Annotated in this window: 186 protein-coding genes, 1 pseudogene and 1 riboswitch (1 of these 188 only partly in view); of the genes and pseudogenes, 94 read left to right on the top strand and 93 right to left on the bottom strand. The window is 71.1% G+C overall.

Going from position 1 to position 230,686, the window contains the following annotated elements:
* Positions 1 to 88: 88 nt before the first annotated feature.
* From QSK32_RS02020 to QSK32_RS02035, 4 genes are all read left to right on the top strand, one after another.
* On the top strand, positions 89 to 1,465 hold the full coding sequence (locus QSK32_RS02020; protein WP_285471055.1) for an aminotransferase class I/II-fold pyridoxal phosphate-dependent enzyme: 1,377 nt from the start codon (positions 89 to 91) through the stop codon (positions 1,463 to 1,465).
* 40 nt (positions 1,466 to 1,505) lie between these two features.
* Positions 1,506 to 2,789, top strand: coding sequence for an aspartate aminotransferase family protein (locus QSK32_RS02025; protein ID WP_045745866.1), 1,284 nt, complete (start codon positions 1,506 to 1,508; stop codon positions 2,787 to 2,789).
* Positions 2,790 to 3,015: 226 nt separating this feature from the next.
* Complete coding sequence (locus QSK32_RS02030) at positions 3,016 to 4,251, top strand: inorganic phosphate transporter (protein WP_045745867.1); 1,236 nt, start codon at positions 3,016 to 3,018, stop codon at positions 4,249 to 4,251.
* A gap of 11 nt (positions 4,252 to 4,262) precedes the next feature.
* A complete protein-coding gene (locus tag QSK32_RS02035; protein ID WP_045745868.1) occupies positions 4,263 to 4,571 on the top strand; it encodes a hypothetical protein in 309 nt (102 codons plus the stop codon).
* Between the two features lie 147 nt (positions 4,572 to 4,718).
* On the opposite strand, the gene QSK32_RS02040 is transcribed toward QSK32_RS02035, so the two are convergent.
* Together QSK32_RS02040 and QSK32_RS02045 are read right to left on the bottom strand one after the other, a co-directional pair.
* Positions 4,719 to 5,888 carry a glycerophosphodiester phosphodiesterase gene (locus QSK32_RS02040; RefSeq protein ID WP_045745869.1) on the bottom strand — a complete coding sequence of 390 codons (1,170 nt, stop codon included), beginning with the start codon at positions 5,886 to 5,888 and terminating at the stop codon, positions 4,719 to 4,721.
* A gap of 314 nt (positions 5,889 to 6,202) precedes the next feature.
* A complete protein-coding gene (locus tag QSK32_RS02045; protein WP_285471056.1) occupies positions 6,203 to 9,163 on the bottom strand; it encodes a glycine--tRNA ligase in 2,961 nt (986 codons plus the stop codon).
* 341 nt (positions 9,164 to 9,504) lie between these two features.
* On the opposite strand from QSK32_RS02045, the gene QSK32_RS02050 reads away from it, so the two are divergent.
* From QSK32_RS02050 to QSK32_RS02060, 3 genes are all read left to right on the top strand, one after another.
* Positions 9,505 to 11,004: a sensor domain-containing diguanylate cyclase gene (locus tag QSK32_RS02050; protein ID WP_245674186.1), complete on the top strand. Its 1,500-nt coding sequence runs from the start codon at positions 9,505 to 9,507 to the stop codon at positions 11,002 to 11,004.
* Between the two features lie 123 nt (positions 11,005 to 11,127).
* Positions 11,128 to 11,919 carry a hypothetical protein gene (locus tag QSK32_RS02055; protein WP_285471057.1) on the top strand — a complete coding sequence of 264 codons (792 nt, stop codon included), beginning with the start codon at positions 11,128 to 11,130 and terminating at the stop codon, positions 11,917 to 11,919.
* Positions 11,920 to 12,172: 253 nt separating this feature from the next.
* Entirely contained in the window at positions 12,173 to 13,948 is a 1,776-nt protein-coding gene (locus tag QSK32_RS02060) for a glycoside hydrolase family 6 protein (RefSeq protein ID WP_045745873.1), read from the top strand.
* 134 nt (positions 13,949 to 14,082) lie between these two features.
* On the opposite strand, the gene QSK32_RS02065 is transcribed toward QSK32_RS02060, so the two are convergent.
* Both QSK32_RS02065 and QSK32_RS02070 read right to left on the bottom strand, forming a co-directional pair.
* Positions 14,083 to 14,799 (bottom strand): DUF3455 domain-containing protein, encoded by a 717-nt coding sequence (locus QSK32_RS02065; protein ID WP_285471058.1) that lies wholly within the window; start codon positions 14,797 to 14,799, stop codon positions 14,083 to 14,085.
* A gap of 314 nt (positions 14,800 to 15,113) precedes the next feature.
* A complete protein-coding gene (locus QSK32_RS02070; RefSeq protein ID WP_052720973.1) occupies positions 15,114 to 15,935 on the bottom strand; it encodes a hypothetical protein in 822 nt (273 codons plus the stop codon).
* A 470-nt stretch (positions 15,936 to 16,405) separates the two neighbouring features.
* Between QSK32_RS02070 and QSK32_RS02075 the strand changes: the two genes are divergently transcribed.
* The 3 genes from QSK32_RS02075 to QSK32_RS02085 all read left to right on the top strand — a co-directional run bounded on the left by QSK32_RS02075 (position 16,406) and on the right by QSK32_RS02085 (position 20,260).
* Positions 16,406 to 18,049: a translation initiation factor III gene (locus tag QSK32_RS02075; protein ID WP_285471059.1), complete on the top strand. Its 1,644-nt coding sequence runs from the start codon at positions 16,406 to 16,408 to the stop codon at positions 18,047 to 18,049.
* Positions 18,046 to 19,524, top strand: coding sequence for an NADH-quinone oxidoreductase subunit NuoF family protein (locus tag QSK32_RS02080; RefSeq protein ID WP_045745875.1), 1,479 nt, complete (start codon positions 18,046 to 18,048; stop codon positions 19,522 to 19,524). The genes QSK32_RS02075 and QSK32_RS02080 overlap by 4 nt, the downstream gene beginning before the upstream one ends.
* A 226-nt stretch (positions 19,525 to 19,750) precedes the next feature.
* Entirely contained in the window at positions 19,751 to 20,260 is a 510-nt protein-coding gene (locus QSK32_RS02085; RefSeq protein ID WP_285471060.1) for a TlpA family protein disulfide reductase, read from the top strand.
* On the opposite strand, the gene QSK32_RS02090 is transcribed toward QSK32_RS02085, so the two are convergent.
* Complete coding sequence (locus QSK32_RS02090; RefSeq protein ID WP_045745877.1) at positions 20,254 to 20,502, bottom strand: PspC domain-containing protein; 249 nt, start codon at positions 20,500 to 20,502, stop codon at positions 20,254 to 20,256. The genes QSK32_RS02085 and QSK32_RS02090 overlap by 7 nt on opposite strands.
* A gap of 210 nt (positions 20,503 to 20,712) precedes the next feature.
* Here QSK32_RS02090 and QSK32_RS02095 point away from each other — a divergent pair, with 210 nt between their 5' ends.
* Positions 20,713 to 22,638, top strand: coding sequence for a serine/threonine protein kinase (locus QSK32_RS02095; protein ID WP_285471061.1), 1,926 nt, complete (start codon positions 20,713 to 20,715; stop codon positions 22,636 to 22,638).
* A gap of 180 nt (positions 22,639 to 22,818) precedes the next feature.
* On the opposite strand, the gene QSK32_RS02100 is transcribed toward QSK32_RS02095, so the two are convergent.
* Together QSK32_RS02100 and QSK32_RS02105 are read right to left on the bottom strand one after the other, a co-directional pair.
* Positions 22,819 to 25,290: a Tex family protein gene (locus QSK32_RS02100; RefSeq protein WP_285471062.1), complete on the bottom strand. Its 2,472-nt coding sequence runs from the start codon at positions 25,288 to 25,290 to the stop codon at positions 22,819 to 22,821.
* A gap of 101 nt (positions 25,291 to 25,391) precedes the next feature.
* Complete coding sequence (locus tag QSK32_RS02105) at positions 25,392 to 26,345, bottom strand: LuxR family transcriptional regulator (protein WP_045745890.1); 954 nt, start codon at positions 26,343 to 26,345, stop codon at positions 25,392 to 25,394.
* Between the two features lie 61 nt (positions 26,346 to 26,406).
* Between QSK32_RS02105 and QSK32_RS02110 the strand changes: the two genes are divergently transcribed.
* Positions 26,407 to 27,126 carry a PP2C family protein-serine/threonine phosphatase gene (locus QSK32_RS02110; RefSeq protein ID WP_045745880.1) on the top strand — a complete coding sequence of 240 codons (720 nt, stop codon included), beginning with the start codon at positions 26,407 to 26,409 and terminating at the stop codon, positions 27,124 to 27,126.
* On the opposite strand, the gene QSK32_RS02115 is transcribed toward QSK32_RS02110, so the two are convergent.
* Complete coding sequence (locus QSK32_RS02115) at positions 27,098 to 27,481, bottom strand: MmcQ/YjbR family DNA-binding protein (protein WP_285471063.1); 384 nt, start codon at positions 27,479 to 27,481, stop codon at positions 27,098 to 27,100. The genes QSK32_RS02110 and QSK32_RS02115 overlap by 29 nt on opposite strands.
* 30 nt (positions 27,482 to 27,511) lie before the next feature.
* Here QSK32_RS02115 and QSK32_RS02120 point away from each other — a divergent pair, with 30 nt between their 5' ends.
* Together QSK32_RS02120 and QSK32_RS02125 are read left to right on the top strand one after the other, a co-directional pair.
* Positions 27,512 to 28,069: a GNAT family N-acetyltransferase gene (locus QSK32_RS02120; RefSeq protein ID WP_285471064.1), complete on the top strand. Its 558-nt coding sequence runs from the start codon at positions 27,512 to 27,514 to the stop codon at positions 28,067 to 28,069.
* Positions 28,070 to 28,112: 43 nt separating this feature from the next.
* Positions 28,113 to 28,700 (top strand): DinB family protein, encoded by a 588-nt coding sequence (locus QSK32_RS02125; RefSeq protein ID WP_285471065.1) that lies wholly within the window; start codon positions 28,113 to 28,115, stop codon positions 28,698 to 28,700.
* A gap of 1,627 nt (positions 28,701 to 30,327) precedes the next feature.
* Here the strand turns inward: QSK32_RS02125 and glgB are convergent.
* The 4 genes from glgB to QSK32_RS02145 all read right to left on the bottom strand — a co-directional run bounded on the left by glgB (position 30,328) and on the right by QSK32_RS02145 (position 37,544).
* On the bottom strand, positions 30,328 to 32,433 hold the full coding sequence (gene glgB / locus QSK32_RS02130) for a 1,4-alpha-glucan branching protein GlgB (RefSeq protein ID WP_045748317.1): 2,106 nt from the start codon (positions 32,431 to 32,433) through the stop codon (positions 30,328 to 30,330).
* A gap of 68 nt (positions 32,434 to 32,501) precedes the next feature.
* A complete protein-coding gene (locus QSK32_RS02135; protein WP_045748311.1) occupies positions 32,502 to 33,815 on the bottom strand; it encodes a maltokinase N-terminal cap-like domain-containing protein in 1,314 nt (437 codons plus the stop codon).
* Positions 33,812 to 35,569 carry a maltose alpha-D-glucosyltransferase gene (gene treS / locus QSK32_RS02140; protein ID WP_045748312.1) on the bottom strand — a complete coding sequence of 586 codons (1,758 nt, stop codon included), beginning with the start codon at positions 35,567 to 35,569 and terminating at the stop codon, positions 33,812 to 33,814. Before treS ends, QSK32_RS02135 begins: the two co-directional genes overlap by 4 nt.
* A gap of 10 nt (positions 35,570 to 35,579) precedes the next feature.
* Positions 35,580 to 37,544 (bottom strand): alpha-1,4-glucan--maltose-1-phosphate maltosyltransferase, encoded by a 1,965-nt coding sequence (locus QSK32_RS02145; RefSeq protein ID WP_285471066.1) that lies wholly within the window; start codon positions 37,542 to 37,544, stop codon positions 35,580 to 35,582.
* 410 nt (positions 37,545 to 37,954) lie between these two features.
* Between QSK32_RS02145 and QSK32_RS02150 the strand changes: the two genes are divergently transcribed.
* Positions 37,955 to 38,548, top strand: coding sequence for a hypothetical protein (locus QSK32_RS02150; protein ID WP_045748313.1), 594 nt, complete (start codon positions 37,955 to 37,957; stop codon positions 38,546 to 38,548).
* Positions 38,549 to 38,624: 76 nt separating this feature from the next.
* On the opposite strand, the gene QSK32_RS02155 is transcribed toward QSK32_RS02150, so the two are convergent.
* The gene (locus QSK32_RS02155; protein ID WP_045748314.1) at positions 38,625 to 39,086 is read right to left on the bottom strand and encodes a PPOX class F420-dependent oxidoreductase; all 462 of its coding nucleotides are present in this window, start codon (positions 39,084 to 39,086) and stop codon (positions 38,625 to 38,627) included.
* Between the two features lie 22 nt (positions 39,087 to 39,108).
* Positions 39,109 to 39,912: a polyphosphate--glucose phosphotransferase gene (gene ppgK, locus QSK32_RS02160; RefSeq protein ID WP_045748315.1), complete on the bottom strand. Its 804-nt coding sequence runs from the start codon at positions 39,910 to 39,912 to the stop codon at positions 39,109 to 39,111.
* A gap of 265 nt (positions 39,913 to 40,177) precedes the next feature.
* Here ppgK and QSK32_RS02165 point away from each other — a divergent pair, with 265 nt between their 5' ends.
* On the top strand, positions 40,178 to 40,957 hold the full coding sequence (locus QSK32_RS02165; RefSeq protein WP_285471067.1) for an RNA polymerase sigma factor SigF: 780 nt from the start codon (positions 40,178 to 40,180) through the stop codon (positions 40,955 to 40,957).
* Between the two features lie 71 nt (positions 40,958 to 41,028).
* On the opposite strand, the gene QSK32_RS02170 is transcribed toward QSK32_RS02165, so the two are convergent.
* Entirely contained in the window at positions 41,029 to 41,589 is a 561-nt protein-coding gene (locus QSK32_RS02170) for a YflT domain-containing protein (RefSeq protein ID WP_502872501.1), read from the bottom strand.
* Positions 41,590 to 41,961: 372 nt separating this feature from the next.
* Here QSK32_RS02170 and gsmA point away from each other — a divergent pair, with 372 nt between their 5' ends.
* On the top strand, positions 41,962 to 42,882 hold the full coding sequence (gsmA, locus tag QSK32_RS02175; protein WP_285471068.1) for a sporangiospore maturation cell wall hydrolase GsmA: 921 nt from the start codon (positions 41,962 to 41,964) through the stop codon (positions 42,880 to 42,882).
* 70 nt (positions 42,883 to 42,952) lie between these two features.
* Positions 42,953 to 45,322: an ATP-binding protein gene (locus tag QSK32_RS02180; RefSeq protein WP_285471069.1), complete on the top strand. Its 2,370-nt coding sequence runs from the start codon at positions 42,953 to 42,955 to the stop codon at positions 45,320 to 45,322.
* Here QSK32_RS02180 and QSK32_RS02185 read toward each other — a convergent pair.
* Entirely contained in the window at positions 45,291 to 45,656 is a 366-nt protein-coding gene (locus QSK32_RS02185) for a response regulator (protein ID WP_045748251.1), read from the bottom strand. The two genes, QSK32_RS02180 and QSK32_RS02185, sit on opposite strands and share 32 nt — an antisense overlap.
* 121 nt (positions 45,657 to 45,777) lie before the next feature.
* Between QSK32_RS02185 and hrpA the strand changes: the two genes are divergently transcribed.
* The 3 genes from hrpA (at position 45,778) to QSK32_RS02200 (ending at position 51,027) form a co-directional block, all read left to right on the top strand.
* Positions 45,778 to 49,713, top strand: coding sequence for an ATP-dependent RNA helicase HrpA (gene hrpA, locus QSK32_RS02190; RefSeq protein WP_285471070.1), 3,936 nt, complete (start codon positions 45,778 to 45,780; stop codon positions 49,711 to 49,713).
* A gap of 128 nt (positions 49,714 to 49,841) precedes the next feature.
* Positions 49,842 to 50,225 carry a DUF6401 family natural product biosynthesis protein gene (locus QSK32_RS02195; protein WP_045748249.1) on the top strand — a complete coding sequence of 128 codons (384 nt, stop codon included), beginning with the start codon at positions 49,842 to 49,844 and terminating at the stop codon, positions 50,223 to 50,225.
* 64 nt (positions 50,226 to 50,289) lie between these two features.
* Entirely contained in the window at positions 50,290 to 51,027 is a 738-nt protein-coding gene (locus QSK32_RS02200) for a LamG domain-containing protein (RefSeq protein ID WP_045748248.1), read from the top strand.
* A 946-nt stretch (positions 51,028 to 51,973) separates the two neighbouring features.
* On the opposite strand, the gene QSK32_RS02205 is transcribed toward QSK32_RS02200, so the two are convergent.
* The 6 genes from QSK32_RS02205 to QSK32_RS02230 all read right to left on the bottom strand — a co-directional run bounded on the left by QSK32_RS02205 (position 51,974) and on the right by QSK32_RS02230 (position 59,720).
* Positions 51,974 to 52,219 carry a hypothetical protein gene (locus QSK32_RS02205; protein WP_045748247.1) on the bottom strand — a complete coding sequence of 82 codons (246 nt, stop codon included), beginning with the start codon at positions 52,217 to 52,219 and terminating at the stop codon, positions 51,974 to 51,976.
* A 699-nt stretch (positions 52,220 to 52,918) separates the two neighbouring features.
* Positions 52,919 to 53,974: a cobalamin B12-binding domain-containing protein gene (locus QSK32_RS02210; RefSeq protein ID WP_285471071.1), complete on the bottom strand. Its 1,056-nt coding sequence runs from the start codon at positions 53,972 to 53,974 to the stop codon at positions 52,919 to 52,921.
* On the bottom strand, positions 53,971 to 55,566 hold the full coding sequence (locus QSK32_RS02215) for a SpoIIE family protein phosphatase (protein WP_045745785.1): 1,596 nt from the start codon (positions 55,564 to 55,566) through the stop codon (positions 53,971 to 53,973). The genes QSK32_RS02210 and QSK32_RS02215 overlap by 4 nt, the downstream gene beginning before the upstream one ends.
* Positions 55,567 to 55,629: 63 nt before the next feature.
* Positions 55,630 to 56,400 (bottom strand): exodeoxyribonuclease III, encoded by a 771-nt coding sequence (locus QSK32_RS02220; protein ID WP_285471072.1) that lies wholly within the window; start codon positions 56,398 to 56,400, stop codon positions 55,630 to 55,632.
* Positions 56,401 to 56,548: 148 nt separating this feature from the next.
* The gene (locus QSK32_RS02225) at positions 56,549 to 58,825 is read right to left on the bottom strand and encodes a putative bifunctional diguanylate cyclase/phosphodiesterase (protein WP_245674178.1); all 2,277 of its coding nucleotides are present in this window, start codon (positions 58,823 to 58,825) and stop codon (positions 56,549 to 56,551) included.
* 58 nt (positions 58,826 to 58,883) lie between these two features.
* Positions 58,884 to 59,720: a universal stress protein gene (locus QSK32_RS02230; protein ID WP_285471073.1), complete on the bottom strand. Its 837-nt coding sequence runs from the start codon at positions 59,718 to 59,720 to the stop codon at positions 58,884 to 58,886.
* Between the two features lie 183 nt (positions 59,721 to 59,903).
* Here QSK32_RS02230 and QSK32_RS02235 point away from each other — a divergent pair, with 183 nt between their 5' ends.
* From QSK32_RS02235 to QSK32_RS02265, 7 genes are all read left to right on the top strand, one after another.
* Entirely contained in the window at positions 59,904 to 61,187 is a 1,284-nt protein-coding gene (locus QSK32_RS02235; protein ID WP_045745782.1) for a citrate synthase, read from the top strand.
* A 105-nt stretch (positions 61,188 to 61,292) separates the two neighbouring features.
* Positions 61,293 to 62,855 carry a gluconokinase gene (locus QSK32_RS02240; RefSeq protein ID WP_285471074.1) on the top strand — a complete coding sequence of 521 codons (1,563 nt, stop codon included), beginning with the start codon at positions 61,293 to 61,295 and terminating at the stop codon, positions 62,853 to 62,855.
* A gap of 92 nt (positions 62,856 to 62,947) precedes the next feature.
* Positions 62,948 to 63,078, top strand: a riboswitch (cobalamin riboswitch).
* Between the two features lie 10 nt (positions 63,079 to 63,088).
* Positions 63,089 to 65,401 carry a VWA domain-containing protein gene (locus QSK32_RS02245; RefSeq protein ID WP_502872494.1) on the top strand — a complete coding sequence of 771 codons (2,313 nt, stop codon included), beginning with the start codon at positions 63,089 to 63,091 and terminating at the stop codon, positions 65,399 to 65,401.
* 216 nt (positions 65,402 to 65,617) lie between these two features.
* Positions 65,618 to 66,217 (top strand): cob(I)yrinic acid a,c-diamide adenosyltransferase, encoded by a 600-nt coding sequence (gene cobO / locus QSK32_RS02250; RefSeq protein WP_285471076.1) that lies wholly within the window; start codon positions 65,618 to 65,620, stop codon positions 66,215 to 66,217.
* Positions 66,211 to 67,563, top strand: a complete 1,353-nt coding sequence (locus QSK32_RS02255; protein WP_285471077.1) for a cobyrinic acid a,c-diamide synthase CobB — start codon at positions 66,211 to 66,213, stop codon at positions 67,561 to 67,563. Before cobO ends, QSK32_RS02255 begins: the two co-directional genes overlap by 7 nt.
* Positions 67,554 to 67,970 carry a cobalamin biosynthesis protein gene (locus QSK32_RS02260; RefSeq protein WP_285471078.1) on the top strand — a complete coding sequence of 139 codons (417 nt, stop codon included), beginning with the start codon at positions 67,554 to 67,556 and terminating at the stop codon, positions 67,968 to 67,970. The genes QSK32_RS02255 and QSK32_RS02260 overlap by 10 nt, the downstream gene beginning before the upstream one ends.
* A gap of 48 nt (positions 67,971 to 68,018) precedes the next feature.
* Positions 68,019 to 78,542 carry a beta strand repeat-containing protein gene (locus QSK32_RS02265; protein WP_285471079.1) on the top strand — a complete coding sequence of 3,508 codons (10,524 nt, stop codon included), beginning with the start codon at positions 68,019 to 68,021 and terminating at the stop codon, positions 78,540 to 78,542.
* Positions 78,543 to 78,548: 6 nt separating this feature from the next.
* Here QSK32_RS02265 and QSK32_RS02270 read toward each other — a convergent pair whose 3' ends face one another.
* Complete coding sequence (locus tag QSK32_RS02270) at positions 78,549 to 80,024, bottom strand: glutamate-cysteine ligase family protein (RefSeq protein WP_045745775.1); 1,476 nt, start codon at positions 80,022 to 80,024, stop codon at positions 78,549 to 78,551.
* A gap of 225 nt (positions 80,025 to 80,249) precedes the next feature.
* A complete protein-coding gene (locus QSK32_RS02275) occupies positions 80,250 to 80,771 on the bottom strand; it encodes a hypothetical protein (protein ID WP_045745774.1) in 522 nt (173 codons plus the stop codon).
* A 269-nt stretch (positions 80,772 to 81,040) separates the two neighbouring features.
* Here QSK32_RS02275 and QSK32_RS02280 point away from each other — a divergent pair, with 269 nt between their 5' ends.
* Positions 81,041 to 84,382, top strand: a complete 3,342-nt coding sequence (locus QSK32_RS02280; protein ID WP_285471080.1) for a hypothetical protein — start codon at positions 81,041 to 81,043, stop codon at positions 84,380 to 84,382.
* A gap of 377 nt (positions 84,383 to 84,759) precedes the next feature.
* On the opposite strand, the gene QSK32_RS02285 is transcribed toward QSK32_RS02280, so the two are convergent.
* Positions 84,760 to 85,485, bottom strand: a complete 726-nt coding sequence (locus tag QSK32_RS02285) for an ATP-binding protein (RefSeq protein WP_045745772.1) — start codon at positions 85,483 to 85,485, stop codon at positions 84,760 to 84,762.
* Between the two features lie 144 nt (positions 85,486 to 85,629).
* Here QSK32_RS02285 and secA2 point away from each other — a divergent pair, with 144 nt between their 5' ends.
* The 5 genes from secA2 (at position 85,630) to QSK32_RS02310 (ending at position 92,240) form a co-directional block, all read left to right on the top strand.
* Positions 85,630 to 87,921 carry an accessory Sec system translocase SecA2 gene (gene secA2 / locus QSK32_RS02290; RefSeq protein WP_285471081.1) on the top strand — a complete coding sequence of 764 codons (2,292 nt, stop codon included), beginning with the start codon at positions 85,630 to 85,632 and terminating at the stop codon, positions 87,919 to 87,921.
* Positions 87,922 to 89,453: 1,532 nt separating this feature from the next.
* The gene (locus QSK32_RS02295) at positions 89,454 to 90,008 is read left to right on the top strand and encodes a winged helix-turn-helix domain-containing protein (protein WP_045745770.1); all 555 of its coding nucleotides are present in this window, start codon (positions 89,454 to 89,456) and stop codon (positions 90,006 to 90,008) included.
* 184 nt (positions 90,009 to 90,192) lie between these two features.
* Positions 90,193 to 90,825: a nucleoside/nucleotide kinase family protein gene (locus tag QSK32_RS02300; RefSeq protein WP_045745769.1), complete on the top strand. Its 633-nt coding sequence runs from the start codon at positions 90,193 to 90,195 to the stop codon at positions 90,823 to 90,825.
* Between the two features lie 200 nt (positions 90,826 to 91,025).
* Complete coding sequence (locus tag QSK32_RS02305; protein ID WP_045745790.1) at positions 91,026 to 91,448, top strand: TraR/DksA family transcriptional regulator; 423 nt, start codon at positions 91,026 to 91,028, stop codon at positions 91,446 to 91,448.
* A 606-nt stretch (positions 91,449 to 92,054) separates the two neighbouring features.
* A complete protein-coding gene (locus QSK32_RS02310) occupies positions 92,055 to 92,240 on the top strand; it encodes a hypothetical protein (RefSeq protein ID WP_285471082.1) in 186 nt (61 codons plus the stop codon).
* Positions 92,241 to 92,244: 4 nt separating this feature from the next.
* Here QSK32_RS02310 and QSK32_RS02315 read toward each other — a convergent pair whose 3' ends face one another.
* From QSK32_RS02315 to QSK32_RS02335, 5 genes are all read right to left on the bottom strand, one after another.
* Entirely contained in the window at positions 92,245 to 92,946 is a 702-nt protein-coding gene (locus QSK32_RS02315; protein ID WP_045745767.1) for a hypothetical protein, read from the bottom strand.
* Positions 92,943 to 95,699 (bottom strand): FtsK/SpoIIIE domain-containing protein, encoded by a 2,757-nt coding sequence (locus tag QSK32_RS02320; protein WP_045745766.1) that lies wholly within the window; start codon positions 95,697 to 95,699, stop codon positions 92,943 to 92,945. Before QSK32_RS02320 ends, QSK32_RS02315 begins: the two co-directional genes overlap by 4 nt.
* Positions 95,700 to 95,744: 45 nt before the next feature.
* Positions 95,745 to 96,644 (bottom strand): hypothetical protein, encoded by a 900-nt coding sequence (locus QSK32_RS02325; RefSeq protein WP_045745765.1) that lies wholly within the window; start codon positions 96,642 to 96,644, stop codon positions 95,745 to 95,747.
* A gap of 4 nt (positions 96,645 to 96,648) precedes the next feature.
* Positions 96,649 to 96,909 carry a hypothetical protein gene (locus QSK32_RS02330; protein ID WP_045745764.1) on the bottom strand — a complete coding sequence of 87 codons (261 nt, stop codon included), beginning with the start codon at positions 96,907 to 96,909 and terminating at the stop codon, positions 96,649 to 96,651.
* 253 nt (positions 96,910 to 97,162) lie between these two features.
* Entirely contained in the window at positions 97,163 to 97,525 is a 363-nt protein-coding gene (locus tag QSK32_RS02335) for a PIN domain-containing protein (RefSeq protein ID WP_245674177.1), read from the bottom strand.
* A 241-nt stretch (positions 97,526 to 97,766) separates the two neighbouring features.
* Here QSK32_RS02335 and QSK32_RS02340 point away from each other — a divergent pair, with 241 nt between their 5' ends.
* Complete coding sequence (locus QSK32_RS02340; RefSeq protein ID WP_045745763.1) at positions 97,767 to 100,322, top strand: ATP-dependent Clp protease ATP-binding subunit; 2,556 nt, start codon at positions 97,767 to 97,769, stop codon at positions 100,320 to 100,322.
* Between the two features lie 84 nt (positions 100,323 to 100,406).
* Here the strand turns inward: QSK32_RS02340 and QSK32_RS02345 are convergent, their stop codons facing one another.
* The gene (locus QSK32_RS02345; RefSeq protein ID WP_045745762.1) at positions 100,407 to 101,408 is read right to left on the bottom strand and encodes a LysR family transcriptional regulator; all 1,002 of its coding nucleotides are present in this window, start codon (positions 101,406 to 101,408) and stop codon (positions 100,407 to 100,409) included.
* A gap of 126 nt (positions 101,409 to 101,534) precedes the next feature.
* Positions 101,535 to 102,113: a hemerythrin domain-containing protein gene (locus tag QSK32_RS02350; RefSeq protein WP_342669812.1), complete on the bottom strand. Its 579-nt coding sequence runs from the start codon at positions 102,111 to 102,113 to the stop codon at positions 101,535 to 101,537.
* A 100-nt stretch (positions 102,114 to 102,213) separates the two neighbouring features.
* Between QSK32_RS02350 and QSK32_RS02355 the strand changes: the two genes are divergently transcribed.
* Together QSK32_RS02355 and QSK32_RS02360 are read left to right on the top strand one after the other, a co-directional pair.
* Positions 102,214 to 103,521, top strand: coding sequence for a M20/M25/M40 family metallo-hydrolase (locus tag QSK32_RS02355; protein ID WP_045745761.1), 1,308 nt, complete (start codon positions 102,214 to 102,216; stop codon positions 103,519 to 103,521).
* 22 nt (positions 103,522 to 103,543) lie between these two features.
* On the top strand, positions 103,544 to 104,212 hold the full coding sequence (locus tag QSK32_RS02360; protein ID WP_045745760.1) for a hypothetical protein: 669 nt from the start codon (positions 103,544 to 103,546) through the stop codon (positions 104,210 to 104,212).
* Between the two features lie 1,022 nt (positions 104,213 to 105,234).
* Here QSK32_RS02360 and QSK32_RS02365 read toward each other — a convergent pair.
* Both QSK32_RS02365 and QSK32_RS02370 read right to left on the bottom strand, forming a co-directional pair.
* Positions 105,235 to 105,426, bottom strand: a complete 192-nt coding sequence (locus tag QSK32_RS02365) for a DUF5703 family protein (RefSeq protein WP_045745759.1) — start codon at positions 105,424 to 105,426, stop codon at positions 105,235 to 105,237.
* A 46-nt stretch (positions 105,427 to 105,472) separates the two neighbouring features.
* Positions 105,473 to 106,462 carry an aldo/keto reductase gene (locus QSK32_RS02370; protein ID WP_045745758.1) on the bottom strand — a complete coding sequence of 330 codons (990 nt, stop codon included), beginning with the start codon at positions 106,460 to 106,462 and terminating at the stop codon, positions 105,473 to 105,475.
* A gap of 131 nt (positions 106,463 to 106,593) precedes the next feature.
* Between QSK32_RS02370 and QSK32_RS02375 the strand changes: the two genes are divergently transcribed.
* The 6 genes from QSK32_RS02375 (at position 106,594) to QSK32_RS02400 (ending at position 112,193) form a co-directional block, all read left to right on the top strand.
* On the top strand, positions 106,594 to 107,640 hold the full coding sequence (locus QSK32_RS02375) for an LLM class F420-dependent oxidoreductase (RefSeq protein WP_045745757.1): 1,047 nt from the start codon (positions 106,594 to 106,596) through the stop codon (positions 107,638 to 107,640).
* Positions 107,640 to 108,332: a histidine phosphatase family protein gene (locus tag QSK32_RS02380; protein WP_045745756.1), complete on the top strand. Its 693-nt coding sequence runs from the start codon at positions 107,640 to 107,642 to the stop codon at positions 108,330 to 108,332. Before QSK32_RS02375 ends, QSK32_RS02380 begins: the two co-directional genes overlap by 1 nt.
* A gap of 108 nt (positions 108,333 to 108,440) precedes the next feature.
* Positions 108,441 to 109,043, top strand: a complete 603-nt coding sequence (locus tag QSK32_RS02385; RefSeq protein ID WP_045745755.1) for a DUF3090 domain-containing protein — start codon at positions 108,441 to 108,443, stop codon at positions 109,041 to 109,043.
* Positions 109,040 to 109,855, top strand: coding sequence for an SCO1664 family protein (locus QSK32_RS02390; RefSeq protein WP_502872495.1), 816 nt, complete (start codon positions 109,040 to 109,042; stop codon positions 109,853 to 109,855). Before QSK32_RS02385 ends, QSK32_RS02390 begins: the two co-directional genes overlap by 4 nt.
* A gap of 54 nt (positions 109,856 to 109,909) precedes the next feature.
* A complete protein-coding gene (gene mshC, locus QSK32_RS02395; protein ID WP_045745753.1) occupies positions 109,910 to 111,148 on the top strand; it encodes a cysteine--1-D-myo-inosityl 2-amino-2-deoxy-alpha-D-glucopyranoside ligase in 1,239 nt (412 codons plus the stop codon).
* A gap of 607 nt (positions 111,149 to 111,755) precedes the next feature.
* Positions 111,756 to 112,193 (top strand): hypothetical protein, encoded by a 438-nt coding sequence (locus tag QSK32_RS02400; protein ID WP_157411339.1) that lies wholly within the window; start codon positions 111,756 to 111,758, stop codon positions 112,191 to 112,193.
* 568 nt (positions 112,194 to 112,761) lie between these two features.
* Here the strand turns inward: QSK32_RS02400 and QSK32_RS02405 are convergent.
* On the bottom strand, positions 112,762 to 113,292 hold the full coding sequence (locus QSK32_RS02405; RefSeq protein ID WP_285471083.1) for a GNAT family N-acetyltransferase: 531 nt from the start codon (positions 113,290 to 113,292) through the stop codon (positions 112,762 to 112,764).
* A gap of 52 nt (positions 113,293 to 113,344) precedes the next feature.
* Between QSK32_RS02405 and QSK32_RS02410 the strand changes: the two genes are divergently transcribed.
* Positions 113,345 to 113,986: a TetR family transcriptional regulator gene (locus QSK32_RS02410; RefSeq protein ID WP_285471084.1), complete on the top strand. Its 642-nt coding sequence runs from the start codon at positions 113,345 to 113,347 to the stop codon at positions 113,984 to 113,986.
* On the opposite strand, the gene QSK32_RS02415 is transcribed toward QSK32_RS02410, so the two are convergent.
* Both QSK32_RS02415 and QSK32_RS02420 read right to left on the bottom strand, forming a co-directional pair.
* A complete protein-coding gene (locus QSK32_RS02415) occupies positions 113,961 to 114,680 on the bottom strand; it encodes a response regulator transcription factor (RefSeq protein WP_502872502.1) in 720 nt (239 codons plus the stop codon). The two genes, QSK32_RS02410 and QSK32_RS02415, sit on opposite strands and share 26 nt — an antisense overlap.
* 62 nt (positions 114,681 to 114,742) lie before the next feature.
* A complete protein-coding gene (locus QSK32_RS02420) occupies positions 114,743 to 115,894 on the bottom strand; it encodes a sensor histidine kinase (RefSeq protein ID WP_285471085.1) in 1,152 nt (383 codons plus the stop codon).
* 109 nt (positions 115,895 to 116,003) lie between these two features.
* On the opposite strand from QSK32_RS02420, the gene QSK32_RS02425 reads away from it, so the two are divergent.
* Positions 116,004 to 117,353, top strand: a complete 1,350-nt coding sequence (locus QSK32_RS02425) for an alpha/beta fold hydrolase (RefSeq protein ID WP_045748403.1) — start codon at positions 116,004 to 116,006, stop codon at positions 117,351 to 117,353.
* Between the two features lie 14 nt (positions 117,354 to 117,367).
* Here QSK32_RS02425 and QSK32_RS02430 read toward each other — a convergent pair whose 3' ends face one another.
* The 8 genes from QSK32_RS02430 to QSK32_RS02465 all read right to left on the bottom strand — a co-directional run bounded on the left by QSK32_RS02430 (position 117,368) and on the right by QSK32_RS02465 (position 125,272).
* Positions 117,368 to 118,159 (bottom strand): GntR family transcriptional regulator, encoded by a 792-nt coding sequence (locus QSK32_RS02430; RefSeq protein ID WP_045748399.1) that lies wholly within the window; start codon positions 118,157 to 118,159, stop codon positions 117,368 to 117,370.
* A gap of 434 nt (positions 118,160 to 118,593) precedes the next feature.
* Positions 118,594 to 119,463, bottom strand: a complete 870-nt coding sequence (locus QSK32_RS02435; protein WP_045748400.1) for a PAC2 family protein — start codon at positions 119,461 to 119,463, stop codon at positions 118,594 to 118,596.
* A 134-nt stretch (positions 119,464 to 119,597) separates the two neighbouring features.
* Positions 119,598 to 119,822 (bottom strand): hypothetical protein, encoded by a 225-nt coding sequence (locus tag QSK32_RS02440; protein ID WP_285471086.1) that lies wholly within the window; start codon positions 119,820 to 119,822, stop codon positions 119,598 to 119,600.
* A 28-nt stretch (positions 119,823 to 119,850) separates the two neighbouring features.
* The gene (locus QSK32_RS02445) at positions 119,851 to 120,540 is read right to left on the bottom strand and encodes a phosphotransferase (protein WP_285471087.1); all 690 of its coding nucleotides are present in this window, start codon (positions 120,538 to 120,540) and stop codon (positions 119,851 to 119,853) included.
* Between the two features lie 531 nt (positions 120,541 to 121,071).
* Entirely contained in the window at positions 121,072 to 121,443 is a 372-nt protein-coding gene (locus tag QSK32_RS02450) for a hypothetical protein (RefSeq protein ID WP_285471088.1), read from the bottom strand.
* Between the two features lie 7 nt (positions 121,444 to 121,450).
* Positions 121,451 to 121,651 carry a hypothetical protein gene (locus QSK32_RS02455; protein WP_285471089.1) on the bottom strand — a complete coding sequence of 67 codons (201 nt, stop codon included), beginning with the start codon at positions 121,649 to 121,651 and terminating at the stop codon, positions 121,451 to 121,453.
* Between the two features lie 316 nt (positions 121,652 to 121,967).
* Positions 121,968 to 124,505: an ABC transporter permease gene (locus QSK32_RS02460; RefSeq protein ID WP_285471090.1), complete on the bottom strand. Its 2,538-nt coding sequence runs from the start codon at positions 124,503 to 124,505 to the stop codon at positions 121,968 to 121,970.
* Positions 124,505 to 125,272: an ABC transporter ATP-binding protein gene (locus QSK32_RS02465; protein ID WP_285471091.1), complete on the bottom strand. Its 768-nt coding sequence runs from the start codon at positions 125,270 to 125,272 to the stop codon at positions 124,505 to 124,507. The genes QSK32_RS02460 and QSK32_RS02465 overlap by 1 nt, the downstream gene beginning before the upstream one ends.
* Before the next feature lie 203 nt (positions 125,273 to 125,475).
* Here QSK32_RS02465 and QSK32_RS02470 point away from each other — a divergent pair, with 203 nt between their 5' ends.
* From QSK32_RS02470 to QSK32_RS02485, 4 genes are read left to right on the top strand one after another with little or no spacing between them, the layout of a single operon-like run.
* Positions 125,476 to 126,177, top strand: coding sequence for a neutral zinc metallopeptidase (locus QSK32_RS02470; RefSeq protein ID WP_045742968.1), 702 nt, complete (start codon positions 125,476 to 125,478; stop codon positions 126,175 to 126,177).
* Positions 126,178 to 126,230: 53 nt separating this feature from the next.
* A complete protein-coding gene (locus tag QSK32_RS02475) occupies positions 126,231 to 126,878 on the top strand; it encodes an HAD family hydrolase (protein ID WP_083449064.1) in 648 nt (215 codons plus the stop codon).
* A gap of 27 nt (positions 126,879 to 126,905) precedes the next feature.
* The gene (locus QSK32_RS02480) at positions 126,906 to 127,373 is read left to right on the top strand and encodes a hypothetical protein (protein ID WP_285471092.1); all 468 of its coding nucleotides are present in this window, start codon (positions 126,906 to 126,908) and stop codon (positions 127,371 to 127,373) included.
* Between the two features lie 27 nt (positions 127,374 to 127,400).
* Complete coding sequence (locus QSK32_RS02485) at positions 127,401 to 128,171, top strand: DUF4097 family beta strand repeat-containing protein (RefSeq protein WP_045742966.1); 771 nt, start codon at positions 127,401 to 127,403, stop codon at positions 128,169 to 128,171.
* 3 nt (positions 128,172 to 128,174) lie between these two features.
* Here QSK32_RS02485 and QSK32_RS02490 read toward each other — a convergent pair whose 3' ends face one another.
* Complete coding sequence (locus QSK32_RS02490) at positions 128,175 to 128,753, bottom strand: LuxR C-terminal-related transcriptional regulator (protein WP_285471093.1); 579 nt, start codon at positions 128,751 to 128,753, stop codon at positions 128,175 to 128,177.
* A 576-nt stretch (positions 128,754 to 129,329) separates the two neighbouring features.
* Positions 129,330 to 130,454: a RecB family exonuclease gene (locus QSK32_RS02495; RefSeq protein WP_285471094.1), complete on the bottom strand. Its 1,125-nt coding sequence runs from the start codon at positions 130,452 to 130,454 to the stop codon at positions 129,330 to 129,332.
* Between the two features lie 375 nt (positions 130,455 to 130,829).
* Between QSK32_RS02495 and QSK32_RS02500 the strand changes: the two genes are divergently transcribed.
* From QSK32_RS02500 to QSK32_RS02510, 3 genes are all read left to right on the top strand, one after another.
* Positions 130,830 to 131,894 carry a site-2 protease family protein gene (locus QSK32_RS02500; RefSeq protein ID WP_245673984.1) on the top strand — a complete coding sequence of 355 codons (1,065 nt, stop codon included), beginning with the start codon at positions 130,830 to 130,832 and terminating at the stop codon, positions 131,892 to 131,894.
* A gap of 56 nt (positions 131,895 to 131,950) precedes the next feature.
* Positions 131,951 to 133,012: a tRNA (adenine-N1)-methyltransferase gene (locus tag QSK32_RS02505; protein ID WP_285471095.1), complete on the top strand. Its 1,062-nt coding sequence runs from the start codon at positions 131,951 to 131,953 to the stop codon at positions 133,010 to 133,012.
* A 103-nt stretch (positions 133,013 to 133,115) separates the two neighbouring features.
* The gene (locus QSK32_RS02510; protein ID WP_045742998.1) at positions 133,116 to 133,706 is read left to right on the top strand and encodes a hypothetical protein; all 591 of its coding nucleotides are present in this window, start codon (positions 133,116 to 133,118) and stop codon (positions 133,704 to 133,706) included.
* 223 nt (positions 133,707 to 133,929) lie between these two features.
* Here the strand turns inward: QSK32_RS02510 and QSK32_RS02515 are convergent, their stop codons facing one another.
* A complete protein-coding gene (locus QSK32_RS02515; RefSeq protein ID WP_045742964.1) occupies positions 133,930 to 134,220 on the bottom strand; it encodes a ferredoxin in 291 nt (96 codons plus the stop codon).
* Positions 134,221 to 134,538: 318 nt separating this feature from the next.
* Between QSK32_RS02515 and arc the strand changes: the two genes are divergently transcribed.
* The 8 genes from arc to QSK32_RS02555 all read left to right on the top strand — a co-directional run bounded on the left by arc (position 134,539) and on the right by QSK32_RS02555 (position 143,292).
* Positions 134,539 to 136,320 carry a proteasome ATPase gene (gene arc / locus QSK32_RS02520; RefSeq protein ID WP_045742963.1) on the top strand — a complete coding sequence of 594 codons (1,782 nt, stop codon included), beginning with the start codon at positions 134,539 to 134,541 and terminating at the stop codon, positions 136,318 to 136,320.
* 59 nt (positions 136,321 to 136,379) lie between these two features.
* Complete coding sequence (locus QSK32_RS02525; protein ID WP_285471096.1) at positions 136,380 to 137,570, top strand: acyltransferase family protein; 1,191 nt, start codon at positions 136,380 to 136,382, stop codon at positions 137,568 to 137,570.
* An 83-nt stretch (positions 137,571 to 137,653) separates the two neighbouring features.
* Complete coding sequence (gene dop, locus QSK32_RS02530) at positions 137,654 to 139,171, top strand: depupylase/deamidase Dop (protein ID WP_045742962.1); 1,518 nt, start codon at positions 137,654 to 137,656, stop codon at positions 139,169 to 139,171.
* A gap of 82 nt (positions 139,172 to 139,253) precedes the next feature.
* A complete protein-coding gene (locus QSK32_RS02535; protein ID WP_045742961.1) occupies positions 139,254 to 139,469 on the top strand; it encodes a ubiquitin-like protein Pup in 216 nt (71 codons plus the stop codon).
* Positions 139,470 to 139,685: 216 nt separating this feature from the next.
* Positions 139,686 to 140,525 carry a proteasome subunit beta gene (prcB, locus tag QSK32_RS02540; RefSeq protein ID WP_045742960.1) on the top strand — a complete coding sequence of 280 codons (840 nt, stop codon included), beginning with the start codon at positions 139,686 to 139,688 and terminating at the stop codon, positions 140,523 to 140,525.
* Between the two features lie 32 nt (positions 140,526 to 140,557).
* A complete protein-coding gene (prcA, locus tag QSK32_RS02545; RefSeq protein ID WP_045742959.1) occupies positions 140,558 to 141,364 on the top strand; it encodes a proteasome subunit alpha in 807 nt (268 codons plus the stop codon).
* A 161-nt stretch (positions 141,365 to 141,525) separates the two neighbouring features.
* Entirely contained in the window at positions 141,526 to 142,884 is a 1,359-nt protein-coding gene (gene pafA / locus QSK32_RS02550) for a Pup--protein ligase (protein WP_045742958.1), read from the top strand.
* A 189-nt stretch (positions 142,885 to 143,073) separates the two neighbouring features.
* Positions 143,074 to 143,292, top strand: coding sequence for a hypothetical protein (locus tag QSK32_RS02555; protein WP_245673982.1), 219 nt, complete (start codon positions 143,074 to 143,076; stop codon positions 143,290 to 143,292).
* Between the two features lie 126 nt (positions 143,293 to 143,418).
* On the opposite strand, the gene QSK32_RS02560 is transcribed toward QSK32_RS02555, so the two are convergent.
* Positions 143,419 to 144,498: a DUF3866 family protein gene (locus tag QSK32_RS02560; RefSeq protein ID WP_045742957.1), complete on the bottom strand. Its 1,080-nt coding sequence runs from the start codon at positions 144,496 to 144,498 to the stop codon at positions 143,419 to 143,421.
* 19 nt (positions 144,499 to 144,517) lie between these two features.
* Positions 144,518 to 145,507, bottom strand: coding sequence for a cation diffusion facilitator family transporter (locus QSK32_RS02565; protein ID WP_045742995.1), 990 nt, complete (start codon positions 145,505 to 145,507; stop codon positions 144,518 to 144,520).
* 59 nt (positions 145,508 to 145,566) lie between these two features.
* On the opposite strand from QSK32_RS02565, the gene QSK32_RS02570 reads away from it, so the two are divergent.
* The 6 genes from QSK32_RS02570 to QSK32_RS02595 all read left to right on the top strand — a co-directional run bounded on the left by QSK32_RS02570 (position 145,567) and on the right by QSK32_RS02595 (position 149,695).
* On the top strand, positions 145,567 to 146,556 hold the full coding sequence (locus QSK32_RS02570) for a helix-turn-helix transcriptional regulator (protein ID WP_045742956.1): 990 nt from the start codon (positions 145,567 to 145,569) through the stop codon (positions 146,554 to 146,556).
* Positions 146,553 to 147,524, top strand: coding sequence for a helix-turn-helix transcriptional regulator (locus QSK32_RS02575; RefSeq protein ID WP_045742955.1), 972 nt, complete (start codon positions 146,553 to 146,555; stop codon positions 147,522 to 147,524). Before QSK32_RS02570 ends, QSK32_RS02575 begins: the two co-directional genes overlap by 4 nt.
* A 68-nt stretch (positions 147,525 to 147,592) precedes the next feature.
* The gene (locus QSK32_RS02580; protein ID WP_045742994.1) at positions 147,593 to 147,835 is read left to right on the top strand and encodes a hypothetical protein; all 243 of its coding nucleotides are present in this window, start codon (positions 147,593 to 147,595) and stop codon (positions 147,833 to 147,835) included.
* A gap of 135 nt (positions 147,836 to 147,970) precedes the next feature.
* Positions 147,971 to 148,354: a Sec-independent protein translocase subunit TatA gene (gene tatA, locus QSK32_RS02585; RefSeq protein WP_045742954.1), complete on the top strand. Its 384-nt coding sequence runs from the start codon at positions 147,971 to 147,973 to the stop codon at positions 148,352 to 148,354.
* 9 nt (positions 148,355 to 148,363) lie between these two features.
* A complete protein-coding gene (tatC, locus tag QSK32_RS02590) occupies positions 148,364 to 149,323 on the top strand; it encodes a twin-arginine translocase subunit TatC (RefSeq protein ID WP_285471097.1) in 960 nt (319 codons plus the stop codon).
* A 165-nt stretch (positions 149,324 to 149,488) separates the two neighbouring features.
* A complete protein-coding gene (locus QSK32_RS02595) occupies positions 149,489 to 149,695 on the top strand; it encodes a hypothetical protein (protein WP_045742952.1) in 207 nt (68 codons plus the stop codon).
* A 396-nt stretch (positions 149,696 to 150,091) separates the two neighbouring features.
* Here QSK32_RS02595 and QSK32_RS02600 read toward each other — a convergent pair whose 3' ends face one another.
* Entirely contained in the window at positions 150,092 to 150,841 is a 750-nt protein-coding gene (locus tag QSK32_RS02600; RefSeq protein WP_502872503.1) for an HAD family hydrolase, read from the bottom strand.
* Positions 150,842 to 150,920: 79 nt separating this feature from the next.
* On the opposite strand from QSK32_RS02600, the gene QSK32_RS02605 reads away from it, so the two are divergent.
* The 4 genes from QSK32_RS02605 (at position 150,921) to QSK32_RS02620 (ending at position 157,272) form a co-directional block, all read left to right on the top strand.
* On the top strand, positions 150,921 to 153,683 hold the full coding sequence (locus QSK32_RS02605; RefSeq protein ID WP_045742951.1) for a DEAD/DEAH box helicase: 2,763 nt from the start codon (positions 150,921 to 150,923) through the stop codon (positions 153,681 to 153,683).
* Between the two features lie 369 nt (positions 153,684 to 154,052).
* Complete coding sequence (locus tag QSK32_RS02610) at positions 154,053 to 154,883, top strand: ATP-binding protein (RefSeq protein WP_285471099.1); 831 nt, start codon at positions 154,053 to 154,055, stop codon at positions 154,881 to 154,883.
* Between the two features lie 64 nt (positions 154,884 to 154,947).
* Positions 154,948 to 155,292, top strand: coding sequence for an STAS domain-containing protein (locus QSK32_RS02615; protein WP_045742949.1), 345 nt, complete (start codon positions 154,948 to 154,950; stop codon positions 155,290 to 155,292).
* 36 nt (positions 155,293 to 155,328) lie between these two features.
* On the top strand, positions 155,329 to 157,272 hold the full coding sequence (locus QSK32_RS02620; RefSeq protein WP_285471100.1) for an alpha amylase C-terminal domain-containing protein: 1,944 nt from the start codon (positions 155,329 to 155,331) through the stop codon (positions 157,270 to 157,272).
* Here QSK32_RS02620 and QSK32_RS02625 read toward each other — a convergent pair.
* Genes QSK32_RS02625 through QSK32_RS02640 form a run of 4 tightly spaced genes read right to left on the bottom strand, consistent with a single transcriptional unit; the run spans position 157,244 to position 160,688 of the window.
* A complete protein-coding gene (locus tag QSK32_RS02625; protein WP_285471101.1) occupies positions 157,244 to 157,897 on the bottom strand; it encodes a hypothetical protein in 654 nt (217 codons plus the stop codon). The genes QSK32_RS02620 and QSK32_RS02625 overlap by 29 nt on opposite strands.
* 10 nt (positions 157,898 to 157,907) lie before the next feature.
* The gene (locus QSK32_RS02630) at positions 157,908 to 158,288 is read right to left on the bottom strand and encodes a VOC family protein (RefSeq protein ID WP_045742946.1); all 381 of its coding nucleotides are present in this window, start codon (positions 158,286 to 158,288) and stop codon (positions 157,908 to 157,910) included.
* A gap of 4 nt (positions 158,289 to 158,292) precedes the next feature.
* The gene (locus tag QSK32_RS02635; protein ID WP_285471102.1) at positions 158,293 to 160,017 is read right to left on the bottom strand and encodes an AMP-dependent synthetase/ligase; all 1,725 of its coding nucleotides are present in this window, start codon (positions 160,015 to 160,017) and stop codon (positions 158,293 to 158,295) included.
* 2 nt (positions 160,018 to 160,019) lie between these two features.
* Positions 160,020 to 160,688: a TetR/AcrR family transcriptional regulator gene (locus tag QSK32_RS02640; RefSeq protein ID WP_045742944.1), complete on the bottom strand. Its 669-nt coding sequence runs from the start codon at positions 160,686 to 160,688 to the stop codon at positions 160,020 to 160,022.
* 88 nt (positions 160,689 to 160,776) lie between these two features.
* Here QSK32_RS02640 and QSK32_RS02645 point away from each other — a divergent pair, with 88 nt between their 5' ends.
* Both QSK32_RS02645 and QSK32_RS02650 read left to right on the top strand, forming a co-directional pair.
* Positions 160,777 to 161,580, top strand: coding sequence for an inositol monophosphatase family protein (locus QSK32_RS02645; RefSeq protein ID WP_285471103.1), 804 nt, complete (start codon positions 160,777 to 160,779; stop codon positions 161,578 to 161,580).
* 18 nt (positions 161,581 to 161,598) lie between these two features.
* Positions 161,599 to 162,858, top strand: coding sequence for a DUF3500 domain-containing protein (locus tag QSK32_RS02650; RefSeq protein ID WP_285471104.1), 1,260 nt, complete (start codon positions 161,599 to 161,601; stop codon positions 162,856 to 162,858).
* A gap of 52 nt (positions 162,859 to 162,910) precedes the next feature.
* Here QSK32_RS02650 and QSK32_RS02655 read toward each other — a convergent pair whose 3' ends face one another.
* The gene (locus tag QSK32_RS02655; RefSeq protein WP_045742941.1) at positions 162,911 to 163,744 is read right to left on the bottom strand and encodes an alpha/beta fold hydrolase; all 834 of its coding nucleotides are present in this window, start codon (positions 163,742 to 163,744) and stop codon (positions 162,911 to 162,913) included.
* 99 nt (positions 163,745 to 163,843) lie between these two features.
* Positions 163,844 to 166,096, bottom strand: coding sequence for an ATP-binding protein (locus QSK32_RS02660; protein ID WP_245673979.1), 2,253 nt, complete (start codon positions 166,094 to 166,096; stop codon positions 163,844 to 163,846).
* A 260-nt stretch (positions 166,097 to 166,356) separates the two neighbouring features.
* Between QSK32_RS02660 and QSK32_RS02665 the strand changes: the two genes are divergently transcribed.
* Together QSK32_RS02665 and QSK32_RS02670 are read left to right on the top strand one after the other, a co-directional pair.
* The gene (locus tag QSK32_RS02665) at positions 166,357 to 166,902 is read left to right on the top strand and encodes a phospholipase (RefSeq protein WP_285471105.1); all 546 of its coding nucleotides are present in this window, start codon (positions 166,357 to 166,359) and stop codon (positions 166,900 to 166,902) included.
* A gap of 69 nt (positions 166,903 to 166,971) precedes the next feature.
* Complete coding sequence (locus QSK32_RS02670) at positions 166,972 to 167,511, top strand: snapalysin family zinc-dependent metalloprotease (protein ID WP_285471106.1); 540 nt, start codon at positions 166,972 to 166,974, stop codon at positions 167,509 to 167,511.
* Between the two features lie 45 nt (positions 167,512 to 167,556).
* On the opposite strand, the gene QSK32_RS02675 is transcribed toward QSK32_RS02670, so the two are convergent.
* The 8 genes from QSK32_RS02675 to QSK32_RS02710 form a co-directional block, all read right to left on the bottom strand.
* Positions 167,557 to 168,246, bottom strand: a complete 690-nt coding sequence (locus QSK32_RS02675; RefSeq protein ID WP_045742938.1) for an FHA domain-containing protein — start codon at positions 168,244 to 168,246, stop codon at positions 167,557 to 167,559.
* Complete coding sequence (locus QSK32_RS02680) at positions 168,243 to 169,508, bottom strand: vWA domain-containing protein (protein WP_045742937.1); 1,266 nt, start codon at positions 169,506 to 169,508, stop codon at positions 168,243 to 168,245. Before QSK32_RS02680 ends, QSK32_RS02675 begins: the two co-directional genes overlap by 4 nt.
* Before the next feature lie 9 nt (positions 169,509 to 169,517).
* Entirely contained in the window at positions 169,518 to 170,840 is a 1,323-nt protein-coding gene (locus tag QSK32_RS02685) for a PP2C family protein-serine/threonine phosphatase (RefSeq protein ID WP_285471107.1), read from the bottom strand.
* A 772-nt stretch (positions 170,841 to 171,612) separates the two neighbouring features.
* Positions 171,613 to 174,147, bottom strand: a complete 2,535-nt coding sequence (locus QSK32_RS02690) for a serine/threonine-protein kinase (protein ID WP_285471108.1) — start codon at positions 174,145 to 174,147, stop codon at positions 171,613 to 171,615.
* Positions 174,144 to 175,325: a hypothetical protein gene (locus tag QSK32_RS02695; RefSeq protein WP_285471109.1), complete on the bottom strand. Its 1,182-nt coding sequence runs from the start codon at positions 175,323 to 175,325 to the stop codon at positions 174,144 to 174,146. The genes QSK32_RS02690 and QSK32_RS02695 overlap by 4 nt, the downstream gene beginning before the upstream one ends.
* Positions 175,322 to 176,260 carry a glutamate ABC transporter substrate-binding protein gene (locus QSK32_RS02700; protein WP_285471110.1) on the bottom strand — a complete coding sequence of 313 codons (939 nt, stop codon included), beginning with the start codon at positions 176,258 to 176,260 and terminating at the stop codon, positions 175,322 to 175,324. Before QSK32_RS02700 ends, QSK32_RS02695 begins: the two co-directional genes overlap by 4 nt.
* Entirely contained in the window at positions 176,257 to 177,564 is a 1,308-nt protein-coding gene (locus tag QSK32_RS02705) for a GlnX family signal transduction membrane protein (protein WP_285471111.1), read from the bottom strand. Before QSK32_RS02705 ends, QSK32_RS02700 begins: the two co-directional genes overlap by 4 nt.
* 171 nt (positions 177,565 to 177,735) lie before the next feature.
* Positions 177,736 to 179,256, bottom strand: a complete 1,521-nt coding sequence (locus QSK32_RS02710; protein ID WP_045742932.1) for a long-chain-fatty-acid--CoA ligase — start codon at positions 179,254 to 179,256, stop codon at positions 177,736 to 177,738.
* A gap of 173 nt (positions 179,257 to 179,429) precedes the next feature.
* Between QSK32_RS02710 and QSK32_RS02715 the strand changes: the two genes are divergently transcribed.
* On the top strand, positions 179,430 to 180,650 hold the full coding sequence (locus tag QSK32_RS02715; RefSeq protein ID WP_245673978.1) for an EAL and HDOD domain-containing protein: 1,221 nt from the start codon (positions 179,430 to 179,432) through the stop codon (positions 180,648 to 180,650).
* Positions 180,651 to 180,781: 131 nt separating this feature from the next.
* Here the strand turns inward: QSK32_RS02715 and QSK32_RS02720 are convergent, their stop codons facing one another.
* Positions 180,782 to 181,180 (bottom strand): hypothetical protein, encoded by a 399-nt coding sequence (locus tag QSK32_RS02720; RefSeq protein WP_157411063.1) that lies wholly within the window; start codon positions 181,178 to 181,180, stop codon positions 180,782 to 180,784.
* A 169-nt stretch (positions 181,181 to 181,349) separates the two neighbouring features.
* Positions 181,350 to 181,475, bottom strand: coding sequence for a hypothetical protein (locus QSK32_RS02725; RefSeq protein WP_285471112.1), 126 nt, complete (start codon positions 181,473 to 181,475; stop codon positions 181,350 to 181,352).
* 274 nt (positions 181,476 to 181,749) lie between these two features.
* Here QSK32_RS02725 and QSK32_RS02730 point away from each other — a divergent pair, with 274 nt between their 5' ends.
* Together QSK32_RS02730 and QSK32_RS02735 are read left to right on the top strand one after the other, a co-directional pair.
* Positions 181,750 to 182,997 (top strand): sensor histidine kinase, encoded by a 1,248-nt coding sequence (locus tag QSK32_RS02730; protein ID WP_285471113.1) that lies wholly within the window; start codon positions 181,750 to 181,752, stop codon positions 182,995 to 182,997.
* Complete coding sequence (locus QSK32_RS02735) at positions 182,994 to 183,635, top strand: response regulator transcription factor (RefSeq protein WP_285471114.1); 642 nt, start codon at positions 182,994 to 182,996, stop codon at positions 183,633 to 183,635. Before QSK32_RS02730 ends, QSK32_RS02735 begins: the two co-directional genes overlap by 4 nt.
* Positions 183,636 to 183,864: 229 nt before the next feature.
* On the opposite strand, the gene QSK32_RS02740 is transcribed toward QSK32_RS02735, so the two are convergent.
* Positions 183,865 to 184,767 carry an alpha/beta fold hydrolase gene (locus QSK32_RS02740; protein WP_285471115.1) on the bottom strand — a complete coding sequence of 301 codons (903 nt, stop codon included), beginning with the start codon at positions 184,765 to 184,767 and terminating at the stop codon, positions 183,865 to 183,867.
* A gap of 247 nt (positions 184,768 to 185,014) precedes the next feature.
* The gene (locus QSK32_RS02745) at positions 185,015 to 186,454 is read right to left on the bottom strand and encodes an MFS transporter (protein ID WP_045742928.1); all 1,440 of its coding nucleotides are present in this window, start codon (positions 186,452 to 186,454) and stop codon (positions 185,015 to 185,017) included.
* Positions 186,455 to 186,657: 203 nt separating this feature from the next.
* On the opposite strand from QSK32_RS02745, the gene QSK32_RS02750 reads away from it, so the two are divergent.
* From QSK32_RS02750 to QSK32_RS02770, 5 genes are all read left to right on the top strand, one after another.
* Entirely contained in the window at positions 186,658 to 187,266 is a 609-nt protein-coding gene (locus tag QSK32_RS02750; protein ID WP_285471116.1) for a TetR/AcrR family transcriptional regulator, read from the top strand.
* Positions 187,267 to 187,299: 33 nt separating this feature from the next.
* On the top strand, positions 187,300 to 190,590 hold the full coding sequence (locus QSK32_RS02755) for an AfsR/SARP family transcriptional regulator (RefSeq protein WP_285471117.1): 3,291 nt from the start codon (positions 187,300 to 187,302) through the stop codon (positions 190,588 to 190,590).
* 162 nt (positions 190,591 to 190,752) lie between these two features.
* Entirely contained in the window at positions 190,753 to 191,718 is a 966-nt protein-coding gene (locus tag QSK32_RS02760) for a daunorubicin resistance protein DrrA family ABC transporter ATP-binding protein (protein ID WP_045742927.1), read from the top strand.
* A 95-nt stretch (positions 191,719 to 191,813) separates the two neighbouring features.
* Entirely contained in the window at positions 191,814 to 192,569 is a 756-nt protein-coding gene (locus QSK32_RS02765; RefSeq protein WP_045742985.1) for an ABC transporter permease, read from the top strand.
* A gap of 460 nt (positions 192,570 to 193,029) precedes the next feature.
* Positions 193,030 to 194,004 (top strand): peptidase associated/transthyretin-like domain-containing protein, encoded by a 975-nt coding sequence (locus QSK32_RS02770; RefSeq protein ID WP_052720512.1) that lies wholly within the window; start codon positions 193,030 to 193,032, stop codon positions 194,002 to 194,004.
* Positions 194,005 to 194,158: 154 nt separating this feature from the next.
* On the opposite strand, the gene QSK32_RS02775 is transcribed toward QSK32_RS02770, so the two are convergent.
* From QSK32_RS02775 to QSK32_RS02830, 12 genes are all read right to left on the bottom strand, one after another.
* Entirely contained in the window at positions 194,159 to 194,305 is a 147-nt protein-coding gene (locus QSK32_RS02775) for a hypothetical protein (protein WP_285471118.1), read from the bottom strand.
* Positions 194,306 to 194,994: 689 nt separating this feature from the next.
* On the bottom strand, positions 194,995 to 198,873 hold the full coding sequence (gene fxsT / locus QSK32_RS02780; protein ID WP_285471119.1) for an FxSxx-COOH system tetratricopeptide repeat protein: 3,879 nt from the start codon (positions 198,871 to 198,873) through the stop codon (positions 194,995 to 194,997).
* A complete protein-coding gene (locus tag QSK32_RS02785; protein ID WP_045742925.1) occupies positions 198,866 to 199,993 on the bottom strand; it encodes a TIR-like protein FxsC in 1,128 nt (375 codons plus the stop codon). Before QSK32_RS02785 ends, fxsT begins: the two co-directional genes overlap by 8 nt.
* Positions 199,990 to 200,658, bottom strand: coding sequence for a hypothetical protein (locus QSK32_RS02790; RefSeq protein ID WP_045742924.1), 669 nt, complete (start codon positions 200,656 to 200,658; stop codon positions 199,990 to 199,992). Before QSK32_RS02790 ends, QSK32_RS02785 begins: the two co-directional genes overlap by 4 nt.
* A 157-nt stretch (positions 200,659 to 200,815) precedes the next feature.
* Positions 200,816 to 203,026, bottom strand: coding sequence for an FxsB family cyclophane-forming radical SAM/SPASM peptide maturase (locus QSK32_RS02795; protein WP_285471120.1), 2,211 nt, complete (start codon positions 203,024 to 203,026; stop codon positions 200,816 to 200,818).
* A 239-nt stretch (positions 203,027 to 203,265) separates the two neighbouring features.
* The gene (locus QSK32_RS02800; RefSeq protein WP_285471121.1) at positions 203,266 to 204,309 is read right to left on the bottom strand and encodes a GtrA family protein; all 1,044 of its coding nucleotides are present in this window, start codon (positions 204,307 to 204,309) and stop codon (positions 203,266 to 203,268) included.
* A gap of 3 nt (positions 204,310 to 204,312) precedes the next feature.
* Positions 204,313 to 205,236, bottom strand: a complete 924-nt coding sequence (locus tag QSK32_RS02805; RefSeq protein ID WP_285471122.1) for a phosphodiester glycosidase family protein — start codon at positions 205,234 to 205,236, stop codon at positions 204,313 to 204,315.
* A 52-nt stretch (positions 205,237 to 205,288) separates the two neighbouring features.
* Positions 205,289 to 206,152, bottom strand: a complete 864-nt coding sequence (locus tag QSK32_RS02810; RefSeq protein WP_045742983.1) for a Sco1979 family transcriptional regulator — start codon at positions 206,150 to 206,152, stop codon at positions 205,289 to 205,291.
* Between the two features lie 32 nt (positions 206,153 to 206,184).
* Positions 206,185 to 206,979, bottom strand: a complete 795-nt coding sequence (locus QSK32_RS02815) for an SAM-dependent methyltransferase (protein ID WP_045742920.1) — start codon at positions 206,977 to 206,979, stop codon at positions 206,185 to 206,187.
* Between the two features lie 244 nt (positions 206,980 to 207,223).
* Entirely contained in the window at positions 207,224 to 209,011 is a 1,788-nt protein-coding gene (locus QSK32_RS02820; RefSeq protein WP_285471123.1) for a carbohydrate-binding domain-containing protein, read from the bottom strand.
* 13 nt (positions 209,012 to 209,024) lie between these two features.
* Positions 209,025 to 209,777, bottom strand: coding sequence for a polyphosphate polymerase domain-containing protein (locus QSK32_RS02825; RefSeq protein ID WP_285471124.1), 753 nt, complete (start codon positions 209,775 to 209,777; stop codon positions 209,025 to 209,027).
* Positions 209,774 to 210,349 carry a DUF4956 domain-containing protein gene (locus QSK32_RS02830; RefSeq protein ID WP_045742917.1) on the bottom strand — a complete coding sequence of 192 codons (576 nt, stop codon included), beginning with the start codon at positions 210,347 to 210,349 and terminating at the stop codon, positions 209,774 to 209,776. Before QSK32_RS02830 ends, QSK32_RS02825 begins: the two co-directional genes overlap by 4 nt.
* A 162-nt stretch (positions 210,350 to 210,511) precedes the next feature.
* On the opposite strand from QSK32_RS02830, the gene QSK32_RS02835 reads away from it, so the two are divergent.
* Genes QSK32_RS02835 through QSK32_RS02850 form a run of 4 tightly spaced genes read left to right on the top strand, consistent with a single transcriptional unit; the run spans position 210,512 to position 214,455 of the window.
* The gene (locus QSK32_RS02835; RefSeq protein ID WP_045742916.1) at positions 210,512 to 211,903 is read left to right on the top strand and encodes a ferredoxin reductase family protein; all 1,392 of its coding nucleotides are present in this window, start codon (positions 210,512 to 210,514) and stop codon (positions 211,901 to 211,903) included.
* Between the two features lie 15 nt (positions 211,904 to 211,918).
* Complete coding sequence (locus QSK32_RS02840) at positions 211,919 to 212,326, top strand: FMN-binding protein (protein WP_045742915.1); 408 nt, start codon at positions 211,919 to 211,921, stop codon at positions 212,324 to 212,326.
* A gap of 30 nt (positions 212,327 to 212,356) precedes the next feature.
* Positions 212,357 to 213,061, top strand: a complete 705-nt coding sequence (locus tag QSK32_RS02845) for a response regulator transcription factor (RefSeq protein WP_045742914.1) — start codon at positions 212,357 to 212,359, stop codon at positions 213,059 to 213,061.
* A complete protein-coding gene (locus QSK32_RS02850; RefSeq protein WP_285471125.1) occupies positions 213,058 to 214,455 on the top strand; it encodes a HAMP domain-containing sensor histidine kinase in 1,398 nt (465 codons plus the stop codon). The genes QSK32_RS02845 and QSK32_RS02850 overlap by 4 nt, the downstream gene beginning before the upstream one ends.
* Positions 214,456 to 214,704: 249 nt before the next feature.
* On the opposite strand, the gene QSK32_RS02855 is transcribed toward QSK32_RS02850, so the two are convergent.
* The 6 genes and pseudogenes from QSK32_RS02855 to QSK32_RS02880 all read right to left on the bottom strand — a co-directional run bounded on the left by QSK32_RS02855 (position 214,705) and on the right by QSK32_RS02880 (position 219,463).
* Positions 214,705 to 215,718 (bottom strand): HEAT repeat domain-containing protein, encoded by a 1,014-nt coding sequence (locus QSK32_RS02855; protein ID WP_052720511.1) that lies wholly within the window; start codon positions 215,716 to 215,718, stop codon positions 214,705 to 214,707.
* A gap of 29 nt (positions 215,719 to 215,747) precedes the next feature.
* Complete coding sequence (locus QSK32_RS02860; RefSeq protein ID WP_211275387.1) at positions 215,748 to 215,924, bottom strand: DUF397 domain-containing protein; 177 nt, start codon at positions 215,922 to 215,924, stop codon at positions 215,748 to 215,750.
* A 43-nt stretch (positions 215,925 to 215,967) separates the two neighbouring features.
* Positions 215,968 to 216,306, bottom strand: a pseudogene (locus QSK32_RS02865) (DUF5753 domain-containing protein); the annotation flags it as partial.
* Positions 216,307 to 216,339: 33 nt separating this feature from the next.
* Entirely contained in the window at positions 216,340 to 217,536 is a 1,197-nt protein-coding gene (lhgD, locus tag QSK32_RS02870) for an L-2-hydroxyglutarate dehydrogenase (protein WP_045742912.1), read from the bottom strand.
* The gene (locus QSK32_RS02875) at positions 217,437 to 218,591 is read right to left on the bottom strand and encodes an acyltransferase family protein (RefSeq protein ID WP_052720509.1); all 1,155 of its coding nucleotides are present in this window, start codon (positions 218,589 to 218,591) and stop codon (positions 217,437 to 217,439) included. The genes lhgD and QSK32_RS02875 overlap by 100 nt, the downstream gene beginning before the upstream one ends.
* A complete protein-coding gene (locus tag QSK32_RS02880; protein ID WP_285471126.1) occupies positions 218,588 to 219,463 on the bottom strand; it encodes an alpha/beta hydrolase in 876 nt (291 codons plus the stop codon). The genes QSK32_RS02875 and QSK32_RS02880 overlap by 4 nt, the downstream gene beginning before the upstream one ends.
* 124 nt (positions 219,464 to 219,587) lie before the next feature.
* Here QSK32_RS02880 and QSK32_RS02885 point away from each other — a divergent pair, with 124 nt between their 5' ends.
* The 4 genes from QSK32_RS02885 to QSK32_RS02900 all read left to right on the top strand — a co-directional run bounded on the left by QSK32_RS02885 (position 219,588) and on the right by QSK32_RS02900 (position 222,204).
* The gene (locus QSK32_RS02885; protein ID WP_045742911.1) at positions 219,588 to 220,709 is read left to right on the top strand and encodes a sensor histidine kinase; all 1,122 of its coding nucleotides are present in this window, start codon (positions 219,588 to 219,590) and stop codon (positions 220,707 to 220,709) included.
* Complete coding sequence (locus tag QSK32_RS02890) at positions 220,706 to 221,365, top strand: response regulator (RefSeq protein ID WP_285471127.1); 660 nt, start codon at positions 220,706 to 220,708, stop codon at positions 221,363 to 221,365. Before QSK32_RS02885 ends, QSK32_RS02890 begins: the two co-directional genes overlap by 4 nt.
* A gap of 250 nt (positions 221,366 to 221,615) precedes the next feature.
* On the top strand, positions 221,616 to 221,792 hold the full coding sequence (locus QSK32_RS02895; RefSeq protein ID WP_157411060.1) for a hypothetical protein: 177 nt from the start codon (positions 221,616 to 221,618) through the stop codon (positions 221,790 to 221,792).
* Positions 221,793 to 221,886: 94 nt separating this feature from the next.
* Positions 221,887 to 222,204, top strand: a complete 318-nt coding sequence (locus tag QSK32_RS02900) for a hypothetical protein (RefSeq protein ID WP_245673975.1) — start codon at positions 221,887 to 221,889, stop codon at positions 222,202 to 222,204.
* A 388-nt stretch (positions 222,205 to 222,592) separates the two neighbouring features.
* Here the strand turns inward: QSK32_RS02900 and QSK32_RS02905 are convergent, their stop codons facing one another.
* The 3 genes from QSK32_RS02905 to QSK32_RS02915 are packed head-to-tail and all read right to left on the bottom strand — an operon-like array spanning position 222,593 to position 225,397.
* On the bottom strand, positions 222,593 to 223,408 hold the full coding sequence (locus QSK32_RS02905; protein ID WP_045742909.1) for an ABC transporter ATP-binding protein: 816 nt from the start codon (positions 223,406 to 223,408) through the stop codon (positions 222,593 to 222,595).
* 22 nt (positions 223,409 to 223,430) lie between these two features.
* Positions 223,431 to 224,462, bottom strand: coding sequence for a FecCD family ABC transporter permease (locus QSK32_RS02910; RefSeq protein WP_045742908.1), 1,032 nt, complete (start codon positions 224,460 to 224,462; stop codon positions 223,431 to 223,433).
* The gene (locus QSK32_RS02915) at positions 224,459 to 225,397 is read right to left on the bottom strand and encodes a FecCD family ABC transporter permease (protein ID WP_211275390.1); all 939 of its coding nucleotides are present in this window, start codon (positions 225,395 to 225,397) and stop codon (positions 224,459 to 224,461) included. The genes QSK32_RS02910 and QSK32_RS02915 overlap by 4 nt, the downstream gene beginning before the upstream one ends.
* A 235-nt stretch (positions 225,398 to 225,632) precedes the next feature.
* Here QSK32_RS02915 and QSK32_RS02920 point away from each other — a divergent pair, with 235 nt between their 5' ends.
* The 3 genes from QSK32_RS02920 to QSK32_RS02930 all read left to right on the top strand — a co-directional run bounded on the left by QSK32_RS02920 (position 225,633) and on the right by QSK32_RS02930 (position 228,014).
* On the top strand, positions 225,633 to 226,667 hold the full coding sequence (locus QSK32_RS02920; RefSeq protein ID WP_045742907.1) for an ABC transporter substrate-binding protein: 1,035 nt from the start codon (positions 225,633 to 225,635) through the stop codon (positions 226,665 to 226,667).
* A 223-nt stretch (positions 226,668 to 226,890) separates the two neighbouring features.
* Positions 226,891 to 227,172, top strand: a complete 282-nt coding sequence (locus tag QSK32_RS02925; RefSeq protein ID WP_052720507.1) for a hypothetical protein — start codon at positions 226,891 to 226,893, stop codon at positions 227,170 to 227,172.
* Positions 227,172 to 228,014, top strand: a complete 843-nt coding sequence (locus QSK32_RS02930) for a hypothetical protein (RefSeq protein WP_045742906.1) — start codon at positions 227,172 to 227,174, stop codon at positions 228,012 to 228,014. The genes QSK32_RS02925 and QSK32_RS02930 overlap by 1 nt, the downstream gene beginning before the upstream one ends.
* A 6-nt stretch (positions 228,015 to 228,020) precedes the next feature.
* On the opposite strand, the gene QSK32_RS02935 is transcribed toward QSK32_RS02930, so the two are convergent.
* Both QSK32_RS02935 and QSK32_RS02940 read right to left on the bottom strand, forming a co-directional pair.
* Positions 228,021 to 228,797, bottom strand: a complete 777-nt coding sequence (locus QSK32_RS02935) for an arylamine N-acetyltransferase family protein (RefSeq protein WP_285471128.1) — start codon at positions 228,795 to 228,797, stop codon at positions 228,021 to 228,023.
* A gap of 34 nt (positions 228,798 to 228,831) precedes the next feature.
* On the bottom strand, positions 228,832 to 229,173 hold the full coding sequence (locus tag QSK32_RS02940; protein ID WP_285471129.1) for an MmcQ/YjbR family DNA-binding protein: 342 nt from the start codon (positions 229,171 to 229,173) through the stop codon (positions 228,832 to 228,834).
* 147 nt (positions 229,174 to 229,320) lie between these two features.
* On the opposite strand from QSK32_RS02940, the gene QSK32_RS02945 reads away from it, so the two are divergent.
* The gene (locus QSK32_RS02945) at positions 229,321 to 230,322 is read left to right on the top strand and encodes a sulfotransferase (RefSeq protein ID WP_285471130.1); all 1,002 of its coding nucleotides are present in this window, start codon (positions 229,321 to 229,323) and stop codon (positions 230,320 to 230,322) included.
* A gap of 181 nt (positions 230,323 to 230,503) precedes the next feature.
* On the opposite strand, the gene QSK32_RS02950 is transcribed toward QSK32_RS02945, so the two are convergent.
* On the bottom strand, positions 230,504 to 230,686 hold the 3' portion of the coding sequence (locus tag QSK32_RS02950) for an SRPBCC family protein (RefSeq protein ID WP_285471131.1). It continues 447 nt past the right edge of the window; 183 of the gene's 630 nt are visible here — the last part of the coding sequence; its start codon lies beyond the right edge, outside the window; the stop codon is at positions 230,504 to 230,506.

Genomic DNA, 230,686 nt, shown 5'->3' on the forward strand with positions numbered 1-230,686 from the left:
TGTGAGCGCCGGATGCCGTAGGACACTAACGACACACATTGGAGCGGACAATTGCCCGAACGTTACGGAATGTTTCGGAGAGAATAATTTGCTGACGCTGATCACGGGGGCGGTTCAGGATCGGAGCGCCCGGGGGATCGCCGCGGCCGTCAGCCGTCTGATCACCGCCGGACGGCTCACGGCGGGCGCCCGCCTGCCCACCGTCCGCGAGGTCGCCGGCAAGCTCGGCGTCAGCCCGACCACGGTCAGCGAGGCCTGGCGCAACCTGATCCAGGCCGGCGCCATCCAGACCCGCGGACGCTCCGGCACCTTCGTCGCCGGTCCGCTGCCGGCCCGCGAACGCCTGCGGTACACCCAGCTCAGCGGCGCCGGGATGCACATGCCCCGCGACCTGTCCACCGGCGTGCCCGACCCGGCGCTGCTGCCCGACCTCAGCGAGTCGTTGCGCCGCATCGGCGACGGCCGGTGGGCCGGCAGCTACCTGGACGCCCCGGTGCTGCCCGCACTGGAGACCGTGCTGCGCGAGCGGTGGCCGTACCGTCCGGAGAGACTGACCGTGGTGGACGGTGCGATGGACGCGCTGGACCGGATCGTGGCGGCCGTGCTGCGCTACGGCGACCACGTGCTCGTCGAGAACCCGGCCTTCCCACCCTTGCTCGACCTGCTGCAGGCGGTCGGCGCCACCGTCGTCGGCGTGCCGATGGACTCCCGCGGCATCGAGCCCGGGGCGCTGCGCGACGCTCTCCGGCAGTACCGGGCCACCGCCCTCTTCCTGCAGCCACGGGCACACAACCCGACCGGGGCCAGCATGGACGCCGCCCGGGCCGCCGAACTCGCCGACGTGCTGCTGGAGGCGCCGCACCTGCTGGTGGTCGAGGACGACCACGCCGGGGACATCGCCACCGCGCCGCCGGTCAGCCTCGGGCGCTACCTGGCCGACCGCACCGTGCACGTCGCCAGCTTCTCCAAGAGCCACGGACCGGACCTGCGGCTCGCGGCGGTCGGCGGGCCGGCCCACGTGCTCGACGCGGTCGCCGACCGGCGACTCCTCGGGCCGGGGTGGTCCAGTCGGCTGCTGCAGGGCGTACTCCTGGATCTGCTGACCGACCCGAGCGTGGCCGCCCAGGTCTCCACCGCCAAGGAGGTCTATGCCGCGCGCCGCGCGGCCCTCCTCGCGGCGCTGAGCGAACGCGGGGTGCGGGCCACCGCCGGCGACGGCATCAACATGTGGGTGGCGGTGCCCGACCAGCAGAACGCGATGGTGGCCCTGGCCGCCCGCGGCGTCGCGGCCGCCCCCGGCGCCCCGTTCTGCGTCACCCCGCTCGGTGAGGACCACGTCCGCGTCACCGTCGGCCTGGTCGACGACGGCTACGAGGACCTGGCCGACGTGCTCGCGTCGGCCGCGTTCCGGACCAGCCGCGGCAGCGGCCGGCGCGACCCGGGCCATCCGCACGGCTGGCGCTGACTTCTTGGATCAACCGCAGGAACAACAGTGGAGGTACCCGATGAGTCTTCTGGATCGGCATCGCGCGGTGATGCCGCAATGGATGCCCGTCTACTACGGCGACGACGCCCTGGAGATCGTCTCCGGCTCCGGCCGCCGTGTCGTCGACGCCACCGGCCGCAGTTACCTGGACTTCTTCGGCGGCGTGCTGACCACGATGATCGGCTACGACATCGCCGAGATCAGCGACGCGGTCCGCCGGCAGGTCGACACCGGGGTCGCGCACACCTCGACCCTCTATCTCATCAAGCAGCAGGTCGAACTGGCCGAGAAGATCGCCCGGCTGTCCGGCATCCCGGACGCCCGGGTCTTCTTCACCAACTCCGGCTCCGAGGCCAACGAGTCGGCCCTGCTGTTCGCCGCCAACGTGCGCCGTTCCAACCAGATCCTGGCGATCAAGAACAGCTACCACGGGCGGACCTTCGCCACGATGGCCGTCACCGGGCACCGGAGCTGGTCGTCCAGCTCCCTCAGCCCTCTGACCGTCAACTGGCTGTCCTCCGCCGACCGGCTCCGCGGCCGGATGGCCGGGCTCGACGACGGCGACCTGATCGACGCGGCCGTCGACGACCTGCGCGAGGTCCTGGCCACCGTCACCGCCGGCGACGTGGCCGCCCTCATCGCCGAACCCATCCAGGGCGTCGGCGGCTTCGTCCACGGGCCGGACGGGCTCCTCGGCGCCTACCGCAAGGTCCTCGACGAGCACGGCATCCTGCTCATCGCCGACGAGGTGCAGACCGGCTGGGGGCGCACCGGCGACCACTTCTGGGGATACCAGGCCCACGACGTCACCCCCGACCTGATCACCTTCGCCAAGGGCATCGGCAACGGGTACGCCCTGGGCGGCGTCGTCGGCCGCGCCGAGGTGATGAACGCGGTGCCGGCGATCAGCTTCTCCACCTTCGGCGGCAACCCGGTCAGCGCGGCCGCCGGCAATGCCGTCCTCGACTACCTCCTCGACCACGACCTGCAGGGCAACGCCCGCCGGGTGGGGGAGATCCTGCTCGGCGGCCTGCGCGGGGTGGACAGCCCGATCGTCGGCGAGGTCCGCGGCCGCGGCCTGATGATCGGCATCGAGTTCGTCCGCCCCGGCACCCGCGAGCCCGACCCGGCCGTCACCGTCCAGGTGTTCGACAGGTGCCGCGAGGGCGGCCTGCTGGTCGGCAAGGGCGGTCTCTACGGCAACGTGCTGCGCCTGGGCCCGGCCCTGACCCTGACCGAGGACGAGGCCCGCGAGGGCCTGGCCGTCCTCACCGAGGCGATCGCCGCCGCGTCCGCGGCCTGATTTTCAAGGCAGGTGCCCGATGAGCAAAATCGGGCACCTGTGAGCCGCCTATGGACCGGATATCCCTAAGAAAGTGTTCATCCTCACGCCGTTGACATCACCTGTCGTGATCGATTGATCACTATGAGTTCAACTTTAGGAAACTTGAGGTTAACGCGGGCCGAATCTTGTACACGCTGCGTTCCGCCTCTGGCTGTGTGAGGGTTGCTCGGGTCACGATCACCGCGTGACTGAAACATCCGTGATCTTGGCGCTGGTGGTCGTGACGGCCCTGGCCTTCGATTTCACCAACGGGTTCCACGACACCGCGAATGCGATGGCCACGTCCATCGCGACGAAGGCGCTGCGGCCGAAGACCGCCGTCGCCCTCTCCGGCATCCTGAACCTGGTGGGCGCCTTCCTCTCGGTCGAGGTCGCGCTGACCGTCACCAACGCCGTCGTCAAGATTCAGGACAAGACCGGCGCCCCCAAGGCTGAGCTGCTCGCGGACGGCGGCAACGCCCTCCTGCTGATCATCCTGGCCGGTCTGGTGGGCGGCATCGTCTGGAATCTGCTCACCTGGCTCCTCGGCCTCCCGTCGAGCTCCTCGCATGCTCTGTTCGGCGGTCTGGTCGGCGCCACCGTCGCGGGCCTCGGATGGGCCGGCGTCAACTGGAACGGTGACGGGTCGAAGCTCGACGGCGTGGTCGGCAAGGTCATGCTGCCGGCGCTGATCTCCCCACTGATCGCCGGTCTGGTGGCGGCCGTCGGCACCTGGGTGATCTTCAAGATCACCGCCGGTGTGGCGGAGCGTTTCACCCGGAACGGCTTCCGCTGGGGGCAGATCGGCAGCGCCTCGCTCGTCTCCCTCGCGCACGGCACCAACGACGCGCAGAAGACGATGGGCGTGATCACGCTCGCGCTGATCGCCAGCGGACACTGGAGTGACCTGGAGAACATCCCGTTCTGGGTCAAGATCTCCGCCGCGCTGGCCATCGCGCTCGGCACCTACCTGGGCGGCTGGCGGATCATCCGGACCCTCGGCAAGGGCCTGACCGACATCAACCCGCCGCAGGGCACCGCCGCCCAGTCCGGCGCGGCCGCGGTCATCCTGGCCTCCAGCCACCTCGGCTTCGCGCTCTCCACCACGCACGTCGCCACCGGTTCGGTGCTCGGGTCCGGCATCGGCCGTCCCGGCGCGAAGGTCCGCTGGGCCGTCGCCGCCCGCATGGTCGCCGCCTGGATGATCACCTTCCCGGCCGCAGCCCTGATCGGTGGGGCGATGTGGTGGGTCGGCGACACCGTCGGCGGGACCGCCGGCGCGCTCGTCGTCTTCGTCCTGCTCTGCATCGCCTCGGTCGCGATGTACCTGCGCTCCCGTACCGGCCGCGTCGACCACGACAACGTGAACGACGACTGGGACGGCGAGACGACCGTGACCACGACCCCGGCCGGCCCGATTCCGGCCGTCGCGGCGAACTGAGAGGCGACGTCATGCACAACCTGGGATTCGCCCTCGACGGCGCCTGGCAGGTCCTGCTCGCCGGTCTGGCCCTCGGTGCCGGCCTGCCGATCCTCTTCGCCCTCGGCATCCGGTCGCTGGCCTGGGGCGCGGGTGAGGCCGCGGTCGGCGTCAACGGGGTCACCGCGGGCCGCCGCCGCCCGATCGGCACGGCTGCCGGTTACGCCCTCTTCGGGATCGTCGTGCTGGGCGTGCTGCTCGGCCTGGCGTTCATCGTCTCCACCGGCTTCGGCTACAAGCTCAGCTTCGAGCACATCTACCCGACGTTCATCGCCAAATAACCCCATTTTTTAGGGTACGAGCCACAACTCCCTCAAAAACTACGACTTCTTGGAGCCGGCGGCGACGGCCGGCGTACCGCGCTTGCGCGCCCGGAGGATGTGCCTCCGGGCGCGACTTCGTGCGTATCGGTGATCCCCGCCAGGAGGTCAGGCGGCGACCGTCGCCCGTGCCACCACACCGATGTCCGGGTTGTCGGTGAACAGCCCGTCGATCCCGGTCCGCAGGAACGTCACCTGCTCGTCGATCGCCTTGCCGTACGCGGTCGGATCCGCCCCCACCCGCAACTCCGCCGGCAGGAACGAGTTCTCCGCCCGGAACGTGTACGGAACGACCTTGATCCCGGCCGCGTGCGCGTTCGCCACCAGGGCCGTCGGCGTGCCCAGCGTCCCGTCCGCGTTCCGCGGGATGATCTGGTTCTTCTCCGGCCCGAGGAAGTCCACGTACTCGGCGAGTTCGGACAGCCCCTTCGGCGTCAGGTAGTCGGCGTAGCTGCGCGGATCGTGGTACGGCGTCCCCGACGCGCTGGTCAGGAACACCAGCGGCACCTGGAGCCGGTGTTCGCCGGCCAGGTCCCGCAGGTTCGCCGACTCGAACGACTGCACCACGATCTTCGCGCCCCGCTTGTCCAGGCCGTTGCGCCGTAGCACCGTGACCAGTGGCTTCTCCAGTCCGAGGCCGAGGGCCGCGAAGTACGTCGGGTGCTTGGTCTCCGGGATCACCCCGACGTCGCGGCCCAGTTCCCGGGTGAGCCGCTTGCGCAGGTCCAGCACCTCCTGGAAGGTCGGCACCTGGTATCGGCCGTCGTACAGGGTGTTGCGCTGCCGGATCGACGGGATCCGCTCGGTGGCCCGCAGCGTCTTCAGCTCGGCGAGGGTGAAGTCGTGCGTGAACCATCCGGTGACGCTCACCCCGTCAAGCGTGACGGTCCGTTTCCGATCAGCGAACTCCGGCCGCGACCCCACGTCGGTGGTGCCGCCGATCTCCGGTTCGTGCCGGCACACCAGCACCCCGTCCGACGTGATCACCAGGTCGGGTTCCATGTAGTCGGCACCCAGCCGCGCCGCCAGCTCGTAGCTGGCCAGCGTGTGTTCCGGACGGTATCCCGAGGCACCCCGGTGCCCGACGATCAGCGGCGTGCCCGGCCGCCCGCCGCCTCCCGAGCCGGTGCCGGTGAACCCGGCCGCGGTCCCCGTGTCGATCGTGTGCGCCCCGGTCACGGCATCCCCGGCCAGCGCGGGTGACGCGATACCCCCGGCCAGCACCGGCGTGGCCGCGGCCACCGCTCCGATACGCAGCACCTGACGGCGATCAGCCACGTCTCCTCCACCACCTGTTGGACCGGCGCTCCTCGCCGGCCGTCGAGGTGAGTCGACGTGATCCAGTGATCGTCCAGGCGACGTTTCCCTGACGTGTCCGCGAACGCCCGCCCAACGTCGACCGCCGTCACCCGTCCGAGTCGTTCCACTCCCACCCACCCCGGTACGCGCCCACCGCCGTGGGCCCGGCGGCGTCCTCGGGTGTCTCAACGCCCGGGCGCGTCCCGGGGCGATCCGGAGTCGCCCTATCGTGCGGAAAGCACCGGCCCGGCCGATCGCGGGTGCGACCGTGCCGGGCCGGGGCCTCGCATCCGTCAGAACCGCAGGTGCGCCCAGTCGAGCAGGCCGTCGCCGAGGTCCCGCACCGTCGCCAGCAGGCCCAGCCGGGCCGCCCGCACGGTCGGGTCCTCCGCCATCACGAACACCTCGTCGAAGAAGGTCCCCAGCGGCGTCACCAGCGGCTGGGTCACCGCCACGAAGGACGCGACGTCGGTGATCCCGGAGACCTCGATCTTGTCGACCGCGGCGTGCAGCGCCAGCTCGGCCGGCTCGGACAGCACCGCGGCGTCGTACCCCGCCGGGGTGCCGGCCGGAACGATCCGCCGGGCCCGCTGCACCGCGCCCGCCACCGCGATGAACCCGGGGTCGGACACCGCCGGGGCCAGCTGACCGAGCAGCATGTCGGCCTGCGACGGCCGGGCGGCGTGCGGCAGCACCGCGCGGACCCGGTCGACCGGCTGACCCTCCTCGGTCAGGGCCTGCTCGAGACGCTTCGCGAAGAACTCGGCGATCTCGGTGAGCAGCGGTGCCGGCACCTCCACCGGCTGCGCCTCGGCGGCCAGCTTCAGGCCCTCCACCAGGTCCAGCCCGGCCAGCGCCGGCACGCCGCGCTGCACCGCGAAGAGCCCCAGCACCGCCCGCCGCACCGCGAACGGGTCACTCGACCCGGTCGGCAGCCCGACGGTCGCGGCCAGCCCGGCCACCAGGTCCAGCCGGTCGGCGATCGAGAGCAGCGCCCCCGGCACGGTCAGCGGCAGCGAGTCGCCGGTGTTGCGGGGCAGCTCGGTGTCGAGCACCGCCTGCGCCACCACCCGGTCCTCACCGGCGTGCAGCGCGTAATCGCGGCCCATCACCCCGGCCAGGCTGGTCATCTCGGTGACCAGCTGGGAACCCAGGTCGAACTTGATCAGCTCGGCGGCCCGGGACAGCGCCCCCGACTCGAGGCCGAGCATCGCCGCCAGGCGCAGGGCCAGGGCCGCGATCCGGTCGGCCCGGTCGGCCATCGATCCCAGCCTGTCGGTGAAGGTGAGCCGGGCCAGCTTCGCCCGCATGTCGGCGATCGGCGTCGCCAGGTCCGCGCGGTAGAAGAAGGCCGCGTCCTCGTACCTCGCGCGCAGCACCGCCTCGTTGCCGCCGCGCACCAGCTCGACGTCGACCGGGCCGTTCGCCACGGTCACGAACATCGGCAGCAGCGTGCCGTCCGCCGACCGGACCGGCAGGTACCGCTGGTGCTTTCGCATCACCGTGGTCAGCACCGGGTCGGGCAGTTCCAGGTACTTCTCGTCGAACGTGCCGAGCAGCGGCAGCGGCTGCTCCACCAGGTCGGTGATCTGGTCGATCAGGGACGACTCGCCCTTGACGTCGATCGTCCCGTCCGGGTAGACGAGGTCCTGCGCGCCGATGACGATCAGCTCACGGCGGTCCTCGTGGTCGGCGACGATCCCGTTGACGCCGAGCGTCTCCAGGAACGACTCGGCCGACTCGATCGCGACGACCGGGGTGGCCGCGGTGCGCAGCAGCCGGGTCTCGCGGCCGGCGGACAGCGTGGAGACGGCCACCGGGACGACGTCGTCACCCCAGAGCGCGACCAGCCAGCGGACCGGCCGGCTGAAGGTCAGCTTCGGGTCGTTCCACCGCATGTTCTTGGCGGCCCGCAGACCGGTGACGACCTGCGCCAGCACACCGGCCAGCACGGTGGGTGCCGCGCGGCCCGCCTCGTGCTTCGTGACGACCACGTGGGGTACGCCGTTCAGCTCGACGGTCTCGACGTCGGCCACGGTCACGCCCTGGCCGCGTACGAAACCCTCGAGTGCCTTCGTGGGGGTGCCGTCCGCCCCGTACGCCGCCTGGGCCTTGGGCCCGCGCACCACCCGCTCGTGATCGTCCTCGCGGGCCCCGACCGCCTGCACGACGGCGATGAGCCGGCGCGGCGTCCCGAAGACCCGGATGTCCCCGTGTGCCAGACGGGTGCCCGCCAGCCCCTCGGTCATCAGGCGCATCACCTGTTCGCGGGCGGACCGCAGCTCGCTCGGCGGCAGCTCCTCGGTGCCGATCTCGAAGACCAGCGTCCGTTCGCCGGTGCCGGTCTGCACGGCCGCGGCGGCCCGGGCGGCGTCCAGCGGCTCGGTCAGGCCGAGCGGGTGCTCGAGTTCGGCGCGGCGGCCCACCCACAGCTTGGCGACCTCGCCGGCCAGGCGTCGCATCCGGGCGAACTCGGCGGCCCGCTCGGCGGTGGAGACCGCGCCGCGGGAGTCCAGCACGTTGAACGCCTGCGAGCACTTGAGCACGTAGCTGTGCGCGGGCACCGGCAGCCCGGCGTCGATCATGCGCTGGGCCTCGCCGGCGTAGATCTCCAGCAGCCGCCGGTTGGCCTCGATGTCGGCGTCGTCGAGGTAGTAGCGCGACATCTCGTACTCGGACTGGGCGAAGACCTCGCCGTAGCTGACGCCCGGGGCGTACGCGATCTCCTTGAAGTGGGTCTTCTCCTGGAGCGCCATGATGATCCGCTCGATGCCGTACGTGATCTCCACGCTGACCGGGTCGAGGTTCAGGCCGCCGGCCTGCTGGAAGTAGGTGAACTGGGTGATCTCCAGCCCGTCGAGCCAGACCTCCCAGCCCAGTCCCCAGGCGCCGAGCGCGGGGGAGGCCCAGTTGTCCTCGACGAACCGGACGTCGTGGGCGGCCACGTCGATACCGAGCGCCGCGAGGCTGCCCAGGTAGAGCTCCTGCGGGTTCCCCGGGTCGGGCTTGAGGATCACCTGGAGCTGGGTGTGGGTCTGAAGGCGATTCGGATTCTCGCCGTATCGGGAATCGTCGGGACGGACCGACGGCTCCACGTAAACTACCTTCCAGGGCTCCGGTCCGAGAACGCGCAGGAAGGTCGCCGGATTCAAGGTGCCGGCGCCGACCTCGGTGTTCATCGGTTGAACGGTCAGGCAGCCCTGTTCCGTCCAATACTTGGTCAACCGGGCCAGTGCATCCTGCATGGTGAGCATGGGACCGAAGTCTAGGTGCGCCCCCACCGGGCGCTGGGTCGAGGCGTGCGATCCGGTCGCGCATTTCATACCGTACGCGCAGCCGGCCGACTCCTCGGGCGCCGCACCGCGTCCTGGCCGTGGCGATCAGCCACGACCGGTCCGGTGGCGCCATCCGTCCACCGTCCGAACGGTCACCGACCGTCCCGGACATCCGTCCTCATGCACGGGAGTCCGTTCCCGGACCACCCGGCCGCTCCTGATTTGTGACGAGTCCCAAGTGCCAGCGATTCAAGTAGGCGGCCTCGGTGCCGACCTCTAGGGCCATGAGTGTGGGCAGCGAGATGCACACAGCCGGACCTGTGGTGGATGCCATCGGGGAGTCGGCGCTGGTCGTGGACCGGCAGGCACTGCTTCTGGCCGAACTGGTGGCGTTCATGACCAAGGACACCCCTTCGGTCCAGAACGTCCTGGACCTGACCGCCCCGCACCTGGTGGAGATCGCCGGGCTGACCGCGGCGACGGTCTTCGAGCTGGACTCGGAGACCGGCATGATGACGCCGGGTGCCCAGCACGGCGAGCCGGGGCGGCGCGACCAGATGGTCGCGGGCAAGGTGTTCCGGACGCCGGCCGGTGGCAAGCCGGTGGTCAGCGGCGAACAGATGGCGGCCCGGCTGCGCATCGGCGGGCAGACCGTCGGCGTGCTGCTGCTGACCGGCACCAACCTGGCCGAGCTGATGCAGGACACCATCTCGACGATGGCCCTGCACTTCGCCACCACGTTGCAGGGGCTGGCCGCCGAGAAGCAGCGGCAGTTCGTCGCGCTCACCACGGACACCATCCGTGAGCTGTTCGAGCAGGGCATGTCGGCCGGCAGCGTGGAGTCCGCGGCCGAGTTGCTGGCCCGGTCCTGTGCCACGGCGTTCCGTGCCGAGGTGGCCGGTATGCACCTGATCGACAACGAAGGCAAGATCCGGTACGTGCACGGCGTCGGCATGGAGGACGCCCAGCGGGACCTGCTGCGGGCCACCATGGTCGGCAAGTCGGCCACCGACTCGCCGATCTGGCAGGCCGCCGCCGAGACCGGCGAACCGGTCATGGTCGGCGACATCACCGTGGCGAAGACGAAGGACGAGGGGTTCGCCCAGCTCATCGGGGTCCGCTCGTTCATCGCGATGCCGCTGATGTCGGGCAGCGGACCGGTCGGCATGGTGATGTGCGGCGACTCCAGCGGCACCCGGGAGTGGAGTTCCCGTGACCGGATCCTGGCCCAGCAGCTGGCCGCCGAGGGCGCGATGATCCTGGACAGCGCCCGGATGCGGCAGAACGCCCAGCTGCACGTCGACGAGCTGACCCGGCACGCGTTCCACGACTCGCTGACCGGTCTGCCCAACCGCAAGTTCCTGCTGGACCGGGCCGAGCAGGCGGTCGACATCGCGGCCGCCACCGGCACCCGGCTGGCCCTGCTGCTGCTCGACCTCAACGGCTTCAAGCAGGTCAACGACACCGTCGGGCACCACGCCGGCGACGTGCTGCTGCAGTTGGTGGCCAAGCGCCTGCAGCAGGTGGTCCGGCGCCCGGACATGGTGTCGCGTCTCGGCGGTGACGAGTTCGCGGTGCTGGTCACCGGCAACCCGGACGAGAAGGCCTCGGTGGCGGTCGGCGAGCGGATCTGCGACGTGCTGCGCGACCCGTTCGACATCGAGGGGCAGACCGTCAAGATCGGGGCCAGCATCGGTGTCGCGCTCTTCCCGGACCACGGGATCGAGTTCGGTTCGATCATGAAGGACGCGGACGCCTCGATGTACGAGGCGAAGCGCGGCGGTGGCGGTGTCTGCCTGACCGGCGGAGGCCCCTCCTGATCCGTCCTTTCCCGGTGCGGCGCCGGACGCGCCGTCGTCCTCGCGGTCTCCCTACCGATCTGTCCTGAATGCTAGCTTTCGGGTGATTAGCCCGAAAGTCGGGCGACCGGAAGGACGATCGCGGTGCGCCGAATCAGCCTGCTCGCAGCCACGACCACCCTGATCGCTCTGCTTCCCGGGCCCGCCGCCGGCGCCGGGAGGGTGGACGATGCCGGCCCGTCGGCGGTCCTGCCGGAGCCGGCCGGGGAGGCGCGGGTCACGATGATGTTCGACGTGGCGCCCGGCGAGGTGTCGCGCGGCTCCCGCGTCGTCCTGCGCGGCCGGGCCGGAAACGGCGACGAGGGCAACGCCGGTCCGGTCGACCTGTACTTTCGCCGCTCCGCAGCCGAGCCGTGGGCCAGGGCCGGCACCACGACCGCCTCCGGGGCCGGGCACTTCAGCGCCACGCTGACCGCCTCCGAGTCCGGCGACTACCAGGCCGTCTACCGGGGCAACAAGACCCGCGGGGCGGCCGTCGCCAGTGACTACCTGGCCGTCTTCACCACCCGGCTGGTGACCCGGATGCTGTTCACCTGGTCCGGCACCCGTCTCCAGTGCCGTCCCGCCTGCACGGCCACCGGTCCGGCGCAGGCGCTCGGGCCCGGCCCGGTCAAGGTGGTCTTCCGCCGGTCCTGCCGGCAGCCCGGGTCCGGCGGCAGTATCGGGTTCGCCGCGGACCCGGCGGCCGCGCGTATCCCCGGCGACCCGGCCTGGCGCGACTTCCCGGACGGCGCCGGCCCGACCGAGTTCGATCTGACGCCGGCCGCCTCGTCCGGTCGGTTCCGCCTGACCTGGCTGAGCACCCCCGGTGCGGACACGACCTGTGACCTCTCCTTCAGCGCCGCCCAGCGGTCCACCGAGAAGCTCTACCTCTGAAGCGACGGCCCTCGCCGCGCGTGAGTACCCGACCATGTGAGGTCCGGTCCGCCGAGAGGCTCTACCTCGGAAGCGATGGCCCCCCGGGGCTGCGGAAAGGGGCATGAACCCGGGATTGCCCTTGTGTTTCGGGATCATTGCGCTGGGAGCGCTCCCATGTAATGCTGTCGATGTCGGCCAACGATATCCACCAATACGTTGGCCGCCGTTCCCCGGCGCCCTCCGCGCCGCACCCCCGTCTCGAGGAGCCCCGATGAGACCCATCCCCACCCGCGCCCGGGCCGTCACGGCCGCCGTCGCCGTGGGCGTCGTCGCCGCCTCCGGCGCCGTCGCCGTGGCGACCAGCGCCAGTGCCGCGGCCGGCTGCCGTGTCGACTACTCGGTCAACCAGTGGAGCAGCGGCTTCACCGGCAACGTCACGGTCACCAACCTCGGCGATGCGATCTCCAACGGCTGGAACCTGACCTGGACCTGGGCCGGCAACCAGTCGATCACCCAGGCGTGGAGCGCCACCGTCACCCAGTCCGGCCAGAACGTCACCGCCACCAACGCGTCCTGGGCCGCCTCGCTGCCGACCAGCGGCACGGCGAACTTCGGCTTCAACGCCAACTACTCCGGGACGAACACCGCGCCGGCCACCTTCTCGCTCAACGGCACGGCCTGCACCGGAAGCGTCCCGAGCGGCAGCCCGTCGACCAGCCCGAGCACGTCGACGAACCCCAGCCCCAGCACGTCGACCAACCCCAGCCCCAGCACCAGCACCAACCCGACCGCCAAGGTCGACAACCCGTACGCCGGCGCCCGCGGTTACAACAACCCGGAGTGGAAGGCGAAGGCCGAATCGGTCTCCGGCGGCAGCCGGGTCTCCAGCAACCCGACCGCGGTGTGGATCGACCGGATCGCCGCGATCAACGGCACCCCGGACAGCACCTCGAACGGCGCGATGGGCGTCCGTGACCACCTGGACGCCGCCCTCGCCCAGGGTGCCGGTTACATCCAGTTCGTCATCTACAACCTGCCCGGCCGGGACTGCGCCGCCCTCGCCTCGAACGGTGAGCTGGGCCCGACCGAACTGCCGCGCTACAAGAGCGAGTACATCGACCCGATCGCCGCGATCCAGGCCGACCCGAAGTACGCGAGCCTGCGGATCGTCAACATCGTCGAGATCGACTCGCTGCCGAACCTGGTCACCAACACGTCCGGGAACGCCGGCGGCACCGCGATGTGCGACACCATGAAGGCCAACGGCGGCTACGTGCAGGGCGTCGGCTACGCGCTGCAGAAGCTGGGCGCGATCGGCAACGTCTACAACTACGTCGACGCCGCCCACCACGGCTGGATCGGCTGGGACTCGAACTTCGGGCCGACCGCCGACATCATGCTGCAGGCCGCCCAGGCCTCCGGCAGCGTCAACAACGTGCACGGCTTCATCACCAACACGGCGAACTACTCCGCGCTGCGGGAGCCGTACTTCACGGTGACCACGAACGTCAACGGCACCTCGGTGCGCCAGTCCAAGTGGGTCGACTGGAACCAGTACGTCGACGAGCTCTCGTTCGCCCAGGCGTTCCGCACCAAGCTGGTGTCGATCGGCTTCAACTCCAGCATCGGCATGCTGATCGACACGTCCCGCAACGGCTGGGGCGGATCGGCCAGGCCCACCGCGGCGAGCACCTCGACGAACGTCGACACCTTCGTCAACGAGTCCCGGGTCGACCGCCGCATCCACGCCGGCAACTGGTGCAACCAGTCCGGTGCGGGCCTCGGCGAGCGTCCCACCGCGGCTCCGGCCTCCGGCATCGACGCCTACGTCTGGGTCAAGCCGCCGGGTGAGTCGGACGGCTCGAGCACCGAGATCCCGAACAACGAGGGCAAGGGCTTCGACCGGATGTGCGACCCGACCTACACCGGCAACGCCCGTAACGGCAACAACCTGACCGGTGCGCTCTCCGGCGCCCCGATCTCGGGAGCCTGGTTCCCGGCGCAGTTCGCCCAGCTGATGGCGAACGCGTACCCGGCACTCTCCTGATCCCTTCCACCATCAGGAGGGGCCGGCCGGCGCCGATCAGGCGCCGGCCGGTTCAGGTCTGTCCGTTCCTCTTTCAAGAACAACCCCTTCGCCGGGTACGCACCGAGCATGCTCGCGACCCGGCGGAGGGGGACTCACTTCTGCGTGACGTTCTCCGCGGCCTGCTCTGTGACCTGCTCCGTGACGTTCTCCGCGGCCTGTTCCGTGACCTTCTCCGCGGCCTGCTCCGCGACGTTCTCCGTGACCTTCTCCGCCACGAAGAGGCGGTAGACCGCCCGGTAACTCACCGCGGTCGTCCCGCTGCCCTGGCAGCTGCCCGCCGGCGCCACTCCGCCGACGGTGTCCAGCCGCTGGATCCAGGTGACCCGCCCGAAGAGCCCGCCACCCCGGGTCTTCGCCGCGGGAACCAGCAACTGCGGGATGCTGTCCGGTTTGTCGGACGGCGCCTTCGCTGCCTTCGCCGCATCGCCCTCGACGAGCGAGCCGTCCTGGTCCGACTGCCAGCTCGGCCCGCGGAAGTGCAGGGCCGTCACCTTCTTGACCGGGTGCAGCGTGACGCCGGTGAGCGACGCGGCCGGTTCGAGCAGCGTCCAGGCGCTGCTGCGGCACTCGTAGACCTGGACGCCGCGGGCCTTCAGGACCGCGTGCAGTGTGTTGCCGGCCGGTGGCACGAGGTTGTCCGGCACCCGGGGCCGGCCGCCCAGGAAGCTGTCCGCCTGGGTGGTCGCCGGGCGGGACGCGTCGATGGTCTCGCCGCGGGTGCCGGCGAACGACACCCCGGCCGGTACGGCCACCGCGAGGGCGGCCAGGGCGCCGAATGCGCTGATCATGTGCATGGAGCGTGCGGGCACGATGTCCTCCCCGATGGACGGCTACGCCGGGCCATCACGCTAATGGCCCGGCTGTCGCCACCGAGTCGGCGAACCGACAAATCACCCGTATGAAGACGTCCCCACGGCTGGACCGTGCCGCAACCCAGTCGTCACCGACGATCGGGTGCTGGGCACGTCTCGTGGCCAGGGCGCGAAGCCCAGTCCGCGTGATGACTCCAGCCGCACTGCGCACCCGAAGTCACCACGCCGGTTGTGGGTGTGGTGATTTGGGGCGTCCAGTGCGCCCGAAGTCACCACGCGGATGGGCTTCGCACCCTGACGGCGAAACGTGGCTAGTGCCGTGGGGGCATCGGATAGAACCCGGTCGGCAGCGCCTGGGTGTCGCGCCGGATCTGCTGGGCCCGGGACCGCAACCGGACGAGCAGGACCACGCCGAGGACGACGAACACGCCGCCGACGATCAGTCCCGGCCCGAGCAGGGCCGAGTCCTCGGAGACCAGGGATGCGTTGCCGGCGTCGTCGTCCCCGGCCGCGGCGGCCGGCGGCTCGGTGGCCTCGACGGTGTCGTCCGGGTCGACCGTCTCGAAGTCCGTGGGCTCGGACGACTCGCTGGGCGACGGCGACGGCGACGCCTTCTCGTCGTCTTCGTCCTCGTCCTCCTCCTCGCCGCCCTCGATCTCGGCGCTCGTGCCGGAGGTGGAGAGCAGAGTCCCGTTCTCGTCGAACGCCTGCGCCTCGAACCGGACGTCCCCGTCGTCCGGGCCGCGGAACGCGAACTGCCAGGTGCCGGTCACGGTACGGCCCCGGCACGAGGTGCCCGGGTCGACCTGCACGTCGGTGATCGTCGTGGTGTCCCCGTCGGTCCGGGTCTCCGTGTCGAACTGCTGGTCCTGCTCGATCCGGGCGAACCGGATCTGGCCGGGTTCCACCTCGGTGCGGACCACCATCACCCAGCGGACCTTGCGGCAGCGCCGGTTCTCCGAGGTGACCACGGCGGTCACGGTCTTCGCCGAGGCTCCGGCGCCGAACGTGTCCGGCGCGGTCACGCGGACACTGAATCCCCTCTCGTCGGCCGCCGCCGGTGCCGCCCATGCGGTGCCGATCGTGGTGGCGGTGAGTCCGGCTCCGACCAGAGCGGTGAGCCGATGACGCACGGCGTCCCCCTTTCCTAACGGGCGTGCCCGTCGATGCGCCTGCACTACTTAGTTCGCTCATTTGCCACGTTCGGTTCAGTGGGTGGCCCGCGTCACTGTGGCGGGGACCTTATTTCTTCCTTAAGGCGGTAACCGAACCGGCGTTTCAGCAGCTCAGTGGCTATGTTCGGAAAGTAGCCGCCTGGTTACGCAAAAAGTTTCGACGGTGTTCATCCGAACCCAGGCCCGGCACGTAATCCGGGGTGGACACGGCCGGGGCATCGCAGGGGATTGCCGCCTCGGACCGGTCCGGCAGAGCTTGAGCGCGGGGCGTTCCCCACAACGCCTGCGTCCCACCGCCCACGGGACGTGGCCGCACCAAGGAAAACGAGGAGTCAATGGCCCGGTCGAAGAACAACCAGCGTGCAGCAGTCGCCCGTCCGGCGGTCGATGTCGGATCCACCGGCACGCGTCCGGCGTCGAAGTCTGCGGTGTTAGTACTCGCCTTGTGCGTCATCGCCGCCCTGTGGGCGGTCTCGATGATGACGGCGCCCGGCCGCATCGGGTACTACTTCTTCTTCATCTACTCGAGCTTCTACATGGGCGTCATCGCTCTTGTCGGACTGTCGATCACGATCATGGTGGGGCTGGTCTCCACCGACCGGCTGGTGCTCACCATCCGGCAGCGGGTGCTGCTCCAGTCCACCCACCGCACCACGGGCCTGATCGCGGTCTCCGCGCTCGGCGTACACGTCTGGACGAAGTTCGCCGAGGGCCTCATCGGCGTGCTCGACATCTTCATCCCGTTCCTCAACGCGAACTCCGCGGTCGGCTTCGGCGTCATCTCCGGATGGGTGATGGTGCTGGTCATGTGGACCGGTATCGCCCGATCCCGGTTCATCGGCCGCGGCAAGCCGTGGATGTGGCGGGGAATCCACTCGATCTCGTACCTGATCTGGCCCACCGCCCTGTTCCACGGTCTTGCGGCCGGCCGCGCCGCGGCCACCTGGGTCATCGTCTCCTACATCGTCTGCGTGCTCGGCGTTCTGCTCGGTCTCGGTGTCCGGCTCTCGGTCAGCTTCAACCGCCGCAAGGACTTCGCGTCCCCGGCCGGCGCCTCCATCGCCGGCGGCAGCGGCAACGAGCCCGGCAAGCTGGTGCCCACCGCCTCGCCGATCGCGTCCGGCATGCGCCGCCCCGGCCGCGCCGGTCAGACCGGCACCGACCTGCTCGCCCCGGCGGGTGGCGGTGCCCTGGGCGGGGTCACCCAGCAGTGGGCCCAGCCGCCGGTGGCGCCGCCCGCGCCGCCTGCCGCCCCGCCCGCGCCGCCGGCCCCGCCGGTCGCCGAGCCGGCCCGCGCCGCGGCCCCGGCGGAGGAGGACTACCCGTCTCGCCGCCAGCAGCCCGAACTCGAGGCCGCGCCGCCGCGCCGCCGTGACGACGACGACCGGTACGAGACCTCGACCCGGATGTCGCGCCGCGACGTGGAGGACGAGCGCCGCCGCTTCGAGGACGAACCGCGCGGTCGTGGTGGCCGTGCCGAGATCTACGACGACGAGCCCCGCTCCCGCCGGCGCTTCGAGGACGACGAGCCCGCCCCGCGCGGCCGCCGTGGCGTCGAGGACACCGGCCGGATGCGCCGCCCGGAACTCGAGGAGACGAGCAGCCGCATGCGCCGTTCCGACCTGGAGGAGACCGGTACCCGGATGCGCCGCCCGGAGCCCGAGGAGACGAGCAGCCGCATGCGCCGCTCGGATCTGGAGGAGACCGGCACGCGGATGCGCCGGTACGACGACGAGGACACCGGTTCCTGGAACCGTCGTCGTGCGGCCGCCGAGCCCGACGAGCGTCCCCGCGGACGCCGACGCGCCGACGACGAGTACGAGGAGATCCCCCGCCAGCGGTCCGCCCGCTACGAGGACGACGAACCCCGTGCCGCCCGGTCCGCCCGGTACGACGACGAGCCGCCGCGCCGGCCCAGCCGCAGCGAGTTCGTCGACTTCACCGAGGACACCGCGGCACTGGTCGACAGCGGTACCCGCCGGGGCCGCCGCGCCGAGCCGGACGACCGCGGTGCCCGCCGCGGCCGTGACGACGACGACGCGTACTTCTCCCAGTTGCGTGGTGAACGGTGAGTACCCAGCAGGTCCCTCCGGTCACCGCGATCGGTACCCCCCGCATCACCGCGGGCTTCGACGAATACGGACGTCTCGACCTGGTCGCCCACCAGGAGGTGCACGGCGGTTTCGCCGCGCTCTCCTCGGGTGAGCTGGTCGGTCTGGCCGACCGGATCGAACTGCGCGGCCGTGGCGGCGCGGGCTTCCCGTTCGCCCGCAAGGTGCGCGCCGTGATCGACTCGTGCAAGCGGCAGGAACTGCCGCCGGTGATCGTGGTCAACGCGACCGAGGGTGAGCCGCCGTCCTGGAAGGACAAGGCGGTACTGACCCGCGGCCCGCACCTGATCCTGGACGGTGCGGCCCTGGCCGCCGCCGCCCTGGACGCCGAGGAGATCGTCATCGGCATCGCCGACGACGGTGTCGGCCAGAGCTCGCTCACCGCCGCGCTCGCCGAGCGCAAGATGCCGTGCCCGACCCGGATCGTCACGGTCCCGCACCGGTTCATCTCCGGTGAGGGTGGCGCCCTGGTCCGCGGCATCAACGGCGAGGCGCACATCCCGCCCGGCCGTAAGGTCCGGTCCAGCGACAACGGCGTGATGGGCCTGCCCACCCTGCTGTCGAACGCGGAGACCTACTCGCAGCTGGCGATCGCGGCCCGGATCGGGCCGTGGGAGTACAACTCGGTGGGCATCCCCGAGGAGCCCGGCACGGTCATGCTGACCGTCGGCGGCGCCTCCAGCTCGCCGGCCGTGGTCGAGGCCCCCAGCGGCACGTCGCTGATGGAGGTCCTCGAGATGTGCGGCGCGGACATCGGTCCGGGCCTGCTGGTCGGCGGTTACCACGGCAAGTGGGTCACCGCCGAGCAGGCGAAGACGATCATGATCTCGCGCAAGGGGTTCGCCAAGGTCGGCGGCACCCTGGGTGCCGGCATGCTGATCCCGATCGGCTCGAAGACGTGCCCGATCGGCGAGGTCGCCCAGGTCGTGCAGTACCTCGCCGGTGAGTCGGCCGGTCAGTGCGGCCCGTGCCGCATCGGCCTGCCCGACCTGGCCCGCGCGGTGACCCTGGTGGCCCTCGGCGGCAACGCGGTCAAGGAGGTCCGGCAGGCGGCCGGCCTGGTCAAGGGCCGCGGCGCGTGCTCCCACCCGGACGGCACCGGCCGGTTCGCGCTCTCCGCCCTCGAGGTCTTCAAGAAGGACGTCGAGGCGCACGCGAACGGCGAAGGCTGCGGCAAGTCGGTCCGTGGTGTGCTGCCGCTGCCGTACACGGCGGAGACCGGCGCCCGGAAACTGGCGCTGGACTGGTCCCGCTGCGACGGCCACGGCCTCTGCTCGGCGGTCGCCCCGGAGATCATCCGGCTGGACCACAACGGCTTCCCGGCGTTCCCGCAGACGCCGCTGCCGCCGTGGCTCGAGGAGGGCGCCCGCAAGGCGGTCAACGTCTGCCCGGCGCTGGCGCTGCGGCTGACCGAGCCGACCAAGGGCGGCCACTGACGTTCGCGTGGTGAGTTCCGGCGCCGGAACTCACCACGCCGCCAGGTTTGTGTGGTGAGTTCGGGCGTCCACGGCGCCTGAAGTCACCACGCCGGCTGGTCTGTGTGGTGAGTTCGGGCGTTCGGTACGGGTTCAGGAGAAACGACGGAGCGGCCGCGATAACGGGTGAGGAGCGGGTATGAGCCGGGGGTCACGGACGGGACGTTCTTCACGCGTACCCCGGCTCATGAGCGCGCTGCTCGTGGCCCTGCTCGCGGCAGGAGGCTGTGCGGGTTCGCAGGCCGCGACCAGCGACCCGGAACCGGCGACCGGCGCGACCTCGGCCGGCACCCCGCTCGCGCTGGCCTTCACCGGCTCGACGCTCGACGGCGGCTCCTACGACGCGTCCGCGCTGGCGGGCCGCCCGGCCCTGCTGTGGTTCTGGGCGCCCTGGTGCTCGACCTGCGCCGTGGAAGCCCAGTCGGTCACCGACCTTCACGACGAGTACGGCGACCGGCTGGGTGTGCTCGGCATCGGCGGTCTCGGGACCACCGACGCCATGCGCGAGTTCGTGGACGACTTCCAGGTCGGATCGGTGCAGCACCTCACCGACCCGGCCGGGGTGATCTGGCAGCAGTTCGGCATCGCCCAGCAGAGCTGGTACGTGATGATCGACGCGGCCGGAACCGTGGTGTTCCGCGGTTACCTGGACGATCTCCAGCTGACCGGGAAGGTCCGCGAGCTGACCGCTCAGTAACCGGCCGGCGGGTTCTGCGCCGGGTAGTACGGCTGCTCGGACGGCATCAGGATCCACAGGATCGGGTAGATCAGGATCTGGCTGCCCGGGATGACGAACAGGATCAGCACGAAGAGCAGCCGTGCGATCCACGGGTCGAGCCCGAACCGCCGGCCCAGGCCCGCACACACACCACCCAGCATCCGGCCCTCCCGCGGCCGGACCAGACCCTGGCGGGCGAGACTGTCGTGCACGGTCTTCATGGCTTCTCTCTTTCGACTTCAACGCTGTCTGTTGTCTCCATCCTGACGCGGCGGGGCCACCGCGACCATCGGGTTGCGCCCCCATCCGACCCCGAGATCCCGGGTCGGGGATCACCACTAGCGCGCCGCCTGCGCGGGTAACGACCGCGCCCGATAAGGTTCCCTCCGGCGAGGGATCATGGGCGCTGCGCCGGCCCGGGGGGAAACATCATGGTCGATGGCACGTTGCCGGGTCAGCGGACGCAACCACTGCGTACGCGGGACCCGCGCGCCCTCGGCGACTACGAACTGATCGGCCGTCTCGGCGAGGGCGGCATGGGCACGGTCTACCTGGGCCGGACCGCGGGCGGCGTGCTCGTCGCGGTCAAGATGGTCCGGGCCGACCTGGCCCACGACGACGAGTTCCGGCGGCGTTTCCGCAGCGAGGTCAACCGGGCCCGGCAGGTGCCGCCGTTCTGCACCGCCGAAGTCCTCGACGCCGACCCCGACCACGAGAGCCCGTACCTGGTGGTCGAGTTCGTGGACGGGCCGACCCTGGCCGGCGTGGTGGAGAAGAACGGCCCGCTGACCACTGCCAACCTGCACGGCGTGGCGATCGGCGTGGCGACCGCGCTCACCGCCATCCACGGCGCCGGCGTGATCCACCGCGACCTCAAGCCGCGCAACGTGCTGCTCGCCCCGGGCAGCCCCAAGGTGATCGACTTCGGGATCGCCCGCGCCATGCACGCGACCAGCGGCAGCAACACCCGGCCCGACCAGATGGTCGGCACGGTGGCGTACATGGCGCCGGAACGCTTCGGCGCCGAGGACGTGCCGATCACCCCGGCCGCCGACGTGTTCGCCTGGGGGAGTGTGGTGGCGTACGCGGGCACCGGCTCGACACCGTTCCACGCCGACTCGCCGCCCGCCCTGGCCGCCCGGATCCTCACCCAGGAACCCCGCCTCGACGGGCTCAGCGGCACGCTGCGCGAACTGGTCGGCCACGCCCTGGAGAAGGACCCGGCCAACCGGCCCAGCGCCCGGGAACTGCTCGACCTGCTGATCTCCGGGGAACGCCCGGCGGCCACCGCGGCGGCCTTCGCCGACCAGCCCGACCTGCGGGCGGCGGCGGTCGAGGCGCAGGCGGTCACCGGCCACGCACCGGTGCCGGTCCCCGGGGACACCACCGGCGCCCCGGCCGGTCCGGCGGATCCGGTGGGTTCGGTGGGTTCGGTGGGTCCGGTGGGTTCGGCGGGTTCGGTGGGTCCGGCCGTCGCCGGTGACGTGCCGCGGCAGCGGACCGGGCCCGCCGGCACCGGGGACACGCCGGTGCTGGACATTCCGCCCGGACTGATCGGGTACGACGAGAACGCCATCGTCACCGTGCCCATCTCGGACGCGCCGGCCCCGTACCTGATGACCCCGGCGATCACGTTCCCACCGCCGTCACCACCCCGGCCGCCGCGTAACTGGGCGCTGCCCCTGGCCGTGATCGTCACCGCCCTCGCCCTGGTGGCCGGCGCCTTCCTGGTCGTCCTCTCGACCACCGCCGACGAGGAGGAACCGGCCACCGAGACGACCCCGACGGCCGTCGCGACCGGGCCGGTCCTCACCGACCCGCTGCGCCAGCGCCTGCTCTGGCAGCCCAGCGAATCGGTCACCGAGGGCGGGAGCTGCTCCTTCGACGACGGGCTGGTGATCCGGCGCAAGACCGAGGGCACGTTCCGCTGCAAGGGGCCGCTGGACCTGATGCCGGACGACCTGAGCGCCGCGGTGGACATCCGGCTGACGACCGAGAACAGCTGTGCGGCGATGTGGTTCCGCTACCAGGACTCGCGGGGCTACCAGGTGCGCTTCTGCCAGCGCAACATCTACGTGGGCATCCACGAGGCGGAGGGTTCGGTCCCGATCCTGCGGACGTTCCCGATCGCGGACGACCCGATCCGGCTGGGCGACACCGTGACGCGGATGGGGTTCCGGGTGGTCGGCGACTCGGTCGAACTGTTCCGCGACGACGATCAGGTCGGCACGGTCACGCTGACCGACCCGAGTCTGCAGTCCGGCCAGTTGCGGCTCGGCGTGGTCAGCGAACGGGACGCGCCGAAGAAGGGGCCCTACGAGGTCGTTTTCAGCGATCTGACCGTCTCGCCGTCCTGACCGTCTCGCCGTCCTGACCGTCTCTGACCGTCTCGCCGTCCTGACCCGCACGTTGCTCCACGGGGGCCCCGGGCTGCCTGGGTAGGTCCGGGGACGGCCTTGGTGCGGTGGGGGCAGGTGTGGGCGTACGAGAAAGACGAAGGCCCGGATGCACGCACCCGGACCTTCGCTGTGGTTCTGTCAGTCGCGGGTCAGGCCCGCGCGGCGCAGAGCGTCGGCCATCGCGCTGTTGCCGAAACCGCCCTGACCGCCGCCGCCACCGCCGCGCTGGCCGCCCTGCTGGCGGGGCTGACGCTGGCCGCCCTGACCGCCGCCGCCTCCGCGCTGACCCCCGCCGCGCTGACCCCCGCCGCCTTGACCGCCCTGACCGCCGCCCTGGCCGCCTTGGCCCCGCTGACCGCCCTGGCCGCCTTGGGCGCGCTGACCGCCCTGACCCGCGCCCTGACCCGCGCCTTGGCCGGACCGGTCGTCGCGGCGGCCGCGCTGGGGCTCGTCGGAGAGGCGCATGGTGAGCGAGATCCGCTTGCGGGCCTCGTCGACCTCCAGGACGCGGACCTTGACCACGTCGCCGGACTTGACGACCTCGCGCGGGTCCTGGACGAACTTCTCGGACAGCGCCGAGACGTGCACCAGGCCGTCCTGGTGGACGCCGATGTCGACGAACGCGCCGAAGGCCGCCACGTTCGTCACCTGACCCTCGAGGATCATGCCGGGCTTGAGGTCGGCGATCTTCTCGACGCCCTCGGCGAAGGTGGCCGTGGTGAAGGCGGGACGCGGGTCGCGACCGGGCTTCTCCAGCTCCTTGAGGATGTCGGTGATCGTCGGCAGGCCGACCGTGTCGGTGACGAACTTGTCCGGGCGGATGCCACGCAGCAGCGACCCGTTGCCGATCAACGTCTTGACGTCCGATCCGGCGTCCGCGGCGATCGTGCGGACCAGCGCGTACGACTCCGGGTGCACGCTGGAGAAGTCCAGCGGGTCCTCGCCGTCCGAGATGCGCAGGAAGCCCGCGCACTGCTCGAACGCCTTCGGGCCGAGCCGGGCCACCTTCTTGATCTGCTGACGATTCTTGAACGGGCCGTTCTGGTCCCGGTGCAGCACGATGTTCTCGGCCAGCCCGGCGGTGATGCCGGAGACCCGGGTGAGCAGCGGCGCGGAGGCGGTGTTGACGTCCACGCCGACACCGTTCACACAGTCCTCGACGACCGCGTCCAGCGAACGGGCCAGCTTCACCTCGGAGAGGTCGTGCTGGTACTGCCCGACGCCGATCGACTTCGGGTCGATCTTGACGAGTTCGGCGAGCGGGTCCTGCAGGCGGCGGGCGATGGAGACCGCGCCGCGCAGCGAGACGTCCATGCCGGGCAGTTCCTGCGAGGCGTACGCGGACGCGGAGTAGACCGACGCGCCCGCCTCGGAGACCACCACCTTGGTCAGTTTCGCCTGCGGGTGCCGCTTGATCAGCTCGGTGGCCAGCTTGTCGGTCTCCCGCGACGCGGTGCCGTTGCCGATCGCGATCAGCTCGACGTCGTGCTTGGAGGCCAGCGCCGCGAGCCGGTGGATCGACTCGTCCCACTTGTTCTGCGGCACATGCGGGTAGATCACGTCGGTCGCGACGACCTTGCCGGTGGCGTCGACGACGGCCACCTTCACGCCGGTGCGGAAGCCCGGGTCCAGACCCATCGTGGCGCGGGTGCCGGCCGGGGCGGCGAGCAGCAGGTCACGCAGGTTGGCGGCGAACACCCGGACGGCCTCGTCCTCGGCCGACTCGCGCAGCCGGACCCGCAGGTCGGCGCCGAGGTGGATGAGCACCCGGGTCCGCCACGCCCAGCGGACCGTGTCGACGAGCCACTTGTCGCCGGCCCGGCCCTGGTTGCTGATGCCGTTGCGCCCGGCGATGCGGCCCTCGAAGTAGCCCTCGTCCTCCTCCGGGTGCGGCTCCATGGTGAGCTCGAGGACGTCCTCCTTCTCGCCGCGCAGCATCGCCAGGATGCGGTGCGAGGGGAGCTTCGCGTACGGCTCGGCGAAGTCGAAGTAGTCGGCGAACTTGGCGCCGTCGTTCTGCTTGCCGTCGCGGACCTTGGCCACCAGGCGGCCCCGGGTCCACATCTGCTCGCGGAGTTCACCGATCAGGTCGGCGTCCTCGGCGAACCGCTCCACCAGGATGGCCCGCGCGCCGTCGAGGGCGGCCGTCGCGTCCGCCACGCCCTTCTCGGCGTCCACGAAGCCGTCAGCGGCCGTACGCGGGTCGACGGTGGGGTCACCCAGCAGAGTGTCCGCCAGCGGCTCCAGGCCCGCCTCACGGGCGATCTGCGCCTTGGTACGCCGTTTCGGCTTGAACGGCAGGTAGATGTCCTCCAGCCGGGCCTTCGTGTCGGCCTCGAGGATCTGCTGCTCCAGGGCGTCGTCGAGCTTGCCCTGGGAGCGGATCGACTCCAGCACCGCGGCCCGCCGGTCCTCCAGCTCCCGCAGGTAACCCAGGCGTTCCTCGAGGGTGCGCAGCTGCGCGTCGTCGAGGGTGCCGGTCACCTCCTTGCGGTAGCGGGCGATGAACGGCACGGTGGCCCCGCCGTCGAGCAGCTCGACCGCGGCGGTGACCTGCCCTTCCCGTACCCCGAGCTCTGAGGCGATGCGCTGATGGATAGCTGTCGTCACGACGACGATTGTTACCGAGGCCGCCGTACGTTGTCGCGCCGCCCCGCTCGATCGTTCACCGTCACGACACCTGCGCGGACGACGTGCGGCCGGTCCGCTGCTCAGACCGGCTGCGATGTGGTAGACCCCAGCCCGCCGCGCAACGCCCACAACGCGGCCTCGGTCCGCGACGCCGCGCCCGTCTTGCGCAACAGGTTCGAGACGTGCACCGTCACGGTCCGCACCGAGATGCCCAGCGCCCCGGCGATCTGCTTGTTGGACATGCCCTCGGCGAGCAGACCGAGCACCTCCCGCTCCCGGGCGGTCAGCTCACAACGCCGGTCGGTGGGCACCGGCGGGTCGACCGCGAGCAGCTCGGTCAGCCGGTACGGGTTGCCCTCGGTGCGTGCCCACACCGACGCCACCATGCCGGGGTCGGGGGCGGTGCCGTAGACGTGCTCGAGCACCTCGCCCACCTCGGCCGGCCGCAGCGCGCCCAGATGCCGGCGGACCGTCCCGGGACGTCCGGCCAGCCGGGCCAGCGTCCGCGCGGTGATCTGCGGCGACACCGAGGCCTCCGCGGGCTGACTGGTCACCAGCAGCAGCACCGGCAGGTCGGCGAAGGCCAGCTCGGCCACCAGGTTGAGGCTGGCCGGATCGAGGGCGTGCAGATCCTCCACCACCAGCACGGTCGGCCGCCCGTCGACCAGCCGGCGGACCGTGGTGACGGCCAGACGCAGCAGGGCGTCCGGGGCGTACCGCTCGCGAGGGACGTCCGGATCCTGCTTGAACCAGGCGAGTGCGTCGGAAGGTACCCCGATGTCGCGAATGTCACGTCCGGCGAGAACGGCGGCCAACCAGTCGTACGGGGCCGGCGAATGCACCCGGGCCGCCCCGGCGAGCACCGGCATCGACGTCCCGCCGTGCAGCAGAGCCGACACCAACGTGCTCTTGCCCGTGCCGCCCTCGCCCGTGACCAGGGCGGTCACCGGGCCTTTCCCGGCGCGCACGAGACCACCCGCCCGCCGCAGATCCTCCAGCGCGGGGGCGCGACCGATCATCGGCACCGCCATCATCAGCACACACTACGTAGGAGGTACTAGAGACAACGGAATTGGGCTTTGGCACTCTTGCTACATGACGCTTGCTGTCCGGGCGGTCGCCGCCACCGATCAGGGCCTCGTCCGGTCCAACAACGAAGACTCGGTCTTCGTCGGAAATAGACTCTTCATCGTGGCGGACGGCATGGGCGGTCTCCCCGCCGGTGAGCTGGCGAGCGACATACTGGTGCAGACGTTGAGTTCCGTCGACACGGCCCCCGACAACGGCGAGCCGCTGCAGGACCTGATCGAGGCCCTGCAGACCGCCAACCAGCGCATCGAGGCCGCCGTCGCCGACGACGCCGACCGCGACGGCATGGGCACCACAGTGACCGCGCTGATGCTCTCCGGCGACCGGCTGGCCGCGCTCAACGTCGGCGACTCCCGCTGCTACCTGCTGCGCGACGACGAGTTCTCCCAGCTCACCCGGGACGACACCTACGTGCAGGCGCTCGTCGACCAGGGGGTCCTCACCCGCGACGACGCCCGCCGTCACCCGCAACGGGCCCTGGTCACCCAGGCGGTCCAGGGCGGCCCGTTCCGCCCGGCCGGACGGATGATCCCGGCCCAGGTGGGCGACCGTTACCTGCTCTGCAGCGACGGCCTGTCCGACTACGTCGAGGACGCGGTGATCGCCCAGACGCTGCGGGACGTGCCCGATCGCAAGACCTGCGCCGCCGAACTCGTCAACCGCACCCTGGAGAACGGCGCCCCCGACAACGTCACGGTCATCGTGGCCGACGTCGTGGAGAGCTGAGCCGGGCCACCAGCGTCTTCGAGGCGACCGTCCGGAAAGCGTCCTCGCACAACTCGGCCACCTCGGACCAGTCCGGATAACGGTCCAACCGGACACCCAGCCAACCGCGGTGGCCGACGTAGGGCGGGCGGAAGAACCGTGCCGGATCGGCCGCCAGCAACTCACCCTGCGCGCCGGGCGGAGCGGCGCACCACAACTGCGCGAAAGCGGCGTCGTGGTGCCCGTCCGGCCACAGGTAGGCGATCGCCTTCCGGCCCCGGACGAAGAACGCGGGCGTATCGTGACTGGGCCGCTCGGTCACCTCCGGCAGCGCGAGGCAGATCACGCGAACCCGCTGCTCGATCGTCGGTTCCATGGGCCGATTCTGCGCCGGTATCCTCGGCGGGTGCTCCTGGGGACCGAAAGACTCGTGCTGCGCCGATTCCGGGCATCCGACGCGACCGCCCTCGCGGCCTACCGTTCCGACCCGGACGTGGCGCGCTATCAGACCTGGGACGCGCCGTTCCCACCGACGAAAGCGGAAACTGCGGTGCGCAATTTCGCGGCCAGTTCACCCGATCGTGCGGGCTATTTCCAGTACGCGGTCGAACACGTCGCCGACGAGGTGCTGATCGGGGACGTCTACGTGCGCCTCCACGACAACCTGAAACAGGCCGAGATAGGGTTCACGATGGCTCCGGCGTACCAGGGGAAAGGCCTGGCGACGGAAGCGGTCCGGGCCGTCCTGGACCGTCTCTTCCGCGTGCAGGGCCTGCACAAGGTGACCGGCGAATGCGACGCCCGCAACGAACGGTCGGCGGCGTTGCTGCAGCGTGTCGGCTTCCGCCGGGAAGGCCTGCTGCGCCAGCAGACCTTCCTCAAAGGCGAGTGGACCGACGATCTGATCTTCGGCCTCCTGGCGGAGGAATTCCTTGCGGGGTACGCGCCGAAGCGCCCACGATGACGATGCCCCCTGCGACGATCGCGGGTCCGGCATAGTGTCGACCATGGCTGAACCGATCGATCCGAAAACCGCGCTCCGCACCTACCTCCACGAGACGCGCGAGGCCCTGATCTGGAAACTGGACGGGCTGGGGGAACGGGACCTCCGGATGCCCCGCACACCGACCGGAACGAACCTTCTGGGCCTGCTCAAACACAGCCTGAACGTGGAGGCCGGTTACTTCGGCGAGACGTTCGGACGCGAATTCCCCGACGCGGCAGAACTGGTCCCGTTCACGAAATACCAGGAAGACCCGCAAGCCGACTGGTACGCCCGCGACGACGAATCCGCGCCCGGAATCCGCGACCTGTACCGTCGGGTGGCCGCGTTCGCCGACCAGACGATCGACGAGTTGCCGCTGGACGCGCCAGGCCGGGTGCCGTGGTGGGGGCCGTCGGGCCGCCCGGTGACCCTGCACCAGATCATCATCCACGTGATCACCGACCTGTCCCGCCACGCGGGCCAAGCCGACATCCTCCGCGAGTCGATCGACGGGGCGGCCGGGATGCTCCCCGACAGCTCGAACCTGCCCGACTACGACTGGTCCGCCTACGTGGCCACCCTGACAACGTTGGCAAACCGCCACCCTTAACCGTTCGTGTTGTGCCGTTCGTGTTGTGCCGTTCGTGTTGTGCCGTTCGTGCTGTGCCGTTCGTGCTGTGCCGTTCGTGCTGTGCCATCCCGTCTACCCCGTTTAAGCTGCGCGCCGCGCCGCGCCGCGTCGCACAGCACGGTCCGCGTCGCACAGCACCGGCGTCGCCCGGCACCGCTTTTCGTTTGGTCGCGGAGCGGGTCTTGTCGTTTTGCCCGTTTTAACCGCATCCCGTCTTGGTTCGTGCCGCATCGTCCTTTGACCGCGGCCTCCGGCTCTTCCCGGACCTCGACCCGGCCCTGGTCAGAGGTGGCTGCACCCGATCCGCCATCGGGTGCAGTCACCACCGATTCAGGGCGGGCCGATGCACCCAAAACCGTGATCAGGTGCGCTCGCCGCCTGCTCGGGCCGGCTAACGCACCCGAAAGCTCGATCGGGTGCGCTCGCCGCTCGCCGGCTTGGTGGGTGCTCCCGATCATGGGTTTGGGGGCGGCTGCCGTGTGGTTTGGGTGGGTCCGCGCTCCCGAAAGCTTGATCGGGTGCGCTGGCTGCTTGCTGGGGTGGTTGGTGTACCCAATGCCGTGATCGGGTGTGGGTGCCGTCTGTTTGGGCTGGGCTGGTGCACCCGGTGTCGTGATCGGGTGCATCTACCGCCTCTCGGGGCAGGTCCGTGTTCCCGAGACCGTGATCGGGTGCGCTTGCCGCTTGCCGCTTGCCGCTCGCCGAGGTGGTTGGTGGACCCAGCGCCGTGATCGGGTGCGGTTGCCGCTCGCCGGGGCGGCTGGTGTACCCAGTGCCGTGGACGGGAGCGGCCACCAGCATTCGGGTCGGTGAGCGCACCCGGGACGTTGATCGGGTGCGGTTGGCGCTCGCCGGGTTGGTGGGTGCTCCCGATCATGGGTTTGGGGGCGGCTGCCGTGTGGTTTGGGTGGGTCCGCGTCTCCGAAAGCTTGATCGGGTGCGCTCGCCGCTTGCTGGGGCGGTTGGCTCACCCAATGACGTGGTCGGGGGCGGGCGCCCTCTGTTCGGGCTGGTGAGTGCATGACGACGTCGGTCTCTACGAGCACGTCGCCCGGCGGCTTGATCGGGTGCGTTCGGCGCTCGTGGATGCGGTTGGTGCACCTGATCGAGGGGTCGGGGGCGGTTGGAGCACCCGGTCATGGTTGTGGGGGCGGTTGGAGCACCCAGTCGAGGGCTGGGGGCGGTTGGTGTACCCGATCATGATTGCGGGGCGGTTGGTGTGCCCGATCGCGGGTTCGGGGGCGTTCACCGTCGGGGCTGGGTGGGCCGGTGCACCCGAAAGCTTGATCGGGGCGGGTTGCCTGCTGGACCGCGGTGGGGAAGGTCGTGGTTTGGGGGAGCGGGGCGGGGTGCCTGCTGGACCGCGGTGCGGAGGGTCGTGGTCTGGGGGAGCGGGGCGCGGCGTTCGTACCGGAGAAGCGGAGTTGGAGAGACGCCCCGGCCTTGGACGGAGGCCGGGGCGTCCACAGTTCTCTAGGGGAGGGCGGGAAGGGGCGTGTCTCTATCTAGGGGAGTGCGGAAAAGGGCGTGCCCCTAGAGGCAGGCGGGAAAGGGCGTGCCTCTAGGGGGGAAGCGGGAATGGGCGGGGAAACGGAAAGGGGCGTGATCAGCGCTCCAGACGGAGCCACAGGGCGCCCAACGGCGGGACCCGCAACGCGACCGAGGCGTCGAAACCGTGCCACGGGATCGGGTCGGCTTCGACGGAGCCCAGGTTGCCCACGCCGGAACCGCCGTACAGGTCGCTGTCCGTGTTGAGCACCTCGGTCCAGCGGCCCGTGCGCGGCAGCCCGATGCGGTAGCCCTCGTGTGGGATGGCCGCGAAGTTGACCACGCAGGCCAGGGCGTCGCCGGTCGGCGTGAAGCGGACGAACGAGAACGTGTTGTGCTGGGAGTCCTCGCTGGTGATCCAGCGGAAGCCGGACGGGGACGTGTCCTGCGTCCACAGTGCCGGCGTTTCGCGGTAGACCCGGTTCAGGTCGGTCACCAGGTTCTTGACGCCTGCGAACTGCGGGTCGAGGAGCAGCCCCCAGTCGAGGCCGCGTTCCTCGCTCCACTCGCGCATGTCGCCCATCTCGGCGCCCATGAAGAGCAGTTGTTTGCCGGTGAACGCCCACATGAAGCCGAGCAGGGCCCGCGTGTTGGCGAGTTTCTGCCACAGGTCGCCGGGCATCTTGCCGGTCAGGGAGCCCTTGCCGTGGACGACCTCGTCGTGGCTGATCGGCAGGGTGTAGTTCTCGCTCCACGCGTACACGGTGGCGAAGGTCATCTGGTGGTGGTGCCACTGCCGGTGGACGGGTTCCTTCTCCATGTAGGAGAGGGTGTCGTTCATCCAGCCCATGTTCCATTTGAAGCCGAAGCCGAGGCCGCCCAGGTGGGTGGGGCGGGTGACGCCGGGCCACGCGGTGGATTCCTCGGCGATCGTCATCACGCCGGGGTGGTTCTTGTAGACGGTCGCGTTCATCTCCTGGAGGAAGCTGATCGCGTCCAGGTTCTCCCGGCCGCCGTACTGGTTGGGGGTCCACTCGCCTTCTTTGCGCGAGTAGTCCAGGTAGAGCATCGAGGCGACGGCGTCGACGCGCAGGCCGTCGGCGTGGAATTCCTCGCACCAGTAGAGCGCGTTGGCGACGAGGAAGTTGCGGACCTCGCGCCGGCCGAAGTCGAAGACGTACGTGCCCCAGTCGGGGTGTTCGCCGCGCCGCCAGTCGCCGTGTTCGTAGAGTGGGGTGCCGTCGAAGCGGGCCAGGGCCCACTCGTCCTTGGGGAAGTGGGCGGGCACCCAGTCGAGGATCACGCCGATGCCGGCCTGGTGCAGCTTGTCCACCAGGAAGCGGAATTCGTCCGGGGTGCCGAAGCGGGAGGTGGGGGCGAAGTAGCCGGTGACCTGGTAACCCCAGGAGCCGCCGAACGGGTGTTCCATCACCGGCATCAGCTCGACGTGCGTGAAGCCCGTCTCGAGCACGTACTGCACCAGTTGGTCCGCCAGCTCGACATAGGAGAGCCCGGGGCGCCACGAACCGAGGTGCACCTCGTAGACGCTGATGGGTTCCTGGTGCCACGACTTGCGGGCGCGGTCCCGCATCCACTGTTCGTCGTGCCACTGGTGTTCGGAGTGGAAGACGACCGACGCGGTGGCCGGCGGGATCTCGGTGTGCTGGGCCAGCGGGTCGGCGTGTTCGCGCCAGACGCCGTCCCGGCCGAGGATCTTGTATTTGTACCGGGTACCGACGTGCGCGTTCGGGATGTACAGCTCCCAGACGCCGCTGGAGCCGAGCGAGCGCATCGGCCAGCCGTCGTACGGCCCCCAGCCGGCGAAGTCACCGACGACCTGCACGCCCCGGGCGCTCGGTGCCCACACCGCGAACGCCACGCCGGTGCCCCGGGGCTGCGCGCCGAGCACCTTCCACAGTTTCTCGTGCCGGCCCTCCCCGATCAGGTGCAGGTCGAGGTCGCCGAGGGTGGGCGGATGACGGTACGGGTCGTCGACCTGTGTCCCGTCCACGTCGAGCCGGTAGTCGAGGACCGTCCCGGCCAGCTCGGCCGCGAAGATCCCGTCCGGGTGTACCCGGGTCATCTCGTGGCGTTCGCCGTCGTGCAGCACGTGCACGGCGGTGGCGCCCTTGCGGAGGGTGCGGATCACGGTCTGGCCGCCGTGCGGGTGGGCGCCGAGGACCGCGTGCGGATCGTGGGTGTCCCCGCCGATCACCGAGTTCATGGACCTCTGGTCGGCGGCGAGCCGTGAGGTGGTCTGGCCGATCATGATGGAGTCGTCCTCCCGGGGGGTCATCCGACAAGCCGGGCGATGGAGCGCATCGGGATCCGCAACCATCCAGGCCGGTGCCGGGCTTCGTACGCGGCCTCGTAGACCGCCTTGTCCAGTTCGTACGCGGACAGCAGCGCTGCACTGTCGCGAGGGTCGGAGCCGGAGGTCCGCGCGTACCCCTCGCAGAACGCCGCCCGGTTGCGGTCCACCCATTCGCGGGCGCGGGCGGCCAGGTGTTCGTCGTCGGCCTGGTCGACCAGGAGCTGGTAGGCGGCGTATTCGTAGGAGCGCAGCACACCGGCCACGTCCCGTAGGGTCGAGTCGGGCAGGCGCCGTTCGTCGAGGGGCTGTCCGGGTTCGCCCTCGAAGTCGATGAGCAGCCAGGCTTCCGGGGTGCGCAGGACCTGTCCGAGGTGCAGGTCGCCGTGGACCCGCTGGACCTCGACCTGTTCGCCGGTGAGGGCGGTGAACCGTTCGGTGATAGCCGGGACGTACTGCTGGAGTTCCGGGACGGCGTTGGCGGCGGTGCGCAGCCGGGCCAGCACCGCGTCGACGGGGAACGGGGCCGGCCCGGCGCCCAGTTCGTCGGCGAGGGTCTGGTGTACGGACGCGACGGCCTCGCCGAGCCGGGTGGATTCGCCCTGGAAGTCGCCGCCGACCTCGTCGGCCCGGAATGCCGCGTCGGCGAACAGGTCGCGGGCCGAGGTGGTGGCCATCGCCCAGCCTTCGGCGGAGTTGGCGGCGTACTCCGTCACCATGCCCAGCGAGCAGGTGCCGCTGTCGTCGGCGGTCTGCAGTGAGCCGAGCAGCCGTGCCACGTGCGGGTTGCCGGCCCGGCCGAGGACCTGGTTGAGCTCGATGTCCGGGTTGATGCCGGAGGTGACCCGGCGGAACAGTTTGAGGATCGCGTCCTGGTCGAAGACCACGCTGGTGTTGCTCTGCTCGGCGTCGAAGACCCGGGGCGCGGCGTCCAGTGGCAGGGTGACGCCGGGTTCCTTGGTGAAGGTGATGTCGCCGGCCGTCGCCGAGGCGTCGATCAGGGTGAGCAGGTGGCGGGCCGCGTCCGGGTCGTACAGGGCGTCGAAGCCGGTGCGGCCGTCGTCGCTGGTGCCGATGGTGGCGACGGCGCTGTACTCGGGGATGCCGATGGCGCCCCAGCCGACCAGGATCTGGTACCGCTCGGAGCTGCCGTCGGTGTATTCGACGTCGAGCAGCACCAGTTCCAGATCGTCGCGCAGGGACGTCGCGGAGGCCTGTTTGACCGAGGCGAGCACTCGGCTGCGTCCGGCGTACCAGCGTTGTTGCGGTAACCACTCGGCGTACGGCAACGTCATTGCTTCTCCTCAGACCCGCACAACTGGAACCAGTAGAAGCCGTGTCCCGGAAGTGTCAGAAGGTACGGCAACTGACCGATCCGGGGGAAGTTCACGTGCCCGGTCAGTTCGACGGGCGTGTAACCGTTCCAGTGCTGCAGGTTCAGTTCGATCGGCTGTGGGAAGCGGGACAGGTTGTTGACGCAGAGCACCACGTCGTCGCCCGACTCGCGCAGGAATGCCAGCACCGACGGGTTGGAGCCGCCCAGTTCGCGGAAGGTGCCGACGGCGAACGCCTCGTGCCGCCGCCGGACCGCCAGCATGGTCCGGGTCCAGTTGAGCAGCGAGGTGGCGCTGTCCCGCTGGGCCTCCACGTTGACCGCCTGGTACCCGTACACCGGGTCCTGATTGACCGGAAGGTAGAGGCGGCCGGGCGTGGCGGTGGAGAAACCGGCGTTGCGGTCCGGTGTCCACTGCATCGGGGTACGCACACCGTCGCGGTCACCGAGCCAGATGTTGTCGCCCATGCCGATCTCGTCGCCGTAGTACAGCACCGGCGAACCGGGCAGCGACAGCAGCAGGGCGGTGAACAGCTCGATCTGGTTGCGGTCGTTCTCCAGCAGCGGGGCGAGCCGGCGGCGGATGCCGACGTTCGCCTTCATCCGGGGGTCCTTGGCGTACTCGGAGTACATGTAGTCGCGTTCTTCATCGGTCACCATCTCGAGCGTCAGCTCGTCGTGGTTACGCAGGAAGATGCCCCACTGGGTGTTGTCCGGGATGGCCGGTGTCTGCGCCAGGATCTCGGAGATGGGGAAACGTGACTCGCGGCGGACCGCCATGAAGATGCGCGGCATCAGCGGGAAGTGGAACGCCATGTGGCATTCGTCGCCGCCGCTCTTGGGGTCGCCGAAGTACTCCACGACGTCGGCCGGCCACTGGTTGGCCTCGGCGAGCAGTACCCGGCCGGGGAACTCGTCGTCGATCACCTTGCGGCAGTGCTTGAGGAAGGCGTGGGTCTGCGGCAGGTTCTCGCAGTTGGTGCCCTCCTCCTCGAACAGGTAGGGCACCGCGTCCAGCCGGAACCCGTCGATGCCCAGGTCCAGCCAGAAGCGCAGGACGTCGAGCATCGCCTCCTGCACCTTCGGGTTCTCGTAGTTGAGATCCGGCTGGTGGGAGAAGAACCGGTGCCAGTAGAACTGCCGGCGCACCGGGTCGAACGTCCAGTTCGACTCCTCGGTGTCGACGAAGATGATCCGGGCGTCCTGGTACTTCTCGCTGGTGTCGTTCCAGACGTAGAAGTCGCCGTACGGGCCCTCCGGGTCGTGCCGCGACGCCTGGAACCACGGGTGCGAGTCGGAGGTGTGGTTCATGACCAGGTCGGTGATGACCCGGATGCCCCGCTTGTGCGCCGCGTCGAGCAGCGCCACGAAGTCCTCGACCGTGCCGAACTCGGGCAGCACCTTGTAGAAGTCGCGGATGTCGTAGCCGCCGTCGCGCAGCGGCGAGTCGTAGAACGGGGGCAGCCAGAGGCAGTCCACGCCGAGCCACTGCAGGTAGTCCAGGCGTTCGATGAGTCCGCGCAGGTCACCGCCGCCGTCCGACCCCGAGTCGTAGAAGGCCCGGACCAGCACCTCGTAGAAGACGGCTCGCTGGAACCATGTCCGGTCGGCGGGCAGCGAGCGGGCGTGCCCGAAGTCGTCGGCGCTGGGGTGTTCGACGACCCCGTCCTCGGTGTGGCTTCCCTCGGCGGGATCGTGCTCGTTCACCAGCTCCATCAGGCTCCCCCTACTTCGCTCGCACGACGAAGATGTGCGCCGGCTCGACGAACGGGTCGATCCGGACCGCGTTGAACTGTCCCCACTCGTACGTGGCGCCGGTGATCTGGTCCTCGACCATGAAACGGTCGTGCCAGTTCAGGCCCAGCGCCGGCATGTCCAGCGTGGTGTTGCCCCATTGCACGGTGGATGAATCGAACGAGCAGACCACCAGCACGGTGTTGCCGGTGTCCGGGTCGCGTTTCGAGAAGCACAGCAGGTTGCCGTTGTCGATCTCGTGGAACCGCAGGTTGCGCAGCCGGCGCAGGGCGGGGTTCTCCTCGCGGACCCGGTTGAGCGTGGTCAGGAAGGGGGCGAGCGAGCGTCCGTTGCGCTCGGCGGCCGCCCAGTCCCGCGGCTTCAGCTCGAACTTCTCGTTGTCGATGTACTCCTCGGCGCCCGGCCGCGGCACGTGCTCGCAGAGTTCGTAGCCGGAGTAGAGGCCCCAGGACGGGGTGAGCATGGACGCCAGCACCGCGCGGATCTTGAACATCGGCGGGCCGCCGTTCTGCAGCGACTCGTGCAGGATGTCCGGCGTGTTCGGCCAGAAGTTGGGGCGCATCCAGTCGAGCGTGGACAGCAGCTGGCCCATGTACTCGCGCATCTCGGCCGCGGTGGTACGCCAGGTGAAGTAGGTGTACGACTGCGTGAAGCCGATCTTGCCGAGCCCGTTCATCATGGCCGGCCTGGTGAACGCCTCGGCCAGGAACAGCACGTCCGGGTGCGTCTCCTTGACCTTGGGGATCAGCCACTGCCAGAAGTTGACGGCCTTGGTGTGCGGGTTGTCCACCCGGAAGATCCGGACGCCGTTGTTCACCCAGTGCATGACGACGCGGTACACCTCGTCGCGCAGCGCCCGGTAGTCGTTGTCCCAGTTCAGCGGGTAGATGTCCTGGTATTTCTTGGGCGGGTTCTCGGCGAAGGCGATGGTGCCGTCCGGCTTCGTGGTGAAGAACTCCGGGTGGGATTTCACCCAGGGGTGGTCCGGAGCGGCTTGAAGGGCGAGGTCGAGGGCGACCTCCATGCCCAACTCTTCCGTTTTCTCCCTAAAGAATACGAAATCTTCCAAAGTGCCGAGTGAAGGGTGGATCGCGTCGTGGCCGCCCTCGTCCGAGCCGATCGCCCACGGCGAGCCGACGTCCTCCGGGCGCGCGACCAGCGTGTTGTTGCGGCCCTTGCGGTTGATCTTGCCGATCGGGTGGATCGGCGGCAGGTAGACCACGTTGAAGCCCATCGCGGCGACCGCGGGCAGCCGCTCGGCGGCGGTGCGGAACGTGCCGTGCTTGATCGGCGTGGCGTCCGGTCCGATCTCGGCACCCTCGGACCGCGGAAAGAACTCGTACCACGCGGAATAGAGGGCACGCTCACGGTCCACCCAGACGGCGAACGAGCGGGTCGTGGTCACCAGCAGCCGCACCGGGTGGTGCCAGAGCAGTTCCTCGAGGTCGAGCGCCGGGGTGACCCGGGAGAACAGTGACCGGTTCTCGTCACGCAGCGCGGCGGCCGCCTCGCGGACCCGCTCCTCGTCCTCACCGGGGACGGTCTTGGTGGCGAGGTCCAGCAGTTCGGCGCCCTCGGCGAGGTCGTTGGCCAGATCCTCGACACCCTGCCCGGCGCCGATCTTCTTCACCACGGCGTCGCGCCATGTCCGATACGGATCGTCGAACGCCTCCACGGTGAACGTCCACCGTCCGGGCTCGTCAGGCCGGATCGACCCGTGCCACTTGTCGAGGCCGGGCTCGCCGGGGGTCATCCGGGTGAAGGGTTTGGTCAGACCGTCGGGGCCACGCCATACCACGTTCACCCCGAGCGCGTGATGTCCTTCGCGATAGGACACCGCGGAGACCGGCACGATCTCGCCGACCACCGCCTTCGCCGGGTAGCGGCCACCGGACACAGCCGGCGTCACGTCTTCGATGGGGAAGCGTCCGGTCATGATCTCCACCGTAATCAGAGGGGCGCGGGAGGACTCGGCGACCGGGAAACCCGCCGTCGTTCGTCCTATGACTTCTCCGCAACGGAGAACATGAAACGCCCAAGACGTGAGGGAAGATGAAACGGCCGACCGCCGATGCGCCATAACCTACCGGAGCACGGTTACCGGGGCGCGTCGGGACGCGGTCGGTCGTCCTTCAGATCAACCCCTTTTCCGGGTACGCGGTGAGCACGGTCCCGGATCGGACGGCCGGGACGCGGCTCCCCTTCCGGCGCAAACCGGCGCGGCCCGGGGTGTGTGTCGGTTGCCGTGCGTTGCCATCAGGGTGAGCATGCTCAGTCGCCTGCGTGCCGAGCCGAGTGGACTTCCGTCGCGAGCCACACCGGCCGCGCCAGAGGGAGGAGCCCGACGTGCCCGGTACGTCGTCGACCGCACTTTCGCCGGTGATCGCCGCCAGCACCCACTGGCTGGCCCGTGCGTACCCCGGTGGGGACGCGAACACGGTCGCGCACACCCTCGCCGAACTGCAGGCCCGGCAGGCCGTCACGGTCGCGGCCTGGCTGCGGTACCCCACCGTGATCGACGCGGCGCTGGTGGCCATCGCCGGTCCGGGCGGCTCCGCGCTGCTCGACTGGAAGGCCGGCAGTGAGCCCGAGGACGAGTTCGCCGACGGCGAGGGCTGGCGTACCTGGGTCGACGAGACCGTGGTCAGCTGGGCGGCCTGCCTGCTCGCCGACCCGTCCCTGGCCCGTCGCGGCGTGGACGCCGTGATCGCCGCGATGCCGGTCCCGGACCCCCGCCCGCGCCCGAACGGCCGCCGCACCGGTGGCCTGCCCAACGAGTTCCGCCGGCTGCTCAGCCCGGACCCGCGTGACCTCGAGGCGGCCGTGCTGCTGCGCCACCCCGACCTGCTCGAGCCGATCGCGGCGATGCACCGCGACACCCTGCTCTACCTGCTGGACGCCGAGCCCGAGCAGGCCCCCACGTCCGCCGCGGCGGCCTGAGCCGGGGCCCCATACGGCCGCAAGGCCGGCGCCGTAACTGTCCTCCTCGGCGCCGGTCTTGCGGTACTGACCAGGGTCAGGCCAGGCGGGCGGGGAAACCGCCGGTGGCGATCGGGCCCCACGAGTCGATCGTGACCCGGATCAGGCACTTGCCCTGGTCGATCATGGCCTGGCGGTACTCGTCCCAGTCCGAGTGCTCGCCGGAGATGCAGCGGAAGTACTCCACCAGCGGCTCCACCGCGTCCGGCAGGTCGATCACCTCGGCGGTCCCGTCCACCTGCACCCACGCGCCGTTCCACTCGTCGGAGAGGACGCACAGGGTGACCCGCGGGTCGCGGCGGATGTTCGCCACCTTGGCCCGCTCCGGGTAGCTGGAGATGACGATCCGGCCCTCGGGGTCGACCCCGCAGGTGTTCGGCGACGACTGCGGACGGCCGTCCTTACGGGTGGTCATCAGGATCGCGTGATGCCGGGGCCGCAGGAACGCGACCAGTTCGTCCCGCTCGACCCGGTTGTTCGTGGCGACGGTACGCGCCATGTGTGCCTCTTTCCTCGGGTGTTCAGGCCAGGTCGCCCTGGGCGGCCGCGTCGACCTGGATCGCGCCCGGGTCCTGCGGGCCGGGGCCGGCCGCCGCCTGCCGGGCGCCGGCCGCCGCGCCGATGATCCCGGCGTTGTTGAGCAGTGTGGCGGCCACGATCGGGGTCCGCAGGTCGAGCAGCGGGAAGAACTTCTCGGACTTCTTGCTCACGCCGCCGCCGATGATGAACAGGCGCGGCGCCAGCAGCATCTCCACGTGGCGCAGGTACCGCTCGACGCGGGGCGCCCACTTCTCCCAGCTGAGCTCCTCGGACTCCCGGATGCGGTCGGAGGCGAGCAGCTCGGCGTCCCGGCCGTCGATCTCCAGGTGACCGAGCTCGGTGTTCGGGATCAGCACGCCGTCCAGGAAGAGCGCGGTGCCGATGCCGGTGCCCAGGGTGACCATCATGATCAGCCCGGACTGGTCGCGCCCGGCGCCGAACGCCACCTCGGCCGCGCCGGCCGCGTCCGCGTCGTTGAGCACGGTGACCGGCTTGCCCAAGCGCTCGCCGAACAGCTTGGCGGCCGGAGCGTCGATCCAGGACCTGTCGATGTTGGCGGCCGTCCGGGTCACCCCGTCGACCACCACGCCGGGGAAGGTGACACCGACCCGCTCGTACCCGTCGAACTGGGCGGCGACCTCGGCGACCGCCTCGACGACGCTCTCCACGGTCGCGGGGCGGGGGGTCGGCACGCGGAACCGCTCGCCGGCCAGTTCGCCGCGTGCGGTGTCGACCGGAGCGCCCTTCACGCCGGAGCCGCCGATGTCGATACCGAGGATCTGCATCCGTCTTCCGTTCCGTCCGAGCCCGGACGCACTCCGCCCGGGGCAATGCTGCTGTCTACCACGTTCCCCCGGCGGGCAATCCAGCGCTCTGCCGGACCCCGGGCGGCTGACACCATAGGATGAATTCCCTCAGTAGTTTCCGCATTCACGCAACGTCACTCATACTTTCGGCTAGCCGCGGGTCCACTCCGCGGATAGCGTTGCTGTTCAGGAACGGTCGCCGTACGCGGGCACGGCTCTCTGCCCGACCGATGGAGGACCTGTCATGACTGTGATCGACGCTCCGGCCGGCTCGGCGAACACGACGCCGGGCACCGCCTCCGACCTACTCGACGCGCTGGCGGTGGCTCCACCGGGCCGGCAGCGCGCCCGGCTCCGGGACCGGGCCATCGAGGCCTGGCTGCCGCTGGCCCGGCATCTCGCGCACCGTTACTCCGGTCGCGGCGAGCCCACCGACGACCTCGTCCAGACCGCCACCGTCGGCCTGATCAAGGCGGTCGACAAGTTCGACCCCGAGCGCGGTGTCGACTTCGCCGGCTACGCCATCCCCACCATCATCGGTGAGATCAAGCGCCACTTCCGGGACCGCACCTGGTCCGTCCGGGTGCCCCGCCGCCTGCAGGAACTGCGCCTGGCCATCACCGAGGCCAACGCCACTCTCACCCACAGTCTGGGCCGGTCGCCGACGGTCGCCGACATCGCGGTCCACCTCGGGATCACCGAGGAGGAGGTGCTGGAGGGCCTGGAGGGCGCGCGGGCGTACAACGCGACCAGCCTCTCCACCCCGATCAGCAGCGACGGCACGACCGAGCTCGGCGACACCCTCGGCGACGAGGACCACGAGTTCGAGATCGCCGAGACCCGGGTCGCCCTGGGGCCGGCGATGGCCGCCCTGGACGAGCGGGAGCAGAAGATCCTGACGCTGCGGTTCTACGGCAATCTGACCCAGTCGCAGATCGCCGACCAGGTCGGCGTCTCCCAGATGCACGTGTCCCGGCTGCTCACGAAGGCGCTCTCCAAGCTGCGCCATCAGCTGGCCGACTAGAACGGCCTCCGGCATCTACGACGGCAGCCCCGAGGAATCCTCGGGGCTGCCGTCGTCGTTTGGTCTCGTGCTCACTCAGCGCCGGAGGCACGCCAGTTCAGGCTGACCAGCAGGTGCCGGGCCTCGTCGGCGACCTCGGCGTCGGCCAGCACCGCGTACTGGGCGGCCTGCAGCGAGCTGCGCGAGGTGAAGTCGCGGCGGCCGCCGGTCGCGGCGTGCGCGATGGCGCCGAAGACCGCGCCCCAGATCGCGCCGACCAGCACCGTGGTCACGATGACGCCGAACCAGCCGGAGTCGCTGAACAGGCCGAACAGCAGACCGATGAACAGACCGAACCACGCGCCGCTGGCCGCGCCGGCCACCGCGGCCCGCCCGGTGGTGAGGCGGCCCAGGACCGTCTCGACCAGGCGCAGGTCGGTGCCGACGATCTGGGTGCGCTGCACCGGGAACTTGTTGTCCGACAGGTGGTCGACGGCCTGCTGCGCCATCGTGTAGTCCGGGTAGGTGCCGACCACCACGGACGGTCCGGCCACGGTGTCGGCGGCGGACGCCTGGGCGGGCACCGCCGGGACGCCGGCCGGGCCGGGCGGGATCGGGGTGCCGGTGGCGACGGCCGGGTCCGGCGTCGTCAGCGGAGCCGCCGCGTCGGCGGGAACGGCCGGGGTGCCGGGAACGGCCGGGGTGCCGGGAGCGGCAGGGGTGCCGGGAGCGGCGGGAACGGCCGGGGCGCCGGGCTGCATCGGCGTGGCCGCCGGGCGGGTGTCGTCGGGCGAGATGGACATGGTGCCTCCCTGATGCGGAAACGAGGCGGCGGTCCGTCGCTTCGTTCGAACGCTGCCTGACGTCCGGTTTCCCCTCCGCTGCCGGTTTCCAACCGTGTCTGTCTTCCGGATCACCCCGCCGGCGGTGGAAGGCAACGGTTCTGCACCCGTGCGGCAGCCCCGCGTGCAACGTACGGGCGGCACCTTCGTACTCGACGACGTCGTCGACCGAAGGAGGGCCTCTTGAGCTCAACCCGACGCCTGCTGGCCGGCTCGCTGCTGGTCCTCGCCGCCGGGTCCGTGGGGGTGCTCGCGCCCACCGCGGCATTCGCAAGTGGCGGCAGCACCGGCGACGTACGTGCCGGTGCTGCCGCAACGTACGTCACCGGGACCGTCCGCAGCTCCGCCGGCGGGGTCAACCTTCGTAAGGGCCCGTCCACGGTGTTCGCGGTGACCGGCAAGGTGAGCAACGCCGCCACGGTCAAGCTGGTCTGCTCGGTGCAGGGAGTCCAGGTCTCCGGCACCGTGCGCACGACCACCCAGTGGGACAAGCTGTCCACCGGGAGCTACATCTCGCACGCGTACGTCATCTCCGGCACGGTCAAGGCCTGCCCGGCCGGCACCACGCCGGTCGTGCCGGCTCCGGTCACGACCACTCCGGCACCCGCGGCACCGGCGCCGCAGTTGACCCCGCAGCAGTTCATCGCCGCCGGTGTTCCCGGCGCCCAGGCCGGCTGGCGTCAGTACGGCGTCCCGGCGTCGGTGACCCTCGCCCAGTCGATCCTCGAGTCCGGCTGGGGCCGCAGCAGCCTGTCGTCCGTCGACAAGAACTACTTCGGGATCAAGTGCCAGAACGGCAGCTTCGGGGTGCACGCCACCGGCTGCCACGTCGTCACCACGACGGAGTGCGACAAGGCCGGCAAGTGCTTCCAGATCCAGGACGGCTTCCGGACCTACGCCTCGATGGCAGCCTCGTTCCGCGACCACGGTCACTTCCTGAAGACCAACAAGCGGTACGCGCCGGCGTTCACGTACACGAAGAACGCCGACAAGTTCATCGAGCAGGTCTGGAAGGCGGGGTACGCCACCGACCCGGCCTACGTCGCCAAGGTCACCGGCATCATGAAGACCTGGAACCTCTACCGGTACGACACCTGGAAGTGATCGTCGCGGGGAACGCCCTCGTCGGCTGAACGTGGCCGGTGGGGGCGTTCTGCGGCTTACGCTCCGTATGGTGAGGCGACGCGATCCCGGTGCGCCGCGGACCGCGGGTCCGCTGGCAGCCGTCGTGGTGCTCGTCGCCGGTCTGGTCATCTCGGCGGCGGTGTCCGTGGTGCTGCGCGAGGCACAGCGGGACCGGGCCGAGAACGTGATGGATCAACGGCACCAGATGGCGCTCGCCGCCGTCCGCACCGAGATCGACCGGTACCGGGACCTGCTGGACACCCTGGCCGCCGGGTTCTCCACCCGTGCCGAGCCGAGCTGGGAGGACTACGACGTCGCCAGCGCGCCGCTCGCCGACGCCGGTCTCCTCGGAGCCGCCGGGGTGGCGTACGTCGTGCCGGTCCGCACCGGCGACGTGGCCGCCGCCCAGAGACGGTGGCGCGAACGTGGCGCCTCCGGCCTGGTCCTGCGCCCGCAGGGCACCGGCGACGAGCACTACTTCTCGATCTACGCCCGGCAGCTCACCGAGGTCACCGGCCCCAGCATGACCGGCGTCGACCTGGTCACCGTGGCGCAGCCGGCGATGGCCATGGAGGACGCCCGCCGGTTGCACCGCACCACGGTCTCCGACACCTACGTGCTGCTGCGCGACCGCACCCTGCCGGCCGGCGGGCAGCAGCAGTCGCTGGTGCTGGCGGCGCCGGTCTGGACCCGGGAGAACGAGTCGGAGTTCCGCGGCTGGGTGGTGCTCGGCCTGCGCAGCGGGGACTTCCTCACCGGGGTGCTGGCCACCGTCGGGCAGGGACACCTGAGCGGCAGCCTGATCGTCACGAACAGCGACGGCAGCCGGGTGACCGTCGCCGACCGGGCCGTGCCGGGGGAGAAGGACCTGACCCGGTCGTCGGGCTTCGAGGTCGGCGACCACCGGTGGACCCTGGTCACCCAGGCCGACTCCGGCCGCCTGCCCGGCGCCGGCAGCGCCACCCCGCGGCTCGCGCTGGTCGCCGGGGCCGTCTTCTCCGTGCTGCTGGCCTGGCTGGTCTACGCGCTCGCCACCTCCCGGGCCCGGGCCCGCGACCAGGTCGAGGTGGCCACCGCCGAACTGCGGGAGGCCGAGGCGGACAGCCGCCGTCAGGCCGGCCTGCTCGGCGCGATCATGACGAGCATCAGCGACGGCGTGAGCGTGGTCGACGAGAACGGCCGGTTCCTGGTGCAGAACCCGGCGGCCCGCCGGCTCCTCGGCATGGAGGTGGACGCCCACCGGGAACCGCGGGACTGGCAGGAGCAGTACGGCGTGTTCCGCCCGGACGGCAAGACGCCGATGCCGCTGGAGGAGATGCCGCTGATGATGGCGCTGCACGGCGAGTCGCCGGACGGCGTCGAGATGCTGGTCCGCAACCCCGGCCGCCCGGACGGTGTGCTGCTGAGCGTGGACGGCCGGCCGCTGGACGCCAGTGCGGGCCTGCGCGGCGCGGTCGCGGTGTTCCGGGACATCACCGACCTGCGCCGGTACGAGCACGACCTGTCGATCTTCGCCGGTGTGGTGGCGCACGACCTGAAGGCGCCGCTCGCCGTGATCCGCGGACACGCCGACCTGGTCCTCGAGGACCTGGACATGTCCGGGATCGCGGCCGGCGCCCCGGAGGCGGACGAGATCCGCGACGGACTGCGGCGGATCACCGCGACCGTGGACCGGATGGACCTGCTGATCGAGACGCTGCTGGCGTACACCACCTCGCGGCACGCCCCGCTGCGCCTGGAGTCGGTGGACCTGACCCGGACGGCACGGGAGATCGCCGCCGAGCGGGCCGCGCACCCCGGCGACCGGCCCGTGCCGCAGTGGTCGGTGTCGCCGCTGCCGCCGGTCGAGGCGGACCCGGCGATGATCCGGCACGTGCTGGACAACCTGATCGGCAACGCGGTCAAGTACGTCCGGCCGGGCGGCACACCCCGGGTCGTGGTGTCCGGTGAGCGGACCGTGTCCGGGCTGGTCCGCATCGAGGTCGCCGACGCCGGCATCGGCATCCCGGACGCGGAGAAGCCGCGCATCTTCGAGTCGTTCCACCGGACCGAGGCCGCCGCGGGGTACGCCGGCACCGGCCTCGGGCTGGCCATCTGCCGGCGCATCGTGGAGCGCCACGGCGGCGAGATCGGTGTGGAGGACAACCCCGGAGGGGGCGCCCGCTTCCACTTCACCCTGCCCGCCGCGGTCACCGAACTGAAGGAGGAACCCGTGGTCGACACCGACCAGGACGACGAGGCGGTCCGTGCCGCCCTCGACCGCGCGCTCGCCGAACGAGCCGCGATCATGCAGGCGGGCATGCTGCCCGGCCTGGGCGGCTTCGAGCCGGACACCGATCCACGCGACGAGGCCCCGGTGGGCACGTCGCTGAGCGAGCAGGCCGGCCTCAAGCGGCCCGGGGCGGCAGCAGGTTCGTGACCAGCGCCAGCAGCTGGGCCGGGACGAACGGCTTGAGCAGGGTGGCGGAGGCTCCGGCCGCCGTCGCCCGGTCGTCGCCCGGCATCAGCGCGCCGCTGGCCACCACGATCGGGATGTGCCGCAGGGCGGGGTCGGCCCGGATCGCCCGGCACAGCTCCAGTCCGGTCAGATACGGCATGTCCACGTCCGTGACGACCAGGTCGGGCCGGTGCTCCCGGATCGCCGCCAGGGCCGCCGCGCCGTCGGCTGCCGCCACCACCCGGTGCCCGGCGCGCTCCAGCGAACGCTGCACCACGTAGCGGATGTCGTCGTGGTCCTCGGCTACTACGATCACTGTCGGTCCCTCCCCGGTTGACGATGCATCCCCAGGCCTATCGATCGAAGGTGGGGCGGGGACACGGGGCGGTCTTAATCACCAGGCGTTTCGGCGAGGATCCGCCTATCCTTGCTGCGCCATGTCGATATCGCCGCCGCCTCCCGCCCTGTCCGAGCTGCGCACCCGGATCTCCGCCCTGCTACCCCGTGACGAGCGGCGCCTGCAGCGCCGTTTGGAGGGGACCCGCCGGATCCGTGACGACGCCGCTCGATCCGCCGCACTCACCGAGATAGCCACCGAGGTGGAGCAGGCGCAGGGGCGCCTGGAGAGCCGGCTGGCCTCGGTCCCCGAGGTGCGCTACCCGTCCGGGCTGCCGGTCAGCGCCCGCAAGGACGACATCGCCGAGGCGATCCGCGACCACCAGGTGGTCGTCGTCGCCGGCGAGACCGGTTCCGGCAAGACCACCCAGATCCCGAAGATCTGCATGGAGCTGGGCCGGGGTGTCCGCGGCCAGATCGGGCACACCCAGCCGCGGCGGATCGCGGCCCGGACGGTGGCCGAGCGGATCGCCGAGGAGCTGGACCGCCCGCTCGGGTCCACCGTCGGATACAAGGTGCGGTTCACCGATCAGGTGAGCGACGACACCATGATCAAGGTGATGACGGACGGCATCCTGCTCGCCGAGATCCAGACCGACCGGATGCTGCGCCGCTACGACACGCTGATCATCGACGAGGCGCACGAGCGCAGCCTCAACATCGACTTCATCCTGGGCTACCTGCGGGAGCTGCTGCCCCGGCGCCCCGACCTCAAGCTGATCATCACGTCGGCGACGATCGAGACGCAGCGGTTCGCCGCGCACTTCGCCGACGCCGCGGGCGAGCCGGCCCCGGTGATCGAGGTGACCGGCCGGACCTTCCCGGTCGAGACGCGGTACCGCCCGCTGGTGACCACCACCCTCGAGGACGACGACGACGAGATCCGCGAGGAGCCGATCGACCAGATCGACGGCATCGCCGACGCCGTCGACGAGCTGGGCCGCGCCGGTGACGGCGACATCCTGGTGTTCCTCTCCGGCGAGCGCGAGATCCGCGACACCGCCGACGCCCTGGTCAAGAAAGACCTGCGCAACACCGAGATCGTCCCGCTGTACGGCCGGCTGTCCGCCGCCGAGCAGCACAAGGTGTTCGAACGGCACACCGGCCGCCGGGTCGTGCTCGCCACCAACGTGGCCGAGACGTCGCTGACCGTCCCCGGCATCAAGTACGTGATCGACCCCGGCACCGCCCGGATCAGCCGCTACTCGCACCGCCTCAAGGTGCAGCGGCTCCCGATCGAGCCCGTCTCGCAGGCCAGCGCCAACCAGCGCAAGGGCCGCTGCGGTCGCACCTCGGACGGCATCTGCATCCGGCTCTACTCGGAGGAGGACTTCGAGCAGCGCCCGGAGTTCACCGAGCCGGAGATCCTGCGGACCAACCTGGCCAGTGTCATCCTGCAGATGACCAATCTCGGACTCGGTGACCTCGGCAAGTTCCCGTTCATCGACCCGCCGGACCAGCGCAACATCACCGACGGCATCAAGCTCCTCGAGGAGCTGGGCGCGATCGAGGGCCGCAAGCTCACCCCGCTCGGACGCCAGCTGGCGCAGCTGCCGGTCGACCCGCGGCTGGCCCGCATGGTGATCGAGGCCGAGAAGCAGGGCTGCCTGGCCGAGGTCATGGTGATCGCCGGCGCACTGTCGATCCAGGACCCGCGGGAACGCCCCACCGAGAAGAAGCTGCAGGCCGACGAGAAGCACAGCCGGTTCGTCGACAAGGAGTCCGACTTCTTCAGCTATCTCAACCTGTGGAGATACCTGCGGGAGAAACAGCAGGAGCTGTCCGGCAACCAGTTCCGCCGGCTCTGCCGTTCGGAATACCTGAACTATCTGCGGGTCCGCGAATGGCAGGACATCTACTCGCAACTGCGGCAGGTCGCTCGTACCCTCGGATTCGCTCTGAAGGAGGACTGGGAGGCCGGAGTCGCGCCACAACCGGTGCACACCGCCCTGCTCGCGGGTCTTCTCAGCCACATCGGCATGAAGGACCAGGAGAAACGCGAATACATCGGTGCCCGGGGCGCCAAGTTCGCGGTGTTCCCCGGATCGGCCCTGTTCAAGCGGCAACCGCGCTGGGTGATGTCCGCGGAACTGGTCGAGACCAGCCGGCTGTGGGGCCGGGTGAACGCGCGGATCGAACCGGAATGGGCCGAGAAACTCGCCCCGCATCTCGTGAAGAGCAGTTATTCCGAGCCGCACTGGGATCGGAGGATGGGCGCGGTGATGGCCTTCGAGAAGGTCACCCTCTACGGCCTGCCGATCGTCGGTCGCCGCCGGGTCGGATACGGGAAGATCGATCCGGAAGTGGCCCGCGACCTCTTCATCCGGCACGCCCTGGTCGAACGCGACTGGGAGACCCACCACAAGTTCTTCGACGAGAACGACCGCCTCCTCCGCAAGATCGCCGAAATCGAGAACCGGGCCCGCCGCCGGGACATCGCCGTCGACGACGAGGCGGTGTACGCGCTCTACGACGCCCGGATCCCCGCGGAGGTGGTCTCCGCCCGCCATTTCGACGGCTGGTGGAAGAAGGCCCGGCATGAAACGCCCGACCTGCTCACCTTCACCCGTGAGGACCTGGTCAACGCGGGCCGGGACACGGTCGACCCGAACGCGTTCCCGGACGCCTGGCTCTCCGGTGGCATCCGGATGCCGCTGTACTACTCGTTCGAGCCGAACTCGCACGCCGACGGTGTCACCGTCAAGATCCCGCTCGACCTGATCAACAAGGTGGACGCGAACGACTTCGGCTGGTCCGTCCCCGGGTTCCGCAAGGACGTGGTGATCGCGCTGATCCGGGCCCTGCCGAAAGCGCTGCGCACCAGTTTCGTCCCGGTCCCGGACTGGGCCGAAACGGTCCTCAGCCGGATCCCGGCCCGCCGCGGACCGCTCCCCGACGCGGTCGGCGACGAACTGCGCCGGCTCACCGGGACCATCGTGCCCCGCGACGCCTGGCGCCCCGACCAGGTGCCCGAGCACCTGCGGATGAACTTCCGGATCGTCAACGAGGCCGGCGAGGTGGTCGGCGAGGGCCGCGACCTCGAGGTGCTGCGCCGCGAACTGGCGCCCAAGGTGCAGGCCACCATCTCCCGCGCGGCCGGCGACCTGGAACGCCGGGGGATCACCACCAACGACTTCGGCGTACTGCCCCGCAAGGTCGCCCAGGTCCGCGGCGGATACCAGGTCAACGTCTGGCCGGCACTCGTCGACGAGGGCGACAGCGTCGCGGTGAAGGTCTTCGAGGACGAACTGTCCCAGCGGACGGCGATGGCGGCCGGCACCCGGCGGCTGCTGATGCTCACCCTGCCGCCGGCCGCCCGGTTCCTGCAGGGCCGGCTCGACAACCGGGCCAAACTCGAACTGTCCCGCTCCAACCCGAACAAGTCCATCGCCGACCTGCTCGACGACTGCGCCGGCGCCGCCATCGACAAACTGGTCGCCGACAACGGCGGCCCGGTCTGGTCGTCGATCGAGTTCGCCTCGCTGCGCGACCACGTCCGCGAGGACCTGGTCGACGCGGTCGCGAACGTGGTCACCCAGGTCCAGGCGGTGCTGGCCACCGCCTACGACGTCGAGCAGCGGGTGAAGAGTTCCCGCAACCCGACGCTGCTGCCCGCCCTGGCCGACATCCGGGTGCAGCTCAAGGGCCTGGTCCACCAGGGATTCGTCACCGAGACCGGCTGGCGCCAGCTGCACCACATGCCCCGCTACCTGCGCGGCATCGTGCACCGGCTGGACCGGGTCGGCGCGGGCCTGGGCCGCGACCGGCAGCTCACCGCGCAGATCCACGAGATCGAGGCGGAGTACAAGGAGTTGCTGGCCGAGGCGCCCCCCGGCGGACCGGCCGCGGAGGGCCTGCGGGAGATCCGCTGGATGATCGAGGAACTGCGGATCAACCTGTTCGCGCAGGCTCTCGGTACCCCCTATCCGATCTCCGACAAGCGGATTTACAAAGCGATGGACGCCCTTCCGCTCTGACGTTTCCGCAGCTCAGAGAGCTACCCGTGAGCGCGTTCGGTGGCGGTGGGTGGTGAGGGGGTCGCGCTTGAGGTGCCGTTCGGTCACGCCACTGTCGTGACCGGGCGGCGGCCTCTAGCGTTCTCCGCATGACGAACGAGAACATCGCCTTCGCCCCGATCACCGCCGACGTCGCCGCCTTCTGCCCGGCCCGCGCGTACCTCGACGAGATGATGGCGCGGGTGGGTGTGGACGGCCTCGCGGCCGCGTTCGCCGAGCCGGCCCTGCTGGCCCGGATCGACCAGCACGCGGCCGCGGTGCGCGATGCGCTGGGCGCGGCCGGCCGGGCCGTCGACGCTGAAGGACTTGCGGCGTACGCACGGAGCATCGTGGCCGGGGCCGTCCGGATGGGACGGCCCGTCCCGTCGGCGGGCGCCGCGCCCGCGTCGCGGTCGTCGTGGGGGCGGGCGGACTGGACGCTGCTGCGTCTCGTGGCGGTCTGCTTGATCGCCGAAGCGGGTGACCTGCTCTGACCCCGAACGATCTACTTTTTACGGACTTATCCCACTAAACCGTGCAATGGGGGATGTTTCTCCCATGAAGATCCTCAGGCTCTCGCTGCTCGCCGTCGTCCTCGCCATCCCGGCGTTCCTCAGTCCGGCGGCGGCCGCCCCGGCCGAAGAGCCCGCCCCGGCGGTAGTGGCCCGCTACGGGTTCGACGGCGGCGCCACCGACGGCAAGATCCCCGACCTGTCAGGCCGGGGCGGGGCCCTCACCGTCCGGTCCAACAACAACGGCGTCATCGCATTCACCAGCGGCGACGGCGGCCGGTTCGCCTCCTTCCCGGCCCCCTGCGCGGCCGGCGCCACCACCTGCGCCCGGGCGCTGCTCGAAGCCCCCGACGACGCCGACCTGAACCCGGGCGCCCGCAACTTCACCTGGGCCGCCGGAGTACGCCTCACCCGCGCCCAGCTGAACGGCTCCGCCAACGTCATGCAGAAAGGCGTGGCCAACGCCGACAGCCAGTGGAAGATGCAGATCGGCGGCAAGACCGGCCGCGCCCAGTGCGTGATGGTCGCCCGCGGCAGCGGCCAGGTGTTCATGGCCCTGTCCGCCAAGCCGGTCGCCGACGGCAACTGGCACCGCGTCGTCTGCCAGCGCTCCGGCACCAACCTGATCGTCTCCGTCGACAACGTGATCGGCGAACGCACCCCGGTCCCGGCCACCCTGTCGGTGGAGAACAACCGCCCGATGCGCGTCGGCGGCCCGAACTTCGGCACGAACAGCGACATGTACCACGGCCAGCTCGACGACGTGTACGCCCAGCTCGGCTGACCGGCAGTCCCCCAGCGGCCCCGGCTGGGCTGCCCGGTCCGTCCCACCGAGCACGCCCAGCCCGGGTGCCTGTCCCGGCCTGTGCCTGTCCCGCCCGTGTCGTCCGCGTCCCGTCTGTGTCCGTCCGCGTCGTGCCCGCCTCGCCCGTTCGGTCCCGGTCTCGTCCGGTGTCGTGCCCTTGTCGCTCGTGCCGTGCCGGTCTCGTCCGCGTCGTGCCCGCCTCGCCCGTTCGGTCCCGGTCTCGTCCGGTGTCGTGCCCTTGTCGCTCGTGCCGTGCCGGTCTCGTCCGTGTCGTGCCCGTGTCGTGCTGTCTCGGTTCGCCCAACTGGGCTGCGCCCACGGTCGTTCTCAGCTCGGGAATGGGCCGTAGTCGACGGCCGGGCCGGTCGTGCCGTCGTCCACGGTTGTTTTCGGCTCTGGGGTGGGCCGTGGGTGACGGCTCGGGGTCGTCCGGCCGTCGTCCGTGGTTGTTTTCGGTTCGCAGGCGAGCCGTGGTCGACGGCTGGGCCGGTCGTGCCGTCGTCCGCGGTCGCTTTCGGATCGTGGGCGGACCGAGGGCGACGGCCGGGGCGGCCGGAATGCCACCGAACCCATTCCGATCTCGGCGACGGGCCCCGGAGAAGCCGCGAGTGACTCAACGGCGCCGACGCACGAAGCGACTGGAGACGGTGCTCGGCAGACGTGATGGCAGCCCCAGCAAAGCCGATGATCAACTTGTCTGGCCAGGTGACTTCAGCCGCGCTGGGCGCCTGAAGTCACCACGCTCGTGGTGGACCGTGGTGATTACGGGCGTGCTGGACGCCCCAAGTCACCACACCCCTGGTGGTGTGGTGATTACGGGCGCGCTGGACGCCCGAAATCACCACGCTGTTGTGGGTGTGGTGAATACGGGCGCGCTGGGCGCCCGAAATCACCACGGAGGCAGACCCTGACTGCGATTAGGTGTCTAGCTGCGGCGGAACGCGTAGGAGCGACCGCTGCCGGCGCTTGCGGCCCGGCCGGAACGGTCCCGGCCGGACTGGCGGCGGGCGGCCTGACGGCTGTCGCGGGCGCCGTGGTGGGCGGAGTCCGCGTCGGACGGCTGACCGGTCGACGTGTCGTCCGGCTGTGCCGTGCGGTGCAGGGCGGCGGCGATGTCCCGGCGGGCGAGATCGTCGAGATTCAGGTGTACGGAGAACGGCTGAGCAGGCATGAGAAACCTCCTGACGACTCCGCGGCCGGCGCGGGGTGGCGCCGGTGCGGGAGTGCGAGTTCAGCTCCACGGAGCGGCAGTCGAGTCTCCGGACTTCCCGCCACGGTCGATTCGTGAAGCAGGGCGAACCGGGGTCACGTGGCTGGGCCGAAGGCCGGGGACAGGGTTCTGTGGAGCACGGATGAACGGGGGCGGAAGGGCTGAACCCGCGAATCACAGCCGACCGGAACACTCCCACAGGAATGCGAGACAGATCCGGATCCGCACCACCGACCTCATCAGCAGCGCGCTGACTATCGAACGCGCCGCCGGAACCACGTGGCTGCATCGCCAAGAGGTGGTTCTTCGAGGTGGGGCCGCAGGTGCCCAGGAATCCATCACAGCATGCGCTCACGCTATCCCCGTCCATCTCGCCCCCGCCACCCATTTATCGAGAGCCCCCGCGGGCCGACGGCGGGAACCGGGGCCGAGCGGTCGGTAGGTGGAGGGACCGGGCCGGAGCGGTCGGTAGGTGGAGGGACCGGGGCGGAGCGGTCGGTAGGTGGAGGGACCGGGGTTGAGCGGTCGGTAGGCGGAGGAACCGGGCCGGAGCGGTCGGTAGGTGGAGGGACCGGTGTCAGCGGCGGGGAGGTGGCGCACCTGGGGCAGGGCGGGGCGGGACAGCCGATGGGCGGGGAGGTGTGGCTCGTACCCGATGAATCAGCGGGAGAGAGTCGCCAAGCCCGCGTCGAGCATGGTCGTGGCCGTCGGGAAGTCGATCAGCTGGTCCTGGATCAGGCGCAGGCCCGCTTCGAGCGCGGCCGGCGGTACGTGGCGGGAGGCCAGCACCTCGGCGGTCCAGGAGGTGAAGTCGGTGAAGATCTGCGGGTCGCCGATGTAGAGGGCGGCCGCCAGGAAGTCGACGATGTGGCCCAGGTCCTCGGCGGTCGCGTCGGCCTGGTCGCGGGTGTACTGGTGGGCCTCGGGGTAGGTGGCGGCGAGGCGTTCCATCGCGGTGGCGATCAGGTGGGGGCGGGCCCGGACCAGGTGGGTGTACTCCTCGTCGCTGGGGGAGGCGAAGCCGTTCAGGTCGCCGAACGACGGGATGTCGGCGGCGCTCGACGCCGTCAACGTCACCAGGCGTTCGACGGCTTCCTCGCCGGTCGCCGCCCAGGCGTCCGCGCCCAGCAGTTGCGCCCAGCGGCCGTCCGGGCCGAAGCCGCGGCCGCCGGCGATCACCGGGATGCCGGCCGCGCGGCAGGCGGTGATGGCCGTGTGGGCGCGGGGCAGCCGGGTGGGGATCATGCAGCTCAGCGCGACCGCGTCGGGGCCGGTCTGGTGCAGATGGGTGATCAGGTGGCGGCCGGGGACGCTCGCGCCGAGGAAGTCGACCCGCCAGCCGTCCAGGCGCAGCAGTTCGGCGAACATCCGGGCGGGCAGCCCGTGCCATTCGCCGTCGACGCAGGCCAGGGTGATGCGCCCGCGGTACGCCTGGGCGGGACTCAGCGCACCCACGGTGGCCAGGGCGCGTTCGCTCACCGCGGTCGCCGCGTGTTCCCGGGCGATGGACCAGTCGTTGGCGGCCCACAGCTCGCCGACGCGGCGCTGGGCCGCGCCGATCAGGTCGACGATCACCCGGGCCGGGGGTACGCCGTCCGCGAGCAGCCCGGTGACCAGGGCGATCGCGGCTGCCTCGTCGCCGTCGCCGACCACGTGCAGGTAGCGGTCGGTGAGCACCGGATCGGGCAGGGAGAGTCGTTTCGTGGGCGTGGTCATGATCGGTTCCGGGATCGCCGGTCGTTCTGCCGCGCGCTGATCAGGTAGGGGGAGGTGTCGGAGGCGCCGCCGTCGCGCAGGCTCAGGTGGGGGCGGGCCGGGGCGCGGACGGCCAGCATGGCGATGTCGTCGCGGGCGCCGCCGTGGGTCCAGTCGGAGACGAGCTGGCGCAGGCGTTCCACGGCGACCGTGCCGGGCATGCCGCTGCATTCGGCGAGGGCGCGGCGCAGCCGGTGTTCACCGAACTGTTCGCCGCCGCTCGGGCCGCCGCGGGCCTCGGTGAGGCCGTCGCTGTAGAGCAGGCAGAGTTCGCCGGCGGCCAGTTCGACGGTGGCGGGCTGGACCCGGACGTCGCGGAGCACGCCGATCAGGGTGCCGCTGGTGGGCACCTCCTCGACGGTGCCGTCGCCGCGCAGCACGAGGGGCGCGGGGTGGCCGCCGGCGGCCAGGTCGAGGCGGACCCGGCCGTGGTCGATGCGGGTCACCGCGCCGGTCACCACGGTGACGAAGCGCCGTGCCCGGCCGCCGCTCATCAGCGCCGTGTTGAGTACGCGCAGCATGTCGACGGGGTCGGTGCCGACCAGGTGCAGGGCGCGCAGGGTCTGCCGGACCTTGCCGGTGAGCACGGCGGCCTCCGGCCCGGTGCCGCACACGTCGCCGAGGGCGAGGGCGGTCGGGCCGCCGTCGGTGAGCGGTTCGAAGACGTCGAAGAAGTCGCCGCCGATCCGCAGGGTGTCGCGGGCCGCCTGGTAGGACCCGGTCAGTTCGAAGCCCTCGGTGTCCGGGAGCACCGGCGGCAGCAGGTCGGCCTGCAGCACCTCGGTGGTGTCGACCTGCTCGCGGTAGAGCACGGCGGCGGCGATCGCCGCACCGGCCCGGGCCGCGAAGACGCGGGCGAGCGCCTCGTCGTCGGTGGTGAACGGGGTGCGCCGGACCAGGATCAGCGCCCCGGCCGGTTCGGCGTTGCCGGGCAGTGGCGTGACCAGCAGGCCGCCGACCGGTCCGAGGTCGGCCGGGAACAGCCATTCGGGGGCCTGCGCCGGGTCCAGCCAGCGGCTCGGGATGGGCGGGAAGCCACCGAGCGCCTCGGTCAGGCCGGGCACCTCCTCGAGCATCCGCTCGTGCAGGGTGCCCTCCTCGACCGGGCGGCCGGGGACGAACCGGGTCCAGGCGCTCTGCCGGCGCACGGACGGCAGGATCACCATGGCCGCGTCGGCGAGGTGACCGGCGGCGAGTTCGACGGTCGTCCGGACGCACCGGCGGATGTGCAGGGACGCGGAGAGCCGGCGGCCGGCTTCGGCCAGGAACGCGCTGCGGGACCGTTCGACCTCCAGCGCGGCGGTCCGTTCGGCCTCGTCGGTGTGGTCGCGCAGGAACCAGGCGTAGTGGTCGTCGTCGAGCCGGCGACGGAACCCCTGGATGTGCTCCCCGTGGAAGGAGGCACCGGTCAGGACGGGAGGCAGGTCGGGCAGGAGCGCCCGTGCCGTCTCGTTGGTGAACAGCACCTCACCGGACGCGGAGCACACCACCGTGGCTTCGGTGGACGCGTCGAGCACGGCCTGGAGCAGGCCTGGCGCGATGACGACGGTCATGCCTCTCCTCCTCTGCGGTCTCAGCCTACGTGCTTTTCCCAGCGAATCGGGCATCAGCGACGGTCAGGACAGGTCGACGATCACCGGAGCGTGATCGGAGGGGCCTTTGCCCTTGCGGGCTTCCCGGTCCACGTACGCGTCGGTCACGCGGTCGCGTACCGCGCTGTCGGCGTAGACCAGGTCGATCCGCATCCCCTTGTTCTGATGGAACATCCCGGCACGGTAGTCCCAGTAGGTGAAGGGACGGTCACCTTTGAGGGGGCGGGCCGGGACGTCGTCGAGTCCGAGCGCGCGCAGGGCGGCGAGCGCCTCTCGTTCCGGAGGGGTCACGTGCGTGGATCCGGCGAACATCGCCGGGTCCCAGACGTCCTCGTCGGTGGGGGCCACGTTGTAGTCACCGGCGACCACGACCGGTCCCGCTGCCAGATCCGAGACCACGCTGTCCCGCAGAGCGGCGAGCCAACGCAGCTTGTAAGTATAGTGCGGATCCTCCGGAGTACGCCCGTTCGGCACATACACCGAGGTGAAGCGGATGCCGCCGCAGAGGGCGCTGACCGCCCGCGCCTCCGGTTCGGGGAACCCGGGCTCCCCGTCGAAACCGCGGCGCACGTCGTCGAGCCCGACCCGGGACAGCAGGGCGACCCCGTTCCAGCGGCCCTGCCCGTGGTGGGCGGTGGCGTAGCCCAGCGCGGCGACCTCGTCGACCGGGAACGCGTCCTGGGCCAGCTTGGTCTCCTGCAGGCAGACGACGTCCGGCGCGGTGGATCCGAGCCAGTCGAGCAGCCGGGGGAGGCGGGCCTTGACCGAGTTGACGTTCCAGGTGGCGAAGCGCATCACCCCAGGGTGACGCATGGGTGATTCAGCGGCGACGGGGGACCCGGGTGTCGCGGGTGGCGGCCGCCAGGGCCGCGGCCAGACCGGTCACCAGCAGCAGAAGCAGAAGCACCATGAGAGGTGTGGCCATCGCCGCATAATGCCCGACTCAGGCGCCGGACACCAGTCCCGTCCGGTCCGGTTTCGTGACCCGCCACCGCTCGGCGAACTCGGGTGCCGGGACCGCCTTGCCCCAGAGCCAGCCCTGGCCGTTCACCACGCCGACCGCGCCGAGCGCGTCCCGCTGCAGGGTGGTCTCGACGCCCTCGGCGATCACGCTGAGTCCCAGGGCGGTGCTCATCGCGACCACCGCGCGGACGATCTCGTCGTCCTCCACGTTGATGCCGAGCCCGATCACGAACGAGCGGTCGATCTTCACGCCGGTGACCGGGAAGCGGCGCAGGTAGCCGAGGGCGGAGAAGCCGGTGCCGAAGTCGTCGACGAGCAGTTTGACGCCGAGTTCGCGGAGCTCGAAGAGGACCCGGGCGGTGAGGCTGGAGCCGTCGACCATCACCGACTCGGTCATCTCCAGGGCCACGCAGCGGGGCGGTACGCCGTACCGCATCATCTCGCCGGACACGATCAGTGGCAGGTCGGCGTCGGTGAGCTGCCGTGGCGAGACGTTGATGGAGAGGTAGAAGTCGTCGCCGACGGTGCCCTCCGAGCGCCAGACGCCCAGCTGGCGCAGGGCCTCCTTGCGGACCCAGGCGCCGATGCTGCCGATCAGCCCGGCGTCCTCGGCGATCGGGATGAACGTCATCGGCGGGATGGTGCCGCGTTCCGGGTGTTCCCAGCGGACCAGCGCCTCCGCGCCCACCGGCAGGCCGGTGTCCAGCCGGACGATCGGCTGGTACGCCACGTGCAGCTGCTCCTCGGTGAGCGCCACCCGCAGCGCCACCTCCAGTTCGATGCGTTCCCGGACCTGCGCGTGCATCGAGGTGTCGAAGATGATCGACCGGCCCGGCCCCTCGGCCTTGGCCCGGTACATCGCGGTGTCGGCGTCGCGCATCAGTGCCTCGGCGATCACCGGAGCCCCGACCGGGTCACCGCCGGCGTGCGCCAGCCCGATCGACGCGCTGATCACCACCTCGTGGTTGATCACCGGGAACGGGCGGGCGAAGCAGGTGCGGATGTCCTCGACCAGGCGCAGCGCGTCCGGTTTCTCCCCGACGTAGACCATCAGGAACTCGTCACCGCCGACCCGGCCGAGCGGGATCCGGGCCGGCACCGTGGTGCGCAGCCGGCGTCCGACATCGATCACCAGCTGGTCGCCGGTGTCGTGCCCCCACGAGTCGTTGACCCACTTGAAGCCGTCCAGGTCGAGCATGTAGACCCAGACCCGGTCCGGTCCGGCCGGGTCGATCGCCCGGACCAGGCGCTCGATCTTCGAGGTGATCGACTTGCGGTTCGGCATGCCGGTCAGCGGGTCGTGCATCGCCTGGTGCTCGCTGCGCAGCTGGGCGGCGACGTGCGCCCGCACCGCGGCGATCGCCCGGGCCAGCAGCAGGGCGACGACCAGCAGGCCGACCACCGCGATCAGGCCCTGTCTCCAGTCGTTGCGGGCCTCCGCCGCCAGCAGCACGAACGGCATGGTCAGCGCCGGGACGATCAGCGCCAGCCGGGGCCAGGACCAGGCCTGCACGGGCGGCCGGTCGGCTCGGCTCATCTCCAGCACCGACGGGTGCAGCGCGGCCACCCCGAGCGCCGTGTACGCGAGCAGGAACGGCACGTTGAGCAGCGGGGAGGCGTAGATGTGGCCGGAGGCGCCGGCGACCGCGTACACGGTGTCGCCGATCAGCATCATCGCCATCGTGCCGAGGACCGCGACCAGGCTGGCCGGCCAGGTCTTGGCGGTGAAGCTCAGGTTCACCACCAGCATCAGCACCAGCACGTCGAGCAGCGGGTAGGTGCCCTGGATGGCGGCGACCACGCCGGAGCGACCGGGCACCCCGGCGGCCGGGGCGGCCAGCAGCAGGGTGCTGGTCATGCCGGCGGACAGCGCCACCATCAGGCCGTCGAGCACGGCGTGCCGGTCCAGTCCCTGCCGGGCCCGGAGCAGCACCACCAGGAACGCGCCGAGCAGCAGGTAGCCGCTGAAGCTGGCCGCGTCGGCGAGCAGCGGCAGCGGCATCGGCTGGTCGGTGACCGCCGGCCGGATCAGGACGCCGACCAGGAAGAGCAGGGCCGACGCGCCCATCAGGAGCCAGGCGGCCGGCGGTTCGGCGCCCCAGTGCCGGGGGCCGCCGAAGCAGGCGCTGACGGTGGCCACGCCGAGCAGGACGAACGCGGTCGTACCGATCGACGACGACGGGAAGAGCGCGTAGACGACGGTGGCGGCGACGCCGCCCACGGCCTGGAGCTGCCACAACCGTCGGGCGAGTGCCACGGGTTCTTCCTCCCGCTTCAGCCCGGAATAGCTGTCGGGATCAACCGTAGCAAATCGGTCAGGTCGCGAGTCTCGGTTCGTGGAACTTCGGTGACCGTGGCACCCGGCGGGCCGGCACCCGCGCACTGTGCACGAAGACCGCCGGGCACAGTCCACGGCGCAGCACCGCGCTTGCGACGGCACCGAGCCGTCCGGAAGCGGTCAGACCTCGAGGTCCGAGAATGATCAGACCCGCGCGGCGCGAGGCCGCGATCAGGGTGGCCGGTGCCGAGCCGGTCAGCACCATCCGGCGTACGCTCGGAAGCTCCGCGACCGCCGCGATGGCCTCGTCGAGCACCCGGTGCCCGGCGGCCTCCTGCCCGTCGTCGAGGACCACGTGCACCGCGTGCACGGCGACCCCGCGCCGCCGCGACTCCTCCGCTGCGAACCGCAGAGCCAGCACCGAGTACGCCGAGCCGTCGACCGCGGCCACCACCGGCCCGGACGGCGGGCGGGCCGTCCGCGTCACCAGCACCGGGCACCACGCCTGGGCCGCCACCTCCGGGGTGATCACCATCCGCCCGGCGCCCAGCACGATCAGCGAGGCGTGCCGGCTCAGGCGCAACAGCACCCGTCCGGCCGGTCCATCCACCAGTTGGCCGCGCGCATCCACGCCGGGTGTGGAACGCTGGGCCGTGACGACCGCCTCCTCGACGACACGCGAGGCGGCCCGGCGAGCCGGGGCGTAATCGACGCCGGCGGCTCCGGACCGGGGATCGGGCCAGGTGAAAGCGTGCACGACCTTGAGTACCCGACCGCGGGAGCCGGCCTCCCGCGCGGCCAGCCGCACGGCGGCCAGACCGGCCGTGGTCCCGTCGACACCGGCCACCACGGGTCCCTGCGCCGGGATCTGCATCGGTTCGACCTCCGCTCGGCGTAACAGAGTCGCAATATACCGACCATTGTCTATGGTGCAACGGTCCATACGTACTGGTGACCAATGCCTCAACAGCCAGGCACCTGATGACCCATTCAGGTTGAGGGTTTACGGTGAACGGCAAAATATTCGAGACATCTGCCGGTGAAGTGAGGGAAATACATGACGGATGTCAAGCTCGACCATCCTGGTGGCCAGCTGTCGATGTCGGTACGCAAGGCCGTCGACGGACCGGGCGGCATCGACGTCAGTGCTCTGCTCAAGGAGACCGGCTTCGTCACCCTCGATCAGGGCTTCGTGAACACCGCGTCGACGACCTCGGCGATCACATACATCGATGGTGACCAGGGGATCCTCCGCTACCGCGGATACCCCATCGAGCAACTCGCGGAGAAGTCCACCTTCCTCGAGGTGTCCTACCTGCTGATGAACGGCGAGCTGCCCACGGCCGCCCAGCTGCGGGAGTTCGCCGACCGGATCCGGGTGCACACCCTGCTCCAGGAGGAGATGCGCACCTTCTTCTCCAGTTTCCCGCGGGACGCGCACCCGATGGCCGTGCTCTCCTCGGCGGTCACCGCGCTGTCCACGTTCTACCAGGACGCCCTCGACCCGCTGGACGCCGAGCAGGTCGACATCTCCGCGATCCGCCTGATGGCGAAACTTCCGACGATCGCCGCCTACGCCTACAAGAAGTCCATCGGCCACCCGCTGCCGTACCCGGACAACTCGCTGGACTACGTGCAGAACTTCCTGCGGCTCACGTTCGGCCTGCCCACCGTGGGCTACGACGTGGACCCGAAGGTCGCGAAGATCCTCGACATGCTGTTCATCCTGCACGCCGACCACGAGCAGAACTGCTCCACGTCGAGCGTGCGGCTGGTCGGCTCGTCGCAGGCCAACCTGTTCGCGTCGGTCTCGGCCGGCATCAACGCCCTCTCCGGCCCGCTGCACGGCGGCGCCAACGCGGCGGTCCTCGAGATGCTCGAGCAGATCCGCAAGGACGGCGGAGACGTCAACTCGTTCGTCACTCGCGTGAAGAACAAGGAGAAAGGCGTCAAACTGATGGGCTTCGGCCACCGGGTCTACAAGAATTACGACCCGCGCGCCGCCATCGTCAAGAAGGCCGCCCAGGAGATGCTCTCCACCCTGGACAAGCCGGACCCGCTGCTGGAGATCGCCTTCAAGCTCGAGGAGATCGCCCTCTCCGACGAGTACTTCATCTCCCGCAAGCTCTACCCGAACGTCGACTTCTACACGGGCCTCATCTACAAGGCGATGGGTTTCCCGACCAAGATGTTCACCGTTCTCTTCGCCATCGGCCGTCTCCCGGGCTGGATCGCCCAGTACCAGGAGATGATGCTCGACCCGGCTAACAAGATCGGTCGCCCGCGGCAGATCTACACCGGTGCTCCGGTGCGCGATTTCGTGCCGCTGGATCAGCGCTGACCGTCGTATTTCGTACGCATTTCGAGAGCGCCCCGCCGGCTTCGTGCCGGTGGGGCGCTCTCGTGTCGGGGTATGAGGGTCCGCAGACATCGGAGAGGGGCATGCATGGACGTCGTGATCGGCATCGACACCGGGACCACCGCTACCAAGGGGGTGGCCGCCACCACGACCGGTGAACTCCGGGCACTGGCCAGCGTCCACTACCCGCTGTCGGTCCCCGGGCCCGGCCGCGCCGAACTCGACCCGGCCGCCCTGGTCGACGCCGCCCTGCAGGCGCTGACCGATGTGGCCCGCCAGTGCCGGGAGCGCGGCGACCGGGTGGCGGGTGTCGCCCTCAGCTCGTTTCTGCACGCGCTGGTCCCGATGGACGATGCCGGGCGGGCACTGGGACCCGTCGTCACCTGGGCGGACAATCGTTCCGCCGCGCAGAGCCGCCGGATCGCGGCGGACGGGGCGGGGGCGGCGCTGCAGGCGCGTACCGGCACGCCGGTCCACCCGATGTCCCCGCTCACCAAACTCGCCTGGTGGTCCGAGACCGATCCCGATCAGCTGCGCGACACCCCGCGCTGGGGCGGGGTGAAGGAGCTGATCGTCGCGGCGCTCACCGGCGGTCCCTTCCTCGTCGACCTGTCGGTCGCCTCGGGCACCGGCCTCTACGACATCCACGCACGGCAGTGGGACCCCGCGGCCGTCAAGATCGCGGGGGTACGCGCGGAGCAACTCGCCGAGGTCGTCCCCACCACGTCCCGGCTGACCCTGTCCACCGCGGTGACCACCGCCGCGGGCCTGCCACCCGGCACCCCACTGATCATCGGTGCCGCCGACGGCCCGCTCGCCAACCTCGGCGTGGGCGCGACCCCGCCCGGCGTGGCAGCGGTCTCGCTGGGCACGTCCGGTGCACTGCGGACCGTGGTCGACCGCCCGGCCGCCGACGAGGCCGGGCGCCTCTTCTGCTACGCGCTGACCGAGGACCGCTGGGTCGTGGGGGGAGCGGTCAACAACGCCGGGTCGGTGGTGCGCTGGGCCTCCCAGTCCCTGACCGGTGTCCCGGACCCCGACGGCTCCTCCCCGGTGGAACCGGCCGACGGCCTCGACGCGGAACTGCTCGCCGAGGCCGCCACGATCCCGGCCGGCAGCGACGGACTGCTCTGCCTGCCGTACTTCCTGGGCGAACGGGCTCCGTGGTGGCGCCCCGGCATGCGCGGCGCCTACCTCGGCCTGCGCCGCGAACACCACCGCGCCCACCTGGTCCGCGCCGCGGTGGAGGGCGTCTGCCAGCAGCTGGCCCTGGTCCGTGACTCCTTCGAGGCCGAGGGTGTCGCCCTCACCGAGATCCGGGCCACCGGCGGCGCCGCGGCCTCCACGCTGTGGGTGGCGACCCTGGCCGGCACGCTCGACCTCCCGGTGTCGGTGGCGGACATCCCCGAGGGCACCGCCCTGGGCACCTGCCTGCTGGCCTGGCACGCCCTCGGCGAGCTGCCCGACCTGGACCGGGCCGCCGCCCTGGTGCCGACCGGCGAGACGACCCGGCCCGACCCGCGGGACGCCGCGCTCTACCGGCGTCTGCGCCCACTGGTGGAACGCTCCGCGCTGGCCGTCCTCGACGTGGTGACCGAACTCGACGAACTGGCGCCCGAGCCCCTGCCCGGGACGGAGAAGGCCGTCTGACCTCCGGGGCCGGTGTGAGGGATGTCCTGCGGGCGGGGGCCGCGTTGACGGTTCCACCCCGGGTAGGAAAGAGTGGCCGGGAGCGGTAGCGGAGGAACCCGGTGCGAATCCGGGGCGGTCCCGCCACTGTGACCGGGGAGCGACCTGCCGGCAGAGACGCCACGACCTGCAACGGCGGGCCGGAAGGCGGAGCGGGGAGCGTCGATCCGGGAGTCAGGAGACTCCGGCCGCTCGTGCCACCGTCGCGCGGGCGTGGATACCCGCCGGAAGGGAACCCCGTGACTGTTCCGTACCCGTTCTCGGCCGTGGTCGGCCTGGACGATCTGCGGCTCGCCCTCCTCCTCACCTCCGTGTCGCCGGCCGTCGGCGGCGTGCTGGTCCGCGGCGAGAAGGGCACCGCCAAGAGCACCGTCGTCCGCGCGCTGGCCGGCCTGCTGCCACCGGTCACCGTGGTGCAGGGCTGCCGGTTCGCGTGTGATCCGCAGGCGCCCGACCCGGACTGCCCGGACGGCCCGCACCCGGACGGCGGACCCGACAAGGACCGCCCGGCGAACCTGGTGGAACTGCCGGTCGGCGCCACCGAGGACCGGGTGGTGGGCACACTCGACCTTCAGCGCGCGCTCAGCGACGGGGTGAAGGCCTACGAGCCCGGCCTGCTGGCCGCCGCGCACCGCGGCGTGCTCTACGTCGACGAGGTGAACCTGCTCCCCGACCACCTGGTGGACCTGCTGCTGGACGCGGCCGCGATGGGACGCGCCCACGTCGAACGCGACGGGGTCAGCGTCAAACACGCGGCCCGGTTCCTGCTCGTCGGCACGATGAACCCGGAGGAGGGCGAGCCCCGCCCGCAGCTGGTGGACCGGTTCGGCCTGGTGGTGAACGTGGCGGCGCCCCGCGACGCGGTGCAGCGTGCCGAGGTGGTGCGGCGGCGGCTGGCGTACGAGGCGGATCCGGCCGGGTTCGCGTCCCGGTTCTCCGCGGACGAGCGACGCTACGCGGCCCGGATCGCGGAGGCCCGTGCCCGGCTGCCGCTGGTGACCCTGCCCGACGAGGAGCTGGACCGGATCGCCCGGGTCTGTCTCGCCTATGGCGTGGACGGGATGCGGGCCGACATCGTGGTGGCGCGGTGCGCGGTGGCACTGGCCGCCTGGCACGGCCGGGACACGGTGACGGCCGAGGACGTGGCGGGCGCGGCGCGGCTGGCCCTGCCGCACCGGCGGCGCACCGACCCGCTCGACCCGCCGGGCACCGACGAGGAACGGCTCGAGGAGGCGCTGGCCGAGGCCGAGCGTCAGGCCGAGCAGGAGCGCGCATCGCAGGATCAGGCCGATCGGGACCCGGACGGCGGTCCCGACGGTGACGGTCCCGATGGTGACGGTGACGGTCCCGATGGCGATGGTGACGGTCCTCCGGAGGGCGGCGGGGGCGGTGAGCCGCGAGGTCCGCGTGACGGCGGCGGGCCGCAGGGCGGTTCCCACCCCGGCGACGGTACGCAGGGGAGCACCGCGACTGACGACCCGGCGGATCCGGGGCCGGACCCGGCGAGCGGGCAGCCGCAGACCTCGGGGGCGATGGCGAGTGCCGGGGCGGCGTACCGTACCCGGACCCTGCGGATCTCGGCCCGCGGCGAGGGGGGACATGCCGGACGGCGGTCGCCGGCGTTCGCGCGCCGGGGCCGTGTCGTCGGGAGTCGCGTTCCGGCGGGGAAGCCGACCGGGGCGCCGCATCTGACGGCGACGCTGATGGCGGCTCTGGAACGGGCCGCCGCGGGCGCCGACGCCGCGCCGGGACGATCCGTCACGCCGGGAGGATCCGTCACGCCGGGACCTTCTGGGGAGCCGGGACGATCCGTGGTGCCGGGACGTTTCGGGACGCCGGGACTGCCTGTGCGGACGGGACCGGTCGTGCGGGTCGAGCCCCGCGACCTCCGGGAATCCGTGCACGTCGGCCGGGAGGCGAACCTGGTGCTGTTCGTCGTGGACGCGTCCGGATCGATGGCGGCCCGCAAGCGGATGACCCTGGTGAAGACCGCGGTGCTGTCGTTGCTGCGGGACGCCTACCAGCGACGGGACCGGATCGGCATGATCACGTTCCGGGGTGCGGACGCCGAGGTGGTGCTCCCGCCCACGTCCAGTCACGAGGTCGGCGTGATGCGGCTGGCCGCGCTGCGGACCGGCGGGCGCACACCGCTGGCGGCCGGACTCCGTGCCGCCGCGGCCACGATCGCCACCGAGCGCCGCCGGGACCCGCGACGCCGGCCGCTGCTGGTGCTGGTCACCGACGGCCGGGCGACCAGCGGGCCGGACCCGGTGGGTCTGGCGCCGCTGCTCAGCGGTGTCTCGGCGGTCGTCGTCGACTGCGAGTCCGGTCCGATCCGGATCGGTCGTGCCCGTCGGCTGGCCGCCGCGCTGCGGGCCGACGTGATGCCCCTGGAGCAGTTGCAGGCCGCGACCGTTCTCGGTGGGCGTGCCGCGGCCGGCTCTCCGTCCGGAGCCGGCTCCACGGCCGGTGTCGCGGGCGACCGGGCTTACCGCCGGGCGGCGTGATCCACCGGTTCTGAAGCCGCCGGCCACGGAGAGTCCCCGGTCGCCGCGGTGCGCCGCCGGGCCGGGCCACCGCCGCCGGGCCGGGCCACCGCCGGTGGGTGGGTGGCATGAGCCGGGCCGTGCGTGATCGCCGCGGGTCCCGGGACGACCGGTATTCGGCGGGAACGGATCCGTGCGTACCCCACATGAATTCGATCTTGGAGAGGGCGAGCGAGCATGCCGCAAGGGAAAGTCACCACTGTTCCGGACGACGGACTGACGACGCGGCAGCGACGCCGGCAGGCGGTGTTCGCCGTGCACACCGGGCCGGGCAAGGGCAAGTCGACGGCCGCGTTCGGGATGGCGCTGCGCGCGTGGAGCGCGGGGTGGCCGGTCGGCGTCTTCCAGTTCGTGAAGTCGCAGAAGTGGAAGGTCGGCGAGGAGACCGCGCTGAAGGCCCTGAACGGGGTCAACGGTACGCCGGTCACCTGGCACAAGATGGGCGAAGGATGGTCCTGGATCCAGAGGGCCGGCACCGAGCGTGACCACGCCGCCGAGGCCGCCGAGGGCTGGGAGCAGATCAAGCGGGACCTGGCCGCCGAGACGCACAAGTTCTACGTGCTCGACGAGTTCACCTATCCGATGAAGTGGGGCTGGGTCGACGTCGCCGAGGTGATCTCGGTGATCCGGGACCGCCCGGGCACGCAGCACATTGTGATCACTGGACGGGACGCCCATCCGGACCTGATCGAGGCCGCCGACCTGGTCACCGAGATGACCAAGATCAAGCACCCGATGGACGCCGGCCGCAAGGGACAGCAGGGCATCGAATGGTGAGCATCCCCCGGGTGGTGATCGCCGCGCCGGCCTCCGGGCACGGCAAGACCACGGTGGCCACCGGCCTGCTCGCCGCGTTCGCCCGGCGGGGCATGACGGTGGCGCCGTTCAAGGTCGGGCCGGACTACATCGACCCGGGCTACCATGCGCTCGCCGCCGGCCGCCCGGGCCGCAACCTGGATCCGGTGATGGTCGGCGAGGAGACCGTCGGCCCGCTGTTCGCGCACGGTTCGGCGGGCGCAGGCATCGCGATCGTCGAGGGCGTGATGGGCCTCTACGACGGCCGGACCGGCGCCGGGGAGCAGGGTTCCACCGCGCAGGTCGCCGATCTGCTGCAGGCCCCGGTGATCCTGGTGGTGGACGCCGCCGCGCAGGGCCGTTCGGTGGCCGCGCTGGTGCACGGTTTCCGGAGCTTCGGCACGGTCCGGCTGGCCGGGGTGATCCTGAACCGGGTCGGTTCGGACCGTCACGAGCAGATCCTGCGGGACGCCTGCGAAGAGGTCGGCACGCCCGTGCTGGGGGCGATGCGCCGGGCGGACGCGGTCGCCGCGCCGTCCCGCCACCTCGGTCTGGTGCCCGCGGCCGAGCGCCGGACCGAGGCGCTGGCCTCGGTCGACGCCCTCGCGTCGCTGGTCGCGTCGTCGATCGACCTCGATGCGGTGGCGGCGGTGGCCCGGTCGGCGCCGCCGCTCGACGTCACCCCGTGGAGTCCGGTCGCCGAGGAGCCGGCGCAGGGCGCTCCGGTGGTCGCGCTCGCCGGTGGTCCGGCTTTCTCCTTCGCGTACGCGGAAACGGCGGAACTCCTCGCCGGCGCCGGAGCGACGGTGGTGACCGTGGACCCGTTGCACGACACCGCGTTGCCGGAGGGGACCCGGGCGCTCGTGGTCGGCGGCGGTTTCCCCGAGGTGTACGCCTCCGAACTGTCCGCCAACGATCAGTTGCGGACGGCGGTGCGGGAGTTCGCGTCGGCGGGCGGGCTGATCTCGGCGGAGTGCGCGGGGCTGCTGTGGCTGTGCCGGACGCTGGACGGTGCGCCGATGTGCGGTGTCCTCGACGCGGAGGCCGCCATGACGCCGTCGCTGACGTTGGGTTACCGGGATGCGGTGGCGCTGAGCGACAGTCCCCTGGCGCCGGCGGGTTACCGGGTGACCGGCCACGAGTTCCACCGCACGGTCGTGCACCCGAGGTCGGGGGTGCTGCTGTCGCCGGCCGCCGGCGCGGCGTGGGCGTGGCGGGGGGCGGATCCGGAGGGTTTCGCGAGTCCGTCGGTGCACGCGTCGTACCTGCACCTGCACTGGGCCGGTCACCCGCAGATGGCAACCCGTCTGGTCGGGGCTTGTTCCTAGGACTCGGGGCCCGCGCGGGGACCGCCCGGGACGAGCTGGCGGCGGCGGTCGCGGCGGCCCTGCGGACGGCCCGGGTCGGGGAGCGGCAGATCACGGTGCTGGCCACGCTGGACCGGCGGGCTGCGGAGGGGCCGGTGCGTGCTCTCGCGGCCGGTCTCGGGTGGCGGCTGGTCGGGTATCCGGCCGCCGTGCTCGCCGGACGGGCGGTGCCGGGCCCGAGCGCCGCGGTGCTGGCCGCGGTCGGAACGCCGTCGGTGGCCGAAGCCGCGGCGTTACGGGCCGCCGGGGTGCAAAGTCTGCTGATTCTACCCAAACAGGTCTTTGCTCGGGTGACCGTTGCGATCGCCATACCTCGTCCGGGTGGCGATCCGACCATTTGCGAGAAACATTCGGAAAGTCGGACCTGACCCGTTCCCGGCCGTGAGAATCGGCTCGTGCTCTCGTCTCGGAGGGACGTGCGCCGGTGGGTCGCGATCGTGGTCGTCGCCGCGGTCGCCGTCGCCACCAGCGGCAGGTCCGCAGTGCTGGCCGCGTCCAACAGCTACGCCACGTCCGCCCAGGCGTTACGGCTGAGCCTGAACGTGCTCAACGGCGTGGTGCCGCTGACCCTGAACAGTCCGAACGCCGCACAGACCTGGGTGGACGGCGGCCCCACCGCCACCCAGTCGGTCGCCAACGGCGGGCTGAACGCGCTCGGCGTCTCGGTGCTGAACCTCGGCGCGGTCACCGCCACCGCCGGGCCGGCCACCAGCGGCGGCGGGGGCCGGGCCCAGGCCGACGTGGCCGGGCTGGGGCTGCTCGGGGCGGCCGGCATCAGCACCGGCGCGATCAAGACGAGTTGCGTGGTCAACTCCTCCGGGATAACCACCACCGTCGACATCGCCAACCTGAAGCTCGGCGGCTCGCCGATCCTCAACCCGGACGCCAACCTCAAGCTGAACCTGCCCGGCCTGGCGTCGGTGACCATCGACAAGCGGACCGCGACCTGGAACACCAGCACCGGCAAGTTCGACTACAACGTCCGCGCGCTCGACGTCGGCCTACTCAACGGCGCCCTCGGTGTGATCGCCAACGGCAGCGTGGTGGTCGCCGAGTCGGTCTGCTCCGGCACGATCAAACTGGGCACGATCACCACCACGCCGGTCGCGCTGGCGCCGGGCGAATCGGGCACCGCCACCGTCACGGTGACCAACGTCGGCGACACCGGTGCGCAGAACACCACCGTGAAGATCCCGCAGCCGCCGGCCACGTACGTCGTCGACCTGCCGACCAGCACCGGCGGCGGGACGTGCAGCACGGCGGATCCGGCGTACATCGTCTGCACCGGGGTGACCGTGCCCGGCACCGGCAACGCGAAGATCTCGCTCCCGGTCCGGCTCAAGGCGTCGGCGGCCTCGAACACCGCCGCCTGGGCCCCGGCCGTCGGCACGATCAGTGCCACCAGCGTGCCGGTGCCGCAGGCCCCGACGGCGACCATGGAGATCACCGGCGGCGGCACGCTCGCCACCGGGCTGGCCCGCAAGTCGCTCTCCGGGACGGTCACCACGACCCCGGTCACCCTGCCGGCCGGCAAGATCGTCACGCCGCGGCTGACGGTCGCCAACACCGGTCCGTCGGACGCCCTCACCACCATCACGATCCCGCTGACCAGCCTCCCGGCCGGTGTCACCGTCGAGTCGGCGACCGCGGGCGGCACGGCGTGCACCGTCACCGGGTCGATCGTCTGTTCCGGGATCACCGTGCCGGGCGGCGGGTCGGTCGCCGTCGACCTCAGCACCTCCGCCTCCCTCGCCGCCGCCGTCAACGCCACCTGGGACGTCTCCGGGGTGACCGCACCGCTCAACGGCACCGCGGTGACCGGTGCGGGCCGGCTGCTCACCATCGGGTACCCGGACGTCAACCTCACCGGCGGCGTCACGATCACCCCGGCCACCGCGACACCCGGCGGCGCGCCGGCCACCGCCACGATCCAGGTGGCCAACTCCGGCGCCGCGGCGTCCCAGTCGACCACCATCACGATCCCGGCGCCGCCGAGCGGGTACACCGTCGGCACGGTCACCAGTACGAACGGCGGCACCTGCGTCACCGCCACGTCCGGCGTCACCACGTGCACCGGGGTGACCGTGCCGGCCGGCAAGTCGACCACGATCTCGGTGCCGGTCACCCTCGCCTCCGGGGCCACCGCCACCTGGGCCGCCGCCACCGGCACCCCGGTCACCGCGACGGCCGGCCCGGCCGGCGGCACCGCCACCGGCACGATCGTCACGCCCGCCCCGCGGTACACCCTGGGCGTCACCGCGGACGTCCCGGCCGAGGGCACCGTCAGCCCCGGGCAGACCGCGTCGGTCACCGCGAAGGTCTACAACCAGGGGCCGTCCGACGCCAAGCAGGGCAAGTTCGTGGTGGTCGCGCCGAACAACACCTCGTTCGGTCCGCTGACCGGCACCGCCGCGACGCTGTGCAGCACCACCCTGCTGAACCTGCAGCTGAACTGCGCCGCGGACATCCCCGCGGACGGCACCGGCGTGAGCCTGACCCTGCCACTGGTGGTGTCACCGCTGGCGGACCCGTCCACCCCGGTCACCGGCGGCTGCTTCAGCGTGGACGGCGACAGCGCCTGCGGGGCCTCACCGGACGTCAAGATCCCGGCGATCGTGCTGCGCAGCGGCCTGGCCACCCGGCTGAGCACCACGTTCACCCCGGCCACCATCACGCCCGGCGCGACCGGCACCGGCACGCTCACGCTGACCTCCAGCAAGGCCGAGACGGCGCTGAACGCGGCGATCTCGACGCTGCTGCTGCCGTCCGGCTTCACGATCACCTCGGCGACCGTGCCCGGCGGCACCTGCGTCACCGGCGGTACCGCGCTCACCTGCACCGGCATCACCCTGGCCGCCGGCGTCGGCAAGGACATCGCCGTCAGGATCACGGTGGATCCGGCCACCATCGCGCCCAAGGCCTGGGCGCCGAGCGTGACCCTCACGACCGCCAACGAGACGACCCTGGCGGCCGGTCCGCTGGCCGGCACCGGCACGGTCAGCTACACCCTGGCGGCCACCGCCACCGCGCCCGCCGACGGCACGGTCGAGCCGGGCGGCGACACCACGATGACGTTCGGCGTCACCAACAGCGGCCCGTCGAACGCCCCGCTGGCCACGTTCAGCGTGGTCGCGCCGGTCGGCACCAGCTTCGGCACGCTCACCGGCCAGGCGGCCACCGTCTGCAAGCTGAGCATCGGCTCGATGCTGCTCTGCTCGGCGAACCTGCCGGCGAACGCCACCACCGGCACCCTCACCGTCCCGCTGAAGGTCGCCGCCAACGCCGACGTGGACAAGGCGGTCACCGGCGGTTGCGTGGACGTCAACGGCATCCCGGGCTGTGACAGCGCCGACCGGGCCATCCCGGCGTTCACGTTGCGGGTGCCGTTCGCCGCGCAGGCCGCGCTCTCCGCCGACCGTGCCGACGTCACGCCCGGCAGCACCGCCACCGCCACCGTGCACGTGACCGCGCCCCGCAACGAGCTGACCGGCACGGCGCTGACCGTGCCGCTGGCGGCCCTGCCGGCCGGTCTCACCGCGACCGCCGTGACCGGCCCGTCCGGGGCCTCCTGCGCGCTCACCGCGTCGCAGGCCGGCTGCTCCGGCCTGACGATCGCCAAGGGCGCCTCCGCCGACGTCACACTCACCGTGGCCGCCGCGTCGTCGGCCGCGACCGGCACGTCGTGGACCGCCGCCGGCGTCACCGTCGCCGCCGGCGGCCAGTCGATCACCGGCAGCCCGGAGCTGGCCCGGGTCACCGGCGCCAAGCCGAACCTGGACGCCTCGCTCAGCCTGAACGTGGGCAGCCTGCTGCCCGGCGGCGGCGGGCTGCTCGGCGTCAACCTGGTCAACACCGGCCCGTCCGACGCGACGAACACGCCGGTCAACGTGATCGCCCCGCTCGGCACCACGATCGGGACGCTGACCGGGGCCACGGCCGGCGCCTGCACGGTGGCGGCGAGCACCACCCTGGCGTCCTGCACCGTCAACCTGGCCGCCGGCGACCCGGCGCTGTCCCTGAGCGTCCCGCTGCAGGTCGGCCTGAACGTGCTGCCCGGCAAGGCGGTCACCAGCGGCTGCGTCGACCTGGACGCGGACGGCGCCTGCACCGCCGCGGTCGACAAGCTGATCCCGAACCTGACGGTCGCCGTGCCGCTGCAGCTGCGGACCACGGTCACCACCACGCCGGCCCGGATCAAGCCGGGTCAGGACGGCGACGCCAAGGTCACGCTGACCTCGACCGGCGCCGAGAGCGGCCTCACCGTGACGGTGCCGACCACCGGCATGCCGGCCGGCGCCTCGGTGACCGCCGCGAGCGTGCCGACCGGCACCTGCACCCTGGGCAGCCCGGTCACCTGCACCGGGATCTCCCTCACCGCGGGTACGCCGACCGCCGTCACCCTGAAGGTGGCCTCCGCGTCGAGCGGCTCGGCCGGGCTGTGGACCGCGGTCGGCATCGGGGTGAAGAACGCCACCGAGAGCGCCGTCGCCGCCGGTCCGCTGGCCGTGGTCGAGCCGCCGGTGAGCACCCTGACCGGTGCCGTCACCGTCCCGGCGAGCGGCACCGTCGGCCTCGGCGGGGTGGCGGACCTGGCCGTCGACGTGACCAACACCGGACCCTCGGACGCCAAGCCGGCGGTCTTCACCGTCACCGCCCCGCTCGGCACCACCCTCGGGACCGTCCCGTCCGGCTGTCTCAACGCGCTCGGCCTGGCCGCGGTCTGCTCCATGCCGCTGGCCGCCGGGGCGAGCACCGGCCCGCTGACCTTCCCGGTCAACGTCCCGGCCGGCGCCGACCCGTTCACCGCGCTGACCGGCGGCTGCGTCAGCCTGGACGGGGTGGCCGGCTGCGGGACCGGTGACAAGGTCATCCCGGACATCTCGCTGGCGGTGCCGCTGGAACGGGCGCTGACCGTGCAGGCCGACCCGGTCACCGTGGTGCCGGGCCGCAGCGACGACGCCACGCTCCGACTGACCGGCGGCAAGACGCCGCTGGACGACCTGGTGGTGACCGTCCCGGTGAGCGGGCTGCCCAGCGGCCTCACGCTGGACGCGGTCACCCCGGACTCGGGCAGCTGCCTGCAGGCGGCGGCCGGTCTGCCGTACGTGTGCACCGGCGTCGACGTGGCGTCCGGCACGGTCGCCCCGATCAAGCTGGATCTGACCGCCGACCCGGGCGCCACCCCCGGCGGGGTGTGGAACGCGGCCGGCATCACCACCGGGCTCGGCGCCGACCTGCTGACCACCACCAAGCAGCTGGCGACCGTCGGCCTGCCCGACATCGACCTGGTCCCGGTGGTGACCACACCCGGCCCGATCGACCCCGGCAAGACCGGCACGCTGGGCGTCACCCTGACCAACGACGGCGACTCGAACGCGGTCGGCGTCGCCGTCGGGGTGATCCCGCCGGTCGGCGTCACCGTCGGCGCCCCGCCGGCCGGCTGCGCCGCGAACGCCGGCACCGGCGGCCTGACCTGCGTCACCGACCTGCTCGCCGGCGCGACCGGCGCGGTCACCTCGATCCCGCTGGTGGTGGACCCGGGCGCCAGTCCCGGCAAGACCCTGACCGGCGGTTGCGTCGACCTGGACAACGACGGGCACTGCCTGGCCCCGCCGGACGTGACGATCGGCCCGATCACCGTCAGCACGCCGTTCGACCGGCAGGTCAGCGTGCACACCGCGCCGGTCACCATCGCGCCCGGTGACACCGGCACCGCCGGTCTCCTGATCGACGCCCTGCAGGGGCAGAGCCAGCCGCTGTCGATCACCGTTCCGGTCGGCAACCTGCCGCCCACCATGCAGATCGGCACCCCGACGGTGGACCAGGGCGGCACCTGCGTCACCGGCACCGGCACGATCACCTGTTCCGGCATCGACCTGAGCGCGCCCGGCGTCGCCACGGTGTCGATCCCGGTCACCGTGGACGCGGCCGCCCCCACCGACCAGGTCTGGGGCGTCACCGGCTCGCAGGTCCTGAACTCCCTGAGCGAGGCGGTCGGCGGCAGCGGCGTGCTGGTCAACACCGGCGTCGTGCCGTACCTGCTGGGCGCGCTGGTGGACGTGCCCGCCGACGACACCGTGCTGCCCGGCACGACCGCGCTGGTCAAGGCGGTCGTCGACAACACCGGCACCGGACTTGCCGACGCCGTCCCGGTCACCGCCCTCGCCCCGGCCGGCACCACGTTCGACCCGAACGCCCTCCCGGCCGGCTGCACCTCGCTCACCAGCACCGCGCTGAGCTGCGGGATCACCCTGAACACGGGCGACTCCGCCACGCTGAACCTGCCGATCGCCGTGCCGAACCCGGCGCCCGCGTCCACCATCACCGGCGGCTGCCTGGACCTGGGCGGCGACGGCAAGTGCGACCCGGCCGACGTGAAGATCGGCGACTTCGACCTGCGTGAGCCGCTGACCGACGTCCTCTCGCTGGTCTCGGCGGCCCCGGCCACGATCACCCCGGGAAAGACCGGCATCGCGTCCGTGCAGCTCGGCACCACCCTCGACCGCGACGACCTGAAGCTCACCGTCGACCCGGCCGGGCTGCCGGGCGGCCTCGCGGTCACCGCGGCGACCGTGGCCGGGGCCGGGTGTACCGTCACCGCCGGTGCGGTCTCCTGCCCGGACGTGGACATCGCCGGCGGTGACACCGCGAAGCTGAACCTGACCCTGGCCGCCGACCCGGCCGCCCACCCCGGCGACACCTGGGCCCCGGCGATCACGCTGGCCCAGGGCCTCACCGACACCACCGTGCTGAAGAATCTGGTCGCCACGGTCGGCGCGGCCGACAACGGCAGCGGCCTGTCCGTGCCGGTGACCGTGCCGGCCGACGGTACGGTGCTGCCCGGCACCAGTGCCGACCTGCGGATCAGCATGATCAACCCGGGGCCGTCGCTGCTGCCGCACGCCCTGGCCGCGATCAAGGCGCCGGACGGCACCACCTTCGGCGTCCTGGACGCGCCCGCCTCCGGCCTGTGCGCCAAGGACTCGTCCACGCTGGTCACCTGCGTCACCGATCTGGCCGTCGGCGCGCTGCCGTTCCGGCTGCCGCTGGACATCCCGGCGACCACCACACCCGGCTCGACCATCAGCGGCGGCTGCCTCGACCTGAACGTCGACGGCGTCTGCGGCTCGCCGGACACCCCGCTGCCCGCGTTCGACCTGGGCAAGCCGTTCGGCGCCCAGGCCCAGGTCAGCCTGGAACCGGGCACGATCGTCCCGGGCGGTACCGGCACCGGCGTGCTCCGGCTGACCGCCGACCGGGCCCTCAGCGGGCTGACCGCCACCGTCCCGCTCACCGGTCTGCCCACCGGGCTCACGGTGACCGGCGCGACCGGCCCGGCCGGCTCGATCTGCACCCTGGCCGGCGCGATCGTCTGCACCGGCGTGACCGCGCCGAACGCCACCACCGACCTGGTCACGGTGGCGCTGAAAGCCGCGTCGTCGATGCCCGGCGACGTGGCCTGGACCCCGCCGGCGGTGACCGTCACCAACGCGGCCGGCGACGTCGCCGAGACCGTCGGCGCGCTGATCCGGACCGGGACGCCGGTCTCCGACCTGAAATACGCCATCACCGCCCCGGCCGGCACGATCGCCCCCGGTGGCACGGCGGCGCTCACCGTCGGCGTGACCAACGCCGGCCCGTCCGACGCCCTCGCCGCGGTCACCCGCATCAAGGCGCCGGCCGGCACCACCTTCGGCGACCTGACCGGCACCACCGCCCAGGACTGCGCCACCGTCGGCGTCACCCAGCTGGACTGCACGGTGAACCTGGCACCCGGCGCCCCGGCACTGCAGTGGCAGTTCCCGGTGCAGGTCCCGGCGAACGCCGACCCGGACACCGACCTCTCCGGCGGGTGCGTCGACACCAACCGGGACTCGACCTGCGGGGCGGGCGAGACGCTGCTGCCCACCCTGCACCTCACCCCGACCCTGGCGCAGGGGCTGACCGTCACGGTGCCGAACCCGCCGACGATCCAGCCCGGGCGTACCGGCAGCGTCGGGGTGGACCTGACCGCCACCCGGGCCCGGACCGGTCTGGCGGTGAGCGTGCCGCTGGTGTCGCTGCCGGCCGGCATGGCGGTCACCGGCGCCCAGGCACCCGGCGCGGTGTGCGGCCTGGACCTGGTGACGGTGACGTGCACCGGTGTGGACGTGAAAGCCGGCGGCACCACCACGGTCACCCTGAACACCACGGTGCTCGGCACGGCGGCGCCGGGGGACACCTGGACGCCGACCGCCACGGTCACCGAGGGGCTGCAGTCGGTGTCGCGGACACTCACCGCCGCCACCATCGGCGATGCGGACACCGACGTCACGGTCGACGTGACCGCCCCGCTCGCCGGCCTGCTGAACCCGGGGGACGCCGGTGAACTCGCGGTGACCGTGGCCAACGCGGGGAGCTCCACCGCCCACGACGTCACCTACACCTTCCTGGCCCCGGCCGGCGCCGTCTTCACCCCGCCGGCCGGCACCACCGCCTCGCTCTGCGCGGTCGGCGCGTCCGGCGCCGCCACGACCTGCACCGTGGACGTCGGCGGCAACGCCAAGGTGCGCCTGCCGCTGCCGTTCGCCGTCTCGCCCACCGCCGACCCGCGGATCCCGCTCACCGGCGGGTGCGTTGACCTCGACGAGGACAGCGCCTGCACGCTCGCGGACACCGCCATCCCGGCCGTCACGCTCGCCGTCCCGCTGCTCGGCCGGCTCACCGTCGACGGCGTCCCGGCGACGGTCGTCCCCGGGCGCAGCGGCACCGGCGTGATCCGAGTGACCAGCACCGGCGCGCTGACGGCGGCGACCATCGCGATCCCGCTGACCGGCCTGCCCAGCGGAGTCACCGTCACCGCCGCCGGCGGACCGGAGGGCTCCGCCTGCGTGCTGACCCCGGCCCTGGTCACCTGCACGGGCATCGACCTGGCCGCCGGGAAGAACAACGCCGTCTCGGTGATCACCCAGGTGGCCGGCACGGTGGCCCCGGGCGTGACCTGGACGCCGTCCGGCATCACGGTCACCGCCGGCGGACAGGTCGTCACCGGCAGCGCCGCGCTGACCACGGTGGCCGACCGGTCGTCGAAGGTGACCTGGACGATCACCGGCACGGGCGGGACCGCCACACCGGGCGCGACGAAGACGATCACCGCGACCGCGACCAACTACGGTCCCTCGGACGCCCGCGACGGCAAGGTGACGGTGGTGGCACCGACCAGCACCACGTTCGGCGCCCTCACCGGCACGATCGCGCAGTACTGCCAGGCCGTACCCGGGAACCGGCTGTTGACCTGCGCGTACAACCTGGACGTCGGCTCCTCGGTGAGCTGGGCCCTGCCGCTGGTGGTCGACCCGACCCTGGAGGAGGGCGTCGAGATCGGTGACGGCTGCCTCTCCACCGACGGCAACACCACCTGCGACCAGGGCGACACCGGGTTCGGCCGGACCACCGTCGACCAGCCGCTGCGGGAGAAGGCGACGCTCACGCTGACCCCGGCGGTGGTCAAGCCGGGCGGCAAGGGCACCGCCAAGGTGACCATGAGCACGACCACCGGGTTCAGCAGCCTCAGCCTGACCGTCCCGCTGACCACCCTGCCCGCCGAGATCAGCCTGACCAGTGCGGCGATCGGCGGCGACACCTGCACGATCGCCAAGGACGCGGTCCGCTGCACCCGGATCGCGCTGGCCGCCGGCACCCCGCGCACCCTCAACCTGGGCGTGACGCTCGCCAGGAGCACCGAGAACAGCGAGGACCCGCCGACCTGGCAGGTCACCGGCGTCACCCTGGTCGAACCCGCCGACCCGGCCGACCAGGTCACCGCCGCCGGCGTGCTGGTCAGCACGGACCGGACGAGCACCGCGGTCAGCGTCGCCGTCGGGGCGCCCTCGGTGGCCACGCCGGCCCGCGGGGAGACGACCGTCCTGCCGATCACCCTGTCCAACTCCGGAACGGGGGCGGCGGTGGCGTACCCGGTGACCGCGGTCCTGCCTCAGGGCACCACACGCGGGATCCTGCCGGCCGGGTGCACCGCGGGAAGCACCGCCCGGATCGTCACCTGCACGGTGAACGTCGCGGCCGGCGGCACCACCAGGATCGCGCTGCCGGTGGTGGTCGGCACCGGCGCGACGCCGGGCAGCACGCTCAGCGGTGGCTGTCTCGACTCCGCGCTCGCCACCGGCACCCCGGTCTTCGACCTGGCCTGCGGCGGGAAGACCGACGTGGCGCTGCCCAGCCTCAAGGTCAAGCAGTTCCCGGTGGACCTGAGCCTGCAGTACTCCGGCGGCACGGTGTCCGCGACCAACGGCGGGTCGGTGCTGCTGCGCGTCGACTACGGCAACAAGGGCACCCAGACCGCCAAGGACGTCGAGTTCCTGCTCGTCCCGCCGGCCGCCACCACCGTGCAGCGCGTCGAGATCGTCGGGGACACCGACGAGAGCACCGCGACCATCGCGTCGGCCACCACCGCCACCTGTACGGCGGCGACCGACGTGGCGGCCGGCGCGGTGCGCTGCGTGGGCCCCGACTCGGCGGCCGAGAGCGGCAGCCAGCTGCTGGTCACCCTCAAGGTGGGCACGGTGGAGAAGGCCGGCGTGCACGCCCTGAAGATCACCGTCAGCACGGTGGACGACGACGGCAACGCCGCGGACAACGCCCTCGAGGTGCCGATGAGGCTGGCCGCCGCGGACAGCGACGACGAGACCGCCGGCGAGGACGAGGACGACGGCGGCAGCACCGACGAGAGCGACGGGACCGGCAGCGACGACGCGTCGCTGGCCACCACCGGCGCCAAGGTCACCGGAATGGCGACCCTGGCGGTCCTGGCACTGGCCGGCGGCGCGGGCATCCTGCTCCTGGTCCGCGGCAACGACCCGCTGACCGTCTCGGACAACAGGTTCCGGCACGCCCGCGACCCGCAGACCCGGTTCCGGCACGCCGCCCGCCGCACCCGGCGATGACGACCCTCAGACGCCGGGCCACTCGTGGACGGGGATGTTCTCGTGCATCAGCGGAAGGTAGCGGCGCAGCATCTCGTGCAGCGCCCGCTGCCGGTCCTGGCCCTGCGCCTCCAGCGCGTGCAGCGTCTCCACCTGCCAGGCCGCGCCGTTGCGGTGCCGCAGGCAGCGCTGCTCGATGATGCCGAGGAGACGGTCCCGGTGGGTGGGGGAGACACCCCAGGCGTCCAGCCCCTCGGCCGCCTGCGGGAGCAGCCGGCGCAGCACCAGCTCGGTGACCGGCAGGGTGCCGTGACCGGGCCAGAAGACACTCGCGTCGATGCCGTGCCGGGCGCAGTTGTGGAAGTTCTCCTCGGCCGCACGGAAGCTCATCTGCGACCAGACCGGGCGGTCGGCCTCGGCGAGCGTCCGGACCAGACCGTAGTAGAACGCCGCGTTGGCGATCGTGTCCGCCACCGTCGGCCCGGCCGGCAGCACCCGGTTCTCCACCCGCAGGTGCGGCCGCCCGTCGACCACCGCGTAGATCGGGCGGTTCCACCGGTACACCGTCCCGTTGTGCAGCCGCAGCTCGCTCAGCTCCGGGATCTCGCCGCGTTCCAGGATGTCCGCCGGATCGTCGATGTCGCAGATCGGCAGCAGCGCCGGGAAGTATCTGACGTTCTCCTCGAACAGGTCGAACACACTGGTGATCCAGCGTTCCCCGAACCACACCCGCGGGCGTACGCCCTGCGCCCGGATCTCCTCCGAGCGGGTGTCGGTGGCCTGCTCGAAGAGCGGGATCCGGGTCTCACGCCAGAGCTCGCGCCCGAACAGCAGCGGCGAGTTCGCGCCCAGCGCCAGCTGCACCCCGGCGATCACCTCGGAGGCGTTCCAGTACGCCGCGAAGTCCGCCGGACTGACCTGCAGGTGGAACTGGGTGCTGGTGCAGGCGGCCTCGGGCGCGATGGTGTCGGTGGTGACCGCCAGCCGGTCCACGCCGTCGATGCGGATGTCCAGGTCCTCGCCGCGGGCCGCGAAGATCTGCTCGTTGAGCAGCTGGTACCGCGGGTTGGCGGAGATCGATTCGCCGGTCAGGTGTTCGCGCCGCAGGGTGGGCAGGATCCCGATGGTCACCATGTGTGCCCCGGCGGTCCGGGCGCGGCGCTCCGCCTCGTTCAGGCTGGCCCGCAGGCCGCGTTCCAGTTCGGCGAAGTCGTCACCGGCCAGCCGCCGCGGCGGCAGGTTGATCTCGACGTTGAACTGGCCCAGTTCGGTCTGGAAGTCCTCGTCCGCGATGGCGCCGAGCACCTCGGCGTTGCGCATCGCCGGATCGGCCGCCTCATCGATCAGGTTGAGCTCGATCTCCATGCCGGTCATCGGCCGCTCGAAGTCGAAGCGGGACTCCCGCAGCATGGTCGCGAAGACGTCCAGGCTCCGGCGGATCTTCTGCCGGTACCTGGTCCGGTCCTCCCGGGTGAAGTTGGTCTGGTCGACTTTCTCGCCCATGTCGCACCACCTTCCGAGCCGTCAGCGGCGGGGGAGAGCGCGCGGGGCGGCGGGCTTCCCCTCGGCCTCATGATGACCGCTGTCCACTGCGGATTCACCGCTTCGGTTCACCATTGCCGCCAGGCGAACGGTGCGGTGCCGTGTCAGGTTGACCATGGACGGCCGGTATACCCGCCGGCCCTGCCTTCCACACCGCCCGCTGGTGACGGGCCCCGGAGTGCGGCGTCAGCGTAGCCAGGCGGCGAGCACCACGCCGAAGATGACGAGCCCCAGCGTGGCCTGCATGAGCAGGACCGGGCCGAGGTGCGACCAGCGGGTCGGGATGCGGGGCGTGAGTGGCTGCATGGTGGTCAGGTTCACCACCTGCATCAGCTTGACCGGCAGGGTGGGGTCGGCCTGCGGCTGGGTGCGGACCTGGACGAGATCGCCCCGGTGCAGCGCCGACTGCGGCAGCTGTCCGTGCATCTCGATCTCGTAGGTCTGTCCCAGGTCGTCACGCAGGCGGACCGGGGTGACCAGGAACTCCGGACCCTTGCGAAGCTCCTTGAGGGTCCGCCGGGCCGGTTTCATCCGGAGCAGCGCGCCGACCATCTGCGCGATGCCGGCGGCGATGAAGACGGCGACGGCCAGTGGCCGGCCGACCTGGACCTCGCGCGTGTACGAGGCCTGGAAGCCGAGGAAACGGCCGGTGATGATGGGACTGACGTGCCGGAGGATCCGCTCGCGGTGCAGCTCGGTGTCTTCCATTGGGGGTCACCTCCTGGATGTTCTTCAATGCTACGGAGTGAAATGGCTCCAGCACCGTGAGTGAATCAGCGCATCCTGATCTCTCTGCTTACCTCCTTCTCCTCATGCCTGTGGCGCAATACTGCCGAATTCGCTACTGATCTGGGCAAAGACACCCTCCGGGCACCCTCGAAGAGGTGAACTGTTCTCGGAAATCCATCCGGCAACCCGGGGATGGCATCCGGTCGGCCGGAGGCACACGGCAGGCCGGGAATGGGGGAGGAAGCCCAGTGGCGTCGACGAACGCGTACGTCAAGCCGGAGAGCCTGCTGGCGCAGACCGCCCGCACCATGGTCGAGGCACACGGCGGCGGCTCCGGCCCACGCGACGGCATGACGCTCTGCCCCACCTGCGGCGAACGGCTGCCCTGCCGGATCGCACTCTCCGCCGCCGAGGTGCTGGCCGCCGCCGGACTGGCCGAGGAATCCGGCCTGGTGGCGCTGACCCGGCCGGCGGCGCTCCGCGACGACACCCGCCCACCCTGGGCCACACCCCTGGAGGAACCGGTCTGGGAGGACTCGTGGTCGACACCGGAGGAGCCGCCGCCGGCGCGTACCCGGTCGCGATCACGGTACCGCGACGACGACGCCGAGGAGCCGGTCCCGGCGTACCAGCCGTCGCACGGCCGGCACTCGCACAGCCGGGGCCTGCACAGCGAACCGGTCGAGGACGACCTGCCGCACTCGTCCGCGCGACCGATTTCGCCCACGCCGATCCGAACGTCCGCGCCCCCGGTCTCACCGACGCCGGTCGCCTCGTCCGCGCCCCCGGTCTCACCGACGCCGGTCGCCTCGTCCGCGCAGCCGGTCTCACCGAGGCCGGTCGCCTCGTCCGCGCAGCCGGTCTCACCCACGCCGGTCGGTGCCTGGGAGGACAGCGGCTGGGCCAAGCCCGAGCCGGAACCGGAGAACGGCGGCGCCGGAGCCCGCACCCCCACCCCGGCCCCACCCTGGGCGTTCCCCTCCATCGACGAGACCGGTCACCCCGAGAACGACCCCGAGCCGACCGGTGCCGCAAACGCCGACCGGGGATACAGCCTCCCGGGCGAAGACCCTTCCCACGGTACGAGCGAAGAGCCCACTGACCCCGACGACGGGGGCTACACCTCCCCGTGGGCGGCCGAACCGGAACCGCAGCCCCGGGGCAGGGGACGCGGATCCCAGCAGGCCGACACCGGGTACACCTCGCCGTCATGGGTGACCGGGGCATCCGACCACGAGGAACCGGAGGAGCCCGCGCCGCCGGCCCACCCGGAATACACCGGAGGCGGCAGCCCGACCGGTCTCGCCGGCCGCATCCACGGACACTCGTCACCGGCGGCCGGGCTGTCCCGGCCGTCCGGGGCCACCGCGCCGTCCGGCGGTCCCGGTCTCCCCACCGGCGGCAACCCGTCCCGCCCCACCGGCCTGTCCGGCGCCTCCCTGTCAGGAGTCTCGGGCTCGTCTGGGGACTCGAGTGGGTCCGAGGGCGCAAGCTCGTCCCGCGGAGGCTCGTCCGACCAGCCGTCCGGACTGGCCCGCCGCGCCAGGATCCCGTTCGAGGAGGCGTTCCGGGGTGACCTCAACGCACCCCTCGGCACCTTCAACTCCCCGGCCAGCAGCGGCCTGAGCGGTCCCGCGGGCGGTGGCTACGGCTCCGCGGGCGGTGGCCTCAACGATCCTGCCGGTGGCGGCTACGGTCCGGCGAACGGTGGCGGCCTGTCTCACGGTGGCGGTCCGTCTCATGGCGGCGGTCTCTCTCATGGCGGCGGTCTCTCCCATGGTGGTGACTTCTCCCATGGTGGTGACTTCTCCCATGGTGGTGACTTCTCCCATGGTGGTGGCCTCTCCACGCCGGAGCCGAACGGGTCGGCCCGGCCCTACCAGGAATCGCCGCTCTCCGGCGACGGCACGGGCCTGAACGCCCTGTCGCTGCCGAACCCGAACTCCGCGCCGCCAACCCCGCGGATCTCCCTGCCCCCGCTGCCCGGAAAAGCGGGAACCGAGGACTCCCAGGAACTCCCGCAGACCTGGGCCGCCCCGACCCGGCCGGACGAAAGCCCGTCGAGCGGCGAGTCCGGCCCCGGGCCTTCCACGGCCTCTGGCCTCGGCCCTTCCACGGCCTCCGGTCTCGGCCCTTCCACGGCCTCCGGCCTCGGGCCTTCCACAGCCTCCGGTCTCGGGCCGTCCATGGCCTCCGGTCTCGGCGCCGCGCAGTTGGCCTCCGGTCTCGGCCAGCCCTCGCACAGCGGCCCCTCCCAGGGTGGCCTCCCGCAGGGGGGACCCGGCTTGGGCGGTCTGTCCCGTCCGGGCGGTGACCTGGCGTCGCGGCTCGCGCCGCCGCCCGCCCCCGAATCCCCTTCCGGCCTGTCCGCGGGCCCCGCACCGATGGGCCCGTCGCTGGCCGGCGGATTCGCCTCGGGTGGATTCGCGGCGGGCGGAAACACCGAATCGTCCACCACCCCGGCCTACCAGGACGAGCCGTCCTCGGGGCTTCAGCCAGCCGCACCCTCCTCGGGGCTTCAGCCAGCCGCACCCTCCTCGGGGCTCCAGCCAACTGGTCCCTCTTCGGGACTCCAGGCGGCTGGTCCCTCTTCGGGGCTCCAGCCGGCCGCACCGGCCGGGGGCTTCCAGATGGCCGGTTCGGCCTCCGGTCTCCCGGCGGCACCGCCCCCCGCCCCGCCTGTCGGGCAGGCCGCCACCCACATTCCGCCGCCGGCCGCGACGTTCCAGGCTCCGGCGTCCCCGCCCTCCACTTCGCAGGCTCCCGCGCCGCAAGCCCCGACCCTGCAGGCTCCGGCACCGACCCTGCAAGCTCCGGCACCGACCCTGCAGGCGTCGGCGCCCCAGGCACCTACTCTTCAGGCGCCGGGTCTTCAGGCATCGACCCTGCAAGCATCGACCCTTCAGGCGCCCGGTCTTCAGGAGTCCACTCTGCAGGCTCCGGCGCCCCAGGCTGAGACGCCGCCGGCCCCGCCCGCCCCGGGGATTCCGACGCCGGAACTGGGACAGCCGGCCACCTACAGCCAGCAGAACAGCCCGCTCGACGCTCCCCGGTTCACCCGCTCGGCCCGTCCCATGCAGCACAGCACCACGGCCGACGGCGGTGCGGTGCCGCTGCCGCCGCCTCCCGGGAGCGGCGTACGGCACCAGGCCGGCGATCACGGCGTACCCCCGAAAGGAACGACACCCGCGCCTGCCGTGACCGGGATGGGGACCGAGACGCCGCAGGCGGCCGGTCGTCCGCAGTTGCAGGCGCCGGATCTGGGACAGTACGCGCGCCCGCAGACCCCGGACGCGGGGACGGCCGGTGCCGCTCCGCAGAATTCGGGACTCGCCCACAGTGCTTCGGGACTCGGCCAGAGCGCTTCAGGTACGGGTCAGAGCGCTTCGGGCCTGGGCCAGGCCACTTCGGGTCTGCAGGCTCCGAACATGGGGCAGAGTGCTCCGGGTCTGCAGGCTCCGGACATGGGCCAGCACGGTGCGCAGGCGTCGGGTCTCTCCGGTCTGTCGGCAGTCGCGCCGTCCGCCCCGGCGCCGTCCGAGGGGCCTGGCGACGGTTCCGCGGCGCCGAGCGGACTGCCCCGCTTCTAGACATGTTTCGTGGTCAGGGTGCGAAGCCCGTCCGCGTGGTGATTTCGGGCGCGTTGGACGCCCGAAGTCACCACACCCGTGGCGGTGTGGTGATTATGGGCGCGCTGGACGCCCCAAGTCACCACACCCGTGGTGGTGTGGTGATTATGGGCGCGCTGGACGCCCCAAGTCACCACACCCGTGGTGGTGTGGTGAATACGGGCGTGCTGGACGCCCGAAATCACCACGCTGTTGTGGGTGTGGTGATTTCGGGCGTCCAGCGCGCCCGTAATCACCCCACCCCACCACGATCGTGCGGTCGGGCCGTGCCTGTGCGAGGCGCGATGCGCGGCCAGGCCCACGGTGCTGCCGGGCTTTTCGTATCTGGCCCTGTCCGGTCAGGCGACCAGCCGGCTCCACACCACTTTGCCGCCGGTCACCGGGAGCACACCCCACGCGTCGGTCAGGTCTCGGACCAGGTGCAGTCCGCGACCGCCCGCGTCGGCGACCGTCGGCTCGAGGGCGCGCGGCATCCGCCGGCTGCCGTCCCGGACCGCCAGGGTGATCCGTCCCGCGCGCCGGCCCAGCGTGACCTGCATGGTGGTGTGCGCGTGCCGGACCACGTTCGCCACCAGCTCCGTCGCGACCAGAGTGGCGTTCGAAGTCACCTCCGCGCCGTGCGCCCACGCCGAACAGGCGTCCCCGACGAGCCGGCGCACCTGACGGCAGGCCTCCGGCAGCGGGCGCAGCCGGACGCGTACCCGGGCACCCTCGCCGTCCAGGATCTCCAGAGCGTCCGAACGGCTGCCGGCCACGTCCACCAGCGCCAGCGCCGGGTCGGTCGCCAGCGCCGCCCGGGTGTCCGCGTTCGCACCGCAGATCACGATCGGGATGTCCGGGAATTCGGTGGCCGCCCGGATCGCCGCGGCCAGCGGCTCCAGCGCCCCCGGCTCGGCGACCCGCAGACGGGCGACGTCGAGCAGCAGACGGTCCGGCATCACCGACAGGCTGCGCCGGACCGCCGCGCCGAAGGCGTCACCGGTGATCCGGTCCAGGGTGCCGGCGACGGTCAGGACAGCGACCGGAAGGTTCCCCTCCGGCCGGCAGATGAGCTGGCTCGGCATGGGCGCTCCTTCCGGGTACCAGGAATCGCAGACCCCCCAGGGTGCCCGGTGAGCAGCTCCGGCAAACGGAGAAAAAGCACCTTCTGAAGCATGGCCGGGAGTCCGGCGCTTGAGACGGGGCAAAATAAAGTACCGTTGCGCGCCATGGGTGTGTCGCAGCGGTTGAAGAACCGGTTCCGCAAGTTTCTGCAGCGTCCCGGGACAACAGTGGACCTCGGCCCGCTGTCGAAGCGCCTGGGAGCCATCGAGGCGCGAGAAGAGGCGCTCCAGGAACTGGACGACGCCGCGTTGACCGAAGCGGCCCGGGAGGCCGACAGTTACGTCGAGATCTGTGCCATCGGACGGGAGGCGTCCCGGCGGGCCATCGGCCAGCGGCCGTACGACGTTCAGCTCCTCGGTGCCATGGCCCTGCTCGACAAGCGGGTCGCCGAGATGGCCACCGGTGAGGGCAAGACGCTCACCGCCACCATCGCGGCGTACGGGCATGTCCGTCTCGGCGCCGGCCCGGTCCACGTGCTGACCGTCAACGACTACCTCGCCAAGCGTGACGCCACCTGGATGGAGCCGATCTACACGCTGCTCGGCCTGACCGTCGGCTGGATCACCGAGGCGATGACGCCGGAGGAGCGCCGGGAGGCGTACGCGGCCGACGTCACCTACGTGTCGGTCAGCGAGGCCGGCTTCGACTACCTGCGCGACCAGCTGGTCACCGACGTCGCCGACCGGGTGCAGCGTGAACTCGCCACCGCGATCGTCGACGAGGCCGACTCGATCCTGATCGACGAGGCCCGCGTGCCGATGGTGCTCGCCGGCAGCGTGGCCACCGAGTCCGACCCGGTGCTCGAGGCCGCCGAGATCGTCCGCGGGCTGCGCAACGGCAAGGACTACGAGGTGGCCGAGGACGGCCGCAGCGTGGCGTTCACCGACGACGGCCTGAAGAACGTCGAGGAGCAGCTCGGCGGCGTCGACCTGTACGCCGACGACCAGGTGGAGCACCTCTCCGCGGTCAACGTCGCCCTGCACGCGCACGCGCTGCTGCGCCGCGACGTCGACTACATCGTCCGCAACGGCGGCGTCGAGCTGATCGACGAGATGCGCGGCCGGGTCGCCCAGCGCCGTCGCTGGCCGGACGGTCTGCAGGCCGCCGTGGAGGCCAAGGAGGGTCTGACCTCCACCGCCGAGGGCGAGGTGCTGGACACCCTCACGGTGCAGGCCTTCATCGCGCTGTACAAGAACGCGTGTGGCATGACCGCGACCGCGGTGCACGTCGGCGAGCAGCTCCGGGAGTACTTCAAACTCGAGGTCGCGGTCATCCCGTCGAACACCCCGAACATCCGCGAGGACGACCCGGACCGGATCTACTCGGCGCACGACATGCGCGACGAGGCACTGGTCGAGGAAATCAAGATCGCGCACGACAAGGGCCGTCCGGTTCTGATCGGCACCCTGGACGTGAAGGCGTCCGAGCGTCTCGCCGAGCAGCTCGCCGCGGCCGGCGTGCCGAGCAGCGTACTGAACGCGAAGAACGACGTCGAGGAAGCCACCATCATCGCCGAGGCGGGCGCGCTCGGCGCCGTCACCGTCTCCACCCAGATGGCCGGCCGCGGCGTCGACATCCGCCTCGGCGGCTCCGACGAGAAGGACCGCGACGCGGTGGTCGAGCTCGGCGGCCTGTACGTGATCGGCTCCGGCCGTCACGACAGCCGCCGCGTCGACGACCAGCTGCGTGGCCGCGCCGGCCGGCAGGGCGACCCGGGCGCCTCGGTGTTCTTCGTCAGCCTCGAGGACGAACTGGTCACCCGGCACGCCGGTGACATCCTGCCGGCGTCGCCCCGGATGGACATCGACGGTGTCGTCCACGACGCCCAGGTGGAGTACGCGGTCGAGCACGCCCAGCGGGTCGCCGAAGGCGTCAACCACGAGATCCACCGCAACACCTGGCGGTACAGCGTCGTCATCGAACAGCAGCGCCTGCTCCTGGCCGAACGCCGCGAGCGCCTGCTGACCTCCGAAGTCGCCGCGATCATGCTGCTGGAGAAGTCCGAGGAGAAGGCGAAGGAGACCGACGAGGACGTGCTGTCCGACTCGGCCCGGGCGATCGCCCTCTACCACCTGGACCGTCTGTGGGCCGAGCACATCGCGTACCTGAACGAGGTCCGCGAGGGCGTTCACCTGCGCGCCCTGGGCAAGCTGGACCCGCTCGACGAGTTCCACCGGGCGGCGGTGCCGGCCTTCCAGGAGCTGCTGACCCAGGTCGAAACCCGCACGATCGAGACGTTCGACGAGGTCGACCTGACCGACGGCTGGCAGCCGGACCGGGCCGAGATCGTCCGCCCGAGCGCCACCTGGACCTACCTGGTGCACGACAACCCGTTCGGTTCCGAACTCGACCGCCTGATCGCCGCAGTCGGCCGCCGCCTGACCTCCGGCGGCTGACAGACCGACCTCCCTCGGGCAGGCGGGCACCCTTTCCGCTCTCCTGCCCGAGCGCCCGGACAGTTCGCCTTCATCACACCCGATCATGTTGTCGGGTGTGCTCGCCGTGCTGTTGAGGGCGGTCGTCGCGCCCGGTCATGTTGTCGGGTGCGTTCGCCATCCCGACAAGGAGGGCAACCGCACCCGATGATGTGTCGGTGTGATTGCCGCCGCCACCTCATGTTCGTGGAATGGGGGTTGGGCCGGTGACCGCTCCCGATCATGTTTCGGGTGCGCTCGCCGTGCTGTTGAGGGCGGCCATCGCACCCGATACATCATCGGGTGCCGCCTGCCGCCTGCCGCCTGCCGCCGCCAGATCGTGTTTGTGGGTCCCGGGGCTGAGGTGGTAACTGCACCCGGTGTCGCCGTCGGGTGCGGTCACCGTCTGATTTGGGGTGGTCGTCGCGCCCGATCATGTTGACGGGTGCGCGCACCATGCCGACGACGGTGGTCGGCGCACCCGATATGTCATCGGGTACCGCGACCGCCTCATGTTTCGCGAGTCTTGAGGCCCGGGTCGGTGACGGCACCCGGTGAGGCCGTTGGGTGCACTCACCGTCCCGTTCGGGGAGGCCGCTGCACCCGACCATGTTGTTGGGTGCGCTCAAGTCCCGTTCGAGGCGGTCGTCGCACCCGATCTTGTCATCGGGTGCGCCCGCCATCGAGCAGGACGGTCGTTGCACCCGTTGCATCATCGGGTGCTGCCACCGCCTGCCGTCGGGTGCTGCCACCGCCTGCCGTCGGGTGCTGCCACCGCCTGCCGTCGGGTGTCGCCACCGCCTCATGTCCCGCATTTCATGTATGTCCCGCATGGCCCGTGGGCCGTGGGCCGTGGCCTGGGGCGGTGAGCGCGCCCGGTGTGGTCGTCGGGTGCGTTCTCCGTCTGATTTGGGTCGGTCGTCTTACCCGATCACGGCGTTGGGTGCGCTCGCCGCGCCGGTGACGGTGGTAGCCGCACCCGATACGTCATCGGGTGCCGCGGCCGCCTCGTGCTCCGTGGGGTCTGAGACCAGGTCGGTGAGTGCACCCGGTGCGGTTGTTGGGTGCGGCTACCGTCTGGTTGGGGTGGCTGTCGTACCCGATCATGTTGACGGGTGCGCGCACCATGCCGGTGACGGCGGTCAGCACACCCAATATGTCATCGGGTGCCGCCACTGGCCGGTGTACTGCTCATCCTGCGCGGTGCTGCGCGGTGCAGGTTGATCTAGCTGCCGATTCTGGACGTTGACGGGGGTTCGGGTGAGGGCTTTGGCGTGGGCCGCGCCACGGGTTGGGCGGACCGGCGACCTGGCCGTCATTCGGCAATGCTTAATGAGGCTGACAGATAGCGTTACCGGAATGCATTTGTGTGACCGTGAACAATGTGGAACGTCTTTCCCACACTGTGGTTGGCGACTTGACCCGCGAACGGGCGGGCGGGAAATATCGTCCCCGCTTTACGCACAGTGATCGTTCATATTCGCTTGCCGCAGCAAATTCTGGGGGATGAATCAATGCCGGTCAGCGCATTGTCGCCGCGAGCCGATCGCGGTTCCGCGGGACCGGGCCGGGGTTCCGGCCGTCGTTCCGCCGAGCCGGCGTTGACCGTGACGGTTGCCATCCCGCTCACCGGTGACGTGGTGTCGCCGCAGGCCCACAAGCTGCTCGCCGCGGTGCGGGAGCTGGTCGAGCTCAGCCGGGGCACGGTGACCGTCGAGCAGGCCGAGGCGCCGGAGGAGTTCGTCGAGGAGATCCTGCCGGACGGTCCGGAGGTGCGGTTGCAGGTCTCGTCGCGCCAGGCGCTGCTGGAGGGTGTCCCGCTGACGTTGACCCGTCTCGAGTTCGACCTGCTGCTCTTCCTCGCCGAGCGCCCTCGGCGGGTGTTCAGCCGGGCCCAGCTGCTCGCCGCGGTCTGGGGTTACGAGCGGGCCGGCGAGCGCACGGTCGATGTCCACGTTCGCCGTGTGCGTCTCAAGCTCGGCTCCCAGGTCTCGCTGATCACTACGGTCTACGGGGTCGGTTACCGGCTGGCCGACGACGCCCGGGTCCTGATCATGCCGCACGACTGACCGGCCTGCCCCGCAAAGCCGGAAGCACCCGGGGGAGTGCTGTGACAACACGGCCTGGTGAGTGCGACAGCGCCGCCCGGTGAGTGCGACAGTTCTGCTCGGCGAGTGCGGCAACGCGGCCCGGCGAGTGCGGCAACGCGGCCCGGTGAGTGTGACAACGCCGCCCGGCGAGCATGATCGACGCATGCGTGTCACCCCCGTCTCGTACCCCAAATTGATCGATGATCTGGCCGATCGTCTCGCGAGTCGGGAATCCGACAGTCGCCTCCGGGTGGCCGTCGACGGCGCCGACGCTGCCGCCCCCGGAGCCCTCGCCGACGCCCTCGTCGATCCGTTGCGGGTCCTCGGTCGCCCGGTCGTCCGCGTCGACACCAGGGATTTTCTTCGTCCGGCCTCGGTGCGGCTGGAGTTCGGGCGGACCAATCCGGACTCGTTCTACTCCGGCTGGTTCGACGAGGCGGGCCTGATCCGGGAGGTTCTGGACCCGGCCGGACCGGGCGGCTCCGGGCGGATCCTGCTCAAACTGTGGGACGCCGACATCGATCGTGCGGCGCGTGAGCCTTATCGCGAACTCGCCGGTAACACGATCGTCGTGGTCAGCGGGCCGCTGCTGCTCGGCGCGGGCCTGCCCTTCGACTTCACTGTCCATCTTGAACTGTCGGCTGCTGCCCTGGAGCGCCGGACGCCCTCTGGCCTGCTCTGGACTGTGCCGGCGCATCGGCGGTACGTCGAGGAAGTGAATCCCGGATCGTTCGCCGACGTGGTCGTCCGGGTTGACGATCCGCGGCGGCCGGCGCTCGTGGTGGGCGATCGTTGAGCCGCGGCGCAAGACCCGTGTGCCGAGTCCGTGGCGGATTCGACCACTGACAGTTATGCTCCGGTTACTTTTTCGCGGGGGTCCCGTTTGGGATCTTCGGCGGTGGGTATCGACCGGCTCCACAAGTCGAGCCGTACCGGGACGAGGGTGACCCGGCGATGGTCCACCGGCTGGGGCTGATGGAAGGGCAGGGGGACAGCATGCTCGTCAACGGAGCGATTGTTGCGGGTAAGGGCTCGAGCACGGCGAAGCTGCGCTCGGTCGAGGAGATCGAGCAGATCCGGGCGCTCCTGCGGGACCGTTTCGAGGAGCTCAACACCGAGTACGAAGAGGCCGTCGCCCAGAATCATCGGCTTCGGCTGGTCGAGATCGGCGACGCGGCCGGCGACGACCAGGCCGACAGCGGGTCGAAGACGGCGGAGCGCGACGCCGCGTCGTCGCTGCTGCGCACGCTGCTCGACCGGCGCACCCAGGCGGAGCACGCGATGCAGCGGCTCGACGAGGGCACCTACGGCAACTGCGAGGGTTGTTCCCACCCGATCCCGGTGGAGCGCCTCGAGGTGTTCCCGTCCGCGACGTCGTGTGTGAACTGCAAGCAGGTCCGCGAGCGCCGCGCCAGCTGACGATTTCCGGGGCCTGCCGGCGGAGTGGGCCCCGAAATCGCAGGTCCACGGTGGACGGTCGTGGGTGAAATGCGCGGCCGCCCCATTTCCACGGCAAAGAGCGGCGTTCCGGTCACCGCCCGGCGATGCTCATTGTCAGATCTTTCCGGGGTACGCGTTCCACCTCCCACAACCACAGATGACCCGTCCCACCGCCACCCAGATCCTCGCGGCACCCGTGGTGCCGGCGCGGTGTCCCGTGGCGAGGGCGCAGGGCGCACCAGCCCGTCCGGACCGCAGTAGTGGCGAAGACGCGGTGAAACCGGTCCGGATCGCCGGCCGTGGCGAATCTCTGAACGGTCAGGCACTCCGGACCGCGGTAGTGCGGGCCGAAGTGCAGACGACGGTCCGAGCGGGCGGGTGACGCCTCAGCCGACGGCCGGAGACACGCCGAGCGGCGGGTGACGCCTCAGCCGACGGCCGGAGTTACGCCGAGCGGCAGGTGACGCCTCAGCCGACGGCCGGAGTCACGTCGAGCGGGCGGGTGACGCCTCAGCCGACGGCCGGAGTGGTACGCCGAGCGGCCGAGCGTGTTCCGGACGGCGAAGGCCGGGTATTCACTACCCCATGACGGACATCCGGAATCCCGACGAGCAGTCGCAGCCGCCCGAACCCGACGGTGATCCGCATGGCGGCGACTACGAGTACGACGAGGCGCACAGCGAGGACACCGGTCAGGCCGTCCCCGACGCCCTGCGCGCCGAGGCCGACCGCCAACGGGACCTGAACCCGCCCGCGAGCAGGAGCACGTGACGGCTCAGGTCTGCGCGAACTGTACCGCCGCGAACAGCAGCCCCGCCGTCACCAGCCCGGTGGTCAGCACGGTCGCCACCGCCGCGGTGTCCAGTCCGACACCTCGCCGGTCGGCCACCAGTTTGGCGCTCACCACCGCCAGTACCGGGAAGCAGAGCAGCACCAGCAGGGCCACCACCGGCGCCGCCTGGTGCCAGTCGCCGGCCGAGGCTTCGCCGGTGCGGCGCAGCACGGTGTTGCCGATCACGCCGAGGAGCCCGCCGGCGAACCCGAACACGCCGAACAGCACGGTGTGCCCGAAGGTCAGGGGCCGGGCCGGCGGGGTGTACTTGACCCGGGTCTCCACCTCGTCGAGGTAGTCGGTGGCGTCCCGGTCGCCGCGCTGCCGGGGGATGCTCGCCTCGGGCAGGGAGTGCCCGAACCGTTCGGCCACCGGTCCGACCCGGTGGACGTATTCGGACCAGAGTCCGGCGGCCCGCGCGTCGACCTGTTCGAGGTCGCGTTGTGCCTGCCGGACGTCCTGCTGGGCGGCACGGAGTTCGTTCTCGGCTTCCTGGACGGCGCCGAGGGCGGCCCGGGCCCGTTCGGCGTGCCAGGTGGCCGCCTCCTGGCGCAGGTCGGCGGCGCGCTCGTCCAGCGTGGTGAGACGCTGCAGCACGGTGCGGTAGTCGGCCCGATCGAGGTCGGCCGGTTCGAGTTCGCTCATGAGGTTCCGTAGGGGATGATCACCTCGGCGCCGCGGTGGACCGAGCGGTCGAAATGCAGTGCTCGCCACGGGCGGGGGTACCAGTTCGGCGCCCCGGTGCCCGGGTAGAACGGCGAGAGTTCGCTGCCGTGCACGTCCAGCGCCACCCAGGCGCCGATCGGGTCGGTCCGCGACGCCTGCCCGCCGAGGGTGTCCCGGAGTAGTCCGGCGCCCCGCCACCATCCGATCACGTGCAGGCGGCGTTCCGGCCCCTGCCGCAGGATCGTTCGTATCTGGTCACCGGTGGTCCGGCCGCCGGGCAGGGCGTCCGCGGCGTAGATCAGGATGTAGTGCGGCTTGTCGGCGGGGAACGCGGAGGAGGCGTCGGCCGCGGCGTCCTCGAGGAGCATGTCCACGTTGTCGTTGTCGTAGCGTCCCGAGCCGGGGATCCGGGCGGCCAGCGAGTCGGCCGCGGCCCGGGCGTCGGGGTCCAGGCAGACGATCGAGAAGCGGGCGCCGTCCGGGCCGAACTGGGCGGCCAGGGACCGTCCGGCTGTGGAGAGGATCGCGCAGGCCTCGTCGGTGCGGGTGCCGAGGACGGCGAGGTTGCGGCCGGGTGCCCGGCGCATCACGGTGCGCGCCGACCGCGCCGCGACGTCGATGGTCTCGCCGAGCAGGGCGATCGGTGCCGGGGCCGACTCGGCGGCGCGCAGCGACCGGAAGTCGGGACTGTCCGCGAGCCGGGGCACCACGTCGCCGTCGAAGAGCCGGGGTGGCCCGATCTCGGGTGGTCGCCGCCGCCACAGCCGGTGCTGCAGGGCGCTCCACTGGTCCCGGTCGCCGGCGGACGGCACCCGGACGATCCGGTTGGCCCCGGACGCGCCGGAGTCCGCGTTCACCACCGCGTGGTACCGGGGCAGCGAGTCGGCTGCCGCGTTCAGTTCGGCGAGTACCCGGCGGGCCCGGGGCAGCGCGATCCGCAGCGAGAACTGGGCGACCAGCGCGGGCCGTCCCCACAGGGCCTCGATGCCGGAGACGTCCTGGCTGGCCAGCACCAGGTGGATGCCCTGGGACCGGCCGCGGCGGGCCAGGTCTTCGAGCAGGTCGACCGCCTCGTTGGCGACCGCGTCGCGCCCGGAGAGCAGGACCTGGAACTCGTCGACGACGGCCACGATCCGCGGCCAGGAGCCGTCCGGGTCCTCGGCGCGCAGTTCGGCGAGGCTGGTCACCTCGTGCTGTTTGGCGGCGTCCGCCCGGCGCCGTAGTTCGGTGCCGAGGAACCGGAGCAGGGCCAGGCCGAACTCCCGGTCGGTGTTGACGTTCACCCCGACGAGGCGGACGTGCGGCAGCCAGCTCGGGTCGCGCCGGCCCGGCGCGAACCGGGCGAACGACACGCCCTCCTTGAAGTCGAGCAGGTAGAACGCGAGTTCCTCGGGGGAGTAGCGGGCGGCCAGCGCGCCCATCCACGCGTAGATGAAGTTGGTCTTGCCGGTGCCGGACGGGCCGGCGATGAGCGCGTGCGGCGGGTAGTCGCTCAGGGTCACCTGCACGCGCGGTCCGTGCGGGCTGTCGCCGAGCGGCGCGGTCAGCCCGGTCGCGGAGCTCTCCCGCCACTCCTCGCCGGCGTCGGGCAGCAGGCTGTCCAGGGCCACCGGGGCCGGTCCGGCGGCCACCGCCTCGGCGATCTGCCGGCAGGTCGCGGTGACCACCGTGGCCGGTGGCGCCGGGTCCAGGCGGATCGGCAGGTCACCGGCGCTCTGGACGCGGGCGTCGTCGCCGGCGGCCGCCTCGATGAACTCGATGCCGTCGGTCTGGTCCACCGCGAGTCCCCGGATCACCAGGTGCACCCCGCAGGCCGCCCCGGTACGCAACAGCCGGTCGAGCTGGGACCGTTCGTGCCGGGACAGCTCGCCCGCCCCGAGCAGCACCGCGACCCGCCAGGGTTCCGGGCGCCGTTTGGTGGCGGCGTGGAGTTCCCGCACCGAGGAGTACTCCCCGGCGAGGACCGTCTCGTTGATCCGCCGGACGTGGTCGACCAGTTCGTCGAGGAGTCCGCCGAGGCCGTCCGGCCCGACGAAGGTGAGCACACCGGCCGGGGCGAGCGGCGCGAATCCGGCCAGTCCGCCACCGAGGTGCTCCGGGTCGTACCCGATCAGCTGCACCGACCCGGGGATGCTGGTGCCCAGCGCCCGCAGCAGCAGACCGGCCACCACGTCGTCGCCGGTCCGGCGGTCGCCGTCGACGACGATGTGCCCGTGGTCGAGGAGCCGGACCAGGGCCGGGACCTGCGGGGACGCCTGCTCGGGCAGCGGCTCGGGGTCGTCCGGGGGCGGTGGGGCCGACCCGGGTGCCCCGGACCACGCGCCACCGGCCCGTTCCGGGCGTTCGGCGCGGCGCGGTTCGGGCAGTGGGGCCTCGGGCAGCATCAGGCGCCCGATCCGCAGTTCGGCGGCGCGGGCCAGTGGGGTGGCCTCCCAGCTGTGCCAGGGTTCCCCGGCGGCGCCCGGCGCGGCCCGCTCGGCGGCGCCCGCCGCCGCACCGGCGAGGCCGGCGAGTTCGGTGGCGTGCCAGGTCTCGATCTCGGCCAGCCGCTGGTCCCGGGTGGCCTTGAGTTTGTGCCGGCGGGCCTCGGCGGCCGCGCTGATCCGCTGCCACTGGTCCAGCGCCGCCGTCTCGGCCTTGCGGGCCAGATCCAGGGCGGTCTGGGCGAGACCCAGGGCGTGCGACAGCCCGGCCCGGATCTCCATCACCTGTTGCTTGGTGGATTCAGCCATGTCCCGCCGGCATCGTCGTCTCGGGCATCTCGGGTGGTGCGGGGGTCACCGGCGGTCGCCCTCGGCGGCCCCGGCACCGGGGTGTACCGGCTCGGGGGCGTCCGGGTTCAGCGCACCGGCGTCGCGTCCGAGCCGGGCCAGCAGTACGCCGGTCAGCACGCTCGCGGTGACCGCGGTGTCCGCAGGGTGCCCGGCCGGCCGGTCGGCCCCCTGCTGTTTCTCCACCGGGACCCGGCAGATCCGGTCGATCAGAGTCTCCAGCACACCGGGTTGATTCCCCGGCAGCAGCGCTTTCACCCGTCCCTCGGCGGCGGTGCGCAAACGGGGGACGTCCTCCGGGCGGGGCTCGTGGCCGAGCAGGTCACCGGCGAGGCGGTGCAGCACCGCGGGGGTGACCGCGGCCAGTCCGAGGCCGGTCGACGCGTTCACCGCGTGCAGCTCGCGGCCCAGCCGGGACCGGTCACCGGCACGGACCCCGGCGGCGACCCGGCGCAGCAGCTCGGCGGTGTCGGTGCCGTCCGGTTCGGGGGTCTTCTCCGGGGCGGGCTCGCCGGTCAGCTCGGCGACCCGCCGCTGCCACCACGGGCCGAGCCTCTCGGTCGCCGGGGCGGTCGCCTGCTCGTCGCCGCGGGCCGAGTCGTCCGGCCGCATCGAGGCCCGCCACTCCTGGCCGGGGGCCGCGCCGGGGGTGCCGGCCAGCCCGACGGCGGCCAGGTAGGCGTCGATCGCGTCCTGGGCGGCGCGCAGGGCCGCTGCCGCGCGTTCCACGTGTTCGGTGGCGTTGCCCAGCTGGGGTACGCCCATCGGGTCGACGGACTGCTCGCGGACCCACATCAGGATCTCGGTGGCGCTGCGCAGCTTTTCCATCGCCGCGGTCACCTGACCGGTGGGAAGCTCGTCGGAGGTGGCGCGGAGCTGGGCGCCGAGTTCCTGCAGCAGCGACATCGTGTCAGAGGGTCGCCGTGTAGGTCTGCGCCTGCTCGACGGCCACCAGAGTGGCGCTGAGGCACTCCTCGAGCTGTTGATCGGCCTGGGAGAGTGACGCGTGGGCGGCCCCGACGGCGTCGTTGGTGCTGCCGTCGAGGGCGGCGGCCAGGCTCTGCTGAGCCTCACCGATCTTCTCCCGGGCCGCCTGTATCGCCGCCTGCCCCTCGGAGACCTGCTGAAGTGCGGCGTCCACGGCAGCTCTTACCTCGGCGACACTGGCCACCCGTGCAGCCTCCTGTACGGCGTTCCCACTTGCGTTCCCAGCCTACCGCCCGGTTCTCGCCGTGCCGTGTTCGGATGCCCTATTTGGCAGACCCCGATCACCGCGGTCCACCGGCCGGATCCGGCACACCGGCACCCGCCGTCGACGACGATCACCCAGCTGGCCTGCGGTACGGCCCGCAGTCCACTGTGGATCATGATAACCCGCGGGGCCGTCGTCCGCATCGAAGTGGCCCGGCCGGGCCGTCACCCGATCAGCGGGGGACCGACGACGGGCCGCGGACCTCGGCGCCCAGGGCCGTGGCGCGCTCGCGCAGCTCCCGGTCGGCGGTGACGACCACGGTGCGCCTGCCGGCGGACTCCTGGCGTACCACATCAATGATCTTGTCATCGCCGGAGCCGGACGCGCGCTCCAGGCGCACCCCGCCCGGACCTTGCGGAATGTCCCGGGCCCGGCCCTCGACGACCAGGACCACCTCGACCGGGCCGGGAAGGCCGGGCAGTCCCGTGGCGGGCAGCGCCGCGAGGTCGTCGCGCAGCCGGATCGCGGCGCCCGCCCGGTCGCGCCACCAGCCGTCCGGCACCGAGCCGACCACGTTGGCGCCGTCGACGATCACCAGGGGCGCAGATCCGCGCTCCGGGCCTGCGGACGCACCGGGAGGGGCATCCTGATGTTGAGGTGCCGGGGGCGCAGGCTCCTGGAACACGGGTGTCAGGGGCGGTTCGGCCATGAAGTTGAGCGTACTCCAGTCAACTTTTTTCGCGATCCGGGAATCACCGGCCCGCTTCACGCGCTTCTGACACGTGGGTTCCCTGATGTCCCGGGAGCCCACCGAAGTACCAGGGGAGAGAGCACAGATGAGCATCGGACCGTTCGGGCCCACCGGGCCCGGCCAGTGGGACGACCTGTTCGCGCGCTTCTTCGGTGCGGCCGAGCCGCGCCGCGCGGCGCAGCGATTCGACATCGCCCGCTACATGAGCAACGACGCCCGGCACGTTCTCGCCGACGCCGCACGCCGGGCCGGCGAACTGGCCGGCACCGCCCGGCCCCTCGCCGACCTCGACACCGACCACCTGCTGTGGGCCGTGCTCCAGCAGGACCCGATGAAGCAGACCGTGCGCCGCGCCGGGGCCGACCCCGACACCCTGCTGCGCGAGCTGGAGTCGCGTGGCGGCGAGACCGCCGGCCGTGACCTGCCCGAACAGGTGGCCCTCACCCCGGCCGCCAAGCGGGCGCTGCTGGACAGTCTGCAGATCTCCCGCGCGGTCGGCGCCTCCTACATCGGACCGGAACACATCCTGATGGCGCTCGGCCTCAACCCCGACTCGGTCGCCGGCCGCCTGCTCGCCGGGCGCCTCGACGCGCGCGCCATCCCGCACGCCGAGCCGCCGGCCGGGCAGAACCCGGGCGGCCAGGGCGGTCCCCGCTCCGGCCCGTCCTCGACGCCCACGCTGGAGCAGTTCGGCGTGGACCTGACCGAGTCGGCCCGCCGCGGCGAGATCGACCCGGTGATCGGCCGGGCCGACGAGATCGAACAGGCCGTGGAGATCCTGTCCCGGCGTACCAAGAACAACCCGGTCCTGATCGGTGAGGCCGGCGTCGGCAAGACCGCGATCGTCGAGGGGCTGGCCCAGCGCATCGTGGACGGCGACGTCCCGCTGACCCTGCAGGACATGCGGGTCGTGCAGCTCGACCTGGCCGCCCTGGTGGCCGGCACCCGCTACCGCGGCGACTTCGAGGAGCGCATGCGCAAGGTCCTCGACGAGATCCAGGGCTCCGGCGACGACCTGATCGTCTTCCTGGACGAGATCCACACCCTGGTCGGGGCCGGTGGTGGCGGCGACGGCGGCGGGATGGACGCGAGCAACATGCTCAAGCCCGCCCTGGCCCGCGGCAAGCTGCGGGTGATCGGCGCGACCACCCTCGACGAGTACCGCCGGAACATCGAGAAGGACCCCGCGCTGGCCCGCCGGTTCCAGCCGGTGCACGTGGGCGAGCCGTCGGTGGCGGACACCGTGGCGATCCTGCGCGGCCTGCGGGACAACTACGAGGCCCACCACCAGGTACGCATCACCGACGAGGCGCTGGACGCCGCGGCGGTCTACTCGGACCGCTACATCACCGACCGGTTCCTGCCGGACAAGGCGATCGACCTGGTCGACCAGGCCGGCGCCCGGGTACGCCTGCGGATGAAGACCCCGGATGCCGGGCTGCGCGAACGCGAACGCCGCCTCGAGCAGCTCAACCGGGACCGGGACCAGGCGGTGGCCGCCGAGCACTACGAGGAGGCGTCCCGGCTGCGCGACCAGATCAACGATCTGAAGGCGCAGATCGCCGGCGTCGGCGGCGGCTCGGGCGGTGTGCCGCAGGTGACCGGGGCGGACGTGGCCGAGGTGGTCTCCCGCGCCACCGGGATCCCGGTGGCGCAGCTGACCGAGGCCGAACGGGACCGCCTGCTCAAGCTGGAGGACCACCTGCACGCCCACGTGATCGGGCAGGACGACGCGGTCGAGGCGGTCGCCGAGGCGGTCCGCCGCTCGCGGGCCGGACTGGGCGACCCGGACCGGCCGGTCGGCAGTTTCCTGTTCCTCGGGCCCACCGGGGTCGGCAAGACCGAACTGGCCCGCTCGCTGGCACAGTCGCTGTTCGGCGAGGCGGACCGGATGATCCGGCTGGACATGAGCGAGTTCCAGGAACGGCACACGGTGTCGCGCCTGGTCGGTGCGCCTCCCGGCTATGTCGGGTACGACGAGGCGGGCCAGCTGACCGAGGCGGTGCGCCGCCGGCCGTACAGCGTGGTGCTGCTCGACGAGATCGAGAAGGCCCACCCGGACGTGTTCAACATCCTGCTGCAGGTGCTCGACGACGGGCGGCTGACCGACAGTCAGGGGCGGACGGTCAGCTTCAAGAACACCGTACTGATCATGACGAGCAACCTGGGCTCGGACCTGATCACCGGCAGCACCCGCAGCGTCGGCTTCGGCGGCCCGGACACCGGCCGCTCCGCCGACGAGGAGCTGCGTGACCGGCTCGACCGGCGGCTGCGCGAACAGCTGCGTCCCGAGTTCATCAACCGGATCGACGAGATCATCGTCTTCCGGCAGCTCGAGGACGACCAGTTGCACCGGATCACCGAGATGATGCTCGAGGAGACCCGGCGGCGGCTGGCCGCGCAGGACGTCCGCCTGGAGGTCAGTGGGGCCGCGGTGGACTGGCTGTCGGACCGCGGGTTCCAGCCGGAGTTCGGGGCCCGGCCGCTGCGCCGGACCATCCAGCGCGAGCTCGACAACCGGCTGTCCAAGATGTTGCTCGCGGCGGATCTGGCGCCCGGCCAGACGGTACGGGTGGACGCCCGGGACAGCGAGTTGACCTTCGCGGTGGAGTCGACGACGGCACCGGCCGTGGCGAGGTGAGGGTTTTCCCTTGAGTTTCATCCATCGGGGGCGCCGGCAGGATCCGGTGCCCCCGATGTCGTCTGTTCGTGCCGCCCGCCGTGGTTACGCCGCGGCCAGTTCGGCGCCGGCGCTGTTGCCTCCGCCGCCGCTGGCACCGAGGTGCGGGTGTCCGCGTATCCACTCGACATAGCCCTCGTTGCGGGCGATCACGTCCTGGTAGGCCTCCTGGGCCAGCTCCATCAGCCGCGACGCGCTGCGGGCCGCCGGCGACTCCGGGTGCCAGCCGAGCACCAGCCGCCAGCGCAGCGGCGCGCCGCGCAACGGCCGGGTGGTCAGGCCCGCCGGTGGCCGGAACGTCGGCTGGCACAGGCCGACGGCCAGTCCCAGCTCGACCATGTCCACGCAGGCCCGCGGGTCGGTCTCGAGCATCTTGCGGGGCGCGAACCCGGCCCGGGCGCAGGCCGCCGCGAAACAGTCCGCGAAGCAGCCGTCGCCGGTGCCGGCCACCCACTGCTCCTCGGCCAGCTCGGCCAGGTCGACCTCGGCCCCCTTGGCCTGCGGGTGGTCCTCCGGCATCAGCACGCAGACGCCGTCGACCGCGATGGTCTCCCACATCAGGCCGTAGTCCGCCGACGGCATGGCGTCCCCGCAGACCCCGGCCTGGGCGTAGTCCAGCTTGCCGGCGAGGACCATGGTGGCCAGCTCGTCGACGTAGTAGGACGCGTGCGTGGAGATCTGGGCGTCCGGCTGGGTGGTGGAGAGCCGGTGCAGCAGGTGCGCGACGACCGGCCCGCCGATCGCGCCGATCCGGTACCGGCTCATCACGTCGTGGCTGCCGGCGGCCAGGCGGGCGGCCTCGTCCTGAAGGCCCTTCATCGCGGGCAGCAGCACCCGGGCGCGGGAGAGCACGAGCTCTCCCAGCGCGGTTGGGCGTGCCCCACGGCGGTCGCGGTCGAACAGCGGGCCACCGAGCGTCCGCTCGATGCGCTGCAGTTGCGCGGTGAGCGCTGGTTGGGCGAGGCCCAACTGTGACGCGGCCTTGGTCACGCTGCCGGTCTCCGCGATGGCGCAGACCACCTTCAGATGCCGCAGCTCGAGGTTCATAGCGTGACGTTAGGACTAGAAAGGGATCGAAGGCTAGCCCTGCGAGCCGGAGAAAGATCCGCATCCTGTGACAAACGTATTAACGAACAGGACAGACTCGACTTACCGCCCGCTACTGGCGTTTGATTACAGATCGCGCATGTATGTAGTACGCGCGGTCGCCACATCGCGGATCTTGTCGACCACGCCGAGAAGCGGATCCACCACCTTGTTCCACGGTGGGCGGCTCGGCGTCCGCGGGTGCGGACGGGTCGGTGCCGCCTCCTCGGTGGTCTCCAGCCGGTTCCCCAGACGGATCAGAGTCTCGATCGGCACCATCTGCTCCAACAGCGGTAACAACTCCTCCGCGTCGGCCTCGACATGCCGCCGGACCGCCGCCACGACCCGCCCGGGATCCCCGCCGCGTTCCAGATCCCGCAACAACTCCAGCAGCGCGAGATCCTCGGCCAGTTCCCGGTCGGCGATCGCCCCGCCGCCCGGCACGGTGGCCCGGACCGCGGGATAGAGGTACTGCTCCTCGCCGGAGAGATGGCGGGAGGCGGTGGCGACCAGAACGGACGCCACCTTCTTGTCATCGGGAGCGTCGGCGAGACGCTCGGCCAGGGAGATCAGCTCACGGTGCTGCTCGGCGACGACATCGATGATGTTGCGCCCGGTGGTCTCGCCACCGACCGGCGGCAGCGGGGGAAGATTCACGTCAGACACGTCCGACGTGATACCCCGCACCCGGCCTCGACCAAACGACGTTCCCGTCCCGCCGCCCCTGAGCGGAGGTGAAGAAACACTTTCCTGGTAAGAATGGCGGATGACCACCACCGCGGCCGACGAGGTCACCGGGCTCTGCCGTGACCTGCTGCGCATCGACACCACCAACACCGGCGACCCGCTGACGACCGTCGGCGAACGCGTCGCCGCCGAATACGTGGCCGAGAAGCTCGGCGAGGTCGGCATCGAGTCGCAGCTGCTCGAGTCGGCGCCGAAACGCGCCAACCTGGTCGCCCGGATCCCCGGCGCCGACCGCAGCCGCGGCGCGCTGCTCGTGCACGGCCACCTCGACGTGGTCCCCGCCGACGCCGCCGAGTGGTCGGTCCCGCCGTTCGCCGGCGAGATCAAGGACGGCTACCTGTGGGGCCGCGGCGCCGTCGACATGAAGGACTTCGACGCCATGGTGCTCGCCGTGGTCCGCGACTGGCAGCGCACCGGATACGTGCCGCCGCGCGACATCGTCCTGGCGTACACCGCCGACGAGGAAGCCGGCATGGAGTACGGCTCCCAGTGGCTGGTCCAGAACCACGCCGAGCAGTTCGAAGGCTGCACCGAGGCGATCGGTGAGGTCGGCGGCTACTCCTACACCGTCAACGACGACCTGCGCCTCTACCTGGTGCAGACCGCCGAGAAGGGCCTCGACTGGCTGCGCCTGCACGCCCACGGGCGGCCCGGCCACGGCTCCTTCATCCACGACGACAACGCGGTCACCCGGCTCGCCGAGGCCGTCGCCGCGGTCGGCAACCACCGCTTCCCGGTCGTCGTCACCCCCACCGTGCGGGCCTTCCTCGAACAGGTCAGCGACGCCCTGCAGATCGACCTGAACCCGGACGACCCGGAGCTGGCGATCGCGAAACTGGGCCCGATCGCCAACCTGATCGGCGCGACCATCCGCAACACCGCCAACCCGACCCGGCTCGCCGCGGGATACAAGGACAACGTCATCCCCGGCAAGGCGTCCGCGACGATCGACTGCCGCACCCTGCCCGGCCAGGCCGACTCGTTCCTCGCCGAACTCCGCGACATCATCGGGCCCGACCTGGAGATCGAACACATCCACCGGCAACCGGCCGTCGAGACCGCCTTCGAGGGTGACCTGGTCGAGGCGATGGGCGCGGCGCTGCGTGCCGAGGACCCCGGGGCGCGTACCGTGCCGTACCTGATGTCCGGCGGCACCGACGCCAAGGCCTTCGCCACGCTGGGGATCCGCTGTTTCGGCTTCGCGCCGCTGCGGCTCCCGCCCGACCTCAACTTTGCCGCCCTGTTCCACGGCATCGACGAGCGGGTACCGGTGGAGGGGCTAGAGTTCGGCGTGCGTGTGCTGGACCGTCTGCTCCGCAACAGCTGAATCCGGAAGGACCCCGATACTCATGAGCGACCAGAACGCTGAACTCGACGCCGCCCTCGAGCGGGTTGTCGAGGCGGCGCGGGCTCACCTTGCCGCCGTCAAGGCAGCCGCCGGCCGCATCGACGACGACGACGTCTGGCAGGCGTACGTCGACTTGAACAACGCGAGTTTCGCCTACGACGAGAAGCTGCTCGACGCGTTCGGCGAGGTCACCCCCTGGGATGTCGAATCCATCGACCCCGACGAGGCCGACCACCGCTTCGCCACCTCCGCGGACGGATCCGGCGACGGTGCCGCCGACCCGTACCCGCAGGTCATCTCGGTCCGCCAGCGTCGCGACTACCGCGTCCCGAGCGTGGCGGCCCTGCTCCGCGTCGCCGAGACCGCCCGACGCGCCTCCGTCCCCGACGACGAGGACGCCGGCCCGGTCGAATCGGTCGGCGAGGCCGTGCTCGAGCTGCTGCAGGCCGGTGACGGCTCCCTGGCCTCCCTGGACGTGCCCGAGCTGGAGCCGCTCGACGGCCTCCTCACGGTCACCGAGGTCACCGAGCCCCTCGACCTCGAGGCCTTCGACGACGCCGACGGCACCGGCCCGTTCTCCCCGGCCGAGGGCGACGCGCTGGTCGGCCGCCTCGACGAGCACCCGTTCCTCCCGGACGACGAGGACGACCACGCGGGCCACGCCCACTAGTCTCCTGCTCTGCGCTGCTCTTCACTTTCGACGGCCTCGGGCTTCCCGCCCGGGGCCGTTCGTTCGTCACTCTTGGGCGGCAGGGCTTCAGCCTCTTCTCGGGTACGCCGTAAAGCAGTCCCGCCGCAACCCGCCCGCTCGTGTCGGCCTGTTCGCGCCCGCTCGCGCCCGCCTGTTCGCGCTGGCTCGCGTCGGCCTGTTCGTGCCCGTCTGCGTCGCGTTTGCCTGTTCGTCGGCTCGTCTGTGCTTGCGTCAGGCTGGGAACCCCGAGTGACGGCGGGGAACCCTGAGCCGTGGTTGATGGCTCATTTTCGTTTCCCGAGTAGCCGTGGGCGACGGCTCGGTCGGCGTAGCCGTCGGTGGTGGTCGATCCGTGAGTCGAGAACGACCGTCAACGGCGGCCGGGCGGCCTGAGCCGTCGGTCACGGTTCGTTGATGCGCCGGGAGCAGCCCTGAGTGACGGCGGGGAATCCCGAGCCGTGGTTGACGGCTCATTTCCGTCTCCCGGGTAGCCGTGGGCGACGGCTCAGCCGGCCGTGATGCCGCTCAGCATAAGTTGATCACGATGCCGGCCGAGGGCTTGGCCACTGCCGCCATCGTGTCTGCCGAGCGTCACCTGCGGTTGCTTCCCGTCGACTCAGCTCAGCCACTCGGAGCCTCCGTGCCCGTTGTCCGGATCACCATGAGCTGAGTGGCATTCCGGCCGGTCGGGCTGTTGGGGCGGTCGATTCGGGAAGCCGAGGGTGGCCGTGGGCTGCGGCCGGTGTTGCCTGAGCCGTCGTCGGCGGTTGTTCAGTGCCGAGGGTGAAAACCGTGCACGACCGGTGTGGCTGACGTGACGGCCGGCCCGTGGCGACAGCGGGCGGGTCGCGGATGGTGAGGGCCGTGGGGCGTTCGGGGCCGCATGGGCCCGGAACGGCGGCAGGGGAGTGCGGGAACGCGGCGCGGGCGGTCAGCGTGAGAGCGCGTTCCTGCGGTTGTCCGGCCCCTAGGTCGTACCATATATGCGGTTTTACGGGTTTTTAGTAACTCAGATTGGGCTGCGGGGTGGGCTGCACGCGGCGGCGCAGCACGACCTTGCGGGAGCCGTCGCGGAAGAGCTGAACGCGGGCGAGTTCCCAGCCGGAGAATTCGGCCTGGATGGCGAGTTGCGCCGCCGCGGTCAGCCGGTCGACATTGCTGGGCAACCGCAGCGGCGCATATTCGTAGTCCATGGACACCAATATGCGCTTCCGTCCTGCGTGAGGCCAGTCCCGTCGGTCACATGTCGGGGTAACCGGTGCCCTCGCGTTCGGGGTATCCGACGTCGATGGCGGAGACGTCGTCGAGCGCGACGGCGATCTCCGCGGGCAGGGTCAGCTGTTCACTGCGCAGGGCGCCCTGGAGCTGACCGGCGGTGCGCGCGCCGAGGATGGCCGAGGCGATGCCGGGGCGGTCGCGGATCCAGGCGAGCGCCACCTCGAGAGGGGAGACGCCGAGGCCACCGGCCGCTATCACGACCGCCTCGACGATGCTGGAACTGCGCGGTTCGAGATAGGTCCGCACGAACGGGGCCATGTGATCCGAAGCAGCCCGGGAGTCGAGGGGGCGACCGTTGCGGTATTTGCCGGTGAGCACGCCGCGGCCCAGCGGGGACCAGGCGAGCACCCCGAAGCCGAGGGCTGCGGCGGCGGGCAGAACTTCGCGCTCTATGCCGCGTTCGAGCAGGGAATACTCCATCTGGGCGGCGACGATCGGGGCCCGTGAGGGGTACGCGGCCTGCCACGTCGCCGCGCGGGCGATCTGCCAGGCGGCGAAGTTGGAGACGCCGGCGTAGCGCACCCTCCCGCTGTTCACCGCCTGATCCAGAGCGGACAGGGTCTCCTCGAACGGGGTCTGCGCGTCGTAGCCGTGGACCTGCCACAGGTCGACGTAGTCGGTCCCGAGCCGGCGCAGCGACGCGTCCAGCGAACGCAGCAGGTTGCCGCGGGAGCCGTCGCGTGGCCGGTAGCCCTGCGGGGTCAGGCCCGCCTTCGTCGCGATCACCACCTGGTCGCGGGGGACCATCTGGTCGAGCAGGGAGCCGATGACCGCCTCGGCGTCGCCGTCGCCGTAGACGTCGGCGGTGTCGATCAGCGTGCCGCCGGCCTCCAGGAACACCTTGAGCTGGGCGGCCGCGTCGTCGGGGTCGGTGTCCCGGCCCCAGGTCATGGTGCCGAGCGCGAGCCGCGAAACCGCTAGCCCGCTTCGGCCGAGCGGTCGCTGGTACATGAGTGAACCTTATTCAGAGCAGGCCGGCGGCGAAATGATCCGCCCGGACCTGAGTCGGTCGGTTACCGGACGGAAACGTAAGCCCGACCGGTCAGTAGGCTTGCTTCCACATCAAGATCTGGGAGGACACTGTGCGGCTCGGTCTCAGTCTCGGATATCAGACGGCGTGGAGCACGCCCGCCGACCACCTCGCCATGGCGCAGGAGGCCGACCGGCTCGGATATGCGGTGGTGTGGGCCGCCGAGGCGTACGGATCGGACACGGTGAGCATGCTCGCCTGGATGGCCGGGCAGACCGAGCGCATCGACCTGGGTGCCGCCGTCATGCAGATCCCGGCGCGCACCCCGGCGATGACCGCGATGACCGCCGCGACGATCGACACCCTGTCCGGCGGCCGGTTCCGGCTCGGGCTGGGCGTGTCCGGGCCGCAGGTCTCCGAGGGCTGGCACGGCGTGAAGTTCGCCAAACCGCTGGGCCGCACCCGGGAGTACGTGGACATCGTCCGGATGGCGCTGGCCCGGGAGAAGGTGTCCTACGACGGCGAGCACTACACGCTGCCCCTGCCCGGCGGCGCCGGCAAGGCGATCAAGCTGGGTTTCCACCCGCAGCGTACGGACGTGCCGATCTACCTGGCCGCGGTCGGCCCGAAGAACCTGGAGCTGGCCGGGGAGGTCGCCGACGGCTGGCTGGCGATCTTCTTCGCCCCGGACGGCGCCGAGGAGCAGCTCGCGGTGATCAAGGCCGGCCGGGAGCGCAGCGGCAAGACCCTGGACGGGTTCGACATCGCGCCGACCGTCCCGGTGGTGCTCGGCGACGACGTGGCGGCCTGCGCCGACGTGGTCCGGTGGTACGCGGCGCTGTACATCGGCGGGATGGGCAGCCGGGAGCAGAACTTCTACAACCAGCTCGCGGTCCGGATGGGCTACGCCGAAGAGGCCAAACTCGTCCAGGACCTCTACCTGAACAAGCAGGTCGCCGAGGCGGCCGCCGCGGTGCCGCAGGAGTTCATCGAGCGGACCTCGATCATCGGCGACAAGAAGCGGGTCGTCGAGCGGATCCGGGAGTACGCGGCGGCCGGTGTCGGCACCCTGTCGGTCAGCCCGTACGTGGGCGACCGGGAGAGCGGTATCCGTACTCTGCGCATCGTCGCGGAGGCGTTCGAGGAATCGGGAGTCTAGTGGCCACCGTCCTGTTGCTGCGGCACGGCCGTACCACCGCCAACGCGTCCGGTGGACTGGCCGGCCGCCGCCCGGTCGAACTCGACGACACCGGGCGCGCCCAGGCCGCCCGGGTCCGCGACCGGCTCGGGGTGCTGCCGCTGGCCACCGTCGTGTCCAGCCCGCTGATCCGGTGCCGGCAGACCGTCGCGATCGCCACCCCGGCGGCCGAGCCGGAGCTGGACGAGGGCCTGATCGAATGCGGGTACGGCGACTGGGAGGGCCGCCCCCTCAAGGAACTGGCCGAGGAGCCGCTCTGGCCGGTGGTGCAGCAGCACCCGAGCGCCGTGGTCTTCCCGAACGGCGAGGCGATGGCGGACATGTCGGCACGGGCGATCGCCACGGTCCGGTCCTGGGACGCGCGGGTCACCGCCGAACACGGGCCGGAGGCGATCTGGCTGGCGTGCAGCCACGGCGATGTGATCAAGGCCATCGTCGCCGACGCGCTGGGCCTGCATCTGGACCAGTTCCAGCGGATCGTGGCCGACCCGGCATCGATCACCGTGATCCGGTACACGCCGACGCGGCCGTTCCTGGTGCGGGTCAACGACACGGGTGACCTTGCTTCACTCGTACCCCCGAAAAAAGACGGCCGGGAGCGGGCCGATCAGAGTGACGCCGCGGTGGGTGGAGGCGCCGGAGGCGGTGTCTGAGGCGTTCCGTAACCGGAATATCGACGCAGAGTCGTGGCGGTTGCGCCCTCGGCGAACCGGGGACCTTGACCCGCGCGGTTACCGCCGCGGATGGCTAGGGTTGTCGGCATGACCCACCAAGTACATGCCTTCGAGCCGCCCGAGCGGTTCGTCGCCGGGACGGTGGGCGAGCCCGGGGACCGCGCTTTCTACCTCCAGGCACGCGGCGGTGGCCGAGTGGTCAGTGTCGCTCTGGAGAAGGTCCAGGTGTCGCTGCTCGCCGAGAAACTCGAGGAGCTGCTCCTCGAGGCCAACAAGCGGTTCGGCATCACCCTGCCGGAGATCCCCGTGCTCGCGGTGCATGACAACGAGCCGCTCGACTCCCCGATCGACGAGGAGTTCCGGGTCGGCACGCTGGGTCTCGCCTTCGACGTGGACACCGGCACCGTCGTGATCGAGGCGATCGAGGCCGGCGAGCCGGACACCGAGATCCCCGGCGACGGGCTGGGCGCCGACGACGATGACGATGATGAGGACGACGAGGACGAGGACGACGAGCCCGACGACGATCTCGATCGTCTGCGGGTCCGGCTGACCCCCGAGGCGACCCGCGCGTTCATCGACCGGGCACGCCGGGTCGTCGCCGCCGGCCGTCCGCCCTGCCCGCTCTGCGGACAGCCGCTGGACCCGGCCGGCCACCTCTGCCCCCGGCACAACGGTTACCACCGGTGACGGCGGAGCCCGCAGCCGTGCTGGCCGAGACGGACGCCCTCGAGCTGCTCGGCCGCGGCCGGATCGACATCGAGGGGCGCCTCGTCGACGCCTCCAACACGACGCTGCGGGCTGAGATCACCCTGGACGGGGTGACCCGGCGCTGCGTCTACAAGCCGGTCCGCGGCGAGCGCCCGCTGTGGGACTTCCCGGACGGCACCCTCGCCGGCCGTGAGGTGTCGGCCTACCTGGTGTCCCGGGCCATCGGCTGGGGCCTGGTGCCGCCGACGATCCTGCGGGACGGCCCGCTCGGCCCCGGTGCGCTGCAACTCTGGATCGACGAGCCCGCCGAGGTCGGTTCGCTGATCGGTTTCGTGCCGGCGTTCGACGTGCCGGAGGGCTGGTTCGCGGTGGCGTCGGCCCGCGACGACGACGGCGACGCCTACGCACTGGCCCACGCCGACGACCCCCGCCTGGCCCGGCTCGCCGTCTTCGACGCGGTGATCAACAACGCCGACCGCAAGGGCGGCCACGTGCTCTACCCGGCCAGCGGTGACGTGCACGGCGTCGACCACGGCGTCAGCTTCCACGTGGAGAACAAGCTGCGCACGGTCCTCTGGGGCTGGACCGGCAAACCGCTGCCGGCCGAGGCGACCGACGTGCTCGCCCGCCTGGGTGAACAACTCGACGGCCCGCTCGGCGAGGCCCTCGACGAACACCTGACCATCACCGAGGTGCGGCAGGTCGGCCGCCGGGTGAAACGCCTGATGCGGGCGTGCCGTTTCCCGGAGCCGCCCCAGGAATGGCCGGCCATCCCCTGGCCGCCGATCTAGAGGTTTAGGTCACGCGAGCGGATTTCATATAACGCCGCTGGATAGGCTCCGAGCATGGACGCTTGGACCGGTCACGACGTACCCACCCTGCCGGGGAATGCACCCGCGTTGCGGCTCTACGACTCGGCGCGCCGGTCGCTGGAACCGACCACGCCGGGCGAGACGGCGACGATGTACGTCTGCGGCATCACCCCCTACGACGCGACCCATCTCGGCCACGCCGCCACGATGATCGCGTTCGATCTGGTCAACCGGCTGTGGCGCGACGCCGGCCACCGGGTCACCTATGTGCAGAACGTGACCGACATCGACGATCCGCTGCTGGAACGGGCCGAACGTGACGGCGAGGACTGGGTGGTCCTGGCCATGCGCGAGACGGCCCTGTTCCGCGAGGACATGGAAGCCCTGCGGATCATCCCGCCGGCACACTATGTTGGCGCCGTCGAATCGATCCCGTCCATCGTCACGCACGTGATCTCCCTGCTCGACCAGGGCGCGGCGTACCGTCTCGACGACGGCACCGGCGACATCTACTTCGACATCGCCGCGGCGCCGCACTGGGGCTACGAGTCGAACCTGTCCGTCGCGGACATGACGACCCTGTCGGCCGAACGCGGCGGCGACCCGGACCGCGACGGCAAACGCGACCCGCTGGACCCGCTGCTGTGGCGCGGCGCCCGCGACGGCGAACCGAAGTGGGACGGCGGCGAACTCGGCCCCGGCCGCCCCGGCTGGCACATCGAATGCGCCACGATCGCCCTGAACCTGCTGGGCGACACGATCGACGTGCAGGGCGGCGGCAGCGACCTGCTGTACCCGCACCACGAGTGTTCGGCCGCCCACGCGGAGGTCCTGACGGGCGCGGCACCGTTCGCCCGCCACTACGCGCACGCCGGCATGATCGGCCTCGACGGCGAGAAGATGTCGAAGTCCCGCGGCAACCTGGTCTTCGTCTCCCGCCTCCGGGGCGACGGCATCGACCCGATGGCGGTCCGCCTGGGCCTCCTGTCGGGCCACTACCGCAGCGACCGTGACTGGACGGACGACGTCCTGAAGACCGGCCAGCAGCGCCTGTCCCGCTGGCGTGAGGCGGCCGAGGCGGAGTCGGGCCCGTCGGGCGAGGGCCTGCTGGCGGCCGTTCGCGAAGCCCTGAACAACGACCTGGACGCGCCGGGGGCCCTGACCGTGGTCGACGCCTGGGTGGACGCGGCCCTGGCGGGCGCGGGCGACGACGAGCAGGCGCCGAGGTTGATGGCCCAGGCGGTGGACGCGCTGCTGGGCGTGCGGCTCTAGGCAGATGGGCCGGTCACGCTGCCTTTCGGGTACGCGGTGACCGGCCGCTCCAGTCCGCCCGCACAGCGTGTTCCGGGGAGCCGGCGTGGTCCTGTTCGCCGGGCCGGTCGGCCGGTTTCGTCTCCGCTTCGTCTCCGCTCCGTGTGCGCGCGTCTTTGTCTCCGCTCCGTGTGCGCGTCGGGTTTCGCGTTCCGAGTTTCGTGTCTTCGTCTTTCGTCTTTTCGTCTTTTCGTGAAGCTTCGCCACCTCGGCGTGGCTTCACTTTTTTCTGTGGCTTCGTTTGGTGCGGCGGTCTGAGCGTTCGCCAGTCGGCGTGTCGGGATCACCCACCCGTTCGCTGACCCGCGTGGTGTCCGTCCCTGGCCATTACGCGACCCGTTTTCGCTGTTCACGGCCTTGTCCCGCGGTGGGGGCGGCGTGCGCCGAACGCGAATGCACCTTCAGGGAATGAACCGGCCTTTCGGACCCTAACCCGCCCGCTTCTGCCGCGGAGCAATTTCCCCCAATCCGTGCACCATGGTTTCTTCTGTGCGCAAAATAGGTGCAATAGGGCCTTTCTCGGGACAAACTCTCCCTTGGTCATACCAACTCCGGAAGGAAACACATCATGCGTCGTACGGCTCTGTTCCTCGGCGGCATCTTCCTCGCCGCCGGCGCGAGCCTCGCCATGGCCGCTCCGGCCCAGGCGGCCGACCACAAGTGCAAGAAGGACCGCGGTGGCTACGGCGCCGTCCACGGCCTGCCGGGCGGCGGCCTGGGTGCCGGTGCTCTGGGCGGCGGTCTCGGCGGTTCCCTGAACGCTTCCATCAGCGGTGGCCTGGCCGGTGGCCTCGGCGGCGGTCTGGGCGGCGGCCTCGGTGGCGGCCTCGGTGGCCTGAGCCTCGGCGGTCTGGGCGGCGGCCTGGGTGGCGGCGCGCTGGGCGGCGGCGGTCTGGGCGGCCTGGGTGGCGGCCTCGGCGGTCTGGGTGGCGGTCTGGGTGGCGGTCACCCGCACTCCCACAACACGCAGATCGGCCTGATCAACCTCGGCAACGACATCTTCTGATCTCGTAGCTGCGCAAACCCCGGGACGCTCCAAGTCTCCCGGGGTTTGCGCTTTCCCGCCCCGGTAACTTCCTGCTCGCAAGGCTTCCAAGCGCGCCGCCCTCTCTGGTTTGCTCAGCTCGTCAGCTCGTCAGCTCGTCAGCTCGTCAGCTCGTCAGCTCGTTGCCTGCTGGCTCGCGGTCGGCCGTCCGTCGATTTCGCGTCTGTCCGTGGGTTGGTCCGCCGGTCGCCCATGCGTCGGTTCGCCCCCACGGCGTCGGCAAGCTGGCACCCATCACTCGGTTGAACAACCTGGCTGGGCATCGCAGGTCTGCCTTGTGCCGGTTCGTGGTTTGATCGGAGTCGGGTTCCGGCCGCGTTGGTCAAGGCAGGTGGGTGTCGCTTTCGTCCGTTGAGCGCGGGCGAATTTGCCGCTCAGCCACTGCTGGCTCGAGCTTGGGTCGGTTCCTCCGAGTCAGCCCGGTTTCGTCGGCCAGGTTGGCGCGGATTCTGTGGCTCGGCCGGTGTCCGCTCCCGCTCGTGCCGGTCGATCAGGTGAGTGCTGGCTCCTCGGTCGGGTCCGCAGGGCTTCACGACCTGATTGGTGTCAGCTCCCGCTCGTAGGTCTGGCCAACCAGCTCTGCGCCGAGACTCTGATGCTTCTCCTCGGCGACCAGTTGAAATCCGCGCTTGAGGTAGATGTGCCGAGCCGCCACCAGCGGGTCGTTGGTCCACAGACGCATCCGGGAATATCCGGCCTGCTCTGCGAACTCGAGACACCTGTCCACGAGACGCCCACCGAGCCCCGACCCGCGCGCGTCCGGATGCACCAGCAGGATCCGCAGCTGCGCGGTCCCGCCATCGGTCCCACCGCCGGTCCCGCCCTCAGCTGCGCCGCCATCGACGCAGAAGACGCACCCGACACGCCGTCCGTCGGCCTCGGCGATCCATGCGGCCTCCCGCTGCGGGTCGTGACTCCCCGCGTAGTCCGCCACGATCCGCGCCACCAGCGCCTCGAAGGCGGTGCCCCACCCGAACTCGTTCGCATAGACCTCGCCGTGCGCCTGCACCACCCAGCCGAGGTCGCCCGGCTCGCCCAGTGCCCGGATCGTCACGTCCATGGCGATCACCTCCCGTTACTGAAACAGTCGTTTCAGTTGGCATACTAGCCCGATGGTCGAACCGTCCACAACACCCTCGCCGAGGCGCTCCGAACTGCTGGAACTCGCCTACGACTACGTAGGACGCCACGGCCTGGCAGCCCTGTCGCTCCGCCCGCTGGCTGCCGAGATCGGCTCCAGCCCCCGAGTCCTGCTCTTCCTTTTCGGGAGTAAGGAGGGCCTGATCCGGGAGCTGCTGGCCCGCGCCCGCGCGGACGAGCTGGCCATGCTGCGCAGGCTGGGCACTCACGCCTCGTCCGATGCGGGCGGCAGGGAACCGCTGCCCGGCGAGCGGTTGCCGCAGCCCGACCTTCTGGCGGTCACCGCCGAGCAGATCTGGCTCTGGCTCAGCCATCCGGCACATCGATCCGTACTCGTCCTTTGGACCGAGGCCTACGGACAGTCGCTGGCCGACCCTGCCGGTCCGTGGTCGGGCTTCGCCGCCTCGACCGTCACCGACTGGCTCACCATGCTTGCCGACTCCCAGCCCGATGCGGAGCGGCACACTTCGGAGGGCCTGGCTCGTCGCACCGCCGTCCTCGCTGTTCTCCGCGGCGCGATGCTCGACCTGTTGGCCACCGGCGACCACACTCGTGTCACCGACGCCGTGCTCCAGTGCCTCCATGCCGTCACACCAGCCCGGCATCGTGGGTGAGTAGAGCTATCTGCACCCGGTTGTTCACCGTCAACTTGATGAGTAGCCGCGACACGTGTCCCTTCACCGTCGGAACACCCATCCGCAGTTCGGCGGAGATCTCCGCATTGGAGCAACCCCGGCCGATCAGCACCGCCACCTCGACCTCTCGATCGGTGAGCACGGCCAGCCGCTTCCGGGCCAGTGCCTGCCGGTTGCCCGCAGCCGGGTCGGCGACATGGTCGATCAGCCTCCGGATCACCATGGGGGAGAGCATCGCTGCCCCGGCCGCGACGGTCCGCACCGCGGAAAGGATCTCCAGGGGCGGCGTGTCCTTGAGCAGGAACCCGCTTGCCCCGCCGCGGAGGGCCTCCAGCACGTACTCGTCCGCGTCGAACGTGGTCAGCACGATGATCTGTGGCGCCTCTGCTCGGCTGCGGATGCGCCTCGTCGCGACCAGCCCGTCCACCCGGGGCATCCGGATGTCCATCAGCACGATGTCCGGCCAGTGCGCGTCCACGATCTTCACCGCTTCTGCCCCGTCCTCCGCCTCGCCGACCACCTCGATGTCCGGCGAACCGCCCACCAGGATGCGGAGACCTGCCCGGACCAGGGCATCGTCATCCACGATCGCCAAGCGGATCGGCCGTCCAGCGCCGTCCTGACCTCGACGGTCGCCATGACGGGCGGCCTGTTGACCGCGCCCATCGGTGATCGGCTGGTCCTTGCCGGTCGGCTCGCGGTTCACGCCCGCGGCACCGTCGTAAACCGTGTCACTCACGCCGGCCACGGCAGCTCCGCCTCCAGCCGGAACTCACCGTCGTCCGTGGTGTACCGGACATCGCCGCCGGCGAGCCCCACCCGTTCACGGATGCCGACCAGGCCCAGCCCGTTGCCGGTGGACGGTGCTTCGGGCGTACCGGAAAAGGGGTTGATGACGGTGATCCGCAGACCGTGACCGGCCTCGCCGGCAACGCGCACCCGCGCGGCAGGCCCCGATCCGTGCTTGCGGGCGTTGGTGAGTCCCTCCTGCACGATCCGGTAGGCCGCACGTCCCAGGACCACCGGTGGTCCGTCGGCCGGCACCCCGTTGGTGTAGTCGACTGTCATCCCCGCCTCCCGGGCGCTCTCCACCAGATCGTTCATGTCGGCCAGGCCCGGTTGTGGTGGCTCCGGCCGTGCGCTCTGCGCCCCCACCACGGCGCGAAGCTCCTCCAGCGCCTCGTGGGCACTGGTCCGGATCGCGGCCGAGGCGATCGACAACTCCTCCGGCGTCACCTGCCCGCGGACCTCCAAAGCGCCGGCATGCAGGCTGATCAGCGACATGCGGTGAGCTATCACGTCGTGCATCTCGCGGGAGATCCGGGCGCGTTCGGTCAGGCGTGCTCGGTCCTCGCGGAGTTCCTGCTCGGCCTCGAGCCTGGCCGCACGCTCCCGCAGTGACGTCGTGAGCTCGCGGTAGGACTGGATGAAGAAACCCCACCCGAGCGCGGACCCGGTGACGAAGATGCGGACCAGGGCATCGATCCAGGCGTCATAGGGCGGGTCGCCTTGCAGGAAGTAGTAGAGAAGGCCGGTGACGACGTTGACGACGCCGAGGATGAGCACCGATCGTGGCCTGCAACGCACCGCCGCGGTGAACAGGGCCACCGCGATCGCCCCGCCCATGGCTACCGAGATCCCCCCGAACGGCACCAGGGCCGTAGCCAGGACGAAGGGGTGACGCCGGCGAACCACCAGAGCCAGCGCGCCCAACAACCCGATGAGCAGGTCGACCTGCCATGGGAGGAACGCGCCGGGCGCCTGAGCGTCACCGACCTTGACCATCATCGACCCGTAGCCGAAGGCCAGCACGATCGCGATGCCGTCGATCAGCCGATTGCGCGTGGCGGTGCCACGGTTGTCGGGCACCAGCGAGGGGAGTTGCATGCGGCAAGAGTAGGAGGGCGGACTCGCCCGGTGGGACCTACCAAAGTAGGGTCACTGACCCTTCTTGAGAAGGGTGTGGGCCGGCACCGCCGTGGTGGATCGTCGCGGCATGCGATTCCTCCCCGCCGTTATCCTCCCGATCGTCTGGGCCGTGCTGTCCGCCTGGTGGACGCCGCGCGGCCCGCTCACCAACGCCGAGGCTCTCTGGTCGATTGCGATCAGCGCCGGGGTCGGCGTCCTGGCCGGCCGGGCGGTCCGATCTCGCTGGGTGATCCTCTCAACCCCTCTGCTGTACGCGTTGACGCTCGAACTGGCCAGGCTGCGGGTGTCCGGTCCCTCCGTGGACATGCCGCAACCCACTTCGTTCGGCTTTCTCGCCCTGGTCACCGGCCGTGGCGTTCACGGTCTGCTCACCTTGCTTCCACTGGTTCTCGGCGTGATGCTCGGCAACGGCCTGCGGCGCCGGTGGAAGCAGGTGGCCGTGGTCGTTCCTCTCCTGGCCGTCGCCGTGGTCGTCGCGATTCCGGCACGCACAGCCCCGATTCCCGGTGGAGTCGCCGAACTGGCCATGGTCTCGGCCGGTGATCACGAGCTGGGCGTGATGATCCGCGGGCGGGACGAGAGCGCACCCGTCCTGCTGTTCGTCCCGGGCACCCCCGGTGGCTCGGAGAAGGCGGCGATGCGCCGTCACCTGGCTGGGCTCGAGAAACACTTCGTGGTCGCCACGCTGGACCGGCGTGGTGGGGGAGCGTCCTACCAGGCACTGGACCCGACGGTCACCGTGACTCTCGATGATGCGGTCGCCGACGTGACGGCGGTGACCGATCATCTGCGCGGGCGATTCCGGCAGGAACGGATCGTCATGCTGGCCTTCTCCGGAGGTTCGATCCTCGGAGCGCTCGCGGTCAAGCAGCATCCGGAGAAGTATCGCGCCTACGTCGGTACCGGACAGGCTGTCGACCTGGAAGCCAGCGACCAGATCTTCTACGACGACATCCTGGCCTGGGCACGTGCCGGTGGCCGTGCCGAGGTTGCCGACCAGCTCGCCGCGCAGGGGCGACCACCCTATGCGGACTTCTGGTCCTACGAGCCGTTCATGCTCTACGAGAACCAGGTGTACGACCAGGGCGACCCGGTCCTCGAGATCTCGGCGGACGAGCTCACGCTGCTGGAGAAGGCCCACACCATGGTCGCGATCATGGACACCTGGTCGGCGCTGTACCCCCGCATGCAGGACACCGACCTGCGCCGTGACGTGACAAGTCTGGAAGTACCGGCCTACTTCATCCAGGGAGGCAACGAGATGCGCGGTCTCAGCGAGGTGTTCGCCGAGTGGTATCCGGCGCTGGTGGCCCCCGACAAACGCCTGATCACCATCCCGGGCGCGGGACATCGGGCGATGTTCGAGCGTCCCGACGTCCTCGTCGCCACCCTGGCCGAACTCTTCCCCCGCCGATGACCCCCGTCGACCGGTCAGGCCAGCGCCAGCCCCGGATCCGGGTCGGGATCCGCGGCCGGGGCCGGGATCCGATATTCCTCGGTCAGCGTCGTCATCGGCCCCGGCCAGGTCGCCTGCGCCACCTCGATCGGTTTCCGCGTCTCGTCGAAGGCAACATGCAGCAGATGCAGTACCGGGGTGTCCGGCCGGATCTGCAGGATCTCCGCCTCCTCGCGACTCGGCTGCCGGGCGCTGATGGTGTCGGTCGCCGAGTCGTACCGGCGGTTCAGCACGTCCTCCGCCTCCTGATAGAGCGGACGCCCGAATGCCTCCATCCGTTCCAGCGAGGTGCCACTCACGTCGTGCACCCGGAACCAGGAGGCACCGACCTCCACGGTTGCGTCGTCGGCGCGCACCAGATGCCGCCGCACCAGCAACTCCGTGCCGTCCCGCACACCGAACGCGTCCGCGACCTCCGGCGGGGCCGGCTCCCGGCCGACTGCGGTGAGCTGCTGGCGATAGCGGGCCGCCAGATCGGCGTGATACCCGCGGTGGCTGCCATACCGGCCACGGGACAGGCGGTTGAGCCGCCGCCGAGTGCCACGGACGTAGGTGCCGGAACCCGGCTTGGTGATCAGGATGCCCTCGACCCGCAGCTGGTCGACGGTGCGTTGCACGGTCTGCTTCGCCACTCCGAACATTTCCGCCATGGCCGGGATGGACGGCAGCCGCTCACCGGGTTGCCAGTCTCCGCGCCGGATACGTTCACGTAGCTGAGCCGCGATCTGCCGATGCGGAAACTCGGCAGCGCCCGGGTTGATTGCCATGCTGACCTCCGAACCCTCTAGCTAGGTTCCTAGGATGCGGCAGATGCAGTGCTCCATGTCGGCGACACACCGAGAAGTCGACGGTTCCCCATGCTCGAAAGCGTCGAAGCCGAGTGCTGACGGCCTGACTGACGACATCTAAGCCACCTCCAAGCCCGAGCGCCGTCCGTGTGCCAGAGGTCTGTTGGTGGAGGAGGTGAGGCATAACGACGAGGTTTTCCGCAGGACGGGGAGTCGCGACGGGAACGTCAGGATGTCTCTACCTCTGGAGGCGTCGAGGGTGGTGCTTCGCGAGGGTCGTGCTTCGCGAGGGGTTCGTCCCCAGTGGTGAGGCGCTTTCGACGTTGACCAGTGCGTCGGCTTCGCGGTCCTCGGGGTTCGGGCGCTGGTGTGTGGTGGTGCGGTCCCGGATCAGGCCGGGACCGCGACCCCGTTCACCAGGAGCCGGCAGTCGGGCCGGCCGAGCCGCCGCGACGGCGCAGGTATTTCTCGAACTCGCTGGCGATCTCGTCGCCCGTGAGGGGCTGGATGCCCGCGTCACCGACGCGCTCCTCGAGCTCGCGCACATATTCGCCGAGTTCGGCGTCCTGCTCGGCGGCGGCGCGGACGCGCTTCTCCCACTCGTCGGCCTGCTCGGCGAGATCGGCCATCGGCACCGGCAGGTCGAGAACGTCCTCGATGCGGCTGAGCAGGGCGAGCGTCGCTTTCGGGCAGGGCGGGTTGTTCGCGTAGTGCGGGACGTGCACCCAGAACGACAGCGCGTCGAGCTCGGCGCGACTGCCCGCCTCCTGCAGGACACCGACTATGCCGGTGGGGCCGTCGTAGCGGGTGGGGACGACCTTGTACTTCTCGGCCATCTCGGGGTCGGACGCGCTGCCACTGATCGGAAGCGGGCGGGTGTAGGGCACGTCGGCCAGCAGGGCGCCGAGCAGGACGATGCGGTTGACCTCGAGACTGTGGCAGATCTCCAGGACCGACTCGCAGAAGGTGCGCCAGCGCATGCTCGGCTCGATGCCGCGGATCAGGACCACGTCACGGTCGGCGCCGGGCGGACTGGCCACCGTGAACCGGGTGGTCGGCCACTCGATCTTGCGGGTCTCGCCCTCGGCCATGGTGATGGTGGGCCGGCTGACCTGGAAGTCGTAGAAGTCCTCGGGATCGATGCTGGTGACCTCACGGGCCTGCCAGACCTGCTCGAGGTGTTCCACGGCCGCGGTCGAAGCATCCGCAGCATCGTTCCACCCCTCGAAGGCGGCGATGGCCACGGGAGAGCGGAGCAGCGGGAGGCCGTCGAACTCAGTCATGGGAGACAGCCTACGTGCGGGGTCCGACACGCACCCGGCGGCCGCGCTCGGCGTGCCGTCCCACAGGCCGGACGGAGACCGCGATCACAGCCTCGTCCGCCCGGGGAAACCCGCCTTTGCGTGCTCTGAGCGCCTTACTCGTTCTTCGTCGACGGTACGCCCACCGACCCCGAAACCGTCTGCCCCAGCCGGCCCATGCCCCCGCCGCCGAAACCGTCCGCCTGGTCCGCCTGGTCCGCCCGGTGGCGTCGGGGTGGAGTCAGTGACCGGCGGCGCCGGCGGGTGATCCCGGCGATGCCGCGTTTCCGCATGATCCGCTCGTCGTCGAGGGTTCTCGTGTTCGCGGGTTTCGGCACCACCGCGGGACTGTGGCGCTCGGGCTGGTTCCTACGCCAGAGCGGCTGCGAATACGGTTTGGAAGCGGGCCACGAAAGCCTTCTCCGCCGAGGTCCACGCCAACACCTCGGTGGGCGGGGGTCCGGAGATCACGGGTGGCCCGGTGGAGGCGCGTGCGGTCCAGAAGTGCTCGTTGCGTACCAGGCGTTCGTGGACGGCGTCCATGAGTCGAGCGCGTTGAGCTGCGGAAAGTCGGTAGGCGTCGGCCAAGACGCGGACCTGATGCGCTTGGCTCGCCACGTATCCTCGTGTCGGCTTCGACGAGATGCACCAGGACCAGGCCATGTAGGCGACGTCTTCGAGGGGGTCACCGGCGGAGGCGAAGTCGAAGTCGATGAAAGCGACCGGTCGGCCGTGACGGAAGACGGTGTTGTTCGGCCCTGCGTCGTTGTGGCAGATCACCGGTCCGCCGCCGAGGCGTTCGGCGAGAGCCTGGCTCGCCTCATGGAAGCGGCGCAGCAGCGAGCCGGCAGCCGCGACCTGGTCGTCGGTCAGTGCGCGCCACTTCGCAGGGACATCACCCGGCAGGAACTCCAGGATGTCCCGGTCGAGTTCGTCGCGGCCGAGATGCTGCGGGACGCCGTCGAAGCCGGCCTGAGCAAAGTGCAGCAACAGCGTCCGTGTGAAAGCCGACTTCGGTCGTCGCACCGTCTGACCGATCTTGACGATGCCGGGGGTCAACCGGCCGCCACCCAGAATCATTTCGGACGGGTCCGCTTCCTCGCCAGCGACCACTCGCTCAGCCTATGCGCACTGGCCGCTGCCGAGGCGACCTCCATGGTCGACCCGTGGCGCGGACAGATCCTGGAGACGTGAGCTGACCGGGCTAGACACCTAATCGCAGTCAGGGTCTGCCTCTGTGGTGATTTCGGGCGCTCAGCACGCCCGAATTCACCACACTCACAACAGCGTGGTGATTTCGGGCGTCCATCGCGCCCGTATTCACCACACCGCCACGGGTGTGGTGACTTGGGGCGTCCAGCGCGCCCGTATTCACCACACCGCCACGGGTGTGGTGACTTGGGGCGTCCAGCGCGCCCGTAATCACCACACCGCCACGGGTGTGGTGACTTGGGGCGTCCAGCGCGCCCGAAATCACCACGCGGACGGGCTTCGGACCCTGACCACGAAACGTGTCTAGTGCTTCTGACATGGGATTTCTTCGTCGATTTGGATCTGTCCCGTCTTCCGTGAAGCACGGGCGGAATCCGGCTACGACTGGTGAATTCTGACTGCGCGGGCGATCTTGCGGTGGAGTGACCGCAGGATGCGTACGGTGTCTTCGTCGGAGATTCCGGTGGTGATCGACCAGTCCGAACCCGCCCCGAAGACATCGCTGGCGAAGACGATTTCGGTCGCGATGAGGGCTCTTCGCCAAGCCCGGCGATTGAGCGACTGTCCGTCGCGGATCAGCGGTTTCAAGCGCTGGGCTTCCTCGAGCGGCACCACTGCGCTCGTGAAGTCCATTGCGTCAGCGAGGGCATCGGGGCAGTGGGCAGAGCCACCCCACTCTGCAAGGCCACGGAAGGGCACGTATCGCTCGTCGTCGGTCAGGTCGCTGACGGTGAACTGATCTGCTGCCACAACATGATCATGACCGGTCGGCATCGCCGAGCAATACGCGTTTTTGTGGCAGGTCGAAGCCGGCACGGCCGTGCATCTGGCGCTGGAGCATGGTGATGCGGCGACGGCGGCGAAGTCTGACTTCACGCCGTTGAGCGCCCGCCCTGACCAGCGCCGACATCTGCGAATTGTCCTGACCGGCTTCTGGAATACGCGTCAGCGGAGACATCGAGGCCTCCAGCGATGGTCAGTGGTTTCTCGACGATTCCACTGCATCGCTGGAGGCCTTCGCTGCTCACCAGCCCCGGTCGTGACCGTCGGATCGAGTGGTCACGTCTTCCCGATCAACCTTCCTGGGCATCCCGGCTGGTGTGAAGAACCTGTTGTGGGTTGGCGAATCGTCGGCGTCGGCGATCTCGGTGATACGGCCGGGGGTGGCGACGGCGGTGGTCCTCGGTGTGGGCGGTGGGCGTGGGAGGTTATTCCGAGTGATGGGGCGGCGTCTGTGGACGCGCCGGTGGAGAGGACGGCGGCATGACTGCTCGTCAGTCGTGGGAGATGGCGCCCAGGACGTTCAGGCGGGCTGCTCGGAGAGCGGGCAGGATGGCGGCGACGATGCCGACCAGGGCGGCCAAGGCCAGGTAGGTGGCCATGCGGGGCCAGGGGAGGACCAGTTCGGTGATGCCGTCGTTCTCCAGGGCGCGGGTCACCGCGCTGCCCATGCCGACGCCGACGGTGACGCCGAGGAGAGCGCCGAAGACGGAGATGACCACGGCCTCGACGGTGATCATGCGCATGGTCTGGGAGCGGTTGAGGCCTACGGCTCGGAGCAGGCCGAGTTCGCGGGTGCGTTCCAGGACGGACAGGGCCAGGGTGTTCACGACGCCCAGGACGGCGATCAGGATGGCCAGGCCCAGCAGGATCTGGATCATCATGATGATCTGGTCGAACCCGGCGGCCTGGTCGTCGACGAACGTCTGCTGGTCGACGGCGGTGACCTCGGGGCTGTCGGCGACGAGGGCTTTGATCTGGGGCAGTACCGCGGAGACCGCGACGCCGTCGTCGAGGCGGATGTAGCCGACGGTCGGCTGGGTGATGGCGAAGTCCTTGATCGCGCCGGCGGGCAGGATGATGCTGCCGGGCAGCGCGCCCTCCGGGTAGAGGTGGGCGACCGTGTAGGTGTGCGGCTCGCCTCGGCTGGCCTGCATGGTCACCGTTCTGCCGTCCTGCCAGCCCCACGCGGCGGCGTTCTCGGCGCTGACCGCGAGCTGGTCGTCGGTCAGGGTGGGGGCGGTCGTCCCGTACGCCTGGGCCAGCGTGGCCAGGTCGCCGGTGGCGTTGACGTACCGCTGCTCACCGTCGATCTGCACCATGTCGTGGTAGACGCCGGCAGCCGCCCGGACACCGGGGACCGTCGCCGCTTCGTCGATCACGGCCGGGTCGTAGGTGGGTGGACGCGGGCCGGCCTGATCGCCACTGATCATGATCTGGGCCTTGAGGACGCGCGCCACCTCGGCCTTGAGGCTGCTCTTGGCCGAGTCCATGACCACGGTGACGCCCGTGACCAGGGCGATGCCGACCATCAGCGCGGCGGCGGTGATCGCGGTGCGGCGCGGGTTGCGGCCCGAGTTGAGCCGGCCCAGGCGTCCCGGCAGCGACCACGAGAAGAGCCGGCCGAGCAGGGACACCACCGGGCGGCTGATCAGGGGCGTGAGCAGGGCGATGCCGATGAAGGTGACCAGCGCGCCGCCGATGATCAGCCAGATGGTCGTGTCGCCGGTGCCGGCGAACAGGCCCAGGCCCAGGGCGGTCGCGCCGATGGTGGTCACCAGAGATCCGGCGACCGTGAGTTTGGTGAGCGGGCGGTCCGGGGTGGCGACCTCCTGCATCGCGGCGATCGGGGCGATGCGGGAGGCGCGGAGTGCGGGCAGCACCGCGGCGATCACGGTGATCACGATGCCGACGACGAAGGCGCTGATCACCGCGCTGAGGGGGACGCCGACCGGCGCCAGGGTGAGGGAGCTGCCGCCCATGGTGCTGAACAGGTAGCCCAGGCCGGCGCCCGCGCCGATCCCGGCGGCCAGACCGAGCACGGCCGCGACGGCGCCGACGATTACCGCCTCCACCATCACCGAGCCGATCACCTGGTTGCGGCTGGCACCCATCGCGCGGAGCAGGGCGAGTTCCCTGGTCCGCTGGGCCACGATGATCGAGAAGGTGTTGAGGATCAGGAAGATCCCGACGAACAGGGCGACACCGGCGAAGCCGAGCAGGATCTGGTTGAAGAAACCGACGCCCTCCTGGAGTCCGGCGGCACTGTCCGCGGCCAGTTCCTCGCCGGTCCTGACCTGGTAGTCGGCGCCGAGCGCGGTGGTCAGGTCGTCGCGGACCTGTGCGGGGGTGACGCCGTCGTCGGCGCGGACCACCACGGAGGTGAAGGCGTTCGCCTCGCCGAGCATGAGGTCCTGCGCGACCGGGGTGGTGAAGGCGACCTCCTGGACGCCGCCCAGGCTGTCCCGGCCGCCGGTGTAGGCCCAGACGCCGACGAGGGTGAACATCTTCTTCGGCTCCCGGGTGAGCACCGGGACCCGGTCGCCGACCTGCCAGCCGGACAGTGCGGCGGTGGCCGCGTTCATCGCGATCTCGTCGTCGGACTCCGGCCCACGGCCGGCGCGCATCTCCATGATGTCGTCGACGCCGGTCCAGTTGACGCCCATCCGGGGCGGCCCGAACGAGGTGAGCACCTTGCCGTCGGCGGCGATCACGCGAGCGCCGTCGAGGTCGATGCGGCCGGTCGCGTCGCGTACACCGGAAACGGTTTTGATCTTGTCGATCGTGGCTGCCGGAAGCGGGGCGGGAATCTCCTCGCCCTCGAGTTCGGAGATCTCGAGCGCGGGTTTCGCGGTGACCGCGACGTCGGTCGCCGCATAAGCGTCCGCGAAGATCGAGTCGAAGGTGCGGTTGAGCGTGTCGGTCAGTACCAGGGCACCGGACACGAACATCACGCCGAGGACGACGGCGAGTCCGGAAAGGATCAGCCGAAGCTTACGGGCGAGCAGGCTCTTGAGGGTGGCGCGCAGCATCAGAGCATCACCGGATCGGTCTGCGTGTCGAGGCGTTTCATCGTGTCGAGGACGGTCTCGGCGGTGGGATCGGCCAACTCGTCGACGGTCGCGCCGTCGGCGAGGAAGACCACCCGGTCGGCGTAGCTCGCGGCCACCGGATCGTGGGTGACCATCACGATGGTCTGACCGTGTTCGCGCACGCTGGAACGCAGGAAGGACAGCACCTCGGCGCCGGACCGCGAGTCCAGATTGCCGGTCGGCTCGTCCGCGAAGATCACGTCGGGCCGGCCGATCAGGGCCCGCGCACACGCGACGCGTTGTTGCTGCCCGCCGGAGAGCTGGCTGGGGCGGTGTGCGAGCCGGTCGCTCAGGCCGACCGTGGTGATGACCGTTTCCCACCATTGGGGATCGGGTTTGCGGCCGGCGATGTCCAGCGGGAGCCGGATGTTCTCCGCGGCGCTCAACGTCGGCAGCAGGTTGAACTGCTGGAAGACGAAGCCGATCCGGTCGCGGCGCAGCCTGGTCAGGGCTTTGTCGCCGAGGTTGCTGATCTCGGTGCCGCCGACGTGCACCGTTCCCCTGTCGACGGTGTCGAGGCCGGCCAGGCAGTGCATCAGTGTCGACTTGCCGCTGCCGGACGGTCCCATGATCGCGGTGAACCGACCGCGCCCGAACTCCGCGCTGACCCCGCGCAGAGCCGTGACCTGGGCCTCGCCTGATCCGTAGACCTTCCAGATCTCCTCCGCACGTGCCGCCACCGGACCCCCGGTCTTCGTCGCCGTCACGTCGCCATCCCCTCGTCGGTTGGTGTCCGGCCCAGTGTTGCGAGGACGGCGGCGTCGGGCATCCGCCGCTGGACGTATGCCGACTACGTAAATCTGCTGAGGGGCGCCACCCAGACGTGGTCAGGGAAATCCCTGACGTTTGGCGGACAGTCGTGGTTGGTATTCACGTCTACCGTGGAATCCCCGGCCTGGAGGACCCCCTCATGCGTGCTCGCCCGGCTTTTCTCCTCGCGCTGACCGCGGCTCTGATCGCCGCGGGCTGTGCCCTCGGACCCGACTCCGACTCCGATCCCGACGGCGGTGTGCCCGCCCCGACCGAGACCGCGGTGTCCGCCGACACCGACGGCACCGACACTCCGGAGGAGTTCGAGGCCGACATCCGGGCGGCGCAGGAGGTCGCCGAGGACTACTGGACTTCCAAGATCAATGGATTCCAGCCGATCCGGCAGGTCGTGCCCTACGAGCGGGAGGGCGAGGTGGACTGCGGTGGTGAGCCGCTGCCGCGTAACAATGCCGTCTATTGCCCGGCCGGGGACTTCATCGCGTACGACGTGAACTGGTCCTTCGATGCTTTCCGGCAGATCGGCGACGCCTTCGTGTTCTATCTGCTCGGACACGAATACGCCCACGGGATCCAGGCCCGGCTCGGTATCCAGAAGGAGTTCACCATCGAGCAGGAGTTGCAGGCCGACTGCATGGCCGGCGCGTTCATCGGTGACCAGGAGCGGGCCGGACGTCTGGTGATGCAGAAGGGCGACACCGAGGAACTGGCCGACGGGCTGGAGGCGGTGGGCGACGACCCGGGACAGCCCTGGTTCGCGGAGGGTTCGCACGGCAAACCGGAGGAGCGGACCCGCGCCTTCGCCGGAGGGTACCGGGACTCGCTCGACTCCTGCGGCCTGTAGAGGCTGGTCACATTCGATCGGCCCGGACGGGGGACACCCCGCAGAATGCCGTCGTGGACGCCGTACTTTTCGACATGGATGGCACGCTGGTCGACAGCGAGAGGGTCTGGGGGATCGCCCTGTCCGAACTCGCCGTGCACGCCGGGGGCACCCTCTCCGAGCAGGCACGGCTCGCGATGGTCGGCACCAGCATGACGCGCAGCATGCAGCTCTTCCGCGAGGATCTGGGGCAGCCCGACCGGCCCGAGGCGCCGGACGTGCGGTGGATCGGCGACCGGGTGCACGAGTTGTTCTCCGCGGGGCTGGTCTGGCGGCCGGGCGCGATGGAACTGCTGCTCGCGGTCCGGGCCGCCGGGATCCCGACCGCGCTGGTCACCTCGACCGGCCGCCGGCTGGTCGAGGTCGCGCTCAAGACCATCGGCGCGGAGAACTTCGACGTGGTGGTCTGCGGCGACGAGGTGAGCCGGCCGAAACCGGATCCGGAGCCGTACCGGACCGCCGCGGAACTCCTCGGCGTGCCGATCGGGCGGTGTGTGGCGATCGAGGACTCGCCGAGTGGGGTGGCCAGCGCGCTGGCCGCGGGCGCGGCGGTGCTGGCGGTGCCGGCCGAGCTCGAGCTGCCGCCGATCGACGGTGTGCACCTGCGATCCACCCTGGTCGGCGTGGATCCGGAGTTTCTGACGTCTATTGTGCTTGCGTGACGTCAGATGTGACGTCATAGTGGTGTCATGGATTTGACGCCGTATCTCGAAGGGCTGCGTGCCGACCTCGCCGCCCTGGCCGCCCCCGGTGGCCCGGACGTGGCACGCGCCGCGGAGGTTCTCGGCGCGTCCCTCGAGCCATCCGCCCGGATGGTGCTGCTCGAGGCACTCTCCGACGCGGCCGCCGAGATCACCACCCGGCTCAACGGCCCCACGGTCGAGGTGCGGCTGCGGGGCCGGGAGGCGGACCTCGTGGTCGGCCGGGCGGTGCCCGAGCCTGCCTCGTCCGGCCCGCCCTCCGTGCCGGCTTACACCGACGGTGAGCTCTCCCGTCTGACCTTACGCATGCCGGAGTCCCTCAAAGCGCACGTCGAGCAGATCGCTGCCGCCGAGAGCATCTCGGTGAACGCGTGGCTGGTGCGTGCGGTGACGTCGGCGGCGCACGAGCAGCGGCCGGGCAACGGGCGTCGAGTCACCGGTTTCTACCAGGCCTGATTCCACCTCTGGCAAAGGAGACGAGCCGTGTATGAGTTCCCCCGCACCTCACCTGTCGTCGTCGACCTCCGCGTCCGTCACGGCATGGTGGCGATCGACGCCGGACCGCACGAGAGAGTCCAGGTCACGGTCGAGCCACCCGCGCCCGACGTCGAGATGACCCTCGACGGTGACACTCTGCTGATCCACGACCCACGCCGTCGTGGACCCGAACTGGCGATCACGGTCCGCGTTCCCGCCGACAGCGCGATCACGGGGCGCAGCGCGGCAGCCGACGTCCGGGCCACCGGGCGCTATGCCACCGCCCATCTGGATCTCGGATCGGCCGACGGCTGGATCGAGGAGATCACCGGTGACGTGCACATCACGGCGGCCAGCGGCGACGTGATCGTGGGACGGGCGGGAAGCGCCGTCTGGGCGAAGAGTTCGTCCGGACAGGTGCGCGTGGGTGACGTCGTCGGTGACGTCACTATCGACACCGCCAGTGGCGCCATCACGGTCGGGGCGGCGCACGCGTCGCTTCAGGCCAGGAGCGCGAGCGGTGCGGTGTCGGTGGGCAGCCTCCGCCAGGGACAAGCGAAGATCCGCACCACCTCGGGTGACGTCACGGTCGGGGTGGAGGCCGGGACCGGGGTTTGGCTCGATCTGGACACCCACGCGGGCCACAGCGTCACGGATCTGACTGCGGGCGGCGGTTCGGCTGCGGCGCCGTCGGGTGCGGGCTTGGAGCTTCGCGTACGCACGTCGAGCGGCGACATTCACGTCCATCGGGTCGACAGCATCGCCATGGCGGCGTGAGGCTCAGGAGGAGCCTGGTGTGATCAGCCCGCTCTCGTAAGCGAGAATCACCGCCTGGGTCCGGTCGCGCAGGCGCAGCTTGGTGAGCACGTGACCGACGTGGGTCTTCACGGTGGTCTCGCCGACACCCAGCATGTCGGCGATCTCGGCGTTGGTGCAGCCCCGGGCCACGTGGACGAGGACCTCCCGCTCCCGGCCGGTCAGCGCGCTGAGCCGTGTGGCAGCGCTGTTGCCGGGCGGCGGGACGGCCTCGGCCACCCGGGTCAGGACACGAGCCAGCACCGGCGGGGCGATCACGGCGCCGCCGGCGGCGATGGCCCGGACGGCGGCGATCAGCTCTTCCGGAGTGGCGTCGGTGCGAAGGTAACCGGTCGCGCCTGCGGCGATCGCTGCCATCACCTCGTCGTCGCTGTCGTGGGCGGTGAGGAGGAGGACCGGGACGGCCAGGTGGCCTTCGATGATCGCTCGGGTTACCGCAGGACCGTCGAGGCGGGGGAGGGACATGTCGGCGATCAGCAGGTCGGGGAGGAGCCGGCGGGCCAGGTCCAGGGCCTCTGTGCCGTTGCTGGCCTCTCCGGCCACGACGATTTCCGGCGGGCCGGTGTCGTGGGAGGGGGTGGAGAGTCCGCCAGTCCCAGTGGCGCTGGGCTGGGCGTGGGGGCGGGTGCCGGTCTCACCAAGGTCGGCTACGCCTTGGTGACCTTCGCGAGTGCCTGCTTGATGCTCGATGGCTGATCCGGCTTGTCGGCGAATGCGGCGATCGGGTGCGGGGCCCTTGCTTGTTTGGCTTTCGGTTATGGCGATTTCCCGGGAGCTGACGGAGGTGCCGGGATCGGGACTGCGGCCGGCGTGGAGAGTGGAACGGGCATCGACATCGGCCTCGGCGGTGATGTGGTTCTGCCGGTGAGGTGCGGAGCCGCTTGAGGGCAGGCGGCTTGGAGCCGGGCTGGTCGGGGTCGGAATGCCTGGGGCCGGGCTGTTTGCCGTCAGGTCCGATGCAGCCCGGTTGGTTGAGGTCAGGATGGTGCGTAGGCCCGCCCGCTGTAAGGGCGCGGGATCTGCGAGCAACACCCGGATCGGTCTCATCGCGAAGGCACCGGAGTGAGGGCGGGCCCAAGGGACTGAACGGGTGCCGGCTCGGGATGGGCCGCGGGGCGGTCAGTCAACGGGGTCGGTCCGGACCCGGGTGGAGGACTCGGAAACGGTGAGGAGGGGGAGCGATGCCGGGTAGGCCGGCGGGGTGCCGCCGAACTCCGGGCACAGGGCCTGGTGGCTGCACCAACCGCAGAGACGGCTTGGCTTCGGGCGGAAGTCCTGGTTGCGCTTGGCCCGCTCGATGGCCTGGGAGAGAGCGACCAGGGTGCGCTCGAAACGCTCCAACTCCCCGGCCTCGGGGCTGTAGTCGAGGACCTCGGCGTCCTTGAGGTAGACCAGGCGCAGGACGCGGGGAACCACGCCGCGGGTGCGCCACAGGACCAGGGCGTAGAACTTGAGCTGGAACAGGGCGCGGCCCTCGAACGCCTCGCGGGGTGCGCCGCCGGTCTTGTAGTCGACCACACGCAGGTCACCGGCGGGGGAGACGTCGAGACGGTCGATGTAGCCCCGGAGAAGCAACTCGTCGTCGATCAGCGTGGAGATGTAGGTCTCACGCTCGGCGGGCTCGAGCCGTCGTGGATCCTCCACCGCGAAGTAGCCGCCGAGCAGGTCACGGGCGCTGCTCAGGAAGGCGGCGATGCGGGCGGCCTCGGCGGCACCGGCGGGCGCGTCGACCAGCGCGAGCTGCCCCTCGGTGACAGCCGCGGCGGTGCCGGAATCCGTGGCGGTGCCGAAATCCGCGACGATCGAGTCTGTAGCGCCGGCTGTCACGGGCAGGGCTGGGTCGGCAGAGGGGGAGACCTGACCTGACTCGGAGGTGTCGCCCTTGGTAGCCACGACTGCGGGGGCACGGCGGCGGGGGATCTCGTCAGGCTCGGTGGCGAAGATCTCGGCCATGAGGGGTTCGTCGGCCCGGAGGCGTTCCCACTCGGGGAGGACCAGGGCCGCTGCAGCCTCGGGAGTGCGGTCGGCCGCCGGGAGGTCGAAGAGACGCTCGAGGACGGCGTGGACCAGGGTGCCACGGACCTGGTCGGCTGACGGAGTCTCGGGGAGCTTGTCGACGCTGCGGAAGCGGAACAGCAGCGGACACGTCTTGAAGTCGGCCGCGCGGGACGGGGACAGCGACGGGCCCGCGGGAGCCTCCGGGCGTCGGCCACGCGCTGGTGTGCCGGGATCCGCACCGGTCACGTCTGGTTGACCGGCGACGTCTCCGGCCTTTGCCGTTTCGTCGGCAGCGGCAGCCAGCGGCTCTTGAACAGCAATGGGCTGGGCTCCTGCGGCGTCGGGCTGGGCCGTGGCGTCTGATGGGGCCGCGACGCCGGGGCGCCTCTCGGCGGAAGGAGCGCCGGGCTGCGGGGGCGGAGAGGCCGGCTGAGCCGCCGTGGAAGAGAACGCCGTCATGCCACTGAGGCTAGGCCAGGGGTGTGACGAAAAAAGCGGGGTGGGTCCCGCGGCGCGGGTGTCCGTAGCATCGACGCGGTGGGAGAAGACGCCGTGAAAGAGGGCCGGGGGCCGCGGCCGGTGGCGCGGGTGCTGGGTGTGCCGGTGCACGCCAGCGGGTCGATGGTGCTGCTCGCGGTGCTGGTCACGGTGGTCTACGGCAACTATGCGGAGGCCGAGCTCGGGCTGGCACCGCCGATCGCCTACCTGGTCGGCCTCGGGTTCGTGGCTTGTCTGCTCGGGTCGGTTCTGCTGCATGAGCTGGGACACGCGCTGACCGCCCGGCGCAACGGGATCGGGGTGCGGCGGATCACGTTGGAGCTGCTCAGCGGGTGGACCGAGATGGACCGGGACGCGCCCACCCCGCGGGTCGACGCTCTCGTGTCGCTGGCCGGGCCGGCCGTCTCGCTGGTGCTCGGCGGGATCGCCACCGCGGCCGTGCTGTTGCTGCCGGAACGGACCGTCCCGGGGCAGATCGCATTCCAGCTGGCCGTCAGCAATGTGCTGGTGGCGGTCTTCAACGTGTTGCCGGGGCTGCCGCTGGACGGTGGCCGGGCGTTGCGGGCCGGGCTGTGGGCGCTGCTCAAGGACCGTAACCGGGCGACGGTGGTGGCCGGCTGGGCCGGTCGGGTGCTCGCGGTGCTCAGCGCGGCCGGGGCGGTGGTGCTCTACCGGACCGGGGTGCTCACCGTGTTCGGTCTGGTCTTCGTGCTGCTGGTGGTGCTCACCCTGTGGCAGGGTGCCGGGCAGTCGATCCGGTTGGGGCGGATGACCGGGCGGTTCCCGCTGATCGACCTGTCGCGGCTGGCCCGGCCGGTGCTGACGGTGCCGGCCGGCACACCGCTCGGGGAGGCGCAGCGCCGCCGGTCGGAGGATCCGCGGCCGGATGTGGTGCTGGCCGTCGCCGACGCGGCGGGTAGCCTCACCGCACTGGTCGACCCGGTCGCCGCCGAACGGGTGCCGGTCGAACGGCGGCCGTGGGTGGGTGTGGAGACGGTGTCCCGGTCCCGGGACGCGTTGACCTCCCTGCCTGTCGGTCTCACCGGGGCGCAGGTCGTGCAGGCGCTGCAGACCCACCCGGGTGCGCAGTACCTGGTGACCGCAGGCGAGGATGTGATCGGCGTCCTGCGGGTCGCCGACGTGGCGGCGGTGCTGGAACCCCGCCGCGTCGCACCGAGACAGCGTTGAGCGAGCCAGAAGTAGCAGCGCTGAACGAACCAGAACCGCCGGCTGAGAGAAGAGCAGTGACCACAACCCCGACCACCGCCGTCGACGAGCAGGTCCCCGCGCACCGTGGGCCGTTCCGGGCGGGCGACCGTGTCCAGCTGACCGACCCGAAAGGGCGGATGCACACGATCGTGCTGGAACCCGGCAAGGCGTTCCACACCCACCGCGGCGCTCTGGAGCACGACGCGCTGATCGGCCTGCCGGACGGCAGCGTGATCACCGCCACCAGCGGTACGGCGTACCTGGCCCTGCGTCCGCTGCTCGCCGACTACGTCCTGTCGATGCCCCGCGGCGCCCAGGTGATCTATCCGAAGGACGCCGCCCAGATCGTCGCCATGGGTGACGTCTTCCCGGGCGCGAAGGTGCTCGAGGCCGGTGCCGGGTCGGGTGCTCTCACCTGTTCGCTGCTGCGGGCGGTCGGCGCGTCCGGCGAGGTGCACAGCTACGAACTGCGCGACGACTTCGCCGCCATCGCCCGCAAGAACGTCGAGGCGTTCTTCGGCGGACCGCACCCGGCGTGGCACCTGCACAACGGTGACGTGGCGAGCAACGAGATCGGCGGGTTCGACCGGATCGTGCTGGACATGCTGACCCCGTGGGAGACCCTCGACATGGTCGAGCGGTCGTTGATCCCGGGCGGTGTGTTCATCGGGTACGTGGCGACCACGCCGCAGCTGTCGGAGCTGGTCGAGGCGCTGCGTGAGCGGGGCTGCTGGACCGAGCCGCGGGCCTGGGAGTCGCTGATCCGGGACTGGCACGCCGACGGCCTGGCGGTCCGCCCGGACCACCGGATGATCGCGCACACCGCGTTCCTGGTGTCGTCGCGCAAGCTCGCCCCGGGTGTGACGGCTCCGCCGCGCCGCCGGAAGCCGAGCAAGGGCGCCGAGGCGTACGCGGCCCGCAAGGCGACCCTGGCCGCCCTCGCCGCGCAGGCGGAGGAGGAGGCCGAGGCCACCAGCCCGAAGCGTGTCACCCGGCTGGCGAAGGCCGCCGAGAGCGCCGGTGCGGGGACGGCCGGGACGGCCACGGTCGAGACCACGGAGCCGGAGACGGTGAGCGGCGAGACCGCGGAGCAATAAACCGGAAAGTAACCAGACCGGGGGACCCACCGGGGAGTGACCGCCGCCGCTGCGATCCGGTAGGTTCCGGAAGGGTCTTTCGGGAGGGCAAGGGGTGGGCGCGATGAGTTCTCCGCCGTTCGGCGGTGGCAACGAGATGCCGGCGGTCTTCCCCGACTGGTCTCCCTACCCCGATCTCGACTCGGCCGCCCGGGCCTACCTCCGCGATCCCGACGTCGCTCTGGAGGCGCTCTTCGGCGTGCTGCGCGGCGCTTCTGTGCTGTGTTTCACGCTGGAGCGTTTCGTCAACGAGGTCAACGGCGTCTGGCAGGAGGTCGTCGTCTGCGACGGCACCCGCCTGGTGCTGTGGCACGGCGAGGACGTGGCGCCCGGCGACGGCCCGGTCGGGTCGATGACCTCGTCGCTGCGGGTGGTGCCGCTGTCCACGGTCACCGAGGTGGGCTGCCGCCGGCGGCTCACCCGGACACCGCAGGGCCAGGCGCGGGTCGACAGCATCGACGTCTACCTGCTGCTCAGTTCGGTCGACGACGCGGTGCCGCCGCCCGGGGTGGGCGAGGAGGACGGCCGTGCCCCGCTGCGCCACGACGCGCTGCGGTTCGGCAAGACCCTCGACGACGGCGGCCCGGGTCAGATCGCCCGCCTGGAGGAGTTCTCCCGGGTGGTCGCGTCCCTGGTCGGAAAGCCGACGCTCTAGACACGTTCGTGCCGGCATCCGTGTGGTGTGTCGGGGTGTTGAGCGCGGCCGTGGTCACCACGCCCCACGACGGCTGTGGTGACTTGAGGCGCTGAGCGCGGCCGTGATCACCACGCCCCACGACGGGTGTGGTGAATTCGGGTGGCCAGTGCGGCTGAAGTCACCACGCGGACGGGGTTGGCACCCTGACCACGGAACGTGCCCAGGCGCTTCGGGAACGCTTCTACAGGACGTCGGGGCCGGCGACGGCGACGCCGTCGGACTCGCGGGCGACGTAGATGCAGTCCCCGGGGCACTCCTTCGCGGAGTCGATCACCTCGAGGATCAGGTGCGACGGCACGCCCACGCGGACCCCCGGTGACTGCAGGAGATCACCCGCGCCGTCCTTGACGTATGCCAGGCCGTCGATGTCCAGTTCGAACACTTCCGGGGCGTACTGGGCGCAGAGGCCGTCGCCGGTGCACAAGTCCTGATCGATCCAGACCTGTAGCTCTTCCTCGGCTGCTGCCGACACTCCGACCTCCTGCAAAACGACTGCCGAACGACCACGAAACGACTGCCCAGCGACCGCATGACCGCCCGCCCGGCAACCCTATGACCACTGCCAGGCGACCGCCGAACGACCCCGCCGCCACTGGGCAAAGACTGCGATCGAACCACGACGCAACCGCTACGAGAACCGTCCGACCGTACCCGAAGATCCTGTATCAAGATCTTCGGCGGGTCGATCGATCGATCAATAGTCGGTGACGAGGGTGTTGCATGGGTCGAAAACCGCTTCGCAACAGCTAGTGTTAAGCCAAGACGTTCGAGCCCCCCGGGGAGGTGGGACGTGGCACGTAGCGACGAAGCGGACTCCCGCGCCGCACGATGGGAGAAAGAGGCCAACGATCTCTCCAGTCAGGTCGCGTTCCTTCAGGAGGAACTCGCCCTGGTCAGGCGGAAGTTGACCGAAAGCCCCCGACACGTCCGGCAGCTTGAGGAACGGCTCGCGGCAACGCAGGCGCAGCTGGCCCGAGTGACCGAGAACAACGAGCGGCTCGTGGCGACCCTCAAGGAAGCCCGAGCCCAGATCGTCACTCTCAAGGAAGAGATTGACCGGCTCGCCCAGCCGCCCAGCGGCTACGGCGTGTTCCTGACCGCACACGAGGACGGCACGGTGGACGTGTTCACCGGTGGCCGCAAGCTGCGGGTGGCGGTCTCGCCGTCGCTCGCGGTCGAGGAGCTCCAGCGCGGGCAGGAGGTCCTGCTCAACGACGCGCTCAACGTGGTCGACGCCTTCGGCTTCGAGCGCACCGGTGAGGTGGTCCTGCTCAAGGAGGTCCTGGACAACCCGGGTGGCGGCGCCGCCGACCGGGCTCTGGTGGTCTCCCACGCCGACGAGGAACGCATCGTGTTCCTCGCCGACTCGCTCGAGATCACGAAGCTGCGCGCGGGCGACTCACTGATGATCGAGCCGCGTTCGGCGTACGCCTACGAGCGGATCCCGAAGAGTGAGGTCGAGGAGCTCGTCCTCGAGGAGGTCCCCGACGTCGACTACACCGACATCGGTGGTCTGCACTCGCAGATCGAGCAGATCCGTGACGCGGTGGAGTTGCCGTTCCTGCACGCCGACCTGTTCCGGGAGCACCAGCTGCGCCCGCCGAAGGGCATCCTGCTCTACGGCCCGCCCGGTTGTGGCAAGACCCTGATCGCCAAGGCTGTGGCCAACTCGCTGGCCAAGAAGATCGCCGAGCGGCGTGGCGAGGAGAAGCACACCAGCTACTTCCTCAACATCAAGGGCCCGGAGCTGCTCAACAAGTACGTGGGTGAGACCGAGCGGCACATCCGCCTGGTCTTCCAGCGGGCCCGTGAGAAGGCCGGCGAGGGCACCCCGGTGATCGTGTTCTTCGACGAGATGGACTCGATCTTCCGGACCCGTGGTTCGGGTGTCTCCAGCGACGTGGAGAACACCATCGTTCCCCAGCTGCTCAGCGAGATCGACGGTGTCGAGGGCCTGGAGAACGTGATCGTGATCGGCGCCTCCAACCGGGAAGACATGATCGACCCGGCGATCCTGCGTCCCGGACGTCTCGACGTGAAGATCAAGATCGAGCGTCCGGACGCCGAGGCGGCGAAGGACATCTTCGGGAAGTACATCCTGGCCGACCTGCCGCTCTCGGGTGACGACCTGACCGAGCACGGCGGCAACCGGGACGCGACGGTCGCCGCGATGATCGAGGCGGTCGTCCTGCGGATGTACACGGAGACCGAGGAGAACCGCTTCCTCGAGGTCACCTACGCCAACGGTGACAAGGAGGTCCTGTACTTCAAGGACTTCAACTCCGGCGCGATGATCCAGAACATCGTGGACCGCGGCAAGAAGATGGCGATCAAGGAGTTCCTCACCTCCGGCAAGAAGGGGCTGCGCCTGCAGCACCTGCTCGACAGCTGTGTCGACGAGTTCCGGGAGAACGAGGACCTGCCGAACACCACGAACCCGGACGACTGGGCGCGCATCTCCGGCAAGAAGGGCGAGCGGATCGTCTACATCCGCACGCTCGTCTCCGGTGGCAAGGGCGCCGAGGCCGGCCGGTCCATCGAGACGGCCAGCAACACCGGTCAGTACCTGTAATCAACCGAGGGCGGTGCCGGAGGGGTTTCCCCGCCGGCACCGCCGTCGTTTCACCCCGTATGCACGGGACCCGCCTGGCGTGGCTCGACGCTCTCCGCGGCTATGCCGCCGTCGTCGTGGCCGCCTTCCATCTCAGCCCGGTCGTCCTCGGCGCCGACCGGCACCTCGCGCTGTACCGCGCCTTCGACGCCGGCAAGTACGCCGTTCTGCTGTTCTTCCTGGTCAGCGGTTACGTGATCCCGATGTCGCTGGAGCGGCACGGTTCGTTGCGCCGGTTCTGGACGGGCCGGATCGCCCGGATCTACCCGGCTTACCTGCTGACGATTCTGCTCGCCCTCGCCCTGGCCGCCGCGGGCCTGTACCGACTGCCGGAGCAGTGGCGCGGGGAGACCTCGGCGAGCGTGCTCGCGCACGCGTCGATGCTTCAGGACCTTCTGGGGGTACGCGGACTCGTCCGCCCGTTCTGGACTCTGAGCTTCGAGATGCTCTTCTATCTGGTCGTGGCGGGACTGTTCGCGTGGCGGCTGCACCGTCTCAGCGCCTGGTGGGCGACCGGGTTGACGGCGGTCGCCGTGCTCGGCGGTCCGTATCTGCCGGACGGTCTGCTCGGCGCGACGGCCCGGGACCGTCTGGCCGTTGCGGGACTGGCGCTGCTGCTTCTGGGCGGCTGCTTTCTCGCGTACACCCGAGGGTCGAGGATCGTGATCGTGATGGCCGGCGGTGTGGGCCTGGGGATGGCCACGCCCGCTTTCGTGAACGGTCATGCCACGAAGTGGGTGACCAGTGCCTCGTCGGGGCAGGCGCTGCTGTTCCTGGCGGTGATGTTCGCCGGGACGGTGGTGTACCGGGTGCAGCACGGCCAGATCGGTCGCGGGAACCTGGTGGCCCTCGTGGTGGTGTTCGGCGCCTGGACCGGCGAGAAGGGCTGGGAAGTTCCGCTGGCGGTGCTGGTAACTTTCGGTGGCGCTTTCGTGCTGCGTCACCGCCGGGTGCCCGCCGTGCTGACCTGGTTGGGAACGGTCAGTTATTCGCTCTATCTGCTGCACATCCTCGTGCTGGGGCTGGTCGTGCGCCTCACCGACAGCCGCCCGCTGATCATTGTCGGTTTCGTGACCGGGACGCTTGCTGTCGCCTGGGCCTCGCACCGGTTCGTCGAGGAGCCCGGACGGCGCCTCGCCCGGTCCCGGATGGACACGGAAGGTGGCACGCCGCGCACGCCGAGCTTCGGAAAGCAACGTGAGAGCGTCTAGGCTCGATACATGAGCTGGCTTGGCTTCGTGGCGGACAGCAAGGTCTCCAAGGACGGCGCGGTCCTAAAGAACAGGGTGGTCGCATGAGCGTTCGACGGATTATGGGAACAGAGGTCGAGTACGGCATCTCCGTGCCCGGCCAGCCCGGCGCCAACCCGATGGTCACGTCCTCCCAGGTGGTCAACGCCTACGGCGCACGCCCCGAGCTCAACCGCGGCGGGCGCGCACGCTGGGACTACGAGGAGGAGTCGCCGCTGCGCGACGCCCGTGGATTCACCTACTCCGGTGCCGCCTACGACCCGGCCGAGGCCCTCGCCGACGAGGATCTCGGTCTCGCCAACGTCATCCTGACCAACGGGGCGCGGCTCTACGTCGACCACGCCCACCCGGAATACAGCACTCCGGAGTGCACCAACCCGCTCGACGTGGTCAAGTGGGACAAGGCCGGTGAACGGGTGATGGCCGAGGCGTCCCGCCGCGCCGCCACGATCCCGGGCGCCCACCGGATCCAGCTCTACAAGAACAACACCGACAACAAGGGCGCCTCCTACGGCTCTCACGAGAACTACCTGATGCGCCGGCAGACCCCGTTCGCCGACATCGTCGCCCACCTGACCCCGTTCTTCGTCACCCGCCAGCTGTTCTGCGGCGTCGGCCGGGTCGGTCTAGGGCAGGACGGCTCCGGCGCGGGCTTCCAGCTCTCCTCGCGTGCCGACTTCTTCGAGGTCGAGGTGGGCCTGGAGACCACGCTCAAACGGCCGATCATCAACACCCGCGACGAGCCGCACGCCGACGCCGACAAGTACCGCCGGCTCCACGTGATCATCGGGGACGCCAACCTGTCCGAGATCGCCTCCTACCTCAAGATGGGCACCACCGCGCTGGTGCTCAACATGATCGAGGAGAAGGTGTTCACCGGCGAGTTGGGCATCGCCGACCCGGTCAGCGAGCTCAAGGCGGTCAGCCACGACCCGACGCTCAAGCACCTGATGCGGCTGCGTGACGGCCGCCGCCTGACCGCGCTCGACCTGCAGTGGGCCTACTACGAGCGGGCCCGGCAGTTCGTCGACGAGCGTTACGGCGCGGACGCCGACGAGCAGACCGCGGACGTGCTCGACCGCTGGGAGGACGTGCTCGACAAGCTCGGCCGCGACCCGATGCTCTGCTCCGACAGCCTCGACTGGGTCGCCAAGCTGCGGCTGCTGGAGGGCTACCGCGAGCGGGAGAACCTCGGCTGGAGTTCGCCGAAACTCCAGCTGGTCGACCTGCAGTACGCCGACGTCCGCCCGGAGAAGGGCCTCTACCACCGCCTGGTGGCCCGTGGCTCGATGAAGACGCTGCTGGAGCCGGACGACACCCAGCGCGCGATGTACGAGCCGCCGGAGGACACCCGGGCCTACTTCCGGGGCCGCTGCCTCGCGCAGTACGCGTCCGAAGTGGTCGCCGCCAGCTGGGACTCGGTGATCTTCGACGTCGGCCGGGAGTCCCTCGTCCGGGTGCCGATGATGGAACCGGAACGAGGCACCCGCAAGCATGTCGGTGCCCTGTTCGACACGTGTGAGAGCGCGAAGGATCTCCTCGAGGTGATCACGAGCCGGTAATGCGTTTCGTCACAGGCGCGAGGTAGGTTTTTCCCAACCCGATGTTGCGGTTACTTCGGGTGGCTGAGAAGGGGGACATCCAATGGCAACCCGAGACACCGGTGGTCAGTCGCAGTCCAGCAAGGGACACAGCGACCAGGAGATCGAGGACGTCACCGTCGAGGCCAATCCCGAGGTCGCCGAGCGGCATGCGGAGATCACCGAGGACGTCGACGATCTGCTCGACGAGATCGACAGCGTCCTCGAGGAGAACGCCGAAGAGTTCGTGCGTGGATATGTGCAAAAAGGCGGCCAGTGACGCCTTTTGTCCGATTTAGTTGACATAGTTCACCGGACGCTGCCCGCCCTCGGGGCCGGGCAGCGTCCGGTGCTGCTCCCGCTTCGATCGAACGCGGGAAATGCCTCGCAACACGTCGATGATGTTCACCGCACGGCATCGGCGCGCGGGATATTGTGCTTCAACTGCACGGTGGGTTTTCTCGCCGATGCGATACGTACCTGAGAAAGGAACCACGTGGCGACGGGCTTTGATCCATCCGGGCGTCTACCGGATTTCTTCACCAACGCGGGGACGTCCTCCTTCACGCAGTTCCTGAGCCAGGCCGCGCCGGAGCTGCTGCCGGGCCGGCGCCCCCTCCCGCCGGGCCTCTCCGCCGACATCGCGCCGCACGGGACCACGATCGTGGCCATCGCGACGGCCGAGGGCGTGGTGATGGCCGGTGACCGCCGGGCGACCATGGGCAATCTGATCGCCAGCCGGGACATCAAGAAGGTGCACCCCGCCGACTCGTACTCACTGATCGGCATCGCGGGCACCGCCGGCATCGGCATCGAGCTGATCCGCCTGTTCCAGGTCGAGCTCGAGCACTACGAGAAGATCGAGGGCGCCATGCTCTCGCTCGACGGCAAGGCGAACCGGCTCGCGGCCATGGTCCGCGGCAACCTCGGCGCCGCCATGCAGGGTCTCGCGGTGGTGCCGCTGTTCGCCGGGTTCGACCTGGCACCCGCCGAGGGCACCGCTCCCGGCCGGATCTTCAGCTTCGACGTGGCCGGCGGCCTCTACGAGGAGACCGGCTACGAGGCGATCGGTTCCGGTTCGCTGTTCGCCAAGTCCGCGCTGAAGAAGCGCTACCGGGCCGGCGTCGGGACCGACGACGCGATCCGGCTGGCGCTGGAGGCGCTCTACGACGCCGCTGACGACGACACGGCCACCGGTGGGCCGGATGTGATTCGCAAGATCTACCCGGTGGTGATGACCGCGACGTCGGCCGGGACGCACCGGCTGACCGACGCGGAGACCGCGGCGGTCGCCGAACAGGTCGTGTCGGGACGTGCGGAGAACCCGGGCGGTTGATCCGCACGGCGCTGGAGAAGGAGTAGCCACCCGTGGCCATGCAGTTCTACGCATCACCCGAGCAGGTTCAGCGCGACCGCTCGGAGTACGCCCGTAAGGGCATCGCCCGCGGCCGGTCGGCTGTGGTGCTTTCCTACGAGGGCGGCATTCTGCTGGTCGCCGAGAACATCACCACCCTCCGCAAGATCAGCGAGATCTACGACAAGATCGCGTTCGCGGCGGTCGGGCGGTACAACGAGTTCGAGAGCCTGCGCCGTGCCGGTGTGCGGATGGCGGACATGCTCGGCCTCAGCTACGACCGGCGGGACGTGACCGCGCGGGCGCTGGCGAACGCGTACACCCAGACGCTCGGCTCGATCTTCTCGGAGACCCAGAAGCCGTACGAGGTGGAGATCTGCATCGCGCAGGTCGGCGCCACGCCGGAGCAGGACGAGCTGTACCGCATCATGTACGACGGTTCGGCCCTGGACGAGCCCGGCTTCATGGCGATGGGCGGGCAGGCCGAGGCGATCGCCGCCGTCCTCAAGGAACGCCACGACACCGCGGCTGACCTGCAGACCGCCCTGGTCCTGGCCGCCGAGGCGCTGGGCAGCGTCGGCGGAGAGAACGGCCAGGCCCGCACGCTCACGGCCAAGCAGCTCGAGGTGGCGGTCATCGACCGGCGCCGGCCGGGCCGCGCGTTCCGCCGGCTCGCGGACTCCACGCTGACCACTCTGCTCGGGCACGAGTCGGTGCCGGAGGCCGAGCTCGGCGATGTGGACTCGGCGCCGCCCGCGCCGTCCGAGGGAAAGCCGACGGTGTCGGCCGCCCCGGAGGCGGACGAGACGAAGTCCGAGTAGACGAGCACGGAAGAACGCCCGTTCGGCCCCGGAACTCCCCGGCGGCGAACGGGCGTTCTTTCACGCGTACCCAGAGAAAAGCGCGAGAAGCGCGCCCGGTCTCCCGGGAAAGCGTGGCTTGTGGGTCCCGCTGAGGCTGAAGTAGCTAGTAGTGTTTCTTCATGGAACGGCGAATTTTCGGCCTCGAGACCGAGTACGGAGTCACGTGCACCTATCGGGGGCAGCGGCGGCTGTCTCCGGACGAGGTGGCCCGCTACCTGTTCCGCCGAGTGGTCTCCTGGGGACGCAGCAGCAACGTGTTCCTCCGCAACGGCGCCCGCCTCTACCTCGACGTCGGTTCCCACCCTGAGTACGCGACTCCCGAATGCGATTCCGTCACCGACCTGGTCGCTCACGACCGTGCCGGTGAGCGCATCCTGGAGGGCCTTCTGGTCGACGCGGAGAAGCGTCTGCACGACGAGGGCATCGCCGGTGAGATCTACCTGTTCAAGAACAACACCGACTCGGCCGGCAACTCCTACGGCTGCCACGAGAACTACCTGGTCTCGCGGCACGGCGAGTTCGGCCGTCTCGCCGACGTGCTCATCCCGTTCCTGGTCACCCGCCAACTGATCTGCGGCGCGGGCAAGGTGTTGCAGACCCCGCGCGGCGCGGTCTTCTGCCTGTCCCAGCGCGCCGAGCACATCTGGGAGGGCGTCTCCAGCGCGACGACGCGCAGCCGCCCGATCATCAACACCCGCGACGAGCCACACGCCGACGCGGAGCGTTACCGCCGCCTGCACGTGATCGTCGGCGACTCCAACATGAACGAGGTCACCACCCTGCTCAAGGTGGGCGCCGCCGACATCGTGCTCCGCATGATCGAGGCCGGCGTGGTGATGCGCGACCTGACCTTGGAAAACCCGATCCGCGCGATCCGTGAGGTCAGCCACGACATCACCGGCCGCCGCAAGATCCGCCTGGCCAACAACAAAGAGGTCTCCGCCCTGGAGATCCAGCAGGAATACCTGGCCAAGGCCACCGAGTTCGTCGAGCGCCGTGGTGGCGATCCGGTCGCCAAGCGCGTCGTCGAGCTGTGGGGCCGCGTCCTCAACGCCGTCGAGACCGGCAACCTCGACAGCGTCAGCCGCGAGATCGACTGGGTCTCGAAATACAAGCTGATCGAGCGCTACCAGGCCAAACACGACATCCCGATGTCCCACCCGCGGATCGCGCAGCTCGACCTGGCCTACCACGACGTCCGTCGCGGCCGGGGACTCTACGCCCTGATGGAGAAGCGCAACCAGGTCGACCGCATCGCCAACGACCTGCAGATCTTCGAGGCCAAGGAGACGCCGCCGCAGACCACGCGCGCCCGCCTCCGCGGCGAGTTCATCAAACACGCCCAGGAGAAGCGCCGCGACTTCACCGTCGACTGGGTGCATCTCAAGCTCAACGACCAGGCGCAGCGCACCGTTCTCTGCAAGGACCCGTTCCGCGCCTACGACGAGCGGGTCGAACGGCTGATCGCCAGCATGTGACGGCACGTCAGCTCGTGTTTCGTAAGGGGGGCAGGAGCGAGGCGAGGTCCAGGTGTCGTCTGGGTGTGCGGCGCGGGCGCCCGGATACCGGGGTTGTATCCGGGTGTTCGCGACGTGCGGCCAGACGGCGGCTGGGCCACGCCGCAGCCCAGCCATCCCTTACGAAACACGAGCTAAGCTGGCCGGGTTATGAATGCCATGCCCGGCCGGCCTGACCTGCCCCCCGAACCCCCCGAGCGCTCCGAGCAGGAGGTCCGCTGGGGCCGCGTCGAGCGTCGCCGCGAGCGCATCTACCAACAGATCAAGCGAGACCGCGCCGGCAACCACAAGATCCCGACGTGGGTCTATGTGTCGCTCTTGGCTGCCCTGGTGCTCGGCTGGCTCTATCTGATCATCACGTCCCGATAGGCGTTTCCCAGCGCAAGATCAAATTCATGTCGTAGCCGGGTGGTGGGTACAGACCGTCGCTCCCGCCGAGGGCCCTTCGGGCTACCTGCGTGAATGGTCGCCGCCCGAAGGCGAGACGACGCAGCCTCAGAGCAGGGATGCGGCATGCCGCCCAGCGGCGGCAGCGGCCAGGAAATAGCCGTGGTCCTGATCCAGCTTGCGGCCCATGGTCGACAACGGCACCGGACAGGCCCGCAGAGCCGGGTCCAACCCGTCGGACGAGACCCGGACGATCCGGTGCCGAGCCGCCAGCGGAACGAGAGCCGCGTCCACCACAGCCGCCAGAGCCGGCTCGAGCCCGTCGGGGACAGGCAGGTCGGCAGCGGCCAGCGCCACCCGGCCGTAAGCCGTCAGACTGTGGTGCGACACCCCGCGGTGCCGGTCACGCCCGTCCCCGTCGGAGATCCGCAGCGACCCGACCGGCCGCCCGCCGAGCACCGCCACCGCGTTGATCGCCTCGCCCAGGGCCACCCCGGAGAACCCCCAGGTGGTGCCGGTCCCCAGATTCCCCGGCCCCTGCGCGACGATCGTGACATCGGCCCGCAGCACGTGCCGAGCGGCGAGCAGACCGGTGTGCACCGTGCTCGCCTCCAGGTCACCGCCGAACGCCTGCCCGGTGGTGACCGTGCCGGCGAGATGGCCACGCAGGCCGTCGAGGGTGCGGGAGAACCAGGCCGGCAGGGCACCGCCGTCGGTCATCAGGTAGGCGACCCGGGCGTCCGGCCGGTCGGCGTGCACCCCGGCCAGGATCGCCGGCAACGCCGAGTGCAGGTCGGCGGTGACCACCGGCATGCCGTCGATCGTGTCGGCCGTGGCCATCGTCTCCCGGTGCGGGGAGGCCTCCTCGTCCACGCCCAGCAGGATCGGCTGCAGCGGGGTGTAACGGGCCTTGACCAGGTGGCCGTGGTCGCGGGTCGCACCGTCGTCGGCAGGGTCCGCCGGCAACCGGTCGGGCAGGGCCACGACCAGGGCGTACCCGCCGGTGCCGAGGCCCATGACGAGCGCACCGACGTTGAGCAGGACCCGGTCGCCGGCCTCCGGAGCGCCGGTCAGCGACGGGTAGGCGAGCGCACGCAGCGGCCCGCCGGTGGTCTCCACGTCGAGTTCGACCGCGCCGCGCCAGGAACGCCGCACCGCAAGGACCGTCCCGGCCCGCCATCGCACCATGCGGCGACCCTACACAGGGTCACACCGGGAGGCCGCCCTCGGTGTGGGTGTGTCCGGGCCGTCCCCGGGTCGGGTCGAGGAACACGTACCGGATCTCCGGGAAGCGTTCGCGAAGACGGCGTTCGGCCTCGTCGGAGGCCTCCTCGATGGCCGCGCCGGTCGCGTCGTCGGCGAAGTCGACCTTCGCCGCGACCAGGATGTCGCCGGGCCCGATCTGCATCGTGAACAGGGTCGGTACGGCGGTGACGACGTCGACGGCGGCCAGGTCGGCGGCGATCTGCCGGTGGACGCGGCGCGGCACCGCCCGGCCGACCAGCAGGGACATGTTGCTGCGGGCCAGCACGGTGGCGACCACCAGCAGGAGCAGGCCGATCAGGATGGACGCCACGCCGTCCCACAGCTCGGAGCCGGTGAGCTGCGCCAGGCCCAGCCCGCCGGCGGCCAGGACCAGGCCGATCAGAGCGGCCGAGTCCTCGAAGTAGACGGCTTTGACGGTGGTGTCCGAGGTGAGCCGCAGGAAGCGCCGCGGCGTGGTGTTCCACCGCCGGGACGCGCCGAGCACCTGACGGCGGGCCTTGAGGAACGAGACGCCCTCGGCCGCGAACGCCACGGCCAGCACGACGTACGACGCGAGATAATCGCCGCTGGCCTCGCCCTCGAGGATGGTGTCGACGCCGTGATAGATCGAGAATCCGGCACCGCCGACGAAGGTGAACAGGGCGGCGATGAACGCCCAGACGTAACTCTCCTTGCCGTACCCGAAGGGATGTTCCTCGTCGGCGGGCCGGGCGCCGCGCCGCAGGGCGACGTAGAGGAAGACCTCGGTGACCGTGTCGGCGACCGAGTGCGCCGCCTCGGAGAGCATCGCCGCCGATCCGGAGGCGAGCCCGGCCACCAGCTTCGCCACGGCGATCACGAGGTTGGCGGCGCCGGCGAGCAGGACGGTGCCCATGCTCTCCGACTCGGGGCCCGAGGGGGTGGGGGCGGCTGCGTCGGTCACGGGTGCCATCATTTCCCCCTGGCCATCACGGATAACCGTCCCGACTTGCGGGTTGCTAGGGTTGCGCGGTGTCGCGCACTCGTACGGAGCGCCTGGTTAACCTGGTGATCTGCCTGCTGTCCACGCGCCGGTTCCTGACCGCCGCGCAGATCGCGCTGACCGTGCCCGGTTACGAGCACGACCCTGAGGACCCGCGGGACCACGAGGCGTTCCAGCGCAAGTTCGAGCGGGACAAGGCGGAGCTCCGCGAGCTCGGGGTGCCGCTGGAGACCGGCACGGCGAGCATCTTCGACCAGGAGCCGGGTTACCGCATCGCCCCGCGGGAGTATGCCCTGCCCGACATCCTGCTGGAGCCGGACGAGGCCGCCGCCGTGGGCATCGCCGCACGTCTCTGGCAGCACGCCGGCCTGGCCGCCGCCGCCTCGTCGGGTCTGGCCAAGCTGCGGGCCGCCGGGGTCGAGGTGGACCCGCAGGCCACGCTCGGTGTCGAGCCGGTCGTCACCGTCGACCCGTCGTTCGGCCCGCTGACCGCCGCGGCCCGCCAGCGCCGGGCCGTCACGTTCAAGTACCGCGTGCCCGAGGTCGACGAGCCGACCACCCGCCGCCTGGAGCCGTGGGGCGTGGTCTGCTGGCGCGGCCGGTGGTATGTGGTGGGTCACGACAAGGACCGCGCCGCCACCCGCTGCTTCCGGCTGTCCCGCATCGTCGGCGACGTCCGGGCCACCGGGCAGCCGGACGCGTTCACCCCGCCGGGGGACACCGATCTGATCAGTCACGTCGCGCATCTCTCCGGTCCGGTCGCCCGCACCGGCCGTGCCACGGTGACGGTCCGGCCCGGCCGGGCGGCCGGTCTGCGGCGCCTGGCGGCCGAGTCGGTGGCCACCCCGGACGGCGACCGGTTGACCATCCTGTACGGCGACGCCGAGTGGCTGGCCTCACGGATCGCCGGGTACGGCCCGGACGCCCGCGCGGAGGGCCCGCCCGAGTTGCGGACCGCGGTGATCCAGCACCTCAAGGAACTGGTGTCCCGGCACGAGGTCACGGCGGTGTCCCGATGACCCCGCAGCAGCGCGCGACCACGCCCCGCACCTCGGCCGACCGTCTCGGCCGGCTGCTCAACCTGGTGCCCTACCTGCTGGCCCGCCCGGGGATCCTGGTGTCCGAGGCGGCCGCCGACCTCGGGGTGACCGAGCGTCAGCTGCGCGAGGACCTGGAGCTGCTCTGGGTCTGCGGCCTGCCGGGATACGGCCCGGGTGACCTGATCGACATGGCACTGGACGGCGACCGGGTGACGATCAGTCACGACGCCGGCATGGACAAGCCGTTGCGGCTCAACCCGGACGAGGCGCTGGCGCTGATCGTGGCGTTGCGGATGCTCGCCGAGACGCCCGGCATCGGCACCCGGGACGCGATCGAACGCGCCCTCGCCAAGATCGAGAGCGCGGCCGGTGACCTGGCCACCGCCCCGGTCGCGGTGCGGCTGCCGGCCAACCAGAAGAAGCTGGCCGCGGTCCGTGCGGCGGTCGACTCCGGGAACGCGTTGCGCCTGACCTACTACACGGCCGCCCGGGACGAGACCAGCGAACGGGTGGTCGACCCGATGCGGATGCTGATGGTCGGCGGGTTCGCCTACCTGGAGGCGTGGTGCCGGCGGGCCGAGGGGACCCGGCTGTTCCGGATCGACCGGATCGACGGGTTCACCGAGTTGCCCGAACCGTCCGCCCCGCCGGTCGAGGCGGTGCCGCACGACGTCACCGGCGGCGTCTTCCGGCCCGGCCCGGACCTGCCGCTGGTCACCCTGCGGGTGGGGCGCGGCGGGCGCTGGATCACCGAGTACTACCCGGTGGAGGAGGTCACCCGGGAGACCGGCGAGTGGCGGGTCACCATGCGGGTCACCGACCTGGGCTGGGCGCAGCGTTTCCTGGCCGGTCTCGGACCGGACGTGACCGTGCTGGGACCGCCGGAGCTGGTGGAACGCATCCGGGCGCAGGCCGCCACCGCGCTGGACCAGTACTCCGCGGGTTAGCCGGGCACCGGGACCACGCCTCGCTCCCGGCCCTCGGGCGGGACAGGCGCTAGGGTTACCGGGTGCTGATGTGGGTCTGGATCGCCGTCGGAGTGATCGCGCTGTTCATCCTGGTCTGGTGCGGTCTGCGCCTGTTGGGCCGGTTGTCCGAGTTGCGCCGTGCTGCAGTCAAGCTGCAGCGCCGCCAGGAAGAGGCGATGGTGCTGCAGGCCGGCGCCGAGAAGCTGCAGCGGACCGTCCTGCAGGTGCAGGAGCGGGCCGAACGCATGCAGGAGAAGGTCGCCACGATCCAGGCGGGGCTGGGACGATGAACAGTGGGAGAAACCCCGTTTGACAGCAGACACTTAGCGAGATCGTAAGAAACCCGGGCCATCCGGTGGGCATCATCGACGGAATCCACACGTACGATGGACCGGCCACCTGATCCGACCGACTGGAGTCATCCCATGGGCGCCCTCAAGCCATGGCACATCATCGTTCTCGTCGTCGTGCTCGTGCTGCTGTTCGGCGCGAAGCGACTGCCGGACGCGGCGCGTTCCCTCGGACGCTCGCTGCGGATCATCAAGGCGGAGACCAAGGGTCTCGTCGACGACAACAACAGTGCCGACCCCAACCTCGCGGAGAAAGCGGACGCGCAGCACGGGCGCACACCGCTGCAGGGTGAGGTGCACCAGCCCTACCAGCAGCAGCCCGGCTACCAGCAGACGCCGCCCGCGGGCTACCAGCAGCCGCAGGGCTACCAGCAGACCCCGCCGCCGGCCGGCTACCAGCAGGCGCAGCCCGCCCCGCAGCCGTTCGTCGACCCGGTGCAGCGCACCAACGACCGCTGACCCGAGTCGATGGCACTGAGCCTGCGCCCCAAATCAAAGGGACCCTCGAAGTTCGAGCAGGCCGCCGACGGCTCCATGACGCTCATCGAGCATGTCCGGGAGCTGCGTAACCGCCTGTTCATCGCCTCGGCGGCGGTCGTCGTCGGCCTGATCGTCGGCTTCATCATCTCGAAGTGGACCTTCGAGATCTTGAAAGCGCCGTACTGCGATCTGCCGAGCTCTACCAGCGACTCCACCGGGAGTTGTGAGTTCATCACGCTCGCGGTGACCGACCAGCTCATGCTGCGACTGAAGATCGCGCTCTGGGTGGGCCTGATCGTGGCGGCACCGGTCTGGCTCTACCAGCTCTGGGCCTTCGTCGCGCCCGGCCTGCACCGTCACGAGCGCAAATGGGCCTACGTCTTCGTCGCCCTCGCGACGCCGTTGTTCCTCGGTGGCGCCGTCCTCGCCTACTTCGTGATCGGCCACAGCCTGGCCTTCATCATGGAGGCCGGTGTCATCGGGGAGCCGACCAAACTCGAGGTCACGTCCTACGTCGGCTTCGTGATGAACATGCTGTTGCTGTTCGGCGCGGCCTTCGAGTTCCCGCTCCTGTTGCTTATGCTGAACTTCACTGGGGTGGTTAGCGCCCCTCGGCTGCTCAGCTGGTGGCGTGCGGTGGTCTTTCTGGCGTTCGCGTTTGCGGCGATCGCCACTCCCGACCCCGGCCCCTTCGGCATGACGCTGCTGGCAGCGTGTATCTCGTTGCTGTACTTCATTGCCGTCGGTGTCGCCTTCATCTACGACAAGCGCATGGGACGTGGCAAGGAGATCTACGCGGGACTGGACGACGACGCGGTCTCGCCGCTCGCGGAGGAACGCGTGCCGGTCGGCGCGTCCGACCCGGTGGAGGCCCCGACAGCGGTCGAGGCGCCCGCCCCGGTGGACAAGCCGCAGTCGCTGGAGCGCCGCTACGACGACATGACATGACCTGACGGTCGGTGACGAGGGCACCCATCGCGGTGCCGGTCGAACCCCTGTGGGGGAGACCGGCACCGCGATGTGCTTTCCGCAGGTCAATTGCGGTTCGGGTGCAATACGGTTGCCGGGCGGTGCGCGGGGTCAGATTCTTCGTCGCGGGCCGATCGTGGTGGCATGTCGATGAGCCCGATCAACAGCAGCACGCCGTCGTTCAGCTCGATGGCGTCGTCGATCCTCGGCAACGCCCGTCACGCCTTCAGGGCGATGGCGGCGGCCGCGACGACCGCACCGGAGGTCCAGTCCGAACCGAAGGAACCACTGGCCCCGCCTCGGACGAGCCGGCCCGGCCGTCAGGGCACCATGGTCGACAAGTACATCTAGACACGCGCCGTGGTCACGGTGCGAAGCCCGTCCGCGTGTTGACTTCAGGCGCACTGGGCGCCCGAAGTCGTCACACCTGTGGTGGGTGTGGTGTTTTCGGGCGCGCTGGGCGCCCGAAGTCGTCACACCTGTGGTGGTGTGGTGAATTGGGGCGCTCAGCACGCCCGAAAACACCACACCCACAACAGCGTGGTGATTTCGGGCGTCCAGCGCGCCCGTATTCACCACACCACCAGGGGTGTGGTGAATTGGGGCGTCCAGCGCGCCCGAAGTCACCACGCGGATGGGTTTCGCACCCTGACCACGAAACGTGCCTAGAGGAGTGGCGAATCCGCTGACCCGGCCCTGTTCAGCCGACGAACCGGACCCGTCAGCCCGTCAGCCCGCTCGGCTCGTTCAGCCCGCGAAGCCGGCCAGCGCCAGCGTGGCGCCCAGGCCGTTGGTGCGGCCCGGCTCGGCAGCCGGCAGGACCAGGGCGGCACAGCCCGCCGCCACCGCGCCCGCGTCGGCCGGGCTGTCACCGACCATCAGGGTGCGTTCCGGGTCGGCGCCCAGCATGCCGCAGGCGCGCAGGAAGATCGCCGGATCGGGTTTGGTGCGTCCCACCTCGTAACTGAGGGCGTACGCGTCGACCAGCCCGTCCAGCCCCCACGCCGCGAACAGGGGACGGATGTCGAAACCGATGTTGCTGACCACGCCGACCTTGACGCCACCGGCGTGCAGGCGTCGCAGGGTCGGCTCGGTGTCCGGGTAGGGCAGCCAGCCCGCCGGGACGAGCAACCGGTCGTACAGCGCGTCGGCGAGACCGGCCACGTCGGTGTGCACGGTCGCGGCCAGACCGGTGTAGGCGGCGCGGTGGCTGTGCGCGTACAGATCGCGGTCGGCCCAGTCCTCGGCGAGGTGCGGCGGCACCCGGTGCGGCAGGGGACCGCCGGCGCGCCCGGCGGTCAGCAGCCGGTCGGCGAGGATCGTCGCCTTGCCCCGGTCGAGGGTGGTCCCGCAGGTGGCGGCGGCCGCCAGAACCCAGCTGACCGGGTCTTCCACCTGGGCCAGCGTGCCGTGGAAGTCGAAGAGCACCGCCTCCACCGGTCGTACGGTATGTGGTGGGTGATCGGTCTTCTCGTTGACATCCGGCACGCCGTGCACCTTACCGAGGCCGCCGGAGCGACCCGACGGCCACATACCGTGTCGCAAATTGTCATATCCACGAACTAGCCTGGTGGTCATGACTAGTCCCGCCGAACGATATGCGGAATCACAGCGGCGGGCGGCGCGGGTCGCGGCCTTCCCGGCCCTCGAGGACTTCATGCTCGACGTGGGCTTCGACCTGGACGATTTCCAGCGTGAGGCCTGTGAGGTCCTGGAGCGCGGCAACGGGGTCCTGGTGTGTGCGCCGACGGGCGCCGGCAAGACCGTGGTGGGTGAGTTCGCGGTGCATCTGGCGCTGCGCGACGGGGCACGCAAGTGCTTCTACACCACCCCGATCAAGGCGCTGTCCAATCAGAAATACCACGATCTGGTGGCTCGGTACGGTGCGGACAAGGTCGGTCTGCTGACCGGCGACAACACGATCAACGGCGATGCCCCGGTGGTGGTGATGACCACCGAGGTGCTGCGCAACATGCTCTACTCCGGCTCCGAGCAGCTGCGCAACCTGGCGTATGTGGTGATGGACGAGGTGCACTACCTCGCCGACCGGTTCCGTGGCGCCGTCTGGGAAGAGGTGATCATCCACCTGCCCTCCTCGGTGACGCTGGTCTCACTGTCCGCGACGGTGAGCAACTACGAGGAGTTCGCCGACTGGCTGGTCACCGTCCGCGGCGAGACCGAGGTGGTGGTCAGCGAGCACCGGCCGGTGCCGCTGTGGCAGCACATGCTGGTCGGCCGCCGGATGTTCGACCTGTTCCACGACGCCGACGCGGCGAAGAAACACGACGTGCACCCGGAGCTGCTGCGCTACACCCGGGAGATGGACCGGCGGCTGGAGCTGACCGACCGGTCCGGCGGGTGGAACGGGCGGGGCGGCAACCGGACCCGCCGCTGGCAGCCGCCACCCCGGGCCGAGGTCGTCGACCGGCTGGAACGCGCCGGCCTGCTGCCGGCGATCCTGTTCATCTTCAGCCGGGCGGGGTGCGCCGCCGCGGTGCAGCAGTGCCTGGCGGCCGGCCTGCGGCTGACCGATGCCGACGAGCGGGCCGAGATCCGGCGCATCGTGTCGGCCAAGGTGGCGAACATCCCGGCTGAGGACCTCTCCGTGCTGGGCTACTGGGAGTGGCTCGACGGGCTGGAGCGCGGGGTCGCCGCCCACCATGCCGGCATGCTTCCCGCCTTCAAGGAGGCGGTCGAGGAGTGTTTCGTGCGGGGCCTGGTCAAGGCGGTCTTCGCCACCGAGACCCTGGCGCTGGGCATCAACATGCCGGCCCGCTGCGTCGTGCTCGAACGGCTGGTCAAGTTCAACGGTGAGGCGCACGTCGACCTGACCCCGGGGGAGTACACCCAGCTGACCGGCCGGGCCGGGCGCCGCGGCATCGACGTCGAGGGTCACGCCGTGGTCCTCTGGAGCCCGGACATCGACCCGCGGCAGGTGGCCGGCCTCGCCTCCACGCGCACGTTCCCGCTGCGGTCGTCGTTTCGTCCGTCGTACAACATGGCGGTGAACCTGGTCGGCACGGTCGGTGCGGACAAGTCCCGGGAGCTGCTGGAGTCCAGCTTCGCGCAGTTCCAGGCGGACCGGTCGGTGGTCGGTCTGGCGCGGCAGGTGCAGCGCAACGTCGAGACCATGGAGACGTATGGGTCGGACGGCGCCTGCCACCACGGCGACTTCGACGAGTATTTCGCGATCCGGGTCGCCATCGCCGACCGGGAGAAGTCGCTGTCCCGCCAGGGCGTGCAGCAGCGCCGGTCGGCGGCGGTCTCGTCGCTGGAACGGCTGCGTGCCGGTGACGTGATCCGGGTGCCGCAGGGCCGCCGGGCCGGCCTGGCCGTGGTGGTCGAGCCGGCGACCGGCGGGTTCGGTGAGCCGCGGCCGCTGGTGCTGACCCAGGACCGGTGGGCCGGCCGGATCGGGCCGGGCGACTTCGGGGGTGCCGCCGAGGTGCTGGCGCATCTGCGGGTGCCGAAGAGTTTCAACCCCCGCTCGCCCGCGTCCCGCCGTGACCTGGCCGCGCAGGTGTCCGCGACCGGACTGGACCGGCACCCGGACCGCCGGCGGTCCGGCCGCAGCAAGGGCAACCCCGGTGAGGACGCCGAGGTGGCCCTGCTCAAGGTGCGGATGCGGCAGCACCCGTGCCACGCCTGCCCGGAGCGGGAGGACCACGCCCGCTTCGCCGAGCGCCGGCACCGCCTGTCGCGGGACACCGACGCGCTGCGTGACAAGGTGGCCGGCCGCACCGGCTCGCTGGCCCGCACCTTCGACCAGGTGTGCGCGGTGCTGACCGCCCGGGGCTATCTCTCCTCCGACGGTGAGGTCACCGAGGACGGCCGGATGCTCGGCCGGATCTGGTCCGAGGCCGACCTGCTGATCGCCGAGTGCCTGCGGCAGGGTGTCTGGGACGGTCTGGCCCCGGACGAGTTGGCCGCCGCGGTGTCGATGGTGCTCTACGAGTCGCGCCGCGAGGGGGAGGACCGGGCCTCCGTGCCGAAGGGCCCGATCACCGCTGCGGTGGATTCCTGCGCCAAGCTCTGGGGGGAGATCGCCGCCGACGAGGCGGAGCACGGGCTGTCGCTGACCCGGGAACCCGACCCCGGTTTCGTGTGGCCGATGTTCCGCTGGGCCCGGGGTGAACCGCTGGCCAAGGTGCTGGCCAGCGGCAACCAGCACGACACGGACATGCCCGCCGGTGACTTCGTGCGCTGGGCGCGGCAGGTGCTCGACCTGCTGGGCCAGATCCGGGAGGCGTCGGCCGCGTCGCCGAGCGTCAAGGCGACGGCCCGCAAGGCGGTGACAGCGGTCAACCGGGGTGTGCTGGCGTTGCAGGGCGGCCAGTAGGGCTCTTCCGCGGCGGCATGCGTTTACGGGCCGTCGCCGGGGGAAGGAACATGAGTGGTGTTCGGGCTCGCGACAACGACGTCGCGGGCTCGCCGCCCATCCGTGTCGCGTCGCGACGCCGGTGTGAGGTCTCGGAACGGCCCCGGTTCGGACTGTCGGGCCAGGTGGTCAGCCGGTGTGAGGTCTCGGTACGGCCCAGGCTCGGACTGTCGGGCCAGGTGGTCAACCGGTGTGAGGTCTCGGAACGGCCCCGGTCCGGGGCGGTGATCGTGGCGGATGGTGAATCTCCGTTGACGAGATCTTCCGGAAAAATCAAGAATTGCGACGGCAGTGATTGATATCGCTGATTGCGTCGGCCGGAGGAAGGACATGAGCGCGGGCTCACCGCATCTGATCGGATGGTCCGGTGACACGAGATCGGAGTCGGTGCTGGCGGTCATCGACGCGGACACCTCGGTCATCGAGTTCACTGTCTGGGGCGTGTGGGACAGGACGCTCTCCGTCCAGGCGCGCACCGTCGTCGACAAGTGTCTCGCCGAACACCCCACCGCCCTGATCATCGACCTGCACGAGTTGAGTGACCCGCACGCGGTCAGCGCGCCGCTCTGGCTCACCGCCTGCGCGCAGGGTGCCGCCATGCACCCGCCGGTCGCCGTGGCGGTCTGTCTCGCCCCGGATGATCCGCTGGCGGGTCGCCTGCGCAGGCTCGGGGGCCGCGACTGGCTGGTGCTGTACGCGACCGTCCCGCAGGCCCGTGACGCGCTCGCCGGGTGCCGGACGCTGCCCGGCCGGCTGCACCTGGTGCTCCCGCCGGATCCGGCCAGTGCGGTGCAGGCCCGGGCACTGGTCACCGAGGCCTGCTCCGGCTGGGACCTGCGGCACCTGGGGGAACGTTCCCGGCTCGTCGTCTCCGAACTGGTGGTGAACGCCGCCGAACACGCCGGCACCGACATCGAGGTGACGGTCTCCCCGCGCGGTGCGGGGACGGCCTCCGCCGTGCACCTGGCCGTCTACGACGGGGACTCCGACCTGCCCCGGCTGCGCGAGCCGGTGCCCGGGCCGCTCGGCCCGTCACTGGTGGACCGGGGGCTCGGCCTGCGGATCGTCGGCGCCGCGGCCTCTTCGTGGGGCGCGCTGCCGGCCCGCAGCGGCAAACTGGTCTGGGCGATCGTCCGGTCCCGCCCGGAGGTGCCAGCATGACCGGCGATGCGACGACACCCGCCACCGGCGCGAGTGGGAGTGGGTGCGGAGAAGGGGTCCGCGCGTGAGCGCGGGCGCCACCCGGATCGCCGGCGCCCGTGACGGGGACCGGCTGCTGATCACGCTGCAGGGCAGCCTGGACGCGATGTCCGCCGAGGCGCTGCAGTCCCAGCTCTACGATCTCACCCAGGTGCAGGACCTGATCGGGCTGGGCGCCCCGGTTCGGCAGATCCACATCGACGTCGCCGGCGTGGACTTCTGCGACGCCGCCGGTCTGCGGATGCTCGTGGCGGCCCGGCGGGTGGCCGAGGCGCGGCAGGCGACCTGTCACCTTCACGACCCGCAGCCGCATCTGCGCTGGTTGCTGCTCGCCACGAACGCGGCCGGCCTGTTCCACCTCGACGGTTGAGCCCATCGATCTCCCGGCGCTTCTACCGTACGGGGTATGGCGGCCTCACAGGAGCACATCACGGCGGCGACCCCGCGCGGGTCGGTCCTGGTGGACGGCGGCGCGACGTTCCGGTTCTGGGCGCCGGCCGCGCGCAGTGTCCACATCTCGTTCCACGGTGTCTTCGACCATCGCCCGGTGCCGGAGGAGGAGCTGGTGTTCCGGCCGGAGACCGGGGACTGGACCGGGTTCTTCGCCGGCGTCACGGCGGGGACGAAATACCGCTTCTATGTGGTGGGCGACGGCGGCGAGGGCTTCAAACGTGACCCTTACGCGCGGGAGCTGGAACTGTACGGCTATCCGGAGTGTGACGCCCTGGTCGTCGACGATCGCGCCTATCCGTGGCACGACCACGGCTGGACGTCGCCGGACTTCGCCGATCTGATCGTGTACCAGTTCCACGTCGGGGTGTTCTCGGCGGCCGACGCGCACGGGCGGGACCGGCGGGCGCACCGGACGGCGAAGTTGCTGGATGCCGTGCAGCGTGTGCCGTACCTCGCCGATCTGGGCGTGACCGCCGTGCAGCCGCTGCCGGTGGTGGAGTTCCAGGGGGAGTGGAGTCTGGGCTACAACGGGACCGACCTGTTCAGTCCGGAGATGGACTACTGCGTCGACCCGCAGGCGCTGCCGCCCTACCTGGAGGCGGTGAACGACCTGCTGGCCGCCCGGGGTGCCGGCCCGCTCAAGCACGAGGAGCTGGCCGGGCAGGCCAACCAGTTGAAGGCGTTCGTCGACGTCTGCCACCTGTACGGCATCGCGGTGATCCTGGACGTCGTCTACAACCACGCGGGCGGCGGCCTCGATCCGCAGAGCCTGGACTACGTGGATTTCCCGGCCGATCCGGGCGGGCACAACAACGCCTACTTCTCGGGGGCGGGCTGGGCCGGCGGGCGGGTGTTCGCGTTCGGCCGGCCTCAGGTGCGGGAGTTCCTCACCGACAACGCGCTGATGTTCCTCACCGACCATCACGCGGACGGTCTGCGCTTCGACGAGGTGTCGGTGATCGACGCGATGGGTGGCTGGTCGTTCTGTCAGGAGATGACGGGCGTGCTGCGGGATCGGGTGCCGTCGGCGGCGCTGATCGCCGAGTATTGGGCGGAGCATCCGTGGCTGGCGGTGCAGCGGCCCCCGGCCGGGATGGGCTTCACCATCGGGTATTCCGACCGGTTGCGCACGGCCGTGCGGGACGTGCTGGGTGCGGTTGCCGGCGGTGCTCACGCGTACGCGAAGATCTTCCGTCTGGCGGAGGGCCTGCGGCGGCCGGACCACCTGGAGGCATCGTGGCAGGCCTATCACTGCGTGGAGAACCACGACCTGGTCCTGGACATGGACGATCACCGTGCGCCGCGGATCGCCCGGCTGGCTGACGCCACCGACCCCCGGTCGTGGTACGCGCGAAGCCGTTCCCGGGTGGCCACCGCCCTGCTGCTGACCGCCCCCGGCGTGCCGATGATCTTCATGGGCCAGGAGTTCCTCGAGGACAAACTGTGGTCGGACAGTCCCGGCCGCACCGGCCGGCTGATCTGGTGGGACGGCGCGTTCGGGGCGGACCGCCACATGGCGGACTTCCTGCGCTTCACCCGGGACCTCATCGGGGTACGCCGTGCGTTGCCCGCCCTGCGTGGCGAGGGGCTGAACGTCTTCTCCGTCGACGAGCGCAACCGGGTGCTGGCGTTCCACCGTTGGGTGCCCGGCCGGGGGCAGGACGTCGTGGTGGTGCTGACGCTGAGTGAGTCGACGCTGCGCGGGTACCGTCTCGGGCTGCCGCTGGCGGGACGCTGGCACGAGGTGTTCAACAGCGACTACTACGACCACTGTCCGAATCCGATCGTCGCCGGGAACGCCGGGGCGGTGCCCGCGGACGGCCCGGCGATGCACGGTTTCGGACAGTCGGCGGAGCTGACCGTGCCGGCTAACGGGCTGCTGGTGCTGCGACGGTGACCGGCTCGCCGTGCCGGCTGAACGTGGTGACCACCGTCGTGCCGCCGACGGTCTCCATGGCCAGCGAGGTCAGCCGGCCGGCGTCGTCGGTGGCCGCCACGAACGTCACCGGCGCCGTGCCCGTGACGGCGCCCAGCGCGCCGGCAGCGCCCACCGGCAGGTACGACTCGTCGTCGGAACGCAGGCGGACGAGGTAGGAGTGCGGGCCGTCGGTGCGAACGTCCGTCACGTGCTCGATGAGCCGGGACAGTCCGGTCGGGTCGGTCGCCTCGGTCCCGGCGGCGGTGCGGTGTCCCCACCGGGGGGAACCGGCGCTGCGGGTCCATATGTCGTCTTCGACGATGATCTGCCGCGTGGTGTGCGCGGTTTGGCCGTTGCCGATCGAGGATGTCTCGTCGCACCGCCGGGTCGTGGCGTCGTAGGTGCCGGAAGCGGCGATCGTCAGATCGATCCCGTCGAACTCGACCGCGTACGCGAAGGGCGCGTCCCGGAGCCGCGTCAACAGCGCGACGAACCCGCCGGTGACCACCGGATAGGACGGCTCCGGACTGGCCTGTGGCCTCGGCGGGCCGCAGGCGGCGGTGGGCAGCAGAACAGCGAGGATCAATGCGGAGCGGCGCAGCACATCGATGATCTTAGGGCCAGGTGCGCGCCTGCGCGTCGAACAGCTCCTGCGCACTCTGCACCGGGACGACGCAGAACAGGTGGCCGCCCGGCGCCCGCAGCGTCTTGTGACCGCCGTGGTCGGCGACCATCGTGGCGCCCAGGGCGAGCAGCCGGGCCGTCTCGGCCGGCACGTCGTCGGTCTCCAGGTCGAGGTGGTACCGGGGTTCGCCGCCGATCGCCTGCACGTCGACGGCCAGGCCGGGGAACGCCGCGTGCAGGGCGATGAACTCCTCCTCGCCGGGGACGGGTTTCGCGCTCGTGCCGAACGCCCCGGCCCAGAAGTCGGCGGCTCCGGCCGCCTCGCCCGTCGGGGTGTCGATGAAGATGCCGAAGAGGCGGCTGCGATGCATGGTCCTATGTGTACATGCTGTCGAGCTGTTCGCGGTAGCGCTGCTCGACGACACGGCGGCGCAGTTTCAGCGACGGGGTGAGTTCGCCCTGGTCGATCGCGAGGTGGTGATCGAGCACGGTGAACTTCTTGATCGTCTCCCAGGGGTTGAGGTCGGCGTTCAGCCGGTCGATACAAGCCGAGATCTCGTGTCGTATCTCATCGGACTGCGAAATCGCGGAGAAGTCGGAACCGAGGCCTCGCTTCGCCGCCTCGTCCGGATCGAGATCGATCAACGCGGTGACGAACTTCCGATTGTCGCCGTGCACGATCACCTGACCGACCAGCGGGCACAGCGCCTTGATCCGCGCCTCCACCGCCCCCGGCGCCACGTATTTCCCGTTCGACGTCTTGATCAGGTCCTTCTTGCGGTCGGTGACGCGCAGCGACCCACGTTCGGTGATCTCCCCGATGTCCCCGGTCCGCAGCCACCCGTCCCGCAGAGTGTCGTCCGACGGCAGCCCGTGATAGCCGCTCATCAGCCCCGGCCCTTTGAGCAGGATCTCCCCGTCCTCGGCGATCGTCACCCGGGTTCCCGGCAGTGGTCGTCCCACCGTGCCGTACTCCACCGCCCGCGGCCGGTTGAACACCGTCGTCGCGCACGACTCGGTCAGCCCGTAACCCTCCGCGACCGGGAGCCCGACCGCGTCGAACCACGCCGCGATGTCCGGTGACAGGGCGGACGCCCCGCAGATGAAATACCGCATCCGGCCGCCGAACCGGTCCCGCACCTTGGACAGCACCAGCCGGTCCGCGATCACGTTCGTGTGCCCGGCCTTGATCGCCCAGGTGAGGAGCCGGCCCCGGATGCCGCCGGTCGCGGTCACCGCCGCGTACACCTTCTCGAAGATCCGTGGCACGGCCGGCATGATCGTCGGACGGACCTCGCCGAGACGCCTCACGATCGCGCTCACGTCGCCGTCCACCGCGAACTCGAAACCGACCGACAGCTGGCAGGAGAGCAGCGCCTTGCCGAACGCGTGTGACAGCGGCAGCCACAGGTAGGCCACGTCGCCGGGGCCGACGATCCCCATCGCCTCGATGGCCAGCCCCTGGTAGACCCACGCGGAGTGCGGGATGCACACGCCCTTCGGTGTGCCGGTCGTCCCGGAGGTGTAGATCAGCGTCGCCAGGTGGTCCGGCGCGATCGCCGCGGTGCTGCGGTCGACCAGCTCCGGATCGGCGGCGAGCGCCTCCCGCCCGCGCTCGCGCAGCCGCGCGAGGGTGTCGCCGTCACCGTCGATGACGATCACGTGTTCGACGTGCGGCCGAACCTTCTCGGCCAGCGCGGCGTCCTCGACGATCGCGATCCGGCTGCCGGAATCGGTCAGGATGTGGGCGATCTCCTCCGCCGACGAGGACGGGTAGACCGTGGTGGTGGCGCCGCCCGCGCACATCACCCCGAAGTCGGCCTCGATCCACTCGACCCGGGTCGGCGCGGCGATCGCCACCCGGTCCTGCGGGCGCAACCCCAGTTCGAGGAGTCCCGCGGCGATCTCCCGGACCGCCTGCGCGGTCTCGGCCCACGTCTGGGCACGCCAGGTGCCGTCGGCTGCGGGCCGCCGATAGGAGAATCCCTCGGGGGTACGCCGTGCGCGTTCCAGGAACATCGCGCCGAAGGACGCCGGGGCGTTCCGCTGGAGGTCGGCGAGCAGGGTCTCCTCGGCGTCCGGGGCCGCGCAGGTCACCATGGTCAATTCCCTTCGTGGTGCGGTCCGGCGTCCACCAGGCGGCAGAGCCAGCCGGACAGTTCGCCGGTCAGGGCCGGCAGATCGGGCGCGGGATCCGCGTCCAGGGCGTCCGAGGCGATCTGGCGCAGCGCGTAGATCGCCCCGATGTAGGCGCTCAGCGGTACCCCGGCGCCGGTGCCGGGGAAACGCTGCTCCCGCAGGTCGCGGATGAACGTGGCGAGCTGGGTGATGGCGGCGCGGCGGCGTTCGCGGGCGGGCCGGCCGAGCCCGTCCATCTCGACCTGGAAGGCCCGGGCCGCGACCAGGTCCCGCTGCAGTGTCCGCAGGTAGGACCCGACGAAGTCGTGGATGCAGCCGGCCCAGTCGACGGCGGCCGCGCCGCTGGCGGCCAGGTGTTCGAGGAACACCGCGATGAACCGGTCGTACGCCTCGTTGACGCAGGCGTCCTTGTCGGCGAAGAACTCGTAGAACGCGGCCCGCGACACCGCCGCCTCGGAGCAGATCTCGCGCACCCCGAACCCGCGGTGGCCGGCCCCGGCGAGCAGCTCGGTCGCGGCGATCAGGATCCGCTCGCGTTGGGCGGCGGTGACCTGGTCGCGGCTGAGCACGTGGCGGCCCCGGGGCAGGGTCGGCGGCGTGGTGAAGACGATGCCGCTCGCGATCCGGTCCACAGGGTTCCTATCGAAGTACGCGGTGTTACTCCAACTTTCCCACGCTGTTCCACCGTCACGGGACAACCCCGGGGCAAGGATGGGTGACGTGACAGCGAACCGAACACTGCAGACACACCCCGACCTGACACTCGCCCGGGACGCCGCGCTGGCCGGGGCGCAGGAGGCGATGCGGCACTTCGCGGCCCTCGACGGCCTGCCGCGCGAGGTCAAGGCCGACGGCAGCGTGGTCACCCGGGCCGACCGGGCGGTCGAGGCCCGGATCCGCGAGGTGCTGACCGCGGCCCGCCCGGACGACGCGATCCTCGGCGAGGAGGAGGGCGAGACCGGGACCGGTGGCCGTCGCTGGATCCTCGACCCGATCGACGGGACGGCGCTGTTCGTCGAGGGCGACGACCGCTGGCTGGTGCTGGTCGCCCTCGAGGAACAGGGCGAGATCACCGCGGGCGTGGCCGTGGTGCCGGCGCAGGGGCGGATCTGGTGGGCGTCGCGGGGTGCCGGAGCCTACGAGGCGACGGTCCGGGACGGCCGGATCGAGGAGCAGGTACGTCTCGGCGGCGCGGACGACGGGCCACGGGAGGTGGCGGGGAGCCGGCTCGGAGTCGTACCCCAATGGGACCGTGAGGTGGCCGACCGGCTGATCGCGGTCGCCGACGAGCGGCCCTGGCCGCTGCATCCGCCGCTGCTCGTGGCCCGCGGTGAACTGGATCTGGCGGTGCAGACGTGCGGGTCGATCTGGGACTTCGCAGCGATCTCACTGATCGTGACCGAGGCCGGTGGCCACTACCGGGGGTTCGACGGGCGGGAGAACCCCGCGGCGGGACCGGGGTTGTACGCCCGTAACGCGGCGTTGCGCGACGAAGCGCTGGTTCTGGTCCGAAAACCCGGATAAGTCACTAAAGTCCAGAGCGTGCGCAATCGGGGAAATCGTCTGGCCGCCGGGATGCTGACCGGCGTCGTCCTTCTCACCGCGGCGGCCTGCGGGAGCAGCGACGACGACAAGGACACCAGCACCAGCGCCACCTCCGCGACGGTGAAGTCCTACGACAAGTCGGTCGCGGGGGTGGTGGAGGCGGCCAACGCGTTCCTGGCCACCCTCGACGACACCGAGAAGGCCGCGGTGAACCTGGAGTTCACCCAGGCCAACGCGGTGGCCTGGTCGAACCTGCCGTGCGGGTCGTCGTGCCGGCCCGGCATCCGGTTCGGGTCGCTCGACGACGAGGAACTCGCCGCGGCCAAGAGCGTACTGATGACGGCACTCGGCACCGGGACCTCCAGCGGCTACAACCGGGTCACCCAGATCCTGCTCGCCGACGACTACCTGGGGAGCATCCAGGGATCCAGCGGCGCGAGCGGCGGTCCGGGCGGTGGCGGGGACATGCCGTCCGGCGGCCCGGACGGCGGCATGTCCGGCGGGCCCGGCGGTGGGATGTCCGGTGGCCCCGGCGGCGGGATGTCGGGAGGGCCGGGCGGCGGTGCCATGCCGTCCGGTGGCGGCATGGGCAGCGCGGACAGCGGCTACTCCAGCGACACCTACTTCATGGCGTTCCTCGGCACCCCCAGCGCCGACGGCACCTGGCAGCTGCACTTCGGCGGCCATCACCTCGCCGTCGACATGACCTACAAGGCGGGCCAGGTCGCCGGGGCGTCGCCGTTCTTCGTCGGCGTCGAACCCACCAGCTGGACCGCCGACTCCACCGAGCACGCGCCGCTCGAGGACATGAAGACCGCGCTGCTGGCGATGACCGGCAGCCTCAGCGAAGCCGAACAGAAGAAGGCGAAGCTGTCGCAGACCTTCACCGACGTGCTGGTCGGCCCGGGAGAGGACGGCCGGTTCCCGGCCACCAAGCAGGGTCTGGCGGCCGGCTCCCTCACCGACGAGCAGAAGAAACTGGTCCTGGCCGCGGTGGAGCCGTGGGTGGCGGGCGCCGACGACGCGACCGCGGCGACCCTGATGAGCACGTACGAGTCCGAGCTGGACAAGACCTACATCGGCTGGTCCGGCACCACCGGCCTGACGGCGCACGCCGATTACGTGCGGATCGACGGGCCCAGCGTGTGGGTGGAGTTCGTCTGCCAGAACGGCATCGTCATCCAGGACCAGATCCACTACCACACGGTCTACCGCGACCACACCCGCGACTACGGCGGCGAGTTCACCTTCTCCTGAGCCCCCGCCGGGCCCGGCTCCCCTGAGACGCCGGGTCCGGCGAGGGACGCGATCAGGCGTTGTACGAGTTCAGGAACGCCAGCAGGTCGTTGTTGAGCTGCTCCTTGTGGGTGTCGGTGATGCCGTGCGGCGCACCCGCGTACACCTTCAGCTCGGCGTCCTTGATCAACGCGGCCGACGCCTGACCGCCCACCTCGAACGGCACGACCTGGTCGTCGTCACCGTGGACGACCAGCGTGGGCACGTCGAACTTGGCCAGGTCACCCCGGAAGTCGGTGGCCGAGAACGCGGCGATCGACTCGTAGGCGTTGCGGGCGCCGGCCGCCATGCCCTGCAGCCAGAACGTGTCCTGCCAGCCCTGCGACACCTGCGCGCCGGGGCGGTTGGCGCCGAAGAACGGGCCGGACGCGAGATCCTTGTACAGCTGCGCGCGGTCGGCCAGCGAACCCGCCCGCAGGCCGTCGAAGACGTCGATCGGCACGCCGCCCGGGTTGTCGTCGGTCTTCAGCATCAGCGGCGGGACGGCGGAGACCAGTACGGCCTGCGCGACCCGGGCCGTGCCGTGGTTGCCGATGTAGCGGGAGATCTCGCCGCCACCGGTGGAGAAGCCGACCAGGGTGACGTCGCGCAGGTCGAGGTGCTCGATCACGGCGGCCAGATCGGCGGCGTACGTGTCCATCTCGTTGCCGTGCCAGGTCTGCTCGGACTTGCCGTGGCCGCGACGGTCGTGGGCGATCACACGGTAGCCGTTGCTCGCCAGGAACAGCTGCTGCGCCTCCCAGCTGTCCGAGTTGAGCGGCCAGCCGTGGCTGAGCACGACCGGACGGCCCGCACCCCAGTCCTTGAAGTAGATCTGCGTGCCGTCGGAGGTGGTGACGAAGCCCATGGTGATCCCTTCGAGGGGCGGCGCAGGGGTGCGCCGCCTTCCCCTTCATGGAACCAGCGGGAGGGTGACGGGACCATGCAGAAAAATATGCAGAACCCGTCAGCCCTCGAGCGCGGCCAGACCGGAGCGGGCCAGTTCGAGACGGCTGCTGTGCATGTGCGGGGTCTCGGACAGCAGTTGCTCCGCGCGGGCCAGGTCGGCGCGGGCCTGGGCCGCCGCACCCATGGCGGCCCGGATCCGGCCGAACGTCAGGTACACCTGACCGAGCATGCTCGGGTCGCCGAACTGCCGGGCCAGGGGCAGGGCCCGATCCGCCTCGGCCAGCGCCTCCTCCCAGCGGCCCAGGTCGAGCAGCGCCTCGGCGGCGAAGGCGTGCGACCCGGTGCGGGCGCCCAGCGCGGGCCGCGGTGCCACCGGGTGGACCGCCAGCTCCCGGATCGTCGACCGGTACATCTCCAGGGCCTCCTCATGCCGGCCCAGGGAGGCGAGCAACAGGCCGATGCCCTGGAACTGCTGGATGTAGTTGTCGTACTCGCCGATCTCCGCGGCCAGCCGCTGGGCCTCGGAGTAGGCCTCCAGCGCCCGTTCCACCTCGCCGGCGTACCGGTGGGCGGTGCCGATGTAGTGCAGCGCCCACGCCTGCTCCTTGCGGTCGCCGATCTCGGCGGCGAGCCGGTAGGCGTCCCTGGCGATCGCGCCGCCCTCGCTGACCCGGTGCGCGGCGTGGGTGGCCGCCCAGGAGAAGTAGTTGATGTGGGCGACCTCCTGATGCCGGTCGGGCAGCCGGGCCGCCGCGGCGCGGGACAGGCCGTACACCTCGTACCAGCCCTCCCAGAAGATCATCGTGTCGGAGAACCAGTGCAGCGCCTCGGCGACGTCCACCACCAGCTGGTCCTCGCCCCAGCCGGCGGCGGCGCGCAGCGCACCGAGCCAGTTGTCCGCCTCGGCCTGCAGCCAGTCACCGGACTCCTCGGCGGTGGCCAGCGGGATCAGCCCGGCCCAGCCGTCGGCGAGACAGCCGTAGGCGGGTTCGAACCACCGTCCGGCCACGATCGTCGTGTCCAGCAGCCACCGGGCCAGTCGCCGTTCGGTCTCGGCGCGACTGCCGGGCGGCTCCTCGATGCGCAGGCGCTCCGTCGCGTACAACCGGATCAGGTCGTGGAATCGGTAGCGGGCGCTGCCCGCCGGCTCGAGTTGCAGCAACCCCAGATCGACGAGGTCGTCGAGGCCGTCCGCGGCCTCGGCCGGGTCGATCTCGGCGAGCACCGCGGCGATCTCCGGCGAGAAGCTCGGTCCGGGCACGTGTGCGAGCCGGCGGAACAGGGCCCGGGCCGGTTCGGAGAGCTGGGCGTGCGAGAGCGCGAAGGCGGCGGCCACCCCGGTGTCGCCGACGGTGAGGGCGGCCAGGCGGCGGTCGGCGTCGGCGAGCCGGTCGGCGAGGTGCTCGACGGTCCAGGCCGGGCGGGTGGCGAGCCGGGTGCCGGCGATCCGCAGGGCCAGCGGCAGATGCCCGCACAGGCGCGACACCGAGGCCACCGCGTCGTCCGCGTCCGGTCCGGCGGCCTGCGCGGCGATGGCCCGCAGCAGCCCGGCCGACTCGGCCGGTTCGAGCGGGTCCAGGGCGAGCCGCAGCACGCCCTCCAGGCCACCGAGTACGCGGCGGCTGGTCACCACGACCAGGCCCGGGCCGTCGCCGGGCAGCAGCGGCCGGACCTGGGCCTCGTTCGCCGCGTTGTCCAGGATCAGCAGGCAGCGTCGCTCCCGCAGCACCGCCCGCAACTGGCTGGACCGGTCCTCGACACTCTCGGCGATCTGCCGGGGACTGATCTCCAGCGCGCGCAGCAACCGGGTCAGCGCCTCACCGGCCGGCACCGGATCGTCGCCGGTGCCGCGCAGGTCCAGGTAGAACCGGCCGTCGGGACAGCGGTCGCGCAGCTCGTCGGCGAGCCGCACGGCGAACGCGGTCTTGCCCAGGCCGGCCTGCCCGTGCACCACCACGACCGGGGCGGGTGCGTCGGCCCGGTCCTGGTCCGCGTGCCGGGCGGCGGCCGCCAGCTCACCGGCCCGTCCGACGAAGTCACCGACGCCGCGGGGGAGTTCACACCATCGGGGGCGTCCGGCGCCGGTCGGCGACCGGCTCTCCCGCGCGGCCTCACCGAGCTCATCCCGCTGCCGCGCGTCCAGGCCGAGTGCTTCGGCGAGGGCAGCGAGGGTACGCGCCTGCGGCGCCCTGCTGTGACCGCGTTCCATGTCGCTGATCGCCCGGGCGCTGACGCCGGAGACCTCGGCCAGCTGCTCCATCGTCATCCCGGCCGCCTGACGCACCGCGCGCAGGCGGGAACCGAACCCCACCTTGCCAACCTCCTGGAACCCGATCGGCCTGTCATGAAATCACATCCGGGACTTCCGGCACTTGTGGCAGGACGTGGTGACCGTCACCCGGTCCGGGGCCGCGGCCCGATTCGGCGCGTACCGGCAAATCATGTGCCCGGACCGGCGGGGGCTCCCCGGGGGATGCCCAGACTGGGTGGCCGGTCCGGCTCTTCTGCCGGATGCGGCGTCACGCGTCCCTTATCGTCGGTTTCCTCCCTCTTCTTGTCTCAGGAGTCAGGATGACCCGTGCCGCGTCCCGCCGTCCCCTGATCACCGGGTTCCTCGCCGGCGTCCTCGTCCTCGGCGCGGCGGTGCCCGCCGCGGCCGCCACCCGGCCGCCGAAGCTCGAGGTCCTGGCATCGTTCACGCAGGCCGGCGCCGCGAGTTTCGCGGACTGGAACGCCGCCCGCAAGGATCGCGGCAAGTGGTCGTCGTACGACTTCGACTGGCGGACCGACCACTGCTCGCTCAGCCCGGACCGGCCGCTCGGTTTCGACTTCTCCCTGGCCTGCTGGCGACACGACTTCGGGTACCGCAACTACCGGGACGCCGGGCTGTTCGCCGAGGCGAAGGACCGTCTCGACACGGCCATGTACGCCGATCTGAAACGCGCGTGTGCCGGCTACGAGCGGCTGGAACGCCCGGCCTGCCTCAGTCTCGCGTGGACGTATTACCAGGCGGTGAAGTACTTCGGAACGCCGGCCGGGGTGACCGCCGCCGAACTCAAGGAGGCTGCCGAACTGTCATCAGCCGGACATGAGGCGGTAAACGGTATGACGCGTTAGATCGACGTACATCAATGCTTTTCCTAGGGTGGAAGGGACCGTTCCCGGAAATCCCCCAAGGAGACAGCCATGATCTCGAGACGTCTGGCCGGTCTGCTCGCCCTCGCCGCAGCCCTCACCGGGGTGCAGGTGGCCGCGGCGGAACCGGCCCGGGCCGCGACCCGCATCCTCTACTACGACGCGAGCCAGGCCCAGGAATTCGTGTCCGTGGTCAACCAGGGCGCCGCGATCTGGAACGCCAGTGTCACCAACGTCCGCCTCCAACCCGTGGCCTCCGGCCAGACCCCCAACATCCGGGTGTACGCCGACAACGGCTGGCCCCGGACGTACAGCACCTCACTCGGCAACGGGCGCTGGTACATGGGCCGTGAGGCGGTCGTCGACGGATACTCCCCGCCGCGGATCGCCGCCCACGAGTTCGGCCACATCCTCGGGCTGCCGGACAACCGCACCGGACTGTGCAGCGACCTGATGTCCGGCAGCAGTGCGCCGGTCAGCTGCACCAACGCCGACCCGAGCAGCCGCGAGGCGGCCACCGTGCAGGCCAACTTCGCCGGTTCGGTCACGGTGGCGCCGCGGACGTACGTGTGGGCCGGCCGGCAGGGGTGATCCCGCGGACGATCGATCGGCAGAGTCGTCGACGGCGGGGTGGGGTCAGGGCGCGTGCAGGGCGATCGTGGTCCATACGCCCACGTGCACCTGGTCGCCGTCCTTCAGGGCACGCGACTGGCCGGCCGTCAGCGGACGTTCCTCGTCGTTGACGTAGGTGCCGTTCGTCGAATTCAGGTCGGACACCAGCCACACCCCGTCCACGCTCAGCGTGAGCAGCGCGTGGTTGTGCGAGACACCCGGATCGGCCGGGGCCGTGGACAGATCCAGATCCGGGGCCGGTCCCGGAGCGGAACTGCTGCTCCGGCCGATCCGCACCTGCGGGGCGGGCAGCACGACCGTCCGCTCCGGGGCGTCCGCCGGGAACACCACGCCCTCGGCCACGTTCGCGTCGAAATAGGTGCGGTCGGCGAACACCGTTGCGGTCCACTGACCGGGGGGCCCGGCGGTGACCGGCGGCGGCGCGGCGAACTCCGGGACACGGCCGGTGTTGTGGTCGTACCCGCACTCCTCGCAGAACCGCCACATCGCCGTCCGCGGCGTGCCGCAGTTCGGGCACGGCACGATCGTCGGCGGACCGGTCACCTGCATCGACGGCTGACCGGTCACCTGCGCCGACGGGGTGCTGGGCAGCACCACCGTCGTCGGCGCGGAACCGGAGATCCGCGTCCCGCAGGTGTCGCAGAAGTCGCCCTCCCGCGACGGGTGACCCTTCGGGCAGACGTACGAGGTCACTGCGCCCGCCCGACACGTACCGTCTTGGTGGAACGGGTGTCCAGCGCCATCTCGTCCTCGGCGGCGACCTTGCGGCGCAGGCGGACCGTACCGGTCACCGCGTCGTCGATCTCCACCACCTTGGCCAGCAACTCCTCGGTGGCGGTGTTGCCGCTGCTGTGCGCGAGCTGCGCGGCCCGGCCGAACTTCATCGTCGCGGTCCGCTCGTCACCGGAGTCCCGGGCGGCCAGACCGGCCTGGATCACGTCGGCCAGCTCGGCCTGCCCGGTGTAGTGGGCCACCTGCCGGTTGATCCGCGTGGAGAGCGCGGTGTCCTCCGTCCACACCGCCCGGACCAGGGACTGCGCGTGCACGGTGTCACCCTCGACGATCGAGATCCGGGCGGCCAGCATCTCGTCGCCGGCCGCACCCGCGGGCACGTCGACGCAGATGTGATAGTCCCGGCTCTCCGAACCCCAGGCGCCGAGCGGGTACCGGGCCGCGCGGGCGCCGTCGGCCACCCGCCTGCCGGTCAGGTCGGTCACCTCCGGCTCGACCTGCTTGACGAACCGGACCGTGCTGTTCACCGGCGTCCACACCTTGAGCTGCACGTCCGCGCTGGTCTTGCCCATCGCGGCGGTCATCATCCGCTGGAACGCGGCAGCCAGGTCAGCGGGCCGGGCCACGATGTCGACGGTACCCAGCATCGCCGAGGCGATCTTGCGGAGCTCGGAGACCTTCCAGTCGGTGCCGACACCCCGGCAGTCGCAGGTGAACTTGCCGGCGATCGACGTCAGCACGCTCTCCAGGTAACCCTGGCGCTCCCCGTTGTCGCCGTCGGTCAGCAGGATGGCATGCGCGATGTCGCCCGGACGCTGCGCGAACAGCTGCGCGGCGAGCAGCAGCCAGGCGCCCATCGCGGTGCCGCCGCTGGCCTGCAGCCGGTCGACGGCCGCGGAGGCGGCGGCCCGGGTGGCGGGCGACGCCACCGCGAGCTGCCCCGGATCCGGGAACAGCTGCTGCGCGGTGCCCACCCCGGCGATGATCGCGAAGTGGACGCCGTCGTCGATGCAGTCCACGGCGGCCTTCGCAGCCTGCCGGGCCGCGCCGATCCGGCCGTCGGCCTGCATCGACCCGGACGCGTCGACAATGATGATCTCGGTCGCCCCCCAGGTGCGGCGACCACCCTCGGCGCCGGTCGACGTGACCGTCACGATCGCGTTGACCTCGGTGGCGCCCAGCGGCAGGAACTCGTTCTGGAACGCCTCGGCGGTGTACGTCACTCGGACTCCTTACGCGGTGGGAACAGCGCCGGCCCGCCCCGCTGAGGGCTCGGGTCCGGCGGTCTCGGCTGCGGTCTCATCGTTGGCGGCCGGCTCGTTCAGGGCCGGTTCGCCGGCTTCCGGCGTGTTCGCGGCCGGGTCTTTCGCGGTCTGATCGGGGGCGGTCTCGTGCGTACCCCGATCATCGATCTTGCTCTGATCTGATCCGGTCTGCTCGGCGGCAGCCGCGGCGGGGGCGACCGGGACGAGCGCGACCGTGATGTTGTCGGACCCGCCCGCCGCGTTCGCGAACGCGACCAGCTCACGGGCGGCGTCGAGCAGCGGCGACGGCCCGGAGGCGATGTCCAGACAGTCCCGCACCACGTCGGCGAAGTCCTCCGCGTCCGGCAGGTAGTTCCACAGACCGTCGCTGCACAGGACCAGCATTCCCGGGGCGGTGGCGGTGAACGCACCCATCCGGGGCCGGACCGGCCCGGCGTCCGCACCCAGCCAGGCGGTGATCGCATGCGCCTTCGGATCGTTCATCGCCACCCGGGGGTCCACGCCCATCGAGATGACGTGCTGCGCCCACGAGTCGTCCTCGGTGAGCTGCTCGGCCGGCCCGTACGGTCCGATCCAGTAGGCCCGGCTGTCCCCGACCCACCCGAACCCGACATGCGGCCCGCGCACCGCGGCGGCCACGATCGTGCAGGCCGGGTTGGAGGCGGCCCGCCGGGGATCCCCGTTGTTCACCAGCGCCGCCACCGCGTCCGCGGCAGCCCCGATAGCCGCCGCGACCACCTCGGCGATCACCACCGCCGGCTCGGCAGCCTTCCCGGCCGTGTCCGTGTCCGCGTCCGTGCCCGTGCCCGTGCCCGTGCCCGTGCCCGTGCCCGTGTCCGTGTCCGCGTCCGCGGCCTCGGCCTCGGCAGAACCGTTGCCGGCAGCACCGACCACCTCAGCTACCACCACCGCCGGCCCGGCAGCCTTCCCGCCGGAACCCGCGGCGGTCTCCTCCACCGCGGCAGGAGTCACGGCGTCCGCTGCCACGGCGTCCGCTGCCGCCGCGCCCGCTGATCCGGACAGAGCCGGCTCAGCGGATCGGGCGGGCGGGGCCGGGTGCGGAGCGGCGGAGAGGAGTTCGCCGGCGGCGCGGGCGGCCGCGTCCGAAGCGGCATCCGGGTCGTAGGAGGCCGAGACACCGTCGCAGACCACCACGTCGGCGGCGGCCTGTCCGACGGCGAGCCACATCGCGTCCTCGTTGCGGTGGTGGCGGCGTCCCCGGTCGCTCACCGCCGCGGCCACCGGCCCGCCGTCCGCCTCGATGTGGTCGCGGGGACGGCCGGCCAGCATGCCGCATTCCTCGCAGTACCGGTCCGAGCCCACGCTTCCCGCCGCCCCGCAGTGCGGGCAGCTCCGGCCGGTGCGTGGCCGCCCGGGATTCCCCACCGTTCCCGCAGGCTTCCCGGACTCTGCAGACCCGCTCGTCCCGCTCGGCTCCCGCTGCTCCGTCTCCTCGACATCCCCGCCCGGCCCGGTCGAACTCACGGCCTCAGCCTCGGCCTCGGTGCCGGTCTCGGCCCCGATCGCTTCGTCACCATCCACGTCGGCCTCGGCGTCCACGTCGGCCTCGGCGCTCGCCTCCGGTTCGGCGTCTGTGTCAGGCTCCGACTCGGGCGGGGTCTCCTTGGGCGCGGCGGCGCCGGACTCGGTGGTCGCGGTGGCTTCAGCGGTATCAACGGTGATGGCGGTATCCGCGGCTGTGGACCCAACCGCTGTGGACCCAACCGCTGTGGCGTCAGCGGCTGTGGACTCAGCGGCTGTGGCGTCAGCGGCTGTGGACTCAGCGGTGGCTGACCTGGCGGCAGGATCGGCAGCTGCCGACCGGGCGGTGGTGGGCTCGGCGACCGGGGCGACCGGGGCGACCGGGCCGACCTCGGAGGCTTCGGGGGCCGGGGGCGTTACGACGGGCGTGTCGGGGGCAGCCTGAACGGCCGGCCCGTCGGTGGACGGCTCGGCGGGGCGCAGCGGGCGTCCGCACTCCTCGCAGAACGCCGCGCCCGCGGCGCGCTCGTCGGCGCATGCGACGCACTCGGTCAGGATCATCGGCGCGGTTACCGCCCTTCTACGTACGCGTCCGCGGCCGCGCCGCGTTCGCCAGGTCCACCAGGCGGATCTTCTCCGGCCCGTGAGCCGCCCGGGCCATCTCCCGGTACGCGGCTTCGAGCGCGAACCGTACGTCGCGCTCCGCGGCGTCTCCCGCCGGGGTGCCCGCCGCTCCCGCAGGCGTGGTCGCGGACGCGGCTCCGACTCCGGTTCGAGCTCCGACTCCGACTCCGGTTCCAGCTCCGACTCCGACTCCGACTCCGACTCCGGTTCCAGCTCCAGCCCCGGCTCCGGCTCCGGCAAGTGAACCGGTGGTCCCGGGGGAACCGGTCGTCCCGAGCACCGCCCGTGGCACCCTGCTGCCGCGTCCCAGGATCGTCAGCGCCTGTTCCAGGAGCTCCGCGCGGAGCGCCGCGAGCTGCGCGCTCCCGATCTCGAGTCGGTCGATCAGGTCGGCCGCCGTGGACAGGGAGAGCACGTCCACCCGGTCCGCCGGCTGCCGGCCGATCAGGGCGCGGACCGCGCCGACCTGGGAGCTGCGGTACGCCGACGACGTCCCGGGCACCCGGTTGTACGCCTCCACCGCCCCGGACCGGTCTCCGTCGGCGAGCCGGCAGCGGGCCAGTCCGGCCGCGGCTGTCGTGTACGCCGGGTCGGTGCGGCTGACCACGTCGTAGTGCCGGCAGGCCCCGGCCGCGTCGCCGGCGAGTTCCGCCGCGAGGCCGAGGGCGAGTTGGGGGGCGAGTTCGCCGGGCAGCGCCGCCCAGACCGCTTCGAAGCGTTCGCGGGCGTGGGTGGCGTCGCCGGCGGCGAGGGCGAGCAGGCCGTCGTACCAGGCGACCCGCCAGTCGTCGCCGGCGGATTCGGCGAGCAGCGCACGGGCGGCGCGGGCGTCGTCGAAGGAGCCGTCGTGGGCGCCCAGGTCGATGTAGGCCCGGAGCTCACGCAGGCGTACCTCAAGGGTGTGGTGCGGTGCCTTGGTGAGCAGGGTGAGCACTTCGGACGGCTCGCTGACGGTGACCGAGGCGAGGAACGCGGCGGACGGGTCGGTCAGGTCGGTCAGTGGCGTGGGCAGGTCCTGCCAGCGGGGTGCGTCGCTGTCCGGGTCGGTGCGCAGTTCGGCGGTGAAAAGCCGGGACGGCGCGGGCCGGGGTTCGCCGCCGGCGGCGAGGACCTGCCGGAGCACGCCGAGCATCTGTTCGGACATCTCGGCGGCGTCGACGAACCGGTCGGCCGGGTCGGGGCGGGTGGCCCGCACGATCAGGCGGTAGAACGATTCGTGCTGCTTGTACGCGTCGAACGACCCCCGGTCCGGCAGGCTGTCCCGGAAGGTGCTCTGGTATCCGCGGAAGTCCGTGGTGAGCACGGCCAGGGTGCGCCCGATGGTGTACAGGTCGGACGCGATCGACGGCCCGTCGACCGCGATCTCCGGCGCCTGGTATCCGATCGTGCCGTAGATCGCCGAGTCCTCGTCCTCCTCGTGGACGACGCCACCGAGGTCGATCAGGCGCATCTGGTCGCCGGCCTGGATCACGTTGTCCGGCTTGAAGTCGCAGTAGATCAGTCCCCGGTCGTGCAGGTAACCGAACGCCGGCATGATCTCCAGCAGGTACGCCAGGGCGCGGTCCACCGGCAGCGGCCCGCCGTGTTGCTTGAGCAGGTCTTTGAGGGACTTGCCGCCGACGTACTCCATCACGATGTAGCCGGCGGTGTCGCCGGACGCCGCGGTGTGCTCCACGAAGTTGTAGATCTTGACGATGTTGGGGTGTTCGACCTCGGCGAGGAACCGTCGTTCGGCCACCGCGGCGGCCAGGGCGTCCTCGTCACCGGAGTTGAGCAGGCCCTTGAGGACGACCCAGCGGTCCGAGACGTTCTTGTCCACGGCCAGGTAGATCCAGCCGAGGCCGCCGTGCGCGAGGGGCCCGACCACCTCGTATTGCCCGCCGACCAGGTCGCCCTTGGCCAGTTTGGGGGTGAAGTCGAAGGCCTCACCGCACGACGGGCAGAAGCCGGTGCCACGGCCGGGACGGTCGCCCCGGGCACGGCCGACCGGTTCGTTGCACTTGGCGCAGTACCGCTTGGACTCCGGCACTTCGGCGACGGCCATCACGGCGGAGGCCGGGTCGGCCTGGGCGACCGGGGCGATGTCGACGAGTCCGCCGCCGAAGCGCCGGCGGGAGCCGCTGCTGCCGGTGCGGGTGCTGCCGCGGCTGCCCCGGGTGGACAGCGCCCCGCTGCGCGAGGAGCCGGGCCGCGACGCCACCGAGGCGCTCCGGGGAGCGGGAACGACGGTGGTGGCCGGGGCGAGACCGCACTCGTTGCAGTAGCCGTCCTCGATGACACCGGGACAGCCGCCCCGGCCGCACGGCGAGCCGTCTGACACCGGGGTGGAGGCACGGGACACGGGGGTGGAGGCACGGGACACGGGGATGGAGGCACGGGACACCGGGGTGGAGGCACGGGACAACGCGGACACCGGCGGGGCCGGGGCCATGCCGCACTCGTCGCAGTAGCCGTCCTCGATCGTGCCGGGACAGTTGCGCTGGCAGTTCATCGCGGGTTCCTCGCTGCGATCGTGGCGGACAGGGCGTCCTGGTAGGCGTCCACGGCCGCCCGGGCGGCCGCCAGGTCACACGGCGCCTGGTAGAGCGCCTCCCGGGCCGCCTCGGCGAGCGGCGTCAGGGTGGTGTCCTCACCGAGTCCACGGCTCAGCGCCTTGGCCCGGTAGGCGTCGAGCCGGCCGCGGAGTTCGCCCCGGCCGGCGAGCAGCGTGGTGTCGCGGTCGGCCGCCCGGCGCAGGGCGGCCAGGTGGTCCTTCGCCTGCCGGGTCCACGCCGAGATCCGCGGGCTGATCATCGACCACTGTCCGGCGGCGGCCAGCGCCTCGATCGCCGCGAGGTCCGGAACGAGGTCTTTCTCGCGTACGAGAGAAGGTGTCTGATCGTGGAAACGCCCGGCTGCCGCCGCGTGGGCTGCCTCGGCGGACCGGAACGCCGCGTCGATCTCGGACAGCAGCGCCCGTGCGTCGCGAAGCCGCCGTGTCAGGGAGGCCCGCAGCTCGTCGGCGGAGGTGCGCTCGGCGTCGGCCCGCGCGAGCAGGTCCCGCACCTGATCAAGACCGGACACGTCGGCGCTCAGCGGATCGGTGGCCAGGGTCCGGGTGACGATGCCGAGCAGCCGGTCGGCCTCCCGCAGCAGGGGCCCGGGCGCGCCGGGAGTGAGCGAACGGGCGTGCGCCAGTGACGCCGCGGCGTCGGCGGCGACCGGAAGCATCCGGCGCCACGCCTCACCGGCGCGGGTCACCACGTCGACCGCCGTCATGAACGCGGTCTCCATCGCCGCCAGCAGCTCGGCGGGGGAGCAGACCGTGCTGACCTGGCCGGTGCCGAGCAGACCGCGCTGCGCCAGCGGGACGGTGCTGGTGGAGAGCGTGATCGACGGCCCCAGAACCTGGTGGGTGTAGGCCGCGCGTTCCTCCTCGCTCGGCCGACGCCGGTCCCGCAGCGCGCGGGCCTGGGTGATCACGTCGGTGAGCTGCCGGTGGCCCTGCCAGAGGCGGCCCAGCGCGTCCTCGGCGCCGGACCAGGCCTGCGCGGTCCGGCCGGTCAGCGCGGTGACGCCCAGTTCCTTGCGGTCCGGGTTCTCGTCGAGCTCGACGAGGTTGGTGGCTATCGCGGCGACGGCGCTCTCCAGCCGGGCGAGTTCGGCGTCCGCGGCGGCCGTGGTGCTCATCGGTACCGTGCCGCGGGTGGCTGTGGTGCCGCGCCGAGGTCCTCGCCGAGCCACTTCTCGTAGATCCTCGTCCAGGTGCCGTTCTCACGGTCGCGTTCGAGGACCGCGTTGACGAACCGGGTCAGATCGGGGTGGTTCTTGGAGATCGCGATGCCGTAGGGCTCCTCGGTGAAACGATCCCCGACCACCTTGGTGTACGGGTCCTGGGCGACCAGCCCGGCCAGGACGGTGTCGTCGGTGGAGACGGCGTCGACCTCGCCGAGCTGGAAGGCGACCAGGCACTGGCCCCAGCCGGGACGGGCGACCGCGATCGGCCCGGTGGAGACGGCGGCGATGTTGCGCAGGGAGGTCGAGCCGACCGCCGCACACACCTTCCTGCCGCCCAGCTCGTCGATGCCCCGGACGGTGGAGTCCTTGGCGACCAGCAGTTTCTGCCCGGCCTCGAGGTAGACCGTGGAGAAGTCGACCTCCTGCCAGCGGGCGCAGTTCGCGGTCATCGTGTTGATCACCAGGTCGACCTGGCCGTCGGCGACGACCTTGGTGCGGTCGCCGTGCGGGATCACCTTGATCTGCAGCTTTTCCGGGTCCCCGAAGATGGCCGCGGCGATCTGCCGGCCCATGTCGACGTCGAAGCCCTCGACCGCACCGGTGAACGGGTTGCGGGAGCTGAACAGCAGGCTGTCCTGGCTGGTGCCGAGGATCAGCCGGCCGCGCTTGCGGATCTCCTCCATGTAGCTGCCGGCCGGCATCCTCCCGGCGGCCGGCAGCGAACCGGTGGGCCGCAGGCTGGCACGGGCGTCGCAGTCCGGCGCCGCGGTGGTCGTCTCCTCCACCGCCTCCGGGGCGGCTGAGGGCTTCTCCGTCACCGGCTCCTCGACGGTCGTGCAGCCGGTGAGCAGCAGCAGGGCGGTGAGAACACCGGCGGCGCGCCTCATCGGTACTCCTCCAGACGGGCCCGGATGCCGGCGCCGACGAGTAGGCAGATCAGCAGGGCGAGCAGCGGGCCGAGGACGGTGAGCACACCCAGACCCCGCCCGGCTCGGTGGATGTCGTCGTCGAAGACCGCCTTGCGCTCGGTCAGGGCCTGGTCGAGCGTGCCGGTGAGCGCCTCGAAGGCGCCGGTGGTCTCGGTGCCCAGGGCCAGCGCGACGGCCTCGTCGTAACGCCCGGTGTCATCCAGTTCGCGGACCTTCTCATGCAGAGCGACGTAAGCCTCGTGCTGAGACCGCGCCTCATCGGTGTACGCCTCGAGTCCGTCGAGCGACGGGTCGTCGAAGACGAGTTGATCACTGATGGCGGTGAACCGCTCCTCGTCGGCGCCGCTGCCGGCCCGCCCGGCCAGGGTCAGCGCCTCGGCCGCCCGCTCGCGCAACGCCATGATCCGCAGCTCGGCGAGCGTGGTGACCGGGGTGGAGCCGTTGCGGTCCGCGTCGTCGAGCGCGTCCCGCTGCGTCGCGAACACCACCCCGGCGGCCAGTGCCAGCACGACGGTGACCGCGGTGGCCGCGACCAGCGGCACGTTGAAGGTGCGCCGGGTCGCCGAGCTGAGACGGCCCTGCACCCAGAGCAGAGCGGTGACCAGGATCAGGAGCAGTGCCAGCAGCAGCGACAGCCACCAGGAGCTGCGCGCGTCGTCGTAGCCGGCGTCCACCTCCTGCTCGGCGATCTGGAACAGGACCTGCGCCTGCGGCTGCAGCGTCTCCCGGTTGAGCTCGGAGGCGGTGGCCAGGTAGGAGGCACCGACCGGCAGGCCCTGCCGGTTGTCGGCGCGCGCGGTGGCGACCAGCGCGTTGTAGCGTGCCAGGCCGGCCGAGAGGGCGCGGATCGCGTCTGCCGCCGGGCCTTTCTCCGGGGTACGCCGCGCGGCGGACGTCAGCGCCGTCGCGGCGACCGACAGGTCCTCCTCGTAGCGGGCGGTCAGCGCGACCGGCTCCTGGCCGCCGGAGAGGAACGCCTGCGCCGCCGTGGTGTCCGCGTCGGCCAGCCGGGAGTAGATCGTCTCCGCCTCGGTGAGCAGCGGCTGCGCCCGTCCGCCCAGGTCGGCGGTGCCGGTGGCGGCGGCCCGGGCGGTCAGCCCGGCGACCGTCCCGGTCAGGGCGGCGAGCACGAGGAGCACGGCGAGCATCAGGCGCAGCCGGCCGGGGGAGGTGCGCCGCATCTCCGCGATGCGGCGCAGCACGGCCGTGCTGCGCGGGGGCGTGGCGGCCGAGGTGGGCCGTTCCGCCAGAGCTGTGGTCACGCTGTGCCTCCGTGTGCCCGGCTGTTCTGCCCGTTCCACTGTGCTTCACCGATGCAAGTGATCTTGCCGGGGTATTTCTACGCGGTTTCTATGGCGGTTTCGTGACGGGATGTTATGAGAACGAGGCGTCCGGCGGGATCCGCCGAACGCCTCGAACGACCCGTCAGCGGGTCAGCTGAGTTCGCGTTTGAGCAGCTTACCGGTGGCGGTCATGGGCAGGGACGGCACGATGCTGACCACCCGCGGGTACTTGTAACCCGCCATCTGCTCCCTGCCCCAGGCCACCAGCTCGTCCTCGGTGACCGAGGCGCCGGGCTTGAGGATGACGAACGCCTTGACCTCCTCGCCGTGACTCGGGTGGGGCACCCCGATCACCGCCGCGAGGGACACCGCCTCGTGGGTGATCAGGACCTCCTCGACCTCCCGCGGGTACACGTTGAAGCCCCCGCGGATGATCATGTCCTTGGCGCGGTCGACGATGTAGTAGAAGCCGTCGGCGTCCCGCCGGGCCAGGTCACCGCTGCGGAACCAGCCGTCCCGCATCACCTCGGCGGTCGCCTCCGGCCGGTTGTAGTAGCCCCGCATGATGTTGTGGCCGCGGATCGCCACCTCACCGATCTCGTCCACGCCGTCGACCGTGTTCCACTCCGGGTCGATCAGCTTCACCTCGACACCCCAGACCGGGATCCCGATCGAACCGGGCCGCGGCTCGCTGTGCGGATCACTGAACGTCGCGACCGGCGACGTCTCGGACAGCCCGTACCCCTCCAGGATGGAAACCCCGAGGCGCTCCCGGACCTCCTTGATGATCTCGACCGGGAGGCTGGAACCGCCGGACACGGCAACCCGCATGTTCCGGGCGATCCGGTCGACGTCCACGCCGTCGGTCAGCGCGTTCAGCAACCCCCAGTACATGGTGGGGACGCCGGCGAAGAACGTCACGTCCTCGCTCTGCAGCACCGCGACCGCGGCGGCCGCGTCGAACCGCGGCAGCAGCACCAGGGTGGACACGCTGGCGAAACCGGCGTTCATGTTGACCGTCGAACCGAACGAGTGGAACAACGGCAGCACCACCAGGTGGGTGTCCTCGGCCGGCTTGCTGCCGAACAGCCGGTTGCAGGTGAGCGCGTTCATCACCAGGTTCGAGTGCGACAGTTCGGCGCCCTTGGCCTGACCGGTCGTGCCGGAGGTGTACAGGATCACCGCCGGGTCGGTCTCGTCACGCTGCACGGTGGCGAAGGTCGTGGGCCGGTCGGATGCCTTACCCCGGTCGGCGTTGATCTCGGCATCGATGAGGAAGAAGTGCTCGCAGCCGGGTGCCTCGTCGAACCCGGCCCGGCCGGCCGCGCCCATCGGCAACTCCGGGGTGCCCGCGAAGCAGAAATACGCCCGCGCCTCGGAATCCTTCAGGTGATAGGCGATCTCACGCCCCTTGAGCAGCACGTTCAGCGGGACGACCACCGCGCCGGCCTTGAGGATGCCGTAGTAGACGACCGGGAAGTACGGCAGATTGGGGCAGGTGAGGGCGACCTTGTCGCCGGGCCGGATCCCGTGGTCCACGAGCAGGTTCGCCACCTGGTTGGCGGCCGCGTCCACCTGGGCATAGGTCAGCCGCTGGGGCCCGAGCACGACAGCGGCCCGGTCCGGGTGGTGACGGGCGCTGTCCTCCAGCAGAACGGCGAGGTTGAGCATCCGGCGGTCCCCTTCAGAGATAACATGTGACGGCGGTCTCATCCCAGCACGTCGGGCCGGTGACGGGGAAGTCTTCGTCCCGGCAGTGTTTCCCGGAGCGCGGTGTGGGACCGGTCCGGTTGTTTCGTTAAGTCCCGGCCGCTGATGCCGATGGCCTCGACGTGGGGAATCCGGTGTTGGACGCGGTACATGTGGGCCGTCAGCCCATCTTCGATGCCAAGGGTGTCGTGGTGGCCTACGAGCTGTTGTTCCGGGGTCGTATGGACGCGGTCGCGTCCGGGCGGCAGGACACGTATGCGACCAGCGCCGTCATGGTGAACGTGTTCACCGAGTTCGGCATCGCCGAAGTGGCCGGCAACCGGCCCTGCTTCATCAACCTGACCCGCGAGTTCGTGACCGGCCGGCTGCCGTTGCCGTTCGGCCCCGAACAGGTGGTGCTCGAGGTGCTGGAGACGGTCGACGTCGACGACGAGGTGATCGGCGGGCTGACCGCGCTCGCCGAGGCGGGCTACCGGATCGCCCTCGACGACTTCGTCTGGGGATCCGGCCACGAACGGCTCCTGGGCCTGGCGTCGTACGTCAAGCTGGACCTGCTCGACGGCGACCTGAGCCGCCTCGACGACATCGTCACCGAATGCCGCCGCTTCCCGGGCATCCAACTCGTCGCCGAACGCCTGGAAACCGACGAGCAGGTGGCGATAGCCGACAAATTCGGCATGGAACTTCGCCAGGGGTACGCCCTGAGCCGCCCACAGACGCTGAGCGCCCCGAGCCTCTCCCCGTCCCGGCTGCGCCGCCTGGAACTGGTGGCGGCGCTGATGTCCCCGGACGTGCCGATGGACAAGGTCACCGCGATCATCGCGAGCGACCCGGCACTGGCCCTGCGCGTCCTGCGAGTGAGCAACTCGGTGGCGTCGGGCGTGGTGAGCCGGATCTCGTCGGTGCGCCAGGCGGTGACCCTCGTCGGCCTGACCCGGATCCGGCGCTGGGCCACGCTGATGGTGGTGGACGACGTGGCGGAGGCCCCGGAGGAGCAACTCCTGACGGCGCTGACCCGGGCGCGCCTGTGCGAGAACCTGGCGCCCCGGTACAAGGCGGACCCGGGAGCGGCCTTCATCACGGGCCTGATCAGCGGCATGGCGAACCTGATGGCGTCGACGCCGGCGGCGGTGGCCGAACAACTGCCGCTGTCGACGGAGGTGGCGGAGGCGCTGACCGAGGGCCGCGGCCCGCTGGGCCGGCTCCTGGCGGCGGTCCGGGCCTACGACGAGGGCGAGTTCGGCGCGGCCGACCTGGCCGGCGCGACGCTGGACGCGATGCGCTGGTCGACGCGAACGTTGACGGCCGCGGGCCAGTTGACGCCGGCGACCCCGGCCACCCCCGCAGGCCGCTGACCGGGCGGGGCGTTCGTCCCCGGGCGCCGGCCGGCGGTCGGCGGGCTCGGGCGGCCGACTCGGCCGGCGCGCTGCGTCAGCGGCCGGTCGGCGGCTTCACCGGCGGCTTCACCGGCGGCGGGCAAGGCCGGTCAGCCGCGCGCCTCGGCCTCGGCCTCGGTGTCCGCCTCCTCGTCCCCGTCGACCTCGATGATCTCCCAGTCGCGTTCGACCGCGGGGTGCCGCCCGCTCCACCACACGCCGATCGTGGTCAGGACCAGGTTGAGCAGGGCCGGGCCGGTGACGACCAGGTCACGCACCGGGCTGTCGAACAGCGCCCACTGGTTGTCGAACAGACAGACGAAAACCGACCAGGGCAGGCCGATCGCCATCAGGTAGAGGCCGAGCAGCCCGGCCCCGACCCCGGCGCCCGGTCCGGGGCCGACCACCGACGGACTGGTGAGCAGCCAGAGCCCGACCGCGGGCAGGGTCAGCACCGCCTGCGCGGCCACCAGCGCCCAGAGCACCCTCCGGCGCGTGCCATGCTGCATTTCCCGTCCCCCCTGGCTGAGACCTTGCTGAGAGCGATTCGCGTCAGCCTAGAACAGTTCCCCTCCCACCGGATCCCCCGGACCGTGCCCTGATCATCGGCCGGATGACATCGACCGCTGTCCCATTCGGACCTGCGGACGTCACATCCGCGTGACGAGGGGCCGCTGATCAGCGGCGACGTACCGCCGGCGCGATCGCCGCCACGACCGCGACCGCGGCACACCATCCGGTGACCGCGACGGCCGCCGTCCACGGGATCACCAGTGGCACCGCCGCCCCGATCTCGGACTCCACGGCCGAACGGACCCCGAGCAGGAAGATTCCGGCCCGGACGGTCCCACCACCGCCGTGAACGTGCCCCGCCCGAATCCGCGCTGACCTGATCGAGGGCGGTCACGGCCCGCTCACCCGTGCCGTATCGGCGGCTCACCGCCCGCAGCTGTACCGCGTCGTCTGTCATGCGGTCCAGCCAACCGGCTCCCGCAGCCCGGCACAGTACGGCCAGGAACAGTCCTGAGGTATATCCAGCACTACCGACAACCCGGCCCGGCCTCGGTACCGTGCGGGCATGCCGGTTCGCAACGCGCTCGACGCGCTCTCCCTGCCACCGGTCGATCTGTTCCGGTCGGCCTGGCCGTGGCGCTCCCTGGCATACCTGGTCACCGGGGCGCTGCTCGGCTGGGCCACGACCGCGGCCGTCCTCGCCCTCCTGATCGTCGGTGCGCTGCTCACGGCGGTCGTGGTGGGCGTCGGCGGCTTCGTCGCCGTCCTACTCTCCGGCACCGTGGTGGCCCGGCTCGAACGCCGCCGCCTGCGCCTGGTCGACGACGCGGAGATGCCCGACACGCACCGGCCGGTGCCCGCCGGCGCCGGGTGGCGGGCCTGGCTGCGGATCCGGTTGCGGGAGGAGGCGACCTGGCGCGAGCTGGCCTACGCGGCGCTGTCCGCCTCCCTGCTCTGCTGGATGGACGCGATCGTGCTCGGCGGCGTCGCCTACCTCGTGGCGATCTCGCTCGGCGCGCCGTGGGCGATCAACGACGAGCCGGCCACCACCACCGTGCCGGTCATGCTGATCGCCGGTCCACTCTCGGTGATCCTGGCCTACCCGGTCATCGCCTGGGCCGGAGCACGGGCGGCGATGGCCCGGGCGATGCTGGTACCCCGCAGCGACGAGCGCCTCATCGAGGTCACCCGGTCGCGGGCCCGGCTGGTCGACGCGTTCGAGGTGGAACGCCGCCGCATCGAACGTGACCTGCACGACGGTGCCCAGCAGCGGCTCGTCGCACTGAGCATCCAGCTGGGCATGGCCCGCCTCGAACTGCCCGCCGGGTCGCCCGCCGCCGCCGCGGTCACCGACGCGCACGACCTGGCCAAACAGGCGCTCACCGACCTGCGGGAGCTGATCCGCGGCGTCCACCCGAAAGTGCTCACCGACCGGGGCCTGGCCGCGGCCGTCGGCGAGCTGGCCTCGATCGCCCCGATCCCGATCACCCTCGACATCACGCTGCCCGAGCGACTGCCACCGGCGGTCGAGATGACCGCCTACTTCGTGGTCGCCGAGGCACTGACCAACGTGGCCAAGCACAGCGGCGCCGGCCAGGCACTGGTCACGGTGCGTGAGGCGCCCACCGACCGTCGTCTCCTCCTTTGCGTACGTGATGACGGCCGCGGCGGCGCAGACGCGGACGCGGGTTCCGGGCTGGTGGGCCTCGCCGACCGACTGGCCGTGCTCGACGGCACCGTCTCGGTCTCCAGCCCACCCGGCGGCCCAACCCTGATCCGAGCCGAGATCCCCGTCCTCCCGGAGCCGTCATGAGAGTGGTGATCGCCGAGGACGGCCTGATCGTGCGCGAGGGTGTCGCCGGCATGCTGCGCCGCTTCGGCCATGACGTGGTCGCGGCCGTCGGCGACGCGGACGCCCTGCGCGCCGCCGTCGTCGAGCACCGCCCCGACGTGGTCGTCACGGATGTGCGGATGCCGCCCGGCTTCAGCGACGAGGGCCTGCAGGCGGCGATCGCCCTGCGCGCCGCCGACCCCACACTGCCCGTGCTGGTGCTCAGCCAATACGTCGAGCAGACCTACGCGTCCGAACTGCTCGACGCCGGTCCCGGTGCGGGTGTCGGCTACCTTCTCAAGGACCGGATCGGCGAGGTCGCCGACTTCGTGGAGGCACTCGAGTCGGTCGCCGCCGGCCGCACCGTCGTCGACCCCGAGGTCGTCCGCCAGCTGGTCGGCCGCCGCCGGGACCCGCTGCACCGCCTCACCGCCCGCGAACGCGAGGTGCTCACCCTGATGGCCGAGGGCCGCTCCAACGCCGCCGTCGCCCGGGCCCTGGTCGTCACGGAGGCCGCCGTCGCCAAACACATCGGCAACCTCCTGCTCAAACTCGACCTCCCGCCCGACATCGACGACCATCGCCGAGTCCGAGCCGTCCTGGCCTACCTGAGAGCGTGACCGGCCCGCCACACACCGCCGCCCGGTTCCGGCCGGCGCGCTGACCGGTGACGACTTCCAAGCCTGCGCCGCACCGCATCGCCGCGGCGGCCCCGTGGCCCGCATTTCGGTAGCGGTTGCCGTTTTCGCTGCGACAGACGGCTGAGCTGTGCTGATGTGACTGCCACCGTCAACGGCCGACGAGCCGCCGCGGCGAAGGGGATCGCATGGTCACCGGCGACGGCGTTGATCAACTCAAGCTGAGCGGCATCGGGGGGTGGCCGGCCAGCGCCGGCTCGTCGGCGACCAGCCAGCCGAGGATCTCGGGCAGCACCTCGACCGCACCGAAATGGGCGGTGGACGCCTGGATGCGTACCTCGGCGTGCGGGATCTCCCGGGCCAGCCAGCGGGCGTGGCTGACCGGCGAGAAGTTGTCGTCCGCGCCGTGCCACAGCAGCACCGGCACGGTGATGTCCTTGAGTTCGAACTCCCAGCCGCGCCGGAACGCGGCCACGTCGTCGATCCACCCGAACGGGCCCTGCCGCAGCGCCTCACGGTAGGTCTCCGCCAGCAGGCGCCGGATCACGATGTCGTCGACGACCTTGAGGTCAGGGTCGGTCATCTGGGTCCGGAGCACGTCGACCATGCTCTCCGGGTCGCGGCGGGCACGGTCTGCTTTCAGCCGCAGGCGTTCGACGTGTTTGCGCCAGTCGGTGTCGGCGGTTTCGTATTCCTGGACGTTGGCGTCGGTCATCCCGCCCAGCCAGTCGAGGCCGTCGGCGTCCGAGGGCGCGATCCCGACGAGCACGGCGATCCGGCTCACCCGTTTCGGCGTGCAGGCGGCTGTCGCCAGTGCGTGCGGGCCGCCGCCGGAGCGGCCGACCACCGCGTACGACTCCAGGCCCAGATGGTCGGCCAGGTCTTCGATGTCGGCGGCGGCGTCCGCCACGGTGCGCTGGTCCGACCGGTCGGACCAGCCGTAACCGGGCCGGTCGTAGCAGATCAGCTGGACGCCGAGGCGGTAGAGCACGCTGCTGCGGGGTTTCGGCCCGAGGCGACTGCCGGGGGTGCCGTGCAGCAGGAAGACGGGGGAGCCGTCCGGGTCTCCGGTGATCTCGTAGGAGAGAAGGCGTCCGTCACGAGCCGAAGCCATGCGCCGGCCGGCTCGCTCCTCCACCACGCGCGTCCTCCATGATCCGATCATCGCTGCAGACGGCGACGAGGATAGGCTATTTCATTGACGCCCTTCACATAAGGGCACCCGTGTGTAACCGACAGTAATCTGACCTACTGCTGATACCCGCTCAATCCCGTTATAAAGGTGTACCGCCCGTGAAGTCCGGTGACCGGTGATACGGACGCCGGACCCCACGGGTTGAATCGTCACCCCCGGGAGATGTTCACTCCGGGATCGCGGCGTCCGCCGTCGCCGCGTGCTTCGGGATGAAGAGGGCCAGCAGCGCCGCCAGCACGGCGGCCCCGGCGCACAGGCCGAACAGCCACTGGTACGCCCCCAGCGACGGCAGCTCGTGCCCGCCGAGATCCATCGTCTTGGCGGCCAGCAGCGCCCCGCCGATCGCGCTCGCCAGCGAACTGCCGATGCTGCGGAACAGCGCGTTGAGACCGTTGGCCGCGGCCAGCTCGGACAGCGGCGTCGCGTGGGCGATCAGTCCGGGCATCGCCGCGTACGCGATGCCTGTTCCCGCTCCGGCGATCGTGGCCCCCACCACCACCTGGGTCAGACTGCCGGTCAGGAAGATCCGGGAGGCGAATCCCAGCGCGATGATCAATGAACCGCCGATCAGCGCGGTCCGCGGGGCCAGCCGGGCGGAGAGCGGCGACAGCAGGAGCATGATCAGACCGCCGGGCAGCATGCACAGGCCGCCGACCAGGATCGACGTGCCGAACCCGTACCCGGTGGCCTCGGGCATCTGCACGTAGGTCGCGGTGCCGATCAGCGTGGCGAACAGGGCGAACCCCACGAACAGCGACGCCAGGTTGGTGAGCAGCAGCGCCGGACGGGCCGTGGTCCGCACGTCCACCAGCGGCGACCGGCGGCGCAGCTCGACCAGTACGAACACCACGATGAGCACGACCGAGGAAACCAGCAGGCCGATGGTCAGCGGGTCGGTCCAGCCCCAGGTGTCACCCTGGGCGAGCGGGAGCAGCAGGGCCAGCATCGCCGCGCCCAGCAGGATCATGCCGGGGATGTCCATCGTGCCCTCGCCCGCGCGCGGGGGCTGCGGGACGAGCCGGGCGATGGCCGGGATGACCAGCAGGCCGCCGACCACGCAGATCCAGAACAGCACGTGGTAGTCGGCGTACTCGGCGACCACGCCGGAGAGCGGCAGGCCGAGCGCGCCACCGACACCGAGCATGGCGCTGATCAGGGCGATGCCGGCGCCGGAGTGCTCACGGGGCAGGACCACGCCGACCAGGCTGATGCTGAGCGGGACGGTGGCGACGGAGAGCCCGACGACGGCCCGGCCGACGATCATCGGGGCCAGCGAGTCGGACAGGGCGCAGATCAGGGAACCGGTGACCAGGGCGCCGAGTGAGATCAGCACCATCAGCTTGGTGCCGTAGAGGTCGCCGAGGCGGCCGAAGGCGGGGACCGCGACCGCGCCGACGAGCAGGGTCGAGGTGAGCAGCCACGCGACGCCGTCACTGCCGGCGTCGAGGTCGGTGCCGAGTTCGTTGAGCACCGGGACCAGCAGGGACTGGGTCAGCGACACCATCAGCGCGGCGGTGCCGATCACCAGCAGCACGATCAGCTGCCGGCCGGTCCAGGAATGTTTGCGTTCCTCCGTTGACTCGGCGAGGTCGGCGGCTTGGGGCATGGGAGAACTCCTCAAAGATGTCGTGGCAGAATGTGCCACGAGGCAGAGCCTGCCACTTCAAGGTTGCCGGAGCATGTCGCCGCACGGCCCTGAGACCGGGTTCACAGGGCGGACGGCCCTACCATCGGGAGTACAGAGGGCGTAAGGAGCCGACGATCACCACGCTCAGGGAACGCAAACGCGAGCAGAGCCGTCGCGGTGCCGTGGAAGCCGCCTGGCGGCTGTTCATCGACAAGGGCTACGACAACGTGACCGTCGCCGACATCTGCGTGGCCGCCGACATCGCGCCCCGGACGTTCCACCGCTACTTCGCCGGCAAGGAGGACGTCGCCGTCGAGCCGGTCCGCACCATGGCCCGCATGGTCATCGACCACGTCGCGGCCGCCCCGGCCGGGCTCACCGACACCGCCGTGATCCGCGGCGCGATGCTCGAACTCGGCGGCTTCGTCGTCGCCCACCGCAACTGGCTGGCCGCGCTGCGCACGGTCGCCCGTCGCTCCAGCCACCTCAAGGTCTCCCAGGTCGCCGTGCCGCACGAGCACGAACAGGAGGTGGCGGCCCTGCTCGCCGCCCGGCACCCGGACGCCGACCCGAGCGACTGGCAGCGGCATCTGCTGGTCGCCTGCGCCACCGCGGCCTTCCGTGTCTGGTACACCGGCTATTTCGCGGACCGGGCCGGAGCGGACCGGGCCGGAGCGGACCGGAGCGGACCGGGCACGACCGGAGCGGCACCGGACGGCGTGGACCCGGACGGCGACGACCCGATCGCCCGCCTGTTGACCATCCTGGACAGAGCCGTCGAACGCGCCTGAACGGCCGCCGGCGGTTGGGGCAGAATCGGGGACATGCGGTTCGGTGTCCTGGGTCCGGTGCGGGCCGAACACCCCGGCGGCGGGCCGATCCCGCTCGCCGGGCCACGACTGCGGGCGCTGCTGGCGATGCTCCTGCTCGGCGCGGGCCGCCCCCTCACCGCCGACCGGCTGATCGACGGCGTCTGGGGCGAGCAACCGCCGGCCGGTGCGGGCAACGCCCTCCAGTCACAGGTCTCCCGCCTGCGGCAGAACCTGCCGATCCACCGTGATCCGGCCGGCTACCGGCTGGCGATCGCCCCCGACGAGGTCGACGCCCATCGCTTCGCCGCGCTGGCCGCGGAGGGCCGCACGGCTCTCGGCGCCGGCGATCAGGTCCGGGCGGCCCGTCTGCTGCGCGCGGCGGCGGGGCTCTGGCGCGGCGAGGCCCTGGCCGACGTGCGGTCCGCGCCGTTCGCGGCCGCCCAGGTCACCCGCCTCACCGACCTGCGTCTGGACGCCGCGGAGGACCTCGGCGCGGCCCTGCTGCACACCGATCCGGGCGCCGCGATCACCGAGTTGCGCACGGTGGTCGCCGCGCATCCGCTGCGGGAGCGGCCGCGGGCTCTGCTGATGCGCGCGCTGGTCGCCGCGGGCCTCTCTTCGGAGGCTTTTCGGGTGTACGCGGAAAGCCGTCGCGTCCTGGCAGACGAACTCGGGGTGGACCCCGGACCCGCCCTGGCCGAGGCACACGCCGCCCTGTTGCGCCCGTCCATCCCGGCGCCCCGGAGTGCCGATGTCCCACGCCGTCATGCCGTCGCCGGTTCCACCGGCCACACCGGTTCCGCGGGCCGCGCCGATTCCACCGGCCACACCGGTTCCGTGGACGGCAGCGGTTCCGTGGGCGGCGGCGGTGGTTCCGTGGGTGCCGGTTCTGTGGGTGGCGTCGAGGCTGATGTCATGAGTCCGGCGATGAACCGGCCGCCGAGCCCGGTGACCAGTTTCGTCGGACGCGACGACGAACTGAGCCGGATCGCGGCGGCACTGCGAACCGGCCGCCTGGTGACGTTGCACGGTCCGGGCGGCGCGGGCAAGACACGGCTCGCCGGCGAGGCCGCCACCCGGCACCCCGGTCCGGTCTGCTTCGCCGAACTGGCCCCAGCCGGCCCGGCCGACCTGCCCGGCGTCCTGCTCGCCGCGCTCGGCCTACGCGACTCCCGCCTGCACGACACCCCACCGCCGGCCGGAGGTCCGCCGCACCCGCCCAGCGCCCGGGAACGTCTGGTGGCCGCGCTGAGCAGCCGCGATCTGCTCCTGGTGCTGGACAACTGCGAACACGTGATCGACGCGGCCGCCGACCTGGTCGCCGCGCTGCTCGCCGCCGCGCCCGGTCTGCGAGTGCTGGCCACGAGCCGGGAACCGCTCGGCATCACCGGTGAGACGCTCTGCCCCGTCTCCGATCTGCCCCTCACCGCCACCCCGGACGCTCCCGTTCCCCGCGCCAGGGTCCCAGCCGTCACTCACCTCGAAACCGCGATTCCCGGCACCGCTCTTCTTCTCTCCGACGGCGGGCCGGCTTCTCCGGGGGCGGCGGTTCGGTTGTTCGCGGACCGGGCTGCCGACGTCTCCCCGGGCTTCGTGCTCACGGCTGGGAACGTCGAGGTGGTGGGCCGGATCTGCCGGATGCTCGACGGGCTGCCGCTCGCCGTCGAGTTGGCCGCTGCCCGCCTGCATGCGCTGCCGGTCGAGGAGGTGGCCGCGCGGCTCGACGACCGGTTCCGGTTGCTGTCCCGGGGCAGCCGGTCGGCGCAGAGCCGGCACCGCACCCTGGAGGCGGTGGTCTCCTGGAGTTGGGACCTGCTCACCGACGAGGAACGGGTCCTCGCCCGGCGGTTCACCGTCTTCGCCGGTGGCGCGAGCCTGGAAGCCCTCGAACAGGTCTGCGGCAACACCCGGCTCCACGAAACCCTGGAGCACGAAGAGAACGGCGACACCCGGGGCTACAGCGCACGGCGTCATGGCGAGCCGGACGACGGGGTGCTGGAGAGTCTCACCGGGCTGGTGGGGAAGTCGCTGGTGGAGCGGGACGGTGGCCGCTACCGGATGTCGGCGACCATCCGGGCGTACTGTGCGGCGCGCCTGGAGTCGTCCGGGGAACGGGAGCGGATGCGGCGGGCGCACGTGGCGTACTTCGTCGAGCTCGCCGAGACCGCCGGCCCGTGGCTGCGGACCGCTGAGCAGCTCGTCTGGCTGGACCGGCTGGACGCCGACCGGGACAACCTGCACGCCGCGTTGCGGAACTCGTCCGCCGCGGGTGATGCCGGTACCGCGTTGCGCCTGGTCTCGGCACTCTCGTTCTACTGGTGGCTGCGGGGGCTGCGGGCCGAGGCCACCGTGCTGGCCGGGCAGGTACTGCGGGACATCGGGCCGGAGCCGCCTGCGGGATACTTCGAGGCGTACGCCCTCTGCGCTCTTCATGCCGCCCTGGGTGGCGCGGAACGCCCGGACGAACGGTGGACGCGGTATCTCACCGCGTTGACCGCCCCGCCGGAGCAGCCGTTTGCGCTGTACCTGTCCGCGCTGGCGGTAGGCCCGCCGCAGTCCGACCCGGACGAGATGCTCCTCAACGAACGGCTGCTCCTGCCGCTGCGCGAGGACCCGTGGAGTCACGCGCTGGGCGCGGTCGGCAACGGGTACATCCGGCTCTTCTCCGGCGCCGGTCCGGAGACGGCCGCGCCCGACTTCGCCGCGGCCCTGGCCGGGTTCCGGGCGCTCGGCGAACGCTGGGGCACCATGATCGCCCTGTCCGCGACCGCTGATCTGGCCGTCTGGCGTGGCGAGCCGGCCGCCGGGACGGAGATCCTGGACGAGGCATTGCGTCTCGCCACCGAACTCGGTTCCACGGTGGATGTGGCGGACCTGCTGCGCGGGCGGGCCGAGGGGCGGATCGCCGCCGGGGATCTGAGCGGCGCCACCGCCGACCTGGCGCAGGTGGCGGCACTGGCCCGCGAGTGCGGCGCGCTCGAACTGGTCGCGGCGGCCCTGCTCGGGCACGGCACTATCGCGGTGCGCCGTGGCGACCGGGCGGAGGCTGCCCGGTGCTGTCACGAGGCGCTCGCCGCCTGTCCGGAGGGCTGGTACGGCGCCGACGGCACCCGGATGTCGATCCTTCTCACCCTGGGCCGGCTGGCCGAGGAGGAGGGCGACACCACGACGGCCGCTGACCGGTTCCGTGAGGTCTTCACCGTCCGGTCGAGTCTGCAGGGCATCCCGCTGCGGTCGGAGGCGAGCGCCGGACTGGCCCGGCTCGCCCGCAACGCCGCCCCGACCCGCTCCGACATGGGCTGACGGCGTTCGACAGCGCTGAGCGGACTGACGGCGTTGATGGAACCGGTTGACGGCCCGACGACGGACTGCAGAACGGCCGACAAGCTGACGGGCTGACGGGGCTGACGGTGGCCGTCAGCGCGCGGTGCGAGCGCCGTCAGCGGCCCCCGTGACCATCACGGCATGACTGCATACGCCGTCGCAGCCGAAGGGCTGCGCCAACGTTACCGGGGCGGGACGACCGGCCTCGACGACTTCGACCTGCGTGTTCCGGAGGGGACCGTCTACGGGCTGCTCGGCCCGAACGGTGCCGGCAAGACCACCGCCGTCCGGGTGCTCTCCACGCTGCTGCGCTTCGACTCCGGCCGGGCCGAGGTGGCCGGCGCCGACGTCGTCCGCCAGCCCGGCACGGTTCGCGAGCGGATCGCGCTGACCGGCCAGTACGCCGCCGTCGACGAGATCCTCAGCGGGCGGCAGAACCTGATCCTCTTCGCCCGTCTGCACCGGATGGGACCGCGGGAAGCCCAGCGCCGCGCCGACGAACTGCTGGACCGGTTCGCTCTGGTCGAGGCTGCCGGGCGGTCGGCCGGCGAGTACTCCGGCGGGATGCGCCGCCGGCTCGACCTGGCGGCCAGCATGATCCGCCGGCCGGACGTGCTCTTCCTCGACGAGCCGACGACGGGACTGGACCCGCGCAGCCGCAATCAGGTCTGGGACGCCGTCCGCGGGCTGGTCGCGGACGGCACGACCGTGCTGCTCACCACCCAGTATCTCGACGAGGCCGACCAGCTCGCCGCCCGGATCGCGGTGGTGGACAGCGGACGGGTGGTGGCCGAGGGAACCCCCGCGGAGTTGAAGGCCACGATCGGTGCCGATCGGCTGGAGGTGGCCGTCCGGGACGCCGCGCGGCTGGCCGACGCGGTCGCCGTCGTGCAGCGGGTCACCGGCACTGAACCGGATGTCGACCCGGACCGGCGGCGACTCCGCGCGCCGGTGACCGACCGGGTCGACGCGCTGGTCACGACGGTGCGGGCACTGCGGGACGCGGGGATCGCCGTGGATGACGTCGGAGTCTCGCAGCCCACCCTCGACGAGGTGTTCCTGCAGCTCACCGGACACCGTGCGACGACCGGGGAGGAGACCCGATGATCACTGCGAGTCACGGTACGGGTGCTTCCACACGTACCGGAAAAGCGCCTGCAAGGACCGCCCACCGAGGCCGCGCTGTCCCGGACGGCCTGGTGATGACCGGCCGCTATCTGCGGCATGTGCTCCGCGCGCCCGAGGAGCTGGTGATCTATTTCAGCCTGCCGATCATGTTCGTGCTGGTGTTCGGCTATGTCTTCGGCAGCGGGGTGTCGTTGCCGGGCGGAGGCGGGTACCGCGAGTTCCTGCTGCCCGGCGTCTTCGTGATGACCATGTTGTACGGGGTGGGCGCCACCGGGACGGCCATCGCGGTCGACGTGAACCGTGGTGTGGTGGATCGTTTCCGGTCGTTGCCGATGGCGCGCTCGGCACTGCTGGTAGGCCGGATCGCCGCTGACCAGGTCCGTGCGCTGCTGGAGATCTCCGCGCTGGTGGTCTGTGGCCTGCTGGTCGGCTGGTCGGCGCATCGGGGGATCGGCAACGCGCTGCTCGGCATCGGCCTGCTCCTGCTGCTGCGGCTGGCGTTGAGCGCGATCGGCGTGGTCCTGGGGCTGGCCGCACCCAATCCGGACACTGTGGCGACGATCGTCTTCCCGCTGGCGTTCCCGTTGAGTGCGGTCTCCAACGTGTTCGTGGCGCCGGAGTCGATGCCGCAGTGGCTCCGGGTGGTGGCCGAGTGGAATCCGGTGTCGGCGACGGTGACGGCGCTCCGGGACCTGTTCGGCAATCCCGGGCCGATCAGCGGATCGTGGCCGACGGAGCACGCGCTGCTGCTCGCGGTGGTGTGGCCGGTGCTGCTGATCGCGGTGTTCGCGCCGCTCGGGGTGTGGAGGTACCGCCGGCTGGGCGGCTGAATCCGGCGGAGGGTCGCGTTCCGGTCGGGCGGGCATGGCTGAATCCGGCGGAGGGTCGCGTTCCGGTTGCGCGGGCATGGCTGAATCCGGCGGACGGTGCTGCGGGAAGGCGGTCGCGGCAACGACAGCGCCCACCCGCAGCACCGGGGCCGGGACGCTCCGGGCGAAGCGGCCTGGCCGGGACCGCGCTCCGGCCGGTGCGGTCCGATGCCGGCCGCGGCGCGGAGGGGAGGTGCCGCGACCGGGAGGAAGCCCGCCAGTCAGTCTCCACGCCGGGACTGTCCGCGTCGATCCCCGATCGGCCGAACATCGGTGACTATCGGTATTCAATGCATCGGCGCAGCGTTCATCGTCGGCGTCCCGAGACTGGTTTGGACAAATCTCGCAAAACCGCTTTTTATGGCCTTTTTCCTGCGAAGATCGACTTCGGTGAAGTGATCAACATCGGGGGTGAGGCACCATGCGGGACGACGAGACCGGCACGACGCCGGTCATCAGCCGGGACCAGGCGACAGGCCTGCCGGCTAAACGGTGGCCCCCGGCGCCGCCCTCCTCCACCGCGGGTCTGGGCACCGCCCTCGACCCGGACCTGGAACCCGACCTGGAGATCGACCCCGACCCCGGCCTGACCGCCGACCCGGCACCGGACACCATCCAGGAGACCGACCCGGAGATCGACATCGCGCTGGACGCCGTCGCCGACGCGCGCGCGAGCCGAGCCGCCGACCCGGACGCCGCCGACCACGAGGCGACCAGCGCCCGCGTCGCCACCGCCTTCGCCGGGCTGGCCGTCAGCCCGGGCGAGGCCCGCCGCGCGGCGATCCGAGCGGGACGGCCCGCCCACCTGCCCGGACCGATTCGCCGGTACGCCTGCCGCCTCACCCCGGTCCCGCCCGGACCGTCGGAGCCGCTCCCCCTCGAACTGGTCCGCCGCGACATCGCCGGCACCCGCACCGGAGTGCCACTGATGCTGCGGATCCGGGTGGTCGACTCCGCGGACTGCCGGCCGGTCACCGGCGTGGTCCTGGAAGTCCGGCACTGCGACCCGGCAGGCACCCTGGACGAGGAGACGTACCTGCGAGGCGCCCAGGTCACCGACGGCGAAGGGTACGCGGAATTCCGTACCGTGCACCCCGGCTGGCACCCGGGACGGGCCGTGCACGTGCGCTCCGACGTGCACGTGGGCAGCGGATACCTGGCCGGCGGGCGGGCGATCTCCCACACCGGGCGGCTGTACTTCCCGGACATGCTGACTACCGAGGTGGCGGCGCTCCCGCCGTACCGGCACATCGCGACGGCCCGCACCCGCTACGACGAGGACATCAGCCGGGCTACGGGCGGGGTGCTGCACGTGGTGCCCCGCGACCGGTTCGACCTGATGTCCGGCCTGCTGGCCGCCATCACGGTCGCCGTCGACGCCAAGCCGGGCCGCTGACCCGGGCGCGGCCGGCCGTGATGCCGGGCCGCCGTCACCTCCAACCTCCTTGTGCCCGGCCGGTATGAGCAGTCGTTCGTCAGCCGCATGGCATAGGCCGGCAGCCGCAGACGGCGGCCGTGCCGGTTCAGCCATAGACGGCGGCCGTGCCGGTTCAGCCATAGACGGCGGCCGTGCGGGTCCAGCCGTGGACGGCGGCCGTGCGGGTCCAGCCGTAGACGGCGGCCGTACGGGTCCAGCCGCAGATGACGGCCGAGCCGGTCCAGCCGTCGCTGATGGCTGAGTCATGTCTTCTGAACATCCATGGACCACGGCTCAGCCCACCGGGCCGTCATCCATGGTCGATCCGCGAGCCGGATGCAGCCGTGGGCGACGGCTGGCAGGTCTCGGCCGTGGGTGAGGGCTGAGTTTCGCCTCCCGGAGTGCCGTGGGCGACGGCTGAGTTGTCCGGGCCGTCGGTCATGGTTCGCCGGCGGGTTGGGAGCGACCGTGGGTGACGGCTGAGTTGTCCGGGCCGTCGGTCATGGTTCGCTGGCGGGCCGGGAGCGACCGTGGGTGACGGCTGAGTTGTCCGGGCCGTCGGTCATGGTTCGCTGGCGGGCCGGGAGCGACCGTGGGTGACGGCTGAGTTGTCCGGGCCGTCGGTCACGGTTCGCCCGCGAGCCGAGAACGACCGCGGGCGACGGCCGGGTGCCCCGAGCCGTCGCCGATGGCTGATTTCCGCCTTCTCGGACAGCCGTGGTCGACGGCTCAGCCACCTCAGCCGTCAGGCCTGGTCCATCCGCGGATCGACGACGGCCGTGGGCGACGGCCGGGGGCGACAACTGTGGGCGACGGCCGGGGGCGACAACTGTGGGCGACGGCCGGGGGCGACAACTGTGGGCGACGGCCGGGGGCGACAACTGTGGGCGACGGCTGGGGCGAGGCCCGGGGCGACGGCCGGGGATGACGGCTGGCGTGTCACCTGGCCGACGTCCCTGAACCTCACCCCTAGAACGGGTGCGGGTCGAGCACCCGGTGCAGGTAATGGCCGTCCAGGAAGGTCGTCACCGCGGGATGCTTGTCGCCCAGCGTCGCCGTCAACCGCTCCAGCACATCGTCGGCCCCGGTCGGCCGCTCGCCGTTCGCCGCGATCATCAGCACCTGGTTCGCCGTGCACCGCAGGTAGTCCGGGTGGTCGGTGCCCAACACCGTCAGGTGTCGGTTGAGTGAGGCGTCGATCAGCCGGAGCCCTTCGCGGAGGTCTCCCTCCTCAGCGTGCACGATCGCCAGGTTCAGCGCGGCGGCCAGCGAGTACGGGTGATCCGGTCCGAGGATCTTTTCCAGGTCGGTCGCGGCCCGCTTCGCGTATTCCTTCGCCACGGCCAGGTCGCCGCCCACCCGGGCCGTCATCGCCCGGTTGGTGAGGCAGAGCAGCGAGTGCGGGTGGCGGTGGCCGAGTTGTTTGCTGTACGCCTCGTGGACCTCGGCCAGTTCGGTCGTTGCGCTGCGGACCTCCCCGATGGCGAGCAGGCTGAGGGCGCGGCTGAGACGGCAGGCGAGGGTGTCCGGGTTGTCCGGTCCGACCACTTCGTTGAGTTGCTCGTACGCATCCTCCAGCATTCGTGCCGCGCGGTCGGTCTGGCCGTGGCTGCCGACCGACACCGCCAGGTTGGCCCGGGCCGCGAGGGTGCGGTAGTTGTTCGACCCGAAGACCTCCTCGTACTGCCGGGCGATCTGTTCCAGCAGTTCGCTGGAGGTCTTGTAGTCGCCGGCCTCGCGCAGGTCCCGGCCCAGGTTGGTGCCGGTGCCCAGGGTGTTCGGGTGGGTGGGCCCGATGATGTCGCGGCGCCGGTCCCACAGGCCCTGGTCGAGGGCGCGGGCCTCCCGGAAGTTGCCGGCCAGGCGGTGGGTGGTCGCCAGGTTGCTCAGGGCGGTGTGGGTCCGGGTGTAGTCGTCGCCGAAGTGTTCGACCCAGGCGGCGTAGGTCTTCTGGTCGCGTTCCAGCGCTTCCCGGTAGCGCCCGAGGGCACGCAGGTCGCCGCCGAGGCTGCCGGCGGTCATCAGGGTGTGCGGGTGGTTCTCGCCGAGCAGTTCGGTCTGTGCGGCGAGCACCGCCTCGTTCAGTTCCAGGGCCTCGTCGAACTGGGCCGTCGACCGCATGATGATCGCGATGTTGAAGCGCAGGTGCAGCAGTTGCGTGCGCAGGGCGACCACGTCGGCGGGGTTCGTCATCGCGGTCAGCATCGTCTGCCAGCGGTCGGCGATCTGTTCGCCGAGCTGCCGGCCCTCGACCGAGCCGCCGGTGACCCAGATGTAGCGGATCCGGTCGATCATCAGCTGGCGGACCGAGGTGTCGTCGCAGTCGGTCGCGTTGGAGATCTCCAGGTGCGGCCAGAGGACCCGGAACCGGGGCCAGGAGCGCGGGTCGTCGATCTCGTGTTCGGGGCGCAGTTTGGCGAGGACCAGGTGGATCTGGTGCCGGGTGACGCGCAGTTCCTGTTCGCTCATCCGGGAGCGGACCACGTGCTGCAGCAGCCGGTGCACCTGGATCTGCTTGCGGCCGACGTCCAGTTTGAGCAGGGCCAGCCGGTTGATGTGCTGGACCAGCGAACCGCGGTACGCCCGTTCGGTGACCAGCGGGTCGTACTCCCGCAGTTCCTGCGCCAGTTCATCGCTGTAGATCAGGTCCAGGGAGATCTCCGGCGCCAGCACCGAGCAGAGCTGGAGCAGCCGGTACGCGCCCCGGGACCGTTCCCGCAGCAGGTCGAGCGACAGGTTCCACACCTCGTCGACGGTGCTGCCCGGACCCTGGCGTTCGATGGTCTGGAGGTACTCCTGCACCGACAGGCCGGTCTCGGCGAGCATGGCGCCCGCGGCCGCGACGGCGATGGGCAGGTCGCCGAGGACGTCGGCGACCCGGTCGGCCTCCTCCGGGCGGATGGTGTTGATGCGCTGCCGGAGGTGGGCGACACTCTCGCGGCGTTTGAAGACGTCGATCTGCATGGTCTGTGCCCGGTCGCCCCACTGGCTGTTCCGGGAGGTGATCAGGACGTGGCCGGGTCCCTTCGGCACGAAGCTCAGGACTTTCGGGACGTCCTCGGCGTTGTCGAAGACGAGCAGCCAGCGGGCGTGCGGGTCGCCCTGTTCCAGGGCGGCGATCACCGCCTTGGCCTCCTCCTGGACGCCGGACTGCGGCAGCGACAGGTTCAGCCGCCGGCCCAGGTCGGCCAGGATGCTGTCGATGAACTGGGCCTGTTCGGCGTCCACCCACCAGACCACGTCGTACGCGCTGCGGAACCGGTGCGCGTACTCGAGGGCCACCTGGGTCTTGCCGATGCCGCCCATGCCCTGCAGCGCGACCGGCATCTGGGGCACCGGGGTGGGTCCGGAGAGCACCACCGCGGTGCCGCCGCTGAGCTGCGACCGCAGGTCGAGCAGGTCGTCCTCGCGGCCGGTGAACCGGGCGTTGCGGGCCAGCGGGTTGAAGATGGCGGGTTGTTCGCCGGGGAACCGTACCCCGGTGACGAACTGGTCGATGTCCTCCGGCGCGGTGCGCCCGACCAGGCGCAGCACCCGTTCGATCGCGGTCGCGAAGGATTTGCCGCCGATGAAGGCCGAGCAGTTCATCGGGAACGACGACAGGGGCGTCATGTCCTCGACGTAGACGGCGAGCGGTGGCCGCGGATCGCTGAGGTCGCGCTGCACGATGCCGTCCTGGGCGCCCGCGTTGGCGTGCGACAGGATGGTCAGGTGCCGGGCGGTGTCGACCCGGCTCTCCGGCACCGGGTTCTGTGGGCCGCGCACCCGGATGCCGGCGGCGACCAGCAGCCCGCGGATCCATTCCGCCCAGAGCTGGTCCTCCGGCGAGTAGTGCAGGACCACCTCCTCTTCGGCGAATTCGACCCGGCGTACGAAGCGGGACACCACCCGGGTGCGGACGGCGTCGTCCATCGGCGGCAGCGCGGTCACCGCACCGTCGGTGATGTGCTGGGCCAGTTTCTCGTACGCGGCGAGCATGGAGCCGGACTGTCCGGGCCGGTCGCCGAAGGTCGCCAGGATCTCCTCGTAGGCGTAGAAGGCCCGGTAGGGCACCTCCACCTCGTTCCAGTACTGGCTGCGGCCGGACGGGGTCATGTCGGCGGGCAGTTCGGGGAAACGCTGCATGGCGATGCGGAGCCCGGCGTCGGCCCGTTCCTTCTCCGCCGGGTCGACCCGCATCGGGACCGGCAGGATCCGGATGTTGCGTTTGGCGTGCTCCTGCGTGATCTTGGTGGCGACCCTGGCCGCGCCGGTGATGCCCTGTTCGCTCAGGGTGAAGCAGTCGACGAGCACGCTCGGCAGGTCGATCGTGCAGATGTCGGCGACGTCGCTGAGACCGGTCCGGCTGTCGATCAGCGTGTAGTCGTAGTTGGCCTGCATGTCGGCCCGCAGTGCCGCGAAGAACCGGCCGCCGCCACGCCGCTCGTAGAAGTCGTCCCAGTTCATGCCGGTCAGGTTGGCCGCGTAGTCCTGGTTCTGCAGGCCGGCGGAGAGGAAGTCGAGCTGCCCGCCGGCCGGGAACGCCTTCCAGTTCAGCGAGAACGCGTGCTTGTGCACCCGGGCGAAGTCCTCGTGCCAGTCCGGTTCGCGTTCGCCGGGGCGGGTGGTGGCCCACTCGTACGCCCGGATCATGTCGATGACCCCGCCGCTGGTCTCGATCGCCCCGGCGTCCAGGAACGGCTCGAAGAACCGGTGCAGGCCGGGCGACTCCAGGTCCCAGTCGACGGCGAGCACCCGTTTGCCGTTGGCGGCGAGGATCCAGGCGACGTTCGCCAGGGCCATGGTGCGACCGGTTCCGCCCTTGAACGAGTAGAACGTGACCACTTTGCCGTTACGGTGCTCAGCCATCGCTGCTTCTCTCCGATGCGGGTGGTGCGGATCCGTCGCCGTCCAGGCGGGGCCGGGGGTACCCGTCCAGGGCCTGGACGGAAGCCTGTCGCAGGTACTGCCGGCGCGCCTCGCTGACGACCGAGGGCATCATCTGGGCGAACTGTGTCACGTCGTGTGCGGACTTGACCCGCGTCGCGCCGAGTTCCTTCAGCAGGTGGACAACCGGACCCGCCCGGTCGGCCCGATCACCCACCACGACCGGCCGGACCCAGGGGTGGATGCGCCCGCGGAGGGTGGCGAGCCGTCCCTGGCTGACCCGGTGGTCGACCAGCAGGACCGCCGGGGCGGTGTCCATCGCCTTGAGGTCGGCCGGTCGCTCGGCGATCTGGGCGGGCAGGCCGAGGCGCTCGGCGACGTTCGCCGCGTACTCCGCGATCGGCAGGTCGAGGGCCTTGCCGAACGGCTTCCACGGGCCGGCCGGTCCCAGGACGCCGACGACGAACGGTGTGGTGCCCGGCGCCGGTTCCAGCCGCGGGATGTCACCGATCGAGACACTGTGCCCCGGCGGCAGGACGGAGGCCTCGGCGACCTCGACGATCCGCCGCGCCAGCCGGACCAGGATCCGGTGGTACTGCGTGGCGTAGGAGGTGAGCATCAGCAGCGCCCGGAGGCCGTTCTCCGCGTACTCCGGAATGGCGGTGCCCAGGGAGACGGCCCGGGCCAGATCGCGGGGGACCGGCGTCGCACCCGGGCCGAGCAGGGGGATCCACAGCACCGGGACGATGTGTTCCTGCCCCCGCTCCGGCTCGCCGGGGAACGCCCGCTCGACCCGGTCCAGGAACGCGGCGCGTTCCTGCTGGGGCCAGGACTTGTTGAAGTAGCCGGGGGAGTAGAGCGGGACGAAGACGTCGGCGCGGCCCAGCTGCTCGTCGAGCATCGCCTTCCAGTCGGCGCCCGGCCCGGCCTGGTAGTCGACGAACCCGGTGTCCGCGGAGGGCGCCCCGGTCAGGGCGGTGACCTCACGTTTCAGGTCGTCGAAGCAGCGCCGCACCCAGATGTCGGTGTCATCGGTGCCCCGTCTGTCGCTGAGCGGCACGGAATGCGCGTAGCTCAGGAAGAAGGAGACGGCCCGTGTCATGACGTGGCCTCCTCGGCGAAACTGGTGCGCAGTCCCTCGACACCGCCCGGGACGGCCGGCTCCACCCAGTAAAGACTGTGCAGGCGTTGAATGTGGAGGGCCAATCTCCAGACGATCATCTTGTAGACATCGGACTGCCTGGTTTCGATCAGCCCGAACAGGCCGTCGGTGCGGTATCTCTCGCCGTAGTCCGGGTCGGGCAGCCCGGTCGGGGAGAAGACGTTCACCTTGGCGATCAGCGGGGGCAGCTGGTCCCGGAACGGCGTCCACAGCACCGGGACGACGGCGCTCTCCATCACCGGCCCGCTGCCGGCCCGCGGCACCACCCGGCGCCGGGTGAAGAGGTCGAACTCGCGGGCGCACCAGGCGCTCTGGAAGAGATAGCGCTGGGAGAGTAGGGAGATCAGGACCTGGCAGGTCCCCACGGCCCGCAGGACGGTCGGCTCCCACAGCTCGCCGCCGCCGTGGTGGATGTCCAGGAAGCCCGGGTGCTGGCCGACCGGGGAGCCGATCAGCTCGCTGACGTTGGCGGTGAGGTCGTCGAAGAACCGCATCACGTGGGTGGCCGGCTCGCGGGGCGCGGCGACCGGCTGCGGGTGTGCGGGCCGGCCGTAGCTGACGGCGAAGACGGGGGCGCTCGGGTCGTCGGCGATCGCTGCGGCCACCTCGCGCTCCTCTCCGTGTCAGCCGCAAGACACAGTGGATCGCCCGATGATCACGGTGCGTCAAGGGCGAATGTCGAGGGGCTCTGCCTCCGCGGTGAAGCCATGGTAACGCTTCGTGTCCACCCTTTCGACCCGGCTCTCCGCCCGGCCGGGCGGATCAGCGCCAGGAGGCGATCTCGGCGGCTATACCGTCGACGAAGGACTGTCCGAGCGGGGCCAGCGCGCCCGTCCCGCGGAGCGCGTCGATCGCTGCCGTTGTCCGATTTCGATAACTGGCATAAATCTCCGCGGCTGCGGCTCCCGGCCGGTGGCGCCACATGTCCGCCACCGCCAGGTGCGCGTAGATCCCCTGCAGCACCCCCTCGGGCGGCCGCGGATCGGAGCGCCACGCGACGCGTACCGTCGCTTCGATCCTGGGGTCGAGAAGGTCGTGCTCGTCCAGCACGGCGGCCAGTTTGCTGTGCTGGAACTCGTGCACCAGCAACACGGCGAGTGCCTCCGGGTCGTCGGTGGCCGCGATCCCCACCGCGCCGAACGCGTGCCGCGACGTTGCGCTGCGTAGTGTCGCGTCCGCGGCGGGGACCAGCGGGACGATCGCCCGCAACCCGCGGACCAGGCCCTCGACCTGCCCGGGGGCGTCGCGTTTGATCACCTGCCAGGCGCCGGTCAGCGCCCGCGTCCACGACCTGACGTCCTCGGCGCTCAGCGGGGGCGCGGCCGGCCAGTCGTGACAGTCCCGGTACGGGTCGGCGTCCTCGAGCCGGACCACGAGGTCACCGAGGTCGACCACCGGCGCCGGCCGCCACCGCGGATCGCCGTCCTCGAGGCGGGCGGTCCCGCCGTCCCACCGGACCGTCCCGGCACCGGATATCACCGCCCGGTCCGGGGCACCCGGCAACGTCACCGTCCCGAGCGCCGGCAGGTGCACCCGGCCGTCCCGGGGCGTCACCACCACCTCGGCCGGGTCCCCGGCGGTCACCAGCACCGCGGCGGCCAGGTCGGCGAGACGGCCGGCGGACGCGTTCTCCCGCAGGCGGCGGATCGCCCAGACCCGCAGGAACGGATGGGCGACCACCTGGCGTACCGCGTCCGGGAACCGGGTGTCGAGGTCCTCGAGCAGATCCCAGGCGTCCGCGGCGGGACCGTCGTCGCACGAGTCGGCCACCGTGACCAGCAGGGCCCGGACGAACGACTCCTGCGCCACCGACAGCGCCGTCACGGCGTCGCCGCCGGAGAGCCGGCCGACCACCCAGAGCGGAAGGCTGTCCATGGTGACGATGAGCTCCTTCAGGTCGGCGCAGTACACGGACGGGTTGTCGAAGCCGTTCCCGTGCCGGTACCGGTGCGCGTAGAGGCCGCCGCCGCAGCGGGTCACCACCGGGCAGGCGCGGCACGTGGCCGACAGCGCGGTCCGCTGCCGCATCACCGGCAGGCGCAGCAGATCGTCGGCGGAGGCGGTGAACACGGACAGTCCGGTGGCCGCCGCGCCGTCGAAGGTCGTCTTCATCGAGTCCGGCTGCTCCCAGGACCCGTCCGTCTCGATCACCGCGAGGTCGCCCCGGTCCCCGCCGACGGACTCCGTCTCGCTGTCGCCGCCCGCGGCCGTCGCCTCCAGGGAGTCGAACAGCCGGATCGGCACCGGCCGTCCGTCGGCGAGCCAGCGGGTCCGGATCCGGTTCAGCCAGTCCGCGTACGGGGTGGCGGCCCCGGCCGGCCGCGGCGGGGGCGTCTCCCAGGTGGCGTGCGGGAGCAGGAAGTCCAGGCGCGGCGGCTGCTGCTCCAACAGGGCGGTGTACACCGCGTCCGGGTCGTTGGCCACGTCGACGGTGCACAGGATCCCGGCGTACACCGGACGGTAGCGCTCCTGCCGGAGCAGGGAGATGCCGCGGACCGTCGCGTCGAAACTGCCGCCGCCGTGCTGGTACCGCCGGTGCCGGTCGTTGGCCTCGCGCCCGCCGTCGAGCGAGACGCCGACCTTGACGCCGAACGCCAGCAGGATCTCGGCGAGGCGGTCGGTGAGCAGGATCCCGTTGGTCTGCATCCGCCAGTCGATGCGGGTGACGGCGCCGACGACCGAGGCGATCGCGGTGAGCGCCGCCTCCAGCCGGTCCGGCCCGAGAAGCAGCGGCTCCCCGCCGTGCAGGACGATGCCGACGGTGTCGAGCCGGTGCCGTGCCGCGTGGTCGGCGATCCGCTCGGCGGCGCGGCGCACGGTCGCCGGGGTCATGAAGGCCGGGCGGTCACGCCAGGTCTGGTCGGCGTGTTCATAGACGTAACAGTGGTCGCAGGCGAGGTTGCAGAGGCCGTGAACCTTGAGAACGAACTGGCGGACGACCTCAGATGGCGGACTGGAAGCGCGATACGTCAACAGATCGCCGCTCTCGCGTCGGGTCCGGTCCGGGGGCGATCCGCCGCAGGCGCCGTTCGACCTCGGGACGTACGGTCTTCGCCGCGTCACGGCGAAGAGGGACGGATGGCCGGTTGGCGGCGAGTTCTTCCACGGTGCTCAGTTCCACGGTGCTCAGTTCTCCCCGGGCCGGTAGACGGCAGGAACACCCGACCATAGGGGACGGGTAGCCCTGAGCATAGACAATGCTCTACATAAAGTCACCAGGACCGGACTGCCGGTAGTTCGGGGCGTACCGGCGCCGGCCGCTGATAGACGAACGACCGCTGGATCAGGAAACCGGCCAGGAACAGCGTCACCTCGGTGACCAGCTTGGCCACCACCAGCGATCCGAGAAGGTCGCTGAGGCCGCTCAGCAGCAGCACGTTGGCGGTGAGCGAAACCGCGGCCAGAGCGGCGTACCGTGGTGCCGCCCGCCGGTGCGGGACGCTTCCCGACGCGTGGAAGACGGCCCTCCGGTTCACCGTGTAGTTGACCGTGGCGCTGACCAGCCGGGCCAGCACCGCCGACAGCACCACCTGACCGGTCGCCGCGACCAGGACCGCCAGCAGGGCCGCGTCGATCGCGAACGCCAGCAGCGACGAGCCGGCGAACGCCAGCAGCGGCGCGTAGATCCGGGCCGAGTCCTGCAGCGGCCGGAAATGTGACGAACTGTTGCCGTCCAGGTAGACCGTGGCGATCTCCACCTCCTCGATCGGCATCCTCTCCCGGGCCGCGGTCAGCAGCAGGCGCAGCTCGTACTCGAAACGCTCGCCCGGCACCTCGCCCAGCCGCCGCAGCATGGTGGCCGGATAGCCCCGCAGCCCGGTCTGCGTGTCGGTGATCGCGCAGCCGGTGACCAGCAGGAACAGCAGCCGGGTCGTGGCGTTGCCGAACCGGCTGCGGGCCGGCACCCGGCCGGTGAACCGGCGTACCCCGAGCACCATCGGCGCGCCGGTGGCCTCCAGCCGCGCGGCGACCGCCTCGATGTCCTGCGGGCGGTGCTGGCCGTCGCTGTCCGCGCAGACCACGTCGTGCCCGCGATGGTGGGCCTCGATGTGCCCGAAGCCGATCTTCAGGGCGGCGCCCTTGCCCCGGTTGCGCTTGAGCGTGACGATCTCGGCGCCGGCTGCGCGCGCCTCGTCGAAGACTCTCGTGTACGCGGGCCCGCTCCCGTCGTCGACCACGACGACCCGGCGGGCCAGCTGCCGGACGAGGTCGACGAGCCGGTGATCGGGTTGGTACGCGGGGATCAGCACGATCATCGGTCAGCCCGCCACGTAGAGGATGTCGCTGGTGCCGCGTTCCCTGCCCTTGCCGAGCGGGTTGTTGACCAGCCCACCCGAGAAGATCATCGCGGAGGAGCCGCCGCCGTCCAGGTTGTACGCCACCCGCGCCCCGCGGTCGACGAAGATCTTCGCGAACTCCGGCATGGTCACGCCGACGCTGTAACCCTGTGCGCGGCCGTCCACCACCACGAACAGCAGATGGTTCTCGGCGACCAGGCCGATCCCGGTCCGCGGCTGCCGCCCCTGGATCGAGTGGTTGCCGACGTTGGTGTCCACCTCGACGGCGTCGATGCCGTCGATCGCGGCACCGTTCTCGACCAGTCCCGGGCCGAAGGACAGGGTGTTCCACACCCCGGCGGCGAGCAGTTCGTCGGCGGTGGTCGCGGTCTCGTCGTACAGCTTCATCGAACCGTCGGCGTAGAGCGCGAGCCCCTGCCGGGCGCCGCTGTCGCGGAACTTCACCCCGTTGCGGATCACGATGCCGGTGTCCCGGAACCCGTAGTAGTCGCCGTTGATCGCGAGAACCGCGTTCACCGAGGAGGCGATCTCCGACGGGTTGGCGATGATGTTCTCGCCGAACTGGTCGCCGGCGAACGCGGACCGCACGATCGTCGCGTCGGTGACCTGCACGTCCGCGACGAAATAGGTCAGCGAGTCGGTGGAGACCGTCTCGATGGAGATCTTTGCGGTGTCGCTGGTGTACGTGGTGGCGGTCGCCGTGCCGTCGGTGGCGGCCTCGGCGGCGGCCACGTTCTGCGCGGCGATGCTCGACGCGTTGCTGACCTCGACGTGGTCGATCACGTACCGGTCGAGGGCCCAGGCGCTCCCGCCGGCTGCGGCGGCGAGAACGCCCAGACCACCCGCGAGGACGTTGCGGCGGCTGAACTTCCGGGGATTCGTCACATCCCGCAGTCAACCCGCGGATCTTGTGGGTCCTCTGTGACCCGGTTATGTCTTAACCGGAGAGGATCCCCTGGAGGATGTCGGGTGTACGGCTGGGGTGCTCGGCCTCGATGAAGAGCCGCCCGATGGCCGCCGCGTACATGTCGACGTCCTCGCGTTTCTCCAGGTAGAGGCCGCTGGTGAGGTGCTCGATGTAGACCACGTCGGGCAGCTTCTCGTGCGGGAACCGCAGGATGCTGAACGCGCCGCCGGCGGCCGCGTGCCCACCCCGGTCGAACGGCATCACCTGCAGCCGGACGTTCGGCGAGGCGCTGATCTCGAGGAGGTACTCGATCTGTTCGCGCAGCACCGCCCGCCCGCCGATCGGCCGCCGCAGCACCGCCTCGTCCAGCACCGCCCACAACCGGGGCGCGTCCGGCCGTTGCAGGACCTGCTTGCGGGCCATCCGCAGTCTCGCCCGGCGGTCGATCTCGTCCGGGTCGGCGCTGTCATGGCCGAGGCGGATCACGGCACGGGCGTACGCGTCGGTCTGCAGCAGTCCGGGCACGAACTGCACCTCGTAGGTGCGGATCAGCTCGGCCGCCTGCTCCAGGTCCAGGTAGTTCTGGAACCAGGTGTCCAGCACGTCGCCGTACGCGTGCCACCAGCTGGGCGCGTTGGCCTGCCGGGCCAGCCCCACCACCCGCCGGTGCTCGTCCGGGTCGTCGACGCCGTACAGCCGGAGCAGGTCGACGATGTCACGTTCCTTGAAGCTGACCCGGCCCAGCTCCATCCGGCTGATCTTGGATTCGGAGCCGCGGATGCTCCAGCCGGCCTGATCCCGGCTCAGCCCCGCGGCATGGCGCAGGGAGCGCAGATGCGCACCCAGCTGTAACCGGCGCACGGTCGAGCCGCCGCCGTCGTGGTTGTCGGACACCTCGACCTCCCCCGCGGGGGGCTGTATCACGTTCAGGACTTGCGGCCGACCGCGCAGAACTGCGAGATCGCCGCGGCCTCCGCCGCGTCCGGGTCCGGACGCCAGCGGGTCACCGCGACCACACCCGGCTCGATCAGCTCGAGGCCCTCGAACAGGGCCGCGATCCGTTCCGGGCTGCGCAGATGATACTGAGGATTGGCGGAGAGGTTCCAGATGCGGGTGGCCTCCCGGACCTCCTCGTCGGTGTCGCTGCCGTCGTACATCGCCAGGTAGCTGCCGGGGGCGAGCCCGTCCAGCAGCCGGCCGATCAGCGACTTGGCCTCCTCGTCACTCTCCACGTGACCGAGAATGCCCATCAGCAGCAGGGCCACCGGCTGCTCGAGGTCGAGCGTCGCCGCGGCCTCGCGCAGGATCGTCGCCGGGTCGCGCAGATCGGCCCGGACGTAGGCCGTCGATCCCTGCGGGGTGCTGGTGAGCAGGTCTTTCGCGTGCTCCGCCACGTAGGGATCGTAGTCGACGTAGACGATCCGGGCGTCCGGAGCGACCGCCTGGGCGACCTCGTGCGTGTTGTCCGCCGTGGGCAGGCCGGCCCCGACGTCCAGGAACTGCCGGATCCCGGCCTCGCCGGCCAGGTGACGGACGGCCCGGGCCAGGTAGCGGCGCGAGAGACGGGCGTGTTCGGCGAAGTGCGGGAGCGCGGCGGTGATCTGATCGCCGACGGCCCGGTCGACCGGGAGGTTGTCGGTCCCGCCGAGCAGATAGTTCCAGATCCGTGCGGTCTCCGGCGTCTTGTCCAACTCGGAGTGTTCTGGCTCGGGCACGGCCACATCCTCGTGGTGAACGATCGTCTGTTGTGGACGAAGCATACTCGCACCCGATCTCTCGCCCGGGTGGGCCGGGGCGTCCTCCTGTGAGATCTCGTGTCCGAGGTTGAACAGGCGGACAGCGAACGGCCCGCGGAACCGGCATGAGTCCGGTTCCGCGGCCGCTCTGGCGGGGCGACCGCCGGGGGTCTCCGGCGCGGACGGGACGGGGGTTCCCCCGCGACGGCCGGCGATCGCCCCGCACGGATCAGCGGGGCCCGCCGCGCCCGCCGGCCGGCGCCTCGCCCGCGGTCACCGTGGCGACCTCGGTGGCCGAGCCGAGCGTGCCGGACGCGGACAGCCCGCCGGTGCTCGCGCCGTCCGCGGTGCCGCCGCTGTAGACGGAGTACGACGTACCGCTGGTGATCGCCGACGACGAGTAGACGATGTTCTGCATGCTCTTGCCGGTCACGAACGTGGCGACCACGGTGCCGTCGCCGTCGACGATCTGCAGCGTGGTGCCGGCCGCGACGGTGTCGTCCAGCGTCGCGGACAGCCAGCCCTGCTCCGAATCCGTGCCCGGCGCCACCGCCATGCCGGAGCTGCCCGCCGCGACCAGGGTGCCGCCGCTGATGCTGAAGGTGCCGTTCACGTCGAGCGCGCCGTTGCCGTTGCGCTCCGGGCCGTTGACCACCACGGTGCCGCCGGTGATCGTCGCGACGCCGTTGGAGTCCAGGCCGTCGCCCTCGGAGTCGATCACCAGCGTGCCGCCGCCGACCGTGACGGAGAAGTCGCCGACCTGCTCGCCGCCCGGCCCGCCGCCGTTCCCGCCGCTGTCCTCCTCGGCCGAGTCGCTGCCCGCGGCGTTGACCCCGTCGTCGCTGGACACCACGCTCGCGGCGCCCGAGTTGAGCACGATGTGCGCGCCCTCCAGCCCCTCGACGGCCGAGGTGACCTCGACCGTGCTCTCGTCGATGATCAGCTGGCCCTCGGCGTGCACGCCGTCGTCGCCGCTGGCCACGGTGACCGTCGCGCCGTTGAAGTGCACCGCCCCGTCGCTGTGCACGGCGTCGTCGGACGAGTCGGCGGTGATCGTGCCGCCCTCCAGGACGGTGAGCACGCCGGACTTGAGGCCCTTGGCCGAGACGTCCTCGCCGGGCGCGGTGCCGTGGCCGCCGCCGGAGACCACCGCGACGGTGCCACCGGTGACCACCAGGTCGGTGGCCGCGTCGATGCCGTCGCCGGCCGACGTGACGGTCAGCGTGCCGGCGGTGACCGACACGTACCCGGCGTCGGTGTCCTCGTCGTTGTCGGCCTTCACCCCGTCGCCGCCGGCGGTCACCGTGATCGTGCCGCCGTCGACGACCACGTAGTCCTTGCCGCGCAGGCCGTCGTCCTTCGCCGACACGGTGACCGTGCCGGACGCGACGAGCAGGCCGTCCTTGCTCGCGATGCCGTCGTTGCCGTTGCCGGTCACGGCCAGTGTGCCGCCCCCGGTGATCGACAGGTCGCCCGCGCTGAACAGGGCGGCGTTGACGTCGGCGCCCTCGGCGTACGACGAAGTGTCGGAAAGGGTGTTGGTGGTGCCGTCGGCGAGCTGCACCACGAGCTGATCCACCTCGGTGGCGGCGATCGCGGCGGAGGTGGAACTGGTGATGTCCGCGCCGTCCAGGATCAGCACCACGGTGGCGTCCGCGGCGTTCACCACGATCTGGCCGTCGGTGAGCGTCCCGCTGATCCGGTACGTGCCGGCCGCGGTGATCGTGACGGTCGACCCGTCCACGGTGACGCCCTCGGCGGACGAGGTGGCGGAGGTGCCGCTCAGCGTGATGTCCGCGGCGGTCCCGGCTTCGGCAGTGGTGTGCGCCGACTTGTCGGCAGCCAGGACGGTTGCGGCGTCCTGGGTGCCGTCCACGGTCGACGCGTCGACGGTGGTGACCGCGGCGGTCTCGGCGGCGGCGGTGCTGTCGGTACTGCTCGACGAGCACCCGGCGATCAGGGCGGCGGCGAGGACGGCGGAGCTGACGGCGGCGATCAGTCTCTTACGGAGGCGCATCGGGAGCTTCCTTCTAGAACGAGAAGTGGCGGCGAAGGACCGGGTGCCACTTGTTGGCGGGCAGTTCGGGACGCAGAGCGGCGAGACCGGTGGCGTACTTGGAGATCGAGCAGGGCCGGTGATGCAGGGACCAGAGCAGCCGGTCGACGTCGGACGCGGCCCGGGCCGACTTGGTCTCGACGATCACCGAGTCCGGCATCCGGGCGACCCGGCCGTCCGGCAGTTGCCAGGTCAGGTCGGTGTCGACGGTGACCCGGCTGCCGGTGGAGGGGACGAAGAGCGTGGTCCGGCGGTAGAACGTGGCCATCACCGGGCGGAACTCGTACCCGGCCGGGGCCAGGCCCGCCTCGGTCAGCACGGAGTCCGCGTGGGCACGGCCCTCCGGGCCGAGGGTGCGGCCGTCCCCGGCGTACGGGATCCGCTCCTTGGCCGTCATCCCGCGCGCCGCCCGGGTCTTCACCTCCACGAAGTGCGCGCCGGTGTCGAGGTAGCTGCGGATCCGGATCTTGAAGCGGCGCCGCCGTCCGTGCGCGGCCGCCAGGTAACTGTCCAGCGCCGGGGTGTCGAAGTAGATCGAGCGGTAGCCGAAACTCTGCTCGGCGCCGATCCGCAGGACCCGGACGTCGTGCGGCATCCGGTCCAGCAGCATGGGCAGTTCCGTGGCGGGCAGCAGGTACTTGCGGTCCAGCCGGGTCAGCAGCTCGGCCTCGCCGACCAGCTCGTCCAGCGAGATCGGCCGGAACCGGCGGATGGCGGTGGCGATCATCCGACGCTCACCCGCTCGCGGACGCCGACCGGGGCGAGGTAGCGGACGTCGACCAGGGAACTGTCGTTCACCAGGTCGATCTGCTTCACCACGATGCTCGTCACCTGGCCGCCGAGCAGGCTCTCCAGGTGGGCGCGCAGCGCGGTCTCGTCGGTGAACGCGACGTCCAGCCGGATCTGCTGGCTGCGGTGGCGGCGCAGCAGCGACGGGTGGTCGCCGACGAACAGCGCCGCGATGACCAGCAGCATCAGGCTGCCGGTGAGCACGGTCGGCGCGCCACCGAGCCCGGCGATCAGGCCGAGGGCGAGCGCCGCGAAGTAGTAGGCGATCTCGTGCTGGGCGATCTCGTCGGAGCGCAGCCGGATGATCGACAGCACGCCGAAGAGACCGAGGCCGAGACCCGCGCCGACCGTCGTGGAGTCGGCCAGCACGATCGTCACCGCCAGGACACCGACGTTGATGCCCAGGAAAGCCGCGACGAGATCCCGCCGGCGGTGCCGCGGGAAATAGACGCCGAACGTCAACAGGGCGATCGCGACGAGGTCGGCCGCAACGGCGAGCAATGTGGTCACAGGATTTCCTTCAGCCGGAATTCATCAGGTGTTCCCATTGGGACCGATGATCCTGTCGGAATCCTGTGAAAGCTCTATGGCAACGGCCTGATCGGCGTTCTCTTAGAAAACGTTTAATGTCATCAGGCCCCGCTCTTAGGAGCCGCGGTCAGTTTTGGTGACATGACCGCCACCGCCGTGACCGCACTGCACCGCAAGCCCCGGGACACCCCACGCTGGTGGGCCGACGCCGGTGGGGTGATCGCCGGCCTGAGCCTGCTCGTCGTCACCGCCCTGTGGGTGAGCAACGGCGGGCTGTCGGACATCGCGGCCGGCGGCGCCGAGACGATCACCGCGATCGGCCGGCTCACCGGCCTGTACGCCTCCGACCTGCTCCTGCTGCAGGTCCTGCTGATGTCGCGGATCCCGTTCGTGGAGAAGGCCTTCGGCCAGGACAAGCTCGCCCGCTGGCACCGGATGACCGGTTTCACGTCGTTCTGGCTGATGCTGACCCACATCATCACGATCACCATCGGGTACGCGTACGGCACCACGAACGTGATCACCCAGTTCGTCGACCTGGTCCTCACCTACCCCGGCATGCTGCTCGCCGCGGCCGGCACGGTGCTGCTCCTGCTCGTCGTCGTCACGTCCGTCCGGGCCGCCCGCCGCAGACTGCGCTACGAGTCGTGGCACCTGCTGCACCTGTACGCGTACCTCGGTGTCGGACTGGCCCTGCCGCACCAGATCTGGACCGGCGAATCCTTCACCGGCTCGGCGGCCGCCCGCACGTACTGGTGGACGCTGTACGCGGTGTCGGCGGGTGCCGTCGTCGCGTACCGTCTGATCCTGCCGTTGATCCGTAACCGCAGGCACCGCCTGACGGTGAGCCGTGTGGTTCCGGAAGGACCGGGTCTGACCTCGGTGTATCTCACCGGTGAGCGTCTCGCCGAGATGCCCGCCCGGGCCGGGCAGTTCTTCCACTGGCGGTTCCTGGACGGCCCCGGCTGGACCCGCGCCAACCCGTTCTCGCTCTCGGCCACCCCCGACCGGGACGCCCTGCGGATCACCGTGAAGAGCCAGGGCGACGGCAGCAGCCGGATCGCCGCCCTCCAGCCCGGCACCAAGGTGATCTTCGAGGGGCCGTTCGGCAAGCTGACCGGCGAGAGCTACACCGGCGGCCCGGTGGTCATGATGGCCTGCGGCATCGGCATCACCCCGCTGCTGTCCCTGCTCGGCGAACTGCCCTACCACGCCGGCGAGGCCACCCTGATCTACCGGGCCCGCACCGAGGACGACCTGGCCTTCCGCGACGAACTGGAACGGCTCGCCGCCCAGCGCGGCCTGCGGATCGTGCCGCTGGTCGGCCCGCGCCCCACCGGACGCTCCTCCTGGCTGCCCGCCGCGGTCGCCGACCACGGCGACGCCGAGGCGCTTGCCCAGTGCGCCCCGCAGATCGCCGCCGCGCACGTCTACATCTGCGGCCCCGAGGCCTGGGCCGCCGCCGCCCGCACCGCCGCGATCGAGGCCGGCGTCCGGCCCAAGCGCGTGCACACCGAGCTGTTCTCCTGGTAAGGAAGGTCCCCCGACATGCGACGCGTCTCCCTCTGGATGCTCTCCACCGTGGCCGCGCTGGTGCTGCTCTTCAGCTACCGCACCAGCACCGGAACCTCCGCGGTCACCGCTTCGTCCACCGTCGCCTCCTCCGGCGCTGCGGACGGCGACACCTACACCGGTGACACCGTGCAGACCCAGGAAGGCGACATCCAGGTCGTCATCACCGTCGCCGACGGCAAGATCACCTCGGTGTCGGTGCCGGTCTACCCCAGCGGCAGCGCCCGCCACGAACAGATCAGCGGCAGCGCCGTCCCCACCCTCGTCGAGGAGACCCTCGCGGCGCAGAGCGCGGACATCGACTCGGTGTCCGGCGCCACCTACACCAGCGAGGGCTACAAGGAGTCGTTGCAGACCGCACTCGACGACGCCCAGCTGACATGACACCCTGACCGCCCTGGCAGGGTAGGGGGCATGCGGATCCTGGTGGTGGAGGACGACGCGGCGGTGCGCGACTCCCTGGCGCGCACCCTGCGGTTCCAGGGATATCAGGTGGAGATCGCCGGCGACGGCCTGCACGCCCTCGAAGCGGTCCGCGACAACGAGCCGGACGCCCTGATCCTCGACGTCAACATGCCCCGCATGGACGGCCTGGAAGCCTGCCGCCGGCTCCGCGCCGAAGGCGTCCTCGTCCCGGTCCTGATGCTCACCGCCCGCGACAGCGTCGGCGACCGGGTCGCGGGCCTCGACGCCGGCGCCGACGACTACCTGGTCAAACCGTTCGCCCTCCAGGAACTGCTGGCCCGGATGCGGGCACTGCTGCGGCGTTCGGCCCTGTCCACACCGACCGGGGACGGCCTCTCCTCCCTTGGTGACGGCCTCTCCTTTCTTGAGGTACGCCTGAATCCGCGTACTCGGGAAGCGTGGCGCGGCGACCGCCCGCTGCGCCTGACCCGGACCGAGTTCGAGATCCTCGAAGTGTTCCTGCGCCACCCGCGGCAGGTCCTCTCCCGGGCGGCCCTCTTCGAACAGGTCTGGGGCTACGACTTCGGCGAGGGCTCGAACAGCCTGCACGTCTACCTCGGCTACCTGCGGCGCAAGTTGGAGGCCGACGGCGAGGCGCGGCTGCTGCACACCGTTCGTGGAGTCGGATTCGTGCTACGGGAGGAGCCGCTGTGAAACGGTGGTGGCGGGCACGGACCCTGCACGACCGGCTGTCGCTGCTGGTCACCGGGGCGGTCGCGGCGGCCGTCCTGCTGGTCTCCGGCGGGGCGTGGCTCACCGTCCGCGAGATCCAGGAAGGCAAGGTCTCCGCGGAACTCCTCGCCGACGCCGGGACGATCGCCGAGAACCCGGCACAGTGGCTGGCCACCCAGAGCACCCGCAAAGGCCCCGACCCCGGACCCGGCCACAAGGAGATCGGCCCCTGCTGGCAGATCATCGACGAGACCGGCGCCGTCATCGGCGGCAGCGCCACCCCGCTGCCGGTCACCGACACCGCCGCGGCCATCGCCGCCGGCGGGAACGAGGAGACCCAGGAGGTCGTCACCCTCGGCCCCGGCGACTACCTGATGCTGACCGTGCCGGTCGACGGCGGGGGAGCGGTCCAGGTCGCCCTCGACCAGGACCCGGACAAGCGGGTCCTGGCCCTGTTCGCGGCCCTCCTCGCCGTCGGCTGCGCGGCCGGGATCGCCGGCGCCGCCCTGCTCGGCCGCACCGTCTCCCGCGCCGGCCTGGCCCCCGTCGACCGGCTGACCGAAGCCGTCGAGGACGTCGCCGTCACGATGGACCTGACCCGGCCGATCGACGTGGCCGGCGACGACGAGATCGCCCGGCTCGGACGCTCCGTCAACGCGATGCTGACCGCGATCGACGCCTCCCGCAGCGCCCAGCGCGCCCTGGTCGAAGACGCCGGCCACGAACTGCGCACCCCGCTGACGAGCATCCGCACCAACGTGGAACTGCTGCTGGCCGTGGAACGCCAGCCGGAACTGGCCCACCGGCTGCCCCCGGAGGAACGCGCCCAGCTGCTGCACGACCTGGACGCCCAGGTCCGCGAACTGACCACCCTGACCACCGAACTCGTCGAACTGTCCCGCGAGGAGGGCAGCCGCGAAACGATCGAACAGGTCGACCTGGCCGAGGTGGTGACCGCCGCGATCAACCGGGTCAGCCTGCGCGCCCCCGGCCTGACCTTCGACACCGAGTTGAGCCCGCTGACCGTCCTGGGCCGCCCCGGCGAACTCGAACGCATGGCCGTCAACATCCTCGACAACGCCGCCAAATGGAGCCCGCCCGGCGGCACGGTCCGCACCCGCCTGCACGCCGACGGCCCGGGCGGCGCCCGTCTGACGGTCGCGGACAACGGCCCGGGCATCGCCGCTTCCGACCTGCCACACGTCTTCGATCGCTTCTACCGCTCGACGGCGGCCCGCGCGACGCCCGGCTCCGGCCTGGGCCTGGCGATCGTCGCGCAGACGGCGGCCCAGCACGGGGGCGCGGTGAGCGCCCGCGCCAACCGCCCCCACGGCACCGTCGTCACCGTCCGCCTGCCCGCCACCCCCGCCGGCTAGACGCGTTTCGTCATCAGGGTACGAAGCCCATCCGCGTGGTGATTTCGGGTGTGCTGGACGCCCCAATTCACCACGCCTCTGGTGGTGTGGTGATTTCGGGCGTGCTGGACGCCCCAATTCACCACACCCGTGGCGGTGTGGTGATTACGGGCGGGCTGGACGCCCGAAATCACCACACCCGTGGTGGGGTGTGGTGTTCTCGGGAGGGATGGGCGGCTGAAGTCACCACGCGGACCCTGATGACGGCCGCTACTCGAGCATTTTGAGTAGGCCCCAGTAGGAGTGCCAGGTCGACGACTCGTAGCCGTCCTCCTGAGCCAGCCGTTGCAACTCCTCCAACGCCCGGCCGTCCCCGCGCCGCGCGAGGCCGATCGCCGCCTCGGCCCGCAGATGCCGATCGTCGTCGGCCAGGTGGAGGGCGAGCAGCTCGCGAATCGCGGGCACGTCGGCCGGACCGTGGGACAGCGCCGACAGCGCCACCCGTCGCACGGTCGGATCCTCGTCGTGGGTCAGGCCGAGCTGCGCCGCGAGAATCTCGGCCGGCTGCCCGTCAGCATCGGTCATGAGTTCGCCGGCGACCCGGCACCGCACGTCGACGCGGGGATCGCGGGCGAGCGGGATCAACTCGGGCATCGCCGGCCGGTCGTCGAGGAAGTTGGCGTACGCGCCGATCACCGAGCTGAGCGTCGCACCGTCGGACTCCACCCCGAAACGGTCGCGCAGCGCCCCGACACAGGCTTTCCCCTCCATGTCGAAGCTCATCCCGTGCAACAGCCCGGCGGCGAACCGTCGCGCCATCGGATCCGGATCGCTGAGCTTGCCGGCCGCCCACTGAGCGCTCTCGTCGACCGGCACCCGGCGGCTGATCGCGACCTCGACCTCCGACCAGTCCTGAGACTCCGGGTCGCCCGACCAGAGCGCGCGTTCGAGCAGTTCGTCCCGCGGCGCCCGGAGGCCGATAGCCCACTCGACGAACGTGACGATCGCCCGGTGCGCGAGTCGCACCTCGACCCGGCGGCCATCGGGCGCGACGGCGCGGACCCACCGCACGGTCGGCAGATACTCCTCGAACGTCAGCACCCCGGTCTCGACCGTCGCGTCCGGTGCACCGAGCCGTTCGCGCAGTTCGGTCGCCGGGTCGCGGCCGAACCAGGCACGGGCCGTCGCCAAGACCCGCAGCAGCACGTCGTGCGGCGGCGGATCGGCGTTGATCAGCTCGCGCAGCAGGTCCAGATCCCCGTCGTCGGCCGCCTTCTCGATCATGCGCCCGTTCCGGTCAGGCGAGTGGCTGCTCAGAGGAGGTTCTCCTCCCGCACTCCCGCGACGAACGCGGCGCGTTCGCCCGGAGTGAAGAACAGAATCGGGCCGTCCGGGTCCTTGCTGTCCCGCACCGCGAAGCCGCCGTCGGGCAGATCGGCGACCTCCACGCAGTCGCCGCCGCTGCCGACGAGCGGTTGCCCTTGCGCCACGCCAGATCGTTCCGGTCGAGGTGGTCGTAACCCTTGTCAGCCATCACTTCATCTCCTCGGCTGCCGCTCTGATCAAGTCCAGTGACTCCCGGTGCGGAGCGGCTTTCTCCCGCACGTCCTCCCAGGCGTCTCGGTACAGTTCGACCTCGGCTCGGTCATCCAGATAGAGCGTCCTGCCCAGGATCTCCACGCAGGCTACGTCTCCCGCTTCGCTGTCGGCGAAGCGCAGCACCTGAAAACCGCCGACCTCGGGCATGTACGCGCCGGCCGCGTAGGGGAGCACCTGCACCTGAACGTTGGGCTGGTCTGCGGCTTCGGCGAGACGGGCGAGCTGCTCGTGCATCACCTGCCGGCCGCCGATCGCGCGGTGCAGGGCCGCCTCGCCGACGAGTACCCCTGAGTAAAGACCGGCGCGTCAGCTTCCGAACACCTCGCGGACCACGTGTTCGGCTATCGCCAAAGATGAGGTTGCCGCGGGGGACGGGGCGTTGCGGATGGCCGTGACCGCGCCCAGCCGGTGGATGCGGAAATCGTCCACCAGGGTGCCGTTGCGGTCCAGGGCCTGGGCGCGCACCCCGGCCCCCGCACGCACCACGTCGCCCGGGCCGATCTCCGGGACGTAACGCATCGCGTCAGCCATGTAGCGGCCGATCGACAGGGAACCGCCGACCTCACGGATCCCGGTGCGCCAATGCTTGCGGGCCATCCGCCAGGTGCCGGGCCAGGTGGCGATGCCGGCCAGGTCGCGGGCCGAGACCGCGGTGCGGCGGTAGCCTTCGCGGGCGGTGGCGAGCACCGCGTTCGGGCCGACCTCGACGACGCCGGTGACGCGGCGGGTGAAGTGGACGCCGAGGAACGGGTACCTCGGGTCCGGCACCGGGTAGATCATGCCGCGGACCAGGCCGGCCTTCTCCGGGCGGACGGCCATGTACTCGCCGCGGAACGGGATGATGCGGGGTTCGGCGGTGTCGCCGGCCAGCTGCGCCACCCGGTCGGTGTGGATGCCGGCGCAGACGATCAGGTGCTCGACGCGTTCGGTCCGGTCGCCGGCCACGACCGTGATCGAGCCCGGATCGCGGGTGATGCGGGTGACCGGGCTCTTCACGCGTACCGAACCGCCGCTTTTCTCGATGTCGAGCGCAAGTCTTCGCGCAATGGCCGGGAAATCGGTTATCGCCGTTTCCGGGGAATGCAGCGCGGCCAGGCCGGTGGCGTGCGCTTCGATGTCGCGGATCCCGGCCGCGTCGGTTCTTCTCAGATGGGGTACGCCGTTGGCCCGCGCCCGTTTCTCCAGTTCGTCCAACCGGCCCAGTTCGCCGGCGTGCACCGCCACGACGAGTTTTCCGCACTCCTGATAGGCGATGTCGTGTTCGGCGCAGTATTCCCGGAGAAGCGACCGCCCGCGGGTGCAGAGTTCCGCCTTGAGGCTGCCGGGCGGGTAGTAGATGCCGGCGTGCACGACCCCCGAATTGTGGCCGGTCTGGTGCCGGCCCACCTCGGCTTCCTTCTCCATCACGACGACGCGGGTCCCGGGGCGCCGCAGGGCGATCTCCCGTCCGATGGCGAGTCCGACGATGCCCGCGCCGACGATGCCGACTGTCCCGTCCCCCATGCGCTGTCCCCCTGACCGACCACAATGGATTCGCTTGACCTTCGCACAGCGGAGCCGGGAAAGGCAGCACAGAGCACGGCGAGGGCGACGGCGAAGACCGGGATCCAGAGCAGCCGGTGCAGCGGCCAGTCCCCGGTCGGCGTGTCCAGCAGGCCGGGGAGTGTTCCGGCGACCGCCCCGGCCGAGGTGACCAGGAGCAGGGCGGTCTGGTGCCAGCAGAACACGGTCAGGGCGTGGCGGTTGAGCGCGGCGACCGGCGCCCCGATCAGCGGACGCTCCAGCCACCGGCCCAGATGCGGGCGCACCAGCAGGAAGACGCCGATCTGGGCGGCGCCGAGGGCGAGGGTGAACAGTGACGGCGGGGCGAGGTTGGACCAGCCGTCGCCGGGGACGCCCACCGCGCTGGGCGGATATCCGGCGACGGTCACCAGGAGCGTGCCGGTGACCAGGCCGCCGGGCAGCAGGACCGCACCGGCCCGGCGGGGCAGACGGCCGTCGGCCAGGACGATGCCCAGCAGGAACGGGACGGACCAGCCGATCAGGGTCGCCGGGACGGTGAGCCGGCCGGCCGGCGCCAGGTGCCGCCAGATGTCACTGAGGACGATCAGGGCCACCAGCGGGGGTACGCCACGAAGTCCCACCCGGCGCAGCAGCGGGGCCAGAGCGGACAGGGCCAGGTAGACGAGCAGGAACCACATCGGGTGGGTGACCAGGGAGAGGATCACGTGCCGGGTGCTGTCCGGGGCGCCGGTGAGCGTGAGGAGGCCCATCGCCGGGACCCCGACGACGGCCAGCGCGATCAGTGGCTTCCAGCGGTTGGCGCTCCGGGAGCGCGTCGTGTGCCTACGTGCCGAGGCGAATCCGGCCGCGAAGAAGAACAGGGCCAGGGTCTGCAGGAACCAGGTCGCCGGGGCCAGCGTGGGACGGCCGGTCAGCGGGCTGGCCCCGTGCCAGGCGCCGTCGTCGCCGACCACCACGGCCGAGACCAGCCAGTGCCCGAGCACCACGCCGACGATGGCGACGGCACGCAGGGCGTCGATCGTCCGGTCCCTCACGCGACTTCCCCCGTTCCCTCCGCGATGGCGGCGAGCGCGGCCAGCGAGTCGGTACCGGGCGCCAGGTAGTGATCGTGATCGGACACGTCCGCGGTGGGGAACGGTCGTGCGCCGAACCCGGGGTCCTCCGGGTGGCGGCCGTGACCCAGACCGAGCACCCGGACACCCGGCACGAGCCGGATCGCGTCCCCGGCGCTGCACCCGGCCCAGACCCGGGCAGAGGTGCCCAGGGCGGCGACGGTGTCCACGCCCATCCCGGGACTGCCGTAGACCGCGATGTCGGTGACCCGCGCGGGCAGCCGGGACGCGGCATGGCCGATCACCGTCGAGCCGTAGCTGTGCCCGAACACCGCGACGGTCGCGTCCGGGCGCAGCGCGGTCAGGTCGTCGACGAACCGGACCAGGGCGTCGGCGCCCGCCTCGGCCAGATCCGGGCGTCCCGCCTCACCGAACGTCCGCGGCGCGTCGTAACCGAGCCAGGCGATCACCGCCACCCCGGAGGTGGCGGCCCACAGATCGGCGGCCTGGACCGCGGGTGACCGGAAGCGTTCACCGCCCACGCCGCGCCAGAAGTTCGCCAGCCGGTTGCTCATCCCGGGCACCAGCACCACGATCCGCGGGGCCGACGCCAGGTCGCCGAACACCTGCACCACCCGTCCCCGGCCCCGGGCGTCGAAGAACAGGTAGTCGCCCGCCGGGTATCCGGTCATCAGCCGGCGGCTCGCGGCGTACCGATCGACCAGGGGCATGCTCCCGAGGTCCGGGGCGGCACCGGCCCGTGCCGGGGCGGTGGGTGGCGCCAGCAGGACACCGGCCGACGGGGTCACCGCCACCACGACGGCGACGAGGAAGGTTCGCAACGCTCTGACCATGCCGCAGAAGGTGCCGGAGCGGCGCCGTGCCCGTCATCGTCCCGCGGGCGGCCCCCGAGGTGGCCCGCGGGCGTAATCCCACGGGCCGATGCCCCGCCCCCGGCCGGCTTCCTACGATCACCGCATGTCCGCCGTACGCGCCTGGGCCTATGCCCTCCTCTTCCCGGTCGCCCTGCTCGCCGCGGTGCTGATGCCGTTCGGCCACGAGGTGGTGCTGACCGTCGCGGCCGGCCTGTCCCTGCTGCTCCCGGTGCCGTTGCTACGCCGCACCCCGCTCGCCGGCCTGCTGCTGATCCTCGTCAGCGGCATCGGTGTGCTGTTCGTCGCCGGCGAGGACGGCCTCGCGCAGGTCGCCACCTACGTCCTGTTCGTGGCGCTCGACATCGTGGTCGGGTACGTGGCGGCCCGGGAACGCCGGCAACGGTCTGCCCCGGCCGCGGCGCTGGTCGCTGTCGTCCAGATCGCGATGGCCCTGTTCGCCAGCCGTTCCGACGTCCTCACCATGATCACCATCGAGGTGCTGGCCGTGATCACCGCCTGGGTGATCGGCGACTCGCTGCGGCAACGCCGCCGGTACGCCGCCACGCAACGCCGGCAGGCCGAGGACCGGGCCGTTCAGGCCGAACGCCTGCGCATCGCCCGCGAACTGCACGACATGATCGCGCACAGCATCGGGGTCATCTCGGTGCAGGCCGGCATGGGCCGCCGGGTCATCGACACCCAACCCGAAGCGGCCCGCGACGCCCTCGCCGCCATCGAGGAGACCAGCCGCGACACCGCCGCCTCCCTGCGCCGGATGCTGGGCACCCTGCGCCGCCACGACACCGGGGCCGGACCGGCACCCCTCGACCCGGCGCCCGGCCTCGCCGACCTCGACGGCCTGGTCACCCGGACCGCGCAGGCCGGTGTCGAGGTGGATCTACGCTGGGCGGGCGAGCGGACCCCGCTGCCACCGGACATCGACCTGTCCGCGTTCCGCATCATCCAGGAGGCGGTCACCAACGTGATCCGGCATTCCGGGGCCGGCCACTGCGCGGTCCTCGTGGACCGCGGCCCCACCACCCTGGCCGTCACCGTGACCGACGACGGGCGGGGCGGCTCCGCCGACGGCCCCGGCTACGGCATCGCCGGCATGCGGGAACGGATCAGCCTGCTGGACGGCGTGTTCACCGCCGGACCCGGACCGTCCGGCGGATTCCGGGTGACGGCGAGCATCCCGCTGCCGACCCTCGAGCGCATCGCATGACCGTCCGGGTGCTGCTCGCCGACGACCAGCCACTGATCCGCAGCGGACTCCGGGTGCTGATCGACGGCACCGGCGACCTGCGGGTCGTCGGCGAGGCCGCCACCGGCACCGAGGCGGTCCGGCTCACCCGCGACGAACGACCCGACGTGGTGGTGATGGACATCCGGATGCCGGTGATGGACGGCATCGAAGCCACCCGCCACATCCAGGCCGGCCCCGACCCGGCCCGGGTGCTGATGCTCACCACGTTCGACGACGACGATTACGTGTACGCGGCGCTGCGCGCGGGAGCCAGCGGATTCCTGGTCAAGGACATGGCCCTCGACGACATCCTCGGAGCGATCCGCGTGGTGGCGGGCGGCGACGCGCTGATCGCCCCGAGTGTGACCCGCCGCCTGATCGAGCAGTTCGTGGCCCCGCCGCCGGCGCCACCGGCCGTCCCACGGCGCAGCTCCGAGGGCATCACCGACCGGGAACGAGAGGTCCTCACGCTGGTGGGGAGGGGCCGTTCGAACGCGGAGATCGCCACGGATCTGCACATCAGTCCGGCCACCGCCAAGGCACACGTGGCCCGATTGTTCACGAAACTCGACGCCCGCGACCGGGTGCACCTGGTCATCATCGCGTACGAGATGGGGCTGGTCCTCGCTCCTTGATCAGTCCTGGCGCGTCAGCGCCGCGCTCACCGACCGGGGACGCGCCGGTCAGCGGGCCGCACGGAATGCGCTCGCCGAGATCGAAGCCGCATGGACCTCGGAGATGTCCCGAAGCGAACCGCAGACCCTGCGCCAAATGCTGGAGAGAATCGCGCGCGACTGAAGCGCGTTCTTTAGAGGGATAGACAGATGACCTGGTCACCCGGGTCGGGGATATCGATTCCGACTGGTCGATCCCTACCGTGGGCGCATGACGATCGACTATGTCGCCGAGGCGGCGAAGGCCAAGGAATCGATGAGGGAAATCGCCGCGCAACTGGGCGTCCCCGCCCCGGAATGGACTGCCGACGACGAACGGCGGATGCATGAGAACAACAAGGCCATCGCCGAATTCTGGGCGAACCACAAGAAGCAGCAGTCGGAGTGAAGAAGCCTCGAGTCCTGGACGCCTCCGCGGTCGTCGAGCTGGTGAGGGCCATCCCGACCTGATGTGGCTCGCGTCGAGCGCACAGGCGGGAGAGATGAGCCTGCTTGTGCCGGCGACCGCCATCGCCGAAGCGCAAGCGGCGATGCGGATGCCCCGGGCGGCATGGGCACACATCTACCGGATTCGTGGCCTGTCCACGCTCGACCTCCACGAGGGCAACGCGGACCAGGTGGGTGACCTGGCGGCCCCGAGGCTTCAGCACTACCCGATGCAGAAGTTGCTGACCGGACCCCTCATGGTCGGCCACGTCCTGCGCGAAGCCATCGAGACCAACGCCGCGATCTCCACCCAGATCCCGGAGTTGTACGGCGGGCACTCCGTTCCGGTGGTCCTGATCGAGCACCCCCTGTAACGCCGCCGGATCCGGCCGGCGCCCGCGGCTCTCCCCGCCTGCGCCGGCCGCCCACGGCTCCGGGCCGGCGGGACGTTTCTAGACACCTTTCGCAGTCAGGGTCTGCCTCTGTGGTGATTTCGGGCGCTCAGCACGCCCGTATTCACCACACCCACAACAGCGTGGTGATTTGGGGCGTTCAGCGCGCCCGTATTCACCACACCGCCAGGGGTGTGGTGATTTGGGGCGTCGAGTGCGCCCGTAATCAACACACCACCACCGGTGTGGTGATTTGGGGCGTCGAGTGCGCCCGTATTCACCACACCGCCAGGGGTGTGGTGACTTCGGGCGTCCAGAGCGCCCGAAATCACCACGCGGATGGGCTTCGCACCCTGACCACGAAACGTTTCTAGGCGGGATCGGGCACGGCGGCGCGGCGGCGGGCGGCCGGGACCACCAGCGGCGTGCCCGTCTGCGGGTCGTCGATCACCTGGCAGGGCAGGCCGAACACCTCTTCCACCAGCTTCTCGGTGAGCACCGCGGACGGCTCGCCGGACGCCGCCACCTTGCCGCCGCGCATGGCGATCAGGTGGGTGGCGTAGCGGGCCGCGTGGTTCAGGTCGTGCAGCACCGCCACCAGGGTGCGGCCCTGGCGTTCGTGCAGTTCGGCGCAGAGGTCCAGCACCTCGATCTGGTGCGCGATGTCCAGGTACGTGGTCGGCTCGTCCAGCAGCAGCAGTGGTGTCTGCTGGGCCAGCGCCATCGCGATCCACACCCGCTGGCGCTGGCCGCCGGAGAGTTCGTCGACGTTGCGGTCGGCCAGGTCGGCGATGCCGGTGGCGGTCATCGACTCGGTGACCACCTGCTCGTCGTCGCTGGACCAGCGGCGCAGGATGCTCTGGTGCGGGTACCGTCCGCGGGCGACCAGTTCGGCGACGGTGATGCCGTCCGGCGCGGTCGATGACTGGGGCAGCAGGCCCAGCGTCCTGGCGACGGCCCGGGTGGGCAGCGAGTGCACGTCCTGGCCGTCCAGCAGCACCGTGCCGGTCGTCGGTTTGAGTAGCCGGGACAGGGCGCGCAGCAGGGTGGACTTGCCGCACGCGTTCGGCCCGATGATCACGGTGAACGAGCCGTCCGGGATGTCGACGCTGAGTTCTTCGGCGATGACCCGTTTGTCGTAGGCCAGCGTCATCTGCGAACCGCTCAGCCGCGGCGTACCGGTCATCGTTCTCTCCTTGATTCGGTCATCAGATCCGGCCGGCCTTGCGTTCGGTGGTCAGCAGCCAGACCAGGTAGGCGCCGCCGACCGCACCGGTGACCACGCCGACCGGGAGCGCCGAGTCGCCGGCGTGCTGGGCCAGCCAGTCCGCGCCGACCAGCAGCAGGGCGCCGGTGGCCAGGGACGGCACCAGGTTCGGGCCGGGCGCCCGGGTGAGTCGTTTCGCCAGGTGCGGCGCGATCAGCGCGACGAACGCGACCGGTCCGGCCGCGGCCGCCGCGCACGAGACCAGCAGTGCCGCGGTGAACAGCGCCCCGGTGCGCAGAACCTTCACGGGTACGCCGAGGGCGGACGCCGCGTCGTCGCCCATCTCCAGGATCCGCAGTCCGGGACCGCAGGCCAGCAGCAGGATCGGCAGGGTCACGGCGAGCACGATCAGCAGCGGGCCGGCCTGCTGCCAGTCCCGGCCGTCCAGGCTGCCGGTGAGCCAGAGCATGGCCCGCGCGTTCTCCATCTGGATGCCCCGGGTCAGCAGGTAGCCGCTGATCCCGTTCAGGATGGCGGCCAGCCCGATGCCGCACAGGATGAACCGGTAGCCGTGCAGGCCGTGCTTGCCGCCGATCACTTGGATCAGCAGGGCCGCCGCGAGGCCACCGGCCACCGCCGCGAGGGAGAGTTGGGTGCTGCTGCCGCCGAGGATCACCACGGTCAGCGCCGCGGTGCTCGCGCCGTTGGTGATGCCGAGGACGTCCGGGCTGCCCAGCGGGTTGCGGACCAGGGACTGGAAGACCGCGCCGCCGGCGGCCAGGCACATGCCGACCACGATCGCGGTGATCAGCCGGGGCAGGCGCAGTTCGTTGACGATGAAGTCCTGTGCCGTGGTGCCCTGGCCGAGCAGGGTGCGGACCACGTCGGCGGGGGCGATCGGGTATTCCCCGGTGCCCAGGGTGAAGACGCTGATCACGGCGGTGCCGACGGCCGCGGCGATGCCGACGGTCACCGCCCGGGGGCGGATGCCGACTCGGCTGCCGATGCTCTTGTCGAGGACGGTGGTGGTCATCGGGCGACTCGCACGAGATAGAGGAACAGGGGACCGCCGAGGACCGCGGTGACCGTGCCGACCTGCAGTTCGCTGGGGCTGCCCAGGATCCGGCCGAGCACGTCCGCGCCGAGCAGCAGGACCGGGGCGAGGACCGCGGTGTACGGCAGCATCCAGCGCAGGTCCGGTCCGGTGATCGGGCGGACCAGGTGCGGGATCAGCAGTCCGACGAAGACGATCGGCCCGCAGGCCGCGGTGGCGCCGCCGCAGAGCAGGGTGACCGCGACGATCACCGCGATCCGGATGACGGCGGGCCGGGCGCCCAGGGCGCGGGCCGCGTCGTCGCCGAGGGAGAGCGCGTTGAGCGGGCGGGCCACCGCGAGCGCGACCAGCAGGCCGGCCGCGAAGAACGGCAGCAGCCGGGTGGCGGTGGCGAAGTCGGCGCTGGCCAGCGAACCCGCGGTCCAGAAGCGTACCTTCTCGATCGCCTGCGAGTCGGACAGCAGGGTGGCGCTGACGTAGGAGTAGAGCGTCGCGTTGAGTGCCGCGCCGGCGAGCGCGAGCCGGGCCGGGGTGGCGGTGCGGCCGCCGCCGACCGCGTACACCAGGGCGGTGACGACCGCGGCGCCGCCGAGGGCGAACCAGATGTAGCCGTAGAACGTGCCGACGCCGAGGAAGACCGCCGCGCTGGCCACGCCCGCCGCGGCGCCGGCGTTGATGCCGAGCAGGCCGGGGTCGGCGAGCGGGTTGCGGGTGAGCGCCTGCATGATCGCACCGGACAGGCCGAGCGCCATGCCGACCATCAGGCCGAGCAGGGTACGCGGCAGCCGCATCTCGTGGACGATCCGGTAGAACGGCGACGCCGGGTCCCACAGTCCGGCCCAGACCTCGCCGGGGGAGAGGAACCGGGCGCCGAAGCCGATGCTGAGTACCACCACGGCGGCGAGGACGAGCAGCGCGACGAGGAGTCCGGCCAGACGGGCGGGTACGCGTTTGACCACTGGCGAGGCAGCCGCGGGCGTCGATGGCGTCCCGGGCTCTCGCCGCTGGTCAGTGGGCGTGTCATAAGTGGACAGTGCAGGTCTCCCGTCACGGTTCGGCGGCACCTGTTGACGCGCGTTCGGTTCGTTAGGTTAGCCTAACCATTCACGCGGTCGAGAGGCCGGTCGTACCCATGAGAAAGAACTGACGATGTCGTTTTCGAACCTTTCTTTGTCGCGTCGTGGCCTGCTGGCCGCCGGTGGCGCCGCCGGTATCGGCGCGCTGCTCGCCGCCTGCGGTGGCACCGACGACAGCGGGTCGTCGCCGGAGAGCTCCACCGCTGCCGCGGGTCCGTGGAAGTTCACCGACGACCAGCCCAAGGACCTGACCGCGGACAAGACCCCGGAGCGGATCGTCGCCTTCACCGGCACCGCCGCCGCGCTCGTCGACCTCGGACTCCAGGACAAGATCGTCGGTGTCTTCGGTGAGACGAAGAAGGCCGACGGCACCGCCGAGGCCCAGGCCGGCGAGCTCGACATCACCAAGGTCGAGATCATCGGCAACGCCTGGGGCGAGTTCTCCGTGGAGAAGTACGCGGCACTCAACCCCGAGCTGCTCGTCACGCACATGTTCGACCCGGGCGCCTACTGGTACATCCCGGACGAGAGCAAGGACAAGATCCTCTCGCTCGCGCCGACCGCCACGATCACCGTCGGCCGGGTCCCGCTGACCAAGCCGATCGAGCGGTACGCGGCCCTCGCCGAGTCCCTCGGTGCCGACCTCGGCGCTGCCAAGGTCACCGAGGCGAAGGCCCGCTTCGAGAAGGCCGCCGCCGACCTGAGCGCCGCCGCCAAGGCCAGCGGCGGCATCAAGGTGCTGGCCGGCTCCGGTGCCGCCGACATCTTCTACGTGTCGAACCCGGGCGTCTCCAGCGACCTGATGTACTTCAAGGAGCTCGGCGTCGACATCATCGTCCCGGAGAAGACCGACGGCGGTGACTACTACGAGTCGCTGAGCTGGGAGAACGCCGACAAGTACGCGGCCGACATCATCTTCCTGGACGCGCGGACCGGCACCCTGCAGCCGGCCGACCTGGCCGCCAAGCCGACGTGGGCCGAGCTGCCCGCGGTCAAGGCCAACCAGGTCTTCCCGTGGCAGGCCGTCCCGATCTACTCGTGGAACGGCGCGGCTCCGCTGCTCGAGGCGCTGACCGCCGCGATCACCAAGTCGAAGAAGCTCAGCTGACCCCGAGTCGCTGAGGCCGGGCCCGGATCTCCGGGTCCGGCCTTCTTTCTTCGGTACGCCTCGCGTGTGGCCCGTCTTCGTTGTGCCGGTCGCGTGTGGCCGTCTTCGCTTTGTGCCAGTCGTGCGTGGCCGTCTTCGCTTTGTGCCAGTCACGCATGGTCGTCGAACCGTTTCGCTCCGCCGCCGGTAAACGCGAGTAACCGAACGGGGAGAGGAAAGGATCATGGCGGACCACCTGCACGTCGACCCGGAACAGATCGAGGCCATCGCCGCCCGGCTCCGCGGCTCCGGCGACGACCTCGCCTCCACCACGGCGGGAGCGCCCGCCGCCCCCGACGCCGGAGACGCGACCGCCCTGGTCGCCGGAGCACTGGAACGTCTCACGGCGAGCGCGGCCACCCTCGGCGCCGGCCTTCGCGAGGCCGCCGCGCGGGTCAGCGAGGCGAGCCGGGTGTACGCGTCCGAGGACGCCGGCGCCGCGCGGCGGATCGGTGGGGCCGACTGATGCCGATCGACACCACGGTCGACGGGAACCCGGGCTCGGTGCAGTCCGCCGCCGACTGGCTCCGCGGCACCCTGGCCCGTGACGTGGGCCGCAGCGTCGAGACACTGCAGTCCGCGGCGGACGAGACCACCGCCCACTGGGCAGGACGGGCGGCGTCCGCGTTCCGTACCCGGATGGCCGGAGCGTCGGCGAAGGCAGGCGCCCTGCACGACGACGCCCGCTCGATCGCCGACACGTTCAGCCGGTTCGCGGACGGTCTCGCCGTGGCGCAGTCCCGGATGGCGCAGGCCCGCGACATCGCGGTCGCCGGTGGCCTGCGGGTGGCCGGTCTCCTGATCCTGGAGCCGGGCGCGGCACCCAGCGCGTCGGTGCTGGGCGGTGGTGCCGCGGCGCTGGCGGAATACCAGCGCAAGGTCGTCGCCTACCAGGCGGCGGGGGCGGAGGTCACCGCCGCCCGGGCGGAACTGGCCGCGAATACCGAGGTGCTGACCGCAAGCTACACCGAACTCGCCGGCCGTCCCATCATCGAGATGGACGACCTGACCGGCGCGAGCGGGGAACTGGCCGTCATCGCGGCCGCGGTCACCAACGCGCTGCAGGACGTCGGCGCCGCGCTGAACGAGGCCGCGCGCAAGGACGGCGGCGTCGCCGGTGGGGCGCTGGGTGGCGCGGCGGGCGGTATCGCCGAAGGGCTCCCGGGCGGCTCCGGCGCCGACGCGGCGGGCAAGCCTCCCGAGCAGCCCGCGAACAACGGTGAAAACGCGGCGAAGACTCCGGAGCCCGCGGCCGGCGGTGGTGTGGGCGGCGCGGTCGCGGACATCCTGCGCGGGCTGACCGGGTGACCGGTGTCAGGCGGGCGCCGGTGCCGCATGCCGGGCGGTGGGCGGGGAGTCCAGGGTGATGCCGAACAGGTCACGATAGGCGGCGAGCAGGGCGGCATCGGTCAGCGTGGTCTCCTCACGTTCGCCGCCACGGGTCCGGATCAGCGTACGGTCGCTGATCGTGATCCGGTCGTGGCCGTCCAGCCGGGTGCAGAGCGGCTTGTGGGTGAAGTGCGACTCCGGCGACGTCTGGTGCCACCAGCAGCCCATCGTGAAGTCCGACAGCGGCCGCGGCCGGCGCTCCAGGCGATACTTCGGCTCGCCGTCCCGTACCACCTGAACGTCCCCGTGCGCCGCGTCGACCAGCGTGAACGCGCCGCCCGGGTCCTGCTGCACGCCGCGTTCCGCGAGCCGGAGCGGATAGCTGCTGTGACTACCGAACCCCACGTCGGCGAGCCATGTGATGCCGTCGTCCGGGGTGGTCACCAGCAGCGCCAGGTGATCGAGGATCGGGCCCTGCCCGACGCGGGCGGCGACCCGGCGTACCGGATATCCGAGCCCGTTCAGCAGCAGCGCGAACGCCCCGTTGAGTTCGAAACAGAATCCACCCCGCCGCCTCTGTATGATCTTGTCGATCAGCGCGTCCTCGTCCAGCGAGAGGCGCTCGCCCTGGTGGATGCTGAGGTTCTCGAACGGGACCGTCCGCAGGTGGGCGTGGTGCAGTTCGCGGAGCAGGCTCGCGTCGGGCACTCCCGTCGCCGCCACACCGATCCGGTCGAGGTACGCGCTCACGTCGATCGACATGCCGGTCAGCTTCACCCCTGAACCGGGGTGCAGGTCAAGGGCGATCCTTGCGGGGGAGTGCGGCGACCACCGTGTCGTACGAGGTGTCGACCGCCTCGAGGATCTCGTCGTCGCCGATCGCGCCGCCCAGTCGCAGGGTGTTCCAGCCGTACCGGCCGATGTACGCGCTGGCCGTCGCGTCGTCCGGGAACCGGGTCAGCCATTCACCGGCGTCGTCGCGGTTGCGGCCGCACTTGACGCCGACGGTGGCGCCGGCGGTCCCCAGGAACGCGAAGATCTTCGGGCCGACCTTGACGACGGTGTCGCCGTCCCAGGGCTCGTCCTTCCAGGCACCCGGTTTGGCCAGGCAGTAGCTCAGCAGTTCGGCTCCGGTCATGGTGTACGGACTACGCGAAACCGGACGACAGGGCAATGACCGACACTCCCCCGGTCGGGGGACACATTGCCGACTGGTACTCACATAAGCCGCCGAAATGCTAGCTTTTTTGCAAATCGGACAAACCGGAGTTTATGGTGCCTAGCCATGTCCACTGACCGCCCGATCTTCGTCGTCGGATGCCCGCGCTCCGGCACGACGATGCTCCAGCTGATGCTGCACGCCCACCCGCGGATCGCGCTGCCGCCGGAGAGCAGGTTCCTGCTGCCCGCGTACTTCCGCCGGCACGAGTTCGGCGACCTGAGCGACCCCGCGCAGCGCCGCGCCCTCGCCGAGTGGATCACGGGGACCCTGCACTTCGACGACCTCGGTCTCGAGGCGTCCGAGGTGATCGCGGCCGTCGCGACCGCCCCGCCGACACTCGGCTCCGCGCTCGGCACCGTCTTCAAGCTGTACGCGGACCGGTTCGACAAACCGCGCTGGGGCGACAAGCGGCCCTCGTACCTGCGGAACCTGCCGGTGATTCTGCGACTGTTCCCCGACGCGCAGATCATCAACATCATGCGCGACGGCCGGGACTGCGTGGCGTCGCTCAAGGAGACACCCTGGCGGCCGGCCGACTTCAACGAACTGATCGATTACTGGGCACGCTCCGCCGACGCGTCGCTGCGGGCCGCCCGCAGCTACCCGACCGACGTCTACCACCAGGTGCGGTACGAAGACCTGGTCGCCGACCCGGAGACCCACCTGCGGGCGATCTGCCGATTCCTCGACGAGGACTACGACCCGGCGATGGCCCGTCCGAGCGAGCTGGCCCCGGTGGCCGTGCCCGCGTACAAGACGTGGCACTCGCTGACCCGTTCGGAGGTGACCACGCAGCGGGTGAGCAGCTGGCAGGAGCGTCTGTCGGAGGAGGAGGCCGCCCAGTGCGAGGCGGTGTTCGGCGACCGGCTGACCCGTTTCGGGTACCAGCTGTCCACCCCGGCCCGCCGTGGCCCCCGCATCCGGGCCGCCCGCACCTGGCTGACCGTCCGCGACAAGCTCGGGCCGGCCCGCCTGCGCGCCGAGGACGTACGCGGCCGCCTGAAGTCCCGCCGCCGCGGCCCCGCCCTCCCCGCCCGCCTCACCGCCGCCGAACGCGCCGACTGACCGTCGCCGAACGCGCCGCGCGCCGCCGAACGCGTCGGCGGGCCACCGCTGCCGCCGCCGCGCCTCCTTGTCGATCTTGGTGCGGGAGCCACCTCGGGCGGTGGTCACCGCACCAAGATCGCCAAAGGGGCGGGCGGCTTGAGGCGTACCCGGGAAGGAGGGTGAGGGGCGCCCGGCTGGCTCAGCCGCCGGTGTAGGCGGTGTAGGTGTTTGACGCGCGGGTCCGGGCGACCTCCGCCTCGGTGCCGGTGGCGCTGTCCGCTTCGGCCCAGGCGTCGGCGCTCAGGCGCATGAACAGCTTGCCGTCGTCGGAGGCGGACCAGGCCAGGATCTCGGCGGGGTCGCGCGGGGCGTCCGGGGCGGA

This window comes from Actinoplanes sp. NBRC 101535, from assembly GCF_030269225.1.
Classification (GTDB): Bacteria; Actinomycetota; Actinomycetes; order Mycobacteriales; family Micromonosporaceae; genus Actinoplanes; species Actinoplanes rectilineatus.

Excerpts from the sequence above, each read along its gene's own strand:
- QSK32_RS02610 (WP_285471099.1), top strand. The coding sequence starts at position 154,053 with ATGAGCGCGGGCTCACCGCATCTGATCGGATGGTCCGGTGACACGAGA.
- QSK32_RS02240 (WP_285471074.1), top strand. The coding sequence starts at position 61,293 with ATGGACGTCGTGATCGGCATCGACACCGGGACCACCGCTACCAAGGGG.
- hrpA (WP_285471070.1), top strand. The coding sequence starts at position 45,778 with ATGTCGATATCGCCGCCGCCTCCCGCCCTGTCCGAGCTGCGCACCCGG.
- QSK32_RS02655 (WP_045742941.1), bottom strand. The coding sequence starts at position 163,744 with ATGGGCTTCGTCACCACCTCCGACGGCACGCAGATCTACTTCAAGGAC.
- QSK32_RS02385 (WP_045745755.1), top strand. The coding sequence starts at position 108,441 with ATGACCCACCAAGTACATGCCTTCGAGCCGCCCGAGCGGTTCGTCGCC.
- treS (WP_045748312.1), bottom strand. The coding sequence starts at position 35,569 with ATGGAGCTGGTGAACGAGCACGATCCCGCCGAGGGAAGCCACACCGAG.
- QSK32_RS02740 (WP_285471115.1), bottom strand. The coding sequence starts at position 184,767 with ATGGCTTCGGCTCGTGACGGACGCCTTCTCTCCTACGAGATCACCGGA.
- QSK32_RS02880 (WP_285471126.1), bottom strand. The coding sequence starts at position 219,463 with ATGGTCAGAGCGTTGCGAACCTTCCTCGTCGCCGTCGTGGTGGCGGTG.
- QSK32_RS02670 (WP_285471106.1), top strand. The coding sequence starts at position 166,972 with ATGATCTCGAGACGTCTGGCCGGTCTGCTCGCCCTCGCCGCAGCCCTC.
- QSK32_RS02700 (WP_285471110.1), bottom strand. The coding sequence starts at position 176,260 with ATGAGGCGCGCCGCCGGTGTTCTCACCGCCCTGCTGCTGCTCACCGGC.
- QSK32_RS02800 (WP_285471121.1), bottom strand. The coding sequence starts at position 204,309 with ATGATCGTGCTGATCCCCGCGTACCAACCCGATCACCGGCTCGTCGAC.
- QSK32_RS02535 (WP_045742961.1), top strand. The coding sequence starts at position 139,254 with ATGGCAACCCGAGACACCGGTGGTCAGTCGCAGTCCAGCAAGGGACAC.
- QSK32_RS02825 (WP_285471124.1), bottom strand. The coding sequence starts at position 209,777 with ATGATCGCCACCGCCATCCGCCGGTTCCGGCCGATCTCGCTGGACGAG.
- QSK32_RS02255 (WP_285471077.1), top strand. The coding sequence starts at position 66,211 with ATGGTGAGCATCCCCCGGGTGGTGATCGCCGCGCCGGCCTCCGGGCAC.
- QSK32_RS02820 (WP_285471123.1), bottom strand. The coding sequence starts at position 209,011 with ATGCGCCTCCGTAAGAGACTGATCGCCGCCGTCAGCTCCGCCGTCCTC.
- QSK32_RS02940 (WP_285471129.1), bottom strand. The coding sequence starts at position 229,173 with ATGACCGGAGCCGAACTGCTGAGCTACTGCCTGGCCAAACCGGGTGCC.
- QSK32_RS02735 (WP_285471114.1), top strand. The coding sequence starts at position 182,994 with ATGAGAGTGGTGATCGCCGAGGACGGCCTGATCGTGCGCGAGGGTGTC.
- QSK32_RS02270 (WP_045745775.1), bottom strand. The coding sequence starts at position 80,024 with ATGGGCGAGAAAGTCGACCAGACCAACTTCACCCGGGAGGACCGGACC.
- QSK32_RS02215 (WP_045745785.1), bottom strand. The coding sequence starts at position 55,566 with ATGACCGTCGTCATCGCGCCAGGCCTGCTCCAGGCCGTGCTCGACGCG.
- QSK32_RS02690 (WP_285471108.1), bottom strand. The coding sequence starts at position 174,147 with ATGAACTGCCAGCGCAACTGTCCCGGCACGATCGAGGACGGCTACTGC.
- QSK32_RS02205 (WP_045748247.1), bottom strand. The coding sequence starts at position 52,219 with ATGCCTGCTCAGCCGTTCTCCGTACACCTGAATCTCGACGATCTCGCC.
- QSK32_RS02295 (WP_045745770.1), top strand. The coding sequence starts at position 89,454 with ATGCCGGTCAGCGCATTGTCGCCGCGAGCCGATCGCGGTTCCGCGGGA.
- QSK32_RS02840 (WP_045742915.1), top strand. The coding sequence starts at position 211,919 with ATGCGACGCGTCTCCCTCTGGATGCTCTCCACCGTGGCCGCGCTGGTG.
- QSK32_RS02425 (WP_045748403.1), top strand. The coding sequence starts at position 116,004 with ATGCGATTCCTCCCCGCCGTTATCCTCCCGATCGTCTGGGCCGTGCTG.
- QSK32_RS02340 (WP_045745763.1), top strand. The coding sequence starts at position 97,767 with ATGAGCATCGGACCGTTCGGGCCCACCGGGCCCGGCCAGTGGGACGAC.
- QSK32_RS02085 (WP_285471060.1), top strand. The coding sequence starts at position 19,751 with ATGAGCGCGCTGCTCGTGGCCCTGCTCGCGGCAGGAGGCTGTGCGGGT.
- QSK32_RS02060 (WP_045745873.1), top strand. The coding sequence starts at position 12,173 with ATGAGACCCATCCCCACCCGCGCCCGGGCCGTCACGGCCGCCGTCGCC.
- secA2 (WP_285471081.1), top strand. The coding sequence starts at position 85,630 with ATGGGTGTGTCGCAGCGGTTGAAGAACCGGTTCCGCAAGTTTCTGCAG.
- QSK32_RS02135 (WP_045748311.1), bottom strand. The coding sequence starts at position 33,815 with ATGACGTTGCCGTACGCCGAGTGGTTACCGCAACAACGCTGGTACGCC.
- QSK32_RS02845 (WP_045742914.1), top strand. The coding sequence starts at position 212,357 with ATGCGGATCCTGGTGGTGGAGGACGACGCGGCGGTGCGCGACTCCCTG.
- QSK32_RS02560 (WP_045742957.1), bottom strand. The coding sequence starts at position 144,498 with ATGGTGCGATGGCGGGCCGGGACGGTCCTTGCGGTGCGGCGTTCCTGG.
- QSK32_RS02345 (WP_045745762.1), bottom strand. The coding sequence starts at position 101,408 with ATGAACCTCGAGCTGCGGCATCTGAAGGTGGTCTGCGCCATCGCGGAG.
- QSK32_RS02695 (WP_285471109.1), bottom strand. The coding sequence starts at position 175,325 with ATGAGCACCACGGCCGCCGCGGACGCCGAACTCGCCCGGCTGGAGAGC.
- QSK32_RS02355 (WP_045745761.1), top strand. The coding sequence starts at position 102,214 with ATGACCACCACCGCGGCCGACGAGGTCACCGGGCTCTGCCGTGACCTG.
- ppgK (WP_045748315.1), bottom strand. The coding sequence starts at position 39,912 with ATGCAGATCCTCGGTATCGACATCGGCGGCTCCGGCGTGAAGGGCGCT.
- QSK32_RS02320 (WP_045745766.1), bottom strand. The coding sequence starts at position 95,699 with ATGGCTGAATCCACCAAGCAACAGGTGATGGAGATCCGGGCCGGGCTG.
- QSK32_RS02890 (WP_285471127.1), top strand. The coding sequence starts at position 220,706 with ATGACCGTCCGGGTGCTGCTCGCCGACGACCAGCCACTGATCCGCAGC.
- QSK32_RS02605 (WP_045742951.1), top strand. The coding sequence starts at position 150,921 with ATGACTAGTCCCGCCGAACGATATGCGGAATCACAGCGGCGGGCGGCG.
- QSK32_RS02365 (WP_045745759.1), bottom strand. The coding sequence starts at position 105,426 with ATGGACTACGAATATGCGCCGCTGCGGTTGCCCAGCAATGTCGACCGG.
- QSK32_RS02470 (WP_045742968.1), top strand. The coding sequence starts at position 125,476 with ATGCGTGCTCGCCCGGCTTTTCTCCTCGCGCTGACCGCGGCTCTGATC.
- QSK32_RS02230 (WP_285471073.1), bottom strand. The coding sequence starts at position 59,720 with ATGCAGATCCCGGCGCAGGGACCCGTGGTGGCCGGTGTCGACGGGACC.
- tatA (WP_045742954.1), top strand. The coding sequence starts at position 147,971 with ATGGGCGCCCTCAAGCCATGGCACATCATCGTTCTCGTCGTCGTGCTC.
- cobO (WP_285471076.1), top strand. The coding sequence starts at position 65,618 with ATGCCGCAAGGGAAAGTCACCACTGTTCCGGACGACGGACTGACGACG.
- QSK32_RS02025 (WP_045745866.1), top strand. The coding sequence starts at position 1,506 with ATGAGTCTTCTGGATCGGCATCGCGCGGTGATGCCGCAATGGATGCCC.
- QSK32_RS02760 (WP_045742927.1), top strand. The coding sequence starts at position 190,753 with ATGACTGCATACGCCGTCGCAGCCGAAGGGCTGCGCCAACGTTACCGG.
- QSK32_RS02910 (WP_045742908.1), bottom strand. The coding sequence starts at position 224,462 with ATGACCACCACCGTCCTCGACAAGAGCATCGGCAGCCGAGTCGGCATC.
- fxsT (WP_285471119.1), bottom strand. The coding sequence starts at position 198,873 with ATGGCTGAGCACCGTAACGGCAAAGTGGTCACGTTCTACTCGTTCAAG.
- QSK32_RS02460 (WP_285471090.1), bottom strand. The coding sequence starts at position 124,505 with ATGCTGCGCGCCACCCTCAAGAGCCTGCTCGCCCGTAAGCTTCGGCTG.
- QSK32_RS02895 (WP_157411060.1), top strand. The coding sequence starts at position 221,616 with ATGACGATCGACTATGTCGCCGAGGCGGCGAAGGCCAAGGAATCGATG.
- QSK32_RS02145 (WP_285471066.1), bottom strand. The coding sequence starts at position 37,544 with ATGACCGGACGCTTCCCCATCGAAGACGTGACGCCGGCTGTGTCCGGT.
- QSK32_RS02920 (WP_045742907.1), top strand. The coding sequence starts at position 225,633 with ATGTCGTTTTCGAACCTTTCTTTGTCGCGTCGTGGCCTGCTGGCCGCC.
- QSK32_RS02935 (WP_285471128.1), bottom strand. The coding sequence starts at position 228,797 with ATGTCGATCGACGTGAGCGCGTACCTCGACCGGATCGGTGTGGCGGCG.
- QSK32_RS02220 (WP_285471072.1), bottom strand. The coding sequence starts at position 56,400 with ATGCGCTTCGCCACCTGGAACGTCAACTCGGTCAAGGCCCGCCTCCCC.
- QSK32_RS02435 (WP_045748400.1), bottom strand. The coding sequence starts at position 119,463 with ATGACTGAGTTCGACGGCCTCCCGCTGCTCCGCTCTCCCGTGGCCATC.
- lhgD (WP_045742912.1), bottom strand. The coding sequence starts at position 217,536 with ATGGGGGACGGGACAGTCGGCATCGTCGGCGCGGGCATCGTCGGACTC.
- QSK32_RS02900 (WP_245673975.1), top strand. The coding sequence starts at position 221,887 with ATGAGCCTGCTTGTGCCGGCGACCGCCATCGCCGAAGCGCAAGCGGCG.
- mshC (WP_045745753.1), top strand. The coding sequence starts at position 109,910 with ATGGACGCTTGGACCGGTCACGACGTACCCACCCTGCCGGGGAATGCA.
- QSK32_RS02835 (WP_045742916.1), top strand. The coding sequence starts at position 210,512 with ATGACCGCCACCGCCGTGACCGCACTGCACCGCAAGCCCCGGGACACC.
- QSK32_RS02235 (WP_045745782.1), top strand. The coding sequence starts at position 59,904 with ATGACGGATGTCAAGCTCGACCATCCTGGTGGCCAGCTGTCGATGTCG.
- QSK32_RS02210 (WP_285471071.1), bottom strand. The coding sequence starts at position 53,974 with ATGACCACGCCCACGAAACGACTCTCCCTGCCCGATCCGGTGCTCACC.
- QSK32_RS02125 (WP_285471065.1), top strand. The coding sequence starts at position 28,113 with ATGGCTGAACCGATCGATCCGAAAACCGCGCTCCGCACCTACCTCCAC.
- QSK32_RS02115 (WP_285471063.1), bottom strand. The coding sequence starts at position 27,481 with ATGGAACCGACGATCGAGCAGCGGGTTCGCGTGATCTGCCTCGCGCTG.
- QSK32_RS02420 (WP_285471085.1), bottom strand. The coding sequence starts at position 115,894 with ATGCAACTCCCCTCGCTGGTGCCCGACAACCGTGGCACCGCCACGCGC.
- QSK32_RS02045 (WP_285471056.1), bottom strand. The coding sequence starts at position 9,163 with ATGCTCACCATGCAGGATGCACTGGCCCGGTTGACCAAGTATTGGACG.
- tatC (WP_285471097.1), top strand. The coding sequence starts at position 148,364 with ATGGCACTGAGCCTGCGCCCCAAATCAAAGGGACCCTCGAAGTTCGAG.
- QSK32_RS02620 (WP_285471100.1), top strand. The coding sequence starts at position 155,329 with ATGGCGGCCTCACAGGAGCACATCACGGCGGCGACCCCGCGCGGGTCG.
- QSK32_RS02525 (WP_285471096.1), top strand. The coding sequence starts at position 136,380 with ATGCACGGGACCCGCCTGGCGTGGCTCGACGCTCTCCGCGGCTATGCC.
- QSK32_RS02855 (WP_052720511.1), bottom strand. The coding sequence starts at position 215,718 with ATGATCGAGAAGGCGGCCGACGACGGGGATCTGGACCTGCTGCGCGAG.
- QSK32_RS02500 (WP_245673984.1), top strand. The coding sequence starts at position 130,830 with ATGGTGCTGCTCGCGGTGCTGGTCACGGTGGTCTACGGCAACTATGCG.
- QSK32_RS02480 (WP_285471092.1), top strand. The coding sequence starts at position 126,906 with ATGGATTTGACGCCGTATCTCGAAGGGCTGCGTGCCGACCTCGCCGCC.
- QSK32_RS02410 (WP_285471084.1), top strand. The coding sequence starts at position 113,345 with ATGGTCGAACCGTCCACAACACCCTCGCCGAGGCGCTCCGAACTGCTG.
- QSK32_RS02195 (WP_045748249.1), top strand. The coding sequence starts at position 49,842 with ATGACGAACGAGAACATCGCCTTCGCCCCGATCACCGCCGACGTCGCC.
- QSK32_RS02770 (WP_052720512.1), top strand. The coding sequence starts at position 193,030 with ATGCGGGACGACGAGACCGGCACGACGCCGGTCATCAGCCGGGACCAG.
- QSK32_RS02775 (WP_285471118.1), bottom strand. The coding sequence starts at position 194,305 with ATGTTCAGAAGACATGACTCAGCCATCAGCGACGGCTGGACCGGCTCG.
- QSK32_RS02575 (WP_045742955.1), top strand. The coding sequence starts at position 146,553 with ATGACCCCGCAGCAGCGCGCGACCACGCCCCGCACCTCGGCCGACCGT.
- QSK32_RS02635 (WP_285471102.1), bottom strand. The coding sequence starts at position 160,017 with ATGGTGACCTGCGCGGCCCCGGACGCCGAGGAGACCCTGCTCGCCGAC.
- QSK32_RS02710 (WP_045742932.1), bottom strand. The coding sequence starts at position 179,256 with ATGCTCAACCTCGCCGTTCTGCTGGAGGACAGCGCCCGTCACCACCCG.
- QSK32_RS02765 (WP_045742985.1), top strand. The coding sequence starts at position 191,814 with ATGACCGGCCGCTATCTGCGGCATGTGCTCCGCGCGCCCGAGGAGCTG.
- QSK32_RS02285 (WP_045745772.1), bottom strand. The coding sequence starts at position 85,485 with ATGCCGAGCCAGCTCATCTGCCGGCCGGAGGGGAACCTTCCGGTCGCT.
- QSK32_RS02430 (WP_045748399.1), bottom strand. The coding sequence starts at position 118,159 with ATGGCAATCAACCCGGGCGCTGCCGAGTTTCCGCATCGGCAGATCGCG.
- QSK32_RS02925 (WP_052720507.1), top strand. The coding sequence starts at position 226,891 with ATGGCGGACCACCTGCACGTCGACCCGGAACAGATCGAGGCCATCGCC.
- QSK32_RS02595 (WP_045742952.1), top strand. The coding sequence starts at position 149,489 with ATGTCGATGAGCCCGATCAACAGCAGCACGCCGTCGTTCAGCTCGATG.
- QSK32_RS02785 (WP_045742925.1), bottom strand. The coding sequence starts at position 199,993 with ATGACACGGGCCGTCTCCTTCTTCCTGAGCTACGCGCATTCCGTGCCG.
- QSK32_RS02945 (WP_285471130.1), top strand. The coding sequence starts at position 229,321 with ATGTCCACTGACCGCCCGATCTTCGTCGTCGGATGCCCGCGCTCCGGC.
- QSK32_RS02885 (WP_045742911.1), top strand. The coding sequence starts at position 219,588 with ATGTCCGCCGTACGCGCCTGGGCCTATGCCCTCCTCTTCCCGGTCGCC.
- QSK32_RS02720 (WP_157411063.1), bottom strand. The coding sequence starts at position 181,180 with ATGCAGCATGGCACGCGCCGGAGGGTGCTCTGGGCGCTGGTGGCCGCG.
- QSK32_RS02755 (WP_285471117.1), top strand. The coding sequence starts at position 187,300 with ATGCGGTTCGGTGTCCTGGGTCCGGTGCGGGCCGAACACCCCGGCGGC.
- QSK32_RS02905 (WP_045742909.1), bottom strand. The coding sequence starts at position 223,408 with ATGACCGGTACGCCGCGGCTGAGCGGTTCGCAGATGACGCTGGCCTAC.
- glgB (WP_045748317.1), bottom strand. The coding sequence starts at position 32,433 with ATGAACTCGGTGATCGGCGGGGACACCCACGATCCGCACGCGGTCCTC.
- QSK32_RS02360 (WP_045745760.1), top strand. The coding sequence starts at position 103,544 with ATGAGCGACCAGAACGCTGAACTCGACGCCGCCCTCGAGCGGGTTGTC.
- QSK32_RS02305 (WP_045745790.1), top strand. The coding sequence starts at position 91,026 with ATGCTCGTCAACGGAGCGATTGTTGCGGGTAAGGGCTCGAGCACGGCG.
- QSK32_RS02565 (WP_045742995.1), bottom strand. The coding sequence starts at position 145,507 with ATGGCACCCGTGACCGACGCAGCCGCCCCCACCCCCTCGGGCCCCGAG.
- QSK32_RS02155 (WP_045748314.1), bottom strand. The coding sequence starts at position 39,086 with ATGGCGCGTACCGTCGCCACGAACAACCGGGTCGAGCGGGACGAACTG.
- dop (WP_045742962.1), top strand. The coding sequence starts at position 137,654 with ATGAGCGTTCGACGGATTATGGGAACAGAGGTCGAGTACGGCATCTCC.
- QSK32_RS02300 (WP_045745769.1), top strand. The coding sequence starts at position 90,193 with ATGCGTGTCACCCCCGTCTCGTACCCCAAATTGATCGATGATCTGGCC.
- QSK32_RS02730 (WP_285471113.1), top strand. The coding sequence starts at position 181,750 with ATGCCGGTTCGCAACGCGCTCGACGCGCTCTCCCTGCCACCGGTCGAT.
- QSK32_RS02665 (WP_285471105.1), top strand. The coding sequence starts at position 166,357 with ATGACCCGTGCCGCGTCCCGCCGTCCCCTGATCACCGGGTTCCTCGCC.
- QSK32_RS02555 (WP_245673982.1), top strand. The coding sequence starts at position 143,074 with ATGAATGCCATGCCCGGCCGGCCTGACCTGCCCCCCGAACCCCCCGAG.
- QSK32_RS02510 (WP_045742998.1), top strand. The coding sequence starts at position 133,116 with ATGAGTTCTCCGCCGTTCGGCGGTGGCAACGAGATGCCGGCGGTCTTC.
- QSK32_RS02685 (WP_285471107.1), bottom strand. The coding sequence starts at position 170,840 with ATGCTGGCCGGCCGTCCCCGCGACCACATCGAGGCGGACGGCGGGCCG.
- QSK32_RS02400 (WP_157411339.1), top strand. The coding sequence starts at position 111,756 with ATGCGTCGTACGGCTCTGTTCCTCGGCGGCATCTTCCTCGCCGCCGGC.
- QSK32_RS02930 (WP_045742906.1), top strand. The coding sequence starts at position 227,172 with ATGCCGATCGACACCACGGTCGACGGGAACCCGGGCTCGGTGCAGTCC.
- QSK32_RS02630 (WP_045742946.1), bottom strand. The coding sequence starts at position 158,288 with ATGCATCGCAGCCGCCTCTTCGGCATCTTCATCGACACCCCGACGGGC.
- QSK32_RS02165 (WP_285471067.1), top strand. The coding sequence starts at position 40,178 with ATGACTGTGATCGACGCTCCGGCCGGCTCGGCGAACACGACGCCGGGC.
- QSK32_RS02090 (WP_045745877.1), bottom strand. The coding sequence starts at position 20,502 with ATGAAGACCGTGCACGACAGTCTCGCCCGCCAGGGTCTGGTCCGGCCG.
- QSK32_RS02200 (WP_045748248.1), top strand. The coding sequence starts at position 50,290 with ATGAAGATCCTCAGGCTCTCGCTGCTCGCCGTCGTCCTCGCCATCCCG.
- QSK32_RS02095 (WP_285471061.1), top strand. The coding sequence starts at position 20,713 with ATGGTCGATGGCACGTTGCCGGGTCAGCGGACGCAACCACTGCGTACG.
- QSK32_RS02580 (WP_045742994.1), top strand. The coding sequence starts at position 147,593 with ATGTGGGTCTGGATCGCCGTCGGAGTGATCGCGCTGTTCATCCTGGTC.
- QSK32_RS02370 (WP_045745758.1), bottom strand. The coding sequence starts at position 106,462 with ATGTACCAGCGACCGCTCGGCCGAAGCGGGCTAGCGGTTTCGCGGCTC.
- QSK32_RS02455 (WP_285471089.1), bottom strand. The coding sequence starts at position 121,651 with ATGTCTCCGCTGACGCGTATTCCAGAAGCCGGTCAGGACAATTCGCAG.
- QSK32_RS02110 (WP_045745880.1), top strand. The coding sequence starts at position 26,407 with ATGACGCTTGCTGTCCGGGCGGTCGCCGCCACCGATCAGGGCCTCGTC.
- QSK32_RS02105 (WP_045745890.1), bottom strand. The coding sequence starts at position 26,345 with ATGATGGCGGTGCCGATGATCGGTCGCGCCCCCGCGCTGGAGGATCTG.
- QSK32_RS02310 (WP_285471082.1), top strand. The coding sequence starts at position 92,055 with ATGACGGACATCCGGAATCCCGACGAGCAGTCGCAGCCGCCCGAACCC.
- QSK32_RS02745 (WP_045742928.1), bottom strand. The coding sequence starts at position 186,454 with ATGCCCCAAGCCGCCGACCTCGCCGAGTCAACGGAGGAACGCAAACAT.
- QSK32_RS02275 (WP_045745774.1), bottom strand. The coding sequence starts at position 80,771 with ATGGAAGACACCGAGCTGCACCGCGAGCGGATCCTCCGGCACGTCAGT.
- QSK32_RS02035 (WP_045745868.1), top strand. The coding sequence starts at position 4,263 with ATGCACAACCTGGGATTCGCCCTCGACGGCGCCTGGCAGGTCCTGCTC.
- QSK32_RS02325 (WP_045745765.1), bottom strand. The coding sequence starts at position 96,644 with ATGTCGCTGCTGCAGGAACTCGGCGCCCAGCTCCGCGCCACCTCCGAC.
- QSK32_RS02405 (WP_285471083.1), bottom strand. The coding sequence starts at position 113,292 with ATGGACGTGACGATCCGGGCACTGGGCGAGCCGGGCGACCTCGGCTGG.
- pafA (WP_045742958.1), top strand. The coding sequence starts at position 141,526 with ATGGAACGGCGAATTTTCGGCCTCGAGACCGAGTACGGAGTCACGTGC.
- QSK32_RS02315 (WP_045745767.1), bottom strand. The coding sequence starts at position 92,946 with ATGAGCGAACTCGAACCGGCCGACCTCGATCGGGCCGACTACCGCACC.